Here is a 230,686-nt window from a genome sequence, read left to right as displayed (position 1 = left end):
TCGTGCCAGCGCCGTACGGTCGGGCACTGTACGCGGCGCTCGGCCAGCCGAAGCGGCTGACGGTGATCGACGGCGCCGACCACAACGACTGGTTCTACCGTCTCGACGCCGCCTGGTGGCGGCAGGCGATCGATTTTCTGCTGGCCACCAGCGACGCCGAGCCACGCTCACCCTGACGCTGGCGCGCTGCGCCGCGTTCAGCGTTTGGCGGCGGCTGGCGTCGCTTGCAGCGCCGCCAGCCCGATCCGCAACAGCAGCAGAACGCTGCCGAGGCGCGGATCGAAGTCGACGATCAGGGCGCTTCTCCTGCTGATGGCGGCGAATATTGCGCCGGCCGCTCTACAGACTTTTCCACAGACTTTTCCACAGATTTTTCACTTACTCACCCAGCCACTCGTCGATTGGCAGCGACGCGAACGACGGCGAATCGTCGAGCGGGCGAAGGTCGCGATCGAAGAGCTGCAGACAAATCGCGCCGACGCGACCGGCCAGGCCGAAACCCGGAGACGAAAACTCGAAGGTCAGGCGATAGCTGCCGATCATCATCAGGATCAGCGCGAAGCTCAGCTCGGCGATCACCGATCACACGCGATGACGCGCGTTGGCTGGCCGTTGGCGCGTCGCCAGAACGTCGGCGACGGACATTGCCGCCGGCCGTGCCGATCTGCGTTACCATTTCTGCGCGGAGATTGCGCTGAGGGTTTCTTCAGGGTCTACAGCGCAGCGCCAGCCAACGTCGCCCTTCGGGCCAGGCTCGGCGCAGACGCCGCATTCGGGCGGCAACACGCTACAGGAGGCGCTGATGATTCTCGAACAAATTGCCACTGGCGGCTGCCAGTCCTACCTGGTCGGCTGCGACGACAGCAGCTCGGCGGCGCTGATCGATCCCGAGATCAGCAAGATCGACCACTACCTGGCCTTGGCGGCGCGTGACGGCTTGCGGATTCGCTACCTGATCGATACGCACACCCACGCCGACCATTTCTCGGCGACGCGCGAATTGGCGCGGCGCCTGGCGGTGCCGGTGGTGATGCACCGCAGCAGCGCAGCGCCGTTTGTCGACCTGCGAATTGGTGACGGCGAGATGTTGCTGATCGGGCAACTGCGCCTGCGCGTGATCTATACGCCAGGCCACACCAGCGACTCGATGTGCCTGCACATCGACCGCCACCTGTTCACCGGCGACACACTGCTGATCGGTGGCACCGGCCGCACCGACCTGCCGAGTGGCGACCCGGAAGCACTGCACGACAGCCTCTTTCGGCGCATCCTGACGCTCGACCCCGAGACCAGGGTCTTGCCGGCGCACGACTACAAGGGCCGCCAGCAGTCGACCATCGGCAAGGAGCTGGCGACCAATCCGCGCTTGCAGGCACGCGACCGCGCGACCTTCGTCGACCTGATGCAGAACCTCAACCTGTCGATGCCGACGCACGTCACCGAAGCGCTGCGGACCAATATGAGCGGCGGCAAATCGGTCGCCCAGCTGCTCGCCGAGGCGGCGGCGAAAGTGCCCTTCATGGCGCTCGAGGAACTCCGGGCGCGCGTTCAAGCGGCCGCGCTCGGCGAGCCCGGCGACGACGAGCTGATCGTCCTCGACGTGCGCGAGCGCGACGCCTACGAGGGCGGCCACATCCCGCGCGCGCGCCTGCTGCCACGCGGTCAGCTCGAGTTGCGCGTCAACCAGGAACTGCCCGACCCGACGCGCCGCATCCTGGTCTGTTGCGAACTCGGCCAGGTATCGACGCTGGCGGCGGCGACCCTGCACGAGATGGGCTTCGCGCACGTGGTGGCGCTCGACGGCGGCATGAAGGCCTGGCGCGTCGCCGGCTATCCGCTGAACTCGGGAGCGCAAAGCTGAGTCCTATGAACGGCAGCGACGCCGGCGCAGGGCCACGCGCCGACCACTGCCGCCGCCTTGAAACGCCAGCACTGCTGGCGACGGTTTAAGCAGATTCCTCACGCAGATCGAAAGGAGTACCGCATGGGACTACACATTGGCGACGAAGCGCCCGATTTCACCGCCCCGAGCACCGAGGGCATGATCCACTTCCATCAATGGATGGGCGACAGCTGGGCGATCCTGTTCTCGCATCCGAAGGATTTCACACCGGTGTGCACCACCGAGCTGGGCTACCTGGCGCGCCTCAAACCCGAATTCGATCAGCGCAATACCAAGGTCATCGGCCTGTCGATCGACAGCGTCAGCGACCACCAGCGCTGGGCTGGCGACATTGCCGAAACGCAGGGGGCGGCGCTGAACTACCCGCTGATCGGCGATACCGAGCTGGTCGTCGCCAAGCTCTACGACATGATCCACCCGAACGCCAGCGGCCAGGCCGCCGAGCGCACGGCGGTCGATAACGCGACGGTGCGCTCGGTTTTCCTGATCGGCCCGGACAAGAAGATCAAGCTGACAATGACCTACCCGATGAGCGCCGGACGCAATTTCGACGAGGTCCTGCGCGCGCTCGACGCCATCCAGCTGAACGCCAAACACAGCGTCGCCACGCCGGTGAACTGGCGGCCGGGCGACGACGTGATCATCCCGCCGACGGTTTCCGACGAAGCCGCCAGGGCCAAGTACCCGGGCGGCTGGAAAACGCTCAAACCGTATCTGCGCGTCGTGCCGCAGCCGAAGTAAGCCGCCCGGCCGCCCGGATGGCGTCGGGGCTCATCCGGGTGAGACCGCTCGCGGCGCACGCTGCAGCGCGGTGGTCGCTCGGCAAGCGCGCTGGTGCCACTCTTCCACCACCCTCCCCCAGCGCCCTTAACCGAGCCGGCGACGTAGCCAGGCGCTCGCGGCATCGACGATCACCGACAGCAGCAACATCGCGGCGATCAGCGTGCTCGCCTGCGCGTAGTGAAACAGCGACAGTTCGACGTAGAGCAGCTGGCCGAGACCGCCGGCGCCGACGAAGCCGAGAATCGCCGCCATGCGGATATTGATTTCCCAGCGGTAGAGCGCGTAGGCGACGAGTTGCGGCGTCACCGCCGGCAGCGTGCCGTAGAGGAAGGCCGCGGCGGCCGGCGCGCCGGCTTCGACGAGCGCGTCGCGCGGCGTCGGCGGCGCGTTCTGCAAGGCTTCGGCGAACAGCCGCCCGAGGACGCCGCTGGTATGCAGGGCCAGCGCCAGGATGCCGGCAAAAGGCCCGAGGCCGGCGGCCAGCGCCATCAGCGTCGCCCACACCAGTTCGGGAACCGAGCGCAAGGTGTTGAGCAGCAGGCGCGTCAGCTGCGCCAGCGCTGGCCCATGCCGGCCCGACGCCGGCAAGGCCAGCAGGGCGCCGCCGACCGCGGCGAGCAAGGAGCCGAGCACCGAGATGGCGAGCGTTTCCAGCGATCCCCAGGCGACCTTCTGCAAGCAGCCAGGCGACAGATCGAGCGGGAAGAACAACACCAGGAAATCGCCCAGCGACGTCGCCGCGGCGCGCGTCAGCAAGGCGCCCAGACCGAGGTCAAGCGCAACGAAGCTGGCCACCACGGCGCCGACGAGCAGCACCAGCCCGGCCAGCGCCAGCGGCCCGACCGCTAGCGCGCGCTGGCGACTGCCGGCGTCGGCGAGCTGCCGACGGAGAAACGACGAGCAGCCGTCGGCGGCCAGCACCAGCATCAAAAAGGTCAGCAGGATGCTCGCCGCCTCGCCGCCGTTGAGCATTTTCATCGACTGGTCGAGCAACTGCCCGAGGCCACCGGCGCCGACAAAACCCATCACCACCGACGCGCGCAGCGCGCACTCCCAGCGATAGACGGTGTAGGAGGTCAGTTCCTGCGCGCAGCCCGGCAGCAGGCCGTAGCACAGCGCGTGCAGGCGACTGCTGCCGGCTTCGAGGAGCGCGCGCGCCGGCCGCTGCTCGCCCGATTCGAGAATCTCGGCATAGACCTTGGCGAGCATGCCGCCGTAGGTCAGCGCCAGGGCGAGCACGCCGGCGGCCGGACCAAGGCCGAAGACGCGCACGAAAAGCAGCGCCCAGACGAGCTCCGGAATGCCGCGCAAGACAACCAGCAGCACCCGCAGGCCGGCCCGCAGCAAGTCGCCACGGCGGCGGCCGGGGCCCGGCCCGAGTCGCGAAATCGACAGCGCCTGCGTCGTCGCGATGGCCAGCGGCACGGCGACGACGAAGGCCAGCGCGATACCGGCGCTGGCGATCGCCAGCGTCTCCAGCGTCGCCTGTACGAGGTAGCCGAGGAACTCGTGACCGCTCGCCGGTGGCAGAAAGCCGCCCAGGAAAGCGCCGATCACGCGCAGGTTCTGGGCCTCGAAGAGCAGCCAGGGACGGAACTCGCCGAGCACCGCCATCGGCCACAGCGCGAGCAACGCCAGCAACACGCCGGCAGCGCGCGCCGGCGCCGCCGGGTCGCGCCGCCGCATCATCGCCAGCAGCCGCCAGGCGGCGCTGCGTTGGCCGCGGCGCGCGGCGCGGGCCCTGGTGCCGACGCTGACGACGCCGGCGACGGACCGCTGTCGCTGGCGTACAGCTCGCGCAGCAGCGCCGCGTCGACGGCGGCGGCTGGCCGGTCGAAGGCGACACGACCGTCACGAATTCCGACGATGCGCGGGAAACACGACAGCGCCAGATCGACGGCGTGCAGGCTGGCGACGAGCGTCGCGCCACGCGCCACGGCGTCGGCGCTGAGCACCTGCAGCGTCTGCCGCGCCAGCGTCGGGTCGAGCGCCGACACCGGCTCGTCGGCGAGGATCAGTTGCGCTTGCTGGTAGAGGACGCGGGCGACGCCGACGCGCTGCAACTGGCCGCCCGAGAGGCGGTCGCAGCGGTCGAACAGGCGCTCGTCGAGATCGAGTCGCGCCAGCGCCGCCGCCGCGCCGGCGATATCGAGCGGATACGCCAGCGACGCGACGCCCTTCCACCACGGCCAGCTCCCGAGCCGACCGGCGAGCACCGCGGTGACCACGCGCTGGCGCGGCGGCAGCGGCGGCGCCTGATGCGCGACGCCGATGCGCGCGCGCAAGCGCCGCAGCTCGACCGCCGACGCGGCCCAGGGGTCGAGCTCGAGCACCGCCAGCTGGCCGGACGACGGCCGCAGCGCGGCGCCCAAGACGCGCAACAGGCTGGTCTTGCCGGCGCCCGACGCGCCGACGATGGCGATCTGCTCGCCGGCGCGCGCCGCCAGGGCGATCTCGCGCAGGGCGACAAAGCCGTTGGCGTGCGCCAGCGAAACGTCTTGCAGGCGGAACAAGCGCCTTACTTCAGCAAGCCGGCGGCCTTTGCCGCCTGCTCTATCCCCAGATAATTCTCTTTGCTCGTCGGGATGAACTTGCTGGCGCGTTGCAGTGCGAGAATCTCGGCGTGCTCGGGATTGGCCGCGTCGAGCTTCAGGAAAGCTGCCGCAATCTTCTTGATCAGCGCCGGGTCAAGATTGCCGCGCACCGTCCAGTTGTAATCGAAATAAGGCGGCGTCGTGGCGAAGACACGGACCTTGGCATCGACCTTTTTCTCCTCGACCAGCTTCTCCCATACCGACGCGTTGAGTACCCCGGCGTCGGCGCGGCCGGCGGCGACGAAAGCGACCGTCGCGTCGTGCGCACCCGAGAAAGCGACCTTCTTGAAATCGACATCGGGATCGATGCCGGCGGCCATCAGAAAGTAGCGCGGCATCAGATGACCCGAGGTCGACGACGGCGAGCCGAAGGCGAAGACTTTGCCCCTGGTATCGGCCAGAGTCTTGATGGTGGGGTCGGCGGTAATGAACTTCGAAGTAAAGCGCGCGTCCTGCTCACGCTGCACCAACGGTATCGCCGTGCCCTTGCTGCGAATGTTCGCCTGCACGAAGGTGAAGCCGCCAAGCCACGCCAGGTCGAGTTTGTCGCTGGCCAGCGCCTCGACGACCGCCGCGTAGTCCGAGACCGGCACGAAGGAAACCTTCATTCCCAGTTCCTTCTCGAGGTACTGGCCGAGCGGCGCGAACTTGCGCTGCAACTCGGTCGGCGCCTCGTCGGGAATTGCCGAAACGCGCAGAACGGCTTCGGCGGCGGCTGCCGGATGAAGAAAACTGATGGCCAGCGCGCAGACGAGCGCGCCGGTAAGCGCCAAACGGCGCGTGCAATGCAACATGACAACTCCCTATAGAGACCCGCCACGGCAGGGAGTCTGCCGCAGCTTGAACACGGCCCGCCAGGCGGCGCCGCTAACAAGAAAACACAAGCGGTACGCAGACCGCGGCGCGACTATAGCCGGGCGAAGGCGATCGAGCAAGGCGTCGGCCTACCAGCGTAGCGACGCGTGCGAGCGCGCGTCGGCCTGCGGCGCCGTCGGCAACGGCCGCTCGCGACGAGGCTTTGATGACTGGCATGGCGATCACGCGCGCTGCGACGACGATCACCAGCGCTGCTATGGCCATCATCAGAGCGGCTACGACGATCACGAGTTCTGCTATTGCCATCATCGGGGCGGCGACTACGATCACGAGTTCCGCTATTGCCATCATCAGCGCTGCGACGACGATCACGGGTTCTGCTATTGCCATCATCAGCGCTGCTACCACGATCACGAGTTCTGCTATTGCCATCAGCAACGCGGCGACGACGATGACGAGTTGTGCTACTGCCATCACGACGCCGGCAATTGCCGGGCCGGCAGCGGCGATCATCACGATTTTTTATGTGGCGAAAAAAATCTTGAAAACTCCCCCTCTCCCCACTAAAACTCATTGACTAGAAAACATTCGCATCGCAACCGCTTTCTCGTGTGGGGGGCCATATGGCAAGAATCTCGAATAGCCGCATGCAGGCGCACATTATCCAGGCCGACAGCGACGCGTTGGTCGCGCTCAAGACGATCACTGGCTACCAACCGGCCAACCCGGCCTACAGCCTGCCCGAGTTGATCAGCAAATACGACGCCATGCGCGTCGCACAGGAAACGCTGCTCAATACCCAGAACACCGTCGCCGCCGCCCGCGACGCACTCGTCAGCGCGCAGTGGACCTTCCACGACGTCGTCCTCGGCGCCAAAGACCAGATCATCGCCCAATACGGCCCCGACTCCGACCACGTCGCTGCACTGGGATTGAAAAAGAAATCCGAGCGGCGAACGCCGAAACGCGCCGCGAAGGTCGCCGCCCAGTAGCGCATCACAGACCCTGGCGCGGCCAGCGGCAACGCGCCGACGACGCACTGAAATTCCACCCGCAGGATATTGCTGTCCACTCGGCGGCATTTTCTTCGCCGCCCTGCTCCCGGAAAGATGCTCGTCTTCTGCGAGCGCCACCACTTCAACTCGATTCATTGAATAATCGGCGCCGCGATGAGCTCTGACTGGTGGCCGCAGGATTGGCATAGTTTCTCCACGCCGCCTACCGCCAGAACTTGATTTTCGCTTCGCCCCGCTTATTTTCTTCCCGTTGCCTGTTTCACGAAGACAAGTCACGAACTCGGGTTGCCGAGCAATAAAGCAGCCAATCCGCGCCGGCGTTTTTCGCCCAGCCTGGCATTTGCGGTGGCATTGAAGGGCGATAACGTTCACCACCATCATCACTCGGAGGTTTCGAAATGCCCAATCCTGCACCCAATCAAGACGAATCCATTGAGCACCAACTCGGTAAAGGCGCTGCAACAAAGCTTTACATCGGCAATTTTCACAAGACCTTGCCGCACAACGATTATGGCGAAGTCGTTGACAATATCAATACCAAGATCAATGCCTACAAGGAATTCAAGGACATCTGCCTGGCCGTCGCAAGGGGTGAGCCGACTGATTTCGAGGGCGTAGCGCGTGGCGATCCAGGTTCAGCCAAGTTCGTCAGCCCGATGTCCGGCGCATCGTCTGAAACACATGGCCCGGACCCGCAAGCGCTCGAAATGCCACCAGCACCCGGCATCCTGTCGACCAGCACCGCCGCCGAAATGCTTGAGTTGTACTGGATGGCTTTGTTGCGCGACCTGCCTCTCGCCGACTTCTCGAACGATACCTTGGTGGCGCAAGCGATTACCGAGATACGCGCCGCGTATCAGCAGGCCCTCAATGAAGACCAGGCCGCCGGTGCCATAAACCTCCACACCGATCTTCCCTCAGAAGGTGGCTCTGGTGAGGTGCTCGACATCCGCGCCGAGACGCTCTTTCGCTGCGGATTGAAGGGCGAAGAATTTGGTCCGCTGATCAGCCAGTTCTTCCTCCGCCCCATCCCATACGGCGTGCAAACCATCGATCCACGGCAAGTCCCGTATATCAGGAACAAGGACTTCCTCATTACGCACACCGACTGGCTGCGCGCCCAGAATACCGGACAAGACCAGCATGGTCGCGACTATGGAAAATGTAATTACTACGCTGATCAGCTGCCGCCAAAAAACGCCCGCTATTATCCGGCATCGCTAAAAAGGCGCTACATCTCGACGCTGCGCGACCTCGCGCGCTTCGTCAATCGCGACGCACTGCATCAAGCCTACTTCAACGCCGCCTTGTTCCTTGATGCCATCGGCGCGTCGGTCGATGCTGGCAATCCCTATGAGGGCTACACGCGCCAGGGCAAGTTCGCCACTCTCGGTGGGCCCGACTTGCTGGCGCTGGTCTCCGAAGTCGCCAGCCGCGCACTGAAAGTCGTATGGCGGCAGAAGTGGCTGGTCCATCGCCGAGCACGCCCGGAAGCCTATGGCGGTTTACTGCAGATGGAAAAGGTAGGGTACGCAGCGCCAGGGTCTGCCGCCGTAAAGCGCGACTACGGCCTGCCCGATCTGATCAAGACGTCAAGCGTTGCACAATTGATTTTCAGCAAGAATAACACCTACTTCCTGCCCATGGCTTTCTCGGCCGGTTCGCCGTCTCATCCCGCGTACGGAGCCGGTCACGCGACCGTCGCTGGCGCCTGTGTCACCGTACTCAAGGCGTGGTTCAAGGAAGACGAGTCGCTTGGCGACTTGATCGCAGAAGCAATGGCAGATGCGAGTTCCAAGGAACCTGTGGAAGCAGGGAGATTGCGGGGCCTTCTGCAACCCGGCCCATTTGAATCGAACGAGGTCGGAAAAGAGGGAGAAACGGACGCGATTTTTGGCGAACCCGGCGATTACTCAGGGGACCTAAGCGTTGGCGGTGAACTCAACAAGCTCGCCAGCAACGTGGCGATGGGACGCAGCATCGGTGGCGTCCATTGGCGGACCGACAATACCCGCAGCCTGCGTCTCGGCGAGCAGGTGGGAATCGAAATACTGCGCAAACGCACTTTGGAATACGCCGAGAGCGGTGCGTCCTTCACATTCACCGACTTCAACCGCCGCCTGGTTTTGATCAAGCATGGCAAGGTCACGCGCTCCTAGTGTGACGAAAAAATGGTGCTCGGGCGGGAGATCATTTCCCGCCTGCGCATGGACGTCGGACGCCCTCGTTCCTGCAGCCCTTTTTGAATAGCCGGCACGCGGCGATTGCCGGTCAAGCAATCTACCGACGAGACATTAGCGCTGAGTCATTTTCTAATTTGTGACGAAAACGGAGAAAATCATGCCACTAGACCTTGCCAGCAATACCGGACCGATTGCACTGGACGATCCGGATCTCGGTGATTTCCTTGCCGATCTACAGGGAAATATTCTCAACGGCCACGGCAGAGACCATGCGGTCCACATTTTCATTGCTTTCAAGCCCGGCAAATTGCTGGCGGTGAAAGAATGGATTTCAAGGTTTGCCGAGACCCTGATTACCTCGGCCAAAGACCAGTTGGACGGCGCCAAGGCACAAAAAGAGAGTGGGATCGATGCTGGTTTATTTGCGCACTTCGCGCTGTCGGCGTCTGGCTACGATTATCTGGGTGTAGCCAAAGCCAGCCAGCCGTACGGGGCAAATCCACAGGGGCGCCCATCGACACTGACCATCGGCGGCGATGAGCTGCCGTTTTATTCCGATAGCTTCCAGGCTGGGCTGAAGAGTCGCCGGGAGGCGCTTCTTGATCCGCCCGCCGAGCAATGGCAAGACGGCTTTGCTGGCGTTCTGGACGCGTTGATCATTCTTGCTGACGACAACCCGTCTGATTTGACGGCGGCTGAACTGGCTGTTCGGCAGCAACTGCACGATATCGCCACTATCGAGACCGTCGAGAGCGGCTTGACGCTGCGCCGGAAATTCGAAGCAACGGTCAATGCCACAGATATTCAGAAATCGTTCGGCAACGTCGTCGAGCATTTCGGCTACGCCGATGGCGTGAGCCAGCCGCTTTTCGTGCAGGACAAGGCGACGGAAAGCAGCGGCAAGTATTGGCCGCATGCTGGAGCGCCCTTGAACCTGGTGTTGGTCGCCGACCCCAATGGCCGCCCGGCGATAAGTTTTGGCAGTTTCCTGGTATTCAGAAAACTCGAACAGAACGTGCGCGGATTCAAGACCGCGGAGGCCAGGCTGGCCAAGGCGCTGGGTTTGCCGAGAGAACTCGCTGGAGCGCTCGCCGTCGGCCGCTACGAAGACGGCACGCCGGCAGTTCTACAACCGGGTGACGGTATCTGGGCGGAGTCTTCGAACCCGACGATTCCGAATGATTTCAATTATCACGGCGATCCTGACGGCCGCAAATGCCCTTTCCATGCGCATGTCCGCAAGAGCAATCCGCGACTGGAATCGGTCAAGGCCGGGGGAGTTCTGGCCCAGAATGACGAGGAAGAGCTCGGTCACCGCATTGCCCGTCGCGGGATTACCTACGGCGGTCCGTTGAGTACCTCTGAAGATCTGGATGAACTGCCGAGCAATGGTGTCGGGCTGTTGTTCATGTGCTATCAGTCCGACATCTGGGAACAGTTCGAATTTATCCAGAGATTCTGGTGCAACAATCCGCTGTTTCTCAAACCGGCCATTGACACTGTTGCGGGCCAACCCAGCCCACCCGCCGCGGCACGCACGGGGCTCGATGCCGTAATCGGGCAGAAGCAGGACAAGTTGCTTGATCCCCTGATCGGCGAAGCGGCGCAATCACCCCTGAACTGGCCCAGCGAATGGGGGAAAGCGACCGTCCAACCGAGCATCGCCAGCGAGGACCAGTTCGGCCAGTTTGTGACGCTCAAGGGCGGCGAGTATTTCTTCTCGCCATCACTCAGTTTCTTGCGGGGACTAGGCGCTTCCTGAGGCGGTTTCACCCTGTCCAGCGGCGTGCCGCGTCGCAGCGGCGCGGTTCGCTGCCGGCGTCTTCCCGACAGTTTTTCAGCAGAGAGGATTTTCACCATGCCTTTGATGAGCGAATCCACCACGTTCACAAGAGACGTCCTCGGACGTTACCACAACAATACCTGGGACGAGGCGACATCCAGCCCGGAGGGAATCGACGTCGTCGTCCTCGGCGCCGGCATGTACGGCGGCTACTGCGCCGCCAAGATCTACGACCTTACAGAACGCAAATTCGGCAACAAACTCAAAGCGCTACGCGTCCTCGTCCTGGAAGCGGGGCCATTTCTGATTCCGGAACATGCGCAGAACCTTCCGAATCTGGGGCTGAACGTCCCAGGCGGGACGGAGTACGTTGGCGCGGGTGCCAACCCCCAGGTTCGCGATGAAGTATGGGGGATCGGCTGGCGGAGCAACCAGAAGTTCGTCGGCCAGGCCTATTGTGTCGGCGGCAAGGGGGTGTTTTGGGGCGGCTGGTGCCCGCGCCTGCAGGCCAAGGATCTGCAGCAGTGGCCGGACGAGGTCAGCGCCTATTTGATGACCGTCAACGCCCGGGAGCCCGTCGGCTTGCGACCGATCGCGCACGATGACCCGGTGACCGGGACAGAGCTTTGTCGCGGCGAGCCACTCAGCGGCTACGAGACGATCGAATACGAGATCGGCGTCGTCCCCGCCGATGACTTCATCTTCGACCCGGTAGAGATTTGCGGCGAGGACGAGAAAAAGGTCGGCCTGAACAAGGCGCTGCGCTTCTTCCTCGATCAGAAAAAGGCGACGATCGACGCGCGGATCACGCAGGTCCTGCCGTCACCCATTGCCGTGCAAACGCAGTCGTTCATCTCGGGACTGTTCTCGCCGGACAAGTACTCCAGCGTGCCGGAGCTGACGGCGGCGATCCGTGAGGACCACGGCGACGGGCGCGAGAGCGACCTGCGCATCGCGCTGGTGCCCAACTGCCACGTCGTCCGCCTCGGCTTCAGGGCTGACAACGAGGCGCCGGAACGTGGGACGCGCGTCATCAACCGCATCGACGTTCGCGTCGGTAACGCCGACCGCAGCCTGTTCATCGCGCCGCATTGCCAAGTCGTCCTGGCGATGAGCGCCATCGAGTCGACGCGCTTGGCGCTGGAGTCGTTCTCGCTCGAGGGATCCGGCTTGCGGGCGCCCGGTGACGAGTTGATGGGGCGCAATTTCATGTTCCATCATCGCTTTGACATTTCCTTCGACGTCGATCGGGCGCAGTTTGCCAACTGGGTCAGGGTGCAGTGGCCCGGTTTCGAATTGGCTGAGGAACTGCAACTGGCGGCGTTGCACATTCAATGCGACGGGAAGTTCGGCAGGTATCAGTATCAGTTCTACGCAGCCACCAACGCGGACGGCCCAGACCGCAACCTGTACAAAATGGTCCCCGACCTGGGCATCCAGCAGCAGATCGCCGATGGTTTCCAGAGCGACAAGATCCGGATCGTGCTCCGTTCTTCGGGCGAGGTCTCTGGCGGTCGCGGCAGCCCGCTACGCGACGCAAACTTTGACTACATCGATCTCGCCGGGGCCAACGACAGCGATGGGGAGTTCGGCCACGCCAGGGCCTGGGTGCAGTTCAATCGCGGCGACCACACCAATGCCGAGATCTGGCAGGACATGCACGACACCGGCCACGCGATCGCCCGCTCGCTGGCGAGCGGGCGGGGACCAGATTACAGAATGGGGGATTTCACGCTCGGTACACTCAGCAAAACGCAGGGCGTCGGGACGACGTTCCACGATGCAGGCACCTTGTGGATGGGCGACGATCCCGACTCGTCGGTGACCGATGTCAACGGGCACTTTCATCACGTCAGCAACGCCTACTGTTGCGACCAGGCCTTGTTCCCGACCGTCGGCTCGGCCAATCCGGTACTCACCGGTGTCGCCCTGGCGCGCAAGGTCGCTGCCGACATCGTCGCGCGCCATGCCGGCTATACCGGCCCAATCGGCCTCAGCGGCCTGACAGCGCAGTCGCTGCTCGAGTCCGCCGGTTGGCGGCAAGCGCCGTACGCCGGCATGATCGTTCTCGACAGTGCCAACAACGGCCTACTGGCAACCAACCCGACCAAGGGCATCGGCCTGTACTACTTGCCGGTGACCTTCGGCAACTTTGAACTGGCCATCGAGTGGAAGGCCTTCCGCAGCTTTCAGGGGACCGACGCGATGGCGAACTCGGGGATCCTCTTGCGCACCCCCGACCCGAGCGCTGTGAATTTCGCCGATCAGGCGCAGTTCAACGCTTTCTACGAGGCGAGCACGGAAGTCCAGATCGACGAAACGGGCAAGCAATACTTCGCCGACACGGGGCGCTCGATTTTTGGCAACTCGCGCTATAAAACGGGCGCCTTGTACGGCACCGCCCCGGCCCAGCAGTGGGCTGCCAACGTCGCCTCGCCGGACGCGCCCGACCTCGGAAACCGTTACTGGAACACCTTTGAGATCAGCGCCCGCGGTCCCAGGATCCGCGTCGTGCTGAATGGCAAACTGGTCTGCGAAGCGGACCTACCGGCGGGCAAGCGAGCTAGCGGCTTCCTCGGACTGCAGTTTCACAGCGGCCGAGTGCAGTTCCGGAACCTCCGCATCAAGCCGCTTCCCTAGGCCACTCCGTCGGGCCACCTGGCCCGCATCACGATGTTTGTTGACAGCTTACTGAAGAAGGAGACGACACCATGGCTAATGCCACATACCCCGTTCTGCAACCGATGCGCATTCAGGTGCGGCAAAATTCACCCGCCGAGAAGCAGTACTACGCGCAAAGCGCGCTGCCCAAGGCTTGGCCGATGCCCAAGGCTATCGCCCCGGGAATCAGCCCCGCGCCGCTCGAAGACCTCATCTTTCACGGCGGCCGGGTGCTGCCGCAGATCGAATTCCAAAACGTCTATCTGGGCGACGCGACCTCGTGGAAGGCGAGCGACATTGATTCCATCGACCGCGCGATCGATCTCGCGATGCGCGACCGCAGCCTCAACAATGTGATGGTCCAGTATTTCCCCGGCGCCGCCATCAGCTGCGAGATGCGAGAATCGTTCATCCTCAACGAGGCGAAACCACAACAGCTCGACGAGGCGGACGTGCAGGCCATTGTCAAGGCTCTGTACGTCGATGGGCGTATTTCGCGAAACGACCTGCCGACGACCATCTTCAATCTGCTCCTGCCCGCTGGTAGTGTCCTGAAACTCGGCAATTCGTCCTCGACCAACGGCTTGGGCGGCTACCACGGGTCTCTGCACTTCAACGATCCGGCCGACGACAAGAAGAGGACGCTCTACTACTCGGCAAACGTTTACTCCGAAATCCGGCCGGACCACTCGGAAAATGGTATTGCCGTGTTCAACCGCCCGTGGAAGAACGTCGTTGCAACGCTTTACCATGAGATCAACGAGTTCCGCACCGACGCGGACGTGAACGACGCCATCGCCCACGGCACGAACGACTTTCTCGGCTGGACATCGCGCAGTGGGCGCGAGGTCGGAGACCAGCCGATCTTCGCGGCGTCCAGCCTCGATCTGGTATTTCAGGAGGTGCAGGTGGCGACGAGCAGCAAGCGCATCCCGGTGCAATTCATGTACTCCAACGCCGTCCATGGCGCCGAAGGGCCAATCGCCGAGCCGCACGCCTTATCATTTTCATGACGGGGTGTCGTACGCTCGCCACTCCCTGGCATTGTGGCGAGCGGGCTTTTGGTCGCCGCCGCCGCGCGCGGCGGCAAGACGTGATTTGCTCATGGTCATGATCCATTGCGGCAAAGCCGTAGCTCGTCGGTGACTCATTGTCGGCAGCCCTTGCGAGCGAAGGCGCCGCAAATACCCTCACCGACAATCTTGCCAAAGCCATTGCGCCGGTCTGCGGCAAACGGTCAGGGCGTTTCACGCCTCTTGTCAGGCGCATTCCACATTCCACATTCCGCATTCCGCGCTCGAGCCAGCAGCGACCGTCGTCGAAAGGCACGCCGACTATCCTTACGACAAGTGACACGTCACCGCTGCTGAAATTCGTAGACGACGTCGATTTCTGGTTTGACCCGACGACCGGCGTCACCCAGCTGCGGTCGGCGTCGGCGGCGCGCGGCGCAACCGGCCTCCCCCTCCAAGATTGTGCGGTCCAGCCGGGCCGTTCGCGGTACAGGGTGGTCAGCAGTTCGATGGTCTGTGCGCGCATGCAGGGGAAACGGCCGCTGTTGCCACCCCGTCCCTTCCTGAGCTTGGCCAATCGGCTGTTGGCAGTGCCCGGTACGAGCAGCGCTCCAGTGTCGACTTGCCGAAGCTGAACTCGAGGCCCGCGAGGGGACCTCGCTTGCTTGACGGCGAGCGCGGTCAAGGCGGCCTGTAGTTCGTCGGCAACCGCTGCTGCGACCAGCAAGAGGCCGATTATAGAGCAGCGCAGACCTGGCGATCGTGTTTCAGTGGATCGACAAAACGGGACTCAGGAAGGTCTCCCGGGGTGCTGGCGCCGACGGCGCTCCAAGCACGAGCGAAGGCAACAAAGCCGCGCTCAGGCTGACTATCAGCACTTTCAGCGAGCGATCAGCGACCCTCAGGCAAAAGTCGATCGGCGTGACGATGAGCGGCGGCAGGAAGATCGGCAGCCGTGGCGATGCGTCTTCGCTGCTTCCAGCAAAGCACCCGCGCAAGCTGGCAGGGAATCGATCGCTGCAAATATCTTGCCAAAAAGTGCCCGCGGCGCGGATGAATCGTGTGGTTTTCCACAACTCAGCTTGACGAACTCGGAGAAAATCGACGGATCGGACCTGTTGATCCTGTCGCAAGAAAGCAGCTTGACGCCAGGCGACAGTGGCTGCTGGCGCTTGCCTGGCTGGCTTATTGGTCAATCGCTGGCAAGACCTTCACAAGCGGGGGATGGCGTGCTCATGAAGCTGGTCATGAAGCTTTTGCAGTGGCTCCTCATCGGCCTCGCGGCGGTCAGCGCGCTGGCGGTGCTCGTCGGCCAGCTCGGACTGCTCCAGGGCACGCGCCCCGACGACCTCGGCGTCCATGATGGCCGGCTCAAGCCGCCTTCGGCAACGCCCAACAGTGTCAGCAGCCAGGCGCTGCTTTGGTCAAAGCATAAGCAGCAGCACGAACAGGCGCAGCTTGCGCAGATTGCGCCGCTGCCGGTGCACGGCGATGGCCTGGCCAGCATCGCCAGGCTGCAAGTCCTGCTGCAAGCCGACCCGGCAGTGACCGTCGTCGAAAGCCGCAGCAACTATCTTTATGCGCAGTACACGTCGCCGCTGATGAAATTCGTAGACGACGTCGAGTTCTGGTACGACGCAAGGAACGGTGTCATCCAGGTGCGCTCGGCATCGCGTCTCGGACGCAACGACTTCGGCGCCAATCGCCGGCGCATTGAGGCGCTACGCGAGCAGCTCGCGGCGTCGTGAGGGCTGCGCGCCGCCGAGCAAACGCAGACACGAGCGCGGCCGTCTGACGGAGGGTTGGCTGGCGAACTGGAAAAAGACTGGGGCAGATCCCGATCCGCTTGCCTTGCACTACCTTGCCGGCGATTGGATCAAGACCTGCCGCAGCGATCAGGATGCCGGAAAACCGGCAAGTCGATCGTAAACTACTGACTGCCCGCGGTGGGTTAGCCGCGGCGGCGGCGGAGAGCCAAACCGACCAGACCAGCACCGAGGAGGGCGAGAGTAGCGGGTTCCGGGATGTTCACCGGCGGCGGCGGCGTGGTGGAGTTATTGAACGACCCGTTGATCTGCCCGCCCTGCCCAGCGTTCTGTGTGTAAGCGGCCGACCAGTATACCGGCGTCGGATCGAATCCAACTCCGACGATCTGGCTGATCGTGCCTACCGCCAACACCCCCAGGGAGTTCGCCCCCGGGGTGATCGACGTTACTGTCAGTGTTTCCAAAAACGTCCCCAAGCCAGTCTCAAACTCTTTCGTGAACACTCCGCCAACGGTCACGGGCAGCGCGCCCGGAGCCAGAGTAACGGCGGTGCCGCCGACCAGGCCGATGTTATTCGCGATGATGGCGGCAACCAGATTAGGGGCGCCACTGGTAATGGTGGTCGCATTCGTCACGTCGCCAGTATCGGCAGTGAAGGTGCCGAGACCAACGACGTTGAAGATGACTTCGATGGGTACGGCGGAAGCCGGACCGGCGAAGACGGCGGCGCCGAGAGCAAGTCCAGCCGCGATCAGGGTTTTCTTCATCATTATTTATTCCTCCAGGGGTACTTAAGGTCGGAAACACAGTCTGTCCGTTTTTCCTATCGGAACGGTCAGTTTGCACTTGTTGGCCCAGCTTTCTAGCAGGCTCGATTACTCACAAGCAATACTTGTGCCAATCATTTTTACTCTCTTAAAAACAGACTGTTAAATAGATCACGGAACTTTTTCAGTTGGCGAGTGTAAAAAAATCCGACACTCGAACGCCGCCAGCAAGGCCGCGCCACTCCTTTGCAGCAATCTGCAGCGGGGCGGCGGCGACGAGTCGGTCGACATTTCCCACTGACCGCCGCCCCCTTGAACGCCCACGATCGGGCCTTCATAGCCGTGCCGCCGCCGGGCGAAGAGCAGGCGGAAGCGCGCTCGATCGTCCTGGCACAGCCTGCGACCAAAGACGTAGGCCGGGAGCTGAACCGCGAGTCGCTGACTGCGCACGGCATTGAAGTCCCGCAAAAGTAGTACGCTGCCGTCGGCGACGCCAAAGGAGCCGCCAATCGCTTCGGCACCGGCGCCGCGATTTTTGCCACTACCCCTAAAGTTTCCCCTGGCGACTGCCGTTAAGATGGGAGTCGCGTCCGCGACCTTTACGCTAACGGTCATGACAGGTTGAGATACCCCAGATCATGAAAGTCATGACCGTTTCCCTCTTCCCCTGGACCTTCTCCCGCAAGGGGAGACGGGAGTTTCGTGAGTCGCGTACGCGACTTTCACAGTAAGCCGCAAGCAGCGGGGGTCGCCAACTGGAGAGTCACCATGAAGCTCAGTAATTCGAGTATCAAGACGCGCTTTTTGATCGTCCTGGCGGCGGCCATAACGGGCCTCGTCGCGCTCGGTCTGTACTCACTCAACGACCTGCGCGGAAACATGCTGGCCGACCGCCAGAGCAAGATCCACGCGCTCGTCGAAGTCGCCGGCGGCAGCGTCGCGCGCTTTTACGAGCTCGCCAAAAGCGGCGCGCTGAGCGAAGAGGACGCCAAGAAACAGGCGCTTGAAACGCTGCGCCAGATGCGCTACGAGGACGGCGAATACTTTTTCGTCCTCAACGCCCAGCACAGTTTCGTGATGCACGCCACCAAGCCGGCGCTCGAGGGAGGCAACTCTACCGACCTGCGCGATCCCGATGGCAAGCTGTTCATCCAGGACATCGTCCGCGTCGCGCAGGCCAGCGACAAAGGAGGCGTCGTCAACTATTCCTTCGCCAAGGCCGGCAGCGACACGCCCGTTCCCAAGATCAGCTACGCGCTGCAGTTCAAACCCTGGGGCTGGGTCATCGGCACCGGCATCTATCTTGACGACGTCGACCGCGAGTTCCGCAGCGTGGCGATCAACTCGCTGCTGATCATCGCCCTGGTCATCGCCGTCCTGGTCGGCGTGTCGCTGTGGATCGGGCGCAGCGTCCTGCGCCAGCTCGGCGGCGAACCCGCCGAGGCGTCGGCGATCGCCCTGCGCATCGCCAGTGGCGACCTCGGCGGGCAGTTGAACGCCGAGCGGCTGGCCAGCGGCAGCGTGATGCACTCGATCGCCCAGATGCAGAGCCGCTTGCGCAGCATCATCGCCGAGATCGGTCAGCTGGCCAGCGGCCTGGCCAATAGCGCCAGCGAGATTTCGCTGGCCACCGACGAGACGCGTCGCGCCGCCGAGGAACAGGCCAACTCGACTTCGGCGACCGCCGCTTCGATCGAGGAACTGACGGCCAGCATCAACGAGGTGGCCCAAAACGCCGACGCCACCGGGAAGAACTCGAGCAGCGCAGCGAGCTGCGCCGAGCAAGGTCGCGCGCTGGTCAGCGCGTCGGCCAAGGAGATCGAGAAGGTTGCTGTAATCGTCGCGCGTTCGTCCGGACAAATCCGCCAGCTGGCGACGCGCTCGAGAGAGATCGGCGGCATCGCCGGGGTGATCAAGGAGATCGCCGAACAGACCAACCTGCTGGCACTGAACGCCGCCATCGAAGCGGCGCGCGCCGGCGAGCAGGGTCGCGGCTTCGCGGTCGTCGCCGACGAGGTCCGCAAGCTCGCCGAGAGAACGAGCAAAGCCACCGGCGAAATCAGCACCATGGTGGTCAGCGTCCAGGCCGATACCGAGTTGGCCGTCGGGGGCATGGACGAAGCCGCACCGCAGGTCGACCGAAGCCTGGAAAAAGCGCGTGAAGCGAGCACCATGCTCGAATCGATCCACAGCCAGGCACTCGAGTCGAGCGAGCGCGTACAAGGCGTGGCGATGGCCACGCGCGAGCAGGCGACGGTCGCCAACGACATCGCCCGCCACATCCAGAACATCGCCTCGATGACCGAGGAAACCAACGCGACGATGCAGGGCAACGCCAACTCGGCGCTCGCGCTCAACGGCCTGGCCAGTCAGTTGCGCGAGGCCGTCGCGTATTTTCGTGTCGCTTGAGTGAAGCGACTGCAGCCAGGGCGCTGCCGAGCTCGTTTCACCAGCGGCCGGCGCTTCAGGCTTTCAGCAACTCCTCGCGACTGCCGAGCCAGCGCCGCAGGTGGCGGCTGACGCACTCGGGGTCGTCGCGCAACAGCTGCGCGGCCATCTGCTGCGCCATTTCGACGAGCTCGCCGTCGCTATCGAGGTCGGCGTAGCGCAGCAGTGGCACGCCCGACTGGCGGCTGCCGACGAGCTCGCCGGGCCCGCGTAGCTGCAGATCCTGGCGAGCGATCTCGAAACCATCACGGTGCTCGAAAATGATCTTCAGGCGCGCGCGCGCCAGCGCCGACAGCGGCTGCTGGTAGAGCAGCACGCAGTGCGAATCGTGGCTGCCGCGGCCGACGCGCCCGCGCAGCTGATGGAGCTGCGCGAGACCGAAACGCTCGGCGTGTTCGATGACCATCAGACTGGCGTTCGGCACGTCGACGCCGACTTCGATCACCGTCGTCGCCACCAGCACGTCGACCTCGGCGGCGACGAAGGCGGCCATCACTGCGGCTTTCTCCTGGCTGCGCAAGCGACCGTGCACCAGGCCGATGCGCAAGTCGGCAAGCTCCTCGCTGAGCGCGGCGTAGGTATCGAGCGCCGCCTGCAGTTCGAGTTTGGCCGACTCCTCGATCAAGGGGCACACCCAATAAGCCTGCCGCCCGGCGGCGACGACCGCACGCACCGCGGCGACGACTTCGTCGCGGCGCGTCGCCGAGAACAGCCGGGTGCGCACCGGCGAGCGACCGGCCGGCAATTCGTCGATCACCGAGACGTCGAGGTCGGCGTAATAGCTCATCGCCAAGGTCCGCGGAATCGGCGTCGCCGACATCATCAACTGGTGCGGGTTGACTCCCTTGCGCCGCAGGTCGAGACGCTGCACGACACCGAAGCGATGCTGCTCGTCGACGATCGCCAGGCCGAGACGGCTGAAATCAAGCCCCTCCTGAATCAAGGCATGCGTGCCGACGACGAGTTGCGCGGTAGTCGCCGCCTGCCGCTGCGTCGCCCGCCTGAGGCCGGCGCCGAGCCGCGCCGACAAGCAGACGACGTCGACGCCGAGCGGCTCGAACCAGGCCCGCAGCTTGAGGTAGTGCTGCTCCGCCAGAATCTCGGTGGGCGCCATGAAAGCCGTCTGAAAGCCCGCTTCGGCGGCCTGGCAAACGGCCAGCGCGGCGACGATCGTCTTGCCACAACCGACGTCGCCCTGCAGCAGACGCTGCATCGGGTAAGGCTGCTTCAGGTCGGCGGCGATCTCGGCAACGACGCGTTGCTGCGCGCCGGTCAGGGCAAAGGGCAGTGCATCCTGCAGGCGCTTCGCCAGGCTGGCGCTGGCCGGCAGCACCGGCGCCCCCTTGCGGCGGCGCGCCAGGTAAGCACGGCGTAGCGACAGCTGCTGCGCCAGCAGTTCGTCAAACTTGACTCGCCGCCACGCCGGATGGCTGCGGTTTTGCAAGGCTGCTGCCGAAACGTCGGGCGGCGGCGAGTGCAGCAGGCTGACCGCCGCGGCGAACGACGGCAGTGCGTGCCGGCTGCACCAGGCGGCGTCCAGCGACTCGCCGAGATCGGCAGCCGCCAGCGCGCGTGCGATGAGCTTGCGTAGGGCGCTCTGCGCCAGGCCGGCAGTGGTCGGATAGACCGGCGTCAGCGAGCTTGGCAGCGCCTCGTCGGCACGCCACACGCGGTAGCGCGGATGCACCATCTCGGGTCCGAGGAAACCGTCGCGGATCTCGCCAAAAACGCGCAGCCGCTGGTGATCGTCGCGGGCGGCTTCGAGCGCCCGCTGCTGGCTGCCGTAGAAGCTCAGGAAACGCAGCAGCAGGAGATCGTGGCCAGCGTTGCTGGCGTCGCTGACCTGCACCAGCAACTGCCGGCGTGGCGCCAGCCTGACCGAAACCTCGTGCACCAGCACCTCGAGCTGCAGCGGCACGCCGAACGGCGCGTCGCCGATCGCCGTGACACGCGTCTCGTCCTCGTAGCGCAAGGGCAGGTGCAGAACGAGATCGTCACGCCGCTCGAGGCCGAGCTTGCGCAGCCGGCTGCGCAGCGCGTCTGGCGCATCGATCTCGTCCGCCAGGGGCATCAGGCGCCGAGCACCAGCACCGCATCGGCTTCAACCAGTGCATTGCGTGGCAAGGCGGCGACGCCGACCGCTGCGCGCGCCGGGAAGGGCTCGCTGAAATAGCTCTTCATGGCCTCGTTGACCTTCACGAAGTTCGCCAGATCGGTCAGGTACACATTCAGCTTGACGATGTCGGCGAGGGAACCACCGGCAGCTTCGGCAACGGCCTTGAGGTTGTCGAAAACGCGAACAATCTGCGCGTCGATGCCGTCGACGACGTTCATGCTGACCGGGTCGAGGCCGATCTGACCCGACAGGTATACCGTATCGCCGACTCGTACCGCCTGCGAGTAGGGGCCAATCGCCGCCGGCGCGTCGCTTGTTGAAATGATCGTTCTGCTCATCGTGCTGTCCTCTACAATGTGCTGCGTTGAAAAGCCATGGTTAACGACGGAGATAGTAAATGACGACGGCGATGATCGCCAATCTCGAAAAACTGCTCGGTGGTGCGCGCGATGGCGCCCTGCTCCGCTATTCGCTGGGCAACGAACATCTGAAAGGCGGCGAATTCGAACAGGCCGCGCTGCGCCTGCGCGAGGCGGTCGAGCGCGACGCCGGCCATTCCGCCGCCTGGAAGCTTCTCGGCAAGGCACTGAGCGAAGCGGCTCGCCCCGCCGAAGCACTGGCCGCGTATGAGCAGGGAATCATCGTTGCCGACGGCAAGGGCGACGTCCAGGCCGCCAAAGAGATGAGCGTTTTTGCGCGGCGCCTGCAGCGCCAACTACAGTCGACCGGTGATTGAGGCGTCCTAGGGTTTGCCGACCTTGTGCACACCCTTGAGCGTCTCAAGACCCAGCTTGTTCAGTTTCCGGCGCGCCGCCTCAGCGTCGGCACGACTCTTGAACGGGCCGATCTGCAAGCGTGCTTCGATGGTCGACGGAATGCCTTCTTCGGCCAGCATCGCCTGCCACTCCTCGGCCCGACGCAGGTCGGCAAACATCCCGGACGGGAAGACATAACCCGACGTCAGGGGCGGCACCGCCAACGCTGAGCCGCCGACCGACTGGCTGGCGGCGGCCGCCGCAGCCGGCGCATTCGGCCGCCTGGCGGGCGGCGGCAACGCCGGCTGCGCGGCAAACTCCGGACGTGGCGGCGGTTCGCTGCGCGGGTCTTCCTTGCCGGGCGTCGCCTTGCGCCGTACAGCCGCCGCTGCCGGCACGGTCTCGGTAGGCGACGGCGTCGGTAGCGGCGTCGCGGCGGCGGCATCGGTCGCCGCCTCGGCAGGCGCATCGGCAGGCGCATCGGCAGGCGCATCGGCAGGCGCATCGGCAGGTGGATCGGCAGGTGCATCGACGACGGTCACCGGCAGCACCGGCTTCCTGACCGGTACCGGCTCGGGGAACTGCGGCCTGGTGGCGAGCTCGTCATCGGGCGCGTTGGCGTAATCGAACAGCGCCAGGGCGCCGAGAAGCGCCAGGATCATCAGGCCGGCGAGAGCCATTCGCCAGAGCAGCGAGCGCTTGAGCTTGGCCTGCGCCGCCGCTGGCGCCGGTGCCAGCGGCTGGGCCGCGACGGCGCTGGCCGCCTCCTTGCCTTTGCCAGCGGGTCGCGTCGCCATCGCCCGCGCCTTGGTGTCAAGGGCCATCGTTGCGATTCCGTGCCAGCGCCACCACCAGGTCGGCCTCGGCGCGCGCGATACCGCAGTGCTGCGCGATGGTGCTCGCGTCCTGCCCCTGGGCCGCCATCTGCATGGCATCGTTGTAGAGCGGTGAAGCGGCTTGTGGCGATCCCGAAAACTGCGCCAGCTGCTGGCGAAAGTCTTCGCGAGCGCGGTGCAGATCGTCGCGTAGTTGCTCGATCTCGCAGCGCAACTGATCGACATCCACCTGCAGCATATCGATCAGGGCCTGTCCAGGAATCTCCGGCGGCGGCTCATTCCAGGGGAAATCGGCCGCCCCGGAATCAACCGGCACGGGCGATTCGGCGAGCGCGACGGGCTCGTCGACAACGGCGTTCGCCGCGGCCGGCGACTCGGCGACGGCAACAGCTGGCACGGCGGCGACCTCGGTGGCAGACTGCTGGATGCCACTATAAGCGGCCAGTGCCGACTGCGCGGCCAGCGGCGGCAGTGCCGCGCCGCGCAGTTCGCGCTGCAGCCGCCGCATCCGCAGGAAGATGACGACTATGTAGCCGACGAGCAGCGCAATGACGGCGATCAGTACTTCGCGCCAGCCCAGACCGCCCAGTAGCTCAAGATCCATTGCCCGCCCCGGTGACCGTGTTTGCCGGCCATTATGCCAGACACTTCAGCGGCCTCAACACTCATCTTGCGCAGGCGCCCGCTCGATCGCCTTGGCGCTTGCCGCCGAGCGTCGGCGGCTTGGCCCGCTTGCTGAGCCGAGACCGCCAGGCGGCCGCATCGGCGACTGCGGCCGATCCGTCGCCATGTCCGGCAGCTGGCGAGAAGCGGCTGTTCAATCCGTTGCTGAACGATGACGCCACAGGCGACGCCGCCCGCACCAGGAGCAGACCCGGTCAAGGGAAAAGTCGGCCAGCCTTGCGCACCGGCACGGTCAGCGGCGATCAATGAAAAACCCCGCGCAGACTGGCGTCCGGCGGGGCGATCTCGCTTCGCTATAGAACCGCTTCGAACAGGCCAGCGGCGCCCATCCCGGTACCGATGCACATCGTCACCATGCCATAGCGTTGGCGGGTACGCTGCAGCGCGTGCACCAGCGTCGCCGTTCTGACCGCGCCAGTGGCGCCGAGCGGGTGGCCGAGAGCGATCGCGCCGCCGAGCGGATTGACCTTGGCGGGATCAAGGTCGAGCGTACGGATCACGGCCAGCGCCTGTGCGGCGAAAGCCTCGTTGAGCTCGAACCAGTCCACGTCTTGCTGGCGCACCCCGGCCAGCTTGAGAACCCGGGGTATCGCTTCAACCGGGCCGATACCCATGATCTCGGGAGCAACGCCTGCCACCGCAAAACCGGCAAAGCGCGCCAGCGGCTGCAGATTGAACTCCTTGAGGATCTTTTCCGAAACGACCATTACCGCCGCCGCGCCGTCGGACATCTGCGAGCTGTTACCGGCGGTCACCGAGCCACGCGCGGCGAAAGCCGGCCGCAGGCGGGCGAGGCGCTCAACGCTGCTGTCCGAGCGCGGCCCCTCGTCGTTCTCGGCCAAATAGTGCTTGACGGTCACTTCGCCGCTCTGCAGATCGGGCAGCCGCAAGCTGACCGCGTACGGCGAAATCTCGGCCTTGAAATTCCCGGCGGCGATCGCCGCACACGCTTTCTGGTGTGAGGCGACGGCGAAAGCGTCCTGGTCTTGGCGCGAAACCTGCCATTGCGCGGCGACCTTCTCGGCGGTCAGTCCCATGCCGAAAGCGATCGAGTAGTTCTCGTCCCTGGCGAAGATCGCCGGGTTGAGGGCGATCTTGTTGCCCGTGATCTGGTTCATCAGCGACATCGTTTCGGTGCCGGCGGCGATCATTACCTCGGCTTCGCCGAGGCGAATGCGATCGGCCGCCATCGCCACCGCCTGCAAGCCGGAGGCGCAGAAGCGGTTGACGGTGACGCCGGCAACGGTGTTCGGCAGGCCGGCGAGCAGCAGGCCGATGCGCGCGACGTTCATCCCCTGCTCGGCTTCGGGCATCGCGCAGCCGACGATCACGTCCTCGACCAGCGCCGGATCGATCGCCGGCACCTGCGCGACCACCGAGGCGATGGCGTGCGCCAGCATGTCGTCGGGACGAACGTTCCCCAGCATGCCCTTGCGACGGCCGACCGGCAGCCGCGTCGCGGCGACGATGTAGGCCTCCTGAATCTGTTTGCTCATGTTCTCTTCTCCTTGCTCGCGCAGTTGCTTAGTTACGTAGCGGCTTGCCGGTTTCCAGCGTGTGCCGGATGCGCTGCTGCGTCTTCTCGTTCTTCAGCAGCTCGACGAAAAGCTGCCGCTCGACGCTCAACAGCCACTGCTCGTCGACCAGCGAGCCGGTCTCGACGTCGCCGCCGCAGAGCGCGGTGGCGGCGGCTTTGGCGACCGCGTAGTCGTGTGCCGAAATCATGCCGCCCTCTTTCATGTTGGCCAGGATCATTTCGCAGTTGGCGATGCCGCTGCGGCCGGCGACCTTGACCCGGCGCGGCGACAGGCGCGGGTAGTAGCCGGCGTCGGCGAGTCCGCGCGCCTCGCGCAGCGCGACGTAGAGCAGTTCGTTGGCGTTGAAGACGATCTTGTCCGAGTCAAGCGCGAAGCCGAGTTCGCGGGCCTGCGCGCCGCTCTTCGAGACCGTTGCCATGGCGATGGTCATGAACACCGGCTGGATGAACTCGAAGGGATCGTTGCCGGCGGCCTTCGCCGCGTAGTGCGCGGCGCGGATCGCGAACTCCTTGCAGCCACCGCCAGCCGGGATCAGACCGACACCGGCTTCGACCAGGCCGATGTAACTCTCGAGCAGGATCACCCGCTTGGCGGCGTGCATCAGGAACTCGCAGCCGCCGCCCAGCGCCAGGCCCTGTACGGCGGCGATCACCGGCACCTTGGCGTATTTCAGCGCCATCGACGCGTTCTGGAACTCGCCAACGAACTTCTCCAGCAAATCGAACTCGCCAGCGGCGATCGCCTCGGTGACTTCCTTGAGGTTCGCACCGAAGGCGAACGGTGCTTCGTGCCACAGCACCAAGGCGCTGAAATCAGCCTCGGCACGCGCTACGGCTTCCTGCAGGCCGACGATCACCTGCCGCCCGAGCGTATGGTTCCTGGTCTTGACGCTGACGATGGCGACGCCGTCGTCAAGCTCGGGCAGCGTCCATAGGCGCACGCCTTCGTTTTCCCACACCGTCGAGCCGGCGACCGCGCGTTCGCTCAACACCCGCTCGGGGAAAATCTGACGGCGATAGACCGGTAAGCTCGAGCGCGGTCGATACGCGTCGGCGCTTGCCGAGTACGATCCCTGCGGCGTATGCACGCCGTTCTGTGCGACCTGGCCGAAGACCCACGCCGGCAACGCCGCCGTGCTCATCGCCCGGCCGGCCTCGACGTCGGCCTTGACCGCTGCGGCGATCGCCGACCAGCCAGCCGCCTGCCAGCTCTCGAACGGACCCTGCGTCCAGCCGAAACCCCAGCGCATCGCCAGGTCGACATCGCGGGCATTGTCGGCGATGCCGGCAAGGTGAAAGGCCGCGTAATGAAAGATGTCGCGGAAGATCGACCACAGGAAGAGCGCCTGCGGATGCTCGCTGGCGCGCAGCTGCGCGAACTTCTCGGCCGGATCGCGATTCTTGAGGATCGCCAGCACCGCCGGATCAATCTCGGCAGCGCTCTCACGATAGTCCTGCGCGGCGAGGTCGAGGACCTTGATCGCGCGTCCGTCCTTGCGGAAGATGCCGCAGCGCGTCTTCTGGCCGAGCGCACCCTTGGCGATCAAGGCCGCCAGCCATTCCGGAACGGCGTAATGGCCATGCCAGGGGTCGTCGGGCAGGGTGTCCTGCATGGTCTTGATGACGTGCGCCAGGGTATCGAGACCGACGACGTCGGCGGTTCGGTAGGTGGCGCTCTTCGGGCGGCCGATGATCGGACCGGTCAGCGCATCGACGAGGTCGAAACCGAGTCCCAGCCGCTGCGTATGATGGATCACCGCCAGCATCGAGAAAACGCCGACGCGATTGGCGACAAAGTTCGGCGTGTCGAGCGCGCGAACGATGCCCTTACCGAGACGCGAAACCAGCCACGATTCGAGATTATCGAGCAGCTCGGGATCGCTACGGCGCGTCGCGATCAGCTCGACCAGGTGCATGTAGCGCGGCGGATTGAAGAAGTGAATGCCACAGAAGCGCGAACGCAAGGCCTCGGGCAAACCTTCCGACAGCCGGTTGATCGACAGGCCCGAGGTGTTCGAGGCGATGATCGCGTCGGGCGACACGAAGGGGGCGATCTGGCGATACAGATCGTCTTTCCACTCGGTCTTCTCGGCGATCGCCTCGATGATCAGGTCACAGTCGCGCAGTTGCTCGAGGTGCTGCGCGTAATTGGCCGCGTCGATGTAGGCGATACGATCCTTGCTGGCCAGCGGCGACGGTTCGAGCTTGCGGAGTCCTTCGATGGCGCGGTTGACGATCGCGTTGGCGTCGCCTTCCCGGGCTGGCAGGTCGAAAAGCAGCACCGGCACTTCGGCATTGGCGAGATGCGCGGCAATCTGCGCGCCCATCACACCCGCGCCGAGTACCGCGGCCTTGCGTACGATGAAGTTGCTCAAGCTATCCTCCTTGGTCTGGGTTGAGTCGTTCACGCCCGCCGGGAGCACCCCTGTGGCACTGGCGCAGAGTTAAAACGAACGTTTGAATTATACCTTGCCGATCGTCTTCGTCAAGCAAGCGCCGGGAAATCAAGCCTGCCGAGGCACGCCCCTGGCCAATTCGGGGCGAAAAAAAAGCCCCGGGCGACGGAGCTTTTTCGAGGGCCAGGAGGCGATCAGAAGGCCAGCGAGTACTGCGCTCCGAGAATCCAGACGCTGGAGTCGTAGTTGCCGATTACGGTGCCGCCTGCAGTTGTCGAATGGTTGATATTGGTAGTCGGGATATACAGGTAGGCAGCGCCAAGTTCGACAGTCTGCTCCTTTGCTGGCTTCCACTGCGTACCAACCGTGAACCACGTGCGATCGTTATCTGGAAGAGAAGTCAGCCGAGCTGTCGCGTTCTTCACGGGCGTCTGATCGTAGGCTATCCCGAACATGAACTTGATGCTATCCGTGTACTTGTAGTTGGCGCCCAGTGCAACGCGCCAGGTGTCCTGGAAATCCGCCGGAAGGATCTCGGCAGGCTGACCGTTGAGCACTCCAGAAGTCCGGATGATGTTCACATTCTGGATCGAACTCCAGCCGGTCCACGACACGTCGCCGAGCATCTCCCAGCGATCACTCAACTGTTGCGTCACGCTCAGAACGAAGGTGTCGGGCACCTTGAGGTCTGCCTTCACGTCGCTTGCACGACCAAAGGCTGGGGAACTCAGGACAGCGGCGGCTGCGTTGCCCGCCGCCGTATCGCCGCTCAGCGTGATCTTGCCATCGGTGTGATACTGGATTGCCGAGCGGTATGACAGGCCGACCTTGGTCGCCGGCGACAGGGTAAACAAGGCACCAATGTTCCAGCCCCAGGCATCGTCATCAATGCTCATATGAGACTGCACCGCAGGTAGGGCAAGACCCCCTTGAGAAGCATCTGCCGCTTGCCGATAGTAATCGGCCTTGATCTTCTGCCAGCTGACGCCAGCACCCAGCGAAACCTTTTCGTTGACCCGATAGGCGATCGACGGGTTGATGTTGATTGTCTCGATGTCGAATTCATCCGACTGAGCACTGCCCTTCCAAGGCTTGTCGTACTTGGTCGCCAAACCAAACGGTCCGCCGATTCCCAGCCCCACGTACAAATCCTTGTTCAAGGCCCACGAGACATAGCCATTGGGGATAAACGCCCAGCTGCCGGCATCGCCACCGTTACCCGCCAGGGCCGGCCCACCAGCGCTGAAGACGCCGGTCTGGGAACCCTGATCATCGAACTTGAAGCTCGGCCGCACGGCCGTCAGGCCACCGGAAACCTCGCGCGCCTGCAGCTGCGTCATGCCGGCCGGATTCCAGAAGATCGTGCTGGCGTCGCTGGCCTTGGCCGCCGAACCGGCGTAGGCGTTGCCCAGACCACTGCCCTGCTCCAGCAACTGAAAACCGGACGCGCCGGCAGTACCCGAAAACGCCACCAGCAAGAGCGCCGGGAGCAACTTCATTGAAATCTGCTGTGACATTTTGGACTCCCCCGTGGATGTGAGCTGGGTGTGGTTCTTTGGCCACACCCTAGTAATGGTTTACAGCCGCATGCTAAGGCTCAGTGTCAAAAAAAATCTTCAGTTAACGGGCGTTTGGCGACAACTTTTCATCACCGTGTTGGTTTATTGCAACATCGCTGAGCGCCGCCTCGGTGACTTTTATGGCAATCGGCGGCGTCGGCTGGCGTTTCGCGTCAGCCGGCATCACGCCGACGGAAGGACGGGGTACTTGTCGGGCATGGCGTCAGGCGTGCCGATTGCGTAGATAATTGAGCGGCCCGCCGGTAAATGGTGCGAAACCGGTGCCGAAAATAACGCCAGCGTCGGCCAGGTCGGCGTCGGCGACGACGCCGTCGCTGACCAGTTGCTGCGTGCGTTCGAGGAGCGGCTCGAGCAGGCGCTCGGCAAGCCCGGCCGGCACCGCGCCAGCCTTGCCCTTGATCGCCTTGCCCTGGCGGTAGGCGTATAAGCCCTGGCCCGTCTTCTTGCCGAGCTGCCCGGCAGCAAAGCGTTCGCGCAGACAGCTCGGCGGCTCGCCGTCGTCGCCGGCGAGGCTCCGGCCAGCGGCCATCGCCACGTCGAGCCCGACCATGTCCACCAGCTCGATCGGCCCCATCGGCATGCCGAAGGCCAGCATCGCTGCGTCGATGGTCGCCGGCGCCAACCCCTCGTCGACGGCCCGCATGGCGGCCAGCATGTAGGGCCCGAGAACGGCATTGACCAGGAAACCCGGCGCGCTGTTCACCGGCAGCGGCAGACGGTCGATCTGTTTGACGAAGGCCGTGGCGCGCTGCAGCATCTCGGGATCGGCGCCGGCCGCGGCGACCACTTCGACCAGCGGCATGCGGGCCACCGGGTTGAAGAAGTGAATGCCGACCAGGCGCGCCGAATTGGCCAGCACGCCGTGCAAATCCTCAATCCTGAGGCTCGAGGTATTGGTCGCCAACACCGCGTCGGGCCTGATCAGCGCGTCGAGCTGCTGGAGGAGCGCGCGCTTGGCCTCGAGGTTCTCGAAGATCGCCTCGATGACCACGTCGGCGCTCCTGGCGCCGTGCCCTTCGGGGTCCGGAATCAGGCGGTCCATGGCGTTGCGCAGTTCGAGCGGTTCCTTGATCCGCTGCCGAAAGGTCGCATAGGCGCGCTGCAGCGCCGGTGCGATGCATTCGACCCCTTGATCCTGCAGGGTGACCGTCAGCCCACGCAGCGCGCACCAGGCGGCGATGTCGCCGCCCATGACGCCGGCGCCGACGACGTGAACGCGTTGCGCCTGGTAAGTACTGCCCTTGCCGAAACCCTTGAGGCGCTCCTGCATGAAGAAAACGCGCACCAGATTGCGAGCCGTTGGCGAACGCACGATGCTGTCGATCAGCGCCGGTGCGGCCAGCGCGTTACCGTGGTGCTTTTCCCAGATGTCGATGATCGCGTAGGGTGCCGGATAATGCTCGACGCGCGCGCGCTTGGCGACCTGCTTTCTCGCCGCCCGCGCCGCCAGACCGCGCAAGGGTCCGTTGAGCAGGCGCTGCAGCGGCGACAGCGTCCGACGCGCCTGGTCGGCGAGCAGCAGCATGGCGGCGGCGTTGTCCATCACGCGCAGCGGTACGCAGTCGTCAGCCAGTCCCAGGCGTTTGGCGCGCTTGGCGTCGACGCTCTTGCCGGTGAGCATCATGTCCAGCGCCGCCTGTGCGCCGATCCGTTGCGGCAGGCGCAACATGCCGCCCCAGCCGGGAACGATTCCGAGCATCACTTCCGGTAGGCCCATCCGCGTCGCCGGCTCGTCGACGGCCAGCAGGTAGCGACACGCCAGCGCCAGCTCGAGACCACCACCCAGGCAATGACCTCGGACCAGCGCCAACGTCGGATACGTGACACTGGCCAGGCGATTGAAAAGATCCCAGCCACGCCTGACCAGCTCGACGCCTTTGGCCGGCGTATCGAGCCTGGTGAACTCCTGAATATCGGCGCCGGCAATGAATCCGGCCGACTTCCCGGAACGGAAGATCAGTCCGCGTGGCGGACTGCGGTCGAAGCCGTCGAGCAGCAACGACAGTTCGCTCAGCACGGCGCTCGACAGCGAGTTGGTCGATTCGCCGGCTTTGTCGAGCGTCACCCAGACCAGGCCCGCGGCGTCGACTTCGACCTGCCAATGCTCGTAGCTGGTGGCATCGCTGTGCATGTGTTTTTCTCCTGTGTCCGTCATCGGTCGATCGTTTCAAGCAGCATCGCGCCGCCCTGGCCGCCGCCGATGCAGATCGTCGCCATACCGCGCCTGGCGTTGGCGGCGCGCAAGGCGTGCAGCAGGTGTAGAACGATGCGCGCGCCCGACGCACCGACCGGGTGACCGACGGCCACCGCGCCGCCGTCGACGTTGAGACGCGCCCGCGGCAGGACACCCAGCGCGGCCGGCAGAGCCAGCTGTTCACGGCAGTAGGCGTCCGACTCCCAGGCCGCGAGGCAGCCAAGGACCTGCGCAGCGAAGGCCTCGTTGATCTCCCAGAGGTCGATATCGTCGAGCCCGAGCCCATGGCGCAGGAGTATCGGCGTCGCCGCGTGCACCGGGCCAAGGCCCATCTGCGCCGGGTCGAGGCCGGCCCACTGGCTATCGGTGATCTTGCCCAGAGCTTGTAGCTGCCATCTCTCGACTGCCGCCTCGGAAGCCAGGATCAGCCAGGCCGCACCGTCGCTGATCTGCGAGCTGTTGCCCGGCGTCACGCGACCGTAGCGGCGGTCGAAAAAAGGTTTCAGCTTGCTCAGCCCGGCGACGCTCGAATCGGCGCGCACGCCGTCGTCTTGGCCATAGACCTTGCCCTGCGCATCGACCAGCGGCACGATCTCGTCGAGCCGGCCGCCAGCACGCGCGGCGACGGCACGCTGGTGGCTAGCGACGCTGAACTGATCCATGTCGTGCCGCGTAATGCCGAAGCGCCAGGCGATGTTTTCAGCGGTCTGCCCCATCAGCAGCCCGATATTCGGATCGGTCAGCCCTTTCAGCAAGCCGAAATTTAAAACCGGGTGGAACCCAGCATGCAAGTTGCAACGCGACGCAGCTCCTCGGCAAAAAGGGACGACGGCTGATAGCGTTCTGGCGATGGTCCTGTGAGCAACCAGTCCGCACCATACGACTACGAGTAACATGCGAGCGGGCGCATGGCGACAGCGCATGAAGCACAACTTGCCCGCAAGCCACCAGTTGACTGCACGCCCGGAACATGGGTGATCCTAGCCGCGAACAAGAGCAGGCGCCATAAGCACCTGTAACAGCGCCAGACAACCAAGATAATCAACTTAGTCAGGTCAAGGAAGACCGCGACCAGGCGGACACCGCAAAGAAGTCCGCTCTCGGAAACGGGGCGGATAGCTCCTTGGCTGACCAAAAGTAAGACGAAGTACGAACAGGTTGGGAATACCACTTGAAGTATCCTTTACATGTACACATTCTCTAGGTATATGATGGGAATAAAGTTGACTCCCTAGTGCAGCCCACCCGGGGGCAATGGGCTGGCAAACGGGAACCCGAGCGATGGCCGGTCCCTGGGCTCGCTTGCCAGGCGGGCGAATCTACGCGGCCTCGCTTTGTGGAGACCAGCGCTTGTTGCGTGTGCGCGCCCCAGGTAGGTAGGGGAAAATCTGTCGAAACGATAATGAGAGTACAGCAGCAACTCATTACCGCCGCTTGGGGCGGCACCGCGGTAATCGGCCGGACGGTGAGACGATCACTGGCAGGCGATGAAAGCCGCGTAAAGTGCAGTGGCTAGAGGATAGGCGGACGTTGGCTTGCGGATTATCGGCAAGCGCACCACTTTTCTCCGCCGCGCGAAGCCTGGCTTCGATCGGCTCGGCGGCGATCGTCGCCAGCAGCGCCAGTTCGACCGCACCGACGGCCTCGCTGGCGACTTTTGGCAGGTAGGTTTCGGCAGTCAAACGGTCACGCGCAGCCGACGGCTCGATCAGCAGCTTGGCGACCTGATGGCCGATGCGGTCCGAGGGAACGTCGTAAGGGTGGCCGAGTGGGAAAACGATTCGGTAGAGCAGACGCCCGATCCAGCGCACCGGGAAATTGGCGATGACGCCGTCGAAAGCCATCTGCGCCTTGTACATGGTATCCCACATCGCCCAGTGCATCAGCGGCGCATCGGCCTGCTGACGCCCTTCCGACTCGTAACGCTTGAGCGTCGCCGAGCACAGATAGAGCATCGACAGGATGTCGCCCAGGCGCGCCGAGAGCTTTTCGCGACGTTTCAGTTCGCCACCCAGCGTCAGCATGGAAATGTCGGCGAGGAAAGCGAAAGCCGACGAAAAGCGCGTCAGTTGCTGATAGTAACGCCGCGTTTCAGGCGCCACGTTGTCGGGTGCCGAGACGAAATGCGAACCGGTGAGCCCCTTGGCGAAGGCACCGAAACCGTGCTTGATGGTGTAAGCCGCGTGCCCAAAAAAGGCCTCGTCGAAATCATTAAGGCCGCGTTCGGCGTCGGCATCGTAGGCCGATTGCATTTCCTTCAACACGTACGGATGGCAGCGAATGGCGCCCTGCCCGAAGAGGATCATGCTGCGCGTCAAGATGTTGGCTCCTTCGACGGTAATGCCGATCGGTAGCTGCTGATAGGCGCGGCCGATGAAATTCGACGGGCCAAGGCAAATCCCCTTGCCGCCGACGATGTCCATGCCGTCATTGACCACCTGCCGGGCAAGCTCGGTGACGTGGTATTTGGCGATCGCCGAAACCACCGATGGCTTTTCGCCGAGATCGATGGCACCGGCAGTCATCGTGCGTACGGCGTTCATCATGTAGGTGTAGGCGCCGATCCGTGTCAGCGGTTCCTCGACTCCTTCGAAGCGCCCGATCGCCATCTTGAACTGGCTGCGCACGCGCGCGTAGCCACCAACGGTGCGTGCGGTCAATTGCGCCATGCCGGCATTCGACGAGGGCAGCGAGATCGAGCGACCCGCCGCCAGACACTCCATCAGCATCCGCCAGCCCTGACCGACCATCGCCGGACCGCCGATCACGTAGTCCAAAGGCATGAATACGTCCTGGCCGCGGGTCGGACCATTCATGAACATCGCGTTCAGCGGCACGTGCCGGCGACCGATGTCGGCGCCAGGCGTGTCGCGCGGCACCAGCGCGCAGGTGATGCCAAGATGCTTCTTGCTGCCGAGCAGGCCGTCCGGGTCGTACATGTGAAAAGCCAGACCGAGGATGGTGCACACCGGGCCGAGCGTGATGTAGCGCTTGTCCCAGGTCACCCGCATGCCGACAACTTCCTTACCGTGCCAAATCCCTTTGCAGACGATCCCGACGTCGGGTATCGAACCGGCATCGGAACCTGCCCACGGACTGGTCAGCGCGAAGGCCGGCACCTCGATGCCCCTGGCCAGGCGCGGCAGGTAATGCTCTTTCTGCGCCTCGGTACCATAGTGCAACAACAGTTCGGCGGGGCCGAGCGAGTTCGGAACCATCACCGATACCGACAGCGCCGAGCAACGCGTCGACAGCTTGGTGACCACCTGCGAATGCGCGAAAGCGGAGAACTCCAGCCCGCCGTAGCGCTTCGGAATGATCATCCCGAGAAAACCCTTGTCCTTGATGTAGCGCCAGGCCTCGGGTGGTAGATCGTACAATTCGCTGGTGACCTGCCAGTCGTCAACCAGCGCACACGCGTGTTCGACCTCGTGGTCCATGAAAGACTGCTCTTCGGCGCTCAATTTGGGGACCGGATACGCCAACAGCTTGCTCCAGTCGGGGTTGCCGCGGAACAGTTCGCCGTCCCACCACACCGTGCCGGCCTCGAGCGCTTCACGCTCGGTATCAGACATCTGCGGCAGAATTCGCTTGTAGGTGGCGAAAATGCGGCGACTGATCAGTTCGCGCCGCCACGGCCGAACGCTGACCAGCACGGCAATTCCCGCCAGGCAGAGCCCGATGAGCAGCAAGACGATCGTCAAGAACATGGCTGTTTCTCCTATTTCAGATTTCAGGTTGCAGGTCGCCGTCGCTGGCCGACGCGGGGCTGGCAGTGAGTGACGGCGTGGTCAACGACAAAGGGGCCCGCAAACCGCCAAGCAGGAAGGGCATCAGCCGCTGCGAAAGGCGCCGGGCGAGCGCCGAGTCATCGTCGGCATCAACGTCGGAGCTTTCGCCGGCGAGGTCGCCGAGCTCGCAGCCGGTAACCACCTGCAGGACATCGGTTCCGGCGATGGCGTACGACATGGCGCCGAGCATGAAATGCAGCCGCCAGACGATCTCCGCTTTCGGGACGTCGGGCAGCGCGCGGAAGAGCGCCTGCTTGTAACGAGCGATCACTTCCGCGTACTCGCTGGCAAAGAAGGTGCGAATGAATCCGGCCGGCTCGGTCAGCGTTCGGCCGAGCAGACGCAAGAAGGTCATGCCGCCCAGCGACTGATCCTCGCCCATTCGCAGCAAGGTGCCGAAAAAGGCTTCGAGGATCTGCGAAGGCTTCGGCGACGTCTCGCCAGCCTGCTCCTCGAGGACGTCGAGGGCGCGCAAACGCTCGCCGTTCAACCAGCCCAGGCGGCGCCGGAAAACGGCGCAGAGCAGCGCCTCCTTGGATCCAAAGTGGTAGTTGACCGCCGCCAGGTTCACTTCGGCGGCACTGGTAACGACGCGCATCGACGTCCCTTCGTAGCCGTTTTCCATGAACAGTCGCTCGGCGACATCGAGGATGCGTTCGCGGGTGTCGTAATTGTTTTTCTGGTCGGGCATGTGATCAAGGGGCCACGAATGTTGCGGCTCGAGAAGTCCAGGACAAGCCGGGAGGTGGTTATCGTTCAAACGTTCGTTTTAATGTTAGGGGCAGAGTACGACGAAGGCAAGGCTTTTTTCGACCTTTGGCTATCGTCATCGAGACCGCGCACGCCAAGAGAGGGCATACTCGAGCGCTCGAAAACCACCGCCCGCCATCACCCCCATGCGCCGTTCCACCACCGCCGCCCCGGCCATCGACCAGCGTCCGCCTGCCGACGCGCATCTCTGGCTGACCGTTAACAAGCTCGTTCCCTATCTCTGGCAGTACAAGTGGCGGGTGCTTCTGGCGCTCTCGTGCCTGGTCGCCGCCAAACTGGCGACGGTCGGCGTACCGCTGGTTTTCAAGGAGATGATCGACGCCCTGAGCAGCACGCAGCAGGCGCTGAGCTTGCCAGCACTGCTACTCCTGCTCTACGGGGCGCTGCGCTTCTCCAGCGCGCTGTTCACCGAACTGCGCGAGATCCTCTTCGCCCGCGTCACCCAGCGTGCCGTGCGCCGGATTGCCCTCGATGTCTTTCGCCACCTGCACGAACTGTCGCTGCGCTTCCATCTGCATCGTGAGACCGGTGGCGTTTCGCGGGACATCGAACGTGGCAGCCGCGCGATCGCCAATCTGATCAGCTACACGCTTTATTCGATCCTGCCGACGCTGATCGAAATCGGCCTCGTCCTGGCGATCCTCTTTGCTCGCTACGACAGCGTCTTCGTCCTCATCGCGCTGGCGTCGCTGGCGACCTACATCGTGTTCACCGTCAAGGTCAGCGACTGGCGAATCAGCATCCGCCGCAAGGTCAACGAGACCGATTCGGCGGCCAACACACGCGCCATCGACAGCCTGATCAACTACGAAACGGTGAAGTATTTCAACAACGAGGACTACGAGGCCAGGCGCTACGATCAGCGCATGGCCGAGTGGGAAGACGCGGCGACGAAAAGCCGGATCTCGCTGTCGTGGCTCAATCTCGGCCAGCAACTGAGTATCGCGCTGGGCGTCACGGCGATGATGTGGCGCGCCGCAAGTGGCGTCGTCGACGGCACGATGACCATCGGCGACCTGGTGCTGGTCAACGCTTTCCTGATTCAGCTCTACATGCCGCTCAACTTCCTCGGCGTGGTGTACCGCGAAATCCGCCAGGCGCTGACCGACATCGAGCGCATGTTCGACCTCCTGGCCGTCAACCGCGAAGTTGCCGACGCACCGAACGCCGTTGAACTCGCCGCAGGACCGGTGTACATCCGCTTTGCCGGGGTAGATTTTTCCTACGAAAAGAAGCGCCAGATCCTGCACGAGGTCGACTTCAGCGTTCCGGCCGGCGGCAGCGTCGCCATCGTCGGCGAGTCCGGGTCGGGGAAGTCGACGCTGGCACGCCTGCTCTACCGCTTCTACGACATCGACAGCGGCCATATCCTGGTCAACGGCAGCGACCTTCGCCAATTGACGCAGGCGAGCCTGCGGGCCGCGATCGGCATCGTTCCGCAGGACACCGTGCTGTTCAACGACAGCATCTTCTACAACATTCAGTACGGTCGCCCCGACGCCAGCCGCGAAGAGGTGCTGGCGGCGGCGGCAGCCGCGCAGCTTACACGCTTCATCGAACTGCTTCCCGATGGCTATGAAACGCGGGTTGGCGAACGTGGCCTGAAACTCTCGGGCGGCGAAAAGCAGCGCGTGGCGATCGCCCGCGCGCTGTTGAAAAACCCGCCGCTGCTGATTTTCGACGAAGCCACGTCGGCGCTCGACTCGAAAACCGAAAAAGCGATCCAGGGCAGCCTCGACAACGCGGCGCGCGGCCGTACGACGCTGGTCATCGCGCACCGCCTGTCGACGATCATGAACGCCGACCAGATTCTGGTGATGGACGCCGGCCGCATCGTCGAACGCGGCTCGCACCAGCAGCTACTCGAGGCCGCCGGGCTCTACGCGCAGATGTGGCTGCTGCAGCAGCAGGAAGACGCTCTCGGCGATAGCCCGACCGCCGACGCCAGCTGAGCAGCGCCGAGGATCGGCGGGCCAGGCAAGCGCGAAAACGCCATCACCGCCTCGGCAAACTCGCTGTCACGCGAAGCGTGCCGACAGCCCGCCATCGACCAGCAACTCGGTGGCGGTAATGTACTTGGCCTCGTCGGAGGCCAGGAACAGCGCCGCGTAGGCGGTATCCCAGGCGTCGCCCATGTGCCCCATCGGGCACTGCGCGTCGCGCGTGCGGATCAGGTTGGCGATATCGCCCTCGTCGCCATAAACACGCGTCAGTGCGGCATGCACCAATGGCGTATTCATCAGCCCGGGCAGGACGCAGTTGGCGCGGATGCCGTCGGGCGCGTGCCGGATGGCCATGGTCCGCGTCATCGCCACCATCGCCCCTTTGCTCGCCGCATAGAAGCCATAGTTGACGCCGGCCCAGCCGCGTACGGCGACCGAGGCGTTGTTAACGATTGCCCCGGCGTGCTGGCGGATCATCACCGGCAAGACGTGATGACACGTCAGGTAGGCGCTCTTGACGTTGACCGACATCAGACGATCCCAGGTCGCCTCGTCGAGTTCTGCCGGGCCACCAACGATCGCGATGCCGACGTTGTTGACCAGGATGTCGATGCGTCCGTAGGTGTCGAGCGTGGTCGCGACCAGCCGCTCGACGTCGGCGGCCAGCGTCACGTCGGCGACGACGGCAATGCTGTGACCGCCTTCGTCGCTGATCACTTGTTGCGTCGCCGCCGCCGCCGCGCCGTCGATATCGGCGCCGACCACCTGCGCGCCCTCGCGCGCGAAGAGCACCGACATCGCCTTGCCGTTGCCCCAGCCCGGCCCAACCGAACCGCTGCCGGTGACGATGGCCACCTTGTCCTGCAAGCGTCCGCCCATCTTCAATCCTCCCCGATTACCTTCCAGTGACGTCGCAGCTCGCTCTTGAGCACCTTGCCGTAGTTGTTCTTGGGCAGCGCCGCGACAAAAATATAGTCCTCCGGGCGCTTGAAGCGCGCAATCGATTCCAGGCACAGTTGATCGAGCTCGGCGTTTGCCGCCAGCATCGCCGGCCGGCAGACGACGAAAGCGACGACGTCCTCGCCCCACTCGGCACTCGGCCGACCGACCACCGAAACCTCGGCGACCGCGGCGTGCCGCAGCAGAACTTCCTCAACCTCGCGCGGATAAATGTTGGCGCCGCCGCTGATGATCACGTCCTTGGAGCGGTCCTTCAGAGTCAGGAAGCCATCGTCATCGAGAACGCCGACGTCGCCGGTATGCAGCCAGCCGTCGCGCAGCGTCGCCGCGGTCGCCTCGGCGTCGCGCCAATAACCCAGCATCACCGTTTCGCCGCGCACCAGGACCTCGCCAGCGCTGCCGACGGGCAGCGGCTGGCCGTCGGCCGCAGCGACCATGACCTCGACGACGCTGTGCGCGACGCCGACCGACAGCAGCCGTTGGCGATAGCGCGGGTGTGCGCGATCGGCGAGGTGCTGCCGCGCCAGCGCGGTGATCGTCATCGGGCTCTCGCCCTGGCCGTAGATTTGCACCAGCCGGTCACCGAGAACCGCGAGCGCGCGCCGAATGTCCTCGAGATACATCGGGCCACCGCCGTAGACGAGGGTCTTGATGCCACTGCAATCGACGCCGTGTTCGGCAACGTGCTCGACCAGCCGGTGCACCATCGTCGGCGCGGCGAACAGCGAGACCTGGCGGTAGTGCCGCGACAGCGCCATGATCTCGGCGACGTCGAAACCGCCCGACTCGGGAACGACGTGGCGAGCGCCGACCAGCACATGCGCAAAGTTGTACATGCCGGCGCCGTGCGACATCGGCGCCGCATAGACGATGCTGTCGGCGCCAGTGGCCTGGTCGACGTCGGTGAAATAACAGAGCGTCATCGCCAGCAGGTTGCGCTGCGAGAGCATCACGCCCTTCGGCCGCCCGGTCGTCCCGGAAGTGTAGAACAGCCACGCCAGGTCGTCGGGCGCCCGCGCGACGACGTCGATCGGGGCGACGCTGGCGAGCTGCCGGTACGCCGGCTCGTCGACGGAAACGACACGCAGGCCTGGCGTACTGTCGCTCCACATCGGCGCCGCTGCGCTTCGGTCGCCAGCGACGAAGAGCAGCGACGCGGCCGAACTCTCGAGAATGAACGCAACTTCGCGCGGATGCAGTTTGTTGTTGATCGGCACCGCCACCAGGCCAGCGTGCCAGATGCCGTAGAGCAGCTCGAGGTACTCCGGGCAATTGGCCATGAACAGCGCCACCCGATCGCCGGGCTGCAGACCGCAGCCACCGACAGCGCTGCGCAACGCGCCGGCGATCGCCGCGACGCGGTGGAATAGTTCGCCGTACGAGTAGACCTCGCGCGCGCCGAGCGCGACCGCGGCGCGCCCGGGGAAAACCCGGGCGCTGCGGGCAAGGAGCTGCGCCAGGTTCATCGTGGCGAGGCGCGTTTCACGAATTGCACGAATTGCACGAATTGCATGAATTGCACGAATTGCATGAATTGCGGCAGGCGCACGGCGCCGCTGCCGGTCGGCAAAGCGATCCGCACGGCAAGCCGCGCTACTCAGCCGCGATCGGCGAGCAGAAAGTCCTGCACAGCGCGGACCTGCGGCTCGTCAAGGAACATCGGCGCGTGCCCGACCGCCGGCACTTCGACGAGCTTCGCCTGCGGTCCGCGGGTCGTCATCTCGACGGCCGTGTCGTGCAGCAGAATGTCCGATTGTGCGCCGCGCAGAACCATCGTCGGGCAGCGGATGGCGTCGTACATCGGCCACAGGCTGATCTCCTTGGCGTCGAGGAAAGCCTTCTGGTACGGCAGCGCGATCTGGCGGTCGTAGTTCATCTCGAAGCCGCCATCAACCTTCGCGCGCGTGCCGACGACGGTCATGAACCGCCACTGCATGTCGGTCAGCGCTCCGAAAGGCGCACAGACCGTCCGCACGTAGGCTTCGGCCTCGTCGAGATTGGCGAAATCCGGCGCCTTGCCGAGGTATTCGCCAATCCTTTGCAGGGCATCCAGAGCGATCAGCGGCCCAACGTCGTTGAGCACCATACGGCTGATCGGCGAACCGGGCAGGCTGGCCAGGAACATGCCGATCAGGCCGCCCATCGACGTTCCCAGCCAGTGCACCGACTCGACACCGAGGCGCGCGATCAGCGTGACAATGTCGTTGGCGTAGGTCGGCAAGGCGTAGTCGTCGGGAAAATACAAGCGATCGCTCAGGCCACGGCCGACGATGTCCGGACAGATCACGCGGTAATCGCTGGCCAGCGCGTTGGCCAGGACGTCGAAGTCGCGGCCGTTACGCGTCAGGCCGTGCACGCAGACCAGGACGCGGCTATTGGCCGGGTCGCCCCATTCGCTGTAGGCCATCCGGTGTAGACCATGCGGACCGAGACAGCGAACGCTTTTCTCGCGCATCTCGTGCAGACGCGCGCCGCCCGCTTGCCCGGGCCGCGACGTCACCACCAGTTCGTCGAATTGCTTGAGTATTGCCATGATTGAGCCCCGATTTCGTTCAGTTTGTGGATCGAAAACACGCCGGGGCAAACCACTGGCCAGCACCAACAAGCAGCCGAGTCTGGCTGTCGCCTCTTGCGGAGTAGCACGCGGTACGTACCATGACGGTCGCGGTAGGTGCATGCTCCCGCGGCGACTGGCGTTTGCCCCCTTGGCCACCAGAGACCGCCGCGGCACCGCCCCAACGCCCACTACGGGCCGGGGAGATCCCTACTCCTGTGCGGATTCACGCCTCTGAAAGGCGCGGCCGGGCTGGCAGCGGGGCTTCGACGGTACCTTGGGGAGTATCCCCGCAAGCGGCAAGCGAAGTCAATCCCGGTCGCGAATGGCTCAGGGTGGATTTGTCCTCTCAGGCAACGCACGGGCAATCAAGCAGTTAGTTCTTCCCCCTGGACATCTGCGCCGGAAGTCCGTATAAATGGCGCATGGAAAGCGTTCTTGGTGCATTGCGTGTTCGCTTGGTGGGCAAGAGCGAAGAGGCTCGCTATCGGGAGTTGATGGCAGAGCATCACTACCTGGGCGACCTTGCGAAGATCGGGCACACGCTTTGGTACGTGGCCACCTACGGCGAAAAGTGGACGGCCCTGCTGAGTTTCTCTGCGGCGGCCTGGAAATGCGGCGTTCGTGACCGCTGGATCGGCTGGGACTATCGGCATCAGTACGATCGCTTGGGCCTGGTCGCCAACAACAGTCGCTTTCTGATCCTTCCCGATTGGCATTACCCCAATCTCGGCTCCAAGGTGCTCTCGCTGTGCGAGCGACGGGTCGCCGAGGATTGGCAGGCGCATTTCGGGAAGCCGCTGTTACTGCTGGAGACCTTTGTGGACCCCTCGCGCTTCCAGGGGACCGTCTATCGCGCCGCGAACTGGACGCCTCTGGGGCTGACGCAAGGCTTTCGCCGCACCCGAGAAGGCTACAGCGCCCACCCGACGTCGCCCAAAGTTGTCTTTGTTCGCCCCTTGCAGGCGGACGCTCGCGGCCAACTTTCCCGCTCGATACTCAACCCCCGCTATCGCACAGGAGCGCCCAGGATGATGCTCACCGCCGAACAGATGCGCACGCTTCCCGATTTCTTTACCGGCATCGCCGACCCGCGGCGCGCGCAAGGACAGATTTCCTGATCCCGGCCGGGAATGTAGGTAGAATTCCGGAATTGCACGTGGCACTTTATTTTGACGGCCATGATTTTCTTATGGCATAAACCAAGCTTCGCTAGGAGTGCAAGGAGGAGCAGACGTTGAGGCAATCGTGGCTTCCAGGGTTTCCGGATGGTGCGCAGAAAGTGGGAGAAGGGTTGGCGATTCTGGAGAAGGATGGCCAAGCGATCTACTTTGTTGGGGGAGACAATTACTTCTCGCACCCCGTAGGAGACGACGCTGGCCGCAGGTTCGCTCTGACCAGCCTGATGGAGAACGGGCACGTCAAGGCGGTCGAACTGGAAAGGCCACCGCTGTGCATCCCGCACCGCACGCTGATGAACTGGGTGGGACAAAGCCGCAAAGCCGGGCCATCGTCTTTCTTTCGACCGGCGGCGGCGAGCCGGCCGCGGATCATGACGCCGGACAAGAGTGCCGAATGCGCGCGGCTGTTGAGCGAGGGAAAGCGTCCTGCCGAAGTGGCACGGCAGGTGGGCGTCCAGGAGTCGACGCTGCGCAAGGCGATCCGGCGCCAGGGCGTGCCGCAGTTGGCCGCCTTGCCGCAAGAGGCAGGGGAATTGGAAGCGGCGAGCACCAAGAGTGAGCGCAGCCGGGCGGATGCGGAAGCCGCCGCGGGGATGGGCACCGCCTGCACGCGCGCCGACGAGCGGATCCAAACGGCGCTGGGATTGGCGACCGGTGCGACGACGCGCTTCGAAGCGAGCCACGATGTGGCGATGGGGGGGCTGTTGGCCGGCTTGCCGGCCTTGTGCGCGAACGGGCTACTGACCGGCCTGGATCGCCATCTCAAGCTGCCCCGGGGATTCTACAGCGCCTTGCACATCCTTCTCGTCCTCGGCTTCATGGCCCTGGGGCGAATCAAGCGGCCGGAACATCTGCGACAAACCTCGCCCGGAGAACTCGGCAAAGTCATCGGCCTGGACCGGGTACCGGAAGTCCGCACCCTGCGGGAAAAGGTCCATCTGCTGGCCAAGACGGGTGACCCGGCAGCCTGGATGCGGGATCTCGCGAAGCTCTGGATGGAAAGCGAGCCAGAAGAAGCGGGTTACCTGTATGTCGATGGTCATGTTCGGGTGTATCACGGCGAGCAGGCCAGGCTGTCGAAGCGCTACGTCTCGCGCGAACGCCTGTGCCTGCGGGGCACCACCGACTACTGGGTTAACGATGCCCTGGGTCGCCCGTTCTTTGTGGTTTCGCAGCCGCTCAATGACGGACTCGCCGAGACCCTGCTCAAGGACATCGTCCCCCAACTGCTGGAGATTGTCCCGGGACAGCCGACGCCGGCCGAACTGGACGCCGACCCGACCCTGCACCGGTTTGTCATGGTCTTCGATCGGGAAGGGGCCACCCAGAGTCTCCTCGGCAGACTCTGGAAACAGCGCATCGGCGCACTGACCTACCGCAAGAACGTCAAGGACCTCTGGTCCGAAGAGGTGTTTCAGGAACAGGAAGTCCATCTGCCGGCAGGCGGCAGCACCGGGATGAAACTCGCCATGCGCGAAACCCGACTCGGCACAGGCGATGGCAGCCTGGCCGTGAGCGAAGTTCGTCGGCTGACCCAGACGGGACATCAAACAGCCGTGATCACGACCGCCCGGCAACTCGGAAACACCACCATCGCTGGGCGGATGTTCGCCCGTTGGTGCCAGGAAAACTACTTCGCGTACATGATGGAACATTATGATATTGATGGGCTTATCGAGTACGGAGACGAATCTCTTCCCGGCACTCACCAGGTCGTTAACCCCCGCTGGCGGGAACTCGACAAGGCCGTCAGGCAAACCCGCCAGAGCGAAAGAAAACTGCAGGCCGCAATCGCCAGGACGGCCTTGAACGACGGCGGCGAAATCCAGAAAAACGCCGAGTCTGTCGAAGCACTGCAGGCCGTTCAGGAGGAGCTCAAGCGACTTTGCGCGGCGCGCAAGGCAAGCCCCCGAAAGGTGACGATCGACAGTCTGCCCGAGGCCGAGCGACCGACCCAACTGCCGCCGCTGAACAAGATGCTCTGCGATACCGTGAAAATGGTCGCCTACCGGGCCGAGACCGCCATGGTGGCGCTATTGCGCCGCCACTTGAAGAAGGAGGACGACGCACGTGCGCTCATTCGCGAATTGTTCGTTTCTTCCGCTGACATCGAACCGAACGCGCTAGCCAACACCCTGACCATCAAAATTCACCGGATGGCCAGCCCAGCTCATGATCGCGCTATCGCCGCGCTCCTCGAGAAACTCACCCTGCAAGATTTTCCGCATCCGGAAACCGGGGCAAGAATGACCTTCACTCTTGTCTGAAGTGCCAACCCGGTTTCCTCCGAGATCAGGAAATCTGAAGGAAGACGCCATCCCCTGCCGGCCGTGCTGGCCATCGCCACGGCGGCGGCGTTGTGCGGAATGCAGGGCTACAAAGCCATCGCCGGGTGGGCCAAAGACCTCACACCGAAAGCACGCGAGCGTTTCCGCTGTCGTCGCGAGAAGGGCGTTTACCGCGTACCCAGCGAGTTCATCATTCGTGACGTCCTGATCCGCGTCGATCCCACGGCACTCGACCAAGCGTGTCAGCAGTGGAACAAGGCCTATGCTCAAGACGACCCCAGTCTGGCGGTCGACGGCAAGACCATGCGCAATGCCCATGACGAGCACGGTCAGCAAACGCACATCATGAGTGTGGTCGGGCATCAGACCGGCGTGTGCCACACCCAAAAAAAGTCGGCACCTTGCCCGTAAATGGCGGGGACGAGCTCAAGCAGACCAATGAAATCGGGATGTTCATACCCCTGCTCGATGCGATCGATATTCAGGGCAAGGACATCACCGCCGACGCGCTACTGACACAGCGCAAGCTGGCGACCTACCTGGTGGAGCGCAAGGCGCACTATCACTTCACGGTCAAAGGCAATCAGCCAACACTGCAAGCCGATATCGCGCTCCTCTTCCAGGATCGGAAGGGGGCAGACTTCATGGCGGTTTCGCCACCTGACCATGGTCGGATCGAGACTCGGCGTATTTGGTGCAGCAATGCCCTCAACGCCTATCTCGACTTCCCGCATGTCGGCCAGGTGTTCTTGATCGAGCGCGAAGTGCTGCACAAGAAGAGCGGCAAGCGGACGCACGAAATCGCTCTCGGGATCACCAGTCGCCCTCCAGAACAGGCCAGCCCACAGCAAATCCTCGCCATCAATCGCGGCCATTGGTCGATAGAGAACCGCTGTCACTACGTCATCGACTGGAACTACGACGAGGACCGTAGCCGTATTCGGACTGGTTACGGACCCGAGAACATGTCACGCCTGCGCCGCTTTGCCGTCGGAATCCTGCACCACTTCTCCGACGGCAAAACCAGCATTTCCGAAAAAATGCGCCACCTCAACCGCAACATCCGATTGGTCTTCGACTACCTGCGCATGACCAAAAATTCTACAGGCCACGTATCACCTTGATCCCGGCACGAGAACAAATTTACCGTGGCGAATGGCTATTCGTGAATGGCGAATGGACGAATTTCCGGTAGGCAGCACGCGAAGTCCAGGCCGCCAATCGTGTTGCGTCCGCAGGAGCTGGCGGTGCTGCTTGCACACCGAGCTGCAGTACAAGGCCATCTAAACGTTGTGCGCCGCCGGTGCGTGGACTGCCGCGTCGCTGGGCTCCTCGCAGTGACGGCGCTGGCGGCCGCGTCGCCGTCATGGCGAGCGCAGCGAAGCAATCCAGGGAATGACAAGGCTCTCGAAGGAGGCTATCGCCATGCTTTCCGCTGCGCTTCTGGCTTGTCTCCAGTGGGGCTGCGGAAGCCGCGAAGCGCGTTGCACGCTCTTTTTGCAGCGACCGACAGCAAGCGGGCTGATCGCGGCTGCGATCAAGCGCTACTCAAGGAGACGCCTTCTTTTGCACCGTTTCAGGAGCCGTTTGGCCCGAAGATGTCGTCGAGGCTTGCCGCGTCAAATACTTGATCGAGCCAAAGGTCGACCTGTTGTAAGTATTCGGTGAACCCGTAGCCCCGGTTTTTTTGGTGGGCGAGCTTCCGTCAGCGATTGGCGGGCAGCCCGGAGATCTGAACTGGACACAGCAGCGGAAATCCGGCACCATGCGGCGCATGGGCACGGCTACGGACATTATCTGCGGAGGATCGGCGGCAAGTCACCGCCAAGTGGCGCCGTTCGCCGAGGTGTTGGTGACGTTGACCAAGGAGCAGGAAATCAAGCTCCGTTGGGAGGCCAACTTCTGGCGCAGCCAACATCGGCAAGCGCTGGTCCGTTTGGCGGAATCGGAGGCCGCTCATCGGGTGGAAATGGCGCGTGCGGCGGAGCAAGCGGCGGCGCGTGAGGCGGCCTTGCGTAGCGAGCTCGAGCAGGCCCAGGGCCGGATCCGCGATCTGCAAAAACGCCTGTTTGGTCGCAAGTCAGAACGCTCTTCGGGAGCCGAGAAGAACCCGGCAGCAGACCAGAAGTCGTCGCGGGGTCGAGGTCATCAACCGGGAGCAACGGGTCACGGGCGGAATCCGGAAAGCCACTTGCCGACGCAGATCGAGGTCATCGACATCGACTGCCCGCATTGCCCGGACTGTGGTCTGAGCTACGTCGACTTTCCCGGCACAGAAGACAGTGAAGTTCTCGAGATCGAGGTCAAAGCCTACCGCCGGAAGATCTGCCGGCGGCGCTACCGGCGGACCTGTCAGTGCCCGGGCGCCCGCGGCATTCTGACCGCGCCACCGCCGGCACGATTGATCCCGCGTGGAAAGTACGGCGTGTCGATTTGGGTGCACTTGCTGCTGTCGAAGTTCTTGTACGGTCAGCCGACGCATCGGCTTCTACGAGACTGGTCCGACCACCAACTGAGGCTTTCGGCAGGAACGGTGGCCGGCGGACTTCGTGCCTTGGCGCCGCTGTTCGAGCCGCTTGAAGAAGCACTGCTTGGCCGACTGCGTCGCGAGAAACAGTGGCACGCGGACGAGACTCGCTGGCGGGTTTTTGCCGAGACCGAAGGGAAGGTCGGACATCGCTGGTATTTCTGGGTGTTCCACGGCCCATCGGTCATCCACTTCGTGCTCGACCCGAGCCGCTCGGCGGCGGTGCCGATCCGGGAGCTCTCCGGTAGCGCCGGAGGAGTCATCATCTGTGATCGCTATTCGGCCTACAAGAAGCTCGCGCGAGTCCTTGACCACTTCATTCTGGCTTTCTGCTGGGCACATCAGCGGCGTGATTTCCTGGAACTGGCCAACGCCCATCCGGAGCTCGCGGACTGGGCACTGGCCTGGGTCGAGCAGATCGCTCAGCTCTACCACTTGAATGGACGGCGCCTGGAAGTCCGTAGCGACCCAGTACAGTGGGCCGAACGCGACCGCGCCTTGCGGCAGGCGATCACGCAAATGGCCAGTCAACGGGAAAGCGAACTGGCGAACCCGGCGCTCAAAATGCCGGCGAGCAAGGTGCTGCGAAGCATGCGCAAACATTGGTCCGGCCTGACCGTCTTTGTCGACCGCCCCGAGGTGGCGATGGACAATAATGCCGCCGAGCGCGCACAGCGCACGCCGGTGGTCGCACGCAAGAACTTCTATGGGTCGGGCAGTCTCTGGTCCGGCGCACTCGCCGCGACGATGTTCAGCTTGCTGCTGACGCTGCGCTTGTGGGGAATCAACCCGCGCATCTGGCTGACGGCTTATCTGGAAGCCTGCGCCGCCAACGGCAACCAGCCACCAGCGGACTTGAGCGCCTTTCTGCCCTGGGCGATGGCGACCGATCGTCTGGCCCAGATGCGTGCCATCCCGGTCAATCAGACACCTTCCATCGATAGCTCGTGAAGCCTTATTGCGGGCGCCACTTTACCGCCGACGAACTGCAGACGATCCGCGGCCTGATCGAGGCCCCTCCCGGCGCCAGCCGCGCACAACTCTCGCGTCAGGTGTGCGAGCTCTTCGACTGGCGCAAGCCCAATGGTGAGCTGAAGGATATGACCTGCCGGGTGGCCATGCTGCGCATGCAAGCCGACGGCCTGCTCACCCTGCCGGCTGCACGACGGACCGCTCCTCGCCAACCCGAGTATCGGCCCACGCACGCCACCGATCCACAACCCTTGCTCACTCAGCCGGTGCATGAACTGCCGCCTCTCTCGGTGCGACAGGTCGTCGGTTCGGCGAACTCGCGTCTGTGGAACGAGTACATCGCTCGTTACCACTATCTCGGCCACACGCCCATGGCCGGCAGTCAGAGCCGATACTTCGTCTTCGCCGGCGAGACACTCGTCGCCTTGCTCAGCTTCGCCGCCAGCGCCTGGAAACTCGCCGCGCGCGAGCAATTCATCGGTTGGCACGATGAGCAGCGACAAAGGAACCTGCAACTGGTGGTGAACAATGCCCGCTTTCTGATCCTGCCCTGGATCCAGTGCAAGGGCCTGGCCTCCAAGATCCTCTCGCTCATGCAGCGGCAACTGCCCAAGGACTGGCTGGCGCGCTACGGTTACCGCCCCGTGCTGCTCGAAACCTTCGTCGAGACCCCCCGCCATCGCGGCACCTGCTACCAGGCCGCCAACTGGATCAAGGTCGGCCAAACCGCCGGCCGAGGCAAGAAGTGCCCCACCAGCAAGCCCATCCTCCCGATCAAGGATATCTGGCTCTATCCCCTTCACAGAGCCTTCCGATCAATCCTCTGCCGCTAACCGGCCTCGCCAACGGCGCTGGCTCACTACGGGTTGGCCGAATACTTACGACCTGTTCAAGGGACGCCGCAGAGATCATTGCCAGAACCGGCGACGGTACGGTACCAAAACGCCTCTGGAGGAGCTTCTGCAAGGCCAGCGCTTCACCCTCGGCTTTTCCCTCGGCTTTTCCTTCGGCCTTGTAGGCGTGCGCCCATTGTTCGAGTCGTTCGGCCAACATGACATTCAGCTCCTGTAAATCGTCGATCTGAGGCAACACGATACGATATTCCGCCTTGCGCATCAATGTGGCCCGAATCCAGAGGGCAAACATCCGACGCAGGTCGGGCCGGTCGACCAGCCACTCGTCGAGCAGACCGAGCAGGACGCCGATGGCGGCCGGCGACGGCGGGTGTTCGATGCGGAAGACGGCCGCGACCAGGTTATTGAGCGAGGCCAGTTCGTCGTCGGTATAGGCGTTTTCGTCGATCAGCAGGTACTTCAAGCGGGGCTTGAACTGATCGACCAGCCCCGGAACCGGCGGAATCAATTCAAAAACGTCGTTTGACGCCGTCCAGCGCTGGCTGCCGTTGTAGAGAACAATCGGCAGGACCGGCGGCAGGCGACCGTCGGCGAGAACCTCGCCCCGCTTGATAAGGTCCTGATAGAGCAGCCCGACATAGACCATCATGCGCAGCGCCATGTAGCGGTCGACGCTGCTCTGGAATTCGAGCAGCAGATAAAGGTCAGATTTCCTGATCCCGGCCGGGAATGTAGATAGAATTCCGGAATTGCACGTGGCACTTTATTTTGACGGCCATGATTTTCTTATGGCATAAACCAAGCTTCGCTAGGAGTGCAAGGAGGAGCAGACGTTGAGGCAATCGTGGCTTCCAGGGTTTCCGGATGGTGCGCAGAAAGTGGGAGAAGGGTTGGCGATTCTGGAGAAGGATGGCCAAGCGATCTACTTTGTTGGGGGAGACAATTACTTCTCGCACCCCGTAGGAGACGACGCTGGCCGCAGGTTCGCTCTGACCAGCCTGATGGAGAACGGGCACGTCAAGGCGGTCGAACTGGAAAGGCCACCGCTGTGCATCCCGCACCGCACGCTGATGAACTGGGTGGGACAAAGCCGCAAAGCCGGGCCATCGTCTTTCTTTCGACCGGCGGCGGCGAGCCGGCCGCGGATCATGACGCCGGACAAGAGTGCCGAATGCGCGCGGCTGTTGAGCGAGGGAAAGCGTCCTGCCGAAGTGGCACGGCAGGTGGGCGTCCAGGAGTCGACGCTGCGCAAGGCGATCCGGCGCCAGGGCGTGCCGCAGTTGGCCGCCTTGCCGCAAGAGGCAGGGGAGTTGGAAGCGGCGAGCACCAAGAGTGAGCGCAGCCGGGCGGATGCGGAAGCCGCCGCGGGGATGGGCACCGCCTGCACGCGCGCCGACGAGCGGATCCAAACGGCGCTGGGATTGGCGACCGGTGCGACGACGCGCTTCGAAGCGAGCCACGATGTGGCGATGGGGGGGCTGTTGGCCGGCTTGCCGGCCTTGTGCGCGAACGGGCTACTGACCGGCCTGGATCGCCATCTCAAGCTGCCCCGGGGATTCTACAGCGCCTTGCACATCCTTCTCGTCCTCGGCTTCATGGCCCTGGGGCGAATCAAGCGGCCGGAACATCTGCGACAAACCTCGCCCGGAGAACTCGGCAAAGTCATCGGCCTGGACCGGGTACCGGAAGTCCGCACCCTGCGGGAAAAGGTCCATCTGCTGGCCAAGACGGGTGACCCGGCAGCCTGGATGCGGGATCTCGCGAAGCTCTGGATGGAAAGCGAGCCAGAAGAAGCGGGTTACCTGTATGTCGATGGTCATGTTCGGGTGTATCACGGCGAGCAGGCCAGGCTGTCGAAGCGCTACGTCTCGCGCGAACGCCTGTGCCTGCGGGGCACCACCGACTACTGGGTTAACGATGCCCTGGGTCGCCCGTTCTTTGTGGTTTCGCAGCCGCTCAATGACGGACTCGCCGAGACCCTGCTCAAGGACATCGTCCCCCAACTGCTGGAGATTGTCCCGGGACAGCCGACGCCGGCCGAACTGGACGCCGACCCGACCCTGCACCGGTTTGTCATGGTCTTCGATCGGGAAGGGGCCACCCAGAGTCTCCTCGGCAGACTCTGGAAACAGCGCATCGGCGCACTGACCTACCGCAAGAACGTCAAGGACCTCTGGTCCGAAGAGGTGTTTCAGGAACAGGAAGTCCATCTGCCGGCAGGCGGCAGCACCGGGATGAAACTCGCCATGCGCGAAACCCGACTCGGCACAGGCGATGGCAGCCTGGCCGTGAGCGAAGTTCGTCGGCTGACCCAGACGGGACATCAAACAGCCGTGATCACGACCGCCCGGCAACTCGGAAACACCACCATCGCTGGGCGGATGTTCGCCCGTTGGTGCCAGGAAAACTACTTCGCGTACATGATGGAACATTATGATATTGATGGGCTTATCGAGTACGGAGACGACTCTCTTCCCGGCACTCACCAGGTCGTTAACCCCCGCTGGCGGGAACTCGACAAGGCCGTCAGGCAAACCCGCCAGAGCGAAAGAAAACTGCAGGCCGCAATCGCCAGGACGGCCTTGAACGACGGCGGCGAAATCCAGAAAAACGCCGAGTCTGTCGAAGCACTGCAGGCCGTTCAGGAGGAGCTCAAGCGACTTTGCGCGGCGCGCAAGGCAAGCCCCCGAAAGGTGACGATCGACAGTCTGCCCGAGGCCGAGCGACCGACCCAACTGCCGCCGCTGAACAAGATGCTCTGCGATACCGTGAAAATGGTCGCCTACCGGGCCGAGACCGCCATGGTGGCGCTATTGCGCCGCCACTTGAAGAAGGAGGACGACGCACGTGCGCTCATTCGCGAATTGTTCGTTTCTTCCGCTGACATCGAACCGAACGCGCTAGCCAACACCCTGACCATCAAAATTCACCGGATGGCCAGCCCAGCTCATGATCGCGCTATCGCCGCGCTCCTCGAGGAACTCACCCTGCAAGATTTTCCGCATCCGGAAACCGGGGCAAGAATGACCTTCACTCTTGTCTGAAGTGCCAACCCGGTTTCCTCCGAGATCAGGAAATCTGAAGGTAGACCCAGTCGCCACCGACCCTGACCCGCCAGACGATATCGTCGGCGCGGTAGCGAAAGTCTTCGCTGACATAGCTGCCGGGAACCCGCTCGAGGGTGCTGTAGTCCAGGCTGTGCAGCCACTGATCGGGAATAAAGCCGATGATCAGGTCGCGCACCAGCTCCGGGGTGGAGAAGAGAAATTTGTAGCCGCTGTCGTGATCGTTGCGCATGGGCGGATGCCATCAGGCGCGTTTGCGGCCGGTGATCATCGCGCGGACGAGGTTCTCGCGGTGTAGGAGACTTTCCCAGAGCACGCCGAGCAGGTGTCCGGCGATCAGCAACAGCGTGCAGTTGGTCGCCGCTTCGTGCGTTTCCCTGATGGCATCGATGCTCGCGCCGCCGCTCGCCGCCAGCAGCCCGGCCAGCGGCCCCAGTCCCTGGTCGGCACCGTAAAGCGCCAGGCCCGAAACGATGGTCGCCGTCAGGCTGAGCAGCAGGACGACGATCATCGCGCCGCCGGCGGGATTGTGTCCGAGGTAACGTGGCGCGCGCAGCGTCAGCACGCCCTTGAGATAAGCGAGAGTCGTGCTCGGGCGCCGGACAAAGTCGCTGAAGCGGGCATGGCGCGGGCCCACGAAGCCCCACATCAGGCGAAGCAGCAATAGCCCGGCAATCAGATAGCCGGCCCAGACGTGCACGCTCTGGATGAACTCACCGCTGAGACGGTCCTGGAGCGCTTCGAAGGCATCGCCTTCCGAGAAATACGCAGCGCTGAAAGCAGCCAGCAGCGTCCAGTGGAACAGGCGGAGCAGCGGGTCCCAGACCTGGACCTGTTGCGAATCGATCGAACGCATGTGCAAAGCCTCCATCGTAGCAGCCGGCGTGCCGCCGGCGGCTACGTCAATTGATCGCGAAGCCGATGGCGGCGCGCTTACTTGCCTTCTTCGGAGACCAGAGCGCCGCTCTTGATTTCGTAGTGCAGCTCCCACTTCTTGCCATCGGCGCCTTTGATCTTCACTTCCCAGGTTTTCTTGCCCTTCTTGGTGTCCTGGTAGACTTTACTGACTTCGCCGGGGTGCGCCTTCAAGGCCATCGCGACGGCCTGGTCCCTGGTGACCTCTGCCGCTGGCGCGGCCGCCGCAGCGGTCATCGGGGCGCCTGCCACGGCCGCGCCTGCGCTATCGGCGGCGACCGCAGGAACGGCCAGAGTGAGGGTGATCGCCAACAGGGTGGCGGCGGAAAACGCAGCTTGCTTGTTCATTCGAATGGTCTCTCGTCAAGAATTGCGGAATAAGGAAGGCGTTGGTTATCCCGGAAGTTCGGCTTTCGTCGCCGGCGCCAACGCTGGCTCGACCCGCGAGCACAGAGCCACTATAGCGGCGCATCCTTAAGGCAATCTTAGCGGCGACTCCGGATCAAGCCCAGTGGACGTCAGCCAGCCGACCGATTGAAGCCGCGCGCTGCAGCGTCGCGCGCCTGGCTGGCGGTCAGTAAGGCGGCACCAGCAGCGCCTCGATCTCGGCGATGGCTTGTTCCGACAGGGCTCCGGCCGTCGCTTTCAGCAGCAAGGTATTGACCAGGGACTCGTAGCGCGCCTGCGCCAAATCGCGCTCGGCCACAAACATCCGCCGTTCGGCGTCGAGGACGTCGGTTGTCGTCCGAATACCAGCCGCCATGCCGCGCTTGGTCCCGGTGACGGCCACCTGGCTGGCAGAGACTGCCTTGTTGTACGCGGCAACCCGGCTAATCGCGGTCTCGACGGCGAGAAACTGGCGCTCGACCTCAACCAGAACCTCGTTGACGGCAACCTCCAACTCGGCCTGCGCGCGACCACGGTTGGCGACTGCCTGCTCGGTGAGCGCGTTCACCCGACCGCCGGCGAACAGCGGCACGTTGAGCTGCACGCCGTAAGTCCTGATCGAGCTCTTCTGGTTGAGCGTCGAAATCGTCTCGTTTTCGGCTTTCATGGCGCGCGCCACAAAGTCCAGTTGCGGCAGGTGACCCGCACGATTGCGGTCGACTTCCAGGCTGGACAGCTCGAGCACCTTGCGCCTGGAGCGAATCTCGGGACTATTGTCCTGGGCCAGCGCAGTCCATTCGTCAAGGCCGCGCGGCTCGACGCCGGTGGGGATGAAATCCTTGCGCAACACCCACAGGTCGCGCATCGGTTTGCCGGTGAGGCCTTCGAGGACGCGCTTCGTTACGGCAACGCGGTCGAGCGCCTCGGCACGACCGGCACGGGCGAACTGCAGCCTCGATTCGGCCTCGGCGATCTCGGTCACCGTTCCCTCGCCACCGCGCAGCAGGCGCTGCGCGAGTTCACGCTGCGCGCCGTAGGCGGCAATTTCGGCGTCGGTCAGGGTCAGCTTTTCCTGCGCCAGCAAGACCTCGAAATAGGCGCTGGCCAGCTTGCTGGCGAACTCCGCCTCTTTGCGGTCAAAAACGGCATCGCTGTACGCGGCCTGGACGCCACCCTGCTGGTAGCGCACGTAGCTGTCGTAGTTGAACAAGGGCTGCCGTAGCACAATCGCCGCCTGCTTGTCGTTGTAGTCGAGCGACTGCGTCACATCGACCACCGTAGACTCGCGGTCACCGGCGTTCTTGGCATAGGAACCGGTAATCGAAAGCGTCGGCAACAGGCCGGCACGACCGATGTCGACCGCATACTGGCCGGCATCTCGTTCGTAGCGAGCGGCCCTGAAAGCGGGGTCGTTTTGCCGCGCCGCGCGATAGGCGTCGAGCAGACCGGCGGCGAACACCGCCGACGAAGACGACAGCAGCGCGCAACACGCCAGCCTGGCAAAGCAATTTCGCACGCTCACTCCTCGGTCAACGCCGAGTTGAAGCGATCGTGCAGCGGCTTGAACAGATAGTTCAGCATCGTCCGTTCGCCGGTCCTGATGAATACTTCGGCAGGCATGCCGGCCTTGATCTCGTGCAACTTCAGCTTCTTCATGCCCTCGGCGGTGACCACCACCTGGCCGCGGTAGAACGGCGGCACGCGGCCTTGCGGATCGACCGTGGCGTCGGCGGCGACCTGGATGAACTCGCCGGGAATCTGCGGCGTCGTCTTCTGGTTGAACGCCGGAAAGGTGATTTCGGCCGGCAGACCCAGCCGGACCTTGTCGATCAAGGTGGTGGCGATCTGGACGTCGATGCGCAGCGGCTCGTTCTTCGGCACCACGTCCATCAGCGGCGTCCCCTGCGCCAGCACGCCGCCAACGGTGTGCACGGTCAATCCGACGATAATTCCCTCGGACGGCGCGCGCACGTCGGTATTGGCGAGTTCGAAGGCCAGCCCCTTGATGCGACTGTCGAGACTACTGGCCTCCTTCTGCACTTCGACGAGCGCGTTCTCGACTTCCTTGTGGTAGTCCTGCTGGCGCGCGATGATGCGCATCCTGGTTTCGCCGATTCCCTGCTGCGCACGCCCGAGATTGCCGAGATCCTCGGAAATCGCACCGCTGAGTTGCGCCAGCAGGCGCTCTTGCTCGGACAGGCGATTGCGTGCCAGATAGCCCTCGGCGGCCAGTTCCCGCAGCCCTTTGAGCTCTTCCTTGAGCAGCGCCGACTGTTCTTCCTTGGCGCGACGGGCCGCATCCAGGCCCTTGGCGTACGACTGCAAGCCCGCCAGGGTGCTTTTCAAGGCGCCCAGCTCAGCCTGCAAGCCGGCTTGCCGTGACCGCAACAACTGGCTCTGGACGGCCATCGCGCTGGCCGCTCGTGGATCGTCCTTTTCTTTCAACAGCTCGTCGGGAAAGGCGATCTCCGACAGCCCCTGGACGTCGGCCAGCAGGCGCGCCTCGGCGGCTTTGACAACCAGCCATTGGCTGTACGCCACCTCGTACTGCGAGCGCGCGGTCGTCGGGTCGAGCCGCACCAGCACGTCGCCGCGACGAACCTCGTCGCCATCCTTGACCAGGATCGCTTCGACCATCCCCGGGCTGAGGTTCTGTACGGTCTTGCGATTGCCGGTGACGACCACTTGGCCGCTGCTCGGCACGCCCTGGTCGAGCGGCGCCAGGGCGGCCCAGAGCATGAAGCCGCCAAAACCGACGGCGAGCACCAGCCAGCCGATGCGCGAGGCGCGAGCATGGTTGATATCGAGCGTCGCCGCCGCTTCGCCGTCCTGGCCGCTGCCGATCGGGTTGACGTCGGTGACCTCACTGTCGACCGTACGCCGGCGTTGAAAAACGTTGTTTGCCATTATCGAGTCTCGCCAATCATGCGCCGACAACCGGCACCGATGGCAGAGCACCAGTCGCTGCCATACGCTGAGCCGAGCCGTTCGCCGCCTGCGCGCGTCCGGCACCGGCGGCGTTCGTCGCGTTCTGCGGGCGCATCGCCTCGAGCACCTGGTCGCGCGGACAGTGTACCTTCACTGTCCCCTCGTTCATCACCAGAATGCTGTCGGCGACGGCCAGCGTCGTCATCCGGTGGGTAACGATGACGACGGTCCGCTTTTTCGCCTTCAGGCGCCGGATGGTCTCGGCGAGCGCCGCCTCGCCGAGGTCGTCAAGGTTGGAGTTTGGTTCGTCGAGAACAATCAGCGCCGGATCGCCATAGAGCGCGCGCGCCAGAGCAATGCGCTGCTTCTGGCCACCCGAGAGCGCACTGCCGGCGTCGCCCAGAGGCGTGTCGTAGCCATTCGGCAGCAGCAGAATCAGCTCGTGCACACCCGCCGCCTGCGCCGCGGCGAGGACTTGGTCGGCGTCGACCTTGCCGAAACGGGCAATATTCTCGGCGACGCTGCCGTCAAACAACTCGATGTCCTGTGGCAGATAACCCAGATACGGACCGAGCTCGTCCTTGTTCCACTTGAAGATCTCCGAGCCGTCGAGGCGTACCGAACCGGCCAGTGCTGGCCAGATCCCGACCAGCAAACGCGCCAGCGTCGACTTGCCGGACGCGCTGGGGCCAATGATCGCTACCACCTCACCGGCCTTGAGCTTGAAATTGACGTTCCTGAGGATCAGCAACTTGCTTCCCGGTGCGGCGGTGGCGGCATTCTCGACGAGCACGTCGCCGAGCGGCCTGGGCAAGGGCATCCCGACCACGCGTGCCGGAAAGACGCGCAGCAGTTCGCTCAGCCGCTGATACGCGGCACGCGCCGAAACGAGTTGCTTCCAGTTACCGATCAGCGCCTCGACCGGCGCCAGCGCCCGCCCGACCAGAATCGAGCCGGCAATCATCATGCCCGCCGTCATCTCGCCCGCGATGGTCAACCAGGCACCGTAGCCAAGCGCCAGCGACTGCAGCGAGATGCGTGCAAAACGGGTCATGGCGTTGAGCATGCCGGCGCGATCGCTGGCCAGCGCCTGCTGCACCAGGAACTTCTGATGCAAACTGAACCAACGGCCACGAATCGCCGGCAGCATGCCCATCGCTTCGATCACTTCGGCATTGCGCAGATGGCTGTTGGCTTGCGCGTTGGCAGCGATACCGAGTTTCTGGGCCTCAGCGAGCGGCGCTGCCGAAACGCGTTCGTTGATGATCGCCAGGGTCACCAGCAACAGCACTCCGATCAGCGCGAAAACTCCGAGATGCGCGTGCAGCATGAAGATGACCAGCACGTAGATCGGCATCCACGGTGCGTCGGCCAGAGCAACCACGCCGGCGCCGGTCAGCGTCTGCCGCATCGACGCCAGATCGTGCAGAGCCTGCGCCGGGTTCTGGCCGGCGTGACGCAGGTTACGTTCGAAAGTCGCGTCGAAGACGCGGCTGTTGATGTCGAGATCGAGACGCGCGCCGATACGCACCAGGACCATAGCTCTGATCCACTCGAGCAAAGACATCAGCGCCAGCAAGCCAACGGCGATCAGCGTCAACATCATCAGCGTCGTCTCATTGCGACTGCCGAGCGCGCGATCGTAGAGCTGCAACATGTAGATTGACGGCGTCAGCATCAGCAGATTGGTAAATAAGCTGAAAGCGCCGACGGTGATGAACGCTCGCCGAAAAGACAGAAGCGCCCGCGCCAGTTCGGGGCGCTGCAAGTGATCAGTCATCCACGCTGTTCCTGCCAAGTCACGATGTCATCCATACTGGAACGGAATACCTGCCTTGCCGCCGGGCCCGGCAAATTGCCACGCCGCCCGCGCCACGCTGACGGCATCGACGAATAGAAGAGTTCGCGATAATGACATAAGCCGTGTGGATGAGCCAGTTCAACAACGCAGCGATCAGGGTGGATTTGTCCTCTCAGGCAACGCACGGGCAATCAAGCAGTTAGTTCTTCCCCCTGGACATCTGCGCCGGAAGTCCGTATAAATGGCGCATGGAAAGCGTTCTTGGTGCATTGCGTGTTCGCTTGGTGGGCAAGAGCGAAGAGGCTCGCTATCGGGAGTTGATGGCAGAGCATCACTACCTGGGCGACCTGGCGAAGATCGGGCACACGCTTTGGTACGTGGCCACCTACGGCGAAAAGTGGACGGCCCTGCTGAGTTTCTCTGCGGCGGCCTGGAAATGCGGCGTTCGTGACCGCTGGATCGGCTGGGACTATCGGCATCAGTACGATCGCTTGGGCCTGGTCGCCAACAACAGTCGCTTTCTGATCCTTCCCGATTGGCATTACCCCAATCTCGGCTCCAAGGTGCTCTCGCTGTGCGAGCGACGGGTCGCCGAGGATTGGCAGGCGCATTTCGGGAAGCCGCTGTTACTGCTGGAGACCTTTGTGGACCCCTCGCGCTTCCAGGGGACCGTCTATCGCGCCGCGAACTGGACGCCTCTGGGGCTGACGCAAGGCTTTCGCCGCACCCGAGAAGGCTACAGCGCCCACCCGACGTCGCCCAAAGTTGTCTTTGTTCGCCCCTTGCAGGCGGACGCTCGCGGCCAACTTTCCCGCTCGATACTCAACCCCCGCTATCGCACAGGAGCGCCCAGGATGATGCTCACCGCCGAACAGATGCGCACGCTTCCCGATTTCTTTGCCGGCATCGCCGACCCGCGGCGCGCGCAAGGAAGGCGTCACCCCCTTCCTGCCGTTCTGGCCATCGCCACGGCGGCGGTCTTGTGCGGAATGCGGGGCTACAAAGCCATCGCCGGGTGGGCCAAAGACCTCACACCGAAAGCACGCGAGCGTTTCCGCTGTCGTCGCGAGAAGGGCGTTTACCGCGTACCCAGCGAGTTCATCATTCGTGACGTCCTGATCCGTGTCGATCCCATGGCGCTCGATCAAGCGTGTCAGCAGTGGAACAAGGCCTATGCTCAAGACGACCCCAGTCTGGCGGTCGACGGCAAGACCATGCGCAATGCCCATGACGAGCACGGTCAGCAAGCACACATCATGAGCGTGGTCGGGCATCAGACCGGCGTGTGTCACACCCAAAAAAAGTCGGCACCTTGCCCGTAAATGGCGGGGACGAGCTCAAGCAGACCAATGAAATCGGGATGTTCATACCCCTGCTCGATGCGATCGATATTCAGGGCAAGGACATCACCGCCGACGCGCTACTGACACAGCGCAAGCTGGCGACCTACCTGGTGGAGCGCAAGGCGCACTATCACTTCACGGTCAAAGGCAATCAGCCAACACTGCAAGCCGATATCGCGCTCCTCTTCCAGGATCGGAAGGGGGCAGACTTCGTGGCGGTTTCGCCACCTGACCATGGTCGGATCGAGACTCGGCGTATTTGGTGCAGCAATGCCCTCAACGCCTATCTCGACTTCCCGTATGTCGGCCAGGTGTTCTTGATCGAGCGCGAAGTGCTGCACAAGAAGAGCGGCAAGCGGACGCACGAAATCGCTCTCGGGATCACCAGTCGCCCTCCAGAACAGGCCAGCCCACAGCAAATCCTCGCCATCAATCGCGGCCATTGGTCGATAGAGAACCGCTGTCACTACGTCATCGACTGGAACTACGACGAGGACCGTAGCCGTATTCGGACTGGTTACGGACCCGAGAACATGTCACGCCTGCGCCGCTTTGCCGTCGGAATCCTGCACCACTTCTCCGACGGCAAAACCAGCATTTCCGAAAAAATGCGCCACCTCAACCGCAACATCCGATTGGTCTTCGACTACCTGCGCATGACCAAAAATTCTACAGGCCACGTATCACCTTGATCCCGGCACGAGAACAAATTTACCGTGAGGCAGCGATTTCCGGCAGCTGAAATTCTTGCCGACCGCTGCGCGCGAATCTAGCGCATTCGGAGCGGCACTGAAGAGTGGGCCACCAACAGGCGCGCCTGCGCCGGAAGGCTTGAAGGAGCGCATTCCAGACCTGGCTACGCGCCCCTCCGGGAACGACAAGTCGCGTTGCGGCACGCCTGCGCCACGCAAGGGACTACCGGCGGCTAGCCAGCACCAATCTGCGATAACGTCAGTAAAGGCGCGGCGAGCACGAGCGCGCTGCACAGCACGATGAAAGCCCACCACAAGGCGGTGGGTCGAAGCACCGCGAAGGCGAGCAGGGTGGCGAGGCCGAGCGCCACATGCACACGGAAATTCCGTTCCTCGGTCCACGCCAAGCCGATGCCGACGAGAGCATTGCGTAGTTTCTTTGCGAAGGACTGGTTTTTCATGGTCCTGGCCCTTGCTGGCCACACAGCCATGCGAGGTCGCTGTGGTCGCCCGGGTCAAGCAGCCACAACTGCCCACGCAGGGTGGATTTGTCCTCTCAGGCAACGCACGGGCAATCAAGCAGTTAGTTCTTCCCCCTGGACATCTGCGCCGGAAGTCCGTATAAATGGCGCATGGAAAGCGTTCTTGGTGCATTGCGTGTTCGCTTGGTGGGCAAGAGCGAAGAGGCTCGCTATCGGGAGTTGATGGCAGAGCATCACTACCTGGGCGACCTGGCGAAGATCGGGCACACGCTTTGGTACGTGGCCACCTACGGCGAAAAGTGGACGGCCCTGCTGAGTTTCTCTGCGGCGGCCTGGAAATGCGGCGTTCGTGACCGCTGGATCGGCTGGGACTATCGGCATCAGTACGATCGCTTGGGCCTGGTCGCCAACAACAGTCGCTTTCTGATCCTTCCCGATTGGCATTACCCCAATCTCGGCTCCAAGGTGCTCTCGCTGTGCGAGCGACGGGTCGCCGAGGATTGGCAGGCGCATTTCGGGAAGCCGCTGTTACTGCTGGAGACCTTTGTGGACCCCTCGCGCTTCCAGGGGACCGTCTATCGCGCCGCGAACTGGACGCCTCTGGGGCTGACGCAAGGCTTTCGCCGCACCCGAGAAGGCTACAGCGCCCACCCGACGTCGCCCAAAGTTGTCTTTGTTCGCCCCTTGCAGGCGGACGCTCGCGGCCAACTTTCCCGCTCGATACTCAACCCCCGCTATCGCACAGGAGCGCCCAGGATGATGCTCACCGCCGAACAGATGCGCACGCTTCCCGATTTCTTTGCCGGCATCGCCGACCCGCGGCGCGCGCAAGGAAGGCGTCACCCCCTTCCTGCCGTTCTGGCCATCGCCACGGCGGCGGTCTTGTGCGGAATGCGGGGCTACAAAGCCATCGCCGGGTGGGCCAAAGACCTCACACCGAAAGCACGCGAGCGTTTCCGCTGTCGTCGCGAGAAGGGCGTTTACCGCGTACCCAGCGAGTTCATCATTCGTGACGTCCTGATCCGTGTCGATCCCATGGCGCTCGATCAAGCGTGTCAGCAGTGGAACAAGGCCTATGCTCAAGACGACCCCAGTCTGGCGGTCGACGGCAAGACCATGCGCAATGCCCATGACGAGCACGGTCAGCAAGCACACATCATGAGCGTGGTCGGGCATCAGACCGGCGTGTGTCACACCCAAAAAAAGTCGGCACCTTGCCCGTAAATGGCGGGGACGAGCTCAAGCAGACCAATGAAATCGGGATGTTCATACCCCTGCTCGATGCGATCGATATTCAGGGCAAGGACATCACCGCCGACGCGCTACTGACACAGCGCAAGCTGGCGACCTACCTGGTGGAGCGCAAGGCGCACTATCACTTCACGGTCAAAGGCAATCAGCCAACACTGCAAGCCGATATCGCGCTCCTCTTCCAGGATCGGAAGGGGGCAGACTTCGTGGCGGTTTCGCCACCTGACCATGGTCGGATCGAGACTCGGCGTATTTGGTGCAGCAATGCCCTCAACGCCTATCTCGACTTCCCGTATGTCGGCCAGGTGTTCTTGATCGAGCGCGAAGTGCTGCACAAGAAGAGCGGCAAGCGGACGCACGAAATCGCTCTCGGGATCACCAGTCGCCCTCCAGAACAGGCCAGCCCACAGCAAATCCTCGCCATCAATCGCGGCCATTGGTCGATAGAGAACCGCTGTCACTACGTCATCGACTGGAACTACGACGAGGACCGTAGCCGTATTCGGACTGGTTACGGACCCGAGAACATGTCACGCCTGCGCCGCTTTGCCGTCGGAATCCTGCACCACTTCTCCGACGGCAAAACCAGCATTTCCGAAAAAATGCGCCACCTCAACCGCAACATCCGATTGGTCTTCGACTACCTGCGCATGACCAAAAATTCTACAGGCCACGTATCACCTTGATCCCGGCACGAGAACAAATTTACCGTGACTGCCCACGGGTGAAGAAACGGCCGCCCATCAGGTAGCTGCCGACCATCGGCGCGAGCAATGGTCGCAGGCAAGCGTCTAATCGCTGTCCAGGGCTCTTGAGCGACTCGACGAAACCTTCAGCCGCCGCATCCACGTCAGGCAAAATCGTGTGCAACACGCCCCAGTGAATGCCATCGTATTCGCGCACCACGCCGACGAATAGACGATCCTGGCCGATCCGGTAAGGCGTGGTCCAGACACGAACGGTCGCCACCACTTTCTTCTCTGCCTGTTGAAGCGGCCGTTCGAACGCCAGGTCGTTCATCTGGCCGTTCCAGAAAGCCGGTGCCAGCGGTGCCGTGGTGTAATCCAGGCCTTGCCGGGCGAGACGCAGCATGTTCTGCGCATCGGCTTTGTCGGCGGCCAGCCATCCCGACCGACGCAGGCGGGCGGACAAGGCATCGGCGTTCGCTTCGATGATGGCGAAGCTCAGCGCTTGCTCGGGCCGGCCAAGCATCGTCAGCGTGCTGGCGAGCGCCTGGCTGCGCAACAGCTCGGCGAGCGGGCGATCGAGCTCGATGCTCAACTCGGTCACCTGCGCAACCGCCGGCAGCCTGCGGGTAGACGCATAGGCGAGGCACCCGACAGCGGCGACAAACGCGAGGCCGCGAGCCGCCGTCCTTCGCCACGGGACGCTCGGAGCATGCCAGCTGATGCGGCCGCTGGCAGTCAGGACCTCGCTCAGGCTGATGCCGACAATCAGCCAAAGAGTTCCAATCAGGTAGCCCGCCCAGACATCGCTCAGATAATGCACGCCGAGCACGATGCGGCTCAGGCCGACCAGCACGATCAGGGCACCGGTGGCAAAGAATAGCCTCACCTGTGTCTTCCACGTCGAGCTGCCGCGGATCAAGAGATAGCCCAGGAAACCGTAGACGGCAACGGCTGCGGTGGCGTGCCCACTCGGGAAGGACCAGGACGATTCGAGCAACAGAGCCGCAACCGGCCGAGGTCGCTGAAAGGCCAGTTTGGCCAGCGAGCTGAACGCCGTTGCACCAAGGCTGGACAGCAGCAAGCCCGCGACAGCGTAGTTCAGGTTCGCCAGCCAGAGCACCAGGCAGGCCACCGCGAGTAGGGCTCCGACGACCGCTGGCTCGCCGAGGCTGGTAATCCACAACGCCGGGGAGACGACCGCGGGCGTGCGAAACGCTGCGATCAACTGGGCAGCGGCATGGTCGAGCGCGACGATTGGGTCGGAGTTGACAACGTCCTCGGCAATGCCCGCGAACAAGGCCAGGGCGAAGGCAAATGCCAGTACCAGAAGCGTCAGTGGCAGGCCTTTGAAATGGGCACGATCGACACGCTCGACGAAAAAACGGACGCCATCCGGATGGCGGCGCGCCAGTCGGCGCAGATAGCGATTGCGGGCCAGGCCGGCCTCGATCGAGCGCGCGAGCGAAACCGCCACCTGCAATACCGCTCCGCCATGGCGCACGGCGAAGCGCTGCAAGAGCCACAGCGGCGCCCAGACCAGCAAGACGACGACGAGCGCCATCCCCGCTCGTGACATCCACGCCTGCGCCAAATTGAGCGACTGCCCAAACAAGTAACCGCCACCGACCCACTGCAGGCCCCAGCCGATGGCACCCAGGACATTCCAGAGCATGAACGTGTAGCGCGGCATGCCGACAGTGCCAGCCACGAATGGCGCAATTTCCTTGACGCTCGGGATGAAGCGCCCGAGAAAGACACTCTTTGCGCCATGCCGATCGAAGAAGCTGCGTGCCTTCCCGAAATGATCTGGCGTCAGGAAGCACACGCCATCACGCAGCCACCTGTTGCCATAGCGTTGGCCCAACCAGTAGTTGAAATTGTCGCCAAGGACAGCGCCGGCGACCGCAAACCACAGCAGATCGCCGAAATCGAGATGGCCGCTGGCCGACAGGGCGCCAAGCATGAGCAAGAGAGTCGAACCGGGCAGTAGCAAACCAAGCACGAATGCTGTTTCGAGCAAGGCGGTAAAGAAGGCCAGCCAGTAAGCGAGCAAATGGAAGTGCTCAAGGGACGGCAGGATAGAGGCGAAGAGTCTTTCGATCATTGCCGCACGCTAGGCATTGCGCATTCGCATGGCTGGCTGCCAGGCCAGACCCAGGAGTGCAAGGGCGGAAAACATCGCGCCTGCATAGAAGGTAAATGACGCGCCGAACCGATCCCACAGCAGCCCCGCCAGCACGCTGGCCGGCAGCATCGCCAGTCCGCTTACCAGGCTGAAGAACCCGAACGCCGTGCCGCGCAAGTCGGCCGGAGCGGTGTCGGCAACCATCGTCGCCAGCAAGCCTTGAGTGATGCCCATGTGGATGCCCCAGAGGGCGACACCGGCAAGCACGACAGCCCAGTGGACGCCGCTGGCCAATACCAAGTCGGCGGCGATCAGGACGATCATCCCAAGTGCCAGCAGCTTCTTGTGGCTCAGCCGATCGGAAAGCCTGCCAAACGGGTAGGCCGACGCGGCATAGACGACATTCATCGCCACCATGAGCAACGGCACCAGGGCCAGCGGTATGCCGCTCTGCTGCGCACGTAGAACGAGAAATGCCTCGCTGAAACGAGCCATGGTGAACACGGCGCCGATGCTCACGACCCACCAATACGAAGCACCCAGCCGTTTCAGGTTCTCTCGCCGAATCGGATTGCTGCGCTTCGCCGTCAGTTCAGATTTCCTGATCTCGGAGGAAACCGGGTTGGCACTTCAGACAAGAGTGAAGGTCATTCTTGCCCCGGTTTCCGGATGCGGAAAATCTTGCAGGGTGAGTTCCTCGAGGAGCGCGGCGATAGCGCGATCATGAGCTGGGCTGGCCATCCGGTGAATTTTGATGGTCAGGGTGTTGGCTAGCGCGTTCGGTTCGATGTCAGCGGAAGAAACGAACAATTCGCGAATGAGCGCACGTGCGTCGTCCTCCTTCTTCAAGTGGCGGCGCAATAGCGCCACCATGGCGGTCTCGGCCCGGTAGGCGACCATTTTCACGGTATCGCAGAGCATCTTGTTCAGCGGCGGCAGTTGGGTCGGTCGCTCGGCCTCGGGCAGACTGTCGATCGTCACCTTTCGGGGGCTTGCCTTGCGCGCCGCGCAAAGTCGCTTGAGCTCCTCCTGAACGGCCTGCAGTGCTTCGACAGACTCGGCGTTTTTCTGGATTTCGCCGCCGTCGTTCAAGGCCGTCCTGGCGATTGCGGCCTGCAGTTTTCTTTCGCTCTGGCGGGTTTGCCTGACGGCCTTGTCGAGTTCCCGCCAGCGGGGGTTAACGACCTGGTGAGTGCCGGGAAGAGAGTCGTCTCCGTACTCGATAAGCCCATCAATATCATAATGTTCCATCATGTACGCGAAGTAGTTTTCCTGGCACCAACGGGCGAACATCCGCCCAGCGATGGTGGTGTTTCCGAGTTGCCGGGCGGTCGTGATCACGGCTGTTTGATGTCCCGTCTGGGTCAGCCGACGAACTTCGCTCACGGCCAGGCTGCCATCGCCTGTGCCGAGTCGGGTTTCGCGCATGGCGAGTTTCATCCCGGTGCTGCCGCCTGCCGGCAGATGGACTTCCTGTTCCTGAAACACCTCTTCGGACCAGAGGTCCTTGACGTTCTTGCGGTAGGTCAGTGCGCCGATGCGCTGTTTCCAGAGTCTGCCGAGGAGACTCTGGGTGGCCCCTTCCCGATCGAAGACCATGACAAACCGGTGCAGGGTCGGGTCGGCGTCCAGTTCGGCCGGCGTCGGCTGTCCCGGGACAATCTCCAGCAGTTGGGGGACGATGTCCTTGAGCAGGGTCTCGGCGAGTCCGTCATTGAGCGGCTGCGAAACCACAAAGAACGGGCGACCCAGGGCATCGTTAACCCAGTAGTCGGTGGTGCCCCGCAGGCACAGGCGTTCGCGCGAGACGTAGCGCTTCGACAGCCTGGCCTGCTCGCCGTGATACACCCGAACATGACCATCGACATACAGGTAACCCGCTTCTTCTGGCTCGCTTTCCATCCAGAGCTTCGCGAGATCCCGCATCCAGGCTGCCGGGTCACCCGTCTTGGCCAGCAGATGGACCTTTTCCCGCAGGGTGCGGACTTCCGGTACCCGGTCCAGGCCGATGACTTTGCCGAGTTCTCCGGGCGAGGTTTGTCGCAGATGTTCCGGCCGCTTGATTCGCCCCAGGGCCATGAAGCCGAGGACGAGAAGGATGTGCAAGGCGCTGTAGAATCCCCGGGGCAGCTTGAGATGGCGATCCAGGCCGGTCAGTAGCCCGTTCGCGCACAAGGCCGGCAAGCCGGCCAACAGCCCCCCCATCGCCACATCGTGGCTCGCTTCGAAGCGCGTCGTCGCACCGGTCGCCAATCCCAGCGCCGTTTGGATCCGCTCGTCGGCGCGCGTGCAGGCGGTGCCCATCCCCGCGGCGGCTTCCGCATCCGCCCGGCTGCGCTCACTCTTGGTGCTCGCCGCTTCCAACTCCCCTGCCTCTTGCGGCAAGGCGGCCAACTGCGGCACGCCCTGGCGCCGGATCGCCTTGCGCAGCGTCCACTCCTGGACGCCCACCTGCCGTGCCACTTCGGCAGGACGCTTTCCCTCGCTCAACAGCCGCGCGCATTCGGCACTCTTGTCCGGCGTCATGATCCGCGGCCGGCTCGCCGCCGCCGGTCGAAAGAAAGACGATGGCCCGGCTTTGCGGCTTTGTCCCACCCAGTTCATCAGCGTGCGGTGCGGGATGCACAGCGGTGGCCTTTCCAGTTCGACCGCCTTGACGTGCCCGTTCTCCATCAGGCTGGTCAGAGCGAACCTGCGGCCAGCGTCGTCTCCTACGGGGTGCGAGAAGTAATTGTCTCCCCCAACAAAGTAGATCGCTTGGCCATCCTTCTCCAGAATCGCCAACCCTTCTCCCACTTTCTGCGCACCATCCGGAAACCCTGGAAGCCACGATTGCCTCAACGTCTGCTCCTCCTTGCACTCCTAGCGAAGCTTGGTTTATGCCATAAGAAAATCATGGCCGTCAAAATAAAGTGCCACGTGCAATTCCGGAATTCTATCTACATTCCCGGCCGGGATCAGGAAATCTGCAGTTGGTGTTCAGGTTCGCGCAGGCCGAAGAACAGCAGGGCAACCGCCATCAACCCCGGGATCACCGCCACCCAGAACACCGCGCGGAAATCGTTGGCCCAGATCAGCATCAGGCCCACCGCCAGCAGAGGGCCAAGAAATGCGCCCACGGTGTCGAGCGACTGACGCAGGCCGAACGCCGCGCCGCGCAAATGTGCGGGTGCGATATCTGCCACCAAGGCATCGCGCGGTGCCCCACGGATGCCCTTGCCAGCGCGATCGAGCAGACGGGCTGTGAGCACGAGACCGGTCGACGAAGCGATGGCGAACAGCGGCTTGGTCAGCGCTCCAAGCGCGTAGCCAAACACGGCCAGGCCCTTGCGTTGGCCAAGATAGTCGCTCAGTGCGCCCGAGAAGATCTTGACGATCAACGCCGTAGCCTCGGCCAAACCTTCAATCAGGCCAACCACGAAGGCACTCGCCCCCAAGCTTGTGACCATGAACAGCGGCAGCAGGCTGTGGATCATTTCCGAAGAAATGTCCATCAACATGCTGACCAAGCCGAGCACCCATATGCCGGGTGGGATTCGACGTGACGGCGCTTCGGCGATCATTTTTTAACCGCTGAGGCCAGGGTCGCAATGCTCGGCCACGCTGTCCGACCAAGCCCTCGCTTAGCGCTGAGTGATCGTGTCGGCATTTCGCCCCGATCCGCGGAAGGAGACCGTCACGCGCAATCCAGAGGACTGGGCGACGTCCGTGTAGTCCAGCGCGAGCGAAGCTGCGCAGCGATCAGTGATCGCCTTGACAATCGAGAGCCCGAGTCCCGAGCCGGATTCGTCACTTCCCAACACCCGGTGAAACGGCTCGAACACCAGTGCCCGCTCGCTCGGAGCGACCCCGGGCCCGTTGTCGCTGACCTCTATGACAGCCCCCTCTCCTTCGACGGCGCTGGGCAGGTCGAACCGGCCACCCGCTGGCGTGTAGTTGATTGCATCGTCCACGAGATTCCGCACCAAGGTCATCAGGGCATGCAAAAGGGCGAATTCGCGCCCCGACAAAGGCACCGTCTTGCCGTCGACAGCGACTGCTTTTGCCACCGCGAACGATGCGCTACACCTGCAGGCCATCTGTCTTCGGCAAACCACGATCGAGCAGTACGATATCGTGGTGATGAACTATGCGGGCATCAATCGCCACCTGTCCGTCGCGTAGCCAATCGACGGCATGGGCCGCGTCCTGCAGCGCCGCTGCCACGGCTTCGCCCATCATCCGATCGTCTTTGACAAGCAGAAGTCGCATCGCACCCCCTGCGTAAAACGCTTCAGCGCGCACCCGAGCGCCCGGCAAAGACCATCATGCCAGAAGGCCTGCACCCGGGCGACAGACTCCTTCCGAAAATCGTCAACGGTGTGCGTTGAAACCGACGGCGGCGGACGTAACACCCGTGCATCAATGAGCTCGCTGGGCGGGGCGTTGCTTGAACAGCAGGAGCATCGACAAAACGAAGGCGATGAGTACTGCCGATGCGCTATACCGGCTCAGTGCGAGGCCACCGGATGCTAGCGGTTTGTCGAGCAGGTCGCCGACTACCGCGCCAAGCGGCCGGGTCAGGATGAAAGCGGCCCAGAACAGCGCGGTGCGCGAAATTTGCGTCCAGAAGTAAGCGGCGGCCACGCCCCCCAGGAGGGCAGAAAACACCAGCGCGCTGCCGGTATAGCCCAGCCCTGCCGTGCCCGCGGTCCAGTCTCCGAGCGCGGTACCGAGCGTCTGCGAGAACATGATCGTGATCCAGTAGAACATTTCTGCTTTCGGTGAGCTGATAGCCTCGACGGCGACCGAACCCAAGGTCCGGTACCAGAGTGCGAGCGAGGCCATCAGCAGCGCCAACAACAGCGTCGAGCCACCGGCATAACCGATGCCCAGCGAGCGATCGGCGAAATCGGCCAGTGTTGTTCCCACGGTAGTGGTCGCGATGATGGTCGTCCAGTACAGCAGCGGGTGGAAATTCCGGACCTTGATCTGGGCGATCACGGCGGCCAGAAAAATCACCGCGAAAATGACCGTTCCGACCAGATAGCCCAGGTCCATCGACATCGACACCGCGTCGCCGGCCGTTTCGCCGAGAGTGGTCGCGGCGACCTTGATGATCCAGAAAAGCAATGTCACTTCGGGCACTTTGCTCAAAGCGCGTTCAGTTGTTGTTGTCATGCTTGCAAATTCTCCTTGCTGGACGGTTGTCGTGTTGATCAAGCCGGCTCGGCCAGACGACGATCGGTCGCCGCAGGAGGCGCCGAACGGACGGGCCAGAACATCGGCGACCGAGAACGCCGCTACCGCGCGGCAGCTGCGGGCGCGGCGAAAAGCCGAGCGTTCAATCCTTTTCGTCGTGCTCTTCGTCGCGGCCTTCGTGGCCTTCGCGGCGGTCGGCCAGGTCCTCGGCCGACGACAGGATGGTGCCCTTGTCCGCATCGACCTTGACGTCGAAGACCTTGGCACCGGCGACAACCTCGACTTCATAGATCGCGCCCTGTTTGGTGTGCTCGAACTCGGCCTGGCTGGCCTTGCCGTTGTGCTGCTTCTCGGCAATGCTGATTGCCTGAGCGATGGGGATTTTTGCCTGGTTGATCGCCAGGGCGTCGTTTTCACCGGATTTCGCGGCGTAAGCGGCGCCGCCAAGGGTGGCGATTGCCGTGGCGAGGATCGCCAATTTGGTGGTCTTGTTCATGTTCGTACTCCTTTTCGCTGCACGCAGAAAGTTGCGTGATGCAAAGAGTACGCAGCCAGACTTAGCTGGGACTGAGCAAACGCCGCGCCAGAGTCAGACCGACGACGACGGCGAGACGCTCACTGGCGAGTCGGCATGGCGGCCAGGACCGTGTAGCAATGGCGCCCGTTGGCAGCGTCCCGAGCGGTCAGTCGTGCCGGCAATCGTCGGGCGCAACAAGCGAAGAGTCGTGCTCCGACAGCCGCCAGGCTCGCTGGCTTGGTCCGCTGACCGCCGACGCTCGGGCTCAGCTTGGACCGACGTTCGCGGCGCGCGCGCGTAGCTCGTCGAGTTCTTCCAGCATGTCGGCAAACAAGGCCGCCAGCTCCGGCACGGCGTCGAAATCACGCTCCAGTTGGCGCATGCGCCGCACCCGCACGACGCTGGTGCTGGCAAAACACCACACGCCGGCAACGCTCTCGGCGTGCGGAATCAGTCCCTCTTCCAGGCGGCAGCGTAGCCAGTGCGTTTCGACAGGGCACGCAGCGGCAATTTGTTCGAGAGTCAGCCAGCTGTCTTCGATCGGGCTACCGGTCAGGATCTCCTCGTCGCGCATCGCTCATTCCCTCCCCTGCGAACGCGGGTCGAATGCCAGTTCCCGCGCCATGGTTTCATAGAGTTCTCGCGCCCTGGCCGTATCGGCTGGCGGTAGCCGTACCTGGATGTCGAGCAGCAGATCGCCCGGCGAAGCGCCCGGAATTCCCTTGCCGCGAACCCGCAATTGCCGTCCGCTCTGCGTGCCTTCCGGGATGCGTACCTTGACGCCGCCTTGCGGCAGGTCCACCTCGACCGCCGCGCCGAGGGCCGCCTCCCAGGGGGCAACGGGCAGCGTCAGATGCAGGTCGCGCCCGTGTGCACGAAAGCGCTGGTGCGGCCGGAACTGGACCTCCAGCATCAGGTCGCCGGCCGACGCGCCACCGGATCCGGGCGCGCCCTGACCGGCCAGACGGATGATCTGGCCGGCGTGCACACCTTCCGGAATCCTGACGTTCAAGTTGCGGGTCGCCAACGTCACGCGCCCCTGCGCGTCGGTCTTTGGCGCGCGCAAGGAGATTTGCCGGGTCGCACCGCTGAAAGCGTCCTCGATGTCGAGCAGCACCTTGGCGTGATGATCCTCGCCACGCGCCTGGAATTGCGTCCGCTGCCCGCCCCCGAAACCGCGCGCACCGCCGCCCGTGCGACCGAACATTTCCGCGAAGAAGTCCGAGAAATCGGCGCCTTCGCCGGGCGCCGCGCCGCGGCCCGAAAACTCGAAACCGGCGTCCCAGTCAGGCGGCGGGCGGAACTCCTGCCCAGGCCGGTAGCCGCGCCCCAACTGATCGTAGGCGGCGCGCTTTTCCACGTCCGAGAGTACGGCGTTGGCCTCGTTGACGTTCTTCATCTGCGCTTCCGCGTCGGCTTCCTTGGAAACGTCCGGGTGATACTTGCGCGCCAGCTTCCTGTAGGCCTTCTTGATTTCGTCGGCCGTGGCGTCGCGCGCGACGCCCAGCGTCTGATAGTAGTCCTTGAATTCCATGATCGATCCCCGCTCCATCCTTGCAATCGGCGAACCATAGCAAATGGTGGCGACGGCGTCCGATATCAAGATATTGAAGTCGCGCAAAAAATCCCCAATTTGTCAGGGAAGCGCCAATCCTGGCGCCCTGAGCCAAGCGCATGGAGGATTCAACATGATGTACCGCTCTCTCTTTCCCCGCGACGTGTTAGCCGAGCTGGATCGGCTGCAGCGTGAAATGCAGCAGGGTTTCCGCGTGTCCCCGAGCATTCGCGGTGTTGCCCGCGGCGGCTTCCCGGCGATGAACGTCGGTGGCACCGCCAGCTCCGTCGAGGTCTATGCCTTCGCGCCGGGAATCGACCCGGCGACGCTAGACGTGCAGATCGAAAAAGGCGTGCTCACCGTCGCCGGCGAGCGCCAGCTGGAACAACCCGGCGAAAAGGCAAGCGTCCATATCGACGAGCGCTTTGCCGGCCGTTTCCGCCGCGTCGTCACGCTACCCGACGACATCGATCCGAGCGCCGTCGAAGCCCGGTATCGCGATGGCGTACTGCGCATCAGCATCGGCCGCAAGGCAGACACTCAAGCACGCCGCATCACCATTCAGTAAGGAGGATCGAAAATGTCTGAAACCAACACTGTCAGCAAAGCCGACAGCCGCGACGACGCGGCGCTGCTGCCGCCGGTCGACGTCATCGAGGATGCTTCGGGAATCACGCTCTTTGCCGACCTGGCGGGCGTGCCGAAGGACAAGCTGCAGCTGCACGTCGAAGGCGACACCTTGACCATCGAAGGCGAGGTCGACCTGGAAATTCCCGAAGGCATGGAGAGCAGCCACGTCGAAGTCGGCCGGCCGCGTTACCGGCGGGTGTTCACGCTGTCCAGGGAACTCGACGCGAGCAAGGTCGCTGCCGAGTTCAAGCACGGGGTCTTGAAGCTCGTGATCCCCAAGGCCGAGCACGCGCAAGCGCGCAAGGTGCAGGTCAAGGTGCTGTAAGCCACAAGGGCGGGGGGTACGCCCCCTGCCCTGCCGGCCATCCTGGCGGCAACGACACGACCCGCCGCGAGCCGCCACAGCGGGCAATCGGCGAGCGCTGCCGGTAGCGTTCCCGCCGCGCTGCCGCTCAGCAGAAGCGCAGGCGTCACCGCATTCCTGGCGACGATATCGATAATTTTTCCAGCTGAGCCGCTGGCAAAACGCGCACTGATCAGGCAGCGCCAGAAGGTGATTCAGACGAACTGCCAGGTCCGCTGACACCGAAGCTGGAGAAGCTGCAAGGGCGGAACCAGCTGGGGCAGCATCAGCTCGTCATTGCGAACGAAGTGAAGCAATCCAGGGGTTCGCAACGGCCGCGCCAGCGCCGTCGTCGGAGGCGACCACTGGACTGCCGCGTCGCTACGCTCCTCGCAGTGACGGGGATCGACGGGGCTCAACGGGACTCGACGGTATGTGGGGAAGCGTTGGCCAGGCGGGTTTAGCGAACGCGGCGAAGTCAATCGACGGCGTCGGGTCATCGTGGCGAACGGCGCGAAGCGCTCCAGGCGGGCCGCCGCATCAGCTCGTCATTGCGAACGGAGTGAAGCAATCCAGGGGTTCGCAACGGCCGAGCCAGCGCGGTCGTCGGAGGCCACTACTGGACTGCCGCGTCGCTACGCTCCTCGCAGTGACGGGGCTCGACGGTGCTCAACGGGGCTCAACGGTATGTGGCGAAGCGTTGGCCAGGCGGGTTTTGCGAAATCTCGACCTTGGCGGTGGAAATTTCCATCCGGGAGATGGAAGCTTCCACCGTCGACATGGAAACGTCTATCGCTGGGATAGATCGTTCCATATTTTTCATCGATCGCTCTATCGCCGAGATGAACCGTTGCATCTTTTTCATCGATTTTTCTATCGCCGAGATGGATCGCTCCATCTTTTTCATCGATCGTTCTATCGCCGAGATGGACTGTTCCATCTTTTTCATGGATCGTTCTATCGCTGGGACGGATCGTTCCATCTTTTTCATGGAACGATCCATCGTCGGCATGGCGTCTTGTATCTCCGGCATCGATTGATCCGTCCACCGCATTGGCCATACGCTCCGGTGTTTCCCCGGCGCCCGCGGGGATAGGCCCACCAGGCAGGCTGGCGAGCGCGTCGAGCTCGTGCTGGATTGGCACTGGCTCAGGGGGGTGGGTCATGAGAATCGGTGTCGGGCGCTATAGGCTCTCAGAATCAGCTTGCGAAAAAGCAAGGTTGCCGCCGACGCGAAGTCGCCGGAAACTGGCGGTGGCGGCTCCATGATGCTGCAATTCCCTGGCGATCCGCCTGGCCGGCGCGTCAATCCGAGGGTGGCGCTGGATTGCCGCATCGGCTTTGCCTCCTCGCAATGACGGCGTCGGTGCATGCCGCGAGTCCGCCGTGGCGCCCGGCAAGCCTCGCCTGCGCGTCGCCGAGTTGCGCCGCCGACGCTTCAGCCTGGCGCTTCAGCGCCTGCCAGGCCGCCGGCGAACTTTCACCATCGGCCCGTCCGGAGAGGAATCGGGCCGGATCGCCACAGGTGAATCGCTGCAGGGATCGCCCATTGTGTAGGCACACTCAGCCGGACCTGCCGCTGCCAGAGGATCCGGGTGCTATCCACAGGCCTGTCCCACGATCTTTCCACAGCTCTTGGGGATGATCTTGCTATCCACAGCTTGTGCACAAGCTGTGGATAACCGAGGTGCTGTAAGCCCTGCCAGCAATCAAGCGCCAGCGGCAGCGATACGACGCGCCGCGACCCGCCACCGCCTGCCGTCGGCGAGCGCTGCCCGCTGCATTCCCGCCACCGCTGCCCGTCGCGCTGCAGTTGCCGCCCACCACCAGCGCGGGCGCCACCGCATTCCTGGCGAAGATGTCGATAATTTTTACAGCGGCCGCGGCCGTGCCCCATCAAAAACAGGCTAAACATTTGTTTTTGAGTGCATAAGACGTTGCGGCCCGCTTTTTGCTCTGAAGGCTTACCGCCAACGCGTAAAAGGTCGCACTGAAATGGAAACCGATCGCGCATTCGCCACCCGTATGGTGGAGCAGGTTCAGCATATCGAGCACTATCGCCAGGAAGTCCTGCGCGTCGAAGGTCGGGAACTCGACGGCGATAGCGCCGCGCTCGAGTGGATCACGCGTTTCGCCGCGCACTTCCCATCAATCGAGTGCTACCACAGCCATTGAGCTTCGCCGCTTGCCGACGCCGCTCAACGGTGGCTCAGCTCTCGTCTCCTGCTCATCCCGGCGGCACGCGCCAGCAGCGAGGCGAGATGTCGTCGAGCGTGTAGCGTTTGCCACACGAAACCGTACATTCGTCGGCAAGAGAAACAAAGCTGACCATTTTTCAAGGGCTTAGATCCTGGCACTGACCTTGCTTAACTGTCTGCAAGGAGATTGCCATGAAGCAGCCGCCATCGGTCACGATCAACGACACCACCCTGCGCGACGGCGAACAGTCGGCGGGCGTGGCCTTCTCGCTGGCGGAAAAGCTGCAGATTGCTCGCCAGCTGGCGGCGATCGGCGTTCCCGAACTGGAGATCGGCATCCCGGCGATGGGCGAGGAAGAGCGTGACTCGATACGCGCTGTAGCCGCCCTGCGACTGGCGCCACGGCTGATGGTCTGGTCCCGCATGCGCGCCGCCGACATCGCCGCCTGCGCCGATCTGGGCGTCCAGCGGGTCGACATTTCGATACCCGCCTCAGACCAGCACCTGGCCCACAAACTCCGCCGCGACCGCGCCTGGCTACGGCGCGAACTGCCCCGCTTCGTGGCTGACGCGCTCAGCCTCGGGCTGGAAGTGTGCATCGGTTGCGAGGACGCCTCGCGGGCCGACCCGGACTTCCTCTGCGCGCTCGCCGAAACGGCCGAACACGCCGGCGCCCGCCGCCTGCGCATCGCCGACACGCTCGGCGTGCTCGAACCCTTTGCCACCTTCGCGCTGGTCAGCGCGCTGCGCCGCAACTGCGGGCTGGAAATCGAAATGCACGCGCACGACGATCTCGGCCTGGCGACGGCCAATACGCTGCTCGCCTGCAGCGCCGGTGCGACGCACGTCAATACGACGGTCAACGGGCTCGGCGAACGCGCCGGCAACGCCGCTCTCGAGGAAGTGGTGATGGGACTCAGAAAGCTCTACGGCATCGAAACGGGCGTCGATCTCAGGGGTTTCCCGGCGCTCTCCAGCCTGGTTGCCAGCGCCTCGGGGCGCGCCGTCGCGTGGCAGAAGAGCGTCGTCGGCGCCGGCGCTTTCACGCACGAGGCGGGTATCCACGTAGACGGTCTGTTGAAGAATCCGGACAACTATCAGGGCTTCGACCCGCAGGAGGTCGGCCAGACGCACCGCATCGTACTCGGCAAGCATTCGGGATCGCGGGCGGTGCTGGCGGTCTATGCCGGCCTTGGCATCAGCCTCGCCGAGGCCGACGCACAGGCGCTGCTGCCACGCATTCGCCACTTCGTCGCGACCAACAAGCAGGCGCCGGAAAGCGCCGACCTACAGCTCCTGCTCGGTTCGACGAGGACTGCCGAGCATGCCTGACGCGCTGAACATGACGATTGCCGACGCGGCCGCACCGGGCCTGTGGACGATTCTCAAGGAAGACCTCGGCTGCGTCTTCCAGCGCGACCCCGCGGCGCGCTCGAAGCTGGAAGTGCTCGCCACCTATCCCGGTGTGCACGCGCTGCTGGCGCACCGGATGTCACACCGTCTGTGGCGATCCGACTGGCGCTTCAGCGCCCGCTTGCTGTCCTTCGTCGGGCGGACGCTGACCAACGTCGATATTCACCCCGGCGCGAGCATTGGCCGCCGCCTGTTCATCGACCACGGCGCCGGGGTGGTGATCGGCGAGACCGCCAGAATCGGTGACGACGTCACGCTCTACCACGGGGTGACGCTCGGCGGCACCTCGTGGAACAAGGGCCGGCGCCACCCGACGCTGGCCAACGGTACGATCGTCGGCGCTGGCGCGAAGATTCTCGGTCCGATATCGATTGGCGAACGTGTCCGCGTCGGCGCCAACTCGGTGGTCGTCAAGAACGTTCCGGCGGACAGCACGGTGGTCGGCGTGCCCGGCCGCGTGGTCGCCACGCGCGGCGGCGGCCAGCACCCCGCGAACGGCATCAACCTCGATCACAACGTGTTGCCCGACCCGGTTGCCAAGTCCATCGCCTGCCTTGTCGAGCGCATCGAAACGCTCGAGCGAGACCTCGCTGAACTGCGCCACGAACCGCCGCCAGCCGAGCGTAGCGGCCAATGTGGCAGCTGTTCGGCAGGCGACCTGTGCTGCGAACACCAATCAACGCACTGAGACGGCCATGGACCTGCTCGACTTCTCCGACTGCACGCTCTATTTCGAAGAGCCGCTGCCCGCTGCCGCCGAAGAGCTGCTGGCCCAGGCGGCGCACGAATACGGGCAGGCCAGCGCCGAAACGGCGCTGCTGCGGGCCTACCTGCTGGCACTCAAGGCGGCGAGCGTGGTCCTGCTGCGCCTCGGGCAGAACGCGGCATCGCGTGCGCGACTGCGCAAGCTTGCCGCGCTCGACCAGCGCGACCAGTTCGGCGCCGCCAGGCTGCTGGCCGTCGCCGACGCCTTCGAGCAAGACCAGGAACCCCAACTCACCCCTGCCGCCGCCTGAGGAGACACCCATGAATGACCCCCTGCCGCTCACCGAAGCGCTGGCCGATCTGAGCTCGGCCGAAGACTTTCTCGACTACCTCGAAATTGCCTACGACCCTGCCGTCGTACAGGTGAACCGCCTGCACATCCTGCAACGTTTTCACGACTATCTGGCCAAGCAAGCCGCCGAACTGCCGGCCAACGACGAAGAACTCCGCGCCGTCTACCGCTTGTGGCTGGCGCGTGCCTATCAGGATTTCGTCGCTTCCGACGCGCTCACCGAGAAGGTCTTTTCGGTCTTTCACCACGTCGCCAGGGCCGATGGCGGAACGAGCTCCTTCGTCCCGCTCGACAAGGTCTTGCAGCCGTGAGAGGTGCGCGCTGGGACTACGGCGAGCCGGTACGCCTGACGCGTAACGTTCGCAATGACGGCACCTATCCGGGCCTGGACTCGGGCGCACCGCTGGTCCGCCGCGGCAGTATTGGCTACGTGGTCGATATCGGCACCTTCCTGCAGGACCAGATCATCTACGCGGTGAACTTTCTCGACCAAGCCAGGACCGTCGGTTGCCGCGAGGAAGAACTGATCGGCGCCGACGAAGCGTGGGCGCCATCGCGCTTCGAGTTTCGCGACCGCGTCTGCGCCGCCAAGAGCCTGGCGATCGGCGGCGTCGTGCTGGTCGCCGCCGGCGCCGTCGGCGAGGTCGTCAAGGTGATCCGCGATGCGCCGGGCGGCGCCGCGTACCAGGTGCACTTCGACGCCCTGGCCGGGCGCGTGCTGCAAATTCCCGAGGATGCGCTACGGCCGGACGAATTATCTCGAGCGGCAAAGGACAATGACGATGCCACACCCCTACCTTGAGCTGAAGCTCTCCTGGGGACTTTTCCAGAAGACCCCGGACGCTCTCTCCGCAGCCGAACAGACGCGTCTGCTGGCGGTCGCCCGAAAACAACAGAGCATCGAGCAACACCTGCTGGCCAGCGTCGAGGCGGCGTCGGTCGTCGTGCCACGCGCGACGCTGGCCACGCGGCTGGCCGAGATCCGCCAGCGCTACCCGAGCGGGCAGGAGCTGGCCGATGAACTGCAGCGCATCGGCCTCGACGAAGCACAACTGGCGACGGCGGTCGAACGCGATCTACTGGTCGAGGCGTTGCTCGACAAGGTCGCGTCGGCGCTTGCCCCGGTCAGCGCGGTCGATGCCGAAATCTTCTACCATCTGCACCCGAAGGCCTTTGAGCGACCGGAAGCACGCCGGCTGCGGCACATCCTGATTACCTTCGACGACGAACGCGAAAAAGCGCTGGCAGAGGAACAGCTCGAAACGCTACGGCTCACCCTGGAACGTGAGACCGCGAGGCAATTCGGCGCCGCGGCGCGACGCCATTCGCATTGCCCCAGCGCAATGGAAGATGGCCAACTGGGAATTATCAAGCGCCAGCAGCTCTACACGGCGCTTGCAGTGCCGGCCTTCGCGCTCGCCGAACGCGAGATCAGCAAGGTCGTCGAATCAGAGATCGGCCTGCACATCCTGCGCTGCGACGAAATCCTCCCGAACGGCACGCCGCCCTTTGCCGAAATCCGCAAGAAAATCATCAACCGACTGACCGAGCAACGCCGTGCCGAAGCACAACGCGCCTGGATCAAATCCTTGCTAGCCGAAGCCGGGCGAAAGCATCTGCCAGGCAACGCGTAGCCGGGCAGGAGCACCACTCATAGCAGGCCGATTCGTCAGCGCCGCGCCATCTGCGGTGGAAAAAACGACGCCACATGGCAGCGCGCGCTCAGGCCGGACGGCGGACCGAGAGCACCTCCCGGCCCGCCGCCTCGCGGTCAGGCATAAGTCGGCGCAAAGGCGCCGTCGACGCTGGCCGCCGGCCCTTTGTCGCACCAGTACGGTGAGAGCTTGCGGAGCTGGGCAATGATCCCCGGGACGACTTCGATCACCCGCTTTACCTCGGCCTCGGTGTTGTAGCGTGACAACGAGAAACGGATGGTGCCGTGCGCCGCCGTGTACGGAATACCCATGGCGCGCATGACGTGCGAGGGCTCGAGCGAGCCCGACGTACAGGCCGAACCCGAACTTCCGGCAATTCCCAGCTTGTTCAACAGCAGGAGAATGCCTTCGCCTTCGACGTACTCGAAGGCAATATTGCTGGTATTGGGCAGGCGCCTGGCGATGTCGCCGGTCGGAAAACAGTGTCCGATCTGGCTGACGATGCCTTTTTCCAGCGTGTCGCGCAGCGACCTGACGGTGGTGTTCTCTTCGTCCATGTGCTCGATGGCCAGCTCGCAGGCCTTGCCGAGGCCAATGATTGACGCCGAGTTCTCGGTCCCGGCGCGACGACCGCGCTCCTGGTGACCGCCGCGTAACAAGGGCCGGAAGCGACAGCCGCGGCGTAGATAAAGCGCGCCGATGCCTTTTGGCGCGTGCAGCTTGTGGCCGGAAAGCGAGAGCATGTCGATGCGGGTGTTCTTGAGATCGACAGGAATCTTGCCCACCGCCTGCACCGCGTCGGTATGAAACATGACTCCCCTGGCGGCTGCCATTTCGGCCATTTCGAGCACTGGAAAGAGCGTCCCGGTTTCGTTGTTGGCCCACATCGCCGAGACGATGGCGACGCGATCGTTCAGCAAGGAGCGATACTCGTCCAGGTCAAGGCGGCCTTTCTTGTCCACCCTGAGCTTGTGCACGATATAGCCTTCCTTCTCGAGCCACTCGCAGAGCGTCAGGACCGCCGGATGCTCAACGGCGGTGGTGATCACCGTGTTGCGCTCAGGCTGTGCCCGCAAGGCGGACAGGATCGCCGTCGCATCCGACTCGGTACCGCAGGAGGTAAAGATGATCTCCGAGTCATGCTCGGCACCGAGCAGCGCCTGCACCTGGCCGCGCGCCTTCTTGAGCGCCTTGCCGACTTCGCTGCCGAAGGCATGAATCGACGAGGCATTGCCGAAATGCTCGGTGAAAAACGGCAGCATCGCTTCGACGACAGCCGGGTCGCAGCGCGTCGTCGCGTTATTGTCCAGATAGATCGCTTCCATGGGTCCAGTCCTTTGGCTTCTGTGTTGATAGCTCGGTTGGCGGTGGGCGGCCGCCGCGATCAAATATCAGGCTTCGACCGGCATGTGCGAAACCGGCAGAACCTTCACCAGTTCGCCCAGCGCCTCGATCATCTTCTGCTGGATGCCACCCAGCGTCGCCACTTCCATCATGCAGCCGGAGCACGCACCCTTGAGCGTGACGTAGATCGTCTTGCCCTGAACGTCGGCCAGTTCGACGTCACCATGATCGCGCTGCAACATTGGCCGGACCGATTCGAGAACCTCCTCGATCTTGCGGATTTTCTGCACCAGCGTGCGTCGCGCGGGTGGCGCGCTGACCGCCGCAGTCGGCGTGCTCACCGCCACGGTCGGCGCGTGGACCAGCACGGTCGACGCGTTCGCCGGGGCAAGCGGCGCCGCGGTGAGAGCGGCAGCGAGCGGCGGCGGCGAGACTTCGCCGGGGCCGGCGCGTTCGGCCTTGATCCCGGCCAGGATCTCCTCGATGCCTTCGTGGCAAGCGGTGCAGCCGCCACCGGCCTTGGTGTAGAAGGTGACTTCCTCGACGGTGTTCAGCTGGTTGGCATTGACCACGTCGGCGATCTTGACGGCATCGACGGCGAAGCACTTGCAGATCAGCGCCCCTTCTTCGTGATCGTCGGACCACTCCTCGCCGCGGTAATTGGCGATCGCCGCCTGCAGCGCCTCGCGGCCCATCACCGAGCAGTGCATCTTCTCCGGAGGCAGGCCATCGAGGTAGTCGGCAATGTTCTGGTTCGACACCTCGAGCGCCTGCGTCAGCGTCATGCCCTTGATAATCTCGGTCAGCGCCGACGACGAAGCAATCGCCGATCCGCAACCGAAGGTCTGAAAATGCGCGTCCTCAATGATCTCGCTCTGCTCATCGACCTTGAGCATCAGGCGCAGCGCGTCGCCGCACTGGATCGAGCCGACATCGCCGATGCCGTTGGCGTCCTTCAGCGGCCCCGAGTTGCGCGGATTGAAGAAGTGCTCGCGAACCTTGTCCGAGTATTCCCACATGCCCGCTACTCCTCACGCCGCGAACGACGAGCCGCAGGAACACTGCGCGCTGGCGTTCGGGTTGTCGAACCTGAAACCGGTATGGGTCAGCGAGTCGATGAAATCGATGGTGACGTTGTCCACCATCGGAAAGGTCAGCGCGTCGACCAGGAGCGTGATGCCCGCCACTTCCATTTGCCAATCGTCGTCGGCCTTCTCGGCCTCCAGCTTCATGCCGTACTGCAATCCAGAGCAGCCGCCGCCGGCGACCGTCAAACGGAGGCCGGCAACCGGCGTCGCGGAACCGCGAATGAAACGCCGAACCGCGTCCAGGGCGGCAGGGGTCAAATTGATCATGTGCGTTCTCCCAGGGTGACTGAGATAGTCACTGCAAGCTCCGTGCCATCCGCTCAGCGCACGACAAGCTCTGAATTCATTGACGTTTCAGGAAGCGGCGCTTTGTCGTCTTTGCGACAGCCAGTAGTCTTCACCACGCGAAGCCGACACGATTGCCGGCGAAGAAGAATTCGGCCGGAGCGCGTCGAGGGAGAGGCCAGTGACGGGCGCCTTGGGAACGCCATTCGCCCCTGGCCATCGCTGGACACGGCATGGGTGACGCGCAGATCGGGCAATTGCGGCAGGCGAGAGAAATCGTCCGGCACGCCAACGATCGGCTGGGTGATGGTGAAGCGAGCGAGCCAGGCAAGGGACGGAGTTCGCAACCGTCGCGCGAATGGCGACAGGCCGGCGTGTGTTGAGTCGAGAACTGGCTTTCAGCTGCCCTCGCTGGTCAAACCGTGCCACATTACTCAGCCGCTAACAGTCATGACATGTGATACCCCAGATCACGAAAGTCATGACCACCCCCCTCTTCTCCGGCCCTTCTCCCGCAGTGGGGAGAAGGGAGATTCGTGAGTCGCATACGCGACTTTCACATTAAAAATTCCTGCTGGCGACAGCGGACACGTCTTGCATCTTGCGGTAAGCTCGCATTCGTCATGAATAATTCTCGGCTGCGGGCTTGGGTGTGAGCTCACACCTTGAAACAACACGACTACAGCAGTGCGCTTTTCGCCGCGTAGCGGCTTCGTCCAACAAGAGCTTCGATTCCAACGCCTTACCCTTTCGATGCTCCAAAGAGCAAGGCGCGGCGCCAGTGCAGGCTTGGGAGTTGTCATGGAAATAAACCGCGGTCTCCTTAAGGAGGCAAGCGAAAACGGCCTGATAAGTGAGCAGCAGGCCGAGCTGCTTTGGCGATTCCTGAGCGACCGCGGAAAGGACACGCCGAGTTTCCGTTTCACACACGTTCTTCACTACCTCGGCGGCTTGCTCGCTATTGGTGCAATGAGCCTGTTCATGACGCTAGGCTGGGAACGATTCGGCGGATGGGGATTGTTCTTCATCGCGCTGGCCTATGCCGGCGCAGGCCTGTGGCTTACGGAGTTTTTCTTGCACCGCAGCCGCTTGCCAATACCCGCTGGCCTTACGGCGACCTTTGTTGTCGTTCTCACACCGATGGCGATCTACGGCTTGCAAGCCGCACTGGGATGGTGGGCCGAAGGGATGGTTTTTCGTGATTACCACCGGCTGATTGACTGGCGGTGGATGTTCATGGAATTCGCCACGCTGGCGACCGGCGCCATCATGCTGTGGCGCTACCGCCTGCCATTCCTGGTCATGCCGATTGCGGTAACGCTCTGGTACATGAGTATGGACTTGACTCCCTTCCTTTTCGGCGACGCCGAATTGACATGGGAGTTACAAAAACTCGTATCGCTGTGGTTCGGTTTGCTCATCGTCCTGCTGGCCTTCTGGGTGGACCTGCGCACCAGGCATGCCAAGGACTATGCATTTTGGCTCTACGTGTTTGGCGTTATGGCCTTCTGGGGTGGTTTGTCGATGATGCGTTCAGACAGTGAGCTCGGCAAATTCCTCTATCTGTGTATCAACCTCACACTGATTGTTGTCGGTGCCATGCTTTCGCGCCGGGTATTCGCCGTGTTCGGCGGTCTTGGCGCGGCGGGCTACCTTGGGCATTTGGCCTACGGCGTATTCAAGGACAGCATGATGTTTCCGTTCGTCCTGACGATCATTGGCCTGGCGGTTATCTATCTCGGAATTGTCTGGCAACGACACGAGGAAATAATCAGCAGCAAGCTCCGGGGATTGCTCCCACTGCCGGTGCGAGAGCTGCTTGAGAGAAGGCATTGATCCCGGCCATCGTGCCACTTATCTACCTCGCTGGCGCCCCGACATTTCAAACACGATCGAAGCGACACCTACTCGGGCACAGGGGAACGCCGAGAAGGTGAACTTCAAGAATGAGATTACGGCGGCTCAAACCTGCGTTAAACGTGTCGATCGATTATTGAAGCGAAGAATCAACGTGATCACTCTCGGCGTCCGCGATCCGGCAGCGCTTGAAGCGGGTGATTTCTCGGCGGCGGGTGAACGATATTCGTCATATGAAATTACATAAACACAAGTCATGCGAGGGAAGTGAAATGAAAAGATATCTAATATCGCTTGTCGCCTTGTTAATGCTCAGCAATGCCAGGAGCCTTGTTGCCGGTCAAACAGAAGTGCTCAAAGAGCTGCCGAAGAACTACACTTTGTCATTCGAGGCCATTGTCTACGTAGAAAATGACGGTCGCTGCAAGGACGAGGAAGAGATCAAAGTCACTGGCGAAAAAAAAAGTGACGGGATTCCCAGAAAATATGAATGCGTCAAACGCCCAAAATGAACCAGGGCACAAGCTCGGGCGAGCGGGAGGCGACCAGCAGCGCGGCGGCGCTCTCGACTTGGGCGTCGAAGGTCCGCGTCCAGCCAACAGGAAAGTCCCTTTCGAGTCGTCGTGCAGAGCTTTACCTAACCGCCCATTCCTGCCAGTCGCGCTATTGCCAAACGACCATTCGCCGCAATATCCCGCGCGCTGCAAGCGGCGGCTCCTGACGTCGCAGCGACCTTGAGCGCGCTGCTTCAGGCTTGCGTTCTTGCGGGGACTTTGATTATTCGTGGCACGCGGTCGGACTGACAAGGACGCAGCGGAGGGTAGAAAGGCGAGTGGCCACCATGACGAAGCGATTGAAGTCAGCTAGCCCGGCCGTCGGCGGCGATCCGCTCGGGCAATCGGGCAGCGCCGACCCGCATGCCTGAGGCCAGCACCTGGGGCGGCGTGTCTACGGCGCTGGCGCTGCTGTCGATCGCGGTCGTCGCCGTGCTCGCCATCAATCACCTGATTCGCCGCAGCCTGGCCGCGCCACGCGTGGTCGAGAGCGGCGTTCCCGACGGCCTGGCGTGGCGCCAGGTGGCGATCGCCAGCGAGCGCGGCAAGACGCTCTTCGGATGGTTCATCCCGGCCGCCGACGGCGCACCGGCACTGGCCATCGTGCATGGCTGGGGCGGCAACGCCGAAATGATGTTGCCGCTGGCCAAACCCCTGCACCGGGCAGGCTACGCGCTGCTCTTCTTCGACGCACGCAGCCACGGCCGCAGCGATGGCGACAGCTTTGCTTCGCTGCCGCGCTTTGCCGAAGATCTGGCGCACGCGGTCGATTGGCTGCGCGCGCAGGCGGAAGTCGATGCCCAGCGAGTCGGGGTCATCGGGCATTCGGTCGGGGCGGCGGCGGCTTTGCTGCTCGCCAGCCAACGGCACGACCTGATCGCCGCCGTGACGCTGGCGGCTTTCGCCGATCCGGCAGCGATCATGCGGCGCTGGCTGCAAGCGCGGCGGATTCCCTATTGGCCGCTGGGGGCCTACATTCTCTACTACGTCCAGCACGTCATCGGCCAGCGTTTCGCGGACATCGCCCCCCGCCAGACGATCCGCGCGGCCAGCTGCCCGGTGCTGCTGGTACACGGCAGCGACGACGAAACGGTACCGGTCAGCGACGCGCAGGAAATCTTTGCCAGGCGCCGTGATGAGCGCGTACGCTTGCTGCTGATCCCTGGCAGCCACGATCAATACGCTGAAATCGAGCGCCACTTCGCATCGGTAATCGACTTTCTCGACGCGGCCACCAGACCACTGGCCGACCGCCACAGCCAGGAACTTTCGCAACGCAGCACAGGAGATGCAAGGTGAAGAAGCGCTACTGGATAATCATCATCGTGCTCTTGCTCGTCGGCCTCGACTGGCTGATCCGCGCGCCCGATTCGCGTTCTCGGCAGCTGACCGCAGTCATTGCGGCGCAGGGCAGCGCGCCGCTGAAGAGCTACCCCTACCAGTTCCGGGTCCTGAAAGTCACTGGCGAAACGGCCTTCATCAGTACGCCGCGCAACGTCCAGGTACCGGCGTTCAAGGCGCTGGCCGTCCTCTATCCGGACATCAATACCAAAGACGCCAACGATCCGGCGTTCATCGCCGCGCAAAAGCTGCTCGGCGAAGTGCAGGCCGAAGCGCGCGCGATCGTCCTCGCGCAGCCCGGAATCAAGGACGCGCGCTGGGAACTCGATCGGGAGTGGCTCGCCGCGCACTATATCGAAGTGCCCGAAAAGTAGTGGCCAGCGCGGCGAGCGTGAATCGTCTTCGCTCACTCCAAAGGTCATGACATGTTGAGACCCCCCGATGATGAAAGTCATGACCGCTCCCTCTCACTTGCGGTGCGCATTCCGGCTTGCACGTAAGCGCCAGCGACACCGTCACTGCGAGGAGCGTAGCGACGTGGCAGTCCAGTAGTCCCTTCCGGGCCACCCCGCTGGGTCCGCCGCTGGAAACCCCTGGATTGCTTCGCTGCGCTCGCAATGACGGGCACGCCGGAATCGTCCGCCGGGCAGGGAGCAGGCTCCCTGACTTCCCCGCCTCACCCGGCCCTCCCGCAGTGGCGAGACGGGAGATTCGTCAGTCGCGTACGCGCCTTTTACTCTACGGGCTCGCTTCAACGTGTTTGGCAAAATTATTCAGAATCGCCTGCCATCCCTGGCGCTGCATTTCCACAGGGTTTTCCGATTCGGCGTCGAAGGTCGAGCGCACCCTTACACCGTTGGCGCCAGGCACGAATTCGACAGCACCCGTACGGTCGCCGAAGGAATATTCAAGCAATTGCAGCGGCACGATCCTCGTATACGTCCCGGCGAAGTCAAAGCCGAAGCTACCGTCTTTGGCTTCCATCCGCGATGAGAACTCGCCACCCTCGCGCAAATCGACAGTGGCTTTGGTGGTGTGCCAATCATCGGACGCGGTATGCCACTGCGTGATGTCCGCCGGCGTGGTGTAGGCGCTCCAAACCTTGCCGATGGGCGCATTGACAAGCGTTTCAACGGTGATTTTCATGACCTGGCTCCTCGCTGTTGATTAATTGACTATCGCGGGCTCGACCAAGCGCGCCGAGCCGCTTCGATGGCGGCAATGTCGATCTTGGTCATTTCCATCATCGCTGCGAAGGCTCGTTTGGCCGCGGCGCGGTCGGGGTCGGCAATCGCGGCCGTCAGGGCGCGTGGCGTGATTTGCCACGACACTCCCCACCTGTCCTTGCACCAGCCGCAGGCGCTTTCCTGGCCGCCGTTGCTGATGATCGCGTTCCACAAGCGGTCGGTTTCGGCCTGGTCGTCGGTCGCAACCTGGAACGAGAAAGCCTCGTTGTGCTTGATACCCGGACCGCCGTTCAGTCCGATGCACGGGATACCCATAAGGGTGAACTCGACTACCAGGACATCGCCCTGCTGGCCCGCGGGATAGTCGCCGGGCGCGCGCTGGACAGTGCCCAGCGCACTGTCCGGGAAGGTCTCGGCATAGAAGCGCGCAGCATCCAGGGCAGAGCCGTCGTACCAGAGGCAAATCGTGTTCTTGCTGACGCTCGTGGTCATGATTCTTCCTTCCGTGCTTTGTTGCGAGCTTGCGTGAACAGACCTTCGAGATCACGCCGCAAATGCGCCAGGCTCTCGTGTGCGACCTTTGCGGATGGCCGTGCTTTCGCAAAAATGAATTCGCCCTGTAAGGCAGTCTGAATAAAGCAAGCAAGGCTCGCGGCGCTGCCGGTGGCATCCGGCACGCCGCATGGCTTGGCGGCTGCGGTGGTTCGCAGAATAGCGACTCCTCGGTACGGTGGCAAACGACCCGAAATAGCGACTTTTCAGGAGCAGGCCCGAAGACCCGCAGCGCCGGTCGTCGATCAGGCTGAAAACACTAAAGCAGCCGGTCGCCAAGGTCTGCGATGCGTCGATGGGGAGCATCAAAGCAATCGAGCAGAGGACGAAGTCACCCTCGTCGCCTGCTTGGCCTGCTTACCCATGATCGGCGGCGTCGCCTCGCTGTCCTCGATGCAGCGAGAAGCCGTCGCGGTCGGCGTCAGGAAGGCACGATCGCCGCGCCTGCCGATGGCTTGCTGGCACCACCCGTCTCAGCGCTCCGCGCAGCACTCAACAGCCGATCGAAAAGCGCCGATCCGTGAGGGCCCGGCGTTCGGCTGTCCAGTAATCACCCTGGGAAGCCGAGTGCAGCGCCCGGAGTACGGAATCGACACCGGCAATCGCCTGGTCAATCGCGGCACACTCGCTGCTCCTGGACCTCTGCGCCGGCTTGTCGGGCTGACTCAGACGCGATCTTTGTTGCGCCTCGCCGCGCAGCCTTACGGCTTCCATTTCGTCGGCGATCGCCTTGCTCTGCGCCAGGCTGTAGCCGGGTGTCGATGGCGGACCGGCAGGCGAGACATGCACTTCGCTCTCATTGCTCGCGCAGGGATGGTCCCGGAAGGCCCTACCGTTCGGCCCCTTGCATTGGTAGATGGCAGAAACAGGAGGTCGGGCACCAAGGTCTGCGGGAGCAGCCAGCGCCGGTGGTGGGCCGCCTGATGCTTGCGGGGCGACGAGCGGCGATGGCGAGCTGGTCGGCGGTGTTTGATAGGGGGCCGCCGCCTGACTGTGGTTGGTCGTTTCGCCGAACTCGAAAAGCAGCCAGGCAGCGACGACGACGCCCAGAGCCAAGGCCAATGCGACGATTCGCGCCTGTGCAGCGGACAAGTGGGTCTCCACGGATGAGGCAGGGGTATGGCGATCGTAGGCTTGGCGACAGCAACGCGCAAGCTCTGCCGACGCGCGAGAAAGACTCTTCGGTCGCCGCTTGCCCCGCTTGGCGATGGCGGTCGGCCGCCGGGCTCGAGGGCGCAAGCCTGGAGCCTCGACGACGAGCCGATTATCGCGGCGTTGATAGTCCGCATTGGCGAGAACGAGGCTTTTTGCTCGATGCACAAGCCATCTTGGTTTTCGGGCGAGCCTTTTTTCTGCGTTCGTCAGCCCGCTAAGCGCGGCGGCGAAGCTTTCTGCTCGATCGGCGTCACGGCGAACTGTCCCGGCAAGGCTCTGAGCTTCGCGCGCAAAGCAAAAAGGCTTGCCGGCAAGGCTTTTTACTCGACGCGCAAGGCTGCGAGGCTCGCACCTCAAGGCTTTGAACCTTGCGCGCAAAGCTCTGAGCCTTGCGCGCGAAGCTCAGAGCCTTGCGCGCAAGGTCGCGAAGCTTGTACTTGAGGCTATTTTCCATCTCGGTCGAGCCTCGACGCTTTGCGCGCAAGGCTTTTTGCTTTGCGGCCAGGGCTTTGATCCTTGCACACCGAGGTTCAGAGGCTTGCCGCCAAGCCTCTGAAGCTTGCCGTCGAAGCTCGGAGCCTTGCGACCGAAGTTCCGATCCTTGCGCGCCGAGCGCGAAGCCTGGCGCGGCGCTCAGGCGGCGACGACCGGGCTCGGTTTACGCTCGCGCTTGGTGCGCGCGGCGACCGTTTCCTTCAAGGCATCGAGCCCGGCGCCCTTGCCGAAGAACTTGGCCAGCGCATAAGCCTCGAGCGCGGCGTTGAGGATGTCGCTAGCGAGCGCCATTTCGCTGTCGTCGGCGCGCGCCAGCTGCCGCCGCAGGCTCGCCAGCTAGGGTCGCAGGAGATCAAGCTTGTAGAGATCGCGCTCGGCTTCGGCGAGATCGAGTTCCGGCGGGATAATCGGCTTGTTCTGCGCCAGGACCATCAGCGTCTGCTGGCAAAAAGCTTCCGACTTGTCGCCCATCCTGGTCAGCCGGCGCCGCTGGTCGGGGGAAAGTTCGCGCGGTCGCTCGGCTAGCGTCTCAGGAGACGGCCGAGAACGCCCCACTGGTCCATCCACCGAGGAACACGAACAAGGAAAGTGGAACCTATTGGCTCCAATGACTCTTGATTAACCGGGCCGGACGGCCGCCCGGCAAGCTCGACCTTCTGTCGGTGCCCGCTTTGGAGTACGATCACCGAGCGACGCCTTTCGGGCGGAGGAAGGACCTTCAGGCCAACCGCGTCTACTGTCCGCTTCGGCCATCACCATCGTTGCCACCATCTCAGATAAATTTCTGCTGACGCGCAATTTTTTGTCGTTGGCAGCTCACTTGGCCTGAATGGCCGGTGTCAACTGAGCTGTAGGGTGGCATCTACCTAAGCAGGAACCACTGCATTTACAGCAGCGCCGGCTGTTTCCACAACAGAGAAGTCGAGTGGTTCGCCAGAAAACAAAGCTGCGGTAGCAAAGACTTCTTCGGGGCGGAATCTTCTAAGCTTGTGCCTGCGTTTGACCTGTTCAATCCATTCCCAAGCAGGGAGCCGATTAAGCTGAACTTCCGCCCTTAGCATGTGAATGATTTTTCTAATCCACGTCAGGTCACCGCTCCTAGATTCTGGCCAACCAGAAACATCTATGAGCGGCATGTCGTAGTCGCTGAATAGCGCCAGCAAAAACGAGGCACAAGTCAATCCACTTCCATCGTTCTGATGGATGAAGCGACCGTCAGTGTCAAAGTTTCGTCCTGGACGGAAAATGATGCTGTAGGGGGTAGGAATTCCCGGTGATGCGTCAGCAACCAACACCGCCCAATCCGCAAAGGTCTCTTGAAGCTCTCGATCTAGGCCAGAAAACTCTAACCAGTGGTACTTCCCGTTCCATGGTGCATGGGACAGTTGGTGGTGCCAGCCGAGATGCAAAAGCATGAGCCTTGAGTTATCTGCCCGATAGATCAACGCAACATGCTTTTGACGCCTATCGCCTGTTACAGCAGACCCTGCAACCGCAAAGGCAATGGACTCAGCCATTGCTTGAGGCATCTCATGGGGTGGCTTTGGGTGCATCCGACTCTTGGAGTTTAGGCAAGCCAACAAACAACGCATCCGGGTTTTTACCCTGTTTGGTCACCTCACTCCGTGACTTCAGATATGCCCCCCCCCACGCTGGGAGCCTATCCTTCAGTCTGGCGGTGGATCGAATCAAGCCAATCAAACTACGGCTACTGAGTTTTGATGCATCAGCCAACTCAAGAAGTCTATTGGCCTCTGTCAAACCGTTGCGTTTCAAGTTTTTCTCAACAAATAGCATCACCTCCTGGGCCGCAAGTCTGCCAAACCCACCCTTGTCCAAGTTGTATGCGCTAACCAGAACGCCTTTTACTGCTGAATCCGCCTTGTCGCGCGAAGTCTCAAGCTCTGCATCACTGACCGCCAACAGTTCCTTCATCATGCCTAGAGGTGCAGAGAACAGCGATGTAGAACTCGACGGAACAACCCACTCATAGGCGGGCCGTGGAGCGACAGGCAGTACAGAGTCAATAAAGTACGTCCCTCTATCAGACACACGCGCCGGGCTATCGTCGCCACTCATTCGTCCAACGGGCATGACAACGAATAAACTTGAGTCCGTCTTTTGAAAAAATCCAGTTTTTTGTTCAATGGCGATATTCAGCATCACGAAATCCCCACCTCCAAAATTTCAGCGCAAATTAGAGATAACTCTTCAGTGATTCGTTCAACTAAATCAACATTGATTGGTTCAGTTCGCTCACCATCAGTATTTACATCTAGTGAGCACGAAACGTAGTACTTGTCATCAAAATACCGCGGCGCGTCAATTCCTATCAATGCTGCACGTATAGCAATCGACGCCCAATTAGAAAGTCTGTTGATAGTTATACTTGGGGACACTGAAGAGGTTTTTGGCAGATTCACTTGGAATCTAAACTCCTTGAACCTCGCAACGTCAATGTCAATAACATTAATTAAACCCTTCAACTTGACATAGCTATCTTCAACGCTCTGGGAAAGGAGGAATGCGTTACAACCCAAGGCAATACGAATAACGCCTTTGGTTTGTTTGGAGACCCACAGGGCAACCAGGGAGGAGAACTTAGGCAGAACAGATCTAACGTCTTTAATAAGGGGCATTGGCCCCATCATGTCAGTGGGCACATCTTGAACAACAAAGTCAATGCGGTTGAATGTTCTCTTCACCTCAAGCCGCAAGCCCTCCCAAACTCCAACTGCTGACGCTTCGTTGGCAGCAGGCTTATTTGTAATAGTCTCTGCGGTAGCTCCAAACACACCGAAAAAAATATCTTCGGCAGGCATAGACCAAACGTCACTGGCAAAAAGTGAAACTCTAAGGTGGTCAGCAGACCACGTAGTGTCTATTTCGTCGGTCACAACACGCCTCATTTCCGCAAGTAGTATTCACACGCCTTACATGAACAGTAAGCACGGCATAACTTTTCATTCTGGGAAGCAGCACGGCCAGCAAAAGATGGTTAGCAAGCCCCAGATGGGTTGGTCAGTCTACCCCTTCGGGAACCGGTGAACAACGGCAAAGCGTCGAAAGTTCACGTTCGCCTTCGAGTGAGCCAACCTCGCTCGCGACCCATCAGCTACTGCTCACCATCGCATTGTGGACCGAATCCTGCGGCGACTCAACGGGCGCAATGGCTGAAGAGCAGGCCGACCTCACATCCCCGTAGCCGGCCGCTTGACGATCGCCAAGCCACCATTCACCCGGATCAATTCATCGGTCGAGTTTGGGTCGTCGCCCAGCGCCCGCGGCGTGATCATCTGCAACCAACGATCTCTGCTGCCTCGCGCACCGCCAAATCAATCCCGCCCTCCCCTTCCCCGATCCCCCGCCGCCCCCTCAAGACAATCGCGCAAACACCACCCTCAGGCCGGCGCATACGTGTAGCAGTCCTTCGGGCACACCCGGCCACAAGCGCCGCAGCCGATGCAGTCCATGGCGTTGGCCAGGGCCATGACCATCATGTTGTCGTCTTCGTTGTCGCCGTCGTCCTCGGCGTCGAGTTCGCGCTCGACGAGGTCGAGGACATTGCGCGGGCAGACCTTGTAGCAGCGGCCGCAGCCAATGCCGCCATCTCGTTTGACGCGGATGATAGGGGAGGGCGGTGGACGAAATTGGCGGCTGGGTCCATAGGTGCGTCGCCACCACGGTAGTCCGGGTTGGGACATGGCTTAGCGGGGGACAATCTAACGAGCCGAACTTGACACAACGTCGGCCGTAACGTGGAATAAGCTCAACAAGCCCCAAACTTCCAATAACAGCGCATTTTGCTATCGTAGACAAAAGCTCAACAGCGCCAAACCTTATACACACACAAGACAGCTACACACATCAGAAAATACAACCTGGGTGTGCAAGCTACGCTGTGCTCTTCCCCAGTTGGGACATGTAGGTGGCACGGCAGGTTTGCCGCGGCCCACAAAAACCAATGATGTGGCTGATACAACGCGAGAGGAAGACACTCCGTGACAGCCGACGAAGCAGCATCGATGTCTTCGTCGGTGCCCACTCATCCGTCCACACCCTCCGCGGATACACACCAATACAATCATCCTGTACCGCCATGCTGCATGTTACACGCAGCAAACGCAAAAAACTCCGAATACTTCTTATTGCAGAGGTAGCGGCAGCTGTACCAAAAGAAAAGGGCAGGCGCGGTGTGCGGCAGGGGGCCACACAAAATGCAGCAATAAAAATATGAGAGGGGAGAGTGAGCGGTAAAGAGGAGACCAAAACCGCATTGGATGAACCACCACGCGACAGGTCAGTCCGCGCGGAGCCCGCAGCGTGGGAGAACCTGAGAAGCCGAGATCGTGTCGTCCGATCCCCGTCAGCGGGATCCGCCCGCCACCTCATGATGGGTATCGAGAGGGTCTCGAGGCCACCACCGCTTATATCAGATCCATTCCATGAAGCACGCGCGCGAGCCCATTATCCCGCAAACGTTTGCGAAAGATTGATCAACGCCAGGGGCGGATACCTATACAAGCCGAAAATACTGCGCGAGTGCAACTCACAGTCAGATGAGTTGCAATGGACGCACAACCAGCCCGTCAGCGACGAACCTGCGATCCCCCACACAAACCACGACCCCAAACGAAGCGCGCGAGGTCCGTACCTCGCTGGGGCCGAGCGTAGGAACGCGGGCTCCACCCATCCACATCGCCAAACCCAAAAATAGCCCGAAATCGCGGCAAAAAAAAACGCAGAGTCCCGAGAAAAAAAAAAGGGGAGAAAAAAGAAAAAAAAGAAAAAAGGGAGCAGAGGAAGGTAGAAAGAGTTAGAAAAGAGAAAGAAAGGAAAGAAAGAAGGTTAAAAAAAAAATAGAGTGAGAAGAGGGGGGATGAAAAAAGAGAGAGTGGGTAACTGCTCTTTTCTTTCGTTTCTCTAACTATCACCACGTCTCCAGCCCTTCTCGCGCCAGCACACCGGCAGTGTGATGCGCCCGCGTCGCGCTGCCGCTGGCCACCACCACTTGCCTACGCCGCCGCCACCTGCCTCTGCATTATCCCTCCCGTACCCTCACGCCGCCGTATGTTATCCGTGGTGTCCTGGGGCTCGCCTGGCCGCCGTCGACGCTCTGGACGACGGCGCGATGTTCGATCATGGGCGCGCTCATTCTTCGCCGCCTTGCCAGCCTTCGTCCTCCATGCGGGCGAAACGCTGCTCGGAGTGCGACCTGGCGCGGGCCGCGAGGGCGCGCTCGATCCACGCCACGCCACCCTGGTTCAAGGCCAGGACGATGTCGTCGAGAAGTTCGTCGACCTCGCTGTACTCGTTGATGCGCAGCGGCTGGATACCCCTGGCGATCAACTGCCTGATTGCCGAGGCGCCAATCGCCAGCACGTAAACGGCGTCGCAGCTTTCGAGGAAGGCGAGCTTGGCGGCGAGCTTGTCCTCGTTGCCATCCATCGCTTCGCGCGTAAAGTCGCCGACGCCAAGCAGCGTCGACTGGTCGGAAGTCACCTCGTAGACCGCGAAACTCTCGGCCGCGCCGAAGTGCTGATCGACGCGCCGACGGTCACTGCTGGCGAAGGCCACCCGGATCATCACCGTTGCCTCAGGCTTGAGGGACCAGACCAGTTGCAGGCGACGCGACGAGGTCGGGCTGCCTGGCGTTTTCGTCGTTGCCGGCGCTGCGCCGGTAAATGGATTGATAGGCTTCAAGTTCATGGTGGTGGCCCAGGATCAGGTTGGCGAGATCGAAAAGGGTCTGCCGTGTGCCACGGTAGCCCACCCAGCTGCGGGCATAAGCGCCCACGAGGTCGTACTGCGGGAAGCCCGCGCGTAGCAGCGGCACGCCGAGTCGGCGGGCGCTCTCGAGGGCGTGCGAATTGCCAATGACAAGCTGCGCGCCAGTGGCGCGCGCCTGCTTTTCGACGTCTTCCAGATCGCCGACGATGACTTTCGCGAGCGGCGCGCGCGCCAGGCTGGCGGCCTTCGCCGGGCTGACCGCGGCGACGATCTCGGCACCCATGCCATTCAGGAAGCGCGCCAACATCACCAGCAGATCGGGATCGGCGGCCAGTGCGATGCGCACGCAGCCGAGCATGAAGTGACAATCGACCATCGCGTCCTGCAGCTGCGCGCGCTGGCGTTCGATTCGCGGCGGCACCGGCTGCCCGGAAATCGCCGCCAGCGCCTGCGTAAACTCGTCGCAGGCATCGAGGCCGAGCAGCCCGTCGAAGCGATAATCGGCAACGCCGGTCGCCGCTTGCAGCAGGTCAGCCGCGCCATTCAGCGACGAACCGACGACCAGCGTGGCGATCGACTCGCCCAGGCGGGCGATTTCCGAGCGCGGCGTGCCGCCGATGGTCAGCGGCGAAAACTCGGCTTCGTCGAGGTGACCGTCGAGCGAATCGCCGACGTCGGGAACGACCACCGGCTGCAGGCCGAAGGCTTCGAGCCATTCCTTGATGGCTTCGATATCGCCCGGCGTGAGCATCGCCGAGGCGAGCACATTGACGTGCCGTGGACGTTTGCCGACCTGCCGGCCTGGCGCTACCAGCGTCTCGATCAGCGATTCGAGCGCCAGCGCGTAGCCGCTTTCCAGGCAGCCAACATAGTCCGGCGTATTCACCGGCACCACCGTGACGTCGTCGAACTCGGGGTGGGCGCTACGGAAATCGCGCAGCACGCGCCGGATGTCGGTGCCCTGCGTTTCCGAGAGGCCGGTGGTCACCAGGCCGATGACTTCCGGGCCGCTCTTGTCGCACAGCGTCCGCAGCGCCTCGATGACGTTTTCGTCGGCACCCATGATCGTCGACACCTGATCCATCGCCGTTGTCTGCAGCGGCACGGGCTCGCGGAAATGGCGAACGAAGAAGACCTTGCCGAAGGCCGTGCAGCCCTGCGAACCGTGCATCAGCGGCAGGCTGTTGCGGATTCCCAGAAAGACCAGCGCCGCGCCAAGCGTCTGGCTGACCTTCAGCGGATTGACCGCCAGCGCCTTCTTCGCATGGATGATCTCAGCCATTTTGCTTTGCGCCCTCGCCCACTCGCGCCACCGGCACACTGGCCTGGCTGCCATGCGTCGCCCACGGCGCCGGTCGCCTGACGGCTTCCCAGACCGGGCTTTCGATCGACAAGGCCAGTTGCCGGGCGAGTTCGACCATGCCGTCGTAGCCGGCGTAGCCAAACTCGCGCTCCTGGTTGATATCCAGGAAGGGGATGCGCGCCTTCAGCGCGGTGTACAGATTGCGCCCGCCGGCGATCAGGATATCGGCCCGATATTCCTTGTAGATCGACAGCAAACTCCTGGCGCTGCCGTCGTCGATCATGCGCGCGTCGTCGCCCATCAGTTGGCGAATTCGCGCCTTGTCTTCCTCGGTGGACTTCCGCGTGCCGGTGGCGACGACCGTCATCCCGAGATCCTGCAGCGCCGAAACGATCGACCACGACTTGACGCCGCCGGTGTACAGCAGCACCCGCTTGCCCTTGAGGCGCTGCCGCCAGGCTTCGAGGGCGGCCGTCGAGCGCGCTTCTTCGCGGCCGATCACGGCTTCCGTGCGGCGCACCAGATCGGCGTCGCCGAGCAGCCGAGCGAAGCCGCGCAGGGCGCTGGACATGTCCTCGACGCCATAGAAACTGCCCTCGAAGAAAGGCTGCCCGTAGTTGTCGCGCAGCTTGCGCGCGACGTTGAGCAAAGCCTTGGCGCAGACCACCATATTGACGCGGGCGCGATGCATGGTCTGCACTTCGCGAAAGCGCGCGTCGCCGGAAAGCGTGCTCAGGATGCGCAGGCCGAGTTCGTCGAACAGCGGCGCGACGTGCCAGAACTCGCCGGCAATGTTGTATTCGCCAATCAGATTGACGTCGTAGGTCGGCAGCCCGTCGGCGCGCGGCGCCGCGGCCTCGGGCTCGCGGGTGCCAATCACGTACTTGAGCATCGCTTCACCGGCCAGGCGGTTGCCGAGGTTCTTGGTGCCGTAGAAACCCGCGGCATCGATCGGAACGACCGGCGTTCCCCAGCGCTCGCTGGTCGCCTTGCAAACGGCTTCGACGTCGTCACCGATCAGCGCCGGAACGCAGGTGTTGTAGACGAAGACGGCGGCCGGCGAATAGCTGTCGATGGCTTGCTTGATGGCGTGAAACAAACGCTTTTCGCCGCGCCCCATGACGACATCGGTTTCCGACAGATCGGTGGTCATGCCGATGCGGAAGAGCCGGCTGCCAGAAGAACGCGTGCCGCGGTTGTCCCACGACGATCCGGCGCAGGCGATCGGGCCGTGCACGATGTGCGCCACGTCGGCGATCGGCAGCAGCGTGATCTGCGCGCCGTCGAAGGAACAGCCGCCGGCCGTCGCGCCAGGCTTTGGCCGCGCGCAGGCGGTTTTCTCCTTGTCGTTGTGGCTGCAGGCCGGCTCGTCGAGCAGGGCCTGGATGTCGCTGGTTTTCATGCGCTACTCCAGATGTCCACTCAGTACTCAGCAAGATGAGTGCCATGCCGGCAAGACTGTTTTCATTGGCTTTCTACTGACTAGCGCTTGTCGCAAAGTCGACAAAGGCGGTGCACCGGGCAAGCTCTGCGGAGGCGGCAGCAGACGCGCCGCCGGCAGGCGTCTAGTCGTCGCCCTCGAGCTGCCGCCGCGGCACGGTCTCGGGATCGGCAAAGATCGCCCGGTAGATCTCGATGCGGTCGCCCGCCTGGAGAGCGGCGTCGAGCTTGACCAGCCGACCGAAAACGCCGACTTTCTGTCGTTTCAGGTCGATGTCGGGAAACTGCTTGAGGATTCCCGAACGTTCGATGCCGTCGGCGACGGTCGACGCTTCCGGCACCTCGATGTTCACCCACACCTGCTGGCCGGGTTCGGAATAGGCAATACCGATCTGCATCTCGCTCTCCTCAAGCCGTGACGCCGGCGGCAGCGCCGGCAACTCTGCCGGCGCGCGCCTGCAAGCTCCTTTCCAACAGCCGCTTGCCGGCCAGGAGGAAGCCGAGGACAGCGAAAGCGCCTGGCGGCAGGATCATCAGCAAGGCGCCACCGTAGTTGGGAATCTTCACTTCCAGAAAAGCAAAGGCCGGACCAAGCAGGTTCGACGCCTGCGCGAACAGCGTCCCGGCGCCGAGCAGTTCGCGGATCAGGCCGATCAGCGTCAGCGCGCCGGTAAACCCCAGGCCCATCGCCAGTCCGTCGACGGCCGCGGCGAGCACGCCCGATTTGACGGCAAAGGCCTCGGCACGTCCGAGGATCGCGCAGTTGACGACGATCAGCGCGATGAACAGGCCGAGCACCTTGTAGAGATCGTGCAGCCAGGCGTTCATCGCCATGTCGACGACGCTGACCAGCGTCGCGATGAGCACCACAAACACCGGGATGCGCACCTGCGAGCTGACCGTATGGCGGATCATCGACACCAGCACGTTGGCAGCCACCAGCACCGCCGTGGTCGCCAGGCCCATGCCGAGGCCGTTGCTGCCGCTGGTGGTCACCGCCATCGCCGGACAAAGCGCCAGCATCTGCGACAGGACCACGTTGTGGTCCCACAAGCCGTCCTTGATCACCCGCCGGAGATTGTCGCTCATCATTTTTCTCCCAGAATTTCCTCGCGATGCGCGCCGAAAAACGCCAGCCCGCCCTTGACCGCCTTGACCACTGCGCGCGGCGTGATGGTCGCGCCGGCAAACTGGTCGAAGACTCCGCCATCCTTCTTGACGGCCCATTGCTCGGGCGGCGGCTTGCCCAATGACTTGCCGACGAAGTCCTCGATCCACGGCGACTTGGCGACGTCGATCTTGTCGCCGAGACCCGGCGTTTCGGCGTGCTTGAGGACGCGCACGCCGAGCGTCGTGCCGTCGGCGTCGAGCGCCATCAGCAGCTGGATGTCGGCGGCGTAACCACGCTCGGCGACCTTGAATACCGCGCCCTTGACCTTGCCGTGCTGGCGCGCGCGGTAGATGGTCACCGCCTGGCCGTCGCGGTCGATGGTCAGCGTGTCGCCGAGGAGATCGTTGTCGGCAAAGCCCTGTGGCAGGACGTCGCTGAGCGAGCTTCGCAAGTCACTGGCTTCGGCGGCGATGATGGCGTCGCCGGTCGCTTGCGACACCCAGGCCAGGGCGCCGCTGGCGAGCAGCGCGAAAGTGCCGAGCAGAATCGGCTGGTAGGCGACTTTCTCCCGGCAGGAGGAAAAGTTCATGCGGCACTTTCCGGAATGGTCAGCGGCTTGCCCTGGCGGTCACGACCGAGGATGCGCGGCTTGATGAAGCGGTCGATCACCGGCGTCATGGCATTCATCAGGAGAACGGCGAAAGCCATTCCCTCGGGGTAGCCACCGTAGCTGCGGATGACCCAGGTAAGCACGCCGACAGCGACGCCGAAAACGAGCTGGCCGGCGCCGGTGTTCGGCGAGGTGACGTAATCGGTGGCGATGAAGAAGGCGCCGAGCATCGCCGCACCCGACAGCAGGTGCGTCGCCACGCTCAGGTAACGCGCCGGGTCGACGGCGTGCCCGATCGCCGCCGGCAGGGCCAGGCCGAGCAGCACCGCGGCCGGCGTGTGCCAGGTGATGATGCCGCTGGCCAACAGGTACAGGCCGCCGGCAAGGATCAACAGCGAAGCCGATTCGCCGAGGCTGCCGGAACGTGCGCCAAGCCACGACAGGAGCGGCGCCGAGGCGCCGCTCAGCGAATGCAGCAGATCGCTACCGCGCGCCAGTTCGGTTTTCGAGAAGCCGAGCAGCGATGCGCTGGCCATCGCGTCGGTCGGTGGCAGGCTGTTGAGAAAGATGTGCAGGCTGTCGACAAAACCCGGCGCCGCCAGCGGCGTCAGCGGCAGCGGCAGCACCCACTGCGTCAGCGGCAGCGGGAAGGAGACGAGCAGCGCCACCCTGGCCACCATCGCCGGGTTGAAGACGTTCTGACCGACGCCGCCGAAGACCTGCTTGCCGACGACGATGGCGATGAAGCCGCCGACGACGGCCACCCACCACGGCGCCCACGGCGGCAGCGTCATCGCCAGCAGCCAACCGGTGAGCAGCGCCGAGCCGTCGCCCAGCGAGCGCTTGAGCGGCCGCCTGCCCATCAAGCCGAGCGCCAGCGCTTCGCAGCCGAGGCATGACAGGATCGTCAACAGCCACAAGAAGAAGGCCTGCCAGCCGAAAAGCCAGAAGCCGCAGAGCGTTGCCGGCAGCAGTGCCAGCTGCACCCGGAACATCGTCCGCGCCACCGAATTGCCGCCGTGCGCGTGCGGCGAGGCGAGCGCCTCGGCGGCCGGCGTGGCGCTCGTCATGGTCGCTTTCATGCGCTTTCTCCGGCCGGCTCGGGCTGCCGCGCAGCGGCCACCGTAGTGGCCACGGCCACGGCCGTCGCAGCGCTCTGCTGCGCCGCGCGTTCGGCCTTGCGGCGCGCCGCCGCGGCGGCTTTTTCGCGGGCTTCGCGCTCGAGGCGTTGCTGCCGACCGAGAGCCATCTTCTTCGTCGCTTCAGCACGCAATTGCGCCCGCTGGCGCGCCGAGAGCTCGCCCTTGGCGTGGTAGAAATACTGCACCAGCGGGATGTGCGAAGGGCACACGTAGGCGCAACAACCACAGGCAATGCAGTCGGACAGCCCGAAATCGACCGCCGCCTCGAGTTCGTCGTGGCGAATGCGGGCACTCATTTCGAGCGGCAGCAAACCCATCGGGCACGCCTTGATGCAACTGCCGCAGCGAATACACGCTTGCGGCTCGGCCGCCGCCGCTTCCTCGGCGTCGAGCAGCAGGATGCCGCTGCAGCCCTTGATCACCGGCACGCGCGCGTGCGCCAGGACGACGCCCATCATCGGCCCGCCCATCAGCAGCCGCGCCACCTCGCCCTTGCGGCCCCCGCTGAGAGTGATGAAATCGCTGACCAGCGTGCCGAGCGGCACCTCGTAGTTGCCCGGCGCCGCAGCGGCGCCACCATTGAGCGTCATCAGCCGCTGCACCAGCGGTCGATTGAGGACTACCGCCTGCTGCGTGGCGTAGGCCGTGGCGACGTTGTGCACAATCACGCCGACGTCGGCCGCACGGGCATCGGAGGGAACTTCGCGGCCGCTCAGTTCGACGATCAACTGGCGATCCGAGCCCATCGGATAGCGCGCCGGCACGGGCACGATGACGACCTCGGAAAATGCCGCCGCCGCCTGGCGCATGGTCGCGATCGCTTCCGGCTTGTTGTCCTCGATGCCGACCTTGGCCTGGGCGGCGCCGGTCGCCGTCAGCATCAGGCGGATGCCGCTGACGATGTCGGCGGCGCGCTCGCGCATCAGGCGGTCGTCGCACGAGAGGTAGGGCTCGCACTCGCTGCCGTTGACGATCAGCGTGTCGATTTCGGAGCGGCGCCCGAGGTTCAGCTTGACCGCCGACGGAAAGGCCGCGCCGCCAAGCCCGACGACGCCGGCCGCCGCGACGCGCGCGGCGATTGCCGCGGGCGGCAGGGCGAAAGGATCGACGATCGGATCGCTGTCGAGCCAGGCGTCTTCGCCGTCGGCGTCGATCGAAATCGCCATCGCCGGCAAACCCGAGCTATGCGCGGCGGTGATCTCGCCGATGGCGCTGATCGTTCCCGACGTCGAGGCATGCACCGGTGCCGAAATGTTGCCGTGCGCGGCGGCGATCAATTCACCCTTCCTGACCTTCTGCCCGACCAGAACCACCGGCCGCGCCGGGGCGCCGACGTGCTGCGCGAGCATCAGGTGTACGCGCTCGGGCAGCGGCAGCCGGCGGCTCGGCAGATCAGCCGCCGGGCGCTTGTGGTCGGCAGGATGCACGCCCCAGTCGTCGCCGACGAAGTGCTTGAGGGCCTTGAGGAGTCCCATGATCTGCTCACGCCGCCAGGGGTCTGGGCATCACCCAGTGTTGCAGGGTAATCGGCACCGGGCGCATCACCAGTGCCTCCGTCGGGCAACTGTCCACGCAGCTCTCGCAGCCGGTGCAGGCTTCGCGAAGAACGTTGTGAATCTGCCGCGAGGCGCCGAGGATGGCGTCCGTCGGACAGACCTTGCTGCAGCGGCAACAACCAATGCACAGTTCCTCGGCGACGATGGCGATCCTCGGGCCGGCGTCGCTGACGTCGGCAAGATCGAGCGTGATTCCCAGCCTGGCGGCCAGCGCCGTCGCCAACGCCTTGCCGCCCGGCAGGCAGCAGGTCGCGAGTGCCTGGCCTTCGGACGCGCAGCAGGAGGGCGAAGCGGCGGCGGCGATCGCCGCGGCCGCCGCCGCACAGCCCGCGAAGCCGCATTGGCCGCAGTTGGAACCGGGCAGCAAGACCAGCAGTTCGTCTTCCAGCGGGTCGCTGGCAACCTTCAACACGCGGTTGGCGATGCCCAGGATGACGCCGAGAAGCGCGCCGAGAAGGGTCAGGCTGAGGATGGCGAACATGGCGATTTCCTTGAACTTGAGTTAAACGTTCAGGCCCGAGAAGCCCATGAAGGCGAGCGCCAGCAGACTGATGGTGAGCAGAGCGATCGGCGCACCGGCGAAGGCGGCAGGCACCTGCGCCAGCGCCACGCGCTCGCGCAGGCCGGCGAAGACGACCAGCACGAGCGTGAAACCGAGCGCCGAGCCGAAGCCGTAGAGCAGGCTCTTGAACAGGCTGAAGCGCTGCTCGACGTTGAGCAGCGAGACTCCGAGAACGGCGCAGTTGGTGGTGATCAGCGGCAGGTAGATACCGAGCGACTGGTAAAGACCCGGGCTGGCCTTCTTGATGAACATTTCGGTGAACTGGACGACGGCGGCAATGACCAGGATGAAAGTCAGGATGCGCAGGTAGCCCATGCCGAAGGGCCGCAGCAGCCAGTTGTCGAGCATCCATGAAGCGCCAGCGGCCATGGTCAGCACGAAGGTCGTCGCCAGCCCCATGCCGAAAGCGCTATCGACGCTCTTGGAGACGCCCATCACCGGGCAGAGACCGAGGAACTTGATCAGCACGACGTTGTTGACCAGGGCTGTGGACAGTAGCAGGAGGATGACTTCGCTCATGGCAGTGCGCTTTCGGGTTGTTCTGTCTGCTGTGGTGCACAAGCCGTGCCAAGGCCCACCCGCCGCCCGGTAAAACTTTGCCGGCATCCGCAACTCCCCGTCTATGCACGCTTTTGCCGCGCACGCACCAGCAAGGGGAGGCCGCCGCGCGGCGCCAATGTCGCAAACCCGACAGACAATTCGTCGGCTTTACCGCGGACCTGGCGGCAAGCGGGTGGTGGGTGGGCAATCGGCCGGCGGCACGAAACGTGCTTGTACTCGTGCAGAGATGCATCCGAAGACAGCCAACGCACCCCCGAGGAGTAAGTCGATGTCGGCCATCCCGCAAGCCAAGGTCCGCCCCGTCCAGCAGGCGCCGGAACTGCCGCCGGAAGTCTTCCGCCAGGCCGTCGATCAGGCTGATCTGGCCATTTCGATCACCGACCCCAAGGCCAACATCCTGTTCGCCAACGCCGCTTTTGCGCGCGTCACCGGCTATGCCCCCGAGCAGGTGATCGGCATGAACGAATCGCTGCTCTCCGACCAAACGACTCCGGACGAAAGCTACCAGACGATGTGGCGCGAGCTCGCTGCCCAACGGCCATGGTCGGGCAAATTGCTCAACCGCCGGCAAGGCGGAGAGCCGTATCTCGCCGAGCTGACGATCTCGCCGGTGGTCGATCGCCGCGGCGAGACGACGCACTTCCTCGGCATGCAGCGCGACATCACCGAGTTGCACCGCCTCGAACGCGTCGTCCTCAACCAGAAGAAGCTGATCGAAGCGGTCGTCGACGCCGCACCGATCGCCTTTGCCCTGCTCGATCAAAGCGGCCGCGTCGTCCTCGACAACCACGAATACAAGAAGCTGCTGACCACCCTGCAGGTCAACGAACCCGCGCACAGCCTGCTCGACAGCGTCGCCCCGAATTGGCGCGCAGCACTCGCCGCGCAACCCGCGACCTGCGTCTTTGCCAACCGCGAGGCGCGCGTCGACCGCGGAGCCGGGCGCGCCCACTGGCTGTCGATCACCACTTCGCAACTGGAAATGCACAGCGACTGCGCCGACAGCTACTTCTGCGGCGGCTGTCAGGCCGGTCTGCTGCTGGTTATCGCCGACATCACCAGCCTGCGCGAAGAACAGGAACGCGCCCGCACCGCCGCCATGCAGGCCGTTCTCGCCGACGAGGAACGCACCGCCGCCATGCGCGAGGGACTGACCGCCGCCATCTTCCGTCTGGAAGAACCGCTGAACGTCATGGCCTCGGCGGCCGCCGTCCTGCAAAGACGCGACCCGGCCAGCGCCAGTGCGCTGCAGCAAGCGCTGGCCGCCAGCCGCGAACACCTGGAATTGCTGCGCCAGGTGATACCGCAAGCGCCACAGGACATCATCGTCCCGGTCAACCTCAACGAGATCCTGCGCGACGTGCTGGAGATTTGCACGCCGCGCCTGCTCGGTGCCGGGATCGTCGTCGACTGGCGGCCGACGGCGACGCTGCCGCCGGTCATCGGCCGGCCGCTGCAACTGCGCATGCTGTTCAAGGCGCTGGTCGACAACGCCATCGAAGCGATGAGTGGCAAAGGCTGGCGGCGACGCGAACTGAGCCTGAGCAGTGCGCGCGGCAACGACTGCCTGGTCGTGACCGTCAGCGACAGCGGCCCCGGAATTCCTGCCGAGCAGCGGCACAAGGCGTTTGAGCCGTTCTTCACCGGCAAGCACAGGAATACCGGCCACATCGGCACCGGCCTGTCACGCGCCCAGCAGGTGATGGCCGACCACGCGGGCATCATCGACATCGAGGAAAGCGACAGCGGTGGCTGTGCGGTGATCGTCGAATTTCGCCTCGACGGCGGCCCGATCTGAGCGCCGGACGATCAGGAAAAAGAATGCACGACCACGCCATCCATCGCGCCGCAGACTCGCCGCCAGCCAACGGCTATTGCCGAACGCACGAGTTGAACATCGTCCTGCTCGCCGCCTTCTACGCCGTCAGTCGCGTCCTCAGCCGCTCGCTGGCGTTCAAGGAAACGCAGCGCGACGTCCTGCGCATCCTGCACGAGGAGGCCGGACTGACTTGCGGCATGATCAGCGTCCTCGACCCGCAATCCGGCAACCTCAAGGCGCACGAGCTGCACCACCCGGCCGGCGTCGCCGACGTTCAGAACGTGCAGTACCAGCCCGGCGAAGGGATCCTCGGGGTGATGCTCGAGAAACCGCGAACGGTAATGCTCGGCCGCGTCGCCGACGAGCCGCGCTTTCTCAACCGGCTCGGCATCTACCAGCGCGAACTGCCGTTCATTGCCGTGCCGATCCGGGTTGGCGGCCAGCTGCAGGGCGTTCTCGCGGTGCAGCCGGCCGAGCCCGACGACGGTCTGCTCGAGGAACGCGCGCAGTTCGTCGAAATGGTTGCCAACCTGATCGGCCAGAGCCTGCGCCTGTCGCTGGAGGTCCAGAACGACAAATCGACGCTGCTCGAGGAACGCGACCTGCTGCGCCGTACCGTCCGCCATCAGTTCGGCTTCGACAGCATGGTCGGACGGTCGGCGGCCATGCGCCGCGTCTTCGAGCAGGCACGGCTGGTCGCCAAGTGGAACACGACGGTGCTGATTCGCGGTGAAACGGGTACCGGCAAGGAGCTGATCGCCAACGCCATCCACTACAACTCGCCGCGCTCGCGCAATGCCATGATCCGCCTCAACTGCGCGGCCTTGCCGGAAACGCTGCTCGAGTCGGAACTGTTCGGTCACGAACGCGGCGCCTTCACCGGCGCCGTCGAAGCGCGCAAGGGGCGCTTCGAGCAGGCGCACGGCGGTACGCTTTTTCTCGACGAAATCGGCGACGTCTCGGGGCCTTTCCAGGCCAAGCTCCTGCGCATCCTGCAGGAAGGCGAGTTCGAGCGCGTCGGTGGCTGCCGGACGATCAAGGTCGACGTGCGGATCATCGCCGCCACCCACCGCGACCTGGAAACCGCCGTAGACAGTGGCGATTTCCGCGAGGACTTGTTCTACCGGCTGAACGTCATGCCGATTTTTCTGCCGCCGCTGCGCGAGCGTATCGAAGACATCCCGGAAATCGTCCGGCACCTCCTCGGCAAGATTGGCCATGCGCAGAATCGCCCGCTCAGCCTCACCGACATGGCGCAGCGCCGGCTCGCCAATCATGACTGGCCCGGCAACGTGCGCGAACTTGAGAACTGTCTCGAACGCGCCGCCGTGCTCTCCGAAACCGGCCGTATCGACGTCGACCTGATCCGCTTTCCGAGCGCCCGTGAACGCCCACCAGCGAGACCGCAGCGCAGCCCGGGCAGCAGCGCGTTCAACGGCAACTCGGGCGCAACCTCCGGCGCGGGCCCTGCGATCGACATGGACGACGCCGATCTCTCCGAGAAGGAACGTGTCATCGCCGCCCTCCAGCAGGCCGGCTGGGTGCAGGCCAAGGCGGCGCGCATCCTGGGAATGACGCCGCGCCAGATCGCCTACCGCATCCAGACGCTGGCCATCGACGTCAAGCAGTTCTGAGCATTCCGAGTTCGCCAGACAGGGAACTCCTCGGGAGTCAGCTCGCAGATCAAGTCCTCGGCAAGCCGCGCCGGCTTCCTTCGCAGCTGCTCATCGGTCAAGCGACCGCGAGCGTCAGATATCCGACCGGCTCGGCGGCCGGCCGCACTATGATCTCGATGGCGTAGCCGAGGCAGTTCAAGCAGTCCATCAGCTTGCGCTCGGACAGGTTCGTGAAGTCACCACGCATATTGCCCGACACCTTCGGTTGCGGGATGCTCATGCGTCGGCCCCTTGCAGCCGAGCGCGAATGATGTCCATATTCTGACTTCGCTGTGGCGATCCCCCTCTTGCTCTTCTTCTCGAGGCCGTGCAGGACGAACACCGCTTCCGCGTACTTCACCGTGTAGGCGGCCCGGTAGGTGCCCGCCGGCATCGCCCTCGACAAGCTCCAGCACGCCGGCACCGCCGAAGCCCTTGAGCACCTTTGCCGCATCGTCCTGGTCGCCCATCTGCGCCAACGCCAGTACGTAAGCTAAGCGCCTGCGCAGCTCAGGCGGCAGCGTATCCCTGTTCCGGTAACCGGGGCAGCGCGATAGCAATCGAGTTGATGTCGGAAAACATGTGTTCAACGCCATGGCTAACGCTCTCACTCAGCCTCGAAGGCCTGCATCCATTTTCGTAAAATAGATGCATCGAATGCATTCTTGGGAGGTACTGCCATGGCCATGCTGACAGTCCGCAATTTGCCCGACGATGTACACCGCGCATTGCGGGTGCGGGCCGCTCAACATGGCCATAGCACTGAGGCCGAGGTCCGCGAGATTCTGGCGATCGCGGTCAAGCCAGAGACGCGCGTTCGCCTGGGCGAAGCCCTCGCGGCATTGGGCCGCAAGATCGGCCTCACGAACGAGGATTTCGAGGCCTTCAACCAAGAGAGAGACAAGACGCCGGCCGAGCCGCTGAGGTTTGAATGATCGTTCTCGATACCAATGTCGTCTCCGAGGCGATGAAACCAGAGCCGCATCCGACTGTGCGGGCCTGGCCCTTGACGCTCTCAGGAATTGACCCACTTTTGCTCACAAAACCGGACCCGCCTAGTAGTCATGGCTTTGCGCGCGAAAATGCCGCGCACACAGCCATTCCCGAGCGTACTCGCCTCTACACGGCGTCAAGGGTACGCTGCGCCGGGCTGCAAAAACCGCAGCCCGCCCTTGACCCCGCTCCGAGGCGAAAACCTGGGTGTTGGCGCGCGCCAACGGTGGGTCAATTTCCGTGAGCGAAAAAGGGTCAGTTTTCGTGAGCGTTGAGGGCCTGGCTGAATAATCAAGTCGCCGAAACGCTGTATCTGTCCAGCGTGACGCTGGCAGAGCTTTTGTTTGGTATCGGGGCGTCCCAGCCGGCAAACGCAAGGACATGTTGACGCAGACCCTTGACCGTCTGATGGGACTGTTCAGAGATCGGGTGCTGCCATTCGACATCAATGCGGCACGACGCTATGGCGAGCTGCACCTCGGCCCATCGGGGCGCCTTGCCACTGCAGAGGCTGGTCTACGGTGGTGCTTGTCTGCATCGCGGTCCGTGTGGAATTGCGCGAAAGGAGTTTCGGGAAACGGATTCTTGCTCCCTGCTGCTTCGCATCAGCTCCTCTTGAGCGCGAACAAAATCGTGTAGGAGGTTAGCACATGTCCCACAAAGCGTAGCGGCGGTATGGTTCGCGCCATGCCGATGGCCAACTTCTGCAGGGTTCCCAGATGGTCGGTGTCAATTACATCGAAGCGATCCAGGCAGTTAAAGCCCCGTCCCTCGAGGTAGGCGGCCAGAGAGTAGAAGCTGAACCAATTCACTGCCGGGTACCTGGCGTGGTTCGCGATCTCTGGCCTTGTGGTGACCGCCAGCTGCTCGTATCTGCGCTTGACGAAGCCTGGGTACCAACTGTACATGGGCAGGTTGTACTCCTCCTGCAGCGGGCATAACCAGTTGGTGGTGCTGAGATAGAGCACCCCACCTGGTTTGAGAACACGCGCAGCTTCATTCAGGCAGCTTTTCCAGTCGGCGACATGTTCGAGAAGTTCCGGCAGCAGGCTGACATCCATTGATCCGTCGGCGTATGGCAAGGAAGTGGCTGACCCGACCTCGAAGGCGACATCAAGTTTCTCTTCCCGCGCTCGTTGCCGGGCCACTTCGATCAAGGGCGCACTTACATCCAGGCCATGCACCCGGTGGCCCAGTTGCGCCCAAAGACGGGACTGGGTGCCTGCGCCGCAGCCGATGTCCACCACTGCCAGCCTGTCCGCGCGACCTTGTCGCTGGGCGACGAGCCCTATGGCTTTGTCGCGCACCCGGGTAAACCGTCCGATGGTTGCGGGAGAAAGGCTCTCACGAGTGTAGTGGTCGAGGAAATCCGGGGCGGTGGAATGATCCCAAGATTCTCGGCTCTGTGTTTCCGGAGTGCTTGAAGACATTTCTTTGTTTCCCATCGAATGTGTTTGCTAGGCGGAAGTGAGGAGATCCCGATCCTGGACCAAGGCGTCAGAACCAAGATCAAACAGGGATGGCATTGGGCGTTTCACGGTAGACGTGATCGTGGAGAGACCGCCGTCGAAGATGCATCGTTCTTGCGGTAGGACATTCAGCGGGCGCTTGGCCTTAAAACCTGCGGGAACATCGACTTCATGCAGCAACTCGAAAAATTCGTTCCAGGTTTTGGCCCCCAGCCGCTTGGACAGCACGACATCGCCGGTTGCATCGTCGCGCGTGACATAGAGCTCGTCCCCTTCAAAGCGGAAGTCCGAGGGGAGACGCACCGCCTGACTGGCGCCGTTCTTGAACAGCTTGCAATACGTGTCTTTATCATCATGGCTCTCCCTGATGCGGCGTAAAGTATATACAACCTACCGAAGCAGGGCAGGCTTTCCTCGTTCCTGGCCAATTGGGATGGTCAAATAGACACCGGCCAACTTACCCATCTTGGCCAGGCTCCATGCAAGTCGCCCACATCGATCTCCGCGTCAGCACCGATGAACAGGACTTCACCCGCCAATCCCAGATCGAGCGCAGCACCCGGGCGGCCGCTTACTACGTCGCCGGTGTCAAGCGTGAGAACGCATCCGGCGCCCGCGCCGAGCCGTGGCTGCCCTGCCGGGCAAAACGATCACGCCGCCGTCCTGATAGAACGCGATGTCCTCGTCGTTCCGTAGCCGGCAAACGGCAGCGAGCACCAGGATGCCGACATTGTCGGAAACCCGACAGCTCTGAAAACGCGCAAGCCGCTGAATTATCTGCCCTAAGCAATGGCACGCTCCTTGCTGCAAAAGAGCTATGGAAAAACAGGAGCTGACCATGGCAAGCAGTCACTATCAGATCGGCGATCTGGTTTTCGCCGTCGAGGATATCGTCAACGATGGCGGCATTCCCGACGTCGGCGAAGAAGCCGTGATCGCCGCTGCCGGGTCGCGCGGCGTCGTCGTCGACTGCGGCTTTGCCGCGCTCGACGTAAAGCGCGCCGTCTATCTGGTGCGTTTCGAAGAAGGCCCCGAGGCCATGCTCGGGAAACCCGTCGCTTGCCTGCCCGAAGAGCTGACGCAAGTTCAACCGGCGGCGGCGTGAGAACGATGGCAACGATGGCAACGATCGTCCTCTTCTTCGGCAACGAAATCGGGCGAGCCGGGCTGCTTGCCTTGCTGCTTGCGCCACTCCTGGCGACGCCCTCGTACGCGGACGAGGTGATGGTCGCGGTCGCCGCCAACTTCGCCGCGCCGATGCAGAAGATTGCCGTCGAATTCGAACGCGCGACCGGCCACAAGGCGATGCTGGCATTTGGCTCTAGCGGCAAACTCTTCGCGCAGATCGTCAATGGCGCGCCCTTCGAAGTATTGCTGGCGGCGGACGAGGCAATTCCGGCACAACTGGAAAGGGACGGTCATGCGCTCGGCGGCAGCCGTTTCACCTACGCCACTGGCCGCCTGGCGCTATGGTCTGCGCAGCCGAACACGGTCGATAGCCACGGCGATGTGTTGCGGAAAAACGCCTTTGGCCACCTCGCGCTGGCCAACCCGAAAACCGCTCCCTACGGCGCCGCGGCGATCGAGGTGATGAAGAAGCTGGGTGTCCTGGGCAGCCTGCAAGCGAAGCTCGTGCAGGGCGAAAACGTCGCCCAGACCTACCAGTTCGCGGCCACCGGCAACGCCGACCTGGCCTTTGTGGCGCTCTCGCAAATCTGGCAAGAAGGCAGGATCAGCAGCGGCTCGGCGTGGATCGTTCCGGCCACCCTGCACCAGGCGGTCCGCCAGGATGCCGTGCTGCTCGAAGCGGGTCGCGACAAAGCGGCGGCCGGCGCCCTGCTCGCCTACCTCAAGGGCGACACCGCCCGGGCGATCATCAAGTCCTACGGATACGCGCTGTGAACCTTGTCAACGGCGCCACCGCAGCGAAGCGCCGCGGTGGCGGCGGCAAGGCAGGCCGCGCCCCGCGCCGGGGAAGCTGGGCATGGACAGCGCCGACCTCGCCGCCGTCTGGCTGACGCTGCGCCTGGCCACGGTAGTCACCGTCGTCTTGCTGATCGTCGGCACGCGCATCGCCTGGTGGCTGGCGCACACGCGCTCGCCACTCAAGGGCGTCGTCGGCGCGCTGGTCGCCCTGCCGCTGGTACTGCCGCCGACCGTCCTCGGCTTCTACCTGCTGGTCGCCATGGGCCCGAACGGACCACTTGGCCACTTCACGCAGGCGATCGGCCTCGGCCTTTTGCCCTTCACTTTCCCCGGGCTGGTCGTCGCCTCGGTGTTCTACTCGCTGCCCTTTGTCGTGCAGCCCATCCAGAACGCCTTCGAAGCGATCGGCGAGCGCCCGCTGGAGGTCGCTGCAACCTTGCGCGCCAGCCCGCGCGACGCCTTCTGGTCGGTTGCCGTTCCCCTCGCCCGACCCGGCTTCATCAGCGGCGCCATTCTCGGCTTCGCGCACACCGTCGGCGAGTTCGGCATCGTGCTGATGATCGGCGGCAACATCCCGGGAAGTACCCGGCTCATTTCGGTCCAGATTTACGACCACGTCGAAGCGCTCGAATACGGCCAGGCGCATGCCCTGGCCGGCGGCATGGTGCTGTTCAGCTTCGTGGTCCTGCTGGCGCTATACACCTTCAATCCGGGACCGCGCAAGGCGGTCGGAACATGAACATCGAAGCCCGCTTTCGCATCGACCGCGGCAGCTTCACGCTGGACGTCGACCTGTGCTTGCCGGGCCAGGGAATCACCGCGCTGTTCGGCCATTCCGGTTCGGGAAAAACCACCTGCCTGCGCGCCATGGCCGGCCTGGAACGAGCCAGCAACGGCTACTTCGCGATCGGCAGGCAAGTCTGGCAGGACGAGTCGCGAGCGTATTTCGTGCCGCCGCATCAGCGGGCGCTGGGTTACGTCTTCCAGGAAGCCAGCCTGTTCGCGCACCTCTCGGTGCGCGGCAACATGGCCTTTGGCCAGAAGCGCTCGCCGGCCGGCGATCGGCGCTTCTCGTTGCCGGTCATCGCCGAACTGCTCGGCATCGCGCCCCTGCTCGATCGCTCGCCCGCCGAACTGTCCGGCGGCGAGCGGCAACGCGTGGCACTCGCCCGCGCCGTGCTCACCTCACCGCAAATCCTGCTGATGGACGAACCGCTGGCCGCGCTCGATCTGAAGCGCAAGCTGGAAATCCTGCCCTACCTGGAACGTCTGCAACGCGAGTTCGCGTTGCCGATCATCTACGTCAGCCACTCGCCCGACGAGGTCGCCCGTCTGGCCGACCATCTGGTGCTGCTCGACCAGGGGAAACTCGTCGCCAGCGGCCCGCTCAAGGACGTCTTGAGCCGCATCGACCTGCCGGCTGCCTTTGCCGACGACGCCGGGGTGGTCATCGAAGCGCGCATCGCGGCCCAGGACGATGATGGCCTGAGCCGACTCGAATTCGCCGGCGGCGAGATTTATGTTTCGCGCCGCGACGAGCCAATCGGCGCGCTGGTCCGCTGCCGCATCCATGCACGCAATGTCAGCCTGGCCCTGGTGCCGCAACTGCACAGCAGCATCCTCAACAGCGTTGACGCGACGGTCGTCGCGCTGGCGCCCACCGATACCCCGGGGCACGTGCTGGTTCGCCTCGATGTCGCCGGCGCAGCGCTACTCGCCCGCATCACCGGGCGCTCTGCCGACAAGATGCAAATCCGGCCCGGGCTGGCTCTGAAAGCGCAGATCAAGGCCGTCGCCCTGCTCGCCTGAGAGCACACTCCGGGACGCGCCGGACGGCCCGGCGCCGACGCGCCAGGGCGGTGCAACAGAGACCTTTGCGCACGCCCCCATGCACCGTCAGGGAGCGCGCGAAACGGCACACGCTGACGCTCCAGAAAACTTTTTCTTATAAAGCAGCGGACTAAAAACCCCTGCAAACGAGCATGATTCTTGCTGCGGCAAGACATCCCTTTTTGGCAGGAGTTACCCGATGAGCAACGTTTACCGCATCGAAGCGTCCGCAGCGTGTGACGAGCTGCCGCCCGAAGGAACCCGACGAGTCATCGACAATCAAGAACGCGTGCTCTACGACAACTACTGGATCAAGACCTATCCGGTTCCGGCCGATTCCCTGCTGGGCAAGAAGTCGCTGATCGAAGCGCTGGCTCGGCGGCTGTTCAATCACACCGAGCACGGTCTCAATATTCCGGGCTGCCGACTGGGCGACGCGCGACAGAGTTACCAGGCGGAGACCAACGCGGCGCGGCGGCGGGTCAAGGCCGGCATGCTGGCCGGCGCCCTCTTCAACCGGGCGACCGACATCTTCAGGAGGCTGGTCGAGTTGCAGGCCGACGGCGTCGAGATTCGCACTGACAACGCCCTGATGCGCGAATGCGGCCAATGCCTGCTCGAAGCCATGGACCTCGGTCGCTTCGTCCTCCACCGTAGCGGCGAGGAAGGCATCGACGAACTGTGGGGCGAGCCCTTCCGCGCGTTCTCGATACCGATCGAGGATTTTTACGAAAACCGCTACATCAAGATCGGCCAGAGCATGCGCGCCATCGACCGAATCGCCGATGCGATGGTCAGCAACTTCGGCCGCATCCCGACCTTCGAGAGTGTCGAAGCACCGATTCGCGAACTCGCCAACGCCGCCAGGACCAAGGTCGAAACACTGCGCACCGATGCCGACATTTTCGACGTCTGGTCGCATCTGGTAACCGCTGGCGAGCGACTCGCCGACTTTACGCCGCAAGCGGCGGTAGATTCGCTCGATGCCGGCGAAAAGAGACCGGGCAGCCGCGCGCACAGCGTCTCGGACGGCGTGCAGCTGCTGCGCAAGGGCCGCGACCTGATCTTCTACATCGTGCGCGCACGCACGCCAATGCCAAAGAGCACAGGCGAATACATCGAACGCTGCGAGGCCTACCTGGCAAGCGGCCGAGTTCCCTTCATACCGGCGACGCTGCCGGCCTGAGCCGCGCCTGCTGTCTCCTCCGTACGCCGAGTAGTCGATCGGCGAGATCATCGACGCCCGATCGATCTCGCCACGAGGTCGTTGGCTTACCGCGTCGCCCGGCCAAGCAAACGCCCAGCCCGGCGCCCGGCCGCTGGCAATCGCCCAGTGCGCTCTCCCTGACCGCCTCGTAAAGCCCAGCCGTCTGGCGCGACCGCAGCCGGTATCGCTGGCCCGCTCGGCGAAAGCGCCCGACGCTGTCGCTCAACACGCCCGCCGGGATCGCCGCCGCAGGTTCTGCACAAGCGATGGACACAGCATCGCGCATAAGAATATACTTATTTACTAATTACAGAATCCGCTCCAGAAATACTGCTTTTTTATCCGGTCCTCCAAGCGGTGAAACCGGCGCCGCATCGAAGCGCCCTGCAGGGCGCCAAGGAGACACGCATGGCCCATATCGTGATCATCGGTGCTGGCGTCGGCGGCATGCCCGCCGCTTACGAAACGCGCGAACTGCTCGGCAGCGAGCATCGCGTCACCGTCGTCAACGCCAGCGACACCTTCCAGTTCACGCCGTCGAACCCCTGGGTAGCAGTCGGCTGGCGCGAGCGCCAGGCGGTGACGATGCCAATAGCACCCTACCTGGCGAGGAAGAACATCGGCTTCGTCGCCAAGGCGGTAAGCCTTATCGACGCGGCGGCGAACCGCCTCACGCTGGCCGACGGCGAGGTGCTCGACTACGACTACCTGGTCATCACCACCGGCCCCAAGCTGAGTTTCGACGAGGTCCCCGGTGCCGGCCCGCACGGCGGCCACACGCATTCGGTGTGCACGGTCGCGCACGCCGAACAATTCTGGGCCGACTACCAGGAATTCCTCGTCGATCCCGGACCGATCGTCATCGGAGCCATGCCTGGCGCCAGCTGCTTCGGCCCGGCCTACGAATTCACGTTCATCGTTGACGCCGACCTGCGCAAACGCAAGCTGCGCCACAAGGTGCCGATTACCTTCGTCACCAGCGAACCCTACATCGGCCACATGGGCCTGGGCGGCGTCGGCGACAGCAAGAGCATGCTCGAAAGCGAGCTGCGCGGGCACGACGTCAAGTGGATCACCAACGCCAGGACGACGCGCGTCGAAGCCGGCAAGGTCTTCGTCAGCGAACTCGATGACCTCGGGCAGCCGCGGCGCGAGCACGAGATTGGCTTCAAGCTGTCGATGATGCTGCCGGCCTTCAAGGGTGTCGACCCGGTGGCCGCGGTGCCGAACCTGTGCAACCCGCGCGGTTTCGTGCTGATCGACGAATTCCAGCGCAGCAAGGCCTACAAGAACATTTTCTCGGCCGGCGTCTGTGTCGCCATCCCGCCGGTGGAGGTCACGCCGGTGCCGACCGGCGCACCGAAGACCGGCTACATGATCGAAAGCATGGTCAGCGCCATCGCCCACAACATCGCCGCCGAACTGGCCGGCAAACCGGCCACTGCCAAAGGAACCTGGAACGCGATCTGCCTGGCCGACATGGGCGACACCGGCGCCGCCTTCGTGGCGCTGCCACAGATCCCGCCCCGCAACGTCAACTGGTTCAAGAAAGGCAAGTGGGTGCACGTCGCCAAGGTCGCCTACGAAAAATACTTCCTGGCGAAAATGAAGAGCGGCAATTCCGAGCCGATCTACGAGAAATACATCCTGAAGGCACTCGGTATCGTGCGTCTTCTGGAGAAGTAAAATGGCCCGAGCCAATCACGCAATCGCACGCACCGCGATGAAGCCGCCGCGGAATTCACGCCAGCCACCGGGCTTTCCCGGACCGCCCGACAAGCGGCATTATCGCCATCGACCGCCGCAGGAGATCACATGACCGACACGCCATCAGCCAATCACTTCGACGTCCATGCCGCCACCTGGGACGCCGACCCCGTCAAGCAGGCGCGCGCGCTGGCCGTCGCCGAGGCGATGCAGACGCGCGTGCCGCTCTCACCGCGGATGCGGGCACTGGAATACGGCTGTGGGACGGGCTTGCTGAGCTTCGCCCTGCAAGCGCAGCTCGGGAACGTGGCGCTTGCCGACAGCTCGGACGGCATGCTCGCCGTGCTGAACGAGAAGATCGCCGCCAACGCCATCACCAACATGCGTGCCACGCGCCTCGACCTGGTCACCGACGCGCTGCCAGACGACCGCTACGATCTGATCTACACCCTGATGACGCTTCATCACATCAGCGACACCGACGAGCTACTGCGGAGCCTCTACACCTTGCTCGCTTCGCCCGGCTATCTGTGTGTCGCCGACCTCGACGCCGAGGACGGATCTTTTCACGGGCCGGGATTCGACGGCCACAACGGCTTCGATCGTCGCGCGCTGGCGGCGAAAGCCGCAGCGGCCGGTTTCCGCCAGGTTGAGTTCACGACCGCTTTCAGCATGCGCAAGGGCGACGGTGCAGCGCAAGCCGAGTACCCGGTCTTCCTGATGGTGGCGCAGAAGTAAGGTCGTCCAGGCTGCATCGAACGGGCAGGACCAGCCGCCAGCAAACGGGCCTTGCTGGCCCGAGCCGCCCGGCAACGCCAGGCGCGTTCGCGGAACGGCTCGGCATCGTCGCCTGTCTCGTGCCTGGAGGCCCGGGTCAAGGCCTGTTTCGTCGCTTGTTGCAGCGCTTCTTCCATTTCACTCGCCGCCGGATTCACCGTGCCATCCGGGCTAAGATACGGCTTCAATCCACCGCGTGCCCGCCAAAGCCAAGGGCACTTCGCCTCGACAGGCTTCTGCCATGTGCGCCACAAGCGACGCTGTTTTCGAAATTCCGCTCAGCGATGCGCCGGACGCGCCGCGGCTGTCGCTCACCCGTGCGCAGCGGCCGGCGACGGCCAGCGCCACGGTCGTCAATCACCAGGGCCAGTCGCGCACCGTCGAGGTACCCGGCGAGAACGCCCTGACGGTGTACCTCGACAAGCAGGAAATCGTCACCCTGATGACCCTCGGGCAGGCGCCGGAGGCCTTGATCATGGGCTATCTGCGCAACCAGCGACTGGTCGCATCGCTCGCCGATCTGCGCAGCGTGCACGTCGATTGGGAGGTTGGGGCCGGCGTCGTGCACACCCGCAAGGGCCACGGCAGCGACCTTGCCGCGCGCATGGCCAAACGAACGGTGACCACCGGCTGCGGCCAGGGGACGATGTTCGGCGACTGGCTCGACGCCTTGCAGCGCCTGCACAGCGACGCCACGCTGGCGGTCAGCACGCTCGACGCGGCGCTGGCACGCATTCTGGCGCTGGACACCGTCTACAAACGCGCCGGCTCGGTGCATGCCTGCGCGCTGCTGCGCAACACGCCCGAGGCGCCGCTGGTCTATCACGTCGAGGACGTCGGGCGGCACAACGCGGTCGATGCGATCACCGGTCTGATGTGGCTGGACGAAGAGTCCGGCGCCGACAAGATCTTCTACACCACCGGCAGGCTGACCTCGGAGATGGTGATGAAAACGGTGCAAATGGGCGTTCCCTTCCTGATCTCGCGCTCGGGTCTGACGCAGATGGGGCTGTCGATGGCGCAGGCGATGGGGATCACCCTGGTGTGCCGCGCGCGCGTCGGCCGCCATCTTGTTTACTCGCATGGCGAACGCATTACGCGGGGCGGCGCATGAGCCGCGCCAACATCACCGGCCTGATACTCGCTGGCGGACAAGGCCGCCGCATGGGCGGCACCGACAAAGGGCTGGTCGAACTCGACGGCGGACCGATGGTTGCGCAGGTCATCGCCCGCCTGCGCCCGCAGGTCGATTCCCTGCTGATCAACGCCAACCGCAACGCCGACGCCTACGCTGCTCTCGGCGCGCCGGTCGTCGCCGACCGCCATGCCGGCTTCGTCGGCCCGCTGGCCGGGCTCGATGCCGGCCTGCACCACCTTGGCGAGCGCGACGCCTGGCTGCTCACCTGCCCCTGCGATTCGCCGGCCGTGCCGCTCGACCTGGTGGCCCGTCTGCACGCCGCGCTGCTGACCGCCGCGGCAGACGTCGCCATGGCCCGTGCCGACGGGCGGCTGCAGCCGGTGTTCCTGCTGGCGCATACGCGCTGCGCCGCTTCGCTGGCGGCGTATCTGGCGCGCGGCGAGCGCAAGATCGACCGTTGGGTGCTGGCGCAGCAACACGTGCTGGTGGACTTCGACGGCTGCCCAGAGGCCTTCGCCAACATCAACACCGCCGACGAACTGGCGCAGCAACAGAAAGACTGAAGCCGCCGCATTCGACCGGGTCGACCAACTGCAGGCTGCACCGACCCGGCGGAATGAGCACCTGCCGCCGGACTTGCCTGGAACGCCCGAGAAGCGGCATTTTGGCCATCCACAGATGCCGGAGAACACATGGCCGACACGCCCCCGGCCAATCATTTCGACGTCCGTGCCGCGACCTGGGACGCCGACCCCGTCAAGCAGGCTGCCGCCGTCAGAGCCCTTCGAGGATGAACAGCGTCCTGTTCGCCGATTGCAAGCCGATCTGCAAAACCTCCTGGTACTCGTCGGAGTGGTAGAAATTTTCCGCGTCGGCGACTGAAGGAAACCTGATCAACACCATCCGCGTCGGCGCCCAGAGCTTGCTCTCCTTGACGGTCAGTTGCCCACCGCGCGCCAGGTATTCACCGCCATATTTCTCGACCAGCGGCTTGGCCTGCAACTTCAGATTTCCTGATCCCGGCCGGGAATGTAGGTAGAATTCCGGAATTGCACGTGGCACTTTATTTTGACGGCCATGATTTTCTTATGGCATAAACCAAGCTTCGCTAGGAGTGCAAGGAGGAGCAGACGTTGAGGCAATCGTGGCTTCCAGGGTTTCCGGATGGTGCGCAGAAAGTGGGAGAAGGGTTGGCGATTCTGGAGAAGGATGGCCAAGCGATCTACTTTGTTGGGGGAGACAATTACTTCTCGCACCCCGTAGGAGACGACGCTGGCCGCAGGTTCGCTCTGACCAGCCTGATGGAGAACGGGCACGTCAAGGCGGTCGAACTGGAAAGGCCACCGCTGTGCATCCCGCACCGCACGCTGATGAACTGGGTGGGACAAAGCCGCAAAGCCGGGCCATCGTCTTTCTTTCGACCGGCGGCGGCGAGCCGGCCGCGGATCATGACGCCGGACAAGAGTGCCGAATGCGCGCGGCTGTTGAGCGAGGGAAAGCGTCCTGCCGAAGTGGCACGGCAGGTGGGCGTCCAGGAGTCGACGCTGCGCAAGGCGATCCGGCGCCAGGGCGTGCCGCAGTTGGCCGCCTTGCCGCAAGAGGCAGGGGAGTTGGAAGCGGCGAGCACCAAGAGTGAGCGCAGCCGGGCGGATGCGGAAGCCGCCGCGGGGATGGGCACCGCCTGCACGCGCGCCGACGAGCGGATCCAAACGGCGCTGGGATTGGCGACCGGTGCGACGACGCGCTTCGAAGCGAGCCACGATGTGGCGATGGGGGGGCTGTTGGCCGGCTTGCCGGCCTTGTGCGCGAACGGGCTACTGACCGGCCTGGATCGCCATCTCAAGCTGCCCCGGGGATTCTACAGCGCCTTGCACATCCTTCTCGTCCTCGGCTTCATGGCCCTGGGGCGAATCAAGCGGCCGGAACATCTGCGACAAACCTCGCCCGGAGAACTCGGCAAAGTCATCGGCCTGGACCGGGTACCGGAAGTCCGCACCCTGCGGGAAAAGGTCCATCTGCTGGCCAAGACGGGTGACCCGGCAGCCTGGATGCGGGATCTCGCGAAGCTCTGGATGGAAAGCGAGCCAGAAGAAGCGGGTTACCTGTATGTCGATGGTCATGTTCGGGTGTATCACGGCGAGCAGGCCAGGCTGTCGAAGCGCTACGTCTCGCGCGAACGCCTGTGCCTGCGGGGCACCACCGACTACTGGGTTAACGATGCCCTGGGTCGCCCGTTCTTTGTGGTTTCGCAGCCGCTCAATGACGGACTCGCCGAGACCCTGCTCAAGGACATCGTCCCCCAACTGCTGGAGATTGTCCCGGGACAGCCGACGCCGGCCGAACTGGACGCCGACCCGACCCTGCACCGGTTTGTCATGGTCTTCGATCGGGAAGGGGCCACCCAGAGTCTCCTCGGCAGACTCTGGAAACAGCGCATCGGCGCACTGACCTACCGCAAGAACGTCAAGGACCTCTGGTCCGAAGAGGTGTTTCAGGAACAGGAAGTCCATCTGCCGGCAGGCGGCAGCACCGGGATGAAACTCGCCATGCGCGAAACCCGACTCGGCACAGGCGATGGCAGCCTGGCCGTGAGCGAAGTTCGTCGGCTGACCCAGACGGGACATCAAACAGCCGTGATCACGACCGCCCGGCAACTCGGAAACACCACCATCGCTGGGCGGATGTTCGCCCGTTGGTGCCAGGAAAACTACTTCGCGTACATGATGGAACATTATGATATTGATGGGCTTATCGAGTACGGAGACGAATCTCTTCCCGGCACTCACCAGGTCGTTAACCCCCGCTGGCGGGAACTCGACAAGGCCGTCAGGCAAACCCGCCAGAGCGAAAGAAAACTGCAGGCCGCAATCGCCAGGACGGCCTTGAACGACGGCGGCGAAATCCAGAAAAACGCCGAGTCTGTCGAAGCACTGCAGGCCGTTCAGGAGGAGCTCAAGCGACTTTGCGCGGCGCGCAAGGCAAGCCCCCGAAAGATGACGATCGACAGTCTGCCCGAGGCCGAGCGACCGACCCAACTGCCGCCGCTGAACAAGATGCTCTGCGATACCGTGAAAATGGTCGCCTACCGGGCCGAGACCGCCATGGTGGCGCTATTGCGCCGCCACTTGAAGAAGGAGGACGACGCACGTGCGCTCATTCGCGAATTGTTCGTTTCTTCCGCTGACATCGAACCGAACGCGCTAGCCAACACCCTGACCATCAAAATTCACCGGATGGCCAGCCCAGCTCATGATCGCGCTATCGCCGCGCTCCTCGAGGAACTCACCCTGCAAGATTTTCCGCATCCGGAAACCGGGGCAAGAATGACCTTCACTCTTGTCTGAAGTGCCAACCCGGTTTCCTCCGAGATCAGGAAATCTGAACTTGTAGCTCTCGTACATCTCCGGCTTGGTCAGGTCCGTATCGACGACCAGGTATGCAGCCATTTCTTCTCCAATCAGGGCTGCTCGTTCGCCAGCCCCGGGCAGGTCGTAAGTATTCGGCCAACCCGTAGTGAGCCAGCGCCGTTGGCGAAGCCGGTTAGCGGCAGAGGACTGATCGGAAGGATCGGTGAAGGGGATAGAGCCAGATATCCTTGATCGGGAGGATCGACTTGCGGGTGGGGCACTTCTTGCCTCGGCCGGCGGTTTGGCCGACCTTGATCCAGTTGGCGGCCTGGTAGCAGGTGCCGCGATGGCGGGGGGTCTCGACGAAGGTTTCGAGCAGCACGGGGCGGTAACCGTAGCGCGCCAGCCAGTCCTTGGGCAGTTGCCGCTGCATGAGCGAGAGGATCTTGGAGGCCAGGCCCTTGCACTGGATCCAGGGCAGGATCAGAAAGCGGGCATTGTTCACCACCAGTTGCAGGTTCCTTTGTCGCTGGTCATCGTGCCAACCGATGAATTGCTCGCGCGCGGCGAGTTTCCAGGCGCTGGCGGCGAAGCTGAGCAAGGCGACGAGTGTCTCGCCGGCGAAGACGAAGTATCGGCTCTGACTGCCGGCCATGGGCGTGTGGCCGAGATAGTGGTAACGAGCGATGTACTCGTTCCACAGACGCGAGTTCGCCGAACCGACGACCTGTCGCACCGAGAGAGGCGGCAGTTCATGCACCGGCTGAGTGAGCAAGGGTTGTGGATCGGTGGCGTGCGTGGGCCGATACTCGGGTTGGCGAGGAGCGGTCCGTCGTGCAGCCGGCAGGGTGAGCAGGCCGTCGGCTTGCATGCGCAGCATGGCCACCCGGCAGGTCATATCCTTCAGATCACCATTGGGCTTGCGCCAGTCGAAGAGCTCGCACACCTGACGCGAGAGTTGTGCGCGGCTGGCGCCAGGAGGGGCCTCGATCAGGCCGCGGATCGTCTGCAGTTCGTCGGCGGTAAAGTGGCGCCCGCAATAAGGCTTCACGAGCTATCGATGGAAGGTGTCTGATTGACCGGGATGGCACGCATCTGGGCCAGACGATCGGTCGCCATCGCCCAGGGCAGAAAGGCGCTCAAGTCCGCTGGCGGCTGGTTGCCGTTGGCGGCGCAGGCTTCCAGATAAGCCGTCAGCCAGATGCGCGGGTTGATTTTCCACAAGCGCAGCGTCAGCAGCAGGCTGAACATCGTCGCGGCGAGAGCGCCGGACCAGTGACTACCCGACCCATAGAAGTTCTTGCGTGCGACCACCGGCGTACGCTGGGCGCGTTCGGCGGCATTATTGTCCATCGCCACCTCGGGGCGGTCGACAAACACGGTCAAGCCGGACCAATGCTTGTGCATGCTTCGCAGCACCTTGCTCGCCGGCATTTTGAGCGCCGGGTTTGCCAGTTCGCGTTCGCGCTGACTGGCCATCTGCACGATCGCCTGCCGCAAGAGGCGGTCGCGTTCGGCCCACTGTGCCGGGTCGTTACGGACTTCCAGGCGCCGTCCATTCAAGTGGTAGAGCTGAGCGATCTGCTCGACCCAGGCCAGTGCCCAGTCCGCGAGTTCCGGATGGGCGTTGGCCAGCTCCAGGAAGTCACGCCGCTGATGTGCCCAGCAGAAGGCCAGAACGAAGTGGTCAAGGACTCGCGCGAGTTTCTTGTAGCCCGCGTAGCGATCACAGATGATGACGCCTCCGGCGCTACCGGAGAGTTCCCGGATCGGCACCGCCGCCGAGCGGCTCGGGTCGAGCACGAAGTGGATGACCGATGGGCCGTGGAACACCCAGAAATACCAGCGATGTCCGACCTTCCCTTCGGTCTCGGCAAAAACCCGCCAGCGAGTCTCGTCCGCGTGCCACTGTTTCTCGCAGCGCAGTCGGCCAAGCAGTGCTTCTTCAAGCGGCTCGAACAGCGGCGCCAAGGCACGAAGTCCGCCGGCCACCGTTCCTGCCGAAAGCCTCAGTTGGTGGTCGGACCAGTCTCGTAGAAGCCGATGCGTCGGCTGACCGTACAAGAACTTCGACAGCAGCAAGTGCACCCAGATCGACACGCCGTACTTTCCACGCGGGATCAATCGTGCCGGCGGTGGCGCGGTCAGAATGCCGCGGGCGCCCGGGCACTGACAGGTCCGCCGGTAGCGCCGCCGGCAGATCTTCCGGCGGTAGGCTTTGACCTCGATCTCGAGAACTTCACTGTCTTCTGTGCCGGGAAAGTCGACGTAGCTCAGACCACAGTCCGGGCAATGCGGGCAGTCGATGTCGATGACCTCGATCTGCGTCGGCAAGTGGCTTTCCGGATTCCGCCCGTGACCCGTTGCTCCCGGTTGATGACCTCGACCCCGCGACGACTTCTGGTCTGCTGCCGGGTTCTTCTCGGCTCCCGAAGAGCGTTCTGACTTGCGACCAAACAGGCGTTTTTGCAGATCGCGGATCCGGCCCTGGGCCTGCTCGAGCTCGCTACGCAAGGCCGCCTCACGCGCCGCCGCTTGCTCCGCCGCACGCGCCATTTCCACCCGATGAGCGGCCTCCGATTCCGCCAAACGGACCAGCGCTTGCCGATGTTGGCTGCGCCAGAAGTTGGCCTCCCAACGGAGCTTGATTTCCTGCTCCTTGGTCAACGTCACCAACACCTCGGCGAACGGCGCCACTTGGCGGTGACTTGCCGCCGATCCTCCGCAGATAATGTCCGTAGCCGTGCCCATGCGCCGCATGGTGCCGGATTTCCGCTGCTGTGTCCAGTTCAGATCTCCGGGCTGCCCGCCAATCGCTGACGGAAGCTCGCCCACCAAAAAAACCGGGGCTACGGGTTCACCGAATACTTACGGCAGGTCTTGCTGACACGGCCAGCCAGGATGGTGATGCACGCCGTGAAACCGGCGCGGCCCATCGGCAGGATTCTCTTCTGGCGCGGCGAAATCACGCCACGCGCCACGCGCCACGCTGCGGGCAACGTACAACGCGACGTTAGCCAGTGCAAGCCGTTTGAAGCATACGAGGCCACCGAGCGCCAGCGATTTCGTGTCGCTGCGCCTGGCCCGACCGTCATGGCGAGGAGGCGCAGCCGACGTGGCAATCCAGACGACCCGCATCGCTGGCGCTGCCGGGCCGCATCCGCGTCCCGGCGCGTGTGGTCGGTGGCCACAAGCCACTGCACCTGGCGCTGTCGCATGTTCATCGCGCAAGATGAGCTCGCAGCTTTCGGCGCAGGAGAAATCGCTCGCCAGCCTGAGCGTGGAAGCAGCTGCGCGGAGCTTCCTGCGGCGCAAGACGGCGCCGGGCAAGGCGCCGTTCGAGCAGCCGGACGATGCGCAGAAACAGGCGGATCGGGGTGGCCGACCACGGCCATGCGCAAGCCGCCGGCGGTCGGCTAGGCGACCGTCACCGCCTGGCCTCGTAGGCATCATCGAACAGCTGTTCGAGGCCAGGATGAGTACCGCGCAGGCCATCGACCACCGCTTTCGCCCAAGCAAAGTATTCCTGCTTGCGCGCGAACGACCAGTCGGCCGGTGGCGAAGCGGCAAGGTCGCGCACGTTGCAGATCTTGTCCGCCAGCTTGACCAGCCGAGCGTGCCGGCCGGCGCTCGGCGCATGCTTGACCTGCAGCCGCTTACGCTCGGCCTTGGGCAGGCTCTTGTCGTCCGTGACCTCGAGAACGACATCGGCCACATCCCTGCCGAAATGGCGAACGAGTTCCTCTTCCGTGGTCTCGGTATCCTCGATCGTGTCGTGCAGGATGGCCGCCAGGAGAACCACCGGCTCCTCGATGCCCGCTTCGTTGGCGAGCACGTTGGCCAGCGCAATCGGATGGTTGATATAGGGTGATTTTTCGGCGTCCTTGCGCCGCTGCTGGCGGTGCTTGTCGGCGGCGAAGGCGATGGCGGCGATCAGTTGTTTCATCTGCGGAAGACCTCTCTACGATGCCAAATCAGGTAGTTGCGATGCGCTTCGGCCAATTCCGCAACGCGCCACATCGGCTGAACGCCAAGGAGTCTCTGCTGGTCAGGGGATAGCTGCGAACAGACCAGGAGATCACCCTTGTCATCAAAACTGATCCAGCCGCCATCGAACAGCGCGTCCAGATGCGGCGCCAGGAGCAGGCCGTTGAAGACATCTAGGCGTTCCGCATCGGTCGCGCACTGCACCCACGGCTTGATGTGCGAAGCACGCAGCAGCGCCACCACATCAAGCCCGGTGACCGCGCAACGCCCTTGCCAGTAGTCGATCAGCGACCGGCGGAAGGTCTCCTGACCGACGCGCTGGACGACCAGCCGCTCGGCCTCGGTTGTCGCCCTCAGACATTCTGCCTCGCCCGCAAACTTACTGGCCGCCTCGCCCGCCAGCAAGTGCGCGAGCCGCCCGGCGCGCTGGAGCATGGCATGCAAGTCCTCGTAGCTGCCGACCGGATCGACGACGGCTGGCCACTGCTCGGCTTCGGGCCACGCTTGCGCGCCGCAGTCCTGGGCCACCTTCTTTCCCCAGACGGCATCAGAGAAGCCGACACGATACTCGTCACCCACCTGCGCCACGACGCCCAGCCAATGAGGAAAAGCCGACGACCGGCAAACCAGCCAGTTTCCATCGCGTGCTGGCGTGTGGTCGAAACCCGCGTCCTGCGCCGCCTTCTCGATGCGAGTCGCTACCAGCGCGCCGGGGGCGGCATCTTTCGCTGTGGACGTCCCGCCATCACCCCGCCGGAAATCGTCCCAGGCGACGATGAAGGCCTCCAGGTCGCTGTGCGACTTGAAGGCCAACCCGACTGGGTAGCTGCCCCGCATCCCCGACCGGGTACGCTCGCGCCGGGCGGCGTCGTGGCGGCCCAGCCATTCCGCCAGTTCGCGCTCCGTCCGCCCGAGCAGCGGCGCCAGCACCTTCGGCGCAAGGCTGATTTCCACGGCGTTGCCCGACGCGTTGCCAGAAAAATACACGGCGCAGGTCTGACCGCTCGGTGCCCGCAGCCTGAAACCATTGCTCAGCTTCGAGTAACTCCCAAGGCCCGAAAAACCCTTACGCAGCATCTCTTCATATTCACTACTCATACACGCACCTCGTCAGCCACCTCCATGCTTGCCTCGGCCAACAAGTCCACCAGCCGCCTCCTCACGCCCGAAAGGCATTCGGATCGCCCACCAGCGTGTAGCTGGCCAACGCCATTGCCGCCAGGTCGGCCAATGGATACTTGGTCAGGAAGCTGTCCCACAAGGCGTAGAGTGCGGTAGTCAGACGAGGTTCTTTCGGGTTTCATAATGTCCTATCAGTAGGATCAACGTCCGCGCAGGTCCGGATCGAAGGCTGCTGAATGTTCGAGCACCTCCATGTGTGCCAATTTGTTTCGATAGCGTCGAAGCTTCTCGGTCGCCTGTTGAATCGTGTTTTTCATCCCTTGACTGCGTGCAACGTATGCCAGCTGGCCGATTTCCAATTCGTCGAGGTCGCTACAGTTCGCACCATTCAAGCAAATTGGCAATCTCACCATCGGCCGCATGCGTTGCACCCAATAACGCCGCCCAATTTCCAGCAATGGCAGAAGTTCGCCAGCCTGAGCCTGCCACAGGCGCTCAACCAACATTCCATGCCCTGCGGCGTGACGCAGCAGCAACATCGGATGCTCGAGCTCTATGCCGTCGAACTTGATCTTGCCCCCCGATTCCCAGGTTGCTGCCAACTCATCGGTTCGTCCTAGCGCCTTGGCAGCATCACTCAAGGCCACAACCGGATCGAAAAGCCGTCGCTCGTCGATACCGGCCAGATATTCGGCCAATTCAAAGTCCCACAGCGCTAGCTTGGCGACAATGCGCGACAACAGTTTCTCCTTCCCGCCGTCGTAACGTTTGATGCGCATCGTCTCCCGCACATGCAGCAAGATATCGAGTTCTCCCACTACGTCTTGCCATGGGGCCGTCAGCAACGCCACCGAACGTTCGGGAAAGCTGGCCAGCGGAACCCCTGCAACGACAATAACGATCAGCGGCCTGACAAGCTTTGCCACGACTCGACTCGCCACCTCGTACTCAGTCATGAAGTGCCACCAAGCCCCCCAGCGATCGCCGCGGACACCTTGCACGATGATGACCTGGCCGGGCTCAAGTCGTCCTCGCAAATGCCCGACCGAACGCCGCATATCCTCCGAATCGCAAATTTCGACCCAGCCATAGAGCTGATCGATCGGGTTCTCCTCTTCGTCATCAAATGGGCCAACGACCCGCCATCCCTCATCCTCCAAGCTACGCCGTAACGTCTCGGCCAATTCGGAGACACCGCGCGCCGGTGTCGGCAGGATGAGGTTGTTTCCATCCCGAAGGTTCTCCACGGCCTTGGCAACAAAATGCGCCGGACCAGGCAATGCCCACCAGTCCATCAAGTCCTGGCCGCCTGTAGAACCTGTTTGACGATCGGGTCGAGAGTCCACAAGTCGCCTCCCTCCCGCCTCGCAAGACCAAGCAGTTCCCCCCATCGCAAAGCGCGATCCACGACATCCCTAGAGCATTCCGATAGCTCGGCTAACTCGCTCGGCTCGGCGGGCGGACCCCATTCAGCCAGGATGCCCAGTATCTGCTGCGGTAAAGGGAGATTGAGTCCGAATTCTGCAAGGCACTTGCTCACTTCCTGGGGATCGGTCCACCTGTGCACCGCTGCGTCGATCCGGCGTTCAAATTCGTTGCCAATGCTGCGCTTCTCGACCATCGAATAAAGCAGGGATGGCCAGAAACCGGTTGCCGCCCCAAGGCGCTCACTCACGTTGGGCAGCTTCAAGTCCTCGAGCCATTGGCGGACGAAGCTCTCCCGCCAGGGAAGCATAGACATCCAGGGGATTTCGAGTTCACGTAACGCCTCATCGCCGAGCACTCCCCACATCATCACGGGATCGGCGACGAAAACGACAGAAACAAAGCGGCTTGGCGAGCGCAAGCGGGCCAGGAGACGCTTAGCATCTCGAACCCAGATCCCGCTCCAGGGGACCGTATCGGGGACAACGACGAGCGTCAGTCCGTCATACTGGTTTTTCTTGGTGATGTTCTCGAGAGCACTGGCAAACGCCACATGGTCACCACACCCATTGATCTCGAGCAGCGTCCCGCTGCTGGTGAGTGCGAGGTAGTCCTTGAGCGCGGGGACGAGGCCATCCGAGCCGGCGGCAACCGATCCCGCCAGGGCCAGGATTGAGTTCTCTTGGCTGAGAAGTTCACTCAATTGCTGGTAGGTCAGAGGATTTCGATGCGGGCTGTTCGGCTGATCCCTGAGATGCGCCCGAAACGCAGCCGAGTCGAACTCCCCGGTCGGCTGCCGGGATTTGACGAGAACGGTCTCTATCTCTTCCTGATTGCCGAGCAGCAGGAAGATGTTCGGATTGCGCAAGCTGTAGCGCCGCTCCGGGTTTCGCGAAAGGACACCCAACTCCACCATTTCATCAAGCAGCACGCGAAAATCCAACTCGCTGGTATCGTGAAACCCCTCAGACCACCACTGCATCGCGCCCCTTTGCCAGATACTCCGCCAGTCCATCCCCTCGTTGTGGGGGCATCGACCGGCCAGAGACTCAAGAGCCATGGCATACGCGACTACCTCGTAACGCAGATCCAGTTGCAGGGTCAGCCGGAACTTGTTGCGAATCTCATCGCGAAGATCCCCGCTCGAGTAGACCGCTTCGATATCCTGGTTGGTGATTCGGTAGCGTGGCCCCGGCGGGCGCTGTGCGGTGCCCACCTTCGCCAGCATGTGACGCAACAGGTGGTGACAGTAGAGCTGGATGAGGCTTGGGTAATAGTTGGTCTGAGCCAGGATGCGAATCACGAGGCTTGGGGCATCGAATTCAAATCCTGCCGCCAGCAGCGGCTTCCGCACGAGATCCTGCGCCTCACGGATCTCGTGCTCATCAATGAAGGGACCGATCTTTATCGGCTCGCCGAAATGCGCCAGCGGGTGGTTGGCACGCTCGGTCATCCGCAAGACATTGTGCAAGCCGGCGAAGACGACTTTGAAACGCCGCTGCGTCACGTCCATCAACTGCTTGAGGCGCCGGGTTTCGGCAAAGTCACGCCGTCCATCCTGCTCGAAAAAGCGGTCAGCTTCGTCGAGAAGCAGAAGGATGCGCCGTTCGGCGTTGTCATCGAGAAACCTGCGCACCTCCTGGAGCAGCGCATCCACGCCACCTCGTTTTGCCAGGGATGCAAAACCAAATGCCTCGCCAAGCACGCCAGCTTCTTTCAGCCTGGCAGCCAGCGGGAGCCAGACCTCGGATGCCTCACGATTGACGCCGACACCCTCGGCACGGAGATCGATCCACGTCGAATACCGCAGCTTTCCTGGCGCGTGAAAAGCCTGCTCGGCACGGCGCATCAAGGCAGTTTTGCCCAACTGACGTCCGCCATAGATGAAACAGCGACCATTCACCCCCTGGATGGCGTTGAGTTCTGCCGCGCGGCCAAAAAACATTTCGGGCGGCACGAGGCCGGCCGTTGCGTCGTATGGGTCGGAATACGCGAAAGGCAAGGCGGTCGAGAAGAATGCCGCCAGCCGGGAGCCGCTCTGCCCCGCCAGAAACAAGAGCATCACCTCGTCCACCAGAACAAAGCTCTTGTGAGCCACCTTCGTCTTTCGGCTGATATCACGCCACTTGCGCTCAGACATGCGGCCAAAGTAGAGAACGATAGTCGCCCGGTGCAGGCTGGAATCACCGATCATCTGAACGATGTCGTCTTCCGTCGGCCGTTCCCACCGGCAGATCACTCGATAGTTGCCTTTTGCACCTGATCCAAAATGCGGTATCGGACAAACGGAGCGATCTTCAACGGTCGTGGTCGTCATTTTCCAGACTTCCATCCCCTGAGTCTTCTCTTCCCGGGAGGGCGGCTTGGGCAGGACGAAGCCTATGCCGCTGAAGAACGATTGAAGTTTCGCCGCGTCGGTTTCGCGACGTGATTTCAGCATCGACCAATCTGAAAACATCTTCGCCGCCTGATCCAATTGTGCGCCATCCACCTTTCCGAGTTCCAGGCCGGGTATCGCCTCACGCTTCCTGATGGTCAGTTCGACGGGTTCCCTCGCTTTCCGACTGCTCAGCCAATCTTCCAATGCGGCAACACACGACACGAAAGAGCGGAAAGGATCAGCGATGAGCAAGTCCTCTGGCCAGGGCGACAGACCGTTGCGAACCCGTTGCAGCAACTCGTTGGCGGTTGCAATGTCTCCCTCGTTGACCACCCTCTCCACTTCCGCCAGGTCACCTGCATTCCTGCCGGATCGCGCCAGCTCTGTAATAGCGCCATGGACTTCCCCGGCCCTGTCGTCGCGATTCCTGCAGATGGATGCTGAAATACCGGTAATTGAACGAAGCGCCAAATCGAAATGCCCATGTTCGGCCGTCTGCGCCTCGACAACGACAAGATCGCTCTCCCAGGCACCACGCTCCGGATCCGAAATGTAGCCGTAGGCCGAACCAATCTCGATGTTGCGGCGTGCCTCCTGTAGTGCGGATTTCAGCTTTGCGCGCCAGCTGTCACGTTCGCGGCGGAGACTGTCTTCAAGATCCAGCGTTGAATGCTCGTCGCCGGAACACATCAACAACAACCGAGCACCGAACACGTCACCACGTTCAAGTCGCGCATCGAAGGCGTCCATGAATGAGACCGGCTCAGCAAGCCACTGCCGGATCGACAAGAGAAGTTCTACCTCTGGCGTCTCGATCGACCAATCGGCGCCAATCCTGATCGATGGAACCCATAGCATGTCTCGCCCAATCACTTCGTCTGCTGGCGGCTCGCTTGCCGGCAACGGGGGCGATTCGGGATCGAAAAGAGCCTGAAGTGCCTGAAGCTCTCGCAATGCAGTCTTCTGCGAACTCGCCACAAGTCCCCACGAGTCGCTGTCGGTCGCAGTCAGTTCCGCCCGAATAGGTTCGCGCAATTGCTCCAGTTTCTCGCGGATGTTCATCAGGAGCTTGCGCATCTGGTCGTTCGACGGACTCTGGCTTTCGCGCAGCGCCACCCAGCGCCTGGCGAGTCCGATGGCCTCCCGCGTGCATCGCGCGAGGTGATCCAGCGCACCCGAATGGATATCTTCGCCCCTGACCCGTTGGTTCTCCGTCCGGTCCGTCTTGCGGATCAGCTTGCGCAGTTCCGAGTGATCAGACAGCAAACGAATCGAGTCCCTTACCTCGGCCAATTCAGAGGTCCTGTTCGACGCCACCGGAGACACCAGCCTCGTGATCAAGCCATCCGGCTTCAACCACGCGTGCCAAACCTTTGTCGCCGCCGCAAACTTGATCGTCATGGCCGGCGCTTGAATTCTCAACCAGTCCCCAGCTTCGGCCTGCAGTACCAAAAAATCGTTGTCGATAGCCGCCTCGGAACGTGCCTGGCGAATCGATGCCAGCTCTATCCGAAAGCCCAGCAAGCGGTCACTGGATTCCCGCAGAGACTGGACGAGCGAGTAGAGCGACTTGTAGCGCCCCTGACTCTCGAGATGCAGGTAACCGGCTATGGCCGAGGCGCCGCTCTCCGGACAAAGTACCATCGGTCGCAACGTCGCTGCCACGAGCAGCAGGTTCAACGCCGTATGCCACGTTTGTGGGCCGTCCTCATGAAACCACTTCTCGGAAAAATTCTGGAGCCTGGCAGCCACCGATTCGCGCAAGCCACCATCAGGAAACACCAGAGAATGCGCCAGCGCGACCGCCTCCAGCAAGTCGAGAGGCGGTGTTCGGATCCGATCATCCTCTGTGCCCAGGGCTCTGGCGAACTGGCAGGCCATCGACAGGTTCCCCCGTGCTAGAAGCGCCCAGATCGGGCCGCATGCGTCGCCGGCGGCGGGGGAGTAAATCTCCTCTCGCGTTCTTTCCGCCGCTCCACCGGCAATCGGAATGCAGGGGCTGGTTTCCTCACGAGTTGGTATGGCGTGCTCAGCCAAGGCCGTAGTGGCTGACTCTGGCATCAGGTCAGACGCAAGCTCAGACACCGCCTCAGGCTCCGGCGCGGGGGCAGGCAGGATCTCGGCTTCCGCCGCAGCCTCTTGTACCGGCTCGGCGACGGACAGCGGGAGTACTGCATCAGGCTGTGCCGGGCCTACCGCGAGTGTTGGCTCCATCGATTGTGCATCCATCCCAAGAGCACTCGCTTCCGGCTCAACCTCCCGAGAGTCATCAGCCCCCGTTTCGAATAATCGGCAAAAGGGGCTGGCAGCCGCCAGGAAGGCATCTTGCAGAGACTCGAGCTTCTCCTCCAGATCCAGCAGCGCCCTCTCTCGCTGGCGGCGCTTTCTTTCGAAAGGCTTGCGCTCGATAGACGATTTCGCCGCCTGTAGCTGCCGACCCAGAGTATCGAGCTTGTCCTGCAGGGCCTGACGCCCGCCCGCCTCGGACTCGAAGGCGATGCCGGCAAGCGCCGTCCTCCCACAAGCGGCGTCGGCGTCGGTGGACAGCGCTTCCAGATCGGCCTCCGGTGGTTCGCCCAGCGCTTCCTCCCAACGCTTTTCGAGGGCCCGCAGCATGGTGACGTCTAACCAGGCAAACTCTTCTGACTTGCCGCTCCACTCACGGCAGAGTGCAATCAGCGCGCCAACGTTCGCCTCGATCGCCTCGCGCAAGCTCTCCTCCGCTGCAGGCAAGTGCTCTACCATCAACCCGAATTCTTCGCCAAGGCTCACCAAGTCGGCGACGGACTGCCGAGACGGTCGACTCCGCAGCTCGTCACGCAGGCCGTCAAGCCTTTCCAGTAGGGCATCCCAATCCGCCTGTAACCCAACTGGGGTCAACTCCTGGGTACTGGTCGACCGCCCGAATTCCTCAGGCTCAGCCTCCGCGTAGCTCGGCTGAAAATCACTGCACAGTTCGACCGCTCGTCGTACGAACCACGCGCTCCCCGATGCCGAGCACAGAGCGAAAACCGCGTGACTCACTGCCCCCCGTCGCGCTTCGTCGCGTTCTGGCCAGTGCGCGAGTTCGTCGACGATCTTTGGCCAGAGCATGAAGACGTTTAGCGACGGTTTCGTACCTAACAGGGCCAGGTGTTTTTCTACACCAGCCCTGATCTTGGGCCATGCCGTGCAACTGGCGAGCAGCAACTCCTCGTCGAACGAGAGCTTGATCCAGTCGTTGTCGAATTCATCGAGGAAAAACAGATCAACGGAGTACGCATAATCGATTGCCGTGCGCCGTCCGGCCTGGCGCGCGCCCCAAAAATAACCCATACGGGCTGTGGGATTCGACCAACGGCGGATGAGTTGCTTGTCCTTTTCCGCAAGGTGCGCGACTCTGTCACCCAGCCACTTGGTGATGATCGCGTCGAAACAGGTGGCGCCTTTTGGCAACTCGCTCAGACTACGCTTGAGGTCGCGGTTCAGGCCCTTCGCCTGCAATTGCTTGAGCAGGACAATGGTGTTGCCATCCCGTTCCAGCACGTCATCGGGTAGACCGACGATAGCGTCCTGCGATTCTTCACAAGGCATGATGGTCATCCTCTTCTGATCAATGGATTCATTGCTGATTGTGCTACGAAAAATGGGTACGGCAACATAGGCGTCAGGCTCCCCCTGCAGCCAGCTGGTCCCACGCATCGTGGACCAGACGGCGCGTACGATATTCGCCGAAATGGCTGATATCGTTGTTTTTGAGGACGCGGAAGGTCTCGGAGAAGTAGTCGCCGCCCATGACGTCGGCGGGGTCGAGCGTGTAGCGTAATTCGTCGCGGGTCAGGCCGTAGAGGCGGGCGCGACGGTCCGGGTCCCAGGCGAAGTACGGTCCGCTGTAGCCGAGATCGGCTGCCCAGTGCTGGAGGTCGTGGGCGGTGTAGGTCAGTTCGCGGACGCGCAGCACCGGCAGGGCAACGTCGGCAGCCTGGCGTCCACGGTAGGCGTGCAATTCGTCGAGGACTAGGAAACGCAAGCCCCTGGCGTTGCGGATCACTGCCTTGTCCTTGTCGTCCTGACGAGTCATCAGGAGCTGGAGCATCATGAAGTTGGTGAGCAGGATGTCCGGCCGGTTCGCTGCCAAACGCTGTCGCTCCTCGTCGTGTTCCTGATCTGTATAGCGACCGACGGTCACCGGCGGATGATCGCCGTAGCCGCCAAGGAACTTGCCGAGTTCCGCGAGCTGGCTGTTGGCCAGAGCATTCATCGGGCACATGAAGATGGCGCGTGTTCGCGGTGCCAGCTCACCCACCCGCGCCTTGAGGATGGCGTCGACTATGGGAATGAAATAGGCGAGCGACTTGACCGAGCCGGTACCGGTGGTCAGGACGTAGCTGCTCACCGTCTGAGCGAAGCTGATCGCCTTTTCCTGGTGCTTGAAGGGTCTCAGGGATACGCCGGGCGAAGCGGCACTCTTACTCGCCCGGAAGATCCGTGCACATTCGGGGTGATGACCGCCTTCCCCGACAAGCTCTTCAACCGAGTGTCCCGACTTGAAGTTGGAGTTGACTTGAACCAGCGGCGTCGGCCAATAACGCTGCGACGCGTAGGCTGTATCTACACAGGTCGCGATGTCGTTAGTCTTGATGCGCGTGAAGCTGCGGGTGAACTGACCGCATTCACCGACCAGTCTCTCCCTGAACTGGAAAACGTTCATGCTCGCCTTGTTGTTGGTTATTTTCCCGGCGCGGCGGCGTTGGCTTTACTGCCACCTCCCGCAGCAATCGATCACGCAAATTTCAGCTGCAGTTCATGCGCCAGCGCCCACCGATATAGCCGCCCTCATGTCTTACGGCGCCGTATCGCCAAAATCAGGATTCCACCCTCCGAAATCACCTGATCTAATTATGCCCAGACGCCTACTTGCCGGCCATGATACAACTCGAAGAGCTCATCCTTCGAGTTCCCGAAGTCGATGCATCGTCATGCACCGTAGCTAGCCGATCGACCAGATCCTCGGCGCTCGCGAGGCGCTCACCCGGTACGTGCGCAGAATCCCGGCGCGCCCTCTGCAAATCCACCGCCTGCGAGCGTTGCCTCGTCCTCTGCTCGCCTTGGCCCACAACTGGCCTCCCGAAACAAGTAAATGCCAACCGGGCTTTCTCCTCTCCAGCCCAAGCCGCCGCCAGCTTCTCGACCGAAAAGAAAATCGAGCTCAACTTGACCCCGTTTGCCGTTCTCGTCCGTTTCACTCGCACGCATCCGCATTCAGCCATTCATCGCCCGTGCATGCGGAAAGAGCGTCAAGAGATCGCGCCTCGACGCGCACCGAAAATTGAACCCGGAAACAGGAGCCTGATCATGAAACATCGCACCCCATCCCGCCTGCTCGCGAACCTGCCAGCGAACTTGCCAACAATCCTGCCAACAATCATGCTGGCGGGCCTGCTCGCCGCCTGCGCACCGGCACAATACGACGGCAGTCGCGGCCAACACGCACAGCCACGCAGCGACCAAGCGGTGCTCGGACGGGTAGCCGAGAACGAAACTCGCCCGACCGCGCAAGCCGCGCCAGCGGCTCCGACCGTGCGGCAAACGCAGGCCAGGCCGGCGCCACAGCTCGCCGCGACGATCGGCGCAAACGTCCCGCCCGGCAAAGCGATCGAAAAGAAAGAGGCGCAACGGGCAGCCGATGTCCGGGGGGCCGCCGGGATGGTCGCCGACCAGATGTCGGTCGCCGTGCTGCCGCAGGAGGCGCGCGAGCGCTACACGCCACTCACCGACAATCCGGTCAAGCAGGTCGCCGAGGCGCCGGTATCGACCTTCAGCATCGACGTCGACACCGGCAGCTACAGCAATGTGCGACGCCTTCTGAATTCCGGCAATTTGCCGCCCGCCGACGCCGTGCGTGTCGAGGAGTTGATCAACTACTTCCCGTACGACTACGCGCTGCCGAAGGATGGGCGGCCGTTTGCCGTGCATAGCGAAATGGCGCCCGCGCCGTGGAATGCCGAGCGCGTACTGCTGCGTATCGCCATCAAGGGGCAGGACGTTGCCAAGCAAGCGCTGCCGCCGGCCAACCTGGTCTTCCTGGTCGACGTCTCCGGGTCGATGAACAGCGCCGACAAGCTACCGCTGCTCAAGTCCTCGCTCAAGTTGCTGGTCGGTGAAATGCGCGCCCAGGATCGCATCTCGCTGGTGACCTACGCCTCCGGAACACAGGTCATCCTGCCGCCCACGGCAGGCACCGAAAAGGCCACGATCGGCGCCGCCATCGATGGCCTGCAGGCCGGCGGCAGCACTGCCGGCGCCTCGGGAATTCAACTCGCCTACGCGGCCGCTCAACAAAGCTTCATCAAGGGCGGCATCAACCGCATCGTGCTCGCCACCGATGGCGACTTCAACGTCGGCATCGCCGACACGCGCCAGCTCAAGAGCATGGTCGAGGAGAAGCGCAAATCGGGAATCTCGCTGTCGACGCTCGGCTTCGGCAGCGGCAACTACAACGAAGCGATGATGGAGCAGATTGCCGATGTCGGCGACGGCGCGTATTCCTACATCGACAGCCTGATGGAAGGTCACAAGGTGCTGGTCAATGAGATGACATCGACGCTGGCAACGATCGCCCGCGACGTCAAGGTGCAGATCGAATTCAATCCGGCGGTGGTCAGCGAGTATCGCCAGATCGGCTACGAGAATCGCCAACTGGCGCGCGAGGATTTCAACAACGATCGCGTCGATGCCGGCGATATCGGCGCCGGCCACACCGTCACCGCGCTCTACGAGCTGACGCTGACCGGCAGCAAGAGCAGCGTGGCGCCGCTGCGCTATACCTCCAAAGCCGGCGGCGAAGGCCCGCTGGCCAACGAACTCGGCTACCTCAAACTGCGCTACAAAGAGCCCGCGGCGAACGACAGCCAGTTGCTCGAGTTCACTCTGCAACGCAATGCGATCAAGCCCCTCGCCGCCGCCAGCAGCGAATTCCGCTTCGCCGCCGCCGTCGCGGCCTACGGCCAGATCCTGCGCGGCGGCAAATACACCGGCACCTGGAACTACGCTGACGTCCGCCAGCTGGCAGCGGCCAACATCGGCCACGACAAGTACGGCTACCGTGGCGAGTTCCTGCGCCTGATCGATCTGGCGGCAGCCCTCGGGACGAAGCCTGCGAACTGATCGACGGCGCGCTCCCGGCGTCTTGCCGTCGCCTCTTCTGTAAGCGAGAAGGTGGCAACAGCCGGCGGCAAGCGCACCCCGACGGCGCGGCCAGTCTATACTGCGCGGCATGGAAACCGCCGCCGAACTTGCCGCGCTGCCGGACGAAGACCTGATGCTGCTGGTCGCCAATGGCCTCGTCGAGAAACCCGCCAGCGAGCTCTTTCGCCGCCACAACCGGGCGCTCTTCAACTTCATCGCCTGGCAGTGCCAGGGCGATACCGCGCAGGCCGAAGACATCGCCCAGCGCACCTGGGAGAAGCTCATGACCCGGTGCGCCGATTACCAACCGCAAGCGGCCTTCCGCAGCTTCCTGTTCCAGATTGCGCGTAACCAGTGGCTCGACTTGCGCCGCTCGCCGGCCGAAAGCCGGCGTGCCGAACTCGACGAAACCCGGCCCGAAACGCCCACCGACGATCTCACTCCGGAAGCCGAACTCGCCCTGCGCCAGAATCTGGCGCAGGTGCACCAGGCCTTGCTCGCCCTGCCAGAAAACCAGCGCGAAGTGGTCGTCCTGCGCTTTTTCGGCGAAATGAGCCTGGAGGAAATCGCCCACACCGTCGGCGAAGGTTTCGAAACCGTCAAGAGCCGCTTGCGCTACGCTTTCGCGCGCCTGCGCCGCGAACTCGAGGCGCCGTCGTGAGCGAGGCCTTCGAAAGATTTCTGCAGGGCGAAGACCGCCTGGCCCGCCTGCTGTGCGCGCTGCCCGCCTATACGCCATCGGCCGAATTCGACGCGGCTTTTGCGCGCGCGGCACACGCCGCACAGGCCGCACGAGTGGCACCAGGCGCCATCCAGTCTGCATCTGCGGCAGCGCCAACAGTCTCGCCCGGGCCGCTTGCGCTGGCCGCCGCGCGAATCGCCGCCGCTCCGTCGGCTTTTGAACCGCCGGCCAGTCTGGAAGCCAATTTCCTGAAATTGGCCGCCAGGATTGAGTCGGCACAGGCTCCCCGGCGCGCGGCCCTCCTGGCCGGCATCGGCCATGGAGATAGCCCGCAAGCCATGCTCGGCGCGGCGATTCAGCCTGCCACCGAGGAGTGGCTGCGCGCGCAAGCACTCACCGCGTCGCCGACCCCGGCCGCCACGCCAGCGTCCCCGGACCGGCAACGCAGCTTCCTCGGCTTTCGCTGCTTCGACCTGCGTCTGGCCGCCGTCGCCGGCATCCTCGCCGTCGTCGGCACGCAGCTCGCGCTGCTGCTCATCGACCGCCCCGATGCGCCGCAGCTCGCCGAGCAAGATTCTTTCCAGACGGCATTGGCGCCGGCCGAAGCGGCGAAGCGAATCAACCCGGCCGGGAATGCCGAGCGCTCACTCGGCGAAGCGCCAGCCGCGCTGAAGCAAACGCCTGCCGCCACGTCGCCAGAGCGGCAAGACGAGCTAAGGCTCGCCACACGAGAAGCCGCGGCCGCATCCGTGGCGCTCAAGAAGAGCGCGGCCGGCGCTGCGGCGCCGCACGCACTGCTGGCCGACGCGGCGGACGGCCCGCGACCCGCCAGCGCCTCGCCCCCCCTGGCGACCGTGGCGCCAGCAGACCGCGCAGCAGTCGCCGCCACGCTCCCGGCAGCCGCACAGCTGCCCGCCAGCAAGACCGCCAGGCCAGGCATTCGCAGCCGCGATACGGCGGATGAAACGCCCGCCGACACCCGTGCCGCGGCGCCTGATCCGCCGGCCGCGCCGGCGATGTCGGCCGCCGCCGAGCCCCCCGAGAAGGCAGCTGCCAGCGCCTTTTCTGGCGCCCTGAAAGAAGAAGCGCCGCCACGCGCACGCGCCATCGACGACGTCGCTCGGCGCGAAGCCAAACAGCTGCAGCACAGCGTTCGCGCCGCAGCAGCCTTGGCCACGACGCCAGGCGAGCCGCGCCAGCCAATACTCGCCGCGGCGCCGGGCGCAGCCGCAGCGCCAGCAGCGATGCCCCGCCAGCGGACGACCGAAAGCAGCCTGAGCGTGACGCTCGCCGATGACCCGGCCAGAGTCGCCAGCCGCCTGCCGGCGCGCCCGGCGGGTGCGGTGTGGGCGGTCTACAGCACGCACGCGCGCCGGCCTGAACTCGATCGCTGGCTTGAAAACCTGCGCCAGCAAATCCCGGCAAGCGGCCGCCCGGCGCGTTTCGAAGTGATCGAGGACGACACCAGCACCGACCCGACGCATCTGCGCATCGTGCCGCCGGCGCTTCCCGAGAGGCGATGATTTCCTGCGCAGCCGCGCCAGATCAGCCCGCCGCGCAGCTCGAACAGTGACAACACGACGCGTCAAAATGCCGGCGCCGCCGATGTCCTCCGGCTTCAGTCCGTTGCCGTTTGGCGGCTGCCACTTCGCACGACCAGCGAAGACGGGCGCTGCCGCACCGACCTGCCCGGTCTTTCCCGGCGCTCTGTGCCACCAGGCAGCAGCCGCCTGGTGGCACAGACCATCGCCTTCGCTCCGCCCTACTTCGCCGAGCGTGCGTCAATTGGCAGCCTGAGAAGAAAGGTCGTTCCTTGTCCCGCGACGCTTATTACGTCGATGCTCCCCGTGTGCTTGCCAACAATCCCCCAGACGATCGACAGGCCCAGACCCGTGCCCTTGCCGACGGGCTTGGTGGTAAAGAAAGGCTCGAAGATGCGCTTGAGATGTTCCGCCTTGATCCCCTGGCCGGTATCGTGAATACGGATGCCGACACTGTCGTCCCCGATGCGCTCGGTGGAGATGGTGATCTCCCCCTTGCCATCGATGGCGTGCGCAGCATTGACCAGCAGGTTCAGGAATACCTGATTGAGCTGTGCGGGCAGGCATCGGATCAGCGGCAGGTCAGGCGCGTAACGTTTGGTCAAGGTGCAGTGATACTTGATTTCGTTCCAGATGATGTTGAGCGTCGAGTTCAAACCTTCGTGCACGCTGGCCAGTTGCCATTCGCCTTCGCCGGGACGCGCGAAATCCTTCATATCGCGCACTATCTTGGCAACCCGGGCGAGGCCGTCCCTGGATTCCGTCATCAGCAGGAAAGCGTCGGTCTTCAGGTAGTCGTAGTCCATCGCCACTTTGAGCGTGTTAAGACGCGTGCGACTTTCAGGAGTGCTCACCGCGGCCTGGCAGGCGTCGACGAACTGGAAGACATCGTACAGATAGCCTTCCAGCGAGCGGAGATTGGCATCGACGAAGGCCACCGGATTGTTGATCTCGTGCGCCACCCCGGCGGCCAGCTGGCCGATCGACGCCATCTTCTCCGATTGCAGCAACTGGTATTGCACATCCTCGAGTTTGCTGTTCAGTTCCTGCAGGCGAAGCATCTGCTCCGCCTTCTCGAACTCCGCCACCTTGCGTTCGGTAATGTCCTGGACAAAACCTTCCAGGTAGGCCAGCGTGCCATCCTTGTTCATGACCGTTCGCTGCATCAGATCACCGATCAGAATACTGCCGTCCTTTCGACGGTAGCGGTTTTCGGCATGTGCCCACTCACCGCGCTTCTCTATGGCCGCCTCGACGAGTGGCCGACGGCCAGCGGGGTCCACATACAGTTGTGTGCCGATATCCGCCACCGCGGCAAGCAGCTCTTCGGGCGAGGCGTAACCCAGGCTTCGTGCCAGCGCCGGATTGACCCTGAGAAATTGCCCCTGCACGGTGGAATTGAAGATACCCATCGACGCATTCTGGAAGATGCTGCGATATCTTTCCTCGCTCACCGCCAGCGACTCCTCGGCCTCGATGCGCTCGGTCGCGTCGACACCGAGACTGGCCGTACCGATGATCTGGCCCTGGCCGTCGCGCATCACGGTGTTGTCCCAGACGACCAGGCGCCTCTCGCCTTGCCGCGTCAGCAGCTCATTCTCAAAACGCTCGGGCATGCTGCCGCTTGCCATGGCAGCCGAGAATACGGCCCGCACGCGTACACGAAAGGGCTCGGGAAGAAAGATTTCGAACCAGTCTTGCCCGATCACCTCGGAGCGCTGCCAGCCAGTCAATTCCAGGAGAAAGTCGTTGCAGAAGGTGACCTTGCCGCGCACGTCGAGCATCACCGCCAGCATACGAACGTTCGCCAGCAGCCCCTGGAAACGCCGCTCGGATTCCGACAATTGCCGGGTGCGTTCCGCCACCTGCTGCTCGAGATCGCGCCCGTAGCGTTCGATCTTCCGTCGCTGCTGGCGCTCGTCCATGGTAAGCGCCAGGATGAACGCGAAGTTCTCGATATGGTCTGCGTAGAGCGCGAAGACCCGTGCGTCGCTCACGCTGAAGACCAGTTCGCCAAAGCTGGTCGAGTCGGTGGCCACCACGAAGTTCCTGGTGGAACTCTCCGCGGCGCCGACCCGGGCCCTGAACTCGACTTTTCCGACGCCCGGAATATCGCCCAAGCCGGCCGTCACGAAGGACCTGATTGCCTGATCGGGAAGCGAGGCGGCGACGCCCTGCATGAGCATGAGCTGCCCGAGAACCCGCCCATCGAGCTCGGAATTTTCCAACGAACTTCCTTCTCTGACCGTCAGCAGTGGCCCGCCAGGTACGCCTCGGGCGAGACAAAGAACGGGTTATGCACGACGTTGCCGCGGAGGACCATCAGAGGATGAACCTTGAGGATCTCCATGATCGTTGCCCCGTCAAACGAATTGGCATCGTACTGGCAAACCGCCGTAAGCGGATGCGTCCTCAACAGTAAACTGACGCGCGCCTCGTACTCCATCAGCCGCGAGCCACCGGGCATAGCCAACACGTCAGAGCTCATCTCGCCGATCAGGCGCGCGGCCGAAAAGCCGTCGGCAAGCGCGTCCTGATGATAGCGCCGCAGTCGCGCCAGGATGCGCTCCGGGTCAAAATTGCCGTCCTGAAAATAGACCTCACGCGGCGGCGCACTGATCAAGGCACCAGCTGCCTTGAACGCATCCAGGGCTCGCCCGTCCTCCGCCAGGCGTGCGGCGAGCAGGGTTTCATAGGGCTGTTCGGTAAAGCAGGCGGTTCGCTCCCCCGCCAGCAAGCCGCTCTGCAGGAACTTGAGCAGCGAGTCGAGCCGCTCATGGTCGTTGTTGAACACCTGGCAGATATGTACTCCTGCCGGAAAAGCCTGCTTCGTGAAACCAAGAGACACCATTGTCGGTTCGATCGGCATGAACTCTCCTTCCGGCTGGCGGTGCAAAAGAAAAGCGGTGGCCTATCCTGGGCGGCTCGCACCACAGCCAGTTGCCACACCCCGCTCGAACCTTGCGCCGATTTCCAGCGGCGGTCAATCCAATGCTGCGCATATGGGAAGCGTACATTGAATAGCTGGGCGGCGGTGGTGACATTCCAGCGCAGCAGCTTGCTTGCACGCGTGTCGCCTTTCCGACAAATGGCCAACAAGCGCCACCGCCGGTAGCCGACAACACCCTGTTTCAACGAACTTTTCCACTCTGGCACGCGGCTTGCTCAATTCGCTCAACCGCATTCGAGGAGCGTCCATCGTGGAACTACCCGTTATTGGCAACACCGCCTCCCCTGCCGCCTGCGCCAGCAGCGGCTGCGGAACGCCAGCGAGCACCGAGGATCGCCTGTCGGACGCGATCCGCGCCAAGGTCCAGGACCACCCCTGCTTTTCGGAAGACGCACACCACTACTTTGCGCGCATGCACGTCGCCGTGGCGCCGGCGTGCAACATCCAGTGCAACTACTGCAATCGCAAGTACGACTGCGCCAACGAGTCGCGCCCGGGCGTCGTTTCGGAACTGCTGTCGCCCGACCAGGCGATCCGCAAGGTGCTCGCGGTCGCTGCCCGCATCCCGCAGATGACCGTTCTTGGCATCGCCGGACCGGGCGATCCGCTGGCCAACCCGGCGCGCACCTTCGAAACCTTCCGGCAACTGTCGGCCCGTGCCCCGGACCTCAAGCTCTGCTTGTCGACCAACGGCCTCAAGCTGCCGCACTACGTGGACGAGATCGCCAGGCACAACATCGACCACGTGACGATCACCATCAACTGCCTGGACCCCGAGATCGGCGCCCGCATCTACCCGTGGATCTTCTGGAACAATCGACGCATCCGCGGCGCCAAGGGCGCCCGGATCCTCATCGAGCAGCAGCAGCAGGGCCTCGAGATGCTGATCGCGCGCGGCATCCTGGTGAAGGTGAACTCGGTCCTCATTCCGGGCGTCAATGACCAGCATCTCAAGGAAGTCTCGCGCGCCGTCAAGGCCAAGGGCGCGTTCCTGCACAACGTCATGCCGCTGATCGCCGCAGCCGAACACGGTACCTACTATGGACTAAGCGGCCAGGCCAGCCCGACGCCGGCGCAGCTGCAGGAGCTGCAGGATGCGTGTGCCGGCGATATGGCGATGATGCGCCACTGCCGGCAATGCCGCGCCGACGCCGTCGGGCTACTCGGCGAGGACCGCGGCTCGGAATTCACCATGGACAAGCTCGACGCGCTCGAGCTGAGCGAAATCGATTACGCAACGGCCAGGCAGCGCCGCCAGGTGGTGCACGACGAGATCATCGCGCAACTGGCGCAGAAACGCGCCGCCAGACACGCCTCGCCGGCGCTTCTGCCAGCGCTTCTGCCAGCGCCTGCCGGCGACGACCATCCGACGCTGCCGACGGCGAGTCTGCGCAGCGTCCTGATCGCCGTTGCCGCCAGGAACGGCGTCGTCGGCGAGCACTTCGGCCACGCCCGCGAGTTCCTGATCTACGAGGCGTCGCCAGACGGCGTGCGTTTCGTCGGTCATCGCAAGACCGAGCTCTACTGCAGCGGTCCGGCGAGCTGTGGCGACGGTGAGGCGGCCGTAGAAGCCGAGCCGCAATCGGTGCTCGAGACGACCATCGCCGCGCTCGCCGGCTGCGAAGTCGTGCTCTGCTCGAAAATCGGTTTCGAGCCCTGGGGTCAGCTTGAGGCGGCCGGCATCATGCCCAACAGTGAGCACGCGCTTGAACCGATCGACGCCGCCGTACTCGCCGTATACCGGGAAATGGCGGCCAGTGGCCGGCTCGCGCTGCCGGCGCCCAGCAGAAAGGCGGCCTGAGAATGGCTCTGAAAATCACCTCTGCGTGTCGCAATTGCTGGGCCTGCATCGACGTCTGTCCGCAGCAGGCGATCGTCGAGGCGAGCCCGCATTTCGTGATCAAGGCCGAGCAGTGCAACGAATGCCTGGGCGTCCACGACGACCCGCAGTGCGCTTCGATCTGTCCGATCGAAGCGGCCATCGTCGATAGCCTCGGCGCTTACCTGAACCCGCCCGGATCGCTGACCGGCATCCCGCTCGCCAGGCTGATCGACTTCGGCCTGTGGCACGGGGCCGACTGATGGCCATGCTCGCCACGACGTCGAGCAAGCGCGCCGTCGAAATTGCGCCGGGCGTCCATTGGGTCGGCGCGCTCGATCCGCAACTGCGCCGCTTCGACATCATCCTGAAGACCGCCAACGGCACCAGCTACAACGCTTTTGTCGTGCGTGGCGAGAGCGGCGTCGCGGTGATCGATACGGTAAAGGAAAATTTCGCCGACGACTTCTTCGCCCGCCTGGAATCGGTGGCGCGCTACGACGAAATCACGAGCATCGTCCTCAATCATCTCGAACCCGACCATAGCGGCGCCTTGCCCGAGCTCTTGCGGCGCGCACCGCAGGCGACGGTTTACCTCTCCAGCCGCGCCCAGATGATGCTCAAGGCCTTGCTCAAACCGGGCGGCGAGCAGGCGCCGGAATACGTGCCGGTGAGCACCGGCGATACGGTAGCACTCGGCGGTCGCACGCTGCGCTTCCTGCACACGCCCTACCTGCATTGGCCAGACACGCAGTGCACCTATCTCGAAGAAGACGGCCTGCTGTTCACCGGCGACATCTTCGGCTGCCACTTCTGCGACGAGCGCCTGTTCAACGACCGCGTCGGCGACTTCCGCTTCTCGTTCGAGTACTACTACGCGCAGATCATGCGGCCCTTCCGCGAACACGTGCTCGACGCGCTCGAGCTGATCGAAGCGCTCGACCTGCAGTTGATCGCGCCGGCGCACGGCCCGCTCCTGCGCCACCTGCCGCGCGACTACGTGCGCCGTTACCGCGAGCTGGCGATGCCGCGCCTGTTCAACGAGGCGCGCAGCGAAAAGACGCTGGTCGTCTTCTACCTGTCGGCCTACGGCAACACCCGACAAATGGCCGAAGCCATCGCCGCTGGCGCCGAGCGCATTGCTGGCGTGCGGGTCTCGCTCTACGACCTCGAGGGCGGCGACGCGGCAATCTTCACCGACTTCGTCGAGGAAGCCGATGGCCTCGCCTTCGGCAGCCCGACGATCAATGCCGACGCGGTCAAGCCGATCTGGGACCTGCTGTCGTCGCTGACCAGCGTCAATATCAAAGGCAAGCTCGGCGCCGCCTTCGGCTCCTACGGCTGGAGCGGCGAAGCGGTACGCATGATCGAGGACCGCCTGCGCGGCCTGAAGCTGCGCGTGCCGGTCGAGGGCTTGCGCATCAAGCTGGTCCCCGACGCCGGCGAACTCGAGCAGTGCGGCCGGCTGGGCGAAAACCTGGCGCGTCACCTGACCGGCGAGATCGAACACCGCGAACTGGATCTGGCGGCTCTCGCCTGACCCAAACCACAGGGAGAGAAACATGCCACGAGCCAAAGTCACCTTTCAGGACGTCGACGTTTCGGTCACCGTTCCGGCAGGAACGCGCCTGATCGAAGTCTCCGAGAAAGTCGGCGCCGGCATCGTCTACGGCTGTCGCGAGGGCGAGTGCTGCACGTGCCTGACCAGGATCATTTCCGGCGCCGAAAATTTCGCCCCACCGAGCATCCTCGAAGAGCAGGTGCTCAAGGACAACCTGGCGCCGCGCCGCCACCGACTGGCGTGCCAGGCACAGATCCTCGGTGGCGAGATCGTCGTCGTGCCGGCATGAGCCGAAGCGCGACGTTTTCGCGAAACCCGCGAACGCCTGCCGCCTGGCAAACCTCATTCTGACTTTCCAAGCAACGCCCTACAGGAGAAGCACAAATGGCCCTCATCACTTTCAGCAGCCACTTGCACAAGGACAAAACGGTCTATGCCGTCGCCGGCAGCCACACCCAGACGATCCTCGCGCTGGCCAAGGAGAATCGCATTCCGATCGACTTCGGTTGCCAGGAAGGCGACTGCGGCACCTGCCTGGTCAAGGTTTCCTCGGTCGACGACAAACGCCGGCCGATGGGCGGGCCACTGAACGTCCGCGAGGTGGCGGCGCTCAGCAACCTCGGCCACGTCAGCAAAGCCGAGATCGAGAAAATGTACGTCGACGACATTCCGCCGACGCAATGGCGGCTGGCGTGTCAGATGGTCGTCCGCGACGAAGACATCCTGGTCGAGTATCCCAGCAAATAGACGAGGTCATCATGAACGCTGCGGATCGCCTGCCCTGGCGAGCCATCCTGCTCGCCGACCTGCTCGCCGTGCCGGCCGCCGCTGTCGCCGGCGACGCCAACCGCTTCCTGTTCGCCAGGATGATTGCCGCGCAGGCAGCCGGTGCCGGCTGCCTGGCGGCCGATCTTGGCCTCGGCAGCGATGGCTACCGGCAGCTTCTTGCCGAGTATTTCCCCGGCTGCCGAGCGAGCATCGGCGCCGCCAGCCCGGCGCTGGAACGTGTTCCGGAATGGCGCGATCTGCACCAACTGCTGCTCGACCATCGCGCTGGCGAGCGTCATTCCGAAGCCCTGGTCGCGGCGATCGTCGCCAGCGCCTGCGCTGGCAGCGACCACCTCTGGCAGGACCTGGGACTGATCGACCGCGACGAGCTGACGGCGCTGATGTGGGTCAACTTCCCCGAACTCGCGCGCGCCAACAGCGGCGACATGAAGTGGAAGAAATTCCTCTACCGGCAGTTCTGTGCGCGCGAAGGCATCTACGTTTGCCCCGCGCCATCGTGCGGCGAATGCCAGGATTACGCGAAATGCTTCGCACCGGAGCACTGAGCACGGCCGCCGAAACAGCGGGCCGCCGCGCCGATTTGCCCGCCGAGTCACACAGCAAATCGCGCACCAATGCCCGCACCGCGCCCTTGCTCGACAAGGCCACTGCCGCCTACCTCGGCCTGGCCATCGGCGACGCCCTCGGCGCCACCGTCGAATTCCTGACGCCAAACGAGATTCGCCAACAGCACGGCGTGCACCGCGAGCTGAGCGGCGGCGGCTGGCTACACCTGCAAGCGGGTCGGGTCACCGACGACACGACGATGTCGCTGGCGCTCGGCGAGGCGATCCTGGCCAGCGGCGGCGTTGACGCCCAAGCGGTGGCCGCAGCGCTGGACGCCTGGATGCGCAGCAAGCCGGTCGATATCGGCCACACCGTTCGCCGCAACCTGATCCACTTCCGCGACACCGGCAATCCGGAAGCCGTCGCCTGCGAGCACGACGCCGGCAACGGCGCGGCGATGCGGACCCTGCCGGTGGCGCTCGCCAGCTACGGACAGGCAGCGGCGACGACGATCCTCGGCAGCCGCGCGCAGGCGCACGTGACGCATCACAACGCGCTTTCGGACGCCGCTTGCGAGACGCTGATCTTCATGGTGCAGGATTTCCTGGCCGGGCACGATGCCGGCTGGGTGCGCGAGCAACACGTCGCCACGCTGCTCCGCGAACAGCCGCTGTTCGCCTTTGCGCGCAAGCGCCGCGACAATCCGAGTGGCTACATCGTCGAAACCATGCAGGCCGTGCTGCAGGCTTTCTTCGCCACCAGCAGCTTCGAGGAATGCCTGCTCGAGGTCGTCAATCGCGGTGGCGACGCCGATACGACGGGCGCCATTGCCGGCATGCTGGCCGGTGCCCGCTACGGCCTGCAAGCGATCCCGGAGCGCTGGCTCGGCGCGCTCGATCCGGCCATCCGTCAGCACTGCACGCGCCAGGCGGCGGCGCTGCTTGCCCTCAGTCAGGCAGGGGCGCCTTGACGCCGAGGCAACAGGCCAGTACCCGTCAGTTCGCCGAGATCGGCGTCGACCAGCTGCAGCCCGAGCCTGGCGCAGAAGCGGCGTTCCTTGTCGGTCGCTTCGCCAATCAGCGCCCAGCCCGCTGGCTGCGCCGCCGCGTAGATGATGTCGGCCATCACCATCCGCTCGGTATCACGATTCAGACGCAGGCCCAGCAGCAGGTACTGCTTGCCCCGGCGCAGTTCCTTGACCGCTGGCGGGATGGCGAAACCGCCCATCAGTTCGGTGATGTAGTCGACGTAGTCGGCATCCGAGGCAATGTAGGTCGGCTCGGGTTTCGGCGTACCCATCGGCTTGAAGAGGATCGGCAGCGCCGGGTCAAGCGCCGCGCATTGCCGGTAGCTGGCGCCATCCCAGAAATAGAGCCGGTAGCGAAAATCGCTGCCGCCCAGACGCGCCATGCCGGCGATCAGATGATGGGGGCGCTCGGCGTAAGAATCCTGCAGTTGCGTGTCGCGGTTGATGTCGACCACGTATGGCGGGCTGATCTCCTTGAGCCAGTCGTGCACCGCCGAGCGCGTCCATGCCGTCTCGCCGTAGGTGCGAGTGAGAAATTTGCTGACCGCGCTGCGGCCGCGCTTGAGTTCCACATTCATCGCCGCGCGCGCGAATTCGTACATCAGCTTGGCCGCCATCGGCCGGCCACCGTTCATTGCCAGGATCAGCGAATCGCTGTCGGCAGGAATCGAAGCAGTGCCGGCAAGGTCGGTCACGCCGGCCAGCACGCCGGGGCCAAGATAGGGAACGATGCTACCGTCCCGGAGGCCGGCAAGCAGTCTTTGGTGCAGTTCTGGGGTCATGGCAGGTGCTCGGAAGTGGGAATGCACAACACTCCCAGCAAGTTCCGGGCCGGCGACGAAAACACGTTCCGGCGGGCTTCGTCGAGCGCCGGCGCGCGGCATTGTCGCCTTTGCTACACGCGCCACGGCGCTGGCCCGACAAAGTCGGCAGCGTCGCCCTGGCCAGGCGGCCGGCTTTGTCGATCGTTCAGCCTCACCCAGCGGGCGATCGCCGGCACGGCGATCAGCCAGCGCTTACAATCACCAGCGGGCACAATATTGCGTAGGCAACGACCAGCCGCCGCTCACGCCCACGAAAAGGACAGCCCCCGATGATCGAATCGCAACCAGCGGTGATTCCCGACGGTGCAGGCCTGGTCAGCGACCTTGGCCGGCGCAACGGCCTCGAGTCATTGAGCGAGCGGCCGGGCCAGCGCCCTCCTGGCCCTCTCGGCCCGCTGAGCGCCGGCATGGTGATCACTTGCGAGCATGGCGGCAATCGGCTGCCGGCGCGCTATCGCCACTTTTTCCAGGGACAGCAAGCGACTCTGGACAGCCACCGGGGCTTCGACCCGGGGGCCTTGCTGCTGGCCAGAGACCTCGCGGCAGCGTTCGCGGCGCCGCTGGTGCTGTCCACGGTCAGCCGCTTGCTGGTAGACCTGAACCGTTCGATCGGCCATCCGCGTCTCCATTCCGAGACCCTGCGCAAGGAGTCGGCAGAACTGCGCCAGGAGATCGTGAAGCGCTACTACCAGCCGCATCGGGCGCACACGGAAGACCTCATCCGGCAGGCGGTCGCGGCGCACGGCCGGGTGCTGCACGTGTCGGCGCACAGCTTTACCCCGGAACTCGACGGCAAGCGGCGCAACGCCGACATCGGCCTGCTCTACGACCCGTCGCGCCCAGGTGAAGCGGCGCTATGCCAACGCTGGAAAGCATCGCTGCAGTCTTGCGCGACGGGTCGCACGGATCTCACGAATCTCACTATTCGCCGCAACTACCCCTATAACGGCAAGGACGATGGCCTCACGTCCTGGTTTCGGCGGCGCCTCGCGGCCGACGTCTATGTCGGCATCGAGGTCGAGATCAACCAGAAGCATGCCTTCCGCGGTGGGCGGCATTGGCCCGCGCTGCGGGCGGCGATCGTCGAAGCGCTGCGCCAGGCCCTCGTGGCCGACGACGACGTCCTCGAGGCGCAGGACTTGTCCAGACTTCGCCGCTCGTGAGAGGAGGCCCGCCGATACCCATCCGGGTCCGCAATCCTTGCCATCATCGACCTGCTGCTTGTGTCTTTCGCTGCATGGCCATCGGCCGCGCCAGGACCTGGTTGGCATGCGTCACGTCGCGCACGAGCAGCTTGACGAGATCGCAAGCGCCTGGCGTGTTGTCGATCGCTGGCTTGAACAGCGTCAGGTCTCGAACCTGATGCGCGTTCTGAATGCTGAATCCGCATCGCCCAGATGTCTTTCGGCTTGAGCGGTGGCTTCTACCCGATCGGCTTGCCTTTGCTGCAGGGTTCCCGAGTCGCACTCCCTTCCATGCCAGAGTCCTTCATGGTCGATGGACGTCTGCTTGTTTTCATGCCCGGCCAGCGGCTGCTTTCGGTGCAACTGCTGGATGCGTACAATCGGCCCGCCAGCGGCCCGTCGGGAAACCACCGGAAAGCCGCCACTGGCAATCATCCAGAGCCGCAGGAACATCGGGCTCCGGATTCGACGACCGCCTGCCATGGCTAGCTTATCAACGAAGGCTGTGAATACGTCAGTGTCGCTCAACTCGAATATATGGATTGCCTACGGCTGCATAGTTGCTGTGCTGCTGGCTGGCACTGGCGTCACCGGTTATTTAAGCCGAGCTTTCCCGCGGCGGGACTACTCGGATCTGTGCTTGCGCGTAAGAACCTGGTGGCTCATCGTGCCGCCGCTTATTGTTGCGCTGTCGCTCGGTTCGGCGGCGTTGGCGACCTTGTTTTCTCTGGTCAGCGTGCTTGCCTTACGCGAATTCATTGTCCTCGCCTGCGATCGTCCACTACCAGGACTTGTGGCCGCCGCCGCTTATTGTGCGATTCCAATTCAGTACCTGCTGGCATACGGTGGCAATGATCACGGGCATGCGGCAGCCTTTCCGCTATGGTGCCTGGTTATTGTTGGCGTTCTTGTCGCCAGCGCAAACAGCATCGGATTCCTGCGCACGGCCGGCGTTCTCTGCTTCGGTCTGTTGCTGACGGTCTTCAGCCTGAGCTACATTGCCCGCCTCGGTACTCTGGCTGAGGGTACCGGCCTGGTGATTTTTCTGTTGATGATCACGCAACTGAACGATGTAGCGCAGTACGTGTGGGGCAAGTTGCTTGGCAGGACAGCTCTTGCACCAACCCTGAGTCCGAACAAGACCCGCGAGGGCATGCTCGGGGGAATCATTACTTCGGCACTCCTGGGCGCCGCACTCGGTCCCTTGCTGGCACACTTCGACCCTCTCTCCGGGGCGCTATCCGGCATCTTGCTGGCCAGCTCTGGAGTGGCCGGCGACTTGACCGTGTCGGCAATAAAGCGCGACTCGGGCGTCAAGGATGCTGGTAAGCTACTGCCCGGCCACGGTGGCCTGCTGGACCGCGTCGACAGCCTGATATATGCGGCACCGCTATTTTTCTATGGCACGCGCGCCTGGGGTGGCACCCTCTAGGCATCATGTTGCGAACAACGCCAAGCGTAAATTTACTGGAGGAACCATGAACCCACTTTGTGGCTGTCGGAGCACCCGCCAGGGACCATCGCCGATCTTCTTCAGGCCTTCGGCCTGGCGGATGTGGCTGGCCATCATGGCTCTGTCCACCTGCGCGGCAAGCGCCGGGGCCGATCCCGGTGAGCACAGCGAAGATCGCAAGCAGTTACGCGCCCTGATGACAGAAGTGGAGGCTGGAATCAACGCCCAGAGTGCCGACCGCCTTACCGCGTTGATGTCGGACGACGTTACGGTCACCTGGCTCAATGCCGAGGTCTCACGTGGCAAGGATGAGGTCAAGGCCTATTACGGGCGAATGGTCGGTGGCGAGAAGGCCATTCTCGACAAATATTTGACCAAGGTAACGCTCGCTGCTCCTGCTCGGTTTTACGGCGAAGTCGCTGTTGCCGAAGGCACGGCTGCAGACGAGTTCTTTCCGCGTGCCCGCGACGCCTTCCGTCTCGATTCGCGCTGGAGTTCGACGATGCGCAAGGTCGACGGCCAATGGCGGATCGCAACGCTGCACTTGTCGACAAACGTGTTCACCAACCCACTGATGGCCGAGGCCACTCGCTGGATCTGGTACGCAGGCGTTGCTGGCGCCTGCAGCGGCGGCCTTCTCGTCTTCTTGCTGCTGCGCAGACGTCGTCATTGACGCACGCGCAGCTGGCACCGTGAAGTCCGCGACGACAAGTCGCTACGCGATGCTCCCCAAGCTCAGCATCTACGCGCTGAAGCCGGCCTTTCAACGGCTGCTTCGACCGATCGTTGTTCGTTGTGCTGCCGTCGGCATTACCGCCAATACGGTGACGCTGTCGACAATGCTCGCCTCATGCCTGCTCGGCGTGCTCCTCCTGGTCGCTGGCCAAACGGAGGTATTTCTGCTGCTGCCACTCTGGATGTTTCTGCGGATGGCGCTAAACGCCATCGACGGCATGCTCGCGCGCGAACACGGGCAACAATCACGCCTCGGGGCCTATCTCAACGAACTCTGCGACCTGATCTCCGACGCCGCCTTGTACCTACCGTTCGTGTGTGTGCCGCCCTTCGGCTGGGGCAGCATTGCGAGCGTAATTTTCCTGGCCACCATTTCGGAAATGGCCGGCGCGCTGGGAACCTCGATCGGCAACGCTCGCCGCTATGACGGTCCGATGGGCAAGAGCGACAGGGCAGCGGTTTTTGGTGGACTCGGCCTCGCTCTCGGTCTGCAAGGAACGCTGCCGGACTGGAGCTTCTGGATCATGCCCTTGGTCGCCGTACTCATTGCCCTCAATATCATCAACCGGGTTCGCGGCGGACTGTCGAACACCACAATTGCCGAACGCTCACGATGAATATCGCCGAATCACGGACCGTCCTTGAGGGCCGCTTCAAAACGCACGACGGTGTTTCACTCTTTTACCGCCACTGGCCGGCGGTCCGCAGTCCGCGGCGTGGTGCCGTCGTCATGTTCCATCGCGGCCACGAGCATTCGGCAAGGATGGCACACCTCGTCGATGAACTGGACCTTGCCAACTTCGATTTTTTCGCATGGGACGCACGTGGTCATGGCCACTCTCCCGGCGCCCGAGGCTTTTCCCCAGGTTTCGCGGATTCGGTACGCGACGTGCAGACCTTCGCCGAGCACATCCGGTCGCATCACGGCATTCCCAATGAGGAACTGGCAATCCTCGCGCAAAGCGTCGGCGCCGTCCTCGTGTGTACGTGGGTGCACGACTATGCTCCGCAGGTCCGTTGCCTGGTGCTTGCGTCACCGGCGTTCAAGGTCAAGCTCTACGTTCCCTTCGCAAGATCAGGTCTGCGCCTGCTGCAACGACTGCGTGGCAACTTCTTCGTTACCAGTTACGTCAAGGCGAAATTCCTGACCAGTGACCCGCAGCGCCAGGCCAGCTACGACAGCGACCCGTTGATCAGCCGGGCGATCTCCGTGAACATTCTGCTGGCGCTCTACGAAGCTGCAAGCCGCGTCGTCGCCGATGCGCATGCCATTACCACTCCAACGCAGTTGCTTGTCTCGGATACCGATTGGGTCGTGCACAATGCGCCGCAGCACGAATTCTTCGAGCGGCTGGGTAGCACAATAAAAGAAAAGCACGTCCTCAAGGGGTTTCTGCACGATACCTTCGGCGAGCGCGATCGCCGCCTCGCCGTAGACAAGAGTCGCGAATTCATTCTCCGGCGATTCGCCGAAACACCATCTCGCCCGGACTTTCGCAATGCCGATCGACAGGGCGTAACCCATGCCGAGGCCAGCGCACTGGCGAAGCCACTGTCAGCTCTGACGCCGCGCGGATTCTATTGGTGGCTGGCGCGATTGAACATCAAGCTTGGCGGTCACCTGTCGGCCGGAATTCGCCTTGGCCATGACACGGGCTTTGATTCGGGCAGTTCGCTCGACTACGTGTACCGCAATATGGCGAACGGCCGCGGAATACTTGGACGACTTATTGACCGCACCTACCTCGACGCGATCGGTTGGCGCGGCGTCCGCCTGCGCAAACTGCACATCGAAGAGTTGCTGCGTCAGAGCATGGATGATCTGCACCGCGACGGCCGTTCGGTAAACGTCCTCGACGTTGCCGCGGGCGGCGGACGGTATGTGCTCGACGCCTTGCGACAATGTCCCCGGAGGCCGAAATCGATCGTCTTTCGCGACTATGACGAGAACAATGTGCGGATCCTCAACTCGCTGCTCCGCGAACGGGAACTCGCCGATATCGCGTGCGCCATCCACGGCGACGCCTTCGATGCTTCGTCGCTGGCGGCAACCGCGCCGCCGCCAACGATCGGCATCGTTTCCGGACTCTATGAACTCTTTCCCGAAAACGAGCCCGTCTGTCGATCGCTCGCCGGACTGGCGCGGGCCATCGAAGCCGGCGGCTACCTGATCTATACGGGGCAGCCCTGGCACCCGCAACTCGAGCTGATCGCCCGCACTCTCACCACTCATCGTGGCGGATCAGCATGGGTGATGCGCCGCCGAACACAGGCCGAACTCGACCAACTGGTTGCCGCCGCCGGGTTCGTGAAGATTGCGCAACGAATCGACGAATGGGGCATATTCACCGTGTCACTGGCCAGGCGCCTGCCCGCCGCATGACTGCCGGCACTTCGTCGTCGCCAGGCGTCGATGTGGTCCATTCGCGGCCGTGGCAACGCGGTGTTGCCTGGCTGCTCTTCCTCGGCCCATTTTTCTTTCTTTCCTACGGGTTTGCCAACTGGTGGGCCGGCACTCACGCCAGCCCAGGAACACTGGTCTATCCGTGGGAGAGGCAGATCCCGTTCCTGCCATGGACGATTGTGCCGTACTGGTCGATCGACCTGCTCTACGGACTATCTTTCCTGCTCTGCCGCGAGCGCCGCGAGGTCGACCGCCACGCCCTGCGTCTCCTTAGCGCTCAACTGGTCGCGATCACCTGCTTTATCGTCTTTCCCTTGCGATTCAGTTTCGCACAGCCACCCGCCGAAGGTATTTTCGGCGTCTTCTTCGCCGCCCTTGCCGGCTTCGACCAACCCTTCAATCAGGCACCATCGCTGCATATCGCCCTGCTCGTCATTCTCTGGGTGCGCTATGCGGCGGCTTGCTCAGGTTTCTTGCGACTTGTCGTGCATGCATGGGCCATCCTCATTGGGATTTCGGTGCTGACGACTTTTCAACACCACTTCATCGACGTACCGACGGGCGCCCTGCTCGGCGTTTTATGCCTTTGGCTGTGGCCCGATCAAGGCGAGACGCCATTCGCCGCCTGGCGTTTCAGCAGTGAACCGGCCCGGCGACGATTGGCCGGCTACTACCTGGCTGGCGCCACACTTTTCGCTGTCGCGGCAAGCCCTGGAGGTTTGCTTCTGTGGATGCTATGGCCGGCGACGTCATTTCTATTTGTTGCGCTGGCTTACTTCGGACTCGGCGCCGATGTCTTCCAGAAGCGCGATGGCAGACTCAGCGTCGGCAGCCGCTGGCTATTGGCGCCCTATATTGCTGCCGCCTGGATTAATTCGCGGCTGTGGACATGGCGACGCCATCAAGCCGACGCGATTGTGGACGATGTCTGGCTGGGCCGGATGCCGAGCCGTAGGGAAATGCGTAAGAACGGTTTCGCCAGCCTGTGCGATCTCACCGCAGAGTTGCCATCCCCGCATGGCCATTGGAAGACGGCAAGCCTGCCGTGCCTGGATTTGCTCCCCGTAGATGGGAAAAGCCTCCGGCGCGCGGCTGAATACATCGAATCGGCTCGTCCCGATGGCAAACTGCTCGTCTGTTGCGCACTGGGCTATTCTCGTGGAGCAAGTGCCGTGGCCGCCTGGCTGCTGCTCAGCGGTCGTGCCGCCACCGTCGAAGAGGCCTGCGCAATGATTGCGTCCCGACGACCGCAAGTTGTCATTGGCGCCGCACAACAGGCGGCTCTCCGGGCGGCTTCGGCCGAGAGCATGCGGGTGGACCGGTCACAGGATCCAACATTGAAACCGCCGATGTCACGCGCGGCAGAAATCGGCCAACAGTTGGTGAAAGGGCAGAGCGGCGATGAAGAAATCAAACTCCGCTAATCGCGCCATGAGCGATTCCTTTGGCCCGGCGAATGCTTGAAGAACGCCCTAAATTTTGCAGTTTTTTCGTTTTCGCGTTGCCGCGGCCAGGAATCAGCAGCCGTGACAGTTTTGCGCTCATGCCCTTTGGCTACACGTCCTCAGCGCTCAGGTCGTTGCCGCCCGAAGTGGCGCCGATGATCCAGGGCATGCTCCCCCGCCGCGACGGGATGGCAATGGGCCACAGGTACGGCGATCCGCGCGGCCAGAGTGAGTACGGTCGTGTTCGTCGTCTGTTGGCTGCTCGCTTCCAGTTGCTGCCGCCGGTCTGCCTGCCCCGAGGCGCCTGGCGGATGCTTACTCGGCGGCCCAGCGGAGCATTCGGCTTGTGTCCCTTGCCCGCATTTGTCAATCACGAAAACGACTCCCACGCCAGGCCGGCGACTGGCGAGACATGTTTCCCATCCATTCCGACGCTGCCAGCGCTTGCCCGTCGGCGCATTTAACCGGAGTACCCGCATGAAAATCCGCGTTGGCTACGAACTGATCTACGACTGCCCGCAACCGACCCCGATGATCCTGGCCTTGAGCGTGCACTACACGCGAGTCTCGGACATGATCGTTCCTGATCACCTGGTCGCCGATCCACCGGTGCCGATCACGGCGTATCGCGACGGCTTTGGCAACTGGTGCAGCCGGATCGTCGCGCCCAGCGGGCGGCTCAAATTGTCCACCGACGCCGTGCTGCGCGATAGCGGGCTTGCCGACGCCGTCGTCAGCAGCGCACGACAGACGCCGGTACAGGAGCTGCCAGACGAAGCCCTGGTGTTCCTGCTCGGCAGCCGCTACTGCGAGACCGATCGCCTGTCCGAAACCGCCTGGCAACTCTTCGGCAATTCGCCGACCGGCTGGGGACGCGTGCAGGCGATCTGCGACTACGTGCATCAGCACATTCGCTTCGGCTACGAATACGCACGCTCGAGCAAGTCGGCCTGGGAGGCGTGGTACGAGCGCGCCGGCGTCTGCCGCGACTATGCGCACCTGGCGATTGCCTTCTGCCGCTGCATGAACATCCCCGCCCGCTACTGCACCGGCTACCTCGGCGATATCGGCACGCCGCCACCGTATGGCACGATGGATTTCGCGGGCTGGTTCGAGGCCTATCTCGACGGCCACTGGTATACCTTCGACGCCCGCAACAACATTCCCCGTATCGGACGCGTCCTCATCGCCCGCGGCCGCGACGCCGCCGACGTCGCCATCAGCAGCACCTTCGGCCCCAATACCCTGCAGCGTTTCGAAGTGCGAACCGACGAGGTGCTCGAAGGATAAACGTCATTCGGCCGTCACAGCGGCTCGCGAAAATCGGCGCTTCTCAAGTCACCAACGGAGTGCGGCATGAATCAGGAGCTGCGGGAGCGCCCCCGCACCAGCCCAGCGACCAGCAACCGGAATTTTTGCGTCACCCTCGCCCGCCGCACGGACGAAGTCCGCGAAATACAAGCTTTGCGCTACCAGGTCTTTGGCGGCGAACTCGACGCCCGTGTGCAAGGCAATATTCCCGGCCATGACAGCGATTTCTTCGACCCCTACTGCCGGCACCTGCTGGCACGGGAAACAGAATCGAACAAACTCGTCGGCTCCTTTCGTATTCTTTCACCCGGCGCCGCGAGCCGCGTCGGCAGCTACCACGCCGAGAACGTTTTCGACATTGACCGCCTGCGGAAGCTGCGTCCGCGCATGGCCGAAGTCGGCCGCTGCTGTATTCATCCCAACTACCGCAGCGCTGGCGTCAGCACCCTGCTATGGGCAAAGCTGGTCGAGCACCTGCTGATCGACGATCAGCAAATCATGATCGGCTGCGCCTCGATCGGCATCGCCGACGGCGGACGGCATGCAGCCAGCGTCTTCCGGCAAATCCGCCCGCAGCAGATGGCGCCGATCGACTACCGGGTGTTCCCCCTGCATCGACTGCCATTCGAAGACCTGGCCGACGAGCGACGCGTCGCGATGCCGCCATTGATCGAGGAGTATCTCGGCGCCGGCGCGTGGGTCTGTGGCGAACCGGCGTGGAACTCTGACTTCAATACCGCAGAGCTGATGTTGATGTTGCCGCTGGCACGCTTTACGCGGCGCCACAACCGGCAAGCGCTGCCGCGCTCGGCGTGAGCCAATGCACTCTTCGTAGCGCACTTGATCGCCAGCCAGAAGGCGTCATGAGCGAAGCCTCCGGGCCGACTGCCACGCAGGAGAAGCCCTGCCCGCCACATTCGAGTCGATGAACTACTTGACGGCGCCGGCCGGCATGGCGGCAAAGCAACTTTTGACCACGCCGGCGGCGTGCCGTGGCCGAGTCTTTGATCGCCGCGACATACCCTGACGCCAAGCTTCTTCTAATTCAATCAAGAAAGCGAACCGAGATGGATCTGATTTTATGGCGCAATGCCGAAGCGGAAGCGCCAACGGCCAAGATCACCGACAGCAAGCGGAAGCTTTCGGGGCGCGGCATGAAGCACGCCGAGCACATGGCCGAGTGGCTGAAGAAGCAACATCTGCGCAAGGTGCAGGTGCTCGCGAGCCCGGCGCGACGCGCCCGGCAAACCGCAGCGGCCCTCGGTCTGCCCTTCGACGTCAAGTCGCAGCTGGCGATCGGCGCCGACGCGGCCGACCTGCTCGCCGCCGCCGGCTGGCCGGACTACCACGGCACGATCATTCTGGTCAGTCATCAGCCCGCTCTTGGCCGTCTGGCGGCGCTGCTGCTGGCGGGCCACGAGGCCGACTGGACGATCAAGCGCAGCGGCATTTGGTGGTTCAGCAATCGCGTCCGCCGTGACGAAACGCAAACCGTGCTGCGCGCGGTCAGCAATCTCTAAGTGCACGGCGCTCGGCGCGGGCGCGGAGCCGCTGTTTTGAGTGCTTTCCCGGGCACCCGCGTGGGCTGTCCCCGGTTGATGCCGCTTGCTGCCGGCTGAGCACCGTCACTGCGAGGAGCGTAGCGACGCGGCAGTCCAGTTACCGCCTCCGATCATCCCGCCGAGTCCACCGCGGCAAGCCCCTGAATGGCTTCACTCCGTTCGCCATGACGACCCGGCGCCGGCGATTGTCAATCGCTTGACGTCAGGCGCCCGCCCTGCGTGCGAGCGCCGTGGTGGCGTTCCGGAGTGCCAGCGGCGCAGACCGAGCGAGAGCAGAAACCCAGTGATCGGACGCCTCGATTTGCCATCGCCAGACGGGCACTTCAGCGATCACCCCCGCCTTCTTGCCGGCCGCCGGGTGTAGAGTGCGGCATGGCGGGTGCCGGCGCGAACGAACTGCCCCGAGTCCACCCGACCCCGGGAGGAAGCATGCGGTTCCCTGTTCGCTGGCTGATCGTCTGTTGGCTGCTGCTGGCGCTGGCCGCGAGCCGCGCGCTGGTGGCTGCCGAACTTGAGCTGAGCACCGCCGAACGCACCTGGCTGGCCGAGCACCCGGTGATCCGGATGGGAATCGACGCCGCTTATGGCCCCTACACCTTCCTTGACAAGGACGGTCGCGTGCAGGGCGTGGCCGCTGATTTCATGGCCGAGATCGAGGCCCGCCTGGGAATCCGCTTCGAATTCGTCAGCGACCTCAGCTGGCCGCAACTCATGGACGCGGTGCGCGAGCGCCGGCTCGACGCCGTCGCGACGGTGGCGCAGTTGCCCGAACGCGAGGAGTTTCTCAACTTCAGCGTCCCCTACCTCATTACGCCGCTGGTCATCGTCACCCGCTACGACACGCCGCAACTGCGCTCGCTGCACGACCTCGAAAACCTGCGCCTGGTGCTGGTGGAGGGTTATTCGTCGAGCCGCAAGGTCATGGAGCAGTACCCGAAGCTGCATCCGCTGCTGCTCGCCACACCGCTCGATGGCCTGCGCGCCGTGGCCTCCGGCGCGGCCGATGCCTACGTCGGGGTGATCGGCGTGAACATCTTTCTGGCCGCGCAGAACGGCATTAGCAACCTGCGGGTCAATGCCGCCTTCGACATGGCGGAGAACAATCAGCGCTTCGGCGTGCGCAAGGACTGGCCGCAACTGGCGCTCCTGCTCGACAAGGCGCTCGACGCGATTCCCGCGCAGCGCCGCAACGCGATCTTGCAGCGCTGGCTGCCGCAGGCCAAGGAAATCGTCCGTCTGAGCGAACCGCGACTGATTGCCCGGCTGTTTCCCTGGCTGCTCGGCGCCCTCGCCCTGGCGCTCGTCGCCTATCTGGTCATCCTGGTCTGGAATCGCCAGCTCAAACGCGAGCTGGCCCGGCGCCAGCACGAACTTGCAGAGAGCGACGCGCGGCTCAAGGCATCGGTCGCCATTGCTCACCTCGGCCACTGGGAATTCCGGACGGCCGACCGGCATGTCGCGTGGGCCGATGAAACCTACCGCATCTTTGGCCTCGAACCGCAATCAGTGCAGATGACCTACGAGAAAGTTCTCGCCCTGGCGCACCCCGACGACCGCGAGCGCCATGACGACTTTCTGAGACGGATGCTGGCGAGCAAGCCTGGCGACGACATCGACGAGTTCAGGTATCGCCTGCGGCGTCCCGATGGCAGCGTGCGCGAAGCCAGCGTCCGGGTGAGTATCGAATACGACGCGAACGGTAGCCCCAACCGCCTGTTCGGCGCCATTCAGGACATCACCGACTGGCGTGCCATGGAGCGAAAATTGCAGGCGCAACTCGACGAACTGACGCGTTGGCAGGCGGTGATGCTCGGTCGCGAGGATCGCGTGCAGGCACTCAAAGGCGAAATCAACGCCCTGCTTGCGCAGCACGGACAGTCCGCGCGCTATCCGAGCCAGCTCGGGCCATCGGCGGCGGATCGCTCGTGAGCGCATGAAGCCCGCGCCGCTGCCCGCCGACGAGCGCGCGCGCCTGGCCGCGCTACGCGCCTGCAAGCTGCTCGACACGCCGCCCGAGGCGCTATTCGACGATCTGGCCGAACTCGCCGGGCGCATCTGCGCGGCGCCGATGGCGCTGATCTCGCTGGTCGACGAGGACAGGATATGGACCAAGGCCAGGTTTGGCGTCGACGTCGTCGAGATCGACCGCGCTATCGCCTTCTGTGCGCACACCATCGCGCAGCGTGAGCTGTTCATCGTTGCCGACGCCGCCAGCGACCAGCGCTTTGCCGATAATCCGCTGGTGACCGCTGCGCCGCACATTCGTTTCTATGCCGGCGCGCCGCTGCTGACGGCGGACGGACATGCCATCGGTACCTTGTCCGTGATCGATCGCCAACCGCACCGGCTGGGCGCCGAGCAGCAGAACGCCCTGCGCGTTCTCGCCCGGCAGGTGATGACGCAAATCGAGCTGCGCGGCGAGCGCAGGGGGCTGATCGCGCAGCTCCGGCACGAAGATCCCGAAAGCGCCCGCCGCTTTCCCGAACGCAGCGCCGAGCGGCTTCGACGCGACGCCGGCAGCCGCCAGCAGCTCGTCGAGTCGGCGCGCTCGCGGCGGGCGCTGCTCAGCGTTCTCGAAGACCAGCAACAGACCGAGGCCGCCCTGCGCGAAAGCGAGGGCCGGCTACGCGAGGCGCAGCGGCTGGCGCACATCGGCAGCTGGGTGCTCGACCTGCAAACCGGCCGCCTCGATTGCTCGGCCGAGGCCTGCCGCCTGTTCGAGATAGGCCCGTCGCCGAGCGCTGCCGCCCACGCGGCTTTCCTCAGCGCCATCCATCCCGACGACCGCGCCGCGGTCGATGCCGCTCGCCGTGCGTCGCTGGCCTCGCGGCGACCCTACGCCAGCGCTCATCGCCTGCGTTTTCCGGATGGACGGATCAAGCATGTCGAAGAACGCGGCGAGACGATAGCGGCTGACGACGGCACGCCACTGCACTCGCAGGGGACGGTGCAGGATGTCAGCGAGCGCGTCGAAAAGGCCGCTGAACTGGAGCGTATCCACGGCATGCTGGCGGCGCTCGTCGAGGGATGTTCGGACGCCATATTCGTCAAGGACGAGCAGGGACACTATGTTCTCGGCAACCGCGCGCTGGCGGCGCTGGTAGACAGGTCGCCGGAAGAGGTGCTCGGCGTCGACGATTTCGCGCTCTTCCCGTCGGCGCTGGCCGAGCGCTTTCGCGCCGACGACCAGCGCATCATGGCGCAGGGCAAGGTCGAGAGCTACGAGGAGAGCGTCGTCATCGCCGCCACCGGCGAGCGCCTGCCCTATCTGACGACCAAGGGGCCACTGATCATTCAGGGCGAGGTGCGCGGCGTCTTCGGCATGGCGCGCGACGTCTCGCTGCTCAAAGCCGCCCAGGCCGACCTGGCGCGCGCCCGCGACGAGCTCGAGGAACGCGTCGAGGAACGCACCCGGCAGCTGGCCGAACTCAACCAGGAGCTGGAGAGCTTTGCCTATGCCGTCGCCCACGACCTCAAGGCGCCGCTGCGGGGAATGGCCGGCTACTGCCACATGCTGGTCGAGGATCATGGCGAGCAAGTCGGCGAAGGCGGACGGCGCTATATCGGCAAGATTGCCCACGGCGTCGCCCAGATGGGAGAATTGATCGACGGCCTGCTGTCGTATGCCCGCCTGGAGCGGCGCAATCTGCGCTGCGCGGCGGTCGCCTTGCGGCCACTGGTGGACTCGGTGCTCGCCGAACTGCAGGGGGTGATCGAGAGTCAGGGCGCGACGGTGGCCGTCGAACTCGCCGATCTGGTCGCCCAGGCCGATGCCGAGGGACTGGCGGTGGTGATTCGCAACCTGATCGACAATGCCCTGAAGTTCACTGGCGATGGACAGCCCGCGGTGATCAGCATTCGCGGCACGCGCAGCGGCGATCGGCTGACGCTGGCCATCGAAGATAAGGGAATCGGTTTCGACATGCGTTTCCATGACCGGATTTTCGAGATCTTCCAGCGACTGCAGCGCAGCGAATCCTACGCCGGCACCGGCGTCGGCCTGGCGCTGGTCCGCAAAGCCATGCAGCGCATGGGCGGACGGGTATGGGCCACGAGTACGCCCGGGCAAGGCGCGGTGTTCTTTGTCGAGGTCGCCGCTGGCGATGCGACGCCGCTGAGGAATGACGCGGGCCGACCGGCCTGACACCCGGACACCGTTGGCCACCGTCACTGCCAGGAGCGTAGCGACGCGGCAGTCCAGTTGCCGCCTCCGATCACCCCGCCGAGTCGGTCGCTACCCCCGGGATTGCTTCACTCCGTTCGCCATGACGAGCCGGCATGGCCGCGTGACAGTCCGAGGGGTATCCACTCCTGTCGGAGTCGTGAGGTTAAGTCTTTGCGAGTCAGCGCGGCGGTTCAGCGGTATGAAGTCGAGGTTCAGAGCTTTGAAGTCAAGGCTCTGAGCTTTGAAGTCAAGGCTCAGAGCTTCGAAGTCAAGGCTCTGAGCTTCGAAGTCAAGGCTCCGAGCTTCGAAGTCAAGGCTCTGAGCTTCGAAGTCAAGGCTCTGAGCTTCGAAGCAGCCCTGACGCATGACCTCCCCGAATCGACAGCACTTGCCGGTTACGCCCACTTTCGCCGCCGAGGCGGCCAGATGGGGGTTGGCTAGCGGCAAGGGAGCGCTTGCGGCGCGGGGGTTTGGTGTTCAGTCAGTGGGACAGGAGAGGTCGAGGGAGCTCCGTTACGATCGCCAGGCGAGCCTTTCCCGGCGCGGGGTGCGCCGCGCTTGGGAAGATGTGTTGGGCAGGCCTGGGCAAGGTTATTCGAGTTGCAGCAGGAACGGTTCGGCGAGAAGCAGACGCAGGCGTGCTGGGTCAAGCCAGGGCGCAGCACAGGAATTACGGATGAAGGCGATGGCGCCGCGCACACCGAGTTCTTGATAGAGGTTGCGTAACTGCCGGGTGAAACGTGCCAGGGTATTGAACACATGCGCCAGGCGCATGAGGAGGTGATAGCCTTTCATGGCATTCCAGTCGAGGGCAAAGGCATGCTCGTAGTGGTAGCCCTGATGTTTTTCGACGAGGAAGCCCGCTTCGATGCCCCAACGGTGGCGGGCACCGAGGTTGCAGCGCTCATGGACATTGTCTTGTCTGAGCGGTTGGCTGGAGAGCCAGGCGTGGCGCGATGTTTCGGTGACGGTCCTGGCCTGTTCATCGATCTTTTCCCAGCTTTCCTCACAGACCACCAGGTTCAGCTTGAGACGCTGACGCCCGTTGGCCGCGAAGGCGTAGTCGATGTCGTTGACCCAGCTGAAGTGTTGTCGGCGCCTTCCCCAAGCGCGCTGCACGGCTTGTGGCTTCAGGGCGTGGAGTGCGCGGAACTCCTGCCAGACCGTGGACAAATCCTTGTCCTTAAGCACGATCATGAACTGCCAGTGGGCGCGCAAGCAGCGCTGCATCACCGGCCCGTTGGCGTAAAGGCCGTCGAGCAGGAGCAGGATCGGCAGGCGGGGGAACAGCGTCTTGAGCCGGTCGCTCAAGCGCACAAAGCCGCGCAGCTCGCAGTCCTGCTTTTGCGCTTCGGTATCGCCCAGCGCGTGTTCGAGGAACTCGCTGAGCAGTGGGACGACCAGGCCGTTGTGGAAAGCCAGGCTGGCCTCGAGGACGTAGACGAAGTACTGGGTGTGGCGGGTTTCCTCCTTGCCGACGGTGCGCTGGAGGAGTTCCTCCGCCCAGAGGGTGTCGCCGGCGACCTTCTGCGAGCCGTCGATGGCGATGGGGTAGCAGTGGTTGATCAGATAGCGGCGGAAGCTCTTGCCGCGGATCAGCCGCTTCACCAGATCGACGTGGGCCTGCTCAAGGTGGTCAAGGTCGATGTCGCGCAGCAGCCGAAACAGGGTGTCGGCGTGTGGCAGGGTCTCGATCTCCGGGAACAGCAGGTGGAGGTTGGCCATGAACTGGGGACGGGATATTTCGCGGTTGGTCTCGCGCCGAGAGGAGAACTGAAAGACGAACATCAGCAGACCGTAAAGCAGCAGCGCGGTCAGCTTGTGGCGGCGCTTCCTGGGGTCTCTCGGGTCGGGAATTTGTTCCAGTTGCTCGAGCAAGGCGGGTAGCTCTTTGCGCAGGAGACGCGTCTTTTTGCTCACGGCGTCCTCGCGGGCCTCCCTTTCCTCGCCGACGGTCGCGAAGGCTGAGCATCGGTTGGGCAGAGAAGTGGGGGAGTGGAGGACTTGTCCACATCGCGCGCCGTTTCGCGTTCAGTGCCTTTTCCTGCCGTTTCTTCTCTGAGCGCAGCTCCTTGAGGGCAGCGCGTGTCGGGCGACGGCAGGGTTTGCTCATGGCCGGGAGCTCCCAGGGGCGGCACACAGCCGGTCGCGACAATCGGCGCTCAGCGGTTTGAGCCACACCTGGCGGGGCGTGCTGCGATACGACTGGCCGGGGCGGGCCAGCCCGCGCCCGCTGGTTGCCCCGAGCAACTGCCAACCGGCCGCGCGGTAACAGGTGCCGGTATAGTGACGAGGATCGACGAAAGTCTCCAGCAACAGGGGCTCGAAGCCCCAGTGATCGAGCCAGTCCGCGCGTGCGCGGCGCGCGAGTTGTCCGAGCACATGACTGGCCAGATGCGGCACCCGGACGTGGGGAAAGATCAGGAAGCGGCTGTTGTTCACCACCCGCGCCAGGTTCTCGCGGCGGGCCTGGGCCGTCCAGCCGATCCAGCGGTCGCGCACGGCGACCGCGCGGGCAGCGCCGGCCAGCAGGACGCTGCCGAGCCGCCGGTCGCCCGCCGTGATGAAGTAGCGCAGGCGGTAGCCGAAGGCCCCCTGGAAACCCAGTGGGTGCCAGCGCGCCACCAGCGCATCCCACTGCGCCACCAACGCCGCGTCGCGAACGACTTCCAGGCAGACCGGTGCGAGTGCCGACAGGGCGCAGTGCACGGGAAGCTCCCCGGTGACCGTATCTACGGGTGCCGCGGGCGGCGCGCAACGGCGTGCTGACGACGGCCTTATCGCCGGCAGTGTCAGCAGCCCGGCCGCCTGCAAACGCTCCAGAAACTCCAGGCAGGCGCTGATCTTCGCCGTCCCTGTCAGAGTGGTCCACCCCAGGTGCTCGCAGACCGTCGCCGCCAACTCCTTGCGCGCCAATCCCGGAAGCCACGCCACCGTCCCGCACACCTCGGCGATCTCCGCGGCGCTGAATACGCGACCGCAGTGCACCCACTCCCCTTCGCTCGTTGCAACCACCACGATACCTCCGGCTGAAACGTGGACCAATGACCCTCCACCTATCCTGCCAGAAGTCCCCCCGGCTGTCTAGCTCCCTTGTGCGAAACCTTTTTTGCCTGCCCACCGCAACGCCTTGCCAGTACTGGGCTGGCGCAGTCATGCTTCAGCGCTGGCTTCGAAGTCAAGGCTCTGAGCTTCGAAGTCAAGGCTCTGAGCTTCGAAGTCAAGGCTCTGAGCTTCGAAGTCAAGGCTCTGAGCTTCGAAGTCAAGGCTCTGAGCTTCGAAGTCAAGGCTCTGAGCTTCGAAGTCAAGGCTCCGGGCTTCGAAGTCAAGGCTCCGAGCTTCGAAGTCAAGGCTCCGAGCTTCGAAGTCAAGGCTCCGAGCTTCGAAGTCAAGGCTCCGAGCTTCGAAGTCAAGGCTCTGAGCTTCGAAGTCAAGGCTCTGAGCTTCGAAGTCAAGGCTCTGAGCTTCGAAGTCAAGGCTCTGAGCTTCGAAGTCACGGTAAATTTGTTCTCGTGCCGGGATCAAGGTGATACGTGGCCTGTAGAATTTTTGGTCATGCGCAGGTAGTCGAAGACCAATCGGATGTTGCGGTTGAGGTGGCGCATTTTTTCGGAAATGCTGGTTTTGCCGTCGGAGAAGTGGTGCAGGATTCCGACGGCAAAGCGGCGCAGGCGTGACATGTTCTCGGGTCCGTAACCAGTCCGAATACGGCTACGGTCCTCGTCGTAGTTCCAGTCGATGACGTAGTGACAGCGGTTCTCTATCGACCAATGGCCGCGATTGATGGCGAGGATTTGCTGTGGGCTGGCCTGTTCTGGAGGGCGACTGGTGATCCCGAGAGCGATTTCGTGCGTCCGCTTGCCGCTCTTCTTGTGCAGCACTTCGCGCTCGATCAAGAACACCTGGCCGACATACGGGAAGTCGAGATAGGCGTTGAGGGCATTGCTGCACCAAATACGCCGAGTCTCGATCCGACCATGGTCAGGTGGCGAAACCGCCACGAAGTCTGCCCCCTTCCGATCCTGGAAGAGGAGCGCGATATCGGCTTGCAGTGTTGGCTGATTGCCTTTGACCGTGAAGTGATAGTGCGCCTTGCGCTCCACCAGGTAGGTCGCCAGCTTGCGCTGTGTCAGTAGCGCGTCGGCGGTGATGTCCTTGCCCTGAATATCGATCGCATCGAGCAGGGGTATGAACATCCCGATTTCATTGGTCTGCTTGAGCTCGTCCCCGCCATTTACGGGCAAGGTGCCGACTTTTTTTGGGTGTGACACACGCCGGTCTGATGCCCGACCACGCTCATGATGTGTGCTTGCTGACCGTGCTCGTCATGGGCATTGCGCATGGTCTTGCCGTCGACCGCCAGACTGGGGTCGTCTTGAGCATAGGCCTTGTTCCACTGCTGACACGCTTGATCGAGCGCCATGGGATCGACACGGATCAGGACGTCACGAATGATGAACTCGCTGGGTACGCGGTAAACGCCCTTCTCGCGACGACAGCGGAAACGCTCGCGTGCTTTCGGTGTGAGGTCTTTGGCCCACCCGGCGATGGCTTTGTAGCCCCGCATTCCGCACAAGACCGCCGCCGTGGCGATGGCCAGAACGGCAGGAAGGGGGTGACGCCTTCCTTGCGCGCGCCGCGGGTAGGCGATGCCGGCAAAGAAATCGGGAAGCGTGCGCATCTGTTCGGCGGTGAGCATCATCCTGGGCGCTCCTGTGCGATAGCGGGGGTTGAGTATCGAGCGGGAAAGTTGGCCGCGAGCGTCCGCCTGCAAGGGGCGAACAAAGACAACTTTGGGCGACGTCGGGTGGGCGCTGTAGCCTTCTCGGGTGCGGCGAAAGCCTTGCGTCAGCCCCAGAGGCGTCCAGTTCGCGGCGCGATAGACGGTCCCCTGGAAGCGCGAGGGGTCCACAAAGGTCTCCAGCAGTAACAGCGGCTTCCCGAAATGCGCCTGCCAATCCTCGGCGACCCGTCGCTCGCACAGCGAGAGCACCTTGGAGCCGAGATTGGGGTAATGCCAATCGGGAAGGATCAGAAAGCGACTGTTGTTGGCGACCAGGCCCAAGCGATCGTACTGATGCCGATAGTCCCAGCCGATCCAGCGGTCACGAACGCCGCATTTCCAGGCCGCCGCAGAGAAACTCAGCAGGGCCGTCCACTTTTCGCCGTAGGTGGCCACGTACCAAAGCGTGTGCCCGATCTTCGCCAGGTCGCCCAGGTAGTGATGCTCTGCCATCAACTCCCGATAGCGAGCCTCTTCGCTCTTGCCCACCAAGCGAACACGCAATGCACCAAGAACGCTTTCCATGCGCCATTTATACGGACTTCCGGCGCAGATGTCCAGGGGGAAGAACTAACTGCTTGATTGCCCGTGCGTTGCCTGAGAGGACAAATCCACCCTGGCTTCGAAGTCAAGGCTCCGGGCTTCGAAGTCAAGGCTCCGAGCTTCGAAGTCAAGGCTCCGAGCTTCGAAGTCAAGGCTCCGAGCTTCGAAGTCAAGGCTCTGAGCTTCGAAGTCAAGGCTCTGAGCTTCGAAGTCAAGGCTCTGAGCTTCGAAGTCGAGGCTCTGGGCCATGAGCTGGCGGCGCAAAGCCTTGCGCTTGACCGTCCGAGTCATGAACGTGAGTCGGAGAGTCTCGCCAATCGGTCCAGCCGTCATTACTTGTCGTGACATCGCCAATCGTCCAAGTCGTAAGCATTCCCCTCACTCATGGGCAGGATGATCGTGCCGCCAGCCGATTGCACGGGCTGAGCGATAACATGGGCTACGGGGTCCGCCCAGCTCACGGACTGACTCGCCTGCTGTGATCCGAAAAAGCCAATGAACAGTTGGCCAAAGACCATGGTCGTGATGAATGGCGCGAGCAGGAAACGAGAGCCAGGCGTCTCGGCCAATGGCACGACTCGGTCGCCATTTCACGGCGAGTGACGACCGCGTTGCCGAGCTGTCGGCCAGGCGAGGATCGCGCCGAGTATAATCACGGCGAACGTCAGCTGTCGGCCATCAAGAGACGTTCGAGCATTCCTGAAAACCGCCAGATGAACGTCCGCTGCGCTTCGCAACCTGCCGGAGGGGCAATTCCGGCTCATCGGCCGAAGCGGCCTCTGAGCGATCGGGCGCTTCGCGACCGGTCGGAAGGGTTAGCGGCCGCTGGCCGGAAAAGCTGTCCGAACAGCAACCTTCCCAATACTGGAACGTACCCTATCGACCCCTATGCGCTGGTGGCGACAGACTGAACCCGGTCACTGATAGTGCGGCGACTTACTAGCGACCTCGAACAACCATGTAAGGTACCCCACTCCCTCACACTTGCGTAGCGGAGAAACAACCACTGGTTGGTATAGATTCACCACTACCTTATGATTGCGGGTGAATGGCGCGCAAGAATACTGGTGCTGAAAATGGTGAACAAATTGGAATTCGGAGACATGCACTGATGATTACACGACTGCGACTAAGCAACTTTAAGGCGTGGAAGGATACGGGAGACGTTACATTAAGGCCAGTGACCATGCTGCTGGGCACCAATTCATCTGGCAAGTCCACGCTTATCCAAAGTCTGCTCCTGCTCAAACAGACGGTACAGTCACCAGACCGCACGGTGCACCTGAACCTAGGTGGCGACGAGATCAACGATTTGTTCGATTTTGGCGGGTTCGAGGACGTCCTGCACCAATCTACCGAAGTGCCGCGCCAGTTCTCCATAGCCTTTGACTTCCGGCGTCACGGTGATGGACGCATCCAAAGCGGTAGTTTTGATTGCAATTATGGTCAGACATCCTCGGGTAGCGTTGCTATCCAGGCCCTTACGCTGCGGACTGATGGCCGAAAGTTCAAGGCGGTGCGCAGGGAAAAGGGTGCATTCTCCATTTTCGTGGATGAAGAGGTACAGCCTAGGTTCAAAGGTCGGAACTATGCGCCGGAGCGCTCGGTGGCATTTTCCGCAGAGGCAGTCGCCATGCTGGAAAAGGACGGACCAATCGTTGAAGACCTCAGCCTAACAATTCGTCGTGAGCTAGAGGGTATCAGTTATCTGGGACCGCTTCGCCGAAAGCCGGAGCGCGATTACCCCTGGAACAAGACCAAGCCTGGGGACGTTGGTAGTGACGGCAAAGGCGCAATCGACGCTTTGTTGGCCAGCGCCTTGCTCAAAGGCGACGAGCAAAACCGTGTGGTCAACGGCGTTTCCTACTGGCTTACCCGTATGAAGGTAGCCGACAGGCTGGAGGTACGCCAGCATGGGCGCTCGAACCGCTATGAACTCATCGTTCACCGCCATGGCATCGCCTGCAATCTGAGGGACATAGGTATTGGCATTTCCCAGGTGTTGCCGGTACTGGTCATTTCCTACTTTGCTCCACAGGGAAGCACCATCATTCTGGAAGAGCCGGAAATTCATCTGCACCCATTGGCGCAATCGATTCTGGCGGAGTTGTTCGTGACAATCAGCAGGGAACGCAACGTGCAGTTCGTTGTCGAGACGCACTCCGAGCATCTGTTTCGGCGCATGCAGACCCTCATAGCTAAGCAAGCTACAAGCACGCAAGATGCAGCGATGTATTTCATTGACCATGATAGCAAGGCGGCTGAACTGCGGGAACTGGCGCTGGATGAATTCGGGCGAGTAAAAAACTGGCCCCCCGGCTTCTTTGGTGACGCACTGGGTGAGACTCGCGAACAGGCTCGTTTGATGTTCGAGCGTCAGAAGGAAACGTCCGCATGAGGGCGCGCTACGTGGTCGACACCAATGTGCTGATTGCCGCCAGCGCCGCCGACCCTGTTCACCCTAAGGATATTGACGCCACCCCTTCAGATCCGCGCTTGCGCCAAGAGGTATGGAAGTGGTTGCATCTTTTCGAACAAAGTGAGTCTAGGCTGGTTCTGGATTTGGCCGGCAAGATTTATGAGGAATACAACAACAAACTGGGGTTCAATGATTTCGGCATCCAGGTGGTGATGCACAAATGGAGCACTGCCGCGGTAGACGACGTTCCGGTGGAATATGACAGCCACGGTGATGGCGTGTTGATTCCCACCCTGGATCCCGTAATCCACGATGCCGCCGACAAGAAGATGGTGGCAGCGGCACTGGCCTCTCAAGTTAAGTTCGGTGAGGGCTGCATAGCTTTTGCGGGCGACACTGACTGGCACGACTGGGAACAGGCTCTGGGCGAGCACCAAGTGTTGTTGGAGCCGATCATTGAAGCATGGTCACGCCAGAAGCATGCCGAGAAACAGTTGCGATAAGTACGCGATCCCGTGACCGACTTTTTCCGCTTTCCTTCCACTCCGCACCTGGCCTGGCTAGGCGGAGGCGATATTCCGCGCGACGACAAGCTGCTCTCACCTGCCGACGTGGCGGAGCTTCTGTCTGGCGAGGTAGTGGTGGAGGAAAAGCTAGACGGTGCCAACTTGGGGATTTCGCTTGCGCTGGATGGCACCTTGCGTGCGCAGAATCGAGGCCAGTATCTCGCTAGCGCGCACGCAGGTCAGTTCGCTCGTCTGCCGTCCTGGCTGGCGCAGCATGGCGATCCGCTCAACGCCGTGCTCACGCCCAGCCTGATACTGTTTGGCGAGTGGTGCGCAGCACGTCACTCGTTGGACTACAGCGCCCTGCCGGATTGGTTTTTACTCTTCGACGTTTACGACCGTGACGCTGGCCGTTTTTGGAGCGCACGACGGCGCGATGCGCTAGCGCGAGAAACGGGCCTGTTCACCGTGCCGCACGTAGCGCAGGGCCGCACCACCCTGGCCGAAGTGAAGCGCATCGTGATGAGCACTTCCAGCCACTACCGCGCCAGCCAGCCGTTTGAAGGCGTGGTGGTGCGTCGCGAGTCATCCGACTGGTGCGAGGCTCGTGCCAAAGTGGTGCGCCCCGATTTCAACCAGTCCATCGACACCCACTGGCGTCGTCGCGCGATCGAGTGGAATCGGGTGAACTATTCAGCGTCGCGCTAATCCTGCCCCTCGGAGAAAACGAGAGCTGCACCAGAAAGTGTCAGGTCGTGCATTCACGCATTCAACGCTCCCCAAATGATGGTCGGTCTGCCTCAGTCAGCTGCCGTTAACGCAGAGGCGTACTAAATGTTGCCTTTGGGTCGAAAGGCTGAGTTCGAGCGTTGCGAAAGCTGCCGTTGAGAGACCTTTCTGGCCTGCGGTCGCCGAGCAGTCCCCGCCGGTCTCAGCGAGCAGCACCAAGAAACAATATGAAGCCGTGCGGGGTCCGCTCTTTCCCCGAGCGAGTCAAGACCGCCCGCAACGGTCCATGGCGACGATCGACGTCGCCACCGCCAAGGCCGATCGTTCGTAAGAAGCCGCCTCGCCAACGCTCCCATACACTCACCATTGAGCACCGTCACTGCGAGGAGCGTAGCGACGCGGCAGTCCAGTTGCCGCCGCCGATCACGCCGCCGAGTCCGCTGCCACCCCCTGGATTGCTTCACTCCGTTCGCAATGACGAGCCAGCGCCGTCGACTGCTTCATCGCGTGCGCACCGCCTGCGGGTCGTGAGCGGACCCGAAAGGACCGACCCGCCAGGCACCTCCTGCCGCTGCGGCAAGCACTGACGCGAGAGCCCGTCGCGTCGCCAGGCCACGACTGCTGCACAGGCGGCGGACGAGCTTTGCCGTTGATGGCGGCGCCATGTGCTCAGCCTGGCCAGGACGCCGCCGTCCTCCCGACGACAAACTTTTATACGCGCACGAACGAAGGCGCATACTGCCGCGGCGCCCTTGGCTTTCTTGCGCGTGGCCAAGGCGAGCAGCACGTTTCCCGGGCGGATGCGCCGTACCTCACACCAGCAAGGAGATGCATCAATGAATAGAGACCGCCAAATCCCGGCCATTCTTGCAGGCCTTCTGCTGCTGCTTTCGCCGTTTGCCGCGACGCCGGCGCGAGCCAGCGGCTTCTACGTCGGCGAAATAGTCCTGACCTTGTCGCCCGCCTGCCCGTCCGGATCGCTCGAAGCGGACGGCCGCAAACTGTCGATACAGGACTCGATGAATCAAGCTCTGTTTTCCATCGTCGGGACCACTTACGGTGGCGATGGCAGGAACGACTTCGCCTTGCCCGACCTGCGCGACAAGAGCAAGGTGCAAGGCGCCAGGTATTGCATCGTCACCCAGGGCATATACCCCTCGCGCGATTAGTGGGCGGCGATCGACCAATGATGAGCGGCTGCTTTCCCGAAAGATGCAGCGCGCTTGTCCTCAACCACGGAGTGACATCGATGGAACGTTTTCGCTTTCTCGCCCTATCTCTCGCCGGCGCTTCGCTGCTGGCGGCGTCGCTACTGACTCCGAACGATGCCCTCGCGGCGTCCGCCCCCGAGCAGGTCTTTCTCTTTGGCGGAAATTTCTGCCCCGCCGGTACCCGCGAGCTCGATCCGAAACTCGGCAAGCCGCTCACCGATATGCCCGCCTGCACCGCTGGAGTGTGCCCGAAAGGGAGCGTCGCGCGCGTTTGCGTTTATGAGTACGAGGCCGAGCCGGAAGACAGATTGATGGCGTCAATTTTCCTGAGCAGCGGGAATTTCTGCCCCAGGGGAACGGTCAGGGCTGAAGGGCAAACCTTGCCAGTCAACCAGTACAGCGCTCTCTTTTCGCTCCTTGGCCCGATGTACGGGGGCGATGGTCAGCGCAGCTTCGTTTTGCCCGATCTGCGCGGCAAAGGGCCCTTGCCCGTCACGAAAGACGACCCGAGGTTCTGGACCTACTGCCTGGTCCTCCAGGGCAAATACCCATCACGGCCATGATTGGCAGAAGCGGTTAGTAGGGGGCGAGGTCGGCCATCACGGCAGGCAGGGGTGACAGGGTCACTTCGTCCACAAGCTGGCACCCCGTATTGAAGCGCAAGCCGGGGCGTGCGAGGACCAGCGTCGAGGGTCGCGCCGCTCCGGGGAGCGTCAGGGACAGGCGCTTGTGCGGCGCCGATTGGACGTATGAAGTTCTCGCCTCACGTCGTCGCCCATTGAAACAACGCTGCCACGCCATAGGAAACAGCCAAAGCGCAGACGAAGATCAACAGGCCGCGCGTCATTCCCTTCGGTATTCCTGAAGCGTCGAGATAGCGCCTGATGAAATAACTGGCGAGGAAATAGGCGACGGCTGAAAGCGTGAGAGTAAGCATGTTAATGGCTTAGCTCGACTGATCGCGACGCAGCAAACACCCGCCAGCGTGCAAAGCAGGCGGCGGCACCGGGCACCGACGCGCCGCCGCGGCCTGCCGACGAGCAATCGCCTTTGCTTCTTGCAGGCTCGCTGCCCGCTCATCGATCAGCGCGTGCTCCATGGTCATGAATCCTCGCAAACAACAGAAACGCAAGTCATTGCTCCTTGGCGAGCGCCTGGCCGGCACGCGGGCTTGGCCGGTTCACAGGGTCGACAAGCTCACGTCGACGACGCCGCCAATCACCAGAAACTCGTCTTCCCCCTGCAAGACGCCCGGCAGCAATCCGCAGTGAAAGAAGATCTTGGTCAGCGGCACTTCGACCGACAGGATGTAGTCGCCGAACTCGCAGGCGCGCTCGCGAATGCAGGTGAAGGAACTGAGGTTGTTGAGCAGGATGACGTGCCGGCCGCCGGCGCCTTTTTCCAGCACTTCGTGGTCAGCCATGCGGTTTACGCCGCGGTAGAGCGTGACGTAGCGCGCGCCCGGATGGCGTAGCGCCAGTTCGAGCTGGCAGAAGGCGTATACCAGATCCAGTTGCGCCTCGAGTGCGCCGGTGCCGTAGAGGCCGTGCGAGCGCATTTCCAGGTAGCGGCGATAGGCCTCTCCGGAAGGATCGCGCAAGGGCTGGCCGTGGTAGCGCGGCATCAGCCCGAAGCGCGACTCGACCCAGCCTTTGAGAACCGCGCCGTCGCGGCTGTCGGAGTCGAAGCTCCAGCCGCGGATGATGCGTACGTAGTTGGCCTTGCTGCGGCTCTTCCGGCGCGCGCCTGCAGCGCCACGCGCGCCGGAAAAGCCGCCAGCGGTAAAACCGAAATCTTCGGGACGTTCGAGCCTGAAATGAACGGTCAGGTAGTCGCGAAAGACATCGGCGCGTGCGTCGGGTGCCGCGGCGAGCAGGCGCTTGAAGAGGTCGCGGTGCAACTCGGCAACGCCATCGAGCTGTAGCGGCATCGGGCTGCGCTGGTAGCTCAGGCTGCCGAGCAGCACCGCCGGCAGGTTGCAGCGGTTGATCGGCAAACGCGCCTCGCGCGGCAACCAGGCTTTGTCGTCACCCCGACAAAAAGTCGCTGGCTTGTCGCATCTCTGCGCCCCCTCCGGCGCCGGAGAATTCTCCATTTGCATTGCCAATTCAATCATTTGCGGCCTTCTCGTGGACCTGGCACGCATCCTGCGACAGATAGGGTGCGACGCTCACTTATTTTTCGCAATTCGACCCACAAAGCAAGGAGATTACACCATGGCAAGACTCCGTCAATGTGCCATCTATGGCAAAGGCGGTATCGGCAAGTCGACCACCACCCAGAACCTGGTGGCGGCGATCGCCGAAGCCGGCAAGAAAGTGCTGATCGTCGGCTGCGACCCGAAAGCCGACTCGACGCGCCTGATCCTGCACAGCAAGGCGCAAACGACGGTGATGCACCTCGCCGCCGAAGCCGGATCGGTTGAAGACCTGGAGCTGGAAGACGTTCTGTCGGTCGGCTTCGGCGGCATCAAGTGCGTTGAATCGGGTGGCCCGGAACCCGGCGTCGGCTGTGCCGGCCGCGGCGTGATCACCGCCATCAACTTTCTCGAGGAAGAAGGCGCCTACGACGACGAGCTCGACTTCGTCTTCTACGACGTGCTTGGCGACGTCGTTTGCGGCGGCTTCGCAATGCCCATCCGGGAAAACAAGGCGCAGGAAATCTACATCGTCTGCTCCGGCGAGATGATGGCCATGTACGCCGCGAACAACATCTGCAAGGGCATCGTCAAGTACGCGAACTCGGGCAGCGTCCGTCTCGCCGGACTGATCTGCAACAGCCGCAACACCGACCGCGAAGACGAGCTGGTGATGGCCCTGGCGGCTCGGCTGGGGACGACCATGATCCACTTCGTGCCGCGCGACAACGCCGTGCAGCACGCCGAAATCCGCCGCATGACGGTGATTGAATACGACCCGACGCACAAGCAGGCCGACGAGTACCGTCAGCTGGCCGCCAAGATCGTCGCCAACACCAACTTCGTCATCCCGACGCCGATCGAGATGGAGCAGCTCGAAGAGCTGCTAATGGAGTTCGGAATCATGAGCGTCGAAGACCAGACGATTATCGGCAAGACCGCCGCCGAACTGGCCGCCGAAGCCGCCTGAACGACAGCGCAGCCGCCACACACGGCGGGCTTGCTGTTCGAGTCCGCCCCTTTCAAGCAGTGCGCCGGCCATCGATTTATGGCGGCGTCAGGAGGAAAAGATGAGCACACTGTCTCGCGAGGAAACCGAAGCCCTGATTGCCGAGGTGCTTGAGGTTTATCCCGAAAAAGCCAGGAAGGACCGCGCCAAGCATCTGGCGATCAACGATCAGTCGATCGAACAGTCGAAAAAGTGCATTACGGCCAACCGCAAGACGCTGCCCGGCGTCATGACGGTTCGTGGCTGCGCCTACGCCGGCTCCAAGGGCGTCGTCTGGGGCCCGATCAAGGACATGGTGCACATTTCGCACGGCCCGGTCGGCTGCGGTCAGTACTCGCGTGCCGGTCGCCGCAATTACTACGTCGGCACCACCGGCGTCGACACCTTCGGGACGATGAACTTCACGTCCGACTTTCAGGAAAAGGACATCGTCTTCGGCGGCGACAAGAAACTGGCCAAGCTGCTCGAGGAAGTCGAGACGCTGTTCCCGCTCAGCAAGGGGAGTTCGATCCAGTCCGAATGTCCGATCGGCCTGATCGGCGACGACATCGAGTCAGTCGCCAAGAAGGCCTCGGCGGCCACCGGCAAACCGATGGTGCCGGTGCGCTGCGAAGGCTTCCGGGGTGTTTCGCAGTCACTGGGCCATCACATTGCCAACGACACCATCCGCGACTGGGTGATCGGCAAGCGTGACGGTCAGCCCTTCGCATCGACACCCTACGACGTGGCGATCATTGGCGACTACAACATCGGCGGCGACGCCTGGGCGAGCCGCATCCTGCTCGAGGAAATGGGCCTGCGCGTCGTTGCCCAGTGGTCCGGCGACGGCACCCTGGCCGAGATGATGAACACCCCCAAGGTCAAGCTGAACCTGCTCCACTGCTACCGCTCGATGAACTACATCAGTCGCCACATGGAAGAGAAATACGGCATCCCGTGGCTGGAATACAACTTCTTTGGCCCGACCAAGATCGTCGAGTCGCTGCGCAAGATCGCCGGCTTCTTCGACGATTCGATCAAGGAGAAGTGCGAAGCGGTGATCGCGCGCTACCAGCCGATGATGGACGCCATCATCGGCAAGTACAAACCACGGCTGCAGGGCAAGAAAGTGATGCTCTACGTCGGTGGTCTGCGGCCGCGGCACATCATTGGCGCCTACGAAGACCTGGGAATGGAAGTGGTCGGCGCCGGCTACGAATTCGGCCACAACGACGACTATGACCGGTCGATCAAGGAAATGGGCAACGCCACGCTGATCTACGACGACGCCAACGGCTTCGAACTGGAGCAGTTCGTCAAGCGCATCAAGCCGGACATGGTCGGCTCGGGGATCAAGGAGAAGTACATCTTCCAGAAGATGGGAATTCCGTTTCGCCAGATGCACTCCTGGGACTACTCCGGACCGTATCACGGCTACGACGGCTTCGCGATCTTCGCCCGCGACATGGACATCGCCCTGTCCAGCCCGGTGTGGAGCAAGTTCGTGCCGCCCTGGAAGAAGGCAGTTCCCGAAGAGGCGCAGAAGGCCGCCTGATCACTGCCGCTGCAGCTGCCCACTCCGTCGTTCCCGCCACCGCGGGATACCGGCAAAGCCGCCAAGGGTTTGCCACGCTGCCACCTCTCGGCGTGGCGGCCCGAGGCGGGAACGACGGAGACCGGGCAGGCCTGCGGCACCCCTTTTGAAGCTCGCGCCAGGGTTTGCGGATGAGCAGTACCGGCCAGGAGATAGCCATGCAAACTACTGAAAAGATCAAACCCTGCTACCCACTGTTCGGCGACGACGACTACGTCAAGTCGCTCGGCGACAAGCGGGCGCTGTTCGAGGAAGTGCACTCACCGGAGAAGGTCTACGAGACCTTCATGTGGACCACCACCCAGGAGTACCAGGACCTCAACTTCGGCCGTCAGGCGCTGACGGTCGACCCGGCCAAGGCGTGTCAGCCGCTGGGCGCCGTTCTCTGCGCCTCGGGCTTTCACAAGACGCTGCCCTACGTGCATGGCTCGCAAGGCTGCGTGGCGTACTTCCGCAGCTACTTCAATCGCCACTTCAAGGAGCCGAGCTCCTGCGTTTCCGACTCGATGTCCGAGGATGCGGCGGTGTTCGGCGGCCAGAAGAACATGTACGACGGCCTGGCCAACGCCAGGGCGCTGTACAAGCCCGACATGATCGCGGTGTCCACCACCTGCATGGCCGAAGTGATTGGTGACGACCTCAACGCGTTCATCAACAATACCAAGAAAGAGGGCCACATTCCGCAGGACTACCCGGTCCCCTTCGCGCACACGCCATCGTTCGTCGGCTCGCACACCACCGGCTGGGACAACATGTTCGAAGGCGTCATCCGCTACCTGACGCTGAACAACATGGAAGGCAAAGAGGTCGGTAGCAACGGCAAGATCAACGTCGTCCCCGGCTTCGAAACCTACCTCGGCAACTACCGCGTGATCAAACGCATGCTCGCCGAGATGGACGTCGGGTGCACCCTGCTCTGCGACCCCAGCGACGTCTTCGATACGCCTGCCGACGGCGAATTCCAGATGTACGCCGGTGGCACGACGATGGACGAGGTCAAGGACGCGCCGAACGCCCTGACGACCCTGCTCCTGCAGCCCGCGCACCTGGAAAAAACCCGCAAGTACGTCGAGGGCACCTGGAACCACGAAATCCCCAAGCTGAACATCCCGATGGGGATCGACTGGACCGACGAGTTCCTGATGAAGGTCGCCGAAGTGAGCGGCAAGGAAATTCCGGATTCGCTGGTCAAGGAACGCGGCCGCTGTGTGGACCTCATCACTGACAGTCACGCCTGGCTGCACGGCAAGAAGTTCGCGCTCTACGGTGACCCGGACTTCGTCCAGGGGATGGTCAAGATCCTCCTCGAGTGCGGTGCCGAACCGACGCACGTCCTCTGCAACAACGCCCACAAGCGCTGGGGCAAGGCCACCGAGAGCCTGCTGGCGTCGAGCCCGTTCGGGGTCAACGGCAAGGTCTATGTCGGCAAGGATCTGTGGCACCTGCGCAGCCTGTGCTTCACCGACCAGCCGGACTTCCTGATCGGCAACTCCTACGGCAAGTTCATTCAGCGCGACACGCTCTACAAGGGCAAGGAATTCGAAGTGCCGCTGATCCGCCTCGGCTTCCCGATCTTCGACCGCCACCACCTGCACCGGCAGACGACGCTGGGCTACGAAGGAATGATGTCGATCGTCACGCAGCTGACCAACGCCGTCCTCGAGCAACTCGACCGGGAAACGATGGGCATGGGCACCACCGACTACAACTTTGACCTGGTTCGCTGATGCGCACCGCCGGCGGGGTCAGTGCCCCGCCGGTCCAGCAGGAGTGTGACAGACATGGCCAACATCATGATCCGGCAAGCCGACAGCGGTGGGCTGGTGTTCTACCTGCCAAAGCGCGATCTGGAAGCCTCGATCGAGTCCATCGAATTCGACAGCGATGCGAAATGGGGCGGCGAACTGAAGCTGGGCAACGGTGGCGCGTACTACATCGAGCCGATCGCCAGGCCGCCGCGCCTGCCGATTTCCCTGCGCGCCAGGCGCCTCGGCGCCGCCGAGGACTGAGGACTATCGGGCGGGCTGCGCGTCTCGCCCAACAACCAAGGAGAAGCACCATGGCAATGAAAATCGACTCGGACATGTGCACCGCCTGTGGCGACTGCAAGCCGGTTTGTCCGACCAAATCGATCAGCGCCGGCAAGATCTTCTACAAGATCGACGCCGGCACCTGCAGCGAATGCGACGGCCACAACGATACGCCCTTGTGCGTCGACGTCTGCCCGGCGGGCTGTATCAGCTACGCCTGAGCAGCGGCGGGGCACCCTATCGTTGCGCTACTAGCGGCGCCGCCAAGCGCCACCGCCGCTCCGGAACTTACCGCTTACTGGCCTGGAGAGCTTCATGTCTGCACCCCCCGTCGCCTCCCGCGAAGCCGCGCTGCGCATCGCGCTGGCTGCCCGCACCCTCGATGGTCTCGACGTCCGCGCGCTGCTCGGCGCCTTGCTTGAGCGGCTCGCTGCGCCGCTGACCGAGGCCAAGCTGGCGACGCTGAGCGTCGAGGACCTGCGCGTCATCCTCGCCGGCGACTTCGCCGAGCAAGCGTGTCACGTCGGCGTCGATGCCGAAGCGCTGAAAGGCGCCGTTCGCCTGCTTTGGGGCGATGGCATCAGCAACCAGGACTTTCCCGTGCTCGACACCTACCGCGACGGCGAAATGCCGGGCTCGATCCGTGTCGCCGTCGCCGCCAATCGCGGCGAAAACCTCGACGGCCACTTCGGTTCGTGCGAGCGCTTCCTGATCTATCAACTCGGTCCCGAGGCGATCAAGCTGATTGCCGTGCGCACGACCGTCGAAGCCGACGCCAGCGAAGACCGCAACGACGCGCGCGCGGCGCTGATCAAAGATTGCCAGATCGTCTACCTGCAATCGATCGGTGGCCCGGCAGCCGCCAAGGTGGTACGTGCCGGCATCCATCCGATCAAGCTGGCGAACGGCGGCGGCGCACGTGAGTTGCTCGTCCAGCTGCAGCAGCGCCTGTCCAGCCCGCCACCGTGGCTGGCGCAGATCATGGGCGTTCCGGCGGCTTCGCTGGCGCGCTTCGCGGCGACGCTGGACGCCGATCGATGATCAGCCCGCAGCAACTCGCGCAGCTCGCTGCCGCGGTGCAGATCGAGCCACTTGCCGCCGCCATGCGCCGACGCTTCCCCGAGCTGCACTGCAGCGAATGCAGCGCCGATGACGTCTCGCCGAGCCACCAGCCGGTGCTCGGCGTCGACGGCTACGACCTCTACCTGATTGCCGGCGCTTCCGGCCACTGCCTGAGCCGGACCAGCGACCTGGCGTCAGCCACCGGCGTCCTGCTGGCGGCCCGGGTTGACCAGGAATGACCCCGAGAATCCCCGATGAAAGAAGCCCTGGCCTGGTCGGAACACTGCAAGTCGCTCGCCCCCGCCGTCGTCGAATGCTGCCTCAAGCTGCCCGTCAGCAACGGCCCTGGCGCGCTGGTCAAGGCCTTGACGCAGGCCCTGCCCGAGTGGAAATTCCGCCATGCGATGAGCCGCGGCGGCTGGTATCGCCTGGGCGGAATCGTCGCCGAGAACGGCCAGCGGGTCTCCGACAATCTCGGCGACTGGGCCGAGGAAGCCCTCGCAGAAAGCGCCGGCGACCTTGCCAAGCTGACCGACGAGTTTGCCGATCGGCGCTTGTACGCCACCCGCCTGGTCGGCCAGACCCACTATCTGGTGGCCACGGCCGGCACCGGCAGCGCGGATTTCCTGCAACTGGAAATAGAAGACCTGCAGGAGATGCGCGCCCATCAGCTGTTTGCCAGGCAGCCCGACACGCTCGACGAGTTACTCGACCCGCGCAGCGGCGTCGACCAGCCGCTGCCGCTGGCAATGCCCTTCTACGCTTTTCGGCGTCTGCAGCACGTCGGTGCCTATCTGCGCCGAATGCTGGCGCGCAGGCCCGAGCCGGCAGCGATCCACCGCATGCTCGACGATTGGAGCGCGAGCAGCGCCGGCCATACCAGCGCCTATTGCAATCACTGGGTGATCGCCACCCGGGAGCATCTCGACCACTACCAACAAACGGTTTTCTGCGCCCAGGCGATCGCCACCAGGGCCGGCGAGACGCCAGAGTTTGACACCGACGCCGGCACGCACGGTCTGCAGCTGAACGAGGACCTCGCCCATTTCGACCACGAGGCGGGTTACCCGATGGCCTGGTACTTTCTGATGCTCGCCGGCAAAGTGGTACCGCACTGGGTCGCCGAGGCGGTCATCGAGGACTCGCGGGCCGGCTTCGCCTACCTCCCGCAACGCGACCTCAACGTCGTTCGTAAATGGCTGCATCGACCGTATTCGCTGTAAGACGCGACCGGCAAGGCGCCTCGCGCCGAAAACCGCTGGCGTGCGCCTCGCAGCGTTCGCCCCCTTGCCCTGGTCGTCGCGGCGCATCGCCGACGGCTGCCAGCGAGTCGATTCGCTTCGCCAGGTCCGGCGGGGAAAGTTGCTATACTTTCCTGGTGCCTCTGGATTCCCTGTCCTTCTCCAACCCTGGCCACCGCGATGAGCTTCAACCAAGATGCCTTCATCAGCTACGCGCATATCGACAACGAGCCGCTGACGCCTGGCCAGAAAGGCTGGGTATCGCAGTTCCATGCCACGTTGCAGGCCATGCTCAGCCAACGCCTGGGCGAGAAGGCGCGCATCTGGCGCGACGACAAGCTCGACGGCAACGACGTCTTCGCCGACGAGATCGTCGGCCAGTTCACGACAACCGCGCTGCTGGTCTCCATCCTCAGCCCGCGCTATGTGCGCTCGGAATGGTGCACGCGCGAACTGCTGGAATTCTGCAAGGCCGCGGCGGGCAACGGCGGCGTCACGGTCGGCAACAAGAGCCGCGTCTTCAAGGTCATCAAGACGCCGTTCGAGCAGGCTTCAGCGCTGCCCGAGGTGGTGCAGCAGATGCTCGGCTACCCGTTCTACGCACTCGACCACGATGACCCGCAGGAGCTCGACCCGGCCTTCGGCGAAGAGGCGCGACAACAGTTTCTCGGCAAGCTGAGCAGCCTGGCCTGGGAGATCGCCAAGAGCCTGCGACAACTGAGCGACGCCGCGCCGGCGAGCGTCGCCGATGCCCAGCAAAAGCGGCCGGTGGTGTTTCTCGCCGACTGCGGCAGCGATCTGCGTGACGCGCGCGAACGGCTGGCGACCGAATTGCGCATGCACGGCCACGAAGTGCTGCCGGCGCAACAGCTGCCGCAGAGCGAAGACGCGCTGCTGCCCGAGCTGAAGGCGCAACTCGAACGCTGCGCACTGTCCATCCACCTCGTCGGCAGCAGTGTCGGACCGGTACCCGACGGCCCCAGCGGCCGCTCGCTGGCGATGCTCGAAAACCACGTTGCCGCCGAGCTTTGCCGGCAGAGCGCGCTACGGCGCATTATCTGGCTACCCGAGATGATCAAAGGCGAGCGCCCCGAGCAGCAGCTGTTCATTGATGCGCTACAACGTGACGCAGCGCTGCAGTTCGGCGCCGATCTGCTGCGCGGTGACGTCGAGGCCCTCAAGGGTACGATGCATCTGCTGCTGCGCCAGATCGAGACGGCCGCCGCGCCGGCGGCCGCCGCGGCAGCGACGGACCAGCAGACCGTGCACGTACTGATGAGCGAGGCCGATCGCGCGGCGTCGGTGCCGCTGCTCAAGCTGCTGCTGGCGCAGGGCCTGCAGGTGACGCTGCCGGTCTTCGTCGGCGACGCCGCGGCGCTGCGTGAGGCAAACGCACAATTGCTGTCGGCCTGCGACGCGGTGCTGCTCTTCTACGGTGCCGGCGACGAGGTCTGGAAGTTCCACCAGCAGAACGATCTGCGCAAGCAGGTGGCGCTGGCCGCCAGCGGCAAAGCCCGCTCGCTGTGGACCTGCCTGCTACCGCCGGCTAGCGCCGACAAGCAACTGCTGCAACTGCTCGGCGGCGCCGAGCTGATCGACCTGCTGGACGGCGTGTCGGCAGCCCCCTTGCAGCCACTGCTGGCGGCGTTGGCCGGCAACGGAACATCGTCGTGACCGCCGCCACACCGGCAGCGAATCCCTTCCCCGGCCTGCGGCCCTTCCACGAAGGCGAGGAAGCGCTGTTCTTCGGCCGCGAGGCGCAAGTCGATGCGCTGGTCGACAAGCTGGCCGCGACGCACTTTCTGGCCGTCGTCGGCACCTCGGGATCGGGCAAGTCGTCGCTGGTCAACTGCGGCCTGGTGCCGGCCCTGCACCGCGGCCTGATGGCCGACGCTGGCAGCGCCTGGCGCGTCGCCACCCTGCGCCCCGGCAACCGGCCGCTGCGCGCGCTCGCCGAGGCGCTGGCGCGCCCCGGCCTGCTTGGACCGCAAAACGCGGACGACTCGGGGTTCTCGGCGGCCGAGATGATGGAGGCGACCTTGCGCATGAGCAAGCTCGGCCTCGTCGATGCATTCGAGCAGGGGCACCTCGAGGCGCGGCAGAACGTGCTGCTGATCGTCGATCAGTTCGAGGAGCTGTTCCGCTACCGGAGCCTGGCGACGTCGCCCGCGCTGGCGACGAGCGCAGCTGCCAGCGAGCCCCTGGGCAGCGCCGGCGAGGAAGCCGTCGCCTTCGTAAACCTTTTGCTCGAGGTCGGCGCGCACCCCGGCTTGCGCTTCTGCGTGGTGATCACCATGCGCTCCGACTTTCTCGGCGATTGCGCGCAGTTCTTCGGCCTGCCCGAGGCCATCAACCGCGGCCAGTACCTGGTGCCGCGAATGACCCGCGACGAGCGTCGCTCGGCCATCGCCGGGCCGGTGGGCGTCAGCGGTGCGACGATCGACCCGGTGCTGTTGACGCGCCTGGTCAACGATGTCGGCGACAACCCGGACCAGCTCTCGATCCTGCAGCACGCGCTCAACCGGACCTGGGCACGCTGGCACCAGGATGATGGCGCCGGTGCGCTGGCGCTACTGCACTACGAAGCCGTCGGCACGATGGCGCACGCGCTCAACCAACATGCCGAAGAGGCCTTCGGCGAGCTCGCCGAGGGCCGCCCGCGCGAGTTGGCCGAGGCCGTCTTCAAGGCAATCACCGACAAGGTCACCGACGCCCGCGGCACGCGCCGCCCGACGCGGCTGGACACGCTCTGCGCCGTCACCGGCGCCAGCGTCGCCGAACTGACGGCGGTGATCGAGGTCTTCCGCGACCCGACGCGCTCGTTCGTGATGCCGCCGGCCGGTACGCTGCTGCAGCCCGACACACCGATCGACATCTCGCACGAAAGCCTGATGCGGGTCTGGGAGCGGTTACGCGGCTGGGCCGACGAGGAAGCGCGGTCGGCGCAAGCCTACCGCCGGCTTGCCGAAGGCGCGGAGTTGCACCGCGCCGGCGAGTCGGCGCTGCTGCGCCAGCCTGACCTGCAGTTTGCCATTAGCTGGCTGGAGCGCCAGCAGCCCAGCGCGGCCTGGGCCGCACGCTATCGTGATGGCTTCGATGCGATGCTCGAGTTTCTCGATCGCAGCCAACGCGCTTTCGACGAAGAGACGCAGGCCGAAGCGGCGCAGCGCGAGCATCGCGCCCGGATGCTGAAGCGGCGGAGCTGGATTCTGGGAGCATTGCTCCTCGCCGCTGCGCTGGTGCTGGTCGGCTATTGGTGGTCGCAGGCCAGGTCGGCCACGAGCAGAGCTGACGACGAAGCCGCCAAGGCGGCGACAGCAGAGGAGGCGGCGCTCAATGCTGAAAGCGCGAAGCGCTCGGCGCTGACCATGGCGAACTCGGCACAGCGGCAACTGGACGTCGTGTACCGAGCTGCGGAGAGCAACACGCCCGACTTGCGCGCCGTCGTCCAGCAGGCGCAACAGGTCGAGCAGGCCATGCAGAGCAAGTCTCTCGTCTACCTGCAGTACGCCGACGCGAGCCAGAAAGAGATAATGGCGCGCCTGGCTACGCAACTCGGCAAGGCCGGCTATTCGACTCCGGGATCGGAATTGGTGCGCGTGGCGCCCGCGCGCTCGGACCTGCGCTACTTCCGCAAGGACGATGCTGACGACGCGGCAACTCTGGCCGAGTTGCTCAAGCGCTGGAACTTCGGCTCGCTGCGGCCAGTTCTCGTCAAGGGCTATGGAGCGCAGCTGAAACAGCGCCAGTTCGAGATCTGGCTGGCGCGCCCCGACCCAGCCGAGATCGAGCGCCTGCTGGGACAACTCGACGCGGCCGGCAGCGACGAGCGAAAAGCCGCCGGCCAGCAATTACAGGATTTCTACACCGCCTCGCCGCAGGCGATTGCCGCCGCACTGGCGCTGCTCCGGCCCGAGCGCATCGACGCCTTGTCGGTCAACGGCCGCATCAACCTGCTCTACTTCTTGACCCGCACCGCGCCGCTGGCATGGGACCCGGCGTGGGCGGCGGGCGCGCGCGAAGCCGTCGAGCGCATGCTCGCGCGGAGCAACGTGGGCGAACAGACGAGAGCCGAACTCAAGCGCGCCCTACGCCTGCTCGATGCGGTGAGCGCTGGCCAGGCCGCGGCGCCCGACTGACGCGACGACCCGCCGCTGTGCGCGATCAGTTCCGCCCTTTTGACTTCACTATTTTTGACCCTTGGCCAGCGGAAAGACTTGCCCCTGCGTACGCGGTCGAGTAAGCGCTCTCAGATAAGTTTCCCGATCTTCAGAGGCTCTTTGCCTTGCAAAAACAGGCATTGAAACACGAAATATTTTCTGCGAACCGCTTATGAGGGTAGGCGACGACGTAGGCCGCCCGGGCATTCAGGCGGTCAAAGAGCGCCTTGGCAGCGAAATTCTGATTGGCAGCTTGCCCGGACAAGCCACGACTTCCAAGCGATCCTTGCGCTGCTTCGATCCGCCAACGGCCGTGGTACAAGGCGCCAAACACGGCCGCAGGGAAAGCGACGGCATCGAGCAGCGAAGTTATCTGAGCACGGTCACTGTTCGTCATGCTGTTTGTGGTTTTCCGGCCAGGGAGGCTGATGGAGAGCAGAGGACTGTGAATAAGCCAGGCTCATACATCCCGGTGGCACCTCCTGTGGTGGCTTCCGGAATACCCCGCGGGGAAGAGAGCGCTGGAACATGTGTGGCAGGCCTGTACACCTATTCCAGGAAAGCCATCGACGTAACAGCTTCCCGCCACTTTTCAGCGCGCACTCGCTTTGCAGGCCAACGAGGAACTGTTCCGGGTTATGCGGCGCTCGCCGAGAAGACGCTCTTGCCGCTTCACGGCGGTGAAATCACCCGACGTTGGCGAGGTCGGCTTCTGCAGTGCATTGCGAACCGACAACGCTACGGGAATCGCCGGGTCACCGACGACGACCATCATGGCGAACTGACATGACCAAGAGCAGGTCAGCTCCGGGAAGCGTCAAGACCGAAGGCGACCGGTGCTCGTTCCCCACACGAAAGGATATTGAGCCTCAAAACGCCGCTTGATGTGAAACGCTTCATCGCCGCTCGTCGTGGCTGATTTTGGTCATGCTTGCCTGGCAACGCCTGACGTGCGGCTGGCGCGAAACGCGCAACGAAAAAAGCCAGCCCTGGAGGGGCTGGCTGTTTGCGATCTGTGTGCGATGGAGGCGCGACCCGGAGTCGAACCGGGCTGAACGGATTTGCAATCCGGTGCATAACCGCTTTGCTATCGCGCCGTGCCTACCTGACGGTAGGAGCTGCCGTTGAGGGCGGAAAAACTGGCCACTCGGCAGGAAATGTGGAGCGGGAGAAGAGTCTCGAACTCTCGACCTATACCTTGGCAAGGTATCGCTCTACCAACTGAGCTACTCCCGCATGAAGCGAAGGCGCATTATAAAGGCCTGCCCATTACTGTCAATGCTTGTTTGCCATTGATCGCCGATCGGCCGCCTCGTCGGCGTCGTCGTCGGCGTCCTGATCAGCGCTTGCGGTCCTCTTCGATGAGGTGCGGCCAAGCCATCCGCATGTAATATCCCATCGACCATAGCGTCAGTACGGCGGCGATGTAGATCAGCCAGGTGCCGGCCAGCGAAACGTCCACGCCGGCGAAGGGCGCGTGATAGAGCAGCAACGGAATGGCGACCATCTGTGCCGCCGTCTTGACCTTGCCGATCATCGATACGGCGACGCTGCGATGCGCGCCGATCTGCGCCATCCATTCGCGCAGTGCCGAAATGGTGATTTCGCGGCCAATGATGATCGCCGCCAGTATGGCGTCGAGCCGGTCGAGCTGGACGAGGACGATCAGCGCGGCGGCGACCATCAATTTGTCGGCCACCGGGTCGAGGAAGGCGCCGAAGGCCGAGGTCTGTTGCCAGCGCCGCGCGAGGTAGCCGTCGAGCCAATCGGTGATCGCCGCGACGACGAACACCGCCGTCGCCGCCTGGTCGCGACCGACAGCGTGCACCCATGACTCGGGGACGTAGTAGATGGCGATCATCAGCGGGATCAGGATGATCCGCAGCCAGGTCAGCAGAATCGGTATGTTCAGTGGCATCAGTGCAAAGCCGCGTAAATTTTCTCGGCGAGTTCCCGGCTGATTCCTGGAACCGCTGTCAGTTGGTCAATCCCGGCGTCCGAAATGCCTTGCAAGCCGCCAAAACGAGAGATCAGCGCTTTGCGCCGCTTTGGCCCAATACCGGCGATCTCTTCGAGCCGCGACGTTCGCACGGCCTTGCCACGCCTGGCACGATGGCCGGAAACGGCAAAGCGATGCGCCTCATCGCGAACTTCCTGGATCAGATGCAGCGCGGGATGTTCAGGCGGTAATTGTAACGGGTCGCGGCCATCCGCGAAAATCAGCGTTTCCAGCCCCGGCTTGCGCGCCTCGCCCTTGGCGACGCCGACGATCGGCAGCTGCGCCAGACCGAGCTCAGCGAGTGCCGAGAGCGCCGCGCTGACCTGGCCGCTGCCGCCGTCGATCAGAATCAGCGTCGGCACCGGCGCGGCGCCGGTCAGCAGCTTGTCGTAGCGACGCATGACCGCCTGCCGGATCGCCGCGTAGTCGTCACCCGGCTGGATGTCGCGAATATTGAAGCGGCGGTAGTCGGACTTGCGCATGCCGCTGCCCTGGAAGACGACGCACGCGGCGACCGTCGCGTCGCCTTGCGTGTGGCTGATGTCGAAGCATTCGATACGCGCCTCCTTGTCGTCGTCGACTTCGAGCGCCAGCGTCTGGCACAGGGCTTCAAGCCGCAGCCCCTGCCGCGACAGCATGCTTCGCCGCGCGGTGATCGCCAGGCGTGCGTTCTGTTCGGCCATTTCCACCCACACGCGGTGCATCGTCAGCCTCGGCTCGGCGACCTTGACCGGCCGCCCGGCTGCTTCGCTGAGCCAATCGGCCAGCTCGCCGTCGGCGCTGGGCCGATTGACCAGAATCTGCAGGGGGATCGGGTGCGCCAGGTAGTGCTGCGCGAGAAAAGCGCTCAAGGCTTCGCTGGCCGAACAATCGGCGGCGTTGACCGGAAACTGCGGCCGGTCGCCGAGATGCCGGCCACCGCGAACCATCGCCAGGTTGACGCACAGCAGGCCCTGCTCTTCGACGGCGGCGACGATGTCCACGTCGCCGCCCTTGTCGCTATCGACGTACTGCCGGTCCTGCACCTGCCGCAAGGATTGAATCTGGTCACGGCACAGCGCCGCCTCTTCGAAGGCGAGCCTCTCTGCCGCCTGGTCCATCGCCGTCGACAGGCGGCCGATGACGTCCTGCTGGCGGCCCTGCAGGAAGAGGCTGGCCATGTCGACGTCGGCAGCGTAAGGCTCGGCTTCGACCAGCCCGACGCAGGGCGCCGAACAGCGCTTGATCTGGTACAGCAGGCACGGTCGCGAGCGGTTGTTGAAGACGCCATTCTCGCAGGTGCGCAGGCGAAACATCTTCTGTAGCAGATGAATGCTCTCGCGCACCGCCAATACCGAGGGAAAGGGGCCAAAGTAGTCGGCGCGCCGGTCGGTCGTGCCACGAAAGAAGCCCAGGCGCGGATAACGGTCGTGCGTCAGGACGATGTACGGGTACGACTTGTCGTCGCGAAAGAGGATGTTGTAGCGCGGTGACAGGCTCTTGATCAGATTGTTTTCGAGCAGTAGCGCCTCGGCTTCCGAACGCGTCACCGTGGTATCGACGCGGGCAATCTGCGCGACCATCAGCGCGATGCGCGGACTCGGGTGACGATCGCGGAAATACGAGGCGACACGCTTCTTGAGGTTCTTGGCCTTGCCGACGTAGAGCACCGTATCGGCACTGTCGATCATCCGATAGACGCCGGGCAGTTCGGTCAGCGTGGCCAGCAGGGATTTGGCGTCGAAGGATTGTTCCATGAGCATACGCGGCGGCCGCCGACTGACGTAGGATAGCGTTCTCGATCTTATCACGCTCGCCAGTGCCACCCTTGCCGCCTTTGCCACCCTCGCCACCCTCGCCACTCGTGCCGCCGAGCGCCGCCAGCCCCGATTGCGATGTCTTCTGCAAGATCATCGACAACTTCGGCGACATCGGCATCTGCTGGCGCCTGGCCCGACAGCTGGCCAGCGAGCAGCATTTGCGCGTACGCCTGTGGGTCGACGAGCTGGCGACATTCAAGCTGCTCTGTCGGCAAGTGGACCCGACGCTAGAGGTCCAGGAGGTACAGGGAATCGAAGTCCGTCTCTGGAACGTGCGCTTCCCGACGGTGGCGCCCGCCGCCCTGGTTCTGGAAACCTTCGCCTGCCGAATTCCCGAGCCCTTCGTCGAGCGCATGGCGCAACGCTCACCGCGCCCGGTGTGGATCAATCTCGACTATCTGAGCGCCGAGGAGTGGGTCGCTGGCTGCCATACGCTGCCGTCGCCGCACCCGCAACTGCCGCTCGACAAGTTTTTCTTCTTTCCGGGCTTCAGCAGCGACACCGGTGGCCTGCTGCGCGAGAACGACCTGCTCGACCGCCGCCGCGACTTCGTCGGTGACGCCGATTTACAGGCGGCCTTCTGGGAAGACGCGGGCTTCGCGCCGCCGCGCACCGGCAGCCTGCTGGTTTCGCTGTTCGCCTACGAGAACGCCACTCTCGGCGATCTGCTGGCGATCTGGGCGGCGTCGGACCTTCCCGTTTGCTGCCTGGCGCCGCTGTCGCAAACCTTGCCGGCGATCCGGGATTACGCCGGGCGCGCGCTCGAGGCCGGCGACACTTACCAGCGCGGCGCACTCGAAATCCGCATCCTGCCCTTCCTTGAACAAAGCCACTACGACCACTTACTGTGGCTCTGCGACATTAATTTCGTCCGCGGCGAAGATTCCTTCGTGCGCGCGCAATGGGCCGCGCGGCCGCTGATCTGGCACATCTACCCACAGGAAGAAGCGACGCACATGCGCAAGCTCGACGCCTTCCTGGCGATCTACTGCGCCGCTCTGCCGGCGGCAAGCACGGCGGCCTTGCGCGAATTCTGGCACGCGTGGAACGTCGGGACGATCAGCGCCGCAGCGTGGCAAGCACTGGCAGCGAAGCTCCCGACGCTTCGCCAACACGCACGGGAGTGGCAGCAAACACTCGCCAGACAGGAAGATCTGAGCAGCCGCCTGCTGCGCTTCGCACGTTCCAAGCTATAATCGCGGGCTCGACGATAACTGTTTCTGGGAACACCCGATGAAAACCGCACAAGAACTTCGCATAGGAAACGTCTTCATGGTCGGCGAAAACCCGATGGTGGTTCTGAAATCGGAGTACGTCAAATCCGGACGCAACGCCTCGGTGGTCAAGATGAAGATGAAGAATCTGCTGACCGAATCGCCTACCGAGACCGTCTATCGCGCCGACGACAAGTTCGACGTCATCCAGCTTGAGCGCAAGGAAGTCAGCTATTCGTACTTCGCCGACCCGCTCTATGTGTTCATGGACGCCGAATACAATCAGTACGAAATCGAAGCCGACTGCATGACCGACGCGCTGAGTTACCTGGAAGACGGCATGCCCTGCGAGGCGGTGTTCTACAACGGCAAGGCGATCTCGATCGAGTTACCGAGCAGCGTCGTTCGCGAAGTGATCTACACCGAGCCGGCGGTCAAGGGTGACACCTCGGGCAAGGTGCTCAAACCAGCCCGCCTGGCGACCGGTTTCGAGCTGCCTGTTCCAGCCTTTGTCGAGATCGGTGACAAGATCGAAATCGACACCCGTTCCAACGAGTATCGCTCGCGCGCCAAGTAGCACTCGATTCTCCAGCGGTTCAGCGCGGGGGTCTATCCTCTTCGACCGCCGCTGGCCGCTCACGTAGAGCCAAGACAGCACAAAGGCAGCCCACCAGGCTGCCTTTTTTGTGTTTGTATCAAGCAGACAGGCGTTGCGCGGCGGCGACGCCGGCCTGGTAAGTCGCGTCTTTCTGCAAACTCGCCCAGTCGACGGTGCCGCTGGCCGGGGACAGGCGCTCGACGCGTTTTGCCCGCGCGGCCTCGCGCACGGGATCGGCGGCGGGCCGCCAGTTGGCCAGCACGTCGCCAACGGCATCCGGTGCGTTACACACCAGCAGCATGTCGCAACCGGCGTCCGACGCCGCCGTGCAGCGCGCCACCACGTCACCGGCGACGCCAGCGCCGGCCATCGACAGATCGTCACTGAAAATCACGCCCGTGAAACCGAGTTCTTCGCGAAGCAGACGGTTCCAGACCGGCGAAAAACCCGCCGGCCGGTGGTCCACCTGCCGATAGATGACGTGCGCCGGCATCACCGCGTCGAGCGCCAGTCGGCGGTAGGGTTCGAGGTCGGGCGCGATTTCGTCCAGGGAGCGCTCGTCGACCGGCAGGGCGACATGCGAATCGGCCTCGGCCCAACCGTGACCCGGGAAATGTTTGCCGCAGGCGGCCATGCCAGCACTGTGCAAGCCGTCGATGAACGCTCCGGCCAAGGCGACGACGGCCTCGGGATGCGCATGGAAAGAGCGATCGCCGATGACGCTGCTGCGCCCCCAGTCGAGGTCCAGGACCGGCGTAAACGACAGATCAACGCCGCGCGCGCGCAATTCGGCGGCCAGGACGTAGGCCAGCGCACGGGCGCTGGCCAAGGCCGGCGCTCGCTGCTCATCCCACAACTCGCCGAGACGACGCATCGGCGGTAGCGGCGTGAAGCCTTGCCGGCAGCGCTGCACTCGTCCCCCCTCGTGGTCGATGGCAATCGGCAACGGCGGCACGCGCAGCGCATGCACCGCCGCCGTCAGGCGCGCGAGCTGTTCGGGCGATTGGTAGTTGCGGGAAAACAGAATCACGCCACCGACCAGCGGATGGCACAAACGCTGGCGCTCGACAGCCGACAGCTCGAGGCCAGCGAGGTCGATCATCAGCGGCCCGAGCGGCAGCTTGCCGGGCGCGTCGAGAGCGTCTTTCATTGGTGCTCCATGATCACGAAAGCGACCGCGAAGTCCTGCTCATCGCTGATCGACAGGTGGGCGACCAGCCCTCGCTGCGCCAGGTGGGCAGCCAGCGACGCCGCGTACTCGAAGAGCGGCCGGCCCAGCGAATCGTGCGCGACACCGATATTCGGCAAGGTCGCCGGCGCCGCCAGGCCGATGCCGAGCGCCTTGCCGAAGGCTTCCTTGGCGGCAAAACGCTTGGCGAGAAAGCGCGCCGGCTGGCGGGTGCCGGCAAACTCGACGCACTCGCGCGGCGACAGCAACTTCGTCAGCGCCCGCTGCCCGTGCCGCTCGTAGAGCGTACCGAGACGAGCGACGGCAACAATGTCGGTGCCGATGCCGGCGATCATGGCGCGTACCCGGGCAGCTGCGCTTCGCGCAGCAGGCGCTTCATTTCACGCACCGCTTCGCGCAGGCCGACGAACACCGCCCGACTGATGATCGCGTGCCCGATGTGCAATTCGCGGATGCCGGCCAGCTGCGCCACCGGCTGGACGTTGAAGTAGTTGAGCGCGTGCCCGGCGTTGAAGCGCATCCCGAGCTGGCGAACGACTTCGCCAGCCCGCCGGACTTTCTCGATCTCGGCGAGCACCGCCGCACTTTCGGGATCGCGGCCCTGGGTGTAGAAGGCGTGCGCATAAGGGCCGGTGTGGATCTCGCAGACGCGTGCGCCGATCCGTGCCGCAGCCTCGACCTGCGCCGGCTCGGCGTTGATGAAAACGCTGCTGACGATGCCGGCGTCGGCAAGCCGCGCCACCGCCCGAGCCAGCATGGTTTCCTGCGCCAGGACGTCGAGGCCGCCTTCGGTGGTCACTTCATGCCGGCCCTCGGGCACCAGCATCGCCATCTGCGGCTTGATCCGACAGGCGATGGCGACCATCTCGTCGGTCGCCGCCATTTCGAGGTTGAGCTTGATCTGCGCCAGTTCGCGCAGCTTCTCGACGTCGGCGTCCTGAATGTGCCGCCGGTCCTCGCGCAGGTGGATGGTGATCCCGTCGGCACCGCCGAGGTGTGCCTCGACCGCCGCCCAGACCGGATCGGGCTCGTAGGTGCCGCGCGCCTGTCGGATCGTCGCCACGTGGTCGATATTGACGCCCAGTTCGATCATAGTTCCTGTAGCTCCCTGAAAATCCTGCGACTCGCCAGGCGCCTGCCGCCGGTGTAGTGGCCGATCAGCGTGCGCATCAGCTGCTTGGCCTCGGCCAGCGAGCGCGGATCGGAAAAATCTTCGCGCGCCAGGTCGATCAACGTTCTGCCGCTGACCGCCAGCGCCGAGTTGCCGGGGCCCGGCAAGCGCACCGGACCACGCTCGATCTCGTAGCCGTAATGCGCGCTGGCGTCGACCGCCAGACCGTCGGCATCGTTCTCGAGGAGCAGGCCATAGCCGAGTTCTTGCAGCAGCGCCCGTTCGAAACAGCGCAAATCCGCTTCCTGCGCACCATCGGCAAAGCGCCGCAAGGTCTCGCCATACGCGGCGAACAGTCGCGCATGTGCGTCCTCGCGCGGTAGCAGATGCATCAGCAACTCATTGAGGTAATAGCCACAGAACAGGGCTTTGCCGGCCAGCAGTGGCTGGCCACCGCGCCACTCGGCCTTCATCAGCGTTTGCACCTCACCCCTGCCAGCCCAGCCGACTTCGAGTGGCTGGAAGGCCAGCAAAACGCCGCGCAAGGCCGATCGTGGCCGCCGCGCGCCACGCGCCAGGAGGGCGACACGACCAAAGTCGCGCGAAAAGACGTCGATGATCAGACTGGTTTCGCTATAAGGGTAGGCGTGCAGCACGAAAGCGGGCTGGGCATCGACCTTGTGCCGCTGATTCACTTACCGACTCGCTGGCCGGCGCGCAACGAAGCCATTCGCTGTTGTGCCCCTTGTGGCTACTCGTAGCCGAGGCTCTTGAGCAGTTGCGCATCGTCGGCCCAACCCGACTTGACCTTGACAAATACTTCCAGGAAGACCTTCCCGCCGAACATCCGCTCCATATCCTGGCGGGCCTCGGAAGCGATTCGTTTGACGACTTCGCCAGCACGGCCGATGACGATCGCCTTGTGTCCAGCGCGATCGACGACAATCGCCGCGCTGATGCGGCGCAGTTCACCCTCGAGCTCGAACTTCTCGATATCGACGGCGGCGCCATACGGCAATTCGTCGCCGATCAGGCGGAAGAGCTTTTCACGAATGTATTCGGCGGCCAGGAAGCGTTCGCTGCGGTCGGTGATCTCGTCCTCACCGTAAAGCAACTCGTCGTTCGGCAAGTGCTTGCGAGTCTCGGCGAGGAGCACATCGAGTTGTGCATGACGCGTCGCGCTGAGCGGAATGAGCGCCGCAAAATCGCCCTCACTGCCGAGTCGCCCAAGATACGGCAACAGGTCGGCCTTGTTCTTGATCTGATCGATCTTGTTCACGACGATGATCACCGGGCAGCCGTCCGGGACGAGTTGGCGCACGGCACGGTCGCGCTCGTCGAAGCGACCGGCTTCGACGACGAACAGCACCACGTCGACCTCGGCCAGGACCTGCCTGACGCCGCGATTCATCATCTGATTCAGGGCGTTGCCGTGCTTGGTCTGAAAACCCGGCGTATCGACGAAAACGTACTGCGCATCGGCGTCGGTACGGATGCCGATGATCCGGTGGCGGGTCGTCTGCGCGCGTTGCGAGACGATGCTGACCTTTTCGCCGATCAGTGCGTTGAGCAAGGTCGACTTGCCGACGTTCGGCCGACCAATAATGGCAATCTGCCCGGAGCGGATGGCGACTTCACTCATGATGCGGAGAGCCTTTCCAGCGCGCGTTCAGCGGCCATTTGTTCCGCGGCTCGGCGCGTTGCACCACTGCCCTCGCTACGGATGTGCTTCGAATCGATCACACAAGCCACCCGGAAGTGCTGCGCATGCGCCTCGCCCTCGGTGGCGGTCAGCGAATATTGTGGCAAAGCAAGTCGTCGGCCCTGCAGATACTCCTGCAAGCGCGTCTTGGCGTCCTTGATTTCCTGTCCGGGAGTCGCCGTCAGTTGCTCGAGCATGCCTTGATACAGGCGCAGGATGACGGCACTGGCGGCGTCAAAACCGGCGTCCAGCCAGACCGCGCCAAACAAGGCTTCGAGGGCATCGGCCAGAATCGATGGGCGGCGATGCCCACCACTTTTCTGCTCGCCCTCGCCAAGGAGCAGAAAGTCACCGAGCGCAAGCGTCAAAGCGTGCTGGTGCAAGCTGTCCTGGCGCACCAGATTGGCGCGCAAGCGCGACAGATCGCCTTCAGGAAGCATCGGAAAGCGCTCGAACAAACGGCGCGCGATGACCGCACTGAGAATGGCGTCGCCGAGGAACTCGAGCCGTTCATTGTGCGGCGAACAGTAACTGCGGTGCGTCAGTGCCGTCTGCAGGAGTTCGCGATCCTGAAACTGGTGGCCGAACGCCCGTTCGAGTGAGGCTTCGCTCATTGGCCGGAATCACGCGCCGACGCCGAACTGCTGAAATCGATCAGCAGGCTGACGTTGGCCACCAGGGGAATCTTCCGCTCGTAGGCAAAAGCCACGATCACCTGGCCATCTTCTTTGAAGATATCAAGATCAGTTGGCCCCAGCGTCTTGATGTGCTCGACCTCGGCATATTTACCGTAAGCCAGCCGGATCTCGGCAACCGTCTTGCCGCTGGAATCGGCGGCAACCGCCCTGATGGCGTGCCTGATCTTGTAATAATCGATGACGTCCGGAAGAACCCGGATGACCAGAATAGCCACCAGAGCGATCACTATGCCCCACAGCAGCAAGGCCGAAAGCGCTAATCCCCGCTGTCGATTCATAGCCACAGCTCCTTACTTGAACGAACCGATCCGTTTGAAATCACTGAAATTCAACCAGATGAAGAAGGCCTTGCCAACGATGTTCTCTTCGGGAACGAAACCCCAGAAGCGGCTGTCGCGGCTGTTGTCGCGATTGTCGCCCATCATGAAGTACTCGCCGGGCGGCACCGTGCAGATCACCCCCGCACTATTGTAGGAGCAATTGTCACGATGCGGAAACTGCCCTGGATGCGGTATGAACGGCGGCGCATCCTGATCATTGAGCATGCGGTGTTCGCCCTCGCCCAATTGCTCGACGTATTGTTCGGAGTAGTACAAGCGCTCGGGGTGCAGATAGTCCTCGACCTGCGTGGTCGGCACCGGCACGCCATTGATCGTCAGCCTCTTGTTCTGGTAGGCCACTTTGTCGCCAGGTACGCCGACGACCCTCTTGATGTAGTCGAGCGAAGGGTCTTCGGGGTAGCGAAAGACCATCACGTCGCCGCGCTGCGGATTGTTGACGTCAATGATCTTGACGTTGGCCACCGGCAGGCGAATGCCGTAGGTGTACTTATTGACGAGAATAAAATCGCCGACCAGCAGAGTAGGAATCATCGATCCCGACGGAATCTTGAACGGCTCGACGATAAAGGAGCGCAGGACGAAGACGACCAGAATGACCGGGAAAAAGCTGGCCCCGTACTCCACCCACCACGGCTCCTTGGCGTCGGCAAGGCGCTGCTTGCGGAAAAACAGCGCGTCGGCGACCCAGATCGCACCACTGAGTAGCAACAGGATCAGCAGGATCAATGCAAAGTTCACTAGCTAACGCTCCTTCTATTTGCCAACCCGCAACACCGCCAGGAAAGCCTCCTGTGGAATCTCGACCGAACCGACCTGCTTCATGCGCTTCTTGCCGGCCTTTTGCTTGTCGAGCAGCTTCCTCTTGCGCGAAATATCGCCGCCGTAGCACTTGGCGAGCACGTCCTTGCGCATCGCCTTGACGTTCTCGCGGGCGATGATGTTGGCGCCGATGGTCGCCTGAATGGCGACGTCGTACATCTGACGGGGAATCAACTCGCGCATCTTGGCAGCCAGTTCGCGGCCACGATAAACCGAGTTGGCACGATGCAGAATGATCGACAAGGCATCGACTTTTTCGCCGTTGATCAGAATATCGAGCTTGACGACGTCGGCCGCCCGGTACTCCTTGAAGTCGTAATCCAGCGACGCGTAGCCGCGTGAAACAGATTTCAGGCGGTCGAAGAAGTCCATCACCACTTCGGCCATCGGCATCTCGTAGACCAGTTGCACCTGCCGACCGTGATAGGTCATGTCGATCTGATTGCCGCGCTTCTGGTTGCACAGCGTGATGACGTTACCGAGGTAGTCCTGCGGCACGAAAACGGTGATCGTGATGATCGGCTCGCGGATCTCCTCGACCTTTGACAGCTCCGGCAACTTGGCCGGGTTTTCGACATTGACCATCGTGCCATCACGCAGCAGGACTTCATAGACGACGGTCGGCGCGGTGGTGATCAGGTCCTGGTCGAACTCGCGCTCGAGGCGTTCCTGGACGATCTCCATGTGCAGCAGTCCGAGAAAGCCACAACGGAAACCGAAACCGAGCGCCTGCGAGACCTCGGGCTCGTAGTGCAATGAAGCGTCGTTGAGCTTCAGCTTCTCGAGCGCCTCGCGCAGCGAATCATACTGATTGGACTCGATCGGATAGAGCCCGGCGAAGACCTGCGACTTGATTTCCTTGAACCCCGGCAGAGACTGGGCGGCCTGCCGGTCATGCAGGGTGACCGTATCGCCGACCTTGGCCGCCTGCAGTTCCTTGATTCCCGAGATGATGTAGCCGACTTCGCCGGCGCGCAGCGCATCGCGCGGCAGCGCCTTGGGCGTGAACACGCCAACCTGCTCGCAGAGATGCGTCGAACCGGTGGCCATCAGGCGAATCCTGTCCTTCGGTCGCAACGTGCCGTCAAAAACACGCACCAGCATGACCACACCGACGTAGTTGTCGAACCAGGCGTCCACCAACAGCGCCTTGAGCGGCGCCTCGGGGTCGCCGCTGGGCGCCGGGATACGCTCGATGATTGCCTCGAGGACGTCTTCGACGCCGAAGCCGGTCTTGGCCGACGCCAACACCGCTTCGGTGGCGTCGATGCCGATCACGTCTTCGATCTCCTGGCGCGCCTTGTCCGGCGTCGCCGACGGCAGATCGATCTTGTTCAGGACCGGCAGGACATCGACGCCAAGCTCAATCGCCGTGTAGCAGTTGGCGACGGTCTGGGCTTCGACGCCTTGCGAAGCATCGACGACCAGCAAGGCCCCCTCACAGGCCGACAGCGAGCGCGACACCTCGTAGGAGAAGTCCACGTGGCCCGGCGTATCGATCAGGTTCAGATTGTAGATTTCACCACTGCGTGCCCGGTACTGCAGTGACGCGGTCTGCGCCTTGATGGTGATCCCACGCTCGCGCTCGATGTCCATCGAGTCCAGCACCTGCGCTTCCATCTCGCGATCGGACAGGCCGCCACAAAGATGAATGATACGGTCGGCGAGCGTCGACTTGCCGTGGTCGATATGGGCAATGATCGAGAAATTGCGGATGTGTTGCATGAACATCGTGTCGGCGCCGTCACAACCGCGCCGCCCCTGAAAAAAAATGGGTGCCGGTGGGCACCCTGGGTCGAACTGCCTGAAGGCGCGGATTCTAGCCGATTTCGCTCAAATAATCACGGACTTTGGCAACATCGAGGAAGTAATGGCAAAGCTCCCGGCCGTCGTGCAGAAGCACCGGCACGAGTTCGTCATAGCGCGCTTCGAGCGCCGCGTCGGCGTCAACGTCGAGCACTTCGACGGCAACGCCGAGGTCGGCAGCCAGCGCTGCCAGTGCCAGCTCCATGTCCTGGCACAGATGACAGTAACGCCGTGAAACGAGCGTCAAGGTCGTCGCCTGCATCACTCGCTGCCTCGACCGGGCAAACCCTTGATGGTCACGAAGGTTTGTTGCTCGCCACGGCGCACCAGCAGCGTCACATTGGCCAACTTGTCGAATGGCGCCAGCAGCTTGTTGAGCTGGTCGACGCTCTTGACTGCGGTGCTCTGACCACGGGCGATGATCGCCAGAATCACATCACCCGGCCGCAGGTCGGCGCGCGCCGCGTTGCTGCGGATATCGTCGATGACCAGACCACCGTCGACCTTGAGCTCACGCTTCTGTTCGGCGGTCAGCTCCGAGACCACCAAACCCAGTCGATTGACGGCACGCTCGGCCGGTTTCGCATTGCCGGCACGGCGCATCGCCGGCTTTTCGTCAGGGATTTCGCCGATCACCACCGTCACTTCCCGGCTCGCCCCCTGGTGCCATAACTGCATGCTCACCTTGCTGCCCGGTTTGCTGGCGCCGACCATTCGCGGCAGCTCGCTGGAACCAGAGACGGTCTTGCCGTCGAACTTCAGAATGACGTCACCCAGTTCTACTCCCGCCTTCTCTGCCGGCCCGCCCTTCTCGACCGCATTGACCACGGCGCCGGTGGCCTGCGGCAGGCCGAAAGACTCCGCCAGGTCTTTGGTTACGTCCTGGATGACGACACCGATTCGCCCGCGACTGACCTTGCCGCTCGCCCGCAGTTGCGCCTGGACGTCCATCGCGACGTCGATTGGAATGGCAAACGAGATGCCCATGAAGCCACCCGAACGGCTGTAGATCTGCGAGTTGATGCCGACCACCTCGCCCCGCAGATTGAACAGTGGTCCGCCGGAATTACCCGGATTGACCGCCACATCGGTCTGGATGAAGGGGACGTAGCTCTCCTGCGGCAGCGACCTCCCCTTGGCGCTGACGATGCCGGCCGTTACGCTGTTGTCGAAGCCGAATGGCGAACCGATGGCGACCACCCATTCGCCGACCTTGAGAACACCTGGGTCGCCAAGACGAACGGTCGGCAAGCCCGTCGCCTCGATCTTGATCAGGGCCACGTCGGTGCGCTTGTCGGCGCCGATGACGCGCGCCTTCAATTCCCGCTTGTCGGTCAGACGAACGACAATTTCGTCGGCCGCATCGACGACATGCGCATTGGTCAGAATATAACCGTCAGAACTGACAATGAAGCCGGAACCCAGCGAGCGGCTTTCGAATTCGCGCGGCGCTCCGGGCGTTCCCGGCGCTCCCGGCTGGCGCGGGATGAAACGACGGAAAAAATCGTACATCGGATCGTCTTCGTCGAACGGGAATGGCAGCGCACCGCGGCCGCCGGCTCGCGCGGTCTGCATGGTACTGACGTTCACCACCGCCGCCCCGTTCTTCTCGACCAGTTCGGTGAAGTCTGGCAGACCTCGAATCTCGGCTTGTGCAAGCAGTGAAAGAAAGCTCAAACAGAAAACCGCAAACAATCGTTTCATGACAGCAAATACCTCCTGAGTAGCAGCGCGAGTCAGTGATCATCCGACCACGACCCGAACAACAGAGCCGGCGACCAGTCAGCGACAGCGCGTCAAGATTTGATCGACGGCTGCAGGCGTGGGTCGTTGACGCTGCGCAGCTGCGCACGCCGCAGGCCCCACCAGCCGAGCAGCAGGCCGGCGATCGCGCCAGCGATCGCGCCCGCTTCTCCAGCGAACGCGGAACCGGCCAGCGCACCGAGCAGCAGCGCCAGCAAGGGGAATGCATAAGCATGCAGCGCACCGCGGCGCACCGACCCCTCGGCAACACACACGCGCACGCGTTCGCCAACCAGCCGCTGCTCGGCGTTGAAGACCCGGAAAGTGCGCGCCGTCGGGCACAACAAGCTGGCGACATGGTTGCCACCGCAGCCACCCGGCTCCCGGCAGCGGCCACAACCACCTTCGTCCATGCGGATCAAGGCGTACTCGCCATCAAGCGCCGCAACGGTTCCCCAAGCCCCGCTCATCAGCCGCCCACCTCCAGCTCAACCCTTGGGCAAGACGCGCCGTGTCGCCCGGCATTCGCCAGCCATTCGCCCAACTCGGCCAGCAGTGCGCCATCGATCAACGCTGACGTCGGCGCCGTCACGGCTACCACCTGCGCTCAGCAGAAGTATCGAGCAACGGCCGCAACTTCTCGGCGACGGCTTCGCGCGCCCGGAAAATCCGTGACCGCACGGTGCCGATCGGGCAACTCATCGCCTCGGCGATTTCCTCATAACTCAAGCCATCGATCTCGCGCAGGACGATCGCGCTACGCAACTCGTGCGGCAAGGCATCCATCGCGGCGTTGATCGTTGCCCCAACCTGCTTGGACTGCAGCAGGCTCTCCGGCGTATTGATGTCACGCAACTGCCCGGCGTCTTCGAAACTCTCGGCGTCGTGGGCGTCGAACTCGGTCGACGTTGGCGCCCGGCGTCCCTGGGCGACCAGATAGTTCTTGGCGGTGTTGATGCCAATCCGATACAGCCAAGTGTAGAACGCACTGTCGCCGCGAAACGACGGCAGCGCCCGATAAGCCTTGATGAAGGCCTCCTGCGCGACGTCCTCGACCTCCGACTGGTCGCGGACGAAGCGCGACAACAAGCGCGCAAGCTTGCGCTGGTATTTGGCAACCAGAATCTCGAAAGCGTGTTTGTCGCCGGCCTGTGCGCGTTCGACCAACAGCTGGTCAATATCGCGTTCGCTCATGCTGTATGCCTATCCTGTCGAAGACGGTGGTGTTTTCCAGAAAGTATAGCTCAAGCGTTCAATTGTCATCGTAACAGTGCGTGCGCGCCGGCTCTTATTGGCGACGCCAGGAAATTGAGCGCTGCACCATGACCGCACGATGCACGTGCTATAGTTGCACCCCCTTACTGGCAGGCCCTTTCGCGTGACGCTTCGCTTTGACGTTCTGATCATCGGCAGTGGTCTGGCGGGACAGGCGGCCGCGCTGCGCCTGGCAGAGACACGCAAGGTCGCGCTGATCAGCAAACGGGCGCTGGAAGACAGCGCCTCGACCTGGGCTCAAGGCGGAATTGCCGCGGTGCTCGATAGCCGCGACTCGATCGAAGCGCACATCCGCGACACCATCACCGCCGGCGCCTTTCTCAACGACCCGCTGGCCACCCGCTTCGTGGTCGAAAACGGTCGCCGAGCCGTCGACTGGCTGATTGAACAAGGCGTTCCCTTTACGCGCGACGAAGCCGGCTACCATCTGGCCCGCGAAGGCGGACACAGCGCCCGTCGCGTGATCCACGTCGCCGACGCTACCGGCCTGGCCGTACAGACCACGCTGACCAGCAAGGTTCGCCAGCACGCGAACATCAGCACTTTCGAGCAGCACATCGCGGTCGACCTGATTACCAGCCACAAGCTGGGACTGAGCGACGGGCGCTGCCACGGAGCGTATGTGCTGGACACCGGCAGCGGCGAGGTGTTGACCCTCGGCGCGCCGCACACGGTGATCGCCACCGGCGGCGCGGGCAAGGTCTATCTGTACACCACCAACCCCGACACCTCGACCGGCGACGGCATTGCCATGGCCTGGCGAGCCGGTTGCCGGGTCGCCAATATGGAGTTCATCCAGTTTCACCCGACCTGCCTTTACCACCCCCAGGCCAAGTCTTTCCTGATCTCCGAAGCGGTCCGCGGCGAAGGCGGACGGCTGCTTCTACCGGATGGCACGCGTTTCATGCCCACCCACGACCCGCGTGCGGAACTCGCGCCACGCGACGTGGTAGCCCGAGCAATCGATTTCGAGATGAAGAAAAGCGGTCTGGACTGTGTCTATCTCGACATTTCGCACAAACCGGCCGCTTTTCTCGGCGCGCATTTCCCGAACATTCAGGCGCGCTGCCTGGAACTCGGTATCGACATCACTCGCCAACCGATCCCGGTGGTTCCGGCGGCACACTACACCTGCGGCGGCGTCGTCACCGACCTGCGCGCACGCACCGACGTCCCGGGGCTCTACGTCGCCGGCGAAGCGTCGTGCACCGGCCTGCATGGTGCCAATCGACTGGCCAGCAACTCGCTCCTCGAATGCCTGGTTTTTGCCGACGCGGCGGCCACCGACATTCTTGAACAGCCTGCCGGCGAGCTACCCGAGTTGCCACCATGGGATGCCAGTCGCGTCAGCGACCCCGACGAAGAAATCGTCATCGCTCACAACTGGTACGAACTGCGTCGCTTCATGTGGGACTACGTCGGGATCGTCCGCACCACCAAACGCCTGCAACGCGCGCAGAACCGGATCCGCCTGCTGATGCGTGAGATCGACGATTTCTACTCGCTGTTTCACGTCAGCCACGATCTCATCGAGCTGCGCAATTTGGTCGTCACCGCCGACCTGATTATCCGCTGCGCGCTGCAACGCCGTGAAAGCCGCGGCTTGCACTCCAGCCGCAATTACCCGGAAACCTTGCCCCGAGCGCGCAATACGGTGCTCAAACGCCGCCTCCGACCCGACCGCTAGGATCGCTCCGCCAACGCAACCACAGGCGGAGCAAACGAAATTCTGCCACCGACATGCTGTCGGGCAGTAGCACAAGACTGTCGCTGCTGCCGGTGTCCTGGTCCCGGACGCGCAACACGATCAACTGGCTGAACACCGTAGTATCCGGCTCGATCGAAACCGGGACGCGATCACCACTGGCCAACAGACAGTCCAATTCACCGCTACCAAGCACGCGCAGGCCGACGAATCGGGACGAGCGCAGCGCGTACCACCCCGACACTGCAAACAGCGGCAATAGCAGGTAAGTCAGCGAGCGCGCCGCTGGCGGCCATGGCAAAACCAGCACACAGCCCGCCGCGAGGACGTGCAGGAAGACCGTCACGGCTGCCAGGAGGCGCGAGCGGCGCAACTCGATGTGGATCGGGAAGTGCAAGGAAATCCGACGCTCCGGGCCGGAGCGCCGGCGTTAGATCCGCTTCAGGACGACCGTGGCGTTGGTACCGCCAAAGCCGAACGAGTTCGAAATAGCGACATCGATCTTCATTTGGCGCGCCTCGTTGGCGCAGTAGTCGAGGTCGCAGGCCGGATCCTGATTGAAGATATTGATCGTTGGTGGCGACACCTGATGATAAATTGCCAGCGCCGTAAACAGCGCCTCGACACCACCCGCCGCACCAAGCAGGTGACCGGTCATCGACTTGGTCGAATTGACGACCAGCTGCTGCGCGTGCTCACCGAAAGCGCGCTTGATGGCGACGGTTTCCGCCTTGTCGCCCAGCGGCGTCGACGTGCCATGCGCGTTGACGTACTGCACGTCCGGCGTATTCACTTCGGCGTTGCGCAGAGCGTTGATCATGCAACGCGCTGCACCCTCGCCGTCTTCGCACGGCGCGGTCATGTGGTTGGCATCAGCACTCATGCCGAAACCCGCCAGCTCGCAATAGATCCGGGCACCGCGCGCCCTGGCGTGCTCGTACTCCTCAAGAACCACGACGCCAGCACCTTCACTGAGGACGAAACCATCGCGATCGCGATCCCACGGGCGGCTGGCGGTCTGCGGATCATCGTTGCGCGTCGACAAGGCACGCGGCGCACAAAACCCTCCCAGGCCAAGCTTCGACAGGCAGGCCTCGGCGCCACCGGCGATCATTACATCCGCATCACCGTATTCGATCAGCCGGCCGGCGTCACCGATGCTGTGGGTGCCCGTTGAACACGCGCTGACCAGCGAAATATTGGGACCCTTGTAACCGTACATGATCGACAGATTGCCGGAGATCATGTTGATGATCGAACCGGGAACGAAAAACGGCGAGACCTTGCGCACGCCACCGGCGGCAAAGTCGTCGCAGGTATTCTCGATCAACGGCAGGCCGCCAATCCCGGAACCGATCGACACGCCAACCCGCTCGGCTTGCACCTGGTAGGCATCGAGTCCAGCATCGCGTATCGCCTGAATTCCTGCCGCCATCCCGTAATGGATGAAGGTGTCCATCCGGCGGGCCTCCTTGACCGAGAGATACTGGCCAAGATCGAAATTCCTGACTTCGCCGGCAATCTGCACGGGAAAGGTCGAAACGTCAAAACGGGTAATTCGGTCAATCCCCGAGCGTCCGGCAAGAATATTCTGCCAGGCTTCTGCAACGGTATTGCCAACCGGCGAAAGAATGCCAAGGCCGGTGATAACGACTCTACGACGTGCCAACTTATGCTCCGAGGGTAGAAATTGCGGAAGCGGGAGGCGACCAGTGGTCGCGACCACCTCCGCTGGGCGCGGCCGCTCGTCGAGCGTAGCCGCAGAAATAAACCCAGCTCGGCTAGTTACTTCTTGTGAGCGACCACGTAGTCGATGGCCTGCTGAACGGTGGTGATCTTCTCGGCCTCGTCATCCGGGATCTCGCACTCGAACTCCTCTTCCAGGGCCATCACCAATTCGACTGTATCCAGCGAATCCGCGCCAAGATCGTCGACGAACGACGATTCGTTCTTGATATCAGCTTCATTGACACCGAGTTGCTCGGCGACGATCTTCTTGACACGTTGCTCAATATTTTCCATCAAAGTGCTCCTTCTCAAAGTTCATGTACAAACATAAATGCGCCATTCTAGCAAAACGACCAGAACTTACCAATGATCCGTCCGTTTCAGCGGTACGCCTGCTGGCGCGCCGCCGGTCCTAGCCGACGAACATGCCACCATTGACGTGAATCGTCGTTCCGGTGATATAGGCGCCGCCCGCTGAAGCCAGAAACGAGACCGCTGCCGCCACGTCCTGCGGCGACCCCAGGCGACCGAGCGGAATGCTCCCCAGCAGCACGGCCTTCTGCTGATCGTCGAGCGCTTTCGTCATGTCGGTATCGATCAGACCTGGCGCCACGCAATTGACGGTAATGTTGCGGCTACCCAGTTCCCGTGCCAGCGCCCGACTCATCCCGGCGACGCCGGCCTTGGCCGCGCAGTAGTTGGCCTGGCCCGGATTGCCGGCGTGACCGAGCACCGAGGTGACGTTGATGATCCGACCCCGCCGAGCTTTCATCATGCCACGCATCACCGCTTTGCAAAGGCGAAAGACGGCTTTCAGATTGGTATCGATGACCGCCTCCCACTCCTCTTCTTTCAGGCGCAAGGCCAGATTGTCACGCGTGATGCCGGCGTTGTTGACCAACACCGATACCGCGCCGTAGCTTTTCTCGATGTGCCGGAGCAACGCGTCGACCTGCGTTGCGTCGCGCACTTCCAGGACTGCACCTTCGCCCTTGCGACCCGCCTCGACCAGTGCCGCCGTGATTCGCGCCGCGCCTTCGGAAGTCGTTGCCGTTCCGATCACCGTCGCGCCAAGGCTGGCCAACTCAAGCGCTATGGCCTGCCCAATGCCACGAGAAGCACCCGTGACCAGCGCAACCTCTCCGTCGAGCGTCATTCTTGCCTCCAGTTGGCGACGGCGGCGTCTACCGCCGCCAGATCGGCCAAAGCGACGCCCGTCAGGGTATCGGCACAGCGCCGCGTAAGGCCCGCCAGGACTTTCCCCGGCCCACATTCGGCGACGGTGCTGATGTCCATGGTCGCCATTTTCTGGATCGTCTCGCGCCACCGCACGGGCGAGTACGCCTGCCGAACCAAGGCGTCCTTGATTCTTGCCGGATCCGACTCGATCGCCACATCGGCGTTATTGATCACCGCCAGTTGCGGCACCGCGAAGCTCAACTCTGCCAGTCGGACGGCTAGTTTGTCGGCCGCCGGGCGCATCAGCGACGAATGAAAGGGCGCCGAAACCGGCAACAACAGCGCCCGTTTGGCGCCGCGCGCCTTACACCCCTGGCAAGCGCGCTCGACCGCGACCTTGCTGCCGGCGATCACCGTCTGTCCGGGACCGTTGAAATTGACCGGCTCGACGACCGCGCCAGCCCCGGCCGCAGTGGCTTCCGCACAGGCTTCAGCGATCTGCTCGTCATCGAGGCCGAGGATCGCCGCCATGGCGCCGGCACCCGCCGGCACGGCTTCCTGCATCGCCGCGGCACGCAGGCGAACCAGCGGCACCGCATCGGCGAAGGCGATCACCCCGGCGGCGACCAGCGCCGAGTACTCGCCGAGACTGTGGCCGGCGACGACGGCCGGCAGCCGACCGCCCTTGTCGAGCCACAGACGATAGACCGCGACACCCGCGGCGAGCATCACCGGCTGGGTGTTGACCGTCTGCGCCAGCGCTTCGGCTGGGCCATCGGCAAGCAATTGCCAAAGATCCTGAGCGAGCACTGTCGACGCCTCATCAAAAGTCGCCCGCACCACCGCAGAATCGCCATAGGCCGCCATCATCGCCACCGATTGCGAGCCTTGACCGGGAAAAACAAACGCCAACGCCATGCATACTCCCTCTAACGGTCATGACAATTCGAGCCCCCCGATGATGAAAGTCATGACCGCTTCCTTCATCCCCGGCCCTTCTCCCGCCGTGGAGAGAAGGGAGATTCGCGAGTCGCCGAAGCGACTTTAAGCTTAGATTTCCAACAGCACCGCACCCCAGGTAAAACCACCACCAACGCCTTCGAGCATGACCTTCTGGCCGGCCCGAATGCGTCCGTCCCGAACCGCCTCGTCGAGCGCCAGAGGAACCGATGCAGCCGACGTATTGCCGTGCCGGTCAACGGTGACGATGACCTTGTCGATCGGCAGCTTCATTCTTTTCGCCGTTGCTTCCAGGATGCGGACGTTGGCCTGATGCGGAATCAACCAGTCGATCTCCGACGGTGCGATCCCGGCCGCCTGGCAGCATTCGTTGGCCACTTCTGCGAGCACGCGCACGGCAAACTTGAACACCGCCTGCCCATCCATGCGCAGGAAGGGATCGCCAGTCACCTGGCCGCCACAAATGCTGCCGGGAACCGACAAGATGCCGTGATGCGCGCCGTCGGCATGCAATGCGGTCGCCAGGATCCCCGGCTTTTCAGAGGCCTCGAGAACGACCGCTCCAGCGCCGTCGCCGAACAGCACGCAAGTGCCACGATCGGACCAGTCGAGAATACGTGAAAACACCTCGGCGCCAACCACCAGAGCCCGCCGATGGCTACCTGAACGGATGAATTTCTCGGCAATCGTCAACCCATACACAAAGCCGCTGCACACGGCCTGTACGTCGAAGGCGGTCGCCCCCTGATTGCCCAGTTTGCTCTGCAGCAAACACGCTGTGCTCGGAAAAATGAAGTCCGGAGTCGACGTGGCGACGATGATCAGATCGATATCCGAAGCCTCGAGCCCGGCCTTGGCCAGTGCCCGACGGCTCGCCTGCAGCGCCAGATCGCTGGCATTCTCACCGTTTTCGGCGAGATGGCGAAACCTGATGCCAGTACGACTGACAATCCATTCATCGCTGGTTTCGATTCCCCGGCGAGCGAGATCGCCATTGCTGACTGGCTCACCCGGCAAAAAGCTACCGATACCCGTAATGCGGGAATACATGCTATGCGGTCTCCCGAAGCGGCTGCTGTTGAACCACGCGCTCGCTGATGCGAGCCAGAACGCCACTTCTCGCCTCTTCGGCGGCGCGCTGCAGCGCGTGCACAAAGCCGAAGGCATCGGCCGAGCCGTGACTTTTGACGACAATCCCCTTCAGGCCCAGCAGCGCGGCGCCGTTGTACTGCCGATGGTCCACCCGACTCTTGAAGCGCTTGACCACCGGCAAGGCGACGACGGCGGCCAGCTTGGTGAACCAGTTGCGCCTGAACTCCTGGCGCAGGAAGGTGGCCAGCAGCTGCGCCAGGCCTTCCGAAGCTTTCAGTGCGACGTTCCCGACAAAGCCGTCGCAGACGATGACGTCGGCCTGACCTTTGTAGAGGCCGTCGCCTTCGACATTACCGATGAAGTTCAAGCCGGAATCCCACAACAGGTCGGCGGCTCGCTTGACCACATCATTGCCTTTGATCTCTTCCTGGCCGATGTTCAGAATCGCCACCGTCGGCCGTTCTCGATGCTCGATTGCCGACACCAGCGCGGCGCCCATGATGCCGAACTGCAACAGGTTTTCGGGGCTGCAATCGACGTTGGCGCCGAGATCCAGGACGTGCGTGTGGCCGGTGATCGTCGGCAGAACGCCACAGATCGCCGGCCGATCGATACCCGGCAGCATCTTGAGGACGAAGCGTGAAATGGCCATCAAGGCACCGGTATTACCGGCAGAAACGCAAGCGTCGGCCTCGCCACTCTTGACCAGATTGACGGCCACACGCATCGAAGAATCTTTCTTGTTGCGTAGCGCCAGCGACGGCGACTCATCCATGGACACCACTTGCGCGGCGTGGCGAACGGTGACTCGGCCAAGTTCGGTGTCGACGCCAGCATCAACCAGAAAAGGCTGAATGCTTTCGGCCAGGCCGACCAGGACGACGCGAACGTCCGCATGATCGCGCACGAAAGCAAGCGCCGCCGGGACAGTCACCTGTGGACCGTGGTCGCCGCCCATGCAGTCGATGGCAACGGTAATCATCAGCCGACGGCAAGCAAAAGAAAAGGCAGGCCGTTCACTGTCAGGGGAACGTACCTGCCCAATGCGGAGAAATCACTCGCCCGCGCCTTTACCGACTCTCTTGCCGCGATAGTGACCCGAAGGGCTGACGTGGTGACGCAGATGCACCTCGCCGGTGGTCGGCTCGACGGCCAGCGGCGGGTTGCTCAGGGAATCGTGCGCACGATGCATGCCACGCTTGGACGGGGACTTCTTGTTCTGTTGTACAGCCATGACAAACTCCTAATATCAAACTCACCTGGTCCTGCTCTTAAGGCCGGCCAGTACTGAAAACGGCGACTCTTGTGCCGATCCCTGCCCGCTACCGGGCAGAACACAATCCGCGTGACGCGGCACCGTGGGAAGCGCAAGGAGGATTTCATCCTCAATCAGGGCAGCAACATCCAACTCCTTCTGCGCCGGCAGAAAGTCGCGGGAGTCATCCTCCAGCTCTTCCTGCGTCAGATCGCCGTCGCTATCGACGAATTCCAGCAGACTGCGCAAGGCCAACGGGTACTCCAGCGTTTCCAGACAGCGCTGACAGCACAGGCGAAGAACGCCGTCCACTTGCAGCAACAACTGTGATCGCTTGGCATAGCCGACACGGCCCTCGATCCGATAGGCCAGCGAGCCTGCCGAATCGGTCAGCAAATCATCCAGGCGCGTCAGCGCGGCAAGCGGCAGTTCGCCCTGCAGCGAGCTCCCCTCATGCCCAAAAGCCAGACTATCAATGACAACGCGTCGCGACATAAGGCGCGCATGATATTATCTTCGGCTTTTGAAGTCAAAGCGGCGGCGGGGCAAAACGAGGTATTTCCAGTTTTTTTCCGCGCCGCCACGGTCTGCACACCGTGATCGACCATCAGATGCCGACAACGCCGCTCATTCTCGCTTCGACCTCGCCGTTCCGGCGCGAACTCCTTGCCCGCCTTGGTTTGCCCTTCGAGACGGCCAACCCGGCCGTTGACGAGACGCCCCTGCCCGGTGAAGAGCCTGAAGCAAGCGCCCTACGACTGTCGCAAGCCAAGGCCCAAGCCGTCGCTGGCGCCTTTCCAGACGCCTTGATCATCGGTAGCGACCAGGTCGCCTGCCTTGACGGTCAGGTGTTCGGAAAGCCCGGAACACACCAGAACGCCGTGCGCCAGCTGCAAACGATGCGCGGGCAGAGCGTCAATTTCTTTACCGGTCTGTGCCTCCTCGACGCCCGCAGCGGCCGTGCGCATGTGCGCGGCGTCGCCACGCTGGTGACCTTTCGGGACCTGACCGACGCTGAAATCGACAACTATTTGCGCAAGGAACATGCCTACAATTGCGCGGGCAGCGCCAAGTCGGAAGGACTGGGAATCGCTTTGATCGCCAGGATCGCCGGCGACGACCCCAACGCACTGATCGGACTACCGCTCATCGCGCTCTGCGACCTCCTCCGGATAGAGAATGTATCTGTCTTATAATCAATCGCTTGGATCAATTTTGTCAGGCAAGGCATGAGCAAGGGAAGGCTTTATCTGATCCCGGTTCCGCTCGGCCAGACGGCCGTCGCCGCGATCCTGCCGCCGCCTGTCGTCGCTTGTGCACAGGCACTCGGCCACTTCGTCGCCGAGAACGCCAAATCGGCCCGCGCCTTCCTCAAGTCGCTGCCGAGTAGCTTGCCGCTGCAACAGATCCAGATTCAGGAACTCAATCAACACACGCCAGCCAGCGAGCTGCCGCAACTCCTGGCACCGCTACTGGCCGGCAGCGACGTCGGGCTGATTTCCGAGGCCGGCTGCCCGGCCGTCGCCGACCCGGGCACAGCGCTGGTCGCCCTGGCCCATGAGGCGGCGATCCAGGTGGTGCCGATGGTCGGCCCATCGTCGATCCTGCTGGCTTTGATGGCTTCCGGACTGAGCGGCCAAAGCTTCAGCTTCCACGGCTACCTGCCGAGTGCCGGCCCTGAACGGGAAAAACGCCTGCGTGAGCTGGAGAAAGAATCACGGCAGGCGCAGCGAACGCAGATCTTCATCGAGACGCCCTACCGCAACCGCCAGATGCTCGAATCGCTGCTCAAGGCCTGCGCGCCAGGCACACGAATCTGCATCGCCACCGACCTGACGTTGGACAGCGAACAGATCGCGACACACCCGGTCGCAGGTTGGCGACGGCAGCCGCTACCGGAAATCAATCGCCGACCAACGGTATTCCTGCTGCAGGCCTAGCGACCAGGCGGCGCAGCAGCTATCGCCGCGGGCAGCAAGAGAGTCATCGAAACAGCGGTCGATCGATGCCCAGCAGTGCGGCCGCACCCGGCGTCCCGCCGGCACGAAAGCGCTTGGCAAAACGCTCGGCGAGGTTGTCCTTGATCGTGAAGTCGACGATCTTCTCGGCCATGATCACGTCGCGGGCCACCGATCCGACAGTCCCCAGACCATCGGCGAGTCCCAGCTGAATGCTTTGACTGCCGGTCCACATCAGTCCGCTGAACATGTCCGGTGTCTCCTTCAGGCGCTCGCCCCGCCCTTGCCGGACGACCTCGATGAACTGCTTGTGGATCTCGCCAAGCAAGACCTGCGCGTGCTCTTTCTGCGTCGCATCCTGTGGTGAAAATGGATCCAGGAAGCCCTTGTTAACGCCGGCGACCAGCAGCCGGCGCTCGACGCCGAGCTTGTCCATCGTTCCGGTGAAACCGAAACCATCCATCAGAACCCCGATCGACCCGACGATGCTGGCCTTGTCGACAAAGATCTTGTCGGCTGCAACCGCCACGTAATAGCCGCCGGAAGCACAGAGATCCTCGACGACAACGTACAGGGAAATCTGCGGATGCATGCTGCGCAAGCGCCGAATTTCGTCGTGGACAATCCCGGCCTGGACCGGACTGCCACCCGGGCTGTTGACCCGCAGGATGACGCCGGCGGTCCCCTTGTCGCTAAAGGCCGCTTGCAGAGCCTCGTTGATCGCGTCGGCGCTGGCTTCTCCGCTCGCTTCGATGGTGCCATTGAGATGAACGACCGCGGTATGCCGGCTGCCATCGGTCAGCTTTTCGGGGCCGCCCCAATCGACCAGCAGAATCAGCACGACGACCAGATACGACAAGCCAAACAGCTTGAAAAAAATTCCCCAGCGACGCTTCGCCTTCTGCTCCTGCAGCGTCGCCAAAGCCAATTTTTCCAGCAACTGCCGCTCCCAATGGGGTTCGTTTTCGGGGGTAGTCAAGAGTTCTTCTCGCTCGGGGTAAAGTAAATCGCGCCATCACGTTCGGCTACCGCTAGCGGCGTCAGGCCTCGGCCCTGGCAACGGCCGCCCAGACAGCGACCGTCAGCAGGAGAATAGAGCGCACCATGCGTCGCGCAAATCAAGTATATCTTGGAATCGTCGAAGAATTGCCCGGGCTGCCAGTCCAGTTCAACCGGCACGTGCCCGCAGCGATTGAGGTAGGCCAGCGCGCGGCCACGATAGCGGACGACGAACGCCGGCTCGTCGCCGTCGTGCTGACCGACCGAGAAGCGGACCCCGGGACCGCCCTCGACCAGATCGGCTGACAGGCAAATCAAGCGTGCTGCCGCAGCCATACGGCCATCTCCTCAATCGTCTGCACAGCCGCCAGCGGCCGCAGCGCTACCAGTGCCGCCGGCGGATGCGCGCCATAAGCCGCGGCCAAACCCGCGACCCCGGCGTTGTTCGCCATCTGCAGGTCGTGCGTCGTGTCACCGATCATCAGCGTCCGCTCCGGCGCGGCAGACAGTTGCGCCATCAATTGCTCGAGCATCTGCGGATGCGGCTTCGAGAAACACTCGTCAGCGCAGCGTGAAGCGTGAAAATAGGCGCCAAGGCCACTGGCCAGCAAGGCTCGATCAAGACCGATTCGGCTCTTGCCGGTCGCCACCGCCAACAGGAAACCAGCCTCGGCAAGTTCGGCGATCAAGACCGCCGCGCCGTCGAACAACTGCAGTTCGTGATCGTGCGCCAGGTAGTGATGGCGATAACGTTCGACCATTCGGGGATAGCGCTCTTCCGGCAGGTCCGGCACGGCGTAGCGCAGCGCCTCATGCAGGCCCAATCCGATCACGTGCCGGGCGCGCTCATCGCCGGGAGTCGGCAGCCCCAGGTCAAGGCAGGCGGCATTTATCGCCGCGACGATCGCCGCCGCCGAGTCGAGCAGCGTGCCGTCCCAGTCGAAGACCAGCAGTTCAAATCTGGCCGCCATAATCCTGCCTCTCCTTGCTCGAAATACGTTGCAGGAAGGTCTGCAGGGGCGCCGGCAGGAGCGCTTCAAGCAACAGCTCGTGGCCGTCTAGCGGGTGCGGCAAACGCATCTTCCAGGCATGCAGAAACATCCGCTTCAGCCCCTCCCTGGCGAGCGTCCGGTTCAATGCAAAGTCGCCATATTTCTCGTCGCCAGCAATCGGATAGCCGAGGTGCGCCAGATGCACGCGAATCTGGTGGGTTCGCCCGGTTTTCAGTTGCGCTTCCAGCAAACTGTAGTGCTGCCAGCGCGCCAACAGCCGAAACACCGTGTGCGCCGTCTTGCCTTCTTCGGCGACGCGCACCCGGCGCTCGCCCGACTCGAGCAGGTATTTGTGCAAGGGCAGCCTGACGTGGCGCAACGGGTCCATCCAGCGTCCGGCGACCAACACCTGATAGCGCTTGTCGGCCGCCCCATGGCCGCCGCGGGCGCCTTCACGAAACATCTCGTGCAAGGCGACGAGTGCCGAACGCTTCTTGCCGACCAGCAGAACGCCGGAAGTCTCGCGGTCAAGGCGATGCGCAAGCTCCAGAAAACGGGCCTGCGGCCGTTGCCGACGCAGCGCCTCGATCACCCCGAACGACTCACCACTGCCACCATGGACGGCGACTCCGGCCGGCTTGTCGACCACCAGCAGGCCGTCGTCCTCATAGAGCACGGGCAGTTGCACCTTCAGCGCTGCGCCATCCACGACCTCCTGCTCGACACGCGCCGTACGCATCGGCGGGATGCGCACGACGTCGCCGGCCTGCAGCCGATAGGAGACTTGCGCGCGCCCGCCGTTCACCCGCACCTGGCCGCTACGGACAACGCTGTAAACGTGGCTTTTGGGCACCCCCTTGCACTTCTTCAGCAGCAGATTGTCCAAGCGCTGTCCGTGTTCGTTCTCGGTAATTAGCTCCTGGATCACGGAGTTTTTGCTAACTTCGACCATTTTGAATATACTTCGCTCGTTTTGCGTCTAGGGTTGAAAGAGGCGCTGACCCGTGAGACCGTCGAGCGACGCCGATTCTGAAGCACTTGCGACGCACTTTCCGGCAGGCATCAGCCGCCTCGCTTGCGCCAACCTGCGCAAGATCACTCAACGCCAAACACCTGGTTAAGTACGCTCACCACTAAGTAGCGATACTACTTGAACTGCGCGCGCCTAGCACCTGTGAACTAGCCCAGGCAGATTCCGGAGCCCTTGGATTTCAAGGCCAAACGAGTAATCGAGTCGGCGAGATACCCCTATTAGTTGCGCTATCTGGCAGCCCCTCAAGCATGCCGCCGACAACTAATCCGTCGCTGCCTGTACCAGGCACTTCCCCCGTGCGAGCGCGTGGGAGCCCAAATATTATGAAACGCATGCTTTTTAACGCGACACAGGCCGAGGAACTGCGTGTCGCCATTGTCGACGGTCAGAAACTCATTGATCTGGACATCGAATCGGCCGCCAAGGAACAGAAAAAGAGCAATATTTATAAAGCGGTCATTACCCGCATCGAGCCCAGCCTGGAAGCGGCGTTTGTCGATTACGGCTCGGAACGACACGGCTTTCTGTCGTTCAAGGAAGTCTCGCGCAGTTTCTTCCAGGCTGGCGTCGACGCCAGCCGAGCGACGATCAAAGAGGCGCTTCGCGAAGGCCAGGAACTGATCGTCCAGGTCGACAAGGACGAACGCGGCAACAAGGGCGCCGCGCTGACGACCTTCATCAGTCTCGCCGGCCGTTATCTGGTGCTGATGCCGAACAACCCTCGCGGCGGCGGTGTCTCGCGCCGCGTCGAGGGCAACGAGCGGACTGAACTGCGAGATGTGATGGATCAGCTGGAAGTTCCCCAGGGCATGAGCCTGATCGCCCGCACGGCGGCCATTGGACGCAACGCCGAAGAACTGCAATGGGACCTCAATTACCTGCTGCAGTTGTGGAAAGCGATTGAAGCCGCCTCGCAGCAGCAGAAGGGCGCCTTCCTGATCTACCAGGAAGGCAGCCTGGTGATCCGCGCCATCCGTGACTACTTCCAGCCCGATATCGGCGAGATCCTGATCGATACCGACGAAGTTTTCGAACAGGCGGCGCAGTTCATGGAGCACGTGATGCCCGGGACGGTCAATCGCATCAAGCGCTACCGCGACGACGTACCGCTGTTCTCACGCTTTCAGATCGAGCACCAGATCGAATCGGCGTATGCGCGTCAGGTCAACCTCCCTTCGGGTGGGGCGATCGTCATCGACCATACCGAGGCGCTGGTTTCGGTTGATGTGAACTCGGGCCGCTCGACACGCGGCGCCGACATCGAAGAAACGGCGCTGAAGACCAACCTCGAAGCGGCGGAAGAGGTTGCTCGGCAGCTGCGCCTGCGCGACCTCGGTGGCCTGATCGTCATCGACTTCATCGACATGGAAAACCAGCGCAGCCAGCGCGAGGTGGAAAACCGCGTCCGCGAGGCCCTCCACTTCGACCGTGCGCGCGTGCAAACGGGCAAGATCAGCCGCTTCGGCCTGCTCGAGTTGTCGCGCCAGCGCCTGCGCCCGGCACTCGCCGAAACCAGCTATATCGCCTGCCCACGCTGCTCGGGAACCGGCCACATCCGGAGCACCGAATCGGCGGCCTTGCACATCCTGCGAATTCTCGAAGAAGAGGCGATGAAGGACAATACGGCGGCCGTCCATACGCAGGTACCCGTAGACGTCGCCACGTTCCTGCTCAACGAGAAGCGCACCGACGTCCAGGCAGTCGAAATGCGGCACAAGGTCAGTATCCTGCTGATTCCCAATATGCACCTCGAAACGCCGCAGCACACGATAACCCGCGTGCGCCAGGACGAATTGCTCGCCGACGAACAGCAACAGCCGTCGTACCGGATGGTCGAAATGCCAACCGTAGACGAAGGCAGCGAAACGCCGGCCGGTGCCGAAGCGAAGGTCGCCAGACCGGAAGCGGCGATCAAGGGCATTACGGCGTCGCAGCCGGCGCCGATGCGTAGTGAGCCGCCCGAAGCCAAGGCCGCCGAACCCGCCACAGCACCCGGCGGCTTCTTGAACAGGATACTGGCCTGGTTCCAGCCCAAGGCTGAACCGGCCGCAACCGCTCCGGAACCCGTGCAGCCAACGCGACCCAGCAGCCCGCCACGCGACCCGCGACGCGAGCCTCGCCGCGGCGCTCCTCGCAATAATCGCCGCGATGAAGCCGCCCGTGAAGCGCCGGCCACGAGCACAGCCGCCAACAATGAGCAGCGGGAAGCACTACCGCCAGCGGCGCCAGCGCCAGCGCGAAGCGAAGCACAGAAGCCCCGTGAACCGCGCCCACCGCGCCGGCCGCGTGGCGAACCACGTGGCGAACGCAAGGAACAAGGCGCGGCACCCGTCACAGCGGCTGTCGACGAGGTCGAACTGGTGGCTGCGGCACCGGCCAGCGCCCCGGTTGCCGAGCGCGCCGACACCGGCAGCGCGCCACGTCGCCGTGGGCGTCGCGGCGGTCGCCGGGAACGCAGCGAGAAGACCGAGAACACCGAGAACGCCGAGCAGCAACTCGACCTGCTGAATGGTGACGCCGCGGCAACAGTCACCGACCACACGACAACGGCAGCGCCAGACAACACGCCGCACGCGGGTGTCGCCGAAGAGACCAGTGCAGCGGTCGCTACGGCGCCACCCGCTGTCGCGCCCCGCGTCGAGGCAAAGCCGCCGACGACCGTCGCCAGCGATGATCAGCAGACGACGACCCAGGAGGCGATTGCCGAGCCGGCTCAAAGCACGGCCGCGGAGCCCCTGCCGGTGCTGGTCGCCGTGCCTGTAGAGCACGCCGCGGTGTTGGCCGCGATCGAAGAGCCGGCCGTCGCCGTGGCCCCGCCTCCGGCCGCCGAGCCGGTAGTAGCTGTAGAGGCGGCAGCAGCGGTGCCGCCAGCGACCGTCGAGCTTGCCGCCGAGACCCCCGGGGTCGCGGAAGTTGCGGCACTGATCGCGCCCGCCGACACCGCGCCGCCGTCGCCGGTGGCCCCTACTGACCTCGCCAGTAGCGGCATGGTGATGATCGAAACCAGCAAGGAGAAGGCGCAGTCCTGGCAAGCGGACAGCACCGAAGCAGCGCCCGCAGCGCCTGCTCGCCGCAAGCGCAACACCGTAGCCGTCGCCGACGAACCGATGGTGATGGTCGAAACGCGCAAGTAGCACAGGCGAGGCCGGCGCGCGCTAGTGTCTAATTGCATTATTAACCGGTAGTAACTATCATGCTTCTCCATTGCTTCGTGGTGGAGGAGATGTGGTGGGACGTGTGGCGGTGGCGCTGTCTTGCACAGCGGAGGTGAAGGAGGAATTGGAGCGTATGTCACGGAGTCGCAGTGGCGAGGTTCGCTTGGCCGAGCGAGCGAGAATCGTGCTGGGTTGTTTGGAGGGTCTGCGAAACGACGAGGTTGCCCGCGCAGTTGGCGTACGTGCGAACACGGTGGGGCTGTGGCGTCGGCGCTTTGCCGAGCATGGTTTGTCGGGCTTGCGTGATGCTGCGCGGCCGGGCAAGCCGGCGAAGTACGGGCAGGATCTGCGTGACCGCATTCTGGCGCAACTCGAACGGACACCGCCGGAAGGTATGGCAAGTTGGGATGGTGGTTCGCTGGCGAAGGCGCTGGAAGTATCGGACGATGCCGTGTGGCGCGTGTTGCGTCGGGAGGGCATCCAGCTGCAGCGGCATCGCTCCTGGTGCGTGAGCACGGACCCAGAGTTCGCCGCCAAAGCAGCGGATGTCATCGGGTTGTACCTTAACCCACCTGAAAACGCGCTGGTCCTGAGCGTCGACGAGAAACCCTCGATCCAGGCTCTGGAGCGTCGGCGCGGCTATGTCCAAACCAGTAGCGGAAAGGTGGTTCAGGGACTGAAAAGCACCTACAAACGCCATGGCACGGTCAACCTGTTCGCCGCCCTCGAAGTGGCCACCGGCGTCATTCGAGGCAAGACTACCCTAACCAAGAAGCGCGCTGATTTCCAGGCCTTCATGGAGGAGACCATCGCTGATGAACCCGTCGACCGTGAGATCCACGTCATCTTGGACAACCTCAACACGCACAAGAAAAACGACGAGTGGCTCGCCGCTCACCCCAACGTCACCTTTCACTTCACGCCCACCAGCGCCAGTTGGCTAAACCAAGTGGAGATTTGGTTCGGCATCTTCCAGCGCAAGACCCTGAGAAACGCCAGCTTCTCGAGCCTGGATCAACTCGTTGCCGCCATTCACAGCTTCACCGCGGCTTACAACCAGAACGCCGCCCCATTCGCCTGGCGAAAGCGAGAGGTCAAGGGCGCGCAGCTGCGGAATACTATCGTTAATCTATGCAATTAAACACTAGCACGTCGGCCCGGAACACCTCTCTTCTGGCGCGCGCGAGCCGCCAGAAGAGAGCTGCCAATCGACCACGCCGCAAGCTTTCGCAAAACCGTCGCACGAGAATGGCCTCGACGACGCGCGTGCTGGCGGCGCCCGCGCTGTCGCCCGGTGGCATCGCCCTTGGCGACCACTGGCCAGACGGCAAGACACGACTGCCGATCGCTGCCGCATCCGGCGCAGCTTACCTGCCCTGCCGCCGCGTCGACAAATGCCGATCACCGGACTGCTTGCCGCCACCCGCGCCTGCATTGACTCAAGGCGACAAGCACCACTTCGCCGGCGAGGACTCGGAAATACTCAGGCGGCGCAGCATCACGGTTTTCTTCTCGTGGTGCGTTTCCATGCGATTCAATACATCACGCAGAAATTCCAGCGCCTGCATGATGTACGGCCCCTTGTTGAGCATCACGCATTCGGCGCGAGTACCCATCGCCGCGTCGGTAACCTCGGCACGCGATGGCATCCCTCGTTTGGCCAGTGATTCGAGAACCTGCGTCGCCCAGATCACCGGGATGTGCGCCGCCTCGCACAACCAGAGAATTTCCTCCTGCACTTCGGCAAGGCGCTCGAAACCGACTTCGACGCCGAGATCGCCGCGAGCCACCATCACCGCTGCCGTCGAGTGACGCATGACCGCGAACAACAGACTTGGCAGACGGCTGAAGGCCTTCTGGGTCTCGATCTTGAGGACGATGCCAAGATGCGACGCGTCACGCCGGTCGAGTTCGACGATCAACTCCTCGATGTCGCGCGGTCGCTGCACGAAAGACATCGCCACCATGTCGGCATGTCCGGCAACGAATTCGAGCGCCTCAAGGTCGGCCGGGCTTAAGGCCGGCAGTTTCAGATCGGTATCTGGCAGGTTGATTCCCTTCTCGGCGTGGAGCTTCGCCGCGCCGCCCGCGGCGTAAGTCACCTCGACGCTGAATCGATCCGGCGTCACTTTGCGGATCGTCCCGGCTATCTTGCCGTCGTCGAGGAAGATTCTCTCGCCTTCGCGAACACTCGAGAACGCCTCGTCGAGCGAGCATCCGATGAGCGCCGCTTCGCTGACCGCGCCAACACCGTCGACGACGGCATTGCGGCCAGGAATCGCCCCCCTAACGACCTCCAGCGTGTCGCCAGGCTTGAGGTCGATGGCTTGCGGGCGCAGCGGCAGCGTGCCAATGATGGCATTGGCGACGACCTTGCGGTGGCGGCGCAAGCTCAATTCGGTACCGGCGGTCACGTAGGCCGTGCGGATCGCCTGACACAGGCAGGAATCGCCGGACGCTTCGATGACCTCGAGCGACCGTGCCCGCCCGCGGGCGTCGTACAACTCGATCAGATCGCCTACCCTGGCGCTGGCCAACAGATCCCCTCTGACGGGAACGATCGTCCCTTCGGTGATTTCCTCGGACGACTCCCTGACGAAACGAACAACCGCTGGGGCGATCGTTTGGCCCAGCGCATTTCGCTGTGGCTTCCATTTGATGACACCGATCGCCGACTCGACGTCGCCAGTTCGCAACTTTGGCCCGGCCAGATCGCAGCACACCTTGCACGAACGCCCGAACGCCTTTTCTGCCTGACGCAGGTGCTCGACCATCCGCTCCCAGACCTCGGCGCTATCGTGGGCACAGTTGATGCGCATGATGTTCATCCCCTGCTCAAGAAGCCGGCTGACGAACGCCGGGTCGTCAGCCGCTTCGCTCGGCATGGTCACCATGATCCGTGTCTTGCGCTCGGCAGGAAGCGCACCGAGGATCGCATTGGCATTCTCGGCGAGAACCTCGGTGCCCTCCTGGAAGAGGATCGTCGGAGGCACCTGCAGGTGCTCGGTGGTGCTGCCCTTGCGCAACAGGCACAGCGCGTCGACGACGCTGTCGAGCGTGGCCATGACATGGGCCTCCATCCGCCCCAGCGAACTCAACCCGAGGCTACCCAACTCGCGTTGCAGGATGCGGATATCGACGCGCCGCACGGCGAGGTAATGCGCCAGATTGCGCGCACTCGCCCTGAACGCCGGCGCGGTGATGTCCAGGCGGTCGGCAAATTCCTCCTCGATCGCCATTGCATCCTTGCGCAAGCGCTCGACGCCAAGCGTCGCGCGCCCGATGAGTGTGTTTCGGGACTGCTCGTCCGGTTTGCCGGTTTGCCTGTTGCTCACGCTGAACTCTCCAATTGACTCGTCTGCTTCCGATCGAAGCCGCATTGTCGAAAGCGAAGGTTTCAGCGGCATGACACCGCAACAGCCGCGCCGGCATGGCTGGCGAGCCGGCACCTGTGGTCGCCCGAGCGACCTCGCTCGATGCCGCTCCAACACACTCGCCAAGGGAGATTTCAAGCGCATAAGACCCGCCGGCGACCAGCGTGGCGAAGTAGCGTCGCCGATTGGGCGATGCGCGACAGATAGGCCATTGACGACCCTCTCGGCCAGCAAGGACAGTCAATCGGTCAACTATCTGACTACCACCATTCGCAGCTACTGTTCGTCCTGGTCCGACTGATTTGCGAGGAATGGCTGACCGGAGGCGAGCTGACGGACCTCGGTAAGGACACGTTTGATGTCGTTAGCCTACTAACTGGCCGATGAAGGCGAACGACCAACAGCCAGTTGCTGGCCGCCGGCCGACGCCATTGCGGAAGTCGTACTGGGGTCAGTATTGCCCGATCACGCGACGCTTAGCGCTCGTTCTGCGCTGGCGGCTCGCCGATGGCTGCAATCGTCGCTGATTATGGGCGTTTACTACCGGCCAGTCATTGCACCGTGTGATCTGTATTCGGTATGATCGCTGCGCGAAGTTGCGATCGTCGTTTCCTCCAAACCACTCCCACGGAGCTCCATTATGGCAAAAGCCAAAAAAGTCGAAAAATCCGAAAAACTCAAGAAATCTGCGAAAGTACAGAACACCGAAGCAAGCGAAGTCGCCGCCGCAGCGCCGCTGACTGCCACTGAGTTTGTCAAGATCAGCAAAGTCGTCGGCCGGCAGATCCTCGATTCACGCGGCAACCCGACCGTCGAAGTCGACATTACCCTCGACAACGGCTTCATGGCCCGCGCAGCCGTCCCCTCGGGCGCTTCGACCGGCGAATTCGAAGCCTGCGAACTGCGCGATGGCGACAAGAAAGTCTACCTCGGCAAAGGCGTTCTGAAGGCCGTGGCGGCGGTCAACACCAAGAATCGCCAAGCTGCTGAAAGGCAAGAACCCGCTCGACCAGCGCGCGCTGGACGAGGCGATGATCGCGCTCGACGGCTCCGACAACAAGTCCAACCTCGGTGCCAACGCCATCCTCGGCGCATCGATGGCGATTACCCTGGCCGGCGCAAACGTCAGCAATATGCCGCTCTGGCAATACATTGGCAAGATTCATGGCAACCGCGATTTCGCCTTGCCGACGCCGATGGCGAACATCATCAACGGCGGCAAGCACGCCGACAACCTGATCGATTTTCAGGAATTCATGATCATGCCGGTTGGCGCCACGTCCTTCTCCGAGGGCTTGCGCTGGATCACCGAGATCTTCCACGCACTGAAGGAGCATCCTCAAGAAGGGCGGCCCACGTGACCGCCGTCGGCGACGAAGGTGGCTTCGCGCCCGAAACTGACCACTGACGAGTCGCTCGAAGTGATCATGGAAGCCATCGTTGCTGCCGGTTACAAGCCAGGCAAGCAGATCGGCCATCGCGCTCGACTGCGCGTCGTCCGAGCTCTTTGACGAAGGTGGGCCGCCCAGGGTTACAAGTCTGGAAGTCGAATCGGACAAGCTGTTCACCGACGACGAGATGATCGAGGTCTACGACAACTGGTGCAAGAAGTACCCGATCGTATCGATCGAGGACGGTCTCGACCCAGAGCGACTGGGAAGGCTACGTCAAGCTGACCAAGGCGCTCGGCGAAACGGTGCAGATTGTCCGGCGACGACTTCTTCGTCACAACCCGGTGCGCCTCAAGCAGGGTATCGACATGAAAGCGCAACGCCAATCTGATAAGGTCACACCAGATCGGCACGTCCCCCCCCGAAACGCCGACGCCATCAAGCTGGCCCGCAGGAGAGCCGGCTACAGACAGGCGTCATTGTAGCAGCGCTCGGGTGAGACCGACAGACCGCGTTCATCGACCCGACCTGGCCGTCGGCACCCGGTGCCGGGCAGATCAAGACCGGTCACTGTCGCGTAACGTACCGCATCTGCAAGTACAACCAACGCTGCCATCGAGGAGCAAATCGGCAGCAAGGCCGTCTACAAGGGCCTGAAGTCGATCAAGGCGCCGGGTTCTAGCCTGCGCCGTAAGTCGGGGCAAAGGCATCGCCTGCGGCGATTGCCTTTTTTGTGTTCCGCTACAGCCCATTACAAGCACGCCTTGTCGAGCCTTTGATGAAGGCGGATTGCGCGCGTGCGCCACCGCAGCGACTCGATGCGCAGCCGCGAAAGGTCTCCGCCGGCGGGCCGGGCAGCGAGGCGCGCAGGGTCGACCAGGTGCCGCAAGGCATGATCATAGCCCGCCGCCGCGTGCTCGCGACGAGCGTGGTACGACTCTTAGTTCCAATCGTCTGCCTCGCACCACGACCGAGAACGTTCCAGGTGCTTTTACTGGCGACTGCCGCGCTGCGCGCTCGCGCCGCAATTTTCCGCGGCCTGTTATCGGAGAGGATGAGCTGCCTGTCTTTGGCTGTGCGCCGTATGCAGCCACGCGAGCAGTTGCCGATCGTCCTATCGCTCGTAATCGCCCTGCGCCGGCGGCGCCAGCGCTGCCGGAGGAAGCGTGCAGCAACTCCGCGACAGCGGCTTTTGATCCGACTCGACGACGAGTTTGCTGACTCAACTCGCCTTTTCAAGCGAGCTGGCAAGCGTGACAAGCCAGGCAAGAACTCCGTCCCCCCCCCGATCGACGCAAGGTCCGCGAGTGGCGAATGGCATTGGCGGCGACCGTGCATAAGTCGCCATTCAATACGCAGGAAGGCGGCCAGACTGTCGAGAGAGGCACTCGTGGCCCGAGCCCCGGCGGCACCGGCGTTCCGCTTCCTTGCTGTCGATCTCCCCCGCTTGCACCCGCAGCAGCAGCCGCGGGAGAGGGCCCGCAAATCACAGCGTGCAGCTCGGCACGGAAGAGATCACAGACGATGAGCTGACCTTCGCCATCAACACTCGCCCAATTCCTCGTCGTCGGAGGAGGAGGAAAAGAGAGGATGACATTGACGGAATTCAACGTTGAAGAAGGCGCGCTGTCCCCCGCTGCCGAGAGAGGCCAGGGCGGATTTCCGGATTCAGGCAGACGCAGGCTGCAGGCCGCAGTTCAGGATGTGAGTGCCAGTGGCGGATGGTAGAGGAAGGCGCGAAGTAACTCTCCATCCAACACTCAGGCGGACCCTTGAAATCGCCCCACGAATAATCGTGACGAAAATCGTCGGCGTGAGGCGAGCACGCGTTCGAAATCGACCGCAGTCGATAATCCGGCGACGGTAAGCGGCCGGTCGAGGCCCGGGAATTAGTCAATACTGGTATTCGCTCATGCCCCGGCCTCGCAGTTGCGTTGCTGACGCGCGAAGAGCCCTAGCCAGTGGCGCGCACGTGGTCCGGGAAAAGCGTCAAGAGCCAGAAGTGGTGAACGTTTCTTACTGGCCGACGATTGCAGCAGGCGCGGGAAGGCGGCCAACCCAATATTCCAGGTTCAGCGCCTGCGCATCGCGCATGTTTAAAGGACTCCTGTGCACTCCCGGAGCCATTTCGTAAGCGAACAAAGCCCTGGGTTTCGTGAGCGTCGAGGGATGACCGGCGGCTGCATCGCCGATGCCCAGCCTGGGGTACTGAGCGCGGGACTCGAGCCAGCAGGACAGGCCCGCCGCATCTGCTGAGCCGCAGTCTGCCGCCAGGAACTCATAAGGCTCGACTGCGAGCTGGACGCCGGCGGCGCTGCGGAGACCAGCCACCCATAGGCCGATCTGGCACCATTGCGCGACCAGATTTCACTGCCAGTTCCTCAATACGCCCATGTGAATCCGCAATCGTGCAGGACATTGCATTTCCCGTCATGGATCGGAGAACGCGACAGCAAGCCTTGTACCGCAAAGGCTACATAATCGGACGTGTGCAGTATTTCCGAGGGGAACATCGACGGTTTCTTCCGCCAGGCGTTGGGCACAGCGGTGTTCAGCCGTGGCAGCGCGATTGCTCAAGAGAAGCCGCATACGCCGGTTTGTCAGCGTACCACCAAGCGACAGCGTGTTCACCTGAATCCCTTTCTTCACCCAAGGCGAACGCCAGCGTCTTCGCTTCGGCCCAGCCCAGGCCGCAACGGATACAGTGCTGCGAAGCGGGGGCCCATGAACCTGGGGCGAGATGAGATTCCAGAGATGATGACGATCTCTGAGCTATTCTGCCTTCGCAGGGTCCCTTGCATGGTCGCAATGGCGCCTTTGAGAACGAGACCGTGGCCCGACAAGCTGTTCTGCAGAATCTCTCGCCACTTGTCGCGCTCGGAAGAGGGGTCGTTGGTGGGCGTGATCCTGGGGCGGCATCAAGACTACTCCGTCCAAGCTTATTCTGGTTCGTCGTGAGCTTCTCGCGAATTCCCTGAACGAGTCATCGCGCGTCTGTCCACGGAAATCCAGAATGAGTCCCCGGACCGGTGGGCGACAATTGCGCGCAAAGGTCTGAAAGCGTGGAAATCGCGAGCGGCAAGAACAGTGAATTCCAGCTCGCGCCAGTCTGCCGCAGGAACAGCGAGGCCGATACCCTGTCGGTCTTTTTTCCCGTCACCAGAATCGTTTTGGATATTCCGGGCAATTTACTCTCCTCTTGGGGAAGACGCCCAAAAAAAAGTGGCGCGCCACTTGAAGCGGCAGCAATGCCGCCTGTCGCGTTGTGTGAGGCAATCGCGGGCGTGCGCGCGTCGATGCAAACACAGGTGCCAATTAGAACAACATGTCGGGCCCCGTCCCATGCTTAACGGCCGATGCTCGGAGCCGGCGCTATTCGTACGAGGTCGCCAGTAGTTTGATTGCCTGCTGCGCGCGCCCCGCATGGCGGTCCGGCAACAGCAAGGACACAGGCCGGCAACCAGGACGCATGCCGACGACGCCCACAGGGCAGGCCATTGCTCGCGCCGCTTGCACCCGCCCATGTACAGAGCACCCGAGAGAACCGTGCCGGCCAGGCCGCACGGCGGGCGTTGGCCATGTAATAGAACCGACGTTCATCGCCAACTTTGTCGGTCGGTGTAGGCAGGATCAGGTCGAGTGCACCGCCGAGGTGAGCGAAAAACGGCGAGAACCAAAACGAATCAGCCGGCGACGACAACCAGCGCCGGCCGCAAACCCAGGCGCCAGCGCTTACGGCAATCGCCGCCCCGGCAGCGCGGCGAGAATGATGAAAGCAGGACGTCGCCGTCCGTCCGGTCCGGCTAGTTGTAGAGGACGCGGATACGAAAAGCGCGGTGTCGCCGGCCTGAAAGATGCCGTAGCCGATCACCCACACCGAGGAAGCAACCGACTGCCAGAAAGTCCAGCCAGAAGCACGCTCGACAGGAACCCGGCAAGCCGACGGACGAACAACACGTCGCGACTGCGCCGAAGCCGGCCAAGATACGCGCCGCGGCGAGTTTGTGAACCACGCGGCGTTGCGCGAGAAATCTGGCGAATTTTGCTTTCTTGTGGCCTACCGAGGCGCCGCGCCATCAGCAAACGGCATGGAGAGAGCGCGTGACGGCCGACCAGCCACCGACACCGCAGTTGAAGCGCGTTCTGAAATCGAGCAGTGTCCGGCAGCAGCCCACCAGACGAAGAAACGACACCGCCGACTTTAAGGGCGTTCTTCGAGCCGGTTAGAATATCGCACACTCCAGCAGAGCCCAGCGTGGCCGACGAATCCTCGGGGGAGATCAGCCTTGACGGCGCTCTTCGGAGCTAATCTTGGTTCATGTCCTTAGGCGATCCCCGCTCAAGGCCTGCGAGAGGCATCACCCCAGGGCGACGATCAGCACGACCCTGCCGGCGCAAAAGGCGAGCCCCACTCCGACAGCGCGCGCTTTGCGTGCCAAGGCGATGAACAGCGTCTCTTGAGCCCGAAGCGGGCACCGATTTTGTAGCCGCCGAGAGGTTGGTCAGACATGCCGAAGACTTCACAGAAAAATAAACAGCGACGCGACGGCCCAGCGGGCGTGTTAGCCGAATTGTAGAAAAGAGAAGCTAGAACAGGACCCAGATCGGGCGCGCCGGCGGGTCACAGCTATCGGGGGGTCACCAGTAGGCGCCAAGTCACCACGCACCCGTACCGTTGCGCAGGCCGGCACCGCAGCGTCGTCCGGGCTGGCGATGGTCGTTCACGGCTTTTATCCCCTGGCTGCCGACGAGCCGGAGTACAGCCGCCCGACGGACGCAGACTCGCTCCTACGGCCGATGCCAGGAAAATGGACCTAACAGGCGGCAGCTAAAGCGACCGCGCCCGCCTTGCGCGCCAGCTCGGCCTCCCGTAGCGATTGGCGTAACCCATCGTTTAAATACCACCGAGTAGATCTTGAGAATCGCGCCGTGACCACCAGCGTATGAGCGGCCGTCGACGATCCGACCCGAGAGCGGATCGCCCAGGAATAGTACATGGACACCCGAGGCATCTCCTCGTAGCGAGTTCCTTCAGCGCGGCTCTGCGCCGCTTGAACAGGACGTTAAAACTCCGCGGACGTAGTACGGCCGCCGCAATCTCGAAGGACCACCAATCGGTCAGCGACGAGTTGAGCGACGGCACGCGCCACCGCGTGGCAATCGAGTGTGCTGCAGCTCGGCGGACAAAGATCAGCGCGCATCGCCGTCGCCGAGCGGTCGTCGTAGGACAAAGACAGACTGGCAGAGCGCTCGTGCGAGCCGCACGAGGTCCTGTGATCTGGTCATGACCACCTGCTGTGTTGGTAGCAGCTGTGTAACTGGTCGGTGATATCCCGTGCGCGATGCAGTCCGCCTCATGAACGAACTTGGACCACCGGGCAGGCAGTTGGGCGTGCACAGGACGCGGCGGTGGCCGATCTGGTCGCGAGCGGAGGTTCGCTAGAGAGGGTCCATTGATCCCCATGACGACGTTCAGTACGCGCAATCCTTGACCCGGCGCCGGAGACGACAATGTCTGAAACGGCATCAAGATAGGGGGTTTAGCACGAGACGACCGTGCGCCATTGCCGCTGGCTTCGAGAACCGATTCGTCCACGCCGGGCGCTCGCCGGCCAGGACCACCGCGACGCTCCTGGCACTGTGTTAGCGCGCCTGCCCATCGATCGCCATGCGTCCTGGCTGATCGACAATGTCCGAAGCCAGCGGGCCCCCTCGACAAAGAATCGAATTCGAGCGATGCGTCCGGCCGATTCACCGGCCGTTTGGCTCGTTGCCCTACTGGACGAACTCGAGTTCCGGAGAATCGCAAGGAAGCGCGACAGAGCACAGCGACCCATGCAGGACCGCTCAATACACCGTGATGCCAACTTGATCGTAATTTCTCTTCTCTCCCAGGAGGTTGATGCGGGATCGCGAAGGGCCACCGCGAGCCGAATAGCGGCACAGCCGCGAGCAGCATCGGCACGCTCGACATTTCTATTGCTACATTCTCGAAGTCGTAAACACCTGGCGACTGCCGATTGGTGAGTGAGTCTGCTCTTCTACCCCCTTTCGTGAGCATGCCCCACGCCGACCACGCCCGACGTGTGCAGAAAAACTACACCACGCCGTCAACGCTTTGCGGCCCCCCCTTGGCCATAGGCGCGACCGCCGCCATATTTCGGGTTGTTGGCAGCATGAATACACACCAATGCCGTACACCAGCGCTCGCCGCGCTGGCCGCAGGACAGCCGCGACTTCCGCGTCTTCGACTCACGTCGCAAGACCTGGACGGCTATAACCGTCGGGGGTGATCGCCGAGCAGCTTATTGAAATGTGCACGGCACCCGACGATGTCCTTACCTCTCCAGACCAGCTGACCCCCTCATCGCGGTGTGGTACAGTACGTCGTACAGGAGGGGAGTTTAGTCCGCTGTCGCGCGAGATGGAGCGAATCGACGCGCTGATCG

At 63.3% G+C, this 230,686-nt stretch carries 207 protein-coding genes, 2 tRNA genes and 8 pseudogenes (1 of these 217 cut by a window edge); 103 read left to right on the top strand and 114 right to left on the bottom strand.

What is annotated here, in order from left to right; translation table 11 throughout:
• Positions 1-176, top strand: partial view of an alpha/beta hydrolase gene (locus QZ656_RS08005; RefSeq protein ID WP_291993217.1) — the end only. It extends 574 nt beyond the left edge of the window; the window shows 176 of its 750 coding nt (coding positions 575-750); its start codon lies beyond the left edge, outside the window; it ends in the stop codon at positions 174-176.
• Between the two features lie 202 nt (positions 177-378).
• On the opposite strand, the gene QZ656_RS08000 is transcribed toward QZ656_RS08005, so the two are convergent.
• Positions 379-579: a hypothetical protein gene (locus QZ656_RS08000; RefSeq protein WP_291992905.1), complete on the bottom strand. Its 201-nt coding sequence runs from the start codon at positions 577-579 to the stop codon at positions 379-381.
• 223 nt (positions 580-802) lie between these two features.
• Between QZ656_RS08000 and QZ656_RS07995 the strand changes: the two genes are divergently transcribed.
• Positions 803-1,861 carry an MBL fold metallo-hydrolase gene (locus QZ656_RS07995; RefSeq protein WP_291993216.1) on the top strand — a complete coding sequence of 353 codons (1,059 nt, stop codon included), beginning with the start codon at positions 803-805 and terminating at the stop codon, positions 1,859-1,861.
• Between the two features lie 123 nt (positions 1,862-1,984).
• Complete coding sequence (locus QZ656_RS07990; RefSeq protein WP_291992904.1) at positions 1,985-2,644, top strand: peroxiredoxin; 660 nt, start codon at positions 1,985-1,987, stop codon at positions 2,642-2,644.
• Positions 2,645-2,770: 126 nt separating this feature from the next.
• Here QZ656_RS07990 and QZ656_RS07985 read toward each other — a convergent pair whose 3' ends face one another.
• The 4 genes from QZ656_RS07985 to QZ656_RS07970 form a co-directional block, all read right to left on the bottom strand.
• Positions 2,771-4,375: an ABC transporter permease subunit gene (locus tag QZ656_RS07985; protein ID WP_291992903.1), complete on the bottom strand. Its 1,605-nt coding sequence runs from the start codon at positions 4,373-4,375 to the stop codon at positions 2,771-2,773.
• On the bottom strand, positions 4,372-5,199 hold the full coding sequence (locus QZ656_RS07980) for an ATP-binding cassette domain-containing protein (RefSeq protein ID WP_291992902.1): 828 nt from the start codon (positions 5,197-5,199) through the stop codon (positions 4,372-4,374). Before QZ656_RS07980 ends, QZ656_RS07985 begins: the two co-directional genes overlap by 4 nt.
• Before the next feature lie 5 nt (positions 5,200-5,204).
• The gene (locus QZ656_RS07975) at positions 5,205-6,074 is read right to left on the bottom strand and encodes a putative selenate ABC transporter substrate-binding protein (RefSeq protein ID WP_291992901.1); all 870 of its coding nucleotides are present in this window, start codon (positions 6,072-6,074) and stop codon (positions 5,205-5,207) included.
• A 73-nt stretch (positions 6,075-6,147) separates the two neighbouring features.
• Complete coding sequence (locus tag QZ656_RS07970) at positions 6,148-6,612, bottom strand: hypothetical protein (protein ID WP_291992900.1); 465 nt, start codon at positions 6,610-6,612, stop codon at positions 6,148-6,150.
• Between the two features lie 131 nt (positions 6,613-6,743).
• Here QZ656_RS07970 and QZ656_RS07965 point away from each other — a divergent pair, with 131 nt between their 5' ends.
• From QZ656_RS07965 to QZ656_RS24070, 6 genes are all read left to right on the top strand, one after another.
• Positions 6,744-7,088: a hypothetical protein gene (locus tag QZ656_RS07965; protein WP_291992899.1), complete on the top strand. Its 345-nt coding sequence runs from the start codon at positions 6,744-6,746 to the stop codon at positions 7,086-7,088.
• Between the two features lie 422 nt (positions 7,089-7,510).
• Positions 7,511-9,271, top strand: a complete 1,761-nt coding sequence (locus tag QZ656_RS07960) for a vanadium-dependent haloperoxidase (RefSeq protein WP_291992898.1) — start codon at positions 7,511-7,513, stop codon at positions 9,269-9,271.
• A 181-nt stretch (positions 9,272-9,452) separates the two neighbouring features.
• A complete protein-coding gene (locus QZ656_RS07955) occupies positions 9,453-11,057 on the top strand; it encodes a hypothetical protein (RefSeq protein ID WP_291992897.1) in 1,605 nt (534 codons plus the stop codon).
• A 96-nt stretch (positions 11,058-11,153) separates the two neighbouring features.
• Entirely contained in the window at positions 11,154-13,718 is a 2,565-nt protein-coding gene (locus QZ656_RS07950) for a family 16 glycoside hydrolase (protein WP_291992896.1), read from the top strand.
• 71 nt (positions 13,719-13,789) lie between these two features.
• Positions 13,790-14,752, top strand: coding sequence for a hypothetical protein (locus QZ656_RS07945; RefSeq protein WP_291992895.1), 963 nt, complete (start codon positions 13,790-13,792; stop codon positions 14,750-14,752).
• Positions 14,753-14,889: 137 nt separating this feature from the next.
• The gene (locus QZ656_RS24070; RefSeq protein ID WP_366522126.1) at positions 14,890-15,387 is read left to right on the top strand and encodes a DUF1499 domain-containing protein; all 498 of its coding nucleotides are present in this window, start codon (positions 14,890-14,892) and stop codon (positions 15,385-15,387) included.
• Positions 15,388-15,519: 132 nt separating this feature from the next.
• Here QZ656_RS24070 and QZ656_RS07940 read toward each other — a convergent pair whose 3' ends face one another.
• On the bottom strand, positions 15,520-15,948 hold the full coding sequence (locus QZ656_RS07940) for a hypothetical protein (protein ID WP_291992894.1): 429 nt from the start codon (positions 15,946-15,948) through the stop codon (positions 15,520-15,522).
• A gap of 51 nt (positions 15,949-15,999) precedes the next feature.
• On the opposite strand from QZ656_RS07940, the gene QZ656_RS07935 reads away from it, so the two are divergent.
• The gene (locus QZ656_RS07935; RefSeq protein ID WP_291992893.1) at positions 16,000-16,500 is read left to right on the top strand and encodes a DUF1499 domain-containing protein; all 501 of its coding nucleotides are present in this window, start codon (positions 16,000-16,002) and stop codon (positions 16,498-16,500) included.
• 203 nt (positions 16,501-16,703) lie between these two features.
• Here the strand turns inward: QZ656_RS07935 and QZ656_RS07930 are convergent, their stop codons facing one another.
• Positions 16,704-17,288: a PEP-CTERM sorting domain-containing protein gene (locus QZ656_RS07930; RefSeq protein WP_291992892.1), complete on the bottom strand. Its 585-nt coding sequence runs from the start codon at positions 17,286-17,288 to the stop codon at positions 16,704-16,706.
• Positions 17,289-17,597: 309 nt separating this feature from the next.
• Here QZ656_RS07930 and QZ656_RS07925 point away from each other — a divergent pair, with 309 nt between their 5' ends.
• On the top strand, positions 17,598-17,759 hold the full coding sequence (locus tag QZ656_RS07925; RefSeq protein WP_291992891.1) for a hypothetical protein: 162 nt from the start codon (positions 17,598-17,600) through the stop codon (positions 17,757-17,759).
• Between the two features lie 294 nt (positions 17,760-18,053).
• A complete protein-coding gene (locus QZ656_RS07920) occupies positions 18,054-19,694 on the top strand; it encodes a cache domain-containing protein (RefSeq protein WP_291992890.1) in 1,641 nt (546 codons plus the stop codon).
• 55 nt (positions 19,695-19,749) lie between these two features.
• Here QZ656_RS07920 and recG read toward each other — a convergent pair whose 3' ends face one another.
• Together recG and QZ656_RS07910 are read right to left on the bottom strand one after the other, a co-directional pair.
• Positions 19,750-21,804 carry an ATP-dependent DNA helicase RecG gene (gene recG / locus QZ656_RS07915; RefSeq protein WP_291992889.1) on the bottom strand — a complete coding sequence of 685 codons (2,055 nt, stop codon included), beginning with the start codon at positions 21,802-21,804 and terminating at the stop codon, positions 19,750-19,752.
• Positions 21,804-22,187, bottom strand: a complete 384-nt coding sequence (locus tag QZ656_RS07910; protein WP_291992888.1) for a RidA family protein — start codon at positions 22,185-22,187, stop codon at positions 21,804-21,806. The genes recG and QZ656_RS07910 overlap by 1 nt, the downstream gene beginning before the upstream one ends.
• A gap of 59 nt (positions 22,188-22,246) precedes the next feature.
• Here QZ656_RS07910 and QZ656_RS07905 point away from each other — a divergent pair, with 59 nt between their 5' ends.
• Complete coding sequence (locus QZ656_RS07905; RefSeq protein WP_291992887.1) at positions 22,247-22,585, top strand: tetratricopeptide repeat protein; 339 nt, start codon at positions 22,247-22,249, stop codon at positions 22,583-22,585.
• Between the two features lie 6 nt (positions 22,586-22,591).
• On the opposite strand, the gene QZ656_RS07900 is transcribed toward QZ656_RS07905, so the two are convergent.
• From QZ656_RS07900 to QZ656_RS07860, 9 genes and pseudogenes are all read right to left on the bottom strand, one after another.
• Positions 22,592-23,428: an SPOR domain-containing protein gene (locus QZ656_RS07900; protein ID WP_291992886.1), complete on the bottom strand. Its 837-nt coding sequence runs from the start codon at positions 23,426-23,428 to the stop codon at positions 22,592-22,594.
• Positions 23,418-24,044 (bottom strand): DUF2802 domain-containing protein, encoded by a 627-nt coding sequence (locus QZ656_RS07895; protein ID WP_291992885.1) that lies wholly within the window; start codon positions 24,042-24,044, stop codon positions 23,418-23,420. The genes QZ656_RS07900 and QZ656_RS07895 overlap by 11 nt, the downstream gene beginning before the upstream one ends.
• Before the next feature lie 373 nt (positions 24,045-24,417).
• A complete protein-coding gene (locus tag QZ656_RS07890; protein ID WP_291992884.1) occupies positions 24,418-25,620 on the bottom strand; it encodes an acetyl-CoA C-acyltransferase in 1,203 nt (400 codons plus the stop codon).
• Between the two features lie 28 nt (positions 25,621-25,648).
• Positions 25,649-28,036, bottom strand: coding sequence for a 3-hydroxyacyl-CoA dehydrogenase/enoyl-CoA hydratase family protein (locus tag QZ656_RS07885; protein ID WP_291992883.1), 2,388 nt, complete (start codon positions 28,034-28,036; stop codon positions 25,649-25,651).
• 215 nt (positions 28,037-28,251) lie between these two features.
• A complete protein-coding gene (locus tag QZ656_RS07880; protein ID WP_291993215.1) occupies positions 28,252-29,529 on the bottom strand; it encodes an outer membrane protein transport protein in 1,278 nt (425 codons plus the stop codon).
• Between the two features lie 310 nt (positions 29,530-29,839).
• Positions 29,840-31,768, bottom strand: coding sequence for a 3-hydroxyacyl-CoA dehydrogenase NAD-binding domain-containing protein (locus QZ656_RS07875; RefSeq protein WP_291992882.1), 1,929 nt, complete (start codon positions 31,766-31,768; stop codon positions 29,840-29,842).
• Positions 31,769-31,788: 20 nt separating this feature from the next.
• Positions 31,789-32,604 (bottom strand): annotated as a pseudogene (locus QZ656_RS07870) (acetyl-CoA C-acyltransferase); the annotation flags it as partial.
• 651 nt (positions 32,605-33,255) lie between these two features.
• Positions 33,256-35,541 carry an acyl-CoA dehydrogenase gene (locus QZ656_RS07865; RefSeq protein WP_291992881.1) on the bottom strand — a complete coding sequence of 762 codons (2,286 nt, stop codon included), beginning with the start codon at positions 35,539-35,541 and terminating at the stop codon, positions 33,256-33,258.
• A gap of 16 nt (positions 35,542-35,557) precedes the next feature.
• Positions 35,558-36,313 (bottom strand): TetR/AcrR family transcriptional regulator, encoded by a 756-nt coding sequence (locus QZ656_RS07860; protein ID WP_291992880.1) that lies wholly within the window; start codon positions 36,311-36,313, stop codon positions 35,558-35,560.
• Between the two features lie 205 nt (positions 36,314-36,518).
• Between QZ656_RS07860 and QZ656_RS07855 the strand changes: the two genes are divergently transcribed.
• On the top strand, positions 36,519-38,345 hold the full coding sequence (locus QZ656_RS07855; protein ID WP_291992879.1) for an ABC transporter ATP-binding protein/permease: 1,827 nt from the start codon (positions 36,519-36,521) through the stop codon (positions 38,343-38,345).
• 66 nt (positions 38,346-38,411) lie between these two features.
• On the opposite strand, the gene QZ656_RS07850 is transcribed toward QZ656_RS07855, so the two are convergent.
• From QZ656_RS07850 to QZ656_RS07840, 3 genes are all read right to left on the bottom strand, one after another.
• Positions 38,412-39,215, bottom strand: a complete 804-nt coding sequence (locus tag QZ656_RS07850) for an SDR family oxidoreductase (RefSeq protein WP_291992878.1) — start codon at positions 39,213-39,215, stop codon at positions 38,412-38,414.
• A gap of 2 nt (positions 39,216-39,217) precedes the next feature.
• Entirely contained in the window at positions 39,218-40,762 is a 1,545-nt protein-coding gene (locus tag QZ656_RS07845; protein ID WP_291992877.1) for an AMP-binding protein, read from the bottom strand.
• Between the two features lie 131 nt (positions 40,763-40,893).
• On the bottom strand, positions 40,894-41,829 hold the full coding sequence (locus tag QZ656_RS07840; RefSeq protein ID WP_291992876.1) for an alpha/beta hydrolase: 936 nt from the start codon (positions 41,827-41,829) through the stop codon (positions 40,894-40,896).
• Positions 41,830-42,275: 446 nt separating this feature from the next.
• Between QZ656_RS07840 and QZ656_RS07835 the strand changes: the two genes are divergently transcribed.
• The 6 genes from QZ656_RS07835 to QZ656_RS07810 all read left to right on the top strand — a co-directional run bounded on the left by QZ656_RS07835 (position 42,276) and on the right by QZ656_RS07810 (position 49,651).
• Positions 42,276-42,971, top strand: coding sequence for a Druantia anti-phage system protein DruA (locus tag QZ656_RS07835; protein ID WP_291992875.1), 696 nt, complete (start codon positions 42,276-42,278; stop codon positions 42,969-42,971).
• Positions 42,972-43,144: 173 nt separating this feature from the next.
• Positions 43,145-45,298: a helix-turn-helix domain-containing protein gene (locus QZ656_RS07830; RefSeq protein ID WP_291992874.1), complete on the top strand. Its 2,154-nt coding sequence runs from the start codon at positions 43,145-43,147 to the stop codon at positions 45,296-45,298.
• 24 nt (positions 45,299-45,322) lie between these two features.
• Positions 45,323-45,730 (top strand): transposase family protein, encoded by a 408-nt coding sequence (locus QZ656_RS07825; RefSeq protein ID WP_291993214.1) that lies wholly within the window; start codon positions 45,323-45,325, stop codon positions 45,728-45,730.
• The gene (locus QZ656_RS07820) at positions 45,694-46,443 is read left to right on the top strand and encodes an ISAs1 family transposase (protein WP_291992873.1); all 750 of its coding nucleotides are present in this window, start codon (positions 45,694-45,696) and stop codon (positions 46,441-46,443) included. Before QZ656_RS07825 ends, QZ656_RS07820 begins: the two co-directional genes overlap by 37 nt.
• Positions 46,444-47,084: 641 nt before the next feature.
• Entirely contained in the window at positions 47,085-48,797 is a 1,713-nt protein-coding gene (locus QZ656_RS07815) for an IS66 family transposase (protein WP_291992872.1), read from the top strand.
• Positions 48,794-49,651, top strand: a complete 858-nt coding sequence (locus tag QZ656_RS07810; RefSeq protein ID WP_291991652.1) for a DUF4338 domain-containing protein — start codon at positions 48,794-48,796, stop codon at positions 49,649-49,651. Before QZ656_RS07815 ends, QZ656_RS07810 begins: the two co-directional genes overlap by 4 nt.
• Here the strand turns inward: QZ656_RS07810 and QZ656_RS07805 are convergent.
• Positions 49,593-50,390, bottom strand: a complete 798-nt coding sequence (locus QZ656_RS07805) for an Rpn family recombination-promoting nuclease/putative transposase (RefSeq protein WP_366522138.1) — start codon at positions 50,388-50,390, stop codon at positions 49,593-49,595. The genes QZ656_RS07810 and QZ656_RS07805 overlap by 59 nt on opposite strands.
• A gap of 172 nt (positions 50,391-50,562) precedes the next feature.
• Between QZ656_RS07805 and QZ656_RS07800 the strand changes: the two genes are divergently transcribed.
• Positions 50,563-52,716: a helix-turn-helix domain-containing protein gene (locus tag QZ656_RS07800; RefSeq protein ID WP_291992871.1), complete on the top strand. Its 2,154-nt coding sequence runs from the start codon at positions 50,563-50,565 to the stop codon at positions 52,714-52,716.
• A 25-nt stretch (positions 52,717-52,741) separates the two neighbouring features.
• Here the strand turns inward: QZ656_RS07800 and QZ656_RS07795 are convergent, their stop codons facing one another.
• The 6 genes from QZ656_RS07795 to QZ656_RS07770 all read right to left on the bottom strand — a co-directional run bounded on the left by QZ656_RS07795 (position 52,742) and on the right by QZ656_RS07770 (position 58,747).
• Entirely contained in the window at positions 52,742-52,969 is a 228-nt protein-coding gene (locus QZ656_RS07795; protein WP_291992870.1) for an Rpn family recombination-promoting nuclease/putative transposase, read from the bottom strand.
• A 12-nt stretch (positions 52,970-52,981) separates the two neighbouring features.
• Positions 52,982-53,593 (bottom strand): cytochrome b/b6 domain-containing protein, encoded by a 612-nt coding sequence (locus QZ656_RS07790; RefSeq protein ID WP_291992869.1) that lies wholly within the window; start codon positions 53,591-53,593, stop codon positions 52,982-52,984.
• Positions 53,594-53,670: 77 nt separating this feature from the next.
• On the bottom strand, positions 53,671-54,000 hold the full coding sequence (locus QZ656_RS07785; protein ID WP_291992868.1) for a PepSY domain-containing protein: 330 nt from the start codon (positions 53,998-54,000) through the stop codon (positions 53,671-53,673).
• 226 nt (positions 54,001-54,226) lie between these two features.
• On the bottom strand, positions 54,227-55,555 hold the full coding sequence (locus QZ656_RS07780; RefSeq protein ID WP_291992867.1) for a TolC family outer membrane protein: 1,329 nt from the start codon (positions 55,553-55,555) through the stop codon (positions 54,227-54,229).
• Positions 55,556-55,557: 2 nt separating this feature from the next.
• Entirely contained in the window at positions 55,558-56,946 is a 1,389-nt protein-coding gene (locus QZ656_RS07775) for an HlyD family type I secretion periplasmic adaptor subunit (protein WP_291992866.1), read from the bottom strand.
• A gap of 16 nt (positions 56,947-56,962) precedes the next feature.
• The gene (locus QZ656_RS07770) at positions 56,963-58,747 is read right to left on the bottom strand and encodes a type I secretion system permease/ATPase (RefSeq protein ID WP_291992865.1); all 1,785 of its coding nucleotides are present in this window, start codon (positions 58,745-58,747) and stop codon (positions 56,963-56,965) included.
• 269 nt (positions 58,748-59,016) lie between these two features.
• Here QZ656_RS07770 and QZ656_RS07765 point away from each other — a divergent pair, with 269 nt between their 5' ends.
• Complete coding sequence (locus QZ656_RS07765; protein ID WP_291991588.1) at positions 59,017-60,090, top strand: Druantia anti-phage system protein DruA; 1,074 nt, start codon at positions 59,017-59,019, stop codon at positions 60,088-60,090.
• Positions 60,054-60,803, top strand: coding sequence for an ISAs1 family transposase (locus tag QZ656_RS07760; protein WP_291991589.1), 750 nt, complete (start codon positions 60,054-60,056; stop codon positions 60,801-60,803). Before QZ656_RS07765 ends, QZ656_RS07760 begins: the two co-directional genes overlap by 37 nt.
• 233 nt (positions 60,804-61,036) lie before the next feature.
• Here QZ656_RS07760 and QZ656_RS07755 read toward each other — a convergent pair whose 3' ends face one another.
• Positions 61,037-61,264: a diacylglycerol kinase gene (locus tag QZ656_RS07755; RefSeq protein WP_291992864.1), complete on the bottom strand. Its 228-nt coding sequence runs from the start codon at positions 61,262-61,264 to the stop codon at positions 61,037-61,039.
• 171 nt (positions 61,265-61,435) lie between these two features.
• On the opposite strand from QZ656_RS07755, the gene QZ656_RS07750 reads away from it, so the two are divergent.
• Together QZ656_RS07750 and QZ656_RS07745 are read left to right on the top strand one after the other, a co-directional pair.
• Positions 61,436-62,509 (top strand): Druantia anti-phage system protein DruA, encoded by a 1,074-nt coding sequence (locus tag QZ656_RS07750; protein ID WP_291991588.1) that lies wholly within the window; start codon positions 61,436-61,438, stop codon positions 62,507-62,509.
• A complete protein-coding gene (locus QZ656_RS07745) occupies positions 62,473-63,222 on the top strand; it encodes an ISAs1 family transposase (protein ID WP_291991589.1) in 750 nt (249 codons plus the stop codon). The genes QZ656_RS07750 and QZ656_RS07745 overlap by 37 nt, the downstream gene beginning before the upstream one ends.
• Positions 63,223-63,241: 19 nt before the next feature.
• Here QZ656_RS07745 and QZ656_RS07740 read toward each other — a convergent pair whose 3' ends face one another.
• The 10 genes and pseudogenes from QZ656_RS07740 to QZ656_RS07695 form a co-directional block, all read right to left on the bottom strand.
• Positions 63,242-65,329 carry a bifunctional DedA family/phosphatase PAP2 family protein gene (locus QZ656_RS07740; RefSeq protein WP_291992863.1) on the bottom strand — a complete coding sequence of 696 codons (2,088 nt, stop codon included), beginning with the start codon at positions 65,327-65,329 and terminating at the stop codon, positions 63,242-63,244.
• A gap of 9 nt (positions 65,330-65,338) precedes the next feature.
• Positions 65,339-65,932: pseudogene (locus QZ656_RS07735) on the bottom strand (MFS transporter); the annotation flags it as partial.
• Between the two features lie 48 nt (positions 65,933-65,980).
• Entirely contained in the window at positions 65,981-68,134 is a 2,154-nt protein-coding gene (locus QZ656_RS07730; protein ID WP_291992862.1) for a helix-turn-helix domain-containing protein, read from the bottom strand.
• Positions 68,135-68,331: 197 nt separating this feature from the next.
• A pseudogene (locus tag QZ656_RS07725) lies at positions 68,332-68,913 on the bottom strand (MFS transporter); the annotation flags it as partial.
• A gap of 60 nt (positions 68,914-68,973) precedes the next feature.
• Positions 68,974-69,399, bottom strand: coding sequence for an ATP-binding protein (locus QZ656_RS07720; protein WP_291992861.1), 426 nt, complete (start codon positions 69,397-69,399; stop codon positions 68,974-68,976).
• A 13-nt stretch (positions 69,400-69,412) separates the two neighbouring features.
• A complete protein-coding gene (locus QZ656_RS07715; RefSeq protein WP_291992860.1) occupies positions 69,413-69,601 on the bottom strand; it encodes a response regulator in 189 nt (62 codons plus the stop codon).
• A gap of 150 nt (positions 69,602-69,751) precedes the next feature.
• A complete protein-coding gene (locus QZ656_RS07710) occupies positions 69,752-70,510 on the bottom strand; it encodes a hypothetical protein (protein WP_291993212.1) in 759 nt (252 codons plus the stop codon).
• Between the two features lie 163 nt (positions 70,511-70,673).
• Entirely contained in the window at positions 70,674-71,027 is a 354-nt protein-coding gene (locus tag QZ656_RS07705; RefSeq protein ID WP_291992859.1) for a PepSY domain-containing protein, read from the bottom strand.
• 286 nt (positions 71,028-71,313) lie between these two features.
• Positions 71,314-71,622: a chaperone modulator CbpM gene (locus QZ656_RS07700; RefSeq protein ID WP_291992858.1), complete on the bottom strand. Its 309-nt coding sequence runs from the start codon at positions 71,620-71,622 to the stop codon at positions 71,314-71,316.
• 3 nt (positions 71,623-71,625) lie between these two features.
• Positions 71,626-72,582 (bottom strand): DnaJ C-terminal domain-containing protein, encoded by a 957-nt coding sequence (locus QZ656_RS07695; RefSeq protein WP_291992857.1) that lies wholly within the window; start codon positions 72,580-72,582, stop codon positions 71,626-71,628.
• A 157-nt stretch (positions 72,583-72,739) separates the two neighbouring features.
• Between QZ656_RS07695 and QZ656_RS07690 the strand changes: the two genes are divergently transcribed.
• Together QZ656_RS07690 and QZ656_RS07685 are read left to right on the top strand one after the other, a co-directional pair.
• Positions 72,740-73,171 carry an Hsp20/alpha crystallin family protein gene (locus QZ656_RS07690; RefSeq protein WP_291993211.1) on the top strand — a complete coding sequence of 144 codons (432 nt, stop codon included), beginning with the start codon at positions 72,740-72,742 and terminating at the stop codon, positions 73,169-73,171.
• 12 nt (positions 73,172-73,183) lie between these two features.
• Positions 73,184-73,558 carry an Hsp20/alpha crystallin family protein gene (locus QZ656_RS07685; protein WP_291992856.1) on the top strand — a complete coding sequence of 125 codons (375 nt, stop codon included), beginning with the start codon at positions 73,184-73,186 and terminating at the stop codon, positions 73,556-73,558.
• Between the two features lie 653 nt (positions 73,559-74,211).
• On the opposite strand, the gene QZ656_RS07680 is transcribed toward QZ656_RS07685, so the two are convergent.
• The gene (locus tag QZ656_RS07680) at positions 74,212-74,637 is read right to left on the bottom strand and encodes a hypothetical protein (RefSeq protein ID WP_291992855.1); all 426 of its coding nucleotides are present in this window, start codon (positions 74,635-74,637) and stop codon (positions 74,212-74,214) included.
• Positions 74,638-75,571: 934 nt separating this feature from the next.
• Between QZ656_RS07680 and QZ656_RS07675 the strand changes: the two genes are divergently transcribed.
• The 7 genes from QZ656_RS07675 (at position 75,572) to nifM (ending at position 79,878) form a co-directional block, all read left to right on the top strand.
• The gene (locus QZ656_RS07675; RefSeq protein ID WP_366522124.1) at positions 75,572-75,751 is read left to right on the top strand and encodes a hypothetical protein; all 180 of its coding nucleotides are present in this window, start codon (positions 75,572-75,574) and stop codon (positions 75,749-75,751) included.
• A 215-nt stretch (positions 75,752-75,966) separates the two neighbouring features.
• Positions 75,967-77,106, top strand: coding sequence for a homocitrate synthase (gene nifV / locus QZ656_RS07670; protein WP_291992854.1), 1,140 nt, complete (start codon positions 75,967-75,969; stop codon positions 77,104-77,106).
• A 10-nt stretch (positions 77,107-77,116) separates the two neighbouring features.
• Positions 77,117-77,875: a serine O-acetyltransferase gene (cysE, locus tag QZ656_RS07665; protein WP_291993210.1), complete on the top strand. Its 759-nt coding sequence runs from the start codon at positions 77,117-77,119 to the stop codon at positions 77,873-77,875.
• A gap of 7 nt (positions 77,876-77,882) precedes the next feature.
• Entirely contained in the window at positions 77,883-78,203 is a 321-nt protein-coding gene (locus QZ656_RS07660) for a hypothetical protein (RefSeq protein WP_291992853.1), read from the top strand.
• 10 nt (positions 78,204-78,213) lie between these two features.
• Positions 78,214-78,555 (top strand): nitrogenase-stabilizing/protective protein NifW, encoded by a 342-nt coding sequence (locus QZ656_RS07655; RefSeq protein ID WP_291992852.1) that lies wholly within the window; start codon positions 78,214-78,216, stop codon positions 78,553-78,555.
• Entirely contained in the window at positions 78,552-79,046 is a 495-nt protein-coding gene (locus QZ656_RS07650) for a nitrogen fixation protein NifZ (protein ID WP_291992851.1), read from the top strand. Before QZ656_RS07655 ends, QZ656_RS07650 begins: the two co-directional genes overlap by 4 nt.
• On the top strand, positions 79,027-79,878 hold the full coding sequence (gene nifM, locus QZ656_RS07645; RefSeq protein WP_291992850.1) for a nitrogen fixation protein NifM: 852 nt from the start codon (positions 79,027-79,029) through the stop codon (positions 79,876-79,878). The genes QZ656_RS07650 and nifM overlap by 20 nt, the downstream gene beginning before the upstream one ends.
• Before the next feature lie 137 nt (positions 79,879-80,015).
• Here the strand turns inward: nifM and nifS are convergent, their stop codons facing one another.
• From nifS to QZ656_RS07630, 3 genes are all read right to left on the bottom strand, one after another.
• Positions 80,016-81,224, bottom strand: a complete 1,209-nt coding sequence (gene nifS / locus QZ656_RS07640) for a cysteine desulfurase NifS (protein WP_291992849.1) — start codon at positions 81,222-81,224, stop codon at positions 80,016-80,018.
• Between the two features lie 66 nt (positions 81,225-81,290).
• The gene (nifU, locus tag QZ656_RS07635; protein WP_291992848.1) at positions 81,291-82,262 is read right to left on the bottom strand and encodes a Fe-S cluster assembly protein NifU; all 972 of its coding nucleotides are present in this window, start codon (positions 82,260-82,262) and stop codon (positions 81,291-81,293) included.
• Positions 82,263-82,274: 12 nt separating this feature from the next.
• Entirely contained in the window at positions 82,275-82,598 is a 324-nt protein-coding gene (locus QZ656_RS07630) for an iron-sulfur cluster assembly accessory protein (RefSeq protein ID WP_291992847.1), read from the bottom strand.
• 251 nt (positions 82,599-82,849) lie between these two features.
• On the opposite strand from QZ656_RS07630, the gene QZ656_RS07625 reads away from it, so the two are divergent.
• The 6 genes from QZ656_RS07625 to QZ656_RS07600 all read left to right on the top strand — a co-directional run bounded on the left by QZ656_RS07625 (position 82,850) and on the right by QZ656_RS07600 (position 86,742).
• Positions 82,850-82,999, top strand: a complete 150-nt coding sequence (locus QZ656_RS07625; protein ID WP_291992846.1) for a hypothetical protein — start codon at positions 82,850-82,852, stop codon at positions 82,997-82,999.
• 418 nt (positions 83,000-83,417) lie between these two features.
• Positions 83,418-84,452 carry a DUF2157 domain-containing protein gene (locus QZ656_RS07620; protein ID WP_291992845.1) on the top strand — a complete coding sequence of 345 codons (1,035 nt, stop codon included), beginning with the start codon at positions 83,418-83,420 and terminating at the stop codon, positions 84,450-84,452.
• Positions 84,436-84,720, top strand: coding sequence for a hypothetical protein (locus tag QZ656_RS07615; RefSeq protein ID WP_291992844.1), 285 nt, complete (start codon positions 84,436-84,438; stop codon positions 84,718-84,720). Before QZ656_RS07620 ends, QZ656_RS07615 begins: the two co-directional genes overlap by 17 nt.
• 25 nt (positions 84,721-84,745) lie before the next feature.
• Positions 84,746-84,985, top strand: a complete 240-nt coding sequence (locus tag QZ656_RS07610) for a hypothetical protein (RefSeq protein WP_291992843.1) — start codon at positions 84,746-84,748, stop codon at positions 84,983-84,985.
• Between the two features lie 405 nt (positions 84,986-85,390).
• Complete coding sequence (locus QZ656_RS07605) at positions 85,391-86,326, top strand: alpha/beta fold hydrolase (RefSeq protein ID WP_291992842.1); 936 nt, start codon at positions 85,391-85,393, stop codon at positions 86,324-86,326.
• Positions 86,323-86,742, top strand: coding sequence for a hypothetical protein (locus QZ656_RS07600; RefSeq protein ID WP_291992841.1), 420 nt, complete (start codon positions 86,323-86,325; stop codon positions 86,740-86,742). The genes QZ656_RS07605 and QZ656_RS07600 overlap by 4 nt, the downstream gene beginning before the upstream one ends.
• A 364-nt stretch (positions 86,743-87,106) precedes the next feature.
• Here QZ656_RS07600 and QZ656_RS07595 read toward each other — a convergent pair whose 3' ends face one another.
• The 19 genes from QZ656_RS07595 to rsxA all read right to left on the bottom strand — a co-directional run bounded on the left by QZ656_RS07595 (position 87,107) and on the right by rsxA (position 103,730).
• Positions 87,107-87,514, bottom strand: a complete 408-nt coding sequence (locus tag QZ656_RS07595) for an SRPBCC family protein (protein ID WP_291992840.1) — start codon at positions 87,512-87,514, stop codon at positions 87,107-87,109.
• Between the two features lie 29 nt (positions 87,515-87,543).
• Positions 87,544-88,047 (bottom strand): VOC family protein, encoded by a 504-nt coding sequence (locus QZ656_RS07590; protein ID WP_291992839.1) that lies wholly within the window; start codon positions 88,045-88,047, stop codon positions 87,544-87,546.
• Between the two features lie 552 nt (positions 88,048-88,599).
• Positions 88,600-89,640 (bottom strand): hypothetical protein, encoded by a 1,041-nt coding sequence (locus QZ656_RS07585; RefSeq protein WP_291992838.1) that lies wholly within the window; start codon positions 89,638-89,640, stop codon positions 88,600-88,602.
• 255 nt (positions 89,641-89,895) lie between these two features.
• Entirely contained in the window at positions 89,896-90,048 is a 153-nt protein-coding gene (locus QZ656_RS07580) for a hypothetical protein (protein WP_291992837.1), read from the bottom strand.
• A gap of 45 nt (positions 90,049-90,093) precedes the next feature.
• A complete protein-coding gene (locus QZ656_RS07575; RefSeq protein ID WP_291992836.1) occupies positions 90,094-90,228 on the bottom strand; it encodes a hypothetical protein in 135 nt (44 codons plus the stop codon).
• Positions 90,229-90,623: 395 nt separating this feature from the next.
• Complete coding sequence (locus tag QZ656_RS07570) at positions 90,624-91,274, bottom strand: hypothetical protein (RefSeq protein ID WP_291992835.1); 651 nt, start codon at positions 91,272-91,274, stop codon at positions 90,624-90,626.
• Positions 91,275-91,287: 13 nt separating this feature from the next.
• Positions 91,288-91,920 carry a hypothetical protein gene (locus tag QZ656_RS07565; RefSeq protein WP_291992834.1) on the bottom strand — a complete coding sequence of 211 codons (633 nt, stop codon included), beginning with the start codon at positions 91,918-91,920 and terminating at the stop codon, positions 91,288-91,290.
• Positions 91,920-92,654: a hypothetical protein gene (locus QZ656_RS07560; protein ID WP_291992833.1), complete on the bottom strand. Its 735-nt coding sequence runs from the start codon at positions 92,652-92,654 to the stop codon at positions 91,920-91,922. The genes QZ656_RS07565 and QZ656_RS07560 overlap by 1 nt, the downstream gene beginning before the upstream one ends.
• 504 nt (positions 92,655-93,158) lie before the next feature.
• Complete coding sequence (gene fdxB, locus QZ656_RS07555) at positions 93,159-93,461, bottom strand: ferredoxin III, nif-specific (protein ID WP_291992832.1); 303 nt, start codon at positions 93,459-93,461, stop codon at positions 93,159-93,161.
• Positions 93,462-94,908: 1,447 nt separating this feature from the next.
• Positions 94,909-95,343, bottom strand: a complete 435-nt coding sequence (locus QZ656_RS07550; protein WP_291992831.1) for a NifB/NifX family molybdenum-iron cluster-binding protein — start codon at positions 95,341-95,343, stop codon at positions 94,909-94,911.
• 10 nt (positions 95,344-95,353) lie between these two features.
• Positions 95,354-96,769, bottom strand: a complete 1,416-nt coding sequence (nifN, locus tag QZ656_RS07545; protein ID WP_291992830.1) for a nitrogenase iron-molybdenum cofactor biosynthesis protein NifN — start codon at positions 96,767-96,769, stop codon at positions 95,354-95,356.
• Positions 96,762-98,192, bottom strand: a complete 1,431-nt coding sequence (gene nifE, locus QZ656_RS07540) for a nitrogenase iron-molybdenum cofactor biosynthesis protein NifE (protein ID WP_291992829.1) — start codon at positions 98,190-98,192, stop codon at positions 96,762-96,764. Before nifE ends, nifN begins: the two co-directional genes overlap by 8 nt.
• Positions 98,193-98,355: 163 nt before the next feature.
• A complete protein-coding gene (locus QZ656_RS07535; protein ID WP_291992828.1) occupies positions 98,356-98,628 on the bottom strand; it encodes an RnfH family protein in 273 nt (90 codons plus the stop codon).
• A 10-nt stretch (positions 98,629-98,638) separates the two neighbouring features.
• Positions 98,639-99,319, bottom strand: a complete 681-nt coding sequence (locus QZ656_RS07530) for an electron transport complex subunit E (protein WP_291992827.1) — start codon at positions 99,317-99,319, stop codon at positions 98,639-98,641.
• A complete protein-coding gene (rsxG, locus tag QZ656_RS07525) occupies positions 99,319-99,930 on the bottom strand; it encodes an electron transport complex subunit RsxG (RefSeq protein ID WP_291992826.1) in 612 nt (203 codons plus the stop codon). The genes QZ656_RS07530 and rsxG overlap by 1 nt, the downstream gene beginning before the upstream one ends.
• Positions 99,927-101,033, bottom strand: a complete 1,107-nt coding sequence (locus tag QZ656_RS07520; RefSeq protein WP_291992825.1) for an RnfABCDGE type electron transport complex subunit D — start codon at positions 101,031-101,033, stop codon at positions 99,927-99,929. Before QZ656_RS07520 ends, rsxG begins: the two co-directional genes overlap by 4 nt.
• Positions 101,030-102,568: an electron transport complex subunit RsxC gene (gene rsxC / locus QZ656_RS07515; protein ID WP_291992824.1), complete on the bottom strand. Its 1,539-nt coding sequence runs from the start codon at positions 102,566-102,568 to the stop codon at positions 101,030-101,032. The genes QZ656_RS07520 and rsxC overlap by 4 nt, the downstream gene beginning before the upstream one ends.
• A gap of 7 nt (positions 102,569-102,575) precedes the next feature.
• The gene (locus tag QZ656_RS07510) at positions 102,576-103,130 is read right to left on the bottom strand and encodes an RnfABCDGE type electron transport complex subunit B (protein WP_291992823.1); all 555 of its coding nucleotides are present in this window, start codon (positions 103,128-103,130) and stop codon (positions 102,576-102,578) included.
• Positions 103,131-103,151: 21 nt separating this feature from the next.
• A complete protein-coding gene (rsxA, locus tag QZ656_RS07505) occupies positions 103,152-103,730 on the bottom strand; it encodes an electron transport complex subunit RsxA (RefSeq protein WP_291992822.1) in 579 nt (192 codons plus the stop codon).
• 310 nt (positions 103,731-104,040) lie between these two features.
• Here rsxA and nifL point away from each other — a divergent pair, with 310 nt between their 5' ends.
• Entirely contained in the window at positions 104,041-105,570 is a 1,530-nt protein-coding gene (gene nifL, locus QZ656_RS07500; protein WP_291992821.1) for a nitrogen fixation negative regulator NifL, read from the top strand.
• A gap of 23 nt (positions 105,571-105,593) precedes the next feature.
• Complete coding sequence (gene nifA, locus QZ656_RS07495; protein WP_291992820.1) at positions 105,594-107,225, top strand: nif-specific transcriptional activator NifA; 1,632 nt, start codon at positions 105,594-105,596, stop codon at positions 107,223-107,225.
• A gap of 97 nt (positions 107,226-107,322) precedes the next feature.
• On the opposite strand, the gene QZ656_RS07490 is transcribed toward nifA, so the two are convergent.
• Positions 107,323-107,640 carry an XRE family transcriptional regulator gene (locus tag QZ656_RS07490; protein ID WP_291992819.1) on the bottom strand — a complete coding sequence of 106 codons (318 nt, stop codon included), beginning with the start codon at positions 107,638-107,640 and terminating at the stop codon, positions 107,323-107,325.
• Positions 107,641-107,926: 286 nt separating this feature from the next.
• On the opposite strand from QZ656_RS07490, the gene QZ656_RS07485 reads away from it, so the two are divergent.
• The 3 genes and pseudogenes from QZ656_RS07485 to QZ656_RS24065 all read left to right on the top strand — a co-directional run.
• The gene (locus QZ656_RS07485; protein ID WP_291992818.1) at positions 107,927-108,181 is read left to right on the top strand and encodes a plasmid stabilization protein; all 255 of its coding nucleotides are present in this window, start codon (positions 107,927-107,929) and stop codon (positions 108,179-108,181) included.
• Positions 108,178-108,249: pseudogene (locus tag QZ656_RS07480) on the top strand (VapC toxin family PIN domain ribonuclease); the annotation flags it as partial. The gene QZ656_RS07485 and the pseudogene QZ656_RS07480, both read left to right, overlap by 4 nt.
• A 261-nt stretch (positions 108,250-108,510) precedes the next feature.
• Positions 108,511-108,713, top strand: a pseudogene (locus QZ656_RS24065) (PIN domain-containing protein); the annotation flags it as partial.
• Positions 108,714-108,844: 131 nt separating this feature from the next.
• Here QZ656_RS24065 and QZ656_RS07470 read toward each other — a convergent pair.
• Entirely contained in the window at positions 108,845-109,684 is an 840-nt protein-coding gene (locus tag QZ656_RS07470) for a class I SAM-dependent methyltransferase (RefSeq protein ID WP_291992817.1), read from the bottom strand.
• Positions 109,685-109,804: 120 nt separating this feature from the next.
• A pseudogene (locus QZ656_RS07465) lies at positions 109,805-110,061 on the bottom strand (AbrB/MazE/SpoVT family DNA-binding domain-containing protein); the annotation flags it as partial.
• A 126-nt stretch (positions 110,062-110,187) separates the two neighbouring features.
• Between QZ656_RS07465 and QZ656_RS07460 the strand changes: the two are divergent.
• The 10 genes and pseudogenes from QZ656_RS07460 to mobA all read left to right on the top strand — a co-directional run.
• A pseudogene (locus QZ656_RS07460) lies at positions 110,188-110,331 on the top strand (resolvase); the annotation flags it as partial.
• Between the two features lie 194 nt (positions 110,332-110,525).
• Positions 110,526-110,813, top strand: coding sequence for a nitrogen fixation protein NifZ (locus QZ656_RS07455; RefSeq protein WP_291992816.1), 288 nt, complete (start codon positions 110,526-110,528; stop codon positions 110,811-110,813).
• A gap of 5 nt (positions 110,814-110,818) precedes the next feature.
• Entirely contained in the window at positions 110,819-111,610 is a 792-nt protein-coding gene (gene modA, locus QZ656_RS07450) for a molybdate ABC transporter substrate-binding protein (protein WP_291992815.1), read from the top strand.
• 82 nt (positions 111,611-111,692) lie between these two features.
• Entirely contained in the window at positions 111,693-112,373 is a 681-nt protein-coding gene (gene modB, locus QZ656_RS07445; RefSeq protein WP_291992814.1) for a molybdate ABC transporter permease subunit, read from the top strand.
• Positions 112,370-113,443, top strand: coding sequence for a molybdenum ABC transporter ATP-binding protein (gene modC / locus QZ656_RS07440; protein WP_291992813.1), 1,074 nt, complete (start codon positions 112,370-112,372; stop codon positions 113,441-113,443). Before modB ends, modC begins: the two co-directional genes overlap by 4 nt.
• Positions 113,444-113,663: 220 nt before the next feature.
• Positions 113,664-114,650 (top strand): hypothetical protein, encoded by a 987-nt coding sequence (locus tag QZ656_RS07435; RefSeq protein WP_291992812.1) that lies wholly within the window; start codon positions 113,664-113,666, stop codon positions 114,648-114,650.
• A gap of 429 nt (positions 114,651-115,079) precedes the next feature.
• Positions 115,080-116,357: an FAD-dependent oxidoreductase gene (locus tag QZ656_RS07430; protein ID WP_291992811.1), complete on the top strand. Its 1,278-nt coding sequence runs from the start codon at positions 115,080-115,082 to the stop codon at positions 116,355-116,357.
• Between the two features lie 129 nt (positions 116,358-116,486).
• Positions 116,487-117,116: a class I SAM-dependent methyltransferase gene (locus QZ656_RS07425; protein WP_291992810.1), complete on the top strand. Its 630-nt coding sequence runs from the start codon at positions 116,487-116,489 to the stop codon at positions 117,114-117,116.
• A 280-nt stretch (positions 117,117-117,396) separates the two neighbouring features.
• The gene (locus QZ656_RS07420) at positions 117,397-118,269 is read left to right on the top strand and encodes a formate dehydrogenase accessory sulfurtransferase FdhD (RefSeq protein ID WP_291992809.1); all 873 of its coding nucleotides are present in this window, start codon (positions 117,397-117,399) and stop codon (positions 118,267-118,269) included.
• Complete coding sequence (mobA, locus tag QZ656_RS07415; protein WP_291992808.1) at positions 118,266-118,856, top strand: molybdenum cofactor guanylyltransferase MobA; 591 nt, start codon at positions 118,266-118,268, stop codon at positions 118,854-118,856. The genes QZ656_RS07420 and mobA overlap by 4 nt, the downstream gene beginning before the upstream one ends.
• A 211-nt stretch (positions 118,857-119,067) precedes the next feature.
• Here the strand turns inward: mobA and QZ656_RS07410 are convergent, their stop codons facing one another.
• Complete coding sequence (locus tag QZ656_RS07410; protein WP_291992807.1) at positions 119,068-119,295, bottom strand: DUF1330 domain-containing protein; 228 nt, start codon at positions 119,293-119,295, stop codon at positions 119,068-119,070.
• 188 nt (positions 119,296-119,483) lie between these two features.
• On the opposite strand from QZ656_RS07410, the gene QZ656_RS07405 reads away from it, so the two are divergent.
• The gene (locus QZ656_RS07405; protein ID WP_291991554.1) at positions 119,484-121,637 is read left to right on the top strand and encodes a helix-turn-helix domain-containing protein; all 2,154 of its coding nucleotides are present in this window, start codon (positions 119,484-119,486) and stop codon (positions 121,635-121,637) included.
• A 196-nt stretch (positions 121,638-121,833) separates the two neighbouring features.
• Here QZ656_RS07405 and QZ656_RS07400 read toward each other — a convergent pair whose 3' ends face one another.
• The 7 genes from QZ656_RS07400 to QZ656_RS07370 all read right to left on the bottom strand — a co-directional run bounded on the left by QZ656_RS07400 (position 121,834) and on the right by QZ656_RS07370 (position 135,244).
• Positions 121,834-122,691: a DUF4338 domain-containing protein gene (locus tag QZ656_RS07400; protein ID WP_291992806.1), complete on the bottom strand. Its 858-nt coding sequence runs from the start codon at positions 122,689-122,691 to the stop codon at positions 121,834-121,836.
• The gene (locus QZ656_RS07395) at positions 122,688-124,400 is read right to left on the bottom strand and encodes an IS66 family transposase (protein WP_291992805.1); all 1,713 of its coding nucleotides are present in this window, start codon (positions 124,398-124,400) and stop codon (positions 122,688-122,690) included. The genes QZ656_RS07400 and QZ656_RS07395 overlap by 4 nt, the downstream gene beginning before the upstream one ends.
• A 667-nt stretch (positions 124,401-125,067) precedes the next feature.
• Positions 125,068-125,586, bottom strand: coding sequence for an HD domain-containing protein (locus QZ656_RS07390; protein ID WP_291992804.1), 519 nt, complete (start codon positions 125,584-125,586; stop codon positions 125,068-125,070).
• Positions 125,583-126,725: an HNH endonuclease gene (locus QZ656_RS07385; protein ID WP_291992803.1), complete on the bottom strand. Its 1,143-nt coding sequence runs from the start codon at positions 126,723-126,725 to the stop codon at positions 125,583-125,585. The genes QZ656_RS07390 and QZ656_RS07385 overlap by 4 nt, the downstream gene beginning before the upstream one ends.
• A gap of 224 nt (positions 126,726-126,949) precedes the next feature.
• Positions 126,950-128,047 carry a hypothetical protein gene (locus tag QZ656_RS07380; RefSeq protein WP_291992802.1) on the bottom strand — a complete coding sequence of 366 codons (1,098 nt, stop codon included), beginning with the start codon at positions 128,045-128,047 and terminating at the stop codon, positions 126,950-126,952.
• Complete coding sequence (locus QZ656_RS07375; protein ID WP_291992801.1) at positions 128,044-134,136, bottom strand: AAA family ATPase; 6,093 nt, start codon at positions 134,134-134,136, stop codon at positions 128,044-128,046. The genes QZ656_RS07380 and QZ656_RS07375 overlap by 4 nt, the downstream gene beginning before the upstream one ends.
• Before the next feature lie 64 nt (positions 134,137-134,200).
• Entirely contained in the window at positions 134,201-135,244 is a 1,044-nt protein-coding gene (locus tag QZ656_RS07370) for a DEAD/DEAH box helicase (protein ID WP_291992800.1), read from the bottom strand.
• Between the two features lie 995 nt (positions 135,245-136,239).
• On the opposite strand from QZ656_RS07370, the gene QZ656_RS07365 reads away from it, so the two are divergent.
• From QZ656_RS07365 to QZ656_RS07355, 3 genes are all read left to right on the top strand, one after another.
• Positions 136,240-137,700 carry a VWA domain-containing protein gene (locus QZ656_RS07365; protein ID WP_291993209.1) on the top strand — a complete coding sequence of 487 codons (1,461 nt, stop codon included), beginning with the start codon at positions 136,240-136,242 and terminating at the stop codon, positions 137,698-137,700.
• Positions 137,701-137,809: 109 nt separating this feature from the next.
• Entirely contained in the window at positions 137,810-138,382 is a 573-nt protein-coding gene (locus tag QZ656_RS07360) for a sigma-70 family RNA polymerase sigma factor (protein WP_291992799.1), read from the top strand.
• Positions 138,379-139,926, top strand: a complete 1,548-nt coding sequence (locus QZ656_RS07355; RefSeq protein ID WP_291992798.1) for a hypothetical protein — start codon at positions 138,379-138,381, stop codon at positions 139,924-139,926. The genes QZ656_RS07360 and QZ656_RS07355 overlap by 4 nt, the downstream gene beginning before the upstream one ends.
• 239 nt (positions 139,927-140,165) lie before the next feature.
• Here QZ656_RS07355 and QZ656_RS07350 read toward each other — a convergent pair whose 3' ends face one another.
• Positions 140,166-142,172 carry a PAS domain S-box protein gene (locus QZ656_RS07350; RefSeq protein ID WP_291992797.1) on the bottom strand — a complete coding sequence of 669 codons (2,007 nt, stop codon included), beginning with the start codon at positions 142,170-142,172 and terminating at the stop codon, positions 140,166-140,168.
• Between the two features lie 20 nt (positions 142,173-142,192).
• The gene (locus QZ656_RS07345) at positions 142,193-142,813 is read right to left on the bottom strand and encodes an MEDS domain-containing protein (RefSeq protein ID WP_291992796.1); all 621 of its coding nucleotides are present in this window, start codon (positions 142,811-142,813) and stop codon (positions 142,193-142,195) included.
• Positions 142,814-143,144: 331 nt separating this feature from the next.
• Between QZ656_RS07345 and nifB the strand changes: the two genes are divergently transcribed.
• The 7 genes from nifB to draG all read left to right on the top strand — a co-directional run bounded on the left by nifB (position 143,145) and on the right by draG (position 148,579).
• Positions 143,145-144,695 carry a nitrogenase cofactor biosynthesis protein NifB gene (nifB, locus tag QZ656_RS07340; protein ID WP_291992795.1) on the top strand — a complete coding sequence of 517 codons (1,551 nt, stop codon included), beginning with the start codon at positions 143,145-143,147 and terminating at the stop codon, positions 144,693-144,695.
• 2 nt (positions 144,696-144,697) lie between these two features.
• Complete coding sequence (locus QZ656_RS07335; RefSeq protein WP_291992794.1) at positions 144,698-144,976, top strand: 4Fe-4S binding protein; 279 nt, start codon at positions 144,698-144,700, stop codon at positions 144,974-144,976.
• Positions 144,976-146,253 carry an FprA family A-type flavoprotein gene (locus tag QZ656_RS07330; protein WP_291992793.1) on the top strand — a complete coding sequence of 426 codons (1,278 nt, stop codon included), beginning with the start codon at positions 144,976-144,978 and terminating at the stop codon, positions 146,251-146,253. The genes QZ656_RS07335 and QZ656_RS07330 overlap by 1 nt, the downstream gene beginning before the upstream one ends.
• A gap of 22 nt (positions 146,254-146,275) precedes the next feature.
• Positions 146,276-146,563, top strand: coding sequence for a 2Fe-2S iron-sulfur cluster-binding protein (locus QZ656_RS07325; RefSeq protein WP_291992792.1), 288 nt, complete (start codon positions 146,276-146,278; stop codon positions 146,561-146,563).
• Between the two features lie 95 nt (positions 146,564-146,658).
• Positions 146,659-147,021 carry a 2Fe-2S iron-sulfur cluster binding domain-containing protein gene (locus QZ656_RS07320; protein WP_291992791.1) on the top strand — a complete coding sequence of 121 codons (363 nt, stop codon included), beginning with the start codon at positions 146,659-146,661 and terminating at the stop codon, positions 147,019-147,021.
• Positions 147,022-147,032: 11 nt separating this feature from the next.
• On the top strand, positions 147,033-147,608 hold the full coding sequence (locus QZ656_RS07315) for a nitrogen fixation protein NifQ (RefSeq protein WP_291992790.1): 576 nt from the start codon (positions 147,033-147,035) through the stop codon (positions 147,606-147,608).
• Positions 147,587-148,579, top strand: a complete 993-nt coding sequence (gene draG / locus QZ656_RS07310) for an ADP-ribosyl-[dinitrogen reductase] hydrolase (RefSeq protein ID WP_291992789.1) — start codon at positions 147,587-147,589, stop codon at positions 148,577-148,579. The genes QZ656_RS07315 and draG overlap by 22 nt, the downstream gene beginning before the upstream one ends.
• On the opposite strand, the gene QZ656_RS07305 is transcribed toward draG, so the two are convergent.
• On the bottom strand, positions 148,561-149,418 hold the full coding sequence (locus QZ656_RS07305) for an SIR2 family protein (RefSeq protein ID WP_291992788.1): 858 nt from the start codon (positions 149,416-149,418) through the stop codon (positions 148,561-148,563). The two genes, draG and QZ656_RS07305, sit on opposite strands and share 19 nt — an antisense overlap.
• A gap of 311 nt (positions 149,419-149,729) precedes the next feature.
• Here QZ656_RS07305 and QZ656_RS07300 point away from each other — a divergent pair, with 311 nt between their 5' ends.
• Positions 149,730-150,623, top strand: a complete 894-nt coding sequence (locus QZ656_RS07300; protein WP_366522121.1) for an N-formylglutamate amidohydrolase — start codon at positions 149,730-149,732, stop codon at positions 150,621-150,623.
• A 183-nt stretch (positions 150,624-150,806) separates the two neighbouring features.
• Here the strand turns inward: QZ656_RS07300 and QZ656_RS24060 are convergent, their stop codons facing one another.
• Complete coding sequence (locus QZ656_RS24060) at positions 150,807-151,097, bottom strand: hypothetical protein (RefSeq protein ID WP_366522120.1); 291 nt, start codon at positions 151,095-151,097, stop codon at positions 150,807-150,809.
• A 64-nt stretch (positions 151,098-151,161) separates the two neighbouring features.
• Between QZ656_RS24060 and QZ656_RS07290 the strand changes: the two genes are divergently transcribed.
• From QZ656_RS07290 to QZ656_RS07240, 11 genes are all read left to right on the top strand, one after another.
• The gene (locus QZ656_RS07290) at positions 151,162-152,076 is read left to right on the top strand and encodes a phosphatidate cytidylyltransferase (RefSeq protein ID WP_291992787.1); all 915 of its coding nucleotides are present in this window, start codon (positions 151,162-151,164) and stop codon (positions 152,074-152,076) included.
• A gap of 46 nt (positions 152,077-152,122) precedes the next feature.
• The gene (locus tag QZ656_RS07285) at positions 152,123-152,770 is read left to right on the top strand and encodes a nuclear transport factor 2 family protein (protein ID WP_291992786.1); all 648 of its coding nucleotides are present in this window, start codon (positions 152,123-152,125) and stop codon (positions 152,768-152,770) included.
• Positions 152,771-152,819: 49 nt separating this feature from the next.
• On the top strand, positions 152,820-153,449 hold the full coding sequence (locus QZ656_RS07280) for a CDP-alcohol phosphatidyltransferase family protein (protein WP_291992785.1): 630 nt from the start codon (positions 152,820-152,822) through the stop codon (positions 153,447-153,449).
• The gene (locus QZ656_RS07275; RefSeq protein ID WP_291992784.1) at positions 153,446-155,215 is read left to right on the top strand and encodes a bifunctional alpha/beta hydrolase/class I SAM-dependent methyltransferase; all 1,770 of its coding nucleotides are present in this window, start codon (positions 153,446-153,448) and stop codon (positions 155,213-155,215) included. Before QZ656_RS07280 ends, QZ656_RS07275 begins: the two co-directional genes overlap by 4 nt.
• Positions 155,212-156,660, top strand: coding sequence for a phosphatase PAP2/dual specificity phosphatase family protein (locus tag QZ656_RS07270; RefSeq protein WP_291993207.1), 1,449 nt, complete (start codon positions 155,212-155,214; stop codon positions 156,658-156,660). Before QZ656_RS07275 ends, QZ656_RS07270 begins: the two co-directional genes overlap by 4 nt.
• Positions 156,661-157,158: 498 nt before the next feature.
• Complete coding sequence (locus tag QZ656_RS07265; RefSeq protein ID WP_291992783.1) at positions 157,159-157,971, top strand: transglutaminase family protein; 813 nt, start codon at positions 157,159-157,161, stop codon at positions 157,969-157,971.
• 66 nt (positions 157,972-158,037) lie between these two features.
• Positions 158,038-158,808 carry a GNAT family N-acyltransferase gene (locus QZ656_RS07260; RefSeq protein ID WP_291992782.1) on the top strand — a complete coding sequence of 257 codons (771 nt, stop codon included), beginning with the start codon at positions 158,038-158,040 and terminating at the stop codon, positions 158,806-158,808.
• A gap of 251 nt (positions 158,809-159,059) precedes the next feature.
• Positions 159,060-159,512 (top strand): histidine phosphatase family protein, encoded by a 453-nt coding sequence (locus tag QZ656_RS07255; protein WP_291992781.1) that lies wholly within the window; start codon positions 159,060-159,062, stop codon positions 159,510-159,512.
• A 471-nt stretch (positions 159,513-159,983) separates the two neighbouring features.
• A complete protein-coding gene (locus QZ656_RS07250) occupies positions 159,984-161,483 on the top strand; it encodes a transporter substrate-binding domain-containing protein (protein WP_291992780.1) in 1,500 nt (499 codons plus the stop codon).
• Positions 161,484-161,487: 4 nt separating this feature from the next.
• Positions 161,488-163,698: an ATP-binding protein gene (locus QZ656_RS07245; protein WP_291992779.1), complete on the top strand. Its 2,211-nt coding sequence runs from the start codon at positions 161,488-161,490 to the stop codon at positions 163,696-163,698.
• A 192-nt stretch (positions 163,699-163,890) separates the two neighbouring features.
• Complete coding sequence (locus QZ656_RS07240; RefSeq protein WP_291992778.1) at positions 163,891-164,160, top strand: hypothetical protein; 270 nt, start codon at positions 163,891-163,893, stop codon at positions 164,158-164,160.
• A gap of 150 nt (positions 164,161-164,310) precedes the next feature.
• Here QZ656_RS07240 and QZ656_RS07235 read toward each other — a convergent pair whose 3' ends face one another.
• Both QZ656_RS07235 and QZ656_RS07230 read right to left on the bottom strand, forming a co-directional pair.
• Positions 164,311-165,639 carry a transposase family protein gene (locus QZ656_RS07235; RefSeq protein ID WP_291992777.1) on the bottom strand — a complete coding sequence of 443 codons (1,329 nt, stop codon included), beginning with the start codon at positions 165,637-165,639 and terminating at the stop codon, positions 164,311-164,313.
• Between the two features lie 189 nt (positions 165,640-165,828).
• Positions 165,829-166,737 carry a DUF4338 domain-containing protein gene (locus tag QZ656_RS07230; RefSeq protein ID WP_291991618.1) on the bottom strand — a complete coding sequence of 303 codons (909 nt, stop codon included), beginning with the start codon at positions 166,735-166,737 and terminating at the stop codon, positions 165,829-165,831.
• 75 nt (positions 166,738-166,812) lie between these two features.
• Here QZ656_RS07230 and QZ656_RS07225 point away from each other — a divergent pair, with 75 nt between their 5' ends.
• Positions 166,813-167,286 (top strand): hypothetical protein, encoded by a 474-nt coding sequence (locus QZ656_RS07225; RefSeq protein WP_291992776.1) that lies wholly within the window; start codon positions 166,813-166,815, stop codon positions 167,284-167,286.
• Here QZ656_RS07225 and QZ656_RS07220 read toward each other — a convergent pair.
• Positions 167,241-167,990: an ISAs1 family transposase gene (locus QZ656_RS07220; protein ID WP_291991589.1), complete on the bottom strand. Its 750-nt coding sequence runs from the start codon at positions 167,988-167,990 to the stop codon at positions 167,241-167,243. The genes QZ656_RS07225 and QZ656_RS07220 overlap by 46 nt on opposite strands.
• Positions 167,954-169,027, bottom strand: a complete 1,074-nt coding sequence (locus QZ656_RS07215) for a Druantia anti-phage system protein DruA (protein ID WP_291992010.1) — start codon at positions 169,025-169,027, stop codon at positions 167,954-167,956. Before QZ656_RS07215 ends, QZ656_RS07220 begins: the two co-directional genes overlap by 37 nt.
• Before the next feature lie 63 nt (positions 169,028-169,090).
• Here QZ656_RS07215 and QZ656_RS07210 point away from each other — a divergent pair, with 63 nt between their 5' ends.
• From QZ656_RS07210 to QZ656_RS07185, 6 genes are all read left to right on the top strand, one after another.
• Positions 169,091-169,390, top strand: coding sequence for a hypothetical protein (locus QZ656_RS07210; RefSeq protein ID WP_291992775.1), 300 nt, complete (start codon positions 169,091-169,093; stop codon positions 169,388-169,390).
• Between the two features lie 766 nt (positions 169,391-170,156).
• Entirely contained in the window at positions 170,157-171,443 is a 1,287-nt protein-coding gene (locus QZ656_RS07205) for a DUF3696 domain-containing protein (RefSeq protein ID WP_291993206.1), read from the top strand.
• On the top strand, positions 171,440-171,967 hold the full coding sequence (locus QZ656_RS07200) for a hypothetical protein (RefSeq protein WP_291992774.1): 528 nt from the start codon (positions 171,440-171,442) through the stop codon (positions 171,965-171,967). The genes QZ656_RS07205 and QZ656_RS07200 overlap by 4 nt, the downstream gene beginning before the upstream one ends.
• A 12-nt stretch (positions 171,968-171,979) precedes the next feature.
• Positions 171,980-172,678 (top strand): RNA ligase family protein, encoded by a 699-nt coding sequence (locus QZ656_RS07195; RefSeq protein ID WP_291992773.1) that lies wholly within the window; start codon positions 171,980-171,982, stop codon positions 172,676-172,678.
• 857 nt (positions 172,679-173,535) lie between these two features.
• The gene (locus QZ656_RS07190; RefSeq protein WP_291992772.1) at positions 173,536-173,868 is read left to right on the top strand and encodes a phage tail protein; all 333 of its coding nucleotides are present in this window, start codon (positions 173,536-173,538) and stop codon (positions 173,866-173,868) included.
• Between the two features lie 80 nt (positions 173,869-173,948).
• Complete coding sequence (locus tag QZ656_RS07185; RefSeq protein WP_291992771.1) at positions 173,949-174,473, top strand: tail fiber protein; 525 nt, start codon at positions 173,949-173,951, stop codon at positions 174,471-174,473.
• 200 nt (positions 174,474-174,673) lie between these two features.
• Here the strand turns inward: QZ656_RS07185 and QZ656_RS07180 are convergent, their stop codons facing one another.
• The gene (locus QZ656_RS07180) at positions 174,674-174,847 is read right to left on the bottom strand and encodes a hypothetical protein (protein WP_291992770.1); all 174 of its coding nucleotides are present in this window, start codon (positions 174,845-174,847) and stop codon (positions 174,674-174,676) included.
• 243 nt (positions 174,848-175,090) lie between these two features.
• Positions 175,091-176,026 (bottom strand): NAD(+)--dinitrogen-reductase ADP-D-ribosyltransferase, encoded by a 936-nt coding sequence (locus QZ656_RS07175; protein WP_291992769.1) that lies wholly within the window; start codon positions 176,024-176,026, stop codon positions 175,091-175,093.
• Between the two features lie 100 nt (positions 176,027-176,126).
• On the opposite strand from QZ656_RS07175, the gene nifH reads away from it, so the two are divergent.
• From nifH to QZ656_RS07125, 10 genes are all read left to right on the top strand, one after another.
• Positions 176,127-177,017, top strand: coding sequence for a nitrogenase iron protein (gene nifH / locus QZ656_RS07170; protein WP_291992768.1), 891 nt, complete (start codon positions 176,127-176,129; stop codon positions 177,015-177,017).
• Between the two features lie 100 nt (positions 177,018-177,117).
• The gene (gene nifD / locus QZ656_RS07165; protein WP_291992767.1) at positions 177,118-178,590 is read left to right on the top strand and encodes a nitrogenase molybdenum-iron protein alpha chain; all 1,473 of its coding nucleotides are present in this window, start codon (positions 177,118-177,120) and stop codon (positions 178,588-178,590) included.
• Positions 178,591-178,787: 197 nt separating this feature from the next.
• The gene (nifK, locus tag QZ656_RS07160; protein WP_291992766.1) at positions 178,788-180,356 is read left to right on the top strand and encodes a nitrogenase molybdenum-iron protein subunit beta; all 1,569 of its coding nucleotides are present in this window, start codon (positions 178,788-178,790) and stop codon (positions 180,354-180,356) included.
• Between the two features lie 54 nt (positions 180,357-180,410).
• The gene (gene nifT, locus QZ656_RS07155; protein ID WP_291992765.1) at positions 180,411-180,638 is read left to right on the top strand and encodes a putative nitrogen fixation protein NifT; all 228 of its coding nucleotides are present in this window, start codon (positions 180,411-180,413) and stop codon (positions 180,636-180,638) included.
• A 50-nt stretch (positions 180,639-180,688) separates the two neighbouring features.
• The gene (locus QZ656_RS07150; RefSeq protein WP_291992764.1) at positions 180,689-180,880 is read left to right on the top strand and encodes a 4Fe-4S binding protein; all 192 of its coding nucleotides are present in this window, start codon (positions 180,689-180,691) and stop codon (positions 180,878-180,880) included.
• 94 nt (positions 180,881-180,974) lie between these two features.
• The gene (locus tag QZ656_RS07145) at positions 180,975-181,700 is read left to right on the top strand and encodes a dinitrogenase iron-molybdenum cofactor biosynthesis protein (protein ID WP_291992763.1); all 726 of its coding nucleotides are present in this window, start codon (positions 180,975-180,977) and stop codon (positions 181,698-181,700) included.
• The gene (locus QZ656_RS07140; protein ID WP_291992762.1) at positions 181,697-181,960 is read left to right on the top strand and encodes a DUF6129 family protein; all 264 of its coding nucleotides are present in this window, start codon (positions 181,697-181,699) and stop codon (positions 181,958-181,960) included. Before QZ656_RS07145 ends, QZ656_RS07140 begins: the two co-directional genes overlap by 4 nt.
• 15 nt (positions 181,961-181,975) lie before the next feature.
• Positions 181,976-182,944 carry a hypothetical protein gene (locus tag QZ656_RS07135; RefSeq protein WP_291992761.1) on the top strand — a complete coding sequence of 323 codons (969 nt, stop codon included), beginning with the start codon at positions 181,976-181,978 and terminating at the stop codon, positions 182,942-182,944.
• Between the two features lie 198 nt (positions 182,945-183,142).
• Entirely contained in the window at positions 183,143-184,636 is a 1,494-nt protein-coding gene (locus QZ656_RS07130; protein WP_291992760.1) for a hypothetical protein, read from the top strand.
• On the top strand, positions 184,633-187,101 hold the full coding sequence (locus QZ656_RS07125; protein ID WP_291992759.1) for a hypothetical protein: 2,469 nt from the start codon (positions 184,633-184,635) through the stop codon (positions 187,099-187,101). Before QZ656_RS07130 ends, QZ656_RS07125 begins: the two co-directional genes overlap by 4 nt.
• 1,044 nt (positions 187,102-188,145) lie before the next feature.
• Here QZ656_RS07125 and QZ656_RS07120 read toward each other — a convergent pair.
• The 4 genes from QZ656_RS07120 to uvrC all read right to left on the bottom strand — a co-directional run bounded on the left by QZ656_RS07120 (position 188,146) and on the right by uvrC (position 190,857).
• Positions 188,146-188,219 (bottom strand) — tRNA-Cys (locus QZ656_RS07120).
• 63 nt (positions 188,220-188,282) lie between these two features.
• Positions 188,283-188,358 (bottom strand) — tRNA-Gly (locus QZ656_RS07115).
• A gap of 103 nt (positions 188,359-188,461) precedes the next feature.
• Positions 188,462-189,040, bottom strand: coding sequence for a CDP-diacylglycerol--glycerol-3-phosphate 3-phosphatidyltransferase (gene pgsA / locus QZ656_RS07110; RefSeq protein WP_291992758.1), 579 nt, complete (start codon positions 189,038-189,040; stop codon positions 188,462-188,464).
• On the bottom strand, positions 189,040-190,857 hold the full coding sequence (gene uvrC, locus QZ656_RS07105; protein ID WP_291992757.1) for an excinuclease ABC subunit UvrC: 1,818 nt from the start codon (positions 190,855-190,857) through the stop codon (positions 189,040-189,042). Before uvrC ends, pgsA begins: the two co-directional genes overlap by 1 nt.
• 62 nt (positions 190,858-190,919) lie before the next feature.
• On the opposite strand from uvrC, the gene earP reads away from it, so the two are divergent.
• Together earP and efp are read left to right on the top strand one after the other, a co-directional pair.
• Positions 190,920-192,116 (top strand): elongation factor P maturation arginine rhamnosyltransferase EarP, encoded by a 1,197-nt coding sequence (earP, locus tag QZ656_RS07100; RefSeq protein ID WP_366522119.1) that lies wholly within the window; start codon positions 190,920-190,922, stop codon positions 192,114-192,116.
• Between the two features lie 37 nt (positions 192,117-192,153).
• Positions 192,154-192,711 (top strand): elongation factor P, encoded by a 558-nt coding sequence (gene efp, locus QZ656_RS07095; RefSeq protein ID WP_291992756.1) that lies wholly within the window; start codon positions 192,154-192,156, stop codon positions 192,709-192,711.
• Between the two features lie 118 nt (positions 192,712-192,829).
• Here the strand turns inward: efp and nagZ are convergent, their stop codons facing one another.
• The 13 genes from nagZ to rpoE all read right to left on the bottom strand — a co-directional run bounded on the left by nagZ (position 192,830) and on the right by rpoE (position 203,335).
• Positions 192,830-193,882: a beta-N-acetylhexosaminidase gene (gene nagZ / locus QZ656_RS07090; protein ID WP_291992755.1), complete on the bottom strand. Its 1,053-nt coding sequence runs from the start codon at positions 193,880-193,882 to the stop codon at positions 192,830-192,832.
• Positions 193,879-194,256 carry a holo-ACP synthase gene (gene acpS, locus QZ656_RS07085; protein WP_291992754.1) on the bottom strand — a complete coding sequence of 126 codons (378 nt, stop codon included), beginning with the start codon at positions 194,254-194,256 and terminating at the stop codon, positions 193,879-193,881. Before acpS ends, nagZ begins: the two co-directional genes overlap by 4 nt.
• A complete protein-coding gene (locus QZ656_RS07080; RefSeq protein WP_291992753.1) occupies positions 194,253-195,014 on the bottom strand; it encodes a pyridoxine 5'-phosphate synthase in 762 nt (253 codons plus the stop codon). Before QZ656_RS07080 ends, acpS begins: the two co-directional genes overlap by 4 nt.
• Entirely contained in the window at positions 195,011-195,727 is a 717-nt protein-coding gene (recO, locus tag QZ656_RS07075) for a DNA repair protein RecO (protein ID WP_291992752.1), read from the bottom strand. The genes QZ656_RS07080 and recO overlap by 4 nt, the downstream gene beginning before the upstream one ends.
• A 56-nt stretch (positions 195,728-195,783) precedes the next feature.
• Positions 195,784-196,674: a GTPase Era gene (era, locus tag QZ656_RS07070; protein WP_291992751.1), complete on the bottom strand. Its 891-nt coding sequence runs from the start codon at positions 196,672-196,674 to the stop codon at positions 195,784-195,786.
• Positions 196,671-197,348 carry a ribonuclease III gene (gene rnc, locus QZ656_RS07065; RefSeq protein ID WP_291992750.1) on the bottom strand — a complete coding sequence of 226 codons (678 nt, stop codon included), beginning with the start codon at positions 197,346-197,348 and terminating at the stop codon, positions 196,671-196,673. The genes era and rnc overlap by 4 nt, the downstream gene beginning before the upstream one ends.
• Complete coding sequence (locus tag QZ656_RS07060; RefSeq protein ID WP_291992749.1) at positions 197,345-197,659, bottom strand: DUF4845 domain-containing protein; 315 nt, start codon at positions 197,657-197,659, stop codon at positions 197,345-197,347. The genes rnc and QZ656_RS07060 overlap by 4 nt, the downstream gene beginning before the upstream one ends.
• A gap of 63 nt (positions 197,660-197,722) precedes the next feature.
• Entirely contained in the window at positions 197,723-198,511 is a 789-nt protein-coding gene (gene lepB / locus QZ656_RS07055; protein WP_291992748.1) for a signal peptidase I, read from the bottom strand.
• Between the two features lie 15 nt (positions 198,512-198,526).
• Positions 198,527-200,317 carry a translation elongation factor 4 gene (gene lepA, locus QZ656_RS07050; RefSeq protein WP_291993204.1) on the bottom strand — a complete coding sequence of 597 codons (1,791 nt, stop codon included), beginning with the start codon at positions 200,315-200,317 and terminating at the stop codon, positions 198,527-198,529.
• Between the two features lie 94 nt (positions 200,318-200,411).
• Positions 200,412-200,660 carry a glutaredoxin family protein gene (locus QZ656_RS07045; RefSeq protein WP_291992747.1) on the bottom strand — a complete coding sequence of 83 codons (249 nt, stop codon included), beginning with the start codon at positions 200,658-200,660 and terminating at the stop codon, positions 200,412-200,414.
• Positions 200,660-202,102: a DegQ family serine endoprotease gene (locus tag QZ656_RS07040; protein WP_291992746.1), complete on the bottom strand. Its 1,443-nt coding sequence runs from the start codon at positions 202,100-202,102 to the stop codon at positions 200,660-200,662. The genes QZ656_RS07045 and QZ656_RS07040 overlap by 1 nt, the downstream gene beginning before the upstream one ends.
• A gap of 92 nt (positions 202,103-202,194) precedes the next feature.
• On the bottom strand, positions 202,195-202,611 hold the full coding sequence (locus QZ656_RS07035) for a SoxR reducing system RseC family protein (protein ID WP_291992745.1): 417 nt from the start codon (positions 202,609-202,611) through the stop codon (positions 202,195-202,197).
• Positions 202,612-202,735: 124 nt separating this feature from the next.
• Positions 202,736-203,335: an RNA polymerase sigma factor RpoE gene (gene rpoE / locus QZ656_RS07030; protein ID WP_291992744.1), complete on the bottom strand. Its 600-nt coding sequence runs from the start codon at positions 203,333-203,335 to the stop codon at positions 202,736-202,738.
• A 184-nt stretch (positions 203,336-203,519) separates the two neighbouring features.
• Between rpoE and nadB the strand changes: the two genes are divergently transcribed.
• The gene (gene nadB, locus QZ656_RS07025) at positions 203,520-205,103 is read left to right on the top strand and encodes an L-aspartate oxidase (protein ID WP_291992743.1); all 1,584 of its coding nucleotides are present in this window, start codon (positions 203,520-203,522) and stop codon (positions 205,101-205,103) included.
• Here the strand turns inward: nadB and QZ656_RS07020 are convergent.
• The 9 genes from QZ656_RS07020 to QZ656_RS06980 form a co-directional block, all read right to left on the bottom strand.
• Positions 205,075-205,518: a protein YgfX gene (locus tag QZ656_RS07020; protein ID WP_291992742.1), complete on the bottom strand. Its 444-nt coding sequence runs from the start codon at positions 205,516-205,518 to the stop codon at positions 205,075-205,077. The two genes, nadB and QZ656_RS07020, sit on opposite strands and share 29 nt — an antisense overlap.
• 33 nt (positions 205,519-205,551) lie before the next feature.
• Entirely contained in the window at positions 205,552-206,790 is a 1,239-nt protein-coding gene (fabF, locus tag QZ656_RS07015; protein ID WP_291992741.1) for a beta-ketoacyl-ACP synthase II, read from the bottom strand.
• A 116-nt stretch (positions 206,791-206,906) separates the two neighbouring features.
• Positions 206,907-207,143: an acyl carrier protein gene (gene acpP / locus QZ656_RS07010; RefSeq protein WP_291992740.1), complete on the bottom strand. Its 237-nt coding sequence runs from the start codon at positions 207,141-207,143 to the stop codon at positions 206,907-206,909.
• A gap of 118 nt (positions 207,144-207,261) precedes the next feature.
• Positions 207,262-208,005, bottom strand: coding sequence for a 3-oxoacyl-ACP reductase FabG (gene fabG, locus QZ656_RS07005; RefSeq protein WP_291992739.1), 744 nt, complete (start codon positions 208,003-208,005; stop codon positions 207,262-207,264).
• The gene (gene fabD, locus QZ656_RS07000) at positions 208,002-208,946 is read right to left on the bottom strand and encodes an ACP S-malonyltransferase (protein ID WP_291992738.1); all 945 of its coding nucleotides are present in this window, start codon (positions 208,944-208,946) and stop codon (positions 208,002-208,004) included. Before fabD ends, fabG begins: the two co-directional genes overlap by 4 nt.
• 132 nt (positions 208,947-209,078) lie before the next feature.
• Positions 209,079-210,038 carry a beta-ketoacyl-ACP synthase III gene (locus tag QZ656_RS06995; protein WP_291992737.1) on the bottom strand — a complete coding sequence of 320 codons (960 nt, stop codon included), beginning with the start codon at positions 210,036-210,038 and terminating at the stop codon, positions 209,079-209,081.
• 1 nt (position 210,039) lies between these two features.
• The gene (plsX, locus tag QZ656_RS06990; protein ID WP_291993203.1) at positions 210,040-211,065 is read right to left on the bottom strand and encodes a phosphate acyltransferase PlsX; all 1,026 of its coding nucleotides are present in this window, start codon (positions 211,063-211,065) and stop codon (positions 210,040-210,042) included.
• Between the two features lie 69 nt (positions 211,066-211,134).
• Positions 211,135-211,314 carry a 50S ribosomal protein L32 gene (gene rpmF / locus QZ656_RS06985; RefSeq protein WP_291992736.1) on the bottom strand — a complete coding sequence of 60 codons (180 nt, stop codon included), beginning with the start codon at positions 211,312-211,314 and terminating at the stop codon, positions 211,135-211,137.
• A 21-nt stretch (positions 211,315-211,335) separates the two neighbouring features.
• Complete coding sequence (locus tag QZ656_RS06980) at positions 211,336-211,830, bottom strand: YceD family protein (RefSeq protein ID WP_291992735.1); 495 nt, start codon at positions 211,828-211,830, stop codon at positions 211,336-211,338.
• 116 nt (positions 211,831-211,946) lie between these two features.
• On the opposite strand from QZ656_RS06980, the gene QZ656_RS06975 reads away from it, so the two are divergent.
• Both QZ656_RS06975 and QZ656_RS06970 read left to right on the top strand, forming a co-directional pair.
• The gene (locus QZ656_RS06975) at positions 211,947-212,531 is read left to right on the top strand and encodes a Maf family nucleotide pyrophosphatase (RefSeq protein ID WP_291992734.1); all 585 of its coding nucleotides are present in this window, start codon (positions 211,947-211,949) and stop codon (positions 212,529-212,531) included.
• Between the two features lie 33 nt (positions 212,532-212,564).
• Positions 212,565-213,275, top strand: coding sequence for an SAM-dependent methyltransferase (locus QZ656_RS06970; RefSeq protein ID WP_291992733.1), 711 nt, complete (start codon positions 212,565-212,567; stop codon positions 213,273-213,275).
• A 43-nt stretch (positions 213,276-213,318) separates the two neighbouring features.
• Here the strand turns inward: QZ656_RS06970 and QZ656_RS06965 are convergent, their stop codons facing one another.
• Genes QZ656_RS06965 through QZ656_RS06950 form a run of 4 tightly spaced genes read right to left on the bottom strand, consistent with a single transcriptional unit; the run spans position 213,319 to position 216,236 of the window.
• Entirely contained in the window at positions 213,319-214,272 is a 954-nt protein-coding gene (locus QZ656_RS06965) for a S49 family peptidase (protein WP_291992732.1), read from the bottom strand.
• Positions 214,269-214,628 (bottom strand): Rieske 2Fe-2S domain-containing protein, encoded by a 360-nt coding sequence (locus QZ656_RS06960; protein WP_291992731.1) that lies wholly within the window; start codon positions 214,626-214,628, stop codon positions 214,269-214,271. The genes QZ656_RS06965 and QZ656_RS06960 overlap by 4 nt, the downstream gene beginning before the upstream one ends.
• Positions 214,607-215,263 carry an HAD-IA family hydrolase gene (locus QZ656_RS06955; RefSeq protein WP_291992730.1) on the bottom strand — a complete coding sequence of 219 codons (657 nt, stop codon included), beginning with the start codon at positions 215,261-215,263 and terminating at the stop codon, positions 214,607-214,609. Before QZ656_RS06955 ends, QZ656_RS06960 begins: the two co-directional genes overlap by 22 nt.
• Positions 215,247-216,236, bottom strand: coding sequence for an RluA family pseudouridine synthase (locus tag QZ656_RS06950; RefSeq protein ID WP_291992729.1), 990 nt, complete (start codon positions 216,234-216,236; stop codon positions 215,247-215,249). Before QZ656_RS06950 ends, QZ656_RS06955 begins: the two co-directional genes overlap by 17 nt.
• 404 nt (positions 216,237-216,640) lie before the next feature.
• Here QZ656_RS06950 and QZ656_RS06945 point away from each other — a divergent pair, with 404 nt between their 5' ends.
• Together QZ656_RS06945 and QZ656_RS06940 are read left to right on the top strand one after the other, a co-directional pair.
• Positions 216,641-219,451 (top strand): Rne/Rng family ribonuclease, encoded by a 2,811-nt coding sequence (locus tag QZ656_RS06945; RefSeq protein ID WP_291992728.1) that lies wholly within the window; start codon positions 216,641-216,643, stop codon positions 219,449-219,451.
• Positions 219,452-219,545: 94 nt separating this feature from the next.
• Positions 219,546-220,613: an IS630 family transposase gene (locus QZ656_RS06940; protein WP_291991544.1), complete on the top strand. Its 1,068-nt coding sequence runs from the start codon at positions 219,546-219,548 to the stop codon at positions 220,611-220,613.
• 298 nt (positions 220,614-220,911) lie between these two features.
• Here QZ656_RS06940 and QZ656_RS06935 read toward each other — a convergent pair whose 3' ends face one another.
• Complete coding sequence (locus QZ656_RS06935) at positions 220,912-222,807, bottom strand: pyruvate kinase (protein WP_291992727.1); 1,896 nt, start codon at positions 222,805-222,807, stop codon at positions 220,912-220,914.
• A 775-nt stretch (positions 222,808-223,582) separates the two neighbouring features.
• Here QZ656_RS06935 and eno point away from each other — a divergent pair.
• Positions 223,583-225,016: pseudogene (eno, locus tag QZ656_RS24055) on the top strand (phosphopyruvate hydratase).
• The last annotated feature ends 5,670 nt before the right edge of the window (positions 225,017-230,686 follow it).

It is taken from the genome of Candidatus Accumulibacter sp. ACC003 (assembly GCF_907163085.1).
Taxonomy (GTDB): Bacteria; Pseudomonadota; Gammaproteobacteria; order Burkholderiales; family Rhodocyclaceae; genus Accumulibacter.
The sequence above is the reverse complement of the archived record's forward strand: the minus strand, read 5'-3'. Positions and strand labels throughout refer to the sequence as shown.

Coding starts and splice junctions, on each gene's coding strand:
- QZ656_RS07995 (WP_291993216.1), top strand. CDS start 803: ATGATTCTCGAACAAATTGCCACTGGCGGCTGCCAGTCCTACCTGGTC.
- QZ656_RS07990 (WP_291992904.1), top strand. CDS start 1,985: ATGGGACTACACATTGGCGACGAAGCGCCCGATTTCACCGCCCCGAGC.
- QZ656_RS07985 (WP_291992903.1), bottom strand. CDS start 4,375: ATGATGCGGCGGCGCGACCCGGCGGCGCCGGCGCGCGCTGCCGGCGTG.
- QZ656_RS07975 (WP_291992901.1), bottom strand. CDS start 6,074: ATGTTGCATTGCACGCGCCGTTTGGCGCTTACCGGCGCGCTCGTCTGC.
- QZ656_RS07965 (WP_291992899.1), top strand. CDS start 6,744: ATGCAGGCGCACATTATCCAGGCCGACAGCGACGCGTTGGTCGCGCTC.
- QZ656_RS07960 (WP_291992898.1), top strand. CDS start 7,511: ATGCCCAATCCTGCACCCAATCAAGACGAATCCATTGAGCACCAACTC.
- QZ656_RS07955 (WP_291992897.1), top strand. CDS start 9,453: ATGCCACTAGACCTTGCCAGCAATACCGGACCGATTGCACTGGACGAT.
- QZ656_RS07950 (WP_291992896.1), top strand. CDS start 11,154: ATGCCTTTGATGAGCGAATCCACCACGTTCACAAGAGACGTCCTCGGA.
- QZ656_RS07945 (WP_291992895.1), top strand. CDS start 13,790: ATGGCTAATGCCACATACCCCGTTCTGCAACCGATGCGCATTCAGGTG.
- QZ656_RS07935 (WP_291992893.1), top strand. CDS start 16,000: ATGAAGCTTTTGCAGTGGCTCCTCATCGGCCTCGCGGCGGTCAGCGCG.
- QZ656_RS07930 (WP_291992892.1), bottom strand. CDS start 17,288: ATGATGAAGAAAACCCTGATCGCGGCTGGACTTGCTCTCGGCGCCGCC.
- QZ656_RS07920 (WP_291992890.1), top strand. CDS start 18,054: ATGAAGCTCAGTAATTCGAGTATCAAGACGCGCTTTTTGATCGTCCTG.
- recG (WP_291992889.1), bottom strand. CDS start 21,804: ATGCCCCTGGCGGACGAGATCGATGCGCCAGACGCGCTGCGCAGCCGG.
- QZ656_RS07910 (WP_291992888.1), bottom strand. CDS start 22,187: ATGAGCAGAACGATCATTTCAACAAGCGACGCGCCGGCGGCGATTGGC.
- QZ656_RS07905 (WP_291992887.1), top strand. CDS start 22,247: ATGACGACGGCGATGATCGCCAATCTCGAAAAACTGCTCGGTGGTGCG.
- QZ656_RS07900 (WP_291992886.1), bottom strand. CDS start 23,428: ATGGCCCTTGACACCAAGGCGCGGGCGATGGCGACGCGACCCGCTGGC.
- QZ656_RS07895 (WP_291992885.1), bottom strand. CDS start 24,044: ATGGATCTTGAGCTACTGGGCGGTCTGGGCTGGCGCGAAGTACTGATC.
- QZ656_RS07890 (WP_291992884.1), bottom strand. CDS start 25,620: ATGAGCAAACAGATTCAGGAGGCCTACATCGTCGCCGCGACGCGGCTG.
- QZ656_RS07875 (WP_291992882.1), bottom strand. CDS start 31,768: ATGCACAGCGATGCCACCAGCTACGAGCATTGGCAGGTCGAAGTCGAC.
- QZ656_RS07865 (WP_291992881.1), bottom strand. CDS start 35,541: ATGTTCTTGACGATCGTCTTGCTGCTCATCGGGCTCTGCCTGGCGGGA.
- QZ656_RS07860 (WP_291992880.1), bottom strand. CDS start 36,313: ATGCCCGACCAGAAAAACAATTACGACACCCGCGAACGCATCCTCGAT.
- QZ656_RS07855 (WP_291992879.1), top strand. CDS start 36,519: ATGCGCCGTTCCACCACCGCCGCCCCGGCCATCGACCAGCGTCCGCCT.
- QZ656_RS07850 (WP_291992878.1), bottom strand. CDS start 39,215: ATGGGCGGACGCTTGCAGGACAAGGTGGCCATCGTCACCGGCAGCGGT.
- QZ656_RS07845 (WP_291992877.1), bottom strand. CDS start 40,762: ATGAACCTGGCGCAGCTCCTTGCCCGCAGCGCCCGGGTTTTCCCCGGG.
- QZ656_RS07840 (WP_291992876.1), bottom strand. CDS start 41,829: ATGGCAATACTCAAGCAATTCGACGAACTGGTGGTGACGTCGCGGCCC.
- QZ656_RS07835 (WP_291992875.1), top strand. CDS start 42,276: ATGGAAAGCGTTCTTGGTGCATTGCGTGTTCGCTTGGTGGGCAAGAGC.
- QZ656_RS07815 (WP_291992872.1), top strand. CDS start 47,085: ATGCGGCGCATGGGCACGGCTACGGACATTATCTGCGGAGGATCGGCG.
- QZ656_RS07795 (WP_291992870.1), bottom strand. CDS start 52,969: ATGCGCAACGATCACGACAGCGGCTACAAATTTCTCTTCTCCACCCCG.
- QZ656_RS07790 (WP_291992869.1), bottom strand. CDS start 53,593: ATGCGTTCGATCGATTCGCAACAGGTCCAGGTCTGGGACCCGCTGCTC.
- QZ656_RS07785 (WP_291992868.1), bottom strand. CDS start 54,000: ATGAACAAGCAAGCTGCGTTTTCCGCCGCCACCCTGTTGGCGATCACC.
- QZ656_RS07775 (WP_291992866.1), bottom strand. CDS start 56,946: ATGGCAAACAACGTTTTTCAACGCCGGCGTACGGTCGACAGTGAGGTC.
- QZ656_RS07770 (WP_291992865.1), bottom strand. CDS start 58,747: ATGACTGATCACTTGCAGCGCCCCGAACTGGCGCGGGCGCTTCTGTCT.
- QZ656_RS07765 (WP_291991588.1), top strand. CDS start 59,017: ATGGAAAGCGTTCTTGGTGCATTGCGTGTTCGCTTGGTGGGCAAGAGC.
- QZ656_RS07755 (WP_291992864.1), bottom strand. CDS start 61,264: ATGAAAAACCAGTCCTTCGCAAAGAAACTACGCAATGCTCTCGTCGGC.
- QZ656_RS07750 (WP_291991588.1), top strand. CDS start 61,436: ATGGAAAGCGTTCTTGGTGCATTGCGTGTTCGCTTGGTGGGCAAGAGC.
- QZ656_RS07740 (WP_291992863.1), bottom strand. CDS start 65,329: ATGATCGAAAGACTCTTCGCCTCTATCCTGCCGTCCCTTGAGCACTTC.
- QZ656_RS07715 (WP_291992860.1), bottom strand. CDS start 69,601: ATGCGACTTCTGCTTGTCAAAGACGATCGGATGATGGGCGAAGCCGTG.
- QZ656_RS07710 (WP_291993212.1), bottom strand. CDS start 70,510: ATGACAACAACAACTGAACGCGCTTTGAGCAAAGTGCCCGAAGTGACA.
- QZ656_RS07705 (WP_291992859.1), bottom strand. CDS start 71,027: ATGAACAAGACCACCAAATTGGCGATCCTCGCCACGGCAATCGCCACC.
- QZ656_RS07700 (WP_291992858.1), bottom strand. CDS start 71,622: ATGCGCGACGAGGAGATCCTGACCGGTAGCCCGATCGAAGACAGCTGG.
- QZ656_RS07695 (WP_291992857.1), bottom strand. CDS start 72,582: ATGGAATTCAAGGACTACTATCAGACGCTGGGCGTCGCGCGCGACGCC.
- QZ656_RS07690 (WP_291993211.1), top strand. CDS start 72,740: ATGTACCGCTCTCTCTTTCCCCGCGACGTGTTAGCCGAGCTGGATCGG.
- QZ656_RS07685 (WP_291992856.1), top strand. CDS start 73,184: ATGTCTGAAACCAACACTGTCAGCAAAGCCGACAGCCGCGACGACGCG.
- QZ656_RS07680 (WP_291992855.1), bottom strand. CDS start 74,637: ATGGCCAATGCGGTGGACGGATCAATCGATGCCGGAGATACAAGACGC.
- QZ656_RS07675 (WP_366522124.1), top strand. CDS start 75,572: ATGGAAACCGATCGCGCATTCGCCACCCGTATGGTGGAGCAGGTTCAG.
- nifV (WP_291992854.1), top strand. CDS start 75,967: ATGAAGCAGCCGCCATCGGTCACGATCAACGACACCACCCTGCGCGAC.
- cysE (WP_291993210.1), top strand. CDS start 77,117: ATGACGATTGCCGACGCGGCCGCACCGGGCCTGTGGACGATTCTCAAG.
- QZ656_RS07660 (WP_291992853.1), top strand. CDS start 77,883: ATGGACCTGCTCGACTTCTCCGACTGCACGCTCTATTTCGAAGAGCCG.
- QZ656_RS07655 (WP_291992852.1), top strand. CDS start 78,214: ATGAATGACCCCCTGCCGCTCACCGAAGCGCTGGCCGATCTGAGCTCG.
- nifM (WP_291992850.1), top strand. CDS start 79,027: ATGCCACACCCCTACCTTGAGCTGAAGCTCTCCTGGGGACTTTTCCAG.
- nifS (WP_291992849.1), bottom strand. CDS start 81,224: ATGGAAGCGATCTATCTGGACAATAACGCGACGACGCGCTGCGACCCG.
- nifU (WP_291992848.1), bottom strand. CDS start 82,262: ATGTGGGAATACTCGGACAAGGTTCGCGAGCACTTCTTCAATCCGCGC.
- QZ656_RS07630 (WP_291992847.1), bottom strand. CDS start 82,598: ATGATCAATTTGACCCCTGCCGCCCTGGACGCGGTTCGGCGTTTCATT.
- QZ656_RS07625 (WP_291992846.1), top strand. CDS start 82,850: ATGGGTGACGCGCAGATCGGGCAATTGCGGCAGGCGAGAGAAATCGTC.
- QZ656_RS07620 (WP_291992845.1), top strand. CDS start 83,418: ATGGAAATAAACCGCGGTCTCCTTAAGGAGGCAAGCGAAAACGGCCTG.
- QZ656_RS07610 (WP_291992843.1), top strand. CDS start 84,746: ATGAAAAGATATCTAATATCGCTTGTCGCCTTGTTAATGCTCAGCAAT.
- QZ656_RS07605 (WP_291992842.1), top strand. CDS start 85,391: ATGCCTGAGGCCAGCACCTGGGGCGGCGTGTCTACGGCGCTGGCGCTG.
- QZ656_RS07595 (WP_291992840.1), bottom strand. CDS start 87,514: ATGAAAATCACCGTTGAAACGCTTGTCAATGCGCCCATCGGCAAGGTT.
- QZ656_RS07590 (WP_291992839.1), bottom strand. CDS start 88,047: ATGACCACGAGCGTCAGCAAGAACACGATTTGCCTCTGGTACGACGGC.
- QZ656_RS07580 (WP_291992837.1), bottom strand. CDS start 90,048: ATGGCGCTCGCTAGCGACATCCTCAACGCCGCGCTCGAGGCTTATGCG.
- QZ656_RS07575 (WP_291992836.1), bottom strand. CDS start 90,228: ATGGGCGACAAGTCGGAAGCTTTTTGCCAGCAGACGCTGATGGTCCTG.
- QZ656_RS07570 (WP_291992835.1), bottom strand. CDS start 91,274: ATGGCTGAGTCCATTGCCTTTGCGGTTGCAGGGTCTGCTGTAACAGGC.
- QZ656_RS07565 (WP_291992834.1), bottom strand. CDS start 91,920: ATGCTGAATATCGCCATTGAACAAAAAACTGGATTTTTTCAAAAGACG.
- fdxB (WP_291992832.1), bottom strand. CDS start 93,461: ATGTCCCAACCCGGACTACCGTGGTGGCGACGCACCTATGGACCCAGC.
- QZ656_RS07550 (WP_291992831.1), bottom strand. CDS start 95,343: ATGATCCGGGTGGCCTTCGCCAGCAGTGACCGTCGGCGCGTCGATCAG.
- nifN (WP_291992830.1), bottom strand. CDS start 96,769: ATGGCTGAGATCATCCATGCGAAGAAGGCGCTGGCGGTCAATCCGCTG.
- nifE (WP_291992829.1), bottom strand. CDS start 98,192: ATGAAAACCAGCGACATCCAGGCCCTGCTCGACGAGCCGGCCTGCAGC.
- QZ656_RS07535 (WP_291992828.1), bottom strand. CDS start 98,628: ATGCAGATCGGTATTGCCTATTCCGAACCCGGCCAGCAGGTGTGGGTG.
- QZ656_RS07530 (WP_291992827.1), bottom strand. CDS start 99,319: ATGAGCGACAATCTCCGGCGGGTGATCAAGGACGGCTTGTGGGACCAC.
- rsxG (WP_291992826.1), bottom strand. CDS start 99,930: ATGAACTTTTCCTCCTGCCGGGAGAAAGTCGCCTACCAGCCGATTCTG.
- QZ656_RS07520 (WP_291992825.1), bottom strand. CDS start 101,033: ATGAAAGCGACCATGACGAGCGCCACGCCGGCCGCCGAGGCGCTCGCC.
- rsxC (WP_291992824.1), bottom strand. CDS start 102,568: ATGGGACTCCTCAAGGCCCTCAAGCACTTCGTCGGCGACGACTGGGGC.
- QZ656_RS07510 (WP_291992823.1), bottom strand. CDS start 103,130: ATGTTCGCCATCCTCAGCCTGACCCTTCTCGGCGCGCTTCTCGGCGTC.
- rsxA (WP_291992822.1), bottom strand. CDS start 103,730: ATGAGCGAAGTCATCCTCCTGCTACTGTCCACAGCCCTGGTCAACAAC.
- nifL (WP_291992821.1), top strand. CDS start 104,041: ATGTCGGCCATCCCGCAAGCCAAGGTCCGCCCCGTCCAGCAGGCGCCG.
- nifA (WP_291992820.1), top strand. CDS start 105,594: ATGCACGACCACGCCATCCATCGCGCCGCAGACTCGCCGCCAGCCAAC.
- QZ656_RS07490 (WP_291992819.1), bottom strand. CDS start 107,640: ATGCCGGCGGGCACCTACCGGGCCGCCTACACGGTGAAGTACGCGGAA.
- QZ656_RS07485 (WP_291992818.1), top strand. CDS start 107,927: ATGGCCATGCTGACAGTCCGCAATTTGCCCGACGATGTACACCGCGCA.
- QZ656_RS07470 (WP_291992817.1), bottom strand. CDS start 109,684: ATGGGAAACAAAGAAATGTCTTCAAGCACTCCGGAAACACAGAGCCGA.
- QZ656_RS07455 (WP_291992816.1), top strand. CDS start 110,526: ATGGAAAAACAGGAGCTGACCATGGCAAGCAGTCACTATCAGATCGGC.
- modA (WP_291992815.1), top strand. CDS start 110,819: ATGGCAACGATGGCAACGATCGTCCTCTTCTTCGGCAACGAAATCGGG.
- modB (WP_291992814.1), top strand. CDS start 111,693: ATGGACAGCGCCGACCTCGCCGCCGTCTGGCTGACGCTGCGCCTGGCC.
- modC (WP_291992813.1), top strand. CDS start 112,370: ATGAACATCGAAGCCCGCTTTCGCATCGACCGCGGCAGCTTCACGCTG.
- QZ656_RS07435 (WP_291992812.1), top strand. CDS start 113,664: ATGAGCAACGTTTACCGCATCGAAGCGTCCGCAGCGTGTGACGAGCTG.
- QZ656_RS07430 (WP_291992811.1), top strand. CDS start 115,080: ATGGCCCATATCGTGATCATCGGTGCTGGCGTCGGCGGCATGCCCGCC.
- QZ656_RS07425 (WP_291992810.1), top strand. CDS start 116,487: ATGACCGACACGCCATCAGCCAATCACTTCGACGTCCATGCCGCCACC.
- QZ656_RS07420 (WP_291992809.1), top strand. CDS start 117,397: ATGTGCGCCACAAGCGACGCTGTTTTCGAAATTCCGCTCAGCGATGCG.
- mobA (WP_291992808.1), top strand. CDS start 118,266: ATGAGCCGCGCCAACATCACCGGCCTGATACTCGCTGGCGGACAAGGC.
- QZ656_RS07395 (WP_291992805.1), bottom strand. CDS start 124,400: ATGCGGCGCATGGGCACGGCTACGGACATTATCTGCGGAGGATCGGCG.
- QZ656_RS07390 (WP_291992804.1), bottom strand. CDS start 125,586: ATGAAACAACTGATCGCCGCCATCGCCTTCGCCGCCGACAAGCACCGC.
- QZ656_RS07385 (WP_291992803.1), bottom strand. CDS start 126,725: ATGAGTAGTGAATATGAAGAGATGCTGCGTAAGGGTTTTTCGGGCCTT.
- QZ656_RS07375 (WP_291992801.1), bottom strand. CDS start 134,136: ATGACCATCATGCCTTGTGAAGAATCGCAGGACGCTATCGTCGGTCTA.
- QZ656_RS07370 (WP_291992800.1), bottom strand. CDS start 135,244: ATGAACGTTTTCCAGTTCAGGGAGAGACTGGTCGGTGAATGCGGTCAG.
- QZ656_RS07365 (WP_291993209.1), top strand. CDS start 136,240: ATGGTCGCCGACCAGATGTCGGTCGCCGTGCTGCCGCAGGAGGCGCGC.
- QZ656_RS07360 (WP_291992799.1), top strand. CDS start 137,810: ATGGAAACCGCCGCCGAACTTGCCGCGCTGCCGGACGAAGACCTGATG.
- QZ656_RS07345 (WP_291992796.1), bottom strand. CDS start 142,813: ATGCCGATCGAACCGACAATGGTGTCTCTTGGTTTCACGAAGCAGGCT.
- QZ656_RS07335 (WP_291992794.1), top strand. CDS start 144,698: ATGGCTCTGAAAATCACCTCTGCGTGTCGCAATTGCTGGGCCTGCATC.
- QZ656_RS07330 (WP_291992793.1), top strand. CDS start 144,976: ATGGCCATGCTCGCCACGACGTCGAGCAAGCGCGCCGTCGAAATTGCG.
- QZ656_RS07325 (WP_291992792.1), top strand. CDS start 146,276: ATGCCACGAGCCAAAGTCACCTTTCAGGACGTCGACGTTTCGGTCACC.
- QZ656_RS07320 (WP_291992791.1), top strand. CDS start 146,659: ATGGCCCTCATCACTTTCAGCAGCCACTTGCACAAGGACAAAACGGTC.
- QZ656_RS07315 (WP_291992790.1), top strand. CDS start 147,033: ATGAACGCTGCGGATCGCCTGCCCTGGCGAGCCATCCTGCTCGCCGAC.
- draG (WP_291992789.1), top strand. CDS start 147,587: ATGCTTCGCACCGGAGCACTGAGCACGGCCGCCGAAACAGCGGGCCGC.
- QZ656_RS07305 (WP_291992788.1), bottom strand. CDS start 149,418: ATGACCCCAGAACTGCACCAAAGACTGCTTGCCGGCCTCCGGGACGGT.
- QZ656_RS07300 (WP_366522121.1), top strand. CDS start 149,730: ATGATCGAATCGCAACCAGCGGTGATTCCCGACGGTGCAGGCCTGGTC.
- QZ656_RS24060 (WP_366522120.1), bottom strand. CDS start 151,097: ATGTTCCTGCGGCTCTGGATGATTGCCAGTGGCGGCTTTCCGGTGGTT.
- QZ656_RS07285 (WP_291992786.1), top strand. CDS start 152,123: ATGAACCCACTTTGTGGCTGTCGGAGCACCCGCCAGGGACCATCGCCG.
- QZ656_RS07280 (WP_291992785.1), top strand. CDS start 152,820: ATGCTCCCCAAGCTCAGCATCTACGCGCTGAAGCCGGCCTTTCAACGG.
- QZ656_RS07275 (WP_291992784.1), top strand. CDS start 153,446: ATGAATATCGCCGAATCACGGACCGTCCTTGAGGGCCGCTTCAAAACG.
- QZ656_RS07270 (WP_291993207.1), top strand. CDS start 155,212: ATGACTGCCGGCACTTCGTCGTCGCCAGGCGTCGATGTGGTCCATTCG.
- QZ656_RS07265 (WP_291992783.1), top strand. CDS start 157,159: ATGAAAATCCGCGTTGGCTACGAACTGATCTACGACTGCCCGCAACCG.
- QZ656_RS07260 (WP_291992782.1), top strand. CDS start 158,038: ATGAATCAGGAGCTGCGGGAGCGCCCCCGCACCAGCCCAGCGACCAGC.
- QZ656_RS07255 (WP_291992781.1), top strand. CDS start 159,060: ATGGATCTGATTTTATGGCGCAATGCCGAAGCGGAAGCGCCAACGGCC.
- QZ656_RS07250 (WP_291992780.1), top strand. CDS start 159,984: ATGCGGTTCCCTGTTCGCTGGCTGATCGTCTGTTGGCTGCTGCTGGCG.
- QZ656_RS07245 (WP_291992779.1), top strand. CDS start 161,488: ATGAAGCCCGCGCCGCTGCCCGCCGACGAGCGCGCGCGCCTGGCCGCG.
- QZ656_RS07215 (WP_291992010.1), bottom strand. CDS start 169,027: ATGGAAAGCGTTCTTGGTGCATTGCGTGTTCGCTTGGTGGGCAAGAGC.
- QZ656_RS07205 (WP_291993206.1), top strand. CDS start 170,157: ATGATTACACGACTGCGACTAAGCAACTTTAAGGCGTGGAAGGATACG.
- QZ656_RS07200 (WP_291992774.1), top strand. CDS start 171,440: ATGAGGGCGCGCTACGTGGTCGACACCAATGTGCTGATTGCCGCCAGC.
- QZ656_RS07190 (WP_291992772.1), top strand. CDS start 173,536: ATGAATAGAGACCGCCAAATCCCGGCCATTCTTGCAGGCCTTCTGCTG.
- QZ656_RS07185 (WP_291992771.1), top strand. CDS start 173,949: ATGGAACGTTTTCGCTTTCTCGCCCTATCTCTCGCCGGCGCTTCGCTG.
- QZ656_RS07180 (WP_291992770.1), bottom strand. CDS start 174,847: ATGCTTACTCTCACGCTTTCAGCCGTCGCCTATTTCCTCGCCAGTTAT.
- QZ656_RS07175 (WP_291992769.1), bottom strand. CDS start 176,026: ATGATTGAATTGGCAATGCAAATGGAGAATTCTCCGGCGCCGGAGGGG.
- nifH (WP_291992768.1), top strand. CDS start 176,127: ATGGCAAGACTCCGTCAATGTGCCATCTATGGCAAAGGCGGTATCGGC.
- nifD (WP_291992767.1), top strand. CDS start 177,118: ATGAGCACACTGTCTCGCGAGGAAACCGAAGCCCTGATTGCCGAGGTG.
- nifK (WP_291992766.1), top strand. CDS start 178,788: ATGCAAACTACTGAAAAGATCAAACCCTGCTACCCACTGTTCGGCGAC.
- nifT (WP_291992765.1), top strand. CDS start 180,411: ATGGCCAACATCATGATCCGGCAAGCCGACAGCGGTGGGCTGGTGTTC.
- QZ656_RS07150 (WP_291992764.1), top strand. CDS start 180,689: ATGGCAATGAAAATCGACTCGGACATGTGCACCGCCTGTGGCGACTGC.
- QZ656_RS07145 (WP_291992763.1), top strand. CDS start 180,975: ATGTCTGCACCCCCCGTCGCCTCCCGCGAAGCCGCGCTGCGCATCGCG.
- QZ656_RS07140 (WP_291992762.1), top strand. CDS start 181,697: ATGATCAGCCCGCAGCAACTCGCGCAGCTCGCTGCCGCGGTGCAGATC.
- QZ656_RS07135 (WP_291992761.1), top strand. CDS start 181,976: ATGAAAGAAGCCCTGGCCTGGTCGGAACACTGCAAGTCGCTCGCCCCC.
- QZ656_RS07130 (WP_291992760.1), top strand. CDS start 183,143: ATGAGCTTCAACCAAGATGCCTTCATCAGCTACGCGCATATCGACAAC.
- pgsA (WP_291992758.1), bottom strand. CDS start 189,040: ATGCCACTGAACATACCGATTCTGCTGACCTGGCTGCGGATCATCCTG.
- uvrC (WP_291992757.1), bottom strand. CDS start 190,857: ATGGAACAATCCTTCGACGCCAAATCCCTGCTGGCCACGCTGACCGAA.
- efp (WP_291992756.1), top strand. CDS start 192,154: ATGAAAACCGCACAAGAACTTCGCATAGGAAACGTCTTCATGGTCGGC.
- nagZ (WP_291992755.1), bottom strand. CDS start 193,882: ATGAAAGACGCTCTCGACGCGCCCGGCAAGCTGCCGCTCGGGCCGCTG.
- acpS (WP_291992754.1), bottom strand. CDS start 194,256: ATGATCGCCGGCATCGGCACCGACATTGTTGCCGTCGCTCGTCTCGGT.
- QZ656_RS07080 (WP_291992753.1), bottom strand. CDS start 195,014: ATGATCGAACTGGGCGTCAATATCGACCACGTGGCGACGATCCGACAG.
- era (WP_291992751.1), bottom strand. CDS start 196,674: ATGAGTGAAGTCGCCATCCGCTCCGGGCAGATTGCCATTATTGGTCGG.
- rnc (WP_291992750.1), bottom strand. CDS start 197,348: ATGAGCGAAGCCTCACTCGAACGGGCGTTCGGCCACCAGTTTCAGGAT.
- lepA (WP_291993204.1), bottom strand. CDS start 200,317: ATGCAACACATCCGCAATTTCTCGATCATTGCCCATATCGACCACGGC.
- QZ656_RS07045 (WP_291992747.1), bottom strand. CDS start 200,660: ATGCAGGCGACGACCTTGACGCTCGTTTCACGGCGTTACTGTCATCTG.
- QZ656_RS07040 (WP_291992746.1), bottom strand. CDS start 202,102: ATGAAACGATTGTTTGCGGTTTTCTGTTTGAGCTTTCTTTCACTGCTT.
- QZ656_RS07035 (WP_291992745.1), bottom strand. CDS start 202,611: ATGAGCGGGGCTTGGGGAACCGTTGCGGCGCTTGATGGCGAGTACGCC.
- rpoE (WP_291992744.1), bottom strand. CDS start 203,335: ATGAGCGAACGCGATATTGACCAGCTGTTGGTCGAACGCGCACAGGCC.
- acpP (WP_291992740.1), bottom strand. CDS start 207,143: ATGGAAAATATTGAGCAACGTGTCAAGAAGATCGTCGCCGAGCAACTC.
- fabG (WP_291992739.1), bottom strand. CDS start 208,005: ATGACGCTCGACGGAGAGGTTGCGCTGGTCACGGGTGCTTCTCGTGGC.
- fabD (WP_291992738.1), bottom strand. CDS start 208,946: ATGGCGTTGGCGTTTGTTTTTCCCGGTCAAGGCTCGCAATCGGTGGCG.
- QZ656_RS06995 (WP_291992737.1), bottom strand. CDS start 210,038: ATGTATTCCCGCATTACGGGTATCGGTAGCTTTTTGCCGGGTGAGCCA.
- rpmF (WP_291992736.1), bottom strand. CDS start 211,314: ATGGCTGTACAACAGAACAAGAAGTCCCCGTCCAAGCGTGGCATGCAT.
- QZ656_RS06980 (WP_291992735.1), bottom strand. CDS start 211,830: ATGTCGCGACGCGTTGTCATTGATAGTCTGGCTTTTGGGCATGAGGGG.
- QZ656_RS06975 (WP_291992734.1), top strand. CDS start 211,947: ATGCCGACAACGCCGCTCATTCTCGCTTCGACCTCGCCGTTCCGGCGC.
- QZ656_RS06970 (WP_291992733.1), top strand. CDS start 212,565: ATGAGCAAGGGAAGGCTTTATCTGATCCCGGTTCCGCTCGGCCAGACG.
- QZ656_RS06960 (WP_291992731.1), bottom strand. CDS start 214,628: ATGGCTGCGGCAGCACGCTTGATTTGCCTGTCAGCCGATCTGGTCGAG.
- QZ656_RS06955 (WP_291992730.1), bottom strand. CDS start 215,263: ATGGCGGCCAGATTTGAACTGCTGGTCTTCGACTGGGACGGCACGCTG.
- QZ656_RS06950 (WP_291992729.1), bottom strand. CDS start 216,236: ATGGTCGAAGTTAGCAAAAACTCCGTGATCCAGGAGCTAATTACCGAG.
- QZ656_RS06945 (WP_291992728.1), top strand. CDS start 216,641: ATGAAACGCATGCTTTTTAACGCGACACAGGCCGAGGAACTGCGTGTC.